This window comes from Dokdonia sp. R86516 (genome assembly GCF_044596715.1).
In the GTDB taxonomy this organism is placed as follows: Bacteria; Bacteroidota; Bacteroidia; order Flavobacteriales; family Flavobacteriaceae; genus Dokdonia.
Genome location: NZ_CP138998.1, coordinates 2,394,792 through 2,625,477, shown reverse-complemented (window position 1 = coordinate 2,625,477; position 230,686 = coordinate 2,394,792). Strand labels below are relative to the sequence as shown.

The following is a 230,686-nucleotide window of genomic DNA, read 5'->3' as shown; positions in this document are numbered from 1 at the left end:
CCATTAGGAATACGCTTGTTTGCAATACTATCCATCTCCATTTTTTGAAGTCGGTATAATCGTTTTATACCCGTTGTATCATACCCGTCTATAGGATAAAGCATCGCTACAAATAAAGTAGATAAAGCGATGAATGTTAGTGTGATATATGTTTTCATTAGTTTATAGGTGCATCAAGCGTTATTAAAAAGTCTTTGTCAATTTTTGGTGAGATTGCCTCGAGATATTCTGAGGACTTCGCCGTTTTATTTTCTACAAATGGTCGTATCTGGAACAGCCATATTTTGTCATTTTCAAAACCAAGCTCCACATCATAAGCCCCGTCATAATCAGAACCTGTCATTTCTGGTAGTCGTGTTCTTATAGACTGGGCAATGGCACGTATATCCTTTATGTTTTTCTCATTGAGAATCTCTTCGTCAAAGGTTGCGATGTTTCTCTTCACACCTCCCGTTGCTGGCAGTCTAATAAAATCTGCCTGTCTCGCTGGCGATAGTAAGCGTGCATCTGTAGCGGTAACAAGTCTCGTTTCGGCGGCTTGTCCATCTACTGCTCCTCCTGCACCACGGCTAAAGGCAATAGTAAGATCCTCATCTGTACCTTGATTAATACCCTTTGTAATCATCACACCGCTATACTCCACATCTACCGAAGGAATGATAAGTATAGAAGGAAACACATTTTCTGGATTACTTAGATACTGCTGGCGCCATTTAAAACTACGCTCCGTATATGGAGAAGCCCACACGTCTTTAATCCCTTTTAAGATTTTATCCTCATCAAGAATATTAAAAAGCGTCAAGTTCAATCCTGCTCCCGTAAATTCTTCAAGGTCTTCCATATTTGTATCACTACGCAAGAATACAGGAGTTTTACCCATAGGCGATTTAAAGACTTTTTGGAAATCTGCACGCAGGCTATTTACAAATGACGGCTTGAGCGTCATCACATTTATGGCCTCTCGTAATCGCTGCAACTCTTGCAGTTGGTACGTCTCTATCTCTTTTGATGACGCGCCGTTACTTCTCATTTGTTCCGCTTTCGCGAAAGCGTTATTTAAAAACTCCCAGTAAGAACCCTCATAATTGGTCATTTTTTGATCCATATGATCCTTAAAAATGCCGAAAGGAATAACAAGACCTTCTACCACCTGCTCTGGGAACATCTTCTTGAGCTGTCCAAGGTTTGCCGCCTTAGGGCCTACTAGTTTTCCAGACGCGCTTGCATCAAGATCACGCATATTTATGATGTCTTTCTTATCGAGCGCTATCTTCTCTACAGGCACGGTTACCTGACTTGTAGAACGTTGCTTCTTTGAGAATAACTCACGCTCCTCATCTGTAATATCGTCCTCACCTTTTATAATCACACTTCCTTTATTTGAAACAGCATAGAAGACCTTCTTACCGCTATACTTGCTCAAATCTTGAAGATTTTCTTGCGATAATGCCGCATTAGGGATTCCTAAATTACGAGCTAGTAACTGCACGTGTGAAACCAGATTACCTTCTGATACCGTCATAATACCAGCCACAGGCTTGAGGTCAGACGGCGGTTTTTCAAAAACGTATATCTTCTCTGTATCCACTTCTATACCTTCTGGAGAACCTTCTATAACAACAAGCTCACCGTAGGCATACCCAGGATTTAATCCTCTCACAGAGGACTGTCCATCTATATCCATTACCTTATTTTCAAGCCCAGAATGTTTTGCTATAAACGCACCTAGCGTGCTCACACTCTCACCTAAATCTAATGCAACAGAAGATCGCACGCGGTCATCTATAAATCCATAAGCCTTAGGCTCAAAAGTTGCGTAGGTATCGACAACTTCTTGATACTTTGCCTTCACTTGTGAGGCGCTCCACTCTACAACACCCCTAGCTGTCGCCAGGAAATCGTTAAGCTGCTCGACACTCTTATCATTATGGTAACTATCTGCTTGTAAATACGGCTCTACTGCTGCCCACTCATTTAACTCAATAAGTCCTGTACCTGTTGCTGCATATGAAAGAGTTTGTATTTTATAAAGCAGCTCCTTTAATGTTTCTGGTTGCCACTCTTGTGTCTTTATGAGTAATATATCTTCCAGCTCATTAGATAAATCTAGCATCGCAAGGCGATCACTTGATCTACGTAAATTAAGTACGTCTTGACGTATATAACAGAGTACATCTGCAATTTCTGGCACAAGTGTTTGCGCAGAGGTATCCTGAGCAGCTGTTTCTAAAAACGTGCTAATGCGTTCTGTTAGATCATTTTTTACAGAGATAGCGTTTACTTGACTCTGTAGTTCCTTAAAATTGATAGGTGTATAAAACTCGGCGAGCGTTTTTTCTAGTTGGTCAAACTGCTTTTTCACTTCATCAGAGAGGTCTCCCTTATGTTTTGCTCTAAACTCTTGAACCATCTGGATGTCACTCACACTGGGCTTGCCGTGTATTTTAATACGGGCATCCATAAACTTTGGGTAAGTCTCTGCGAGTATTTTTGACTCACTGCGCATACGCTGGGCAATGTTGCTATCTCCATCGTGAGGAATATCACGTAAGGTCTGGCGTAGTAAATAGTAGTTTTGTCTAAAACGAGTATCGCTACGCAATAACCACTCGTAAAACTCAACGCCCCACGCCTCCTCATCTTCAGACTGGATGGCACCACGATAAAACTGTGACTTGCGCTGTACCCATCCATTATCTACACTGGCGAGGTATCTCGCTAGTTGATATTGCTTGATGCGGCTATTATCATTTGTAACATCCCAGAAAGCAACCTTATCTGTGTTTGCAAGTATATCTGCAAAAAAGAGGTGATACTTAGTACCTAGCGTTATTAGATCTTCACTATAACTTGCGTGCTGCACACCACCACCTATATCATCTGGACAAGGGTCACGTGCTTCTCGCATCGTACCATCTTCACAAAACCACTCTATTTTTTTATAAGGGCCTCGCGGATTTTCTTTAAAAGATTTAATATTCTTCTGTATAGTTGCTACGGGTAAGTCTTGAGCATACAGTGCACTTGCTATACAAATAGTAAGACAAGTGAGCAATAACTGGGTAATTTTCAACATGTAGTGTTGTTAGATTGGTTTGTTGCGCACTAATATAGTTGAGCCCTATTCCGATCTACTATAGATTAACGTATGTCTAAGTGATAATTAACTTAAAAATAACGATTCCAACCTGAAGCATACTCATTAGGCAGCAATAACCTTATGATAAATAGAATAGGCTTGATGTGACAATGACATGAAGTGTTACGCTTTCGCGAAAGCGTACTTAGCTACCTCGCTATGGTGAAGATAAACTCTGTATATTTTCCAAGCTTCGACTTTACTTTTATCGTACCACCAAGATTATTTACAAGTTTCTGCACCGTAGAAAGTCCAATTCCATGGCCGCGTTCTCCATTCTTATCAAGGTGTCCTACGGTACTAAAAAGAGTAAATATGCTATCAACCTTATCTTCTTCAATACCACGACCATTATCTCTTACAGAAAATTCAAAGTGCTTAGCCGTTTGTGTAGCTTTAATATCTATTACTGTATGCTTCTTATCATTATACTTAAGACTGTTTCCTATAAGATTTAAGAAAATCTGATCTAGTGCAGATCTGTTGCAATGTAATTCTATATTATTTTCTGGGAAATGAACTTCACATTCGTAGTTAATATTAAGAAGGTCTACAAGATCCTCAAGCATATCATTAAGCATGAATTCATGCACATCATCCTTATCATAAGCGGTACTCTCATAATGCGTAAGAATATTAGTGATATACTTACTCATAGACATAGATGACTTTTTAAGGTAGCTCAAGTAGTTTTTACCTTTTTCATCTATCTCGTCATTATATTTCTTTTTTAATATATCTGATGTAAGTATGAGGTTTGCTAGTGGCATCTTGAGGTCATGAGAAACAGTACCGGCAAAATCCTGAAGTAATGAATTATGCTTAGTTAGGTTTTCCTTAGTAGTTCTAAGTTTAGCATTTACAGATCTCAATTCAAAAAGTCGTTCGACCTGTTTCCCTAAGGTGATAAGTGCTTCTCTTTGTTCTTGATTAAGCTTATTAGGTTTATGATCTATAACACATAATGATCCCACAGCCATTTTATCTTTAGTGCGCAATGGAATTCCAGCATAAAAAATAACTGGCGCGTCTCCCTTTGTAAGTGGGTTGTTTACAAATCTCAAATCCTTTGTAGCGTCAGGAATCTCAAAAATCTCATTAGGAGTTAAAATTGCATGTGCGCAAAACGAGCTATCTCGCGAAGTTTCACAAGGAGCAAATCCTACTTTTGATTTAAACCATTGCCTGTCTTCATCTACTAAAGTAACTAGGGCTACAGGAGTCATACATATATATGCAGCTAATTTTGTGATGTAATCAAAATCTGGCTCCTGAGCTGTGTCTAGAAGGTCTAGACCATGTAAAGCTTTCATGCGCTTAAACTCATTAACTGGTGTTGCTGGTGCTATCATACTGGTAATAAATTTAAGTCGCCATTTAGGGAATTGTATTTGCTGGCTCAGTAGACAAAGATAATGGCTTCCTTTTAACAGGTGAACGTTTATAGATTATCATTTTGACTGTATTGAACAGACTAAGACGATATAATAACATAGAATTTACAAAATTTTTGCAAAGTTGAGGTATATTACAGTCAATGTATTAGCAACTACAGAAATAAAATAATGACTAATAATCAATAAAATTCGCAAAAACTACTGTGCGTGCATAGTAAATTATTGTATATTTACAACGATTTCGGAATAAAACCATATGAATGACAAAACAATAGACTACTGTTTGAGAGCCACTTGGCAAGCAGTAATGAAAATGTATAATGAACAAGCAGCAGAGTTTGATGTAACGATGGCCGTTGGTTTTGCGCTATTAAGTATAGATCCAGACCAAGGAACACCTTCTACAGCATTAGGCCCTCGTATGGGAATGGAAGCTACTTCCCTATCTCGTACACTTAAGACTATGGAAGAAAAAGGCTTGATAGAACGCAAACCTAATCCAGCAGACGGACGCGGAGTTCTTATACATCTTACTCCATTTGGAAAAGAAAAAAGAGATTTCTCAAAAACAAAAGTAAAGACCTTTAATGGCGCTGTGAGAAATACTATAAGTGAAGAAAAAATCAATAACTTTTATGAAGTTATTGATACTATCAATGATTTGATTCAAAATAGAAAAGTTTTTAACCAAAAAGAAACCTTAGTAAAATAATGGCAAAACGTAGAATAAAGAAAGTAGCCGTCATCGGTAGCGGAATTATGGGAAGCGGTATCGCTTGTCATTTTGCAAATATCGGTGTAGATGTACTCTTGCTAGACATCGTACCTAGAGAACTCAATGCTAAAGAGCAAGCAAAGGGTCTTACACTTAAAGATAAAGTAGTTCGTAACCGCATGGTAAACGATGCACTTACTACTGCTTTAAAAAGTAAGCCTTCTCCTATTTACAACCAGTCTTTTGCAAATAGAATCACCACAGGAAACCTTGAGGATGATATTGCAAAAGTGAAAGATGTAGACTGGATTATAGAAGTAGTTGTAGAAAGACTTGATATTAAGAAGCAAGTTTTTGAAAACTTAGAAAAACATAGAACTCCTGGTACACTTATTACTTCAAACACTTCTGGTATTCCTATCCAGTTTATGTCTGAAGGTCGCAGTGAAGACTTCCAGAAGCACTTCTGTGGTACACACTTCTTTAACCCTGCACGTTACCTGAAATTATTTGAAATCATCCCTGGGCCAAAAACAGACCAGAGCGTTCTTGATTTCTTAAATAATTATGGTGAGCAATTTTTAGGAAAAACATCTGTAGTAGCAAAAGATACTCCAGCGTTTATAGGTAACCGTATCGGTATCTTCTCAATTATGTCATTATTTCACACCGTTAAGGAAATGGGGATGACTGTAGAAGAAGTAGATAAACTTACAGGTCCAGTTATAGGACGCCCTAAATCTGCAACCTTCCGTACGGTAGATGTTGTTGGTCTTGACACCCTTGTACATGTTGCAAACGGTATTGCAGAGAACTGCCCTAAGGACGAAAGAAAAGAATTATTTGCCTTACCAGGTTTCATCAGCACGATGATGGAGAATAAATGGTTAGGTTCAAAAACAGGTCAAGGATTCTATAAAAAGAGTGTAGATGCGACAGGACAAAAAGAAATCCTTACGCTTGACCTAGATACACTAGATTACCGCTCAGCAAAAAGAGCAAAATTTGCAACCTTAGAGCTTACAAAGTCTATCGATAACGTGTATGATCGCTTTAAAGTGCTCGTAGGTGGAAAGGACAAGGCTGGTGAGTTTTACCGCAAGTCTTTTGCACACTTATTTGCATACGTTCAGAATCGTATTCCTGAGATTACAGATGAGCTTTACAAGATAGATGATGCTATGAAGGCTGGTTTCGGCTGGGAGCACGGACCATTCCAAATTTGGGATGCTGTAGGTGTAGAAAAAGGTATCGAACTAATGAAAGCAGAAGGTCTTGAGGTTGCCTCTTGGGTAACAGATATGACTGCTGCTGGAATAGAGACATTCTACTCTGTAAAAGATGGTGCTACGCATGTATACTCCGCTTCCGCGAAAGCGCATGTAAAAAAACCTGGTCAAGATTCATTTATCATTCTTGATAACATCAGAAAACAAACAGAAGTATTCTCAAACACGGGAGTATCTGTACAAGATCTAGGCGACGGAATCTTAAACGTAGAATTCCGTTCTAAGATGAACTCTATAGGAGGTGATGTACTTGCAGGAGTTAATAAGGCTATTGATATGGCCGAAAAAGATTTTGATGGTCTCGTAGTAGGTAATCAAGGTACAAACTTCTCTGTAGGAGCAAACATTGGGATGATCTTCATGTTTGCCGTAGAGCAAGAATACGATGAGCTTAATGCTGCTGTAAAGTATTTCCAAGATACATGTATGCGTTTGCGTTACTCTGCTATCCCTACGGTTGTTGCACCTCACGGTATGACACTAGGTGGTGGATGTGAGATGACACTTCATGCAGATCGCGTAGTAGCTGCTGCCGAATCTTACATAGGACTCGTTGAGTTTGGTGTAGGTGTAATACCAGGTGGTGGTGGATCTAAGGAAATGGCCTTAAGAGCATCAGATAAGTTTGATAAAGGTGATGTACAGTTAAATGTACTTCAAGAGCACTTCCTTACTATTGGTATGGCAAAAGTCTCTACCTCTGCTCATGAAGCCTATGATCTTAATATCCTTAAGCATGGTAAAGATATCGTGGTGGTAAATCGCGATCGTCAGATTGCTACAGCAAAAGCTGTTGCACGCCAGATGGCAGACCAAGGATATACTCAACCGGCAAAACGTAATGATGTACTTGTATTAGGTAAGCAAGCATTAGGAATGTTCTTAGTAGGAACAGATTCTATGGAAGCTTCTCACTACATCTCTGAGCATGACAAGAAGATTGCAAATAAACTTGCCTACGTGATGGCTGGAGGAGATCTTTCTGAGCCTACAAGAGTTTCTGAGCAGTATTTACTAGACCTAGAGCGTGAAGCGTTCTTATCACTAGCTACTGAGAGAAAATCACTAGAGCGTATCCAGCACATGTTACAAAAAGGAAAACCTTTACGTAACTAATATATAATTGCCCTTAGCCTCCCCTTTGAAGGGGAGGTTGGTGGGGATGTATAAGTTTAGATTTTATCAGCATATAATTTTCTAAACACAATAACATCTCCCCTAGCCCTCTTCAACGAGGGAGATTATAACCTAATAAAGAAACACTGTTATTATGAAAACAGCATATATAGTAAAAGCATATAGAACAGCCGTTGGGAAAGCTCCCAAAGGTGTCTTCAGATTCAAGCGAGCAGATGAGCTTGCTGCAGAAACGATTCAGTATATGATGAAGGAGCTGCCAGAGTTTGATAAAAAACGCATAGATGACGTAATTGTTGGAAATGCAATGCCAGAGGGATCACAAGGTCTTAACATGGCACGTCTTATCTCTTTAATGGGACTTGACGTAATTGATGTACCAGGTGTAACTGTAAACCGTTTCTGTTCTTCTGGAATAGAGACTATCGGTATGGCAGTAGCAAAGATTCAAGCCGGAATGGGTGATTGTATTATCGCTGGTGGAGCAGAGTCTATGTCTTCTGTACCTATGACAGGATTTAAACCAGAACTTAACTACGATACCGTAGTAAAGTCTGGACATGAAGATTACTACTGGGGAATGGGTAACACGGCAGAGGCTGTTGCAAATGAATTTAACGTATCTCGTGAAGATCAAGATGAGTTTGCATACAACTCACACATGAAAGCCCTACGTGCACTAGCCGAAGACCGTTTCCAAGATCAGATTGTTCCTATCGATGTGGAGCAAACCTATATTGATGCAAATGGTAAGAGAGCAACTAAATCTTATACGGTAAATAAAGACGAAGGACCACGTGCTGGAACTAGTAAAGAAGCCCTTGCAAAGTTAAGAGCTGTATTTGCTCAAGGTGGTAGCGTTACTGCAGGTAACTCTTCACAAATGAGTGATGGTGCTGCCTTTGTAATGGTAATGAGTGAGGAGATGGTAAAAGAACTTAACATCGAGCCTATCGCTCGTATGGTAAACTATGCTGCGGCTGGTGTACCACCACGTATCATGGGTATAGGTCCTGTAGCTGCAATTCCTAAGGCATTGAAGCAGGCAGGTCTTAAGCAAAATGATATTGAGCTTATCGAACTTAACGAGGCATTTGCTTCACAATCTCTTGCAGTTATCCGTGAGCTAGGTCTTGATCCAGATATTATAAACGTAAATGGAGGAGCGATCGCTTTAGGTCACCCACTAGGTTGTACAGGTGGTAAACTTTCGGTACAGTTATTTGATGAGATGCGCAAGCGTGACATGTCAGGTAAATACGGGATGGTTACTATGTGTGTAGGTACTGGACAAGGAGCAGCAGGAATTTACGAATTCCTTAAATAATAAAATAGATGAGACCTCTTATTATAAGGAGTGTCTCATCTGTTTAAAATTCGCTTTCGCGAAAGCGTGAAAAGAAAAATTAAAAAAATAACACAATTTAAAAATAGAGATCAGATTTTAGAAGGATGATTACCCCCTATCTAACGTCTAAAATCTCAAATCTAATATCTAATTATGGCAACAGAAGAAACAAAAAAAGATATCTTACGCGGTGGACAATTTATCGTAAAAGAAACAGCTTGTGAAGATGTCTTCACAATGGAAGATCTTAATGAAGAGCAGCGCATGATGCGTGACAGTACTAGAGAGTTTGTAGATCGTGATCTATGGGCACACTGGGAGCGTTTTGAAAAGAAAGATTATGCATACACAGAAGAAACAATGCGTACGGCTGGTGAGCTAGGTTTACTAGGTGTTGCAGTACCAGAAGAGTATGGTGGATTAGGAATGGGCTTTGTATCTACAATGCTTGTTTGTGATTACATCTCTGGTGCAACTGGATCTTTTAGTACAGCCTTTGGAGCGCATACAGGAATTGGAACAATGCCAATTACTTTATACGGTAACGAAGAGCAAAAACAAAAATATGTGCCTAAACTCGCTAGTGGTGAGTGGTTTGGAGCTTACTGTCTTACAGAGCCAGGTGCTGGATCTGATGCAAACTCAGGAAAAACTAAAGCAGTACTTTCTGAAGATGGAAAATCTTACAAGATTTCTGGACAGAAAATGTGGATTTCAAACGCAGGATTTTGTAACCTTTTTATCGTATTTGCAAGAATAGAAGACGATAAGAACATCACAGGATTTATCGTAGAAAATGATCCTTCTAACGGAATCACACTAGGTGACGAAGAGAAGAAATTAGGTATCCACTCTTCTTCTACACGTCAGGTATTCTTTAACGATACAGTAGTATCTGCAGAGAATATGCTTTCTGAGCGTGGTAATGGATTTAAAATTGCAATGAACGCACTTAACGTAGGTCGTATTAAACTCGCAGCTGCTTGTCTTGATGCACAACGTCGTGTAGTAAACGAGGCAGTAACATATGCTAAGGAGCGTGTACAGTTTAAAACTCCTATCGTAAACTTTGGTGCAATCAAACAAAAGCTTGCTACCATGGCTACAAATGTATATGTAGATGAGTCTGCATCATACAGAGCAGCAAAGAACATAGAGGATCGTATCGCGATGCGTCATGCAGAAGGAAACACACACCAAGAAGCAGAGCTTAAAGGTGTTGAGGAGTATGCTATTGAGTGTTCTATCCTTAAGGTTGCCGTTTCTGAAGATGTACAGAATACAACAGATGAAGGTATCCAAGTTTTTGGAGGAATGGGCTTTAGTGCAGATGCTCCTATGGAATCTGCTTGGAGAGATGCTCGTATCGCTCGTATCTATGAAGGTACAAACGAGATTAACCGTATGCTAGCGGTAGGAATGATGGTGAAGAAGGCTATGAAAGGTCATGTAGACTTTATGGGGCCTGCTACTGCTGTAGGTGAAGAGCTTATGGGTATTCCTTCTTTTGATACACCAGACTTTTCTGAAACATTATCTGAAGAGAAAGATCTTCTTAAGCGCCTTAAGAAAGTATTCTTAATGGTAGCAGGATCTGCTGCAAAGAAATATGGAACAGAGCTAGAGCAACACCAGCAATTACTAATGGCTGCTGCAGATATCTTGATTGAAATCTATATGTCTGAGAGTGCAATCTTACGTACAGAGAAGAATATCAAGCGTTCTGGTCTTGAGAGCCAGACTACGCAACTTGCAATGACGCAATTATACTTATTCAACGCAGTAGATATTATCCAAACGAAGGCTAAAGAAGCTATTATCTCTTTTGCCGAAGGTGATGAGCAACGTATGATGCTTATGGGTCTTAAGCGTTTTACAAAGTACACAAACCAGCCTAACGTAATAGGCTTACGTAACCAGATTGCTGCAGATGTGGAGCAACATGGAAAATATCGCTTTGACGCATAATACACTTTAATAAGTCACTAAAACTATGTGTAATAGATTACGTATTGAAAATGACTTAAAAGTGTTTATGTTCGCTTGCGCGAAAATTTAATTTAATCAAAGCCACTTCTCCTATTGAAGTGGCTTTTTTTGTACCCTACTACTACAACGATTTCGTAACACAACAACCTATCTTATACAATGAAAATTAAAAAAGTCCTTGTCGCCAATCGCGGGGAAATTGCCATTAGAGTACTGCGTGCCTGTACCGAACTTAATATCGCTACAGTTGCGATTTATACCTACGAGGACAGATACTCACAACATCGCAATAAAGCAGATGAGTCTTACCAAATAGGCAAGAATAATGAGCCACTCAAGCCCTACCTTGATATGGATCAGATTATTGACTTAGCCAAATCAAAAAATGTAGATGCCATTCACCCCGGATACGGTTTCTTGTCTGAAAACTCCACCTTTGCTAGAAAATGCGCCGAAAACGGTATCATTTTTATAGGTCCTAAACCTGAGGTGATGGACGCACTAGGTGATAAAATCACTGCAAAAAAAGTAGCACAAAAGTGTAATGTACCTATAATAGAAAGTAATAAAATTGCGCTAGACACCCTTGATATTGCACTTTCTGAAGCTACAAAAATTGGCTATCCAGTGATGCTTAAAGCCGCCTCTGGTGGTGGTGGTCGCGGGATGCGCATCATACGTAAAGAAGAAGATTTACAGCTTAGTTTTGACTCGGCTCGTAATGAAGCGCTTAACTCCTTTGGTGATGATACCATGTTTCTTGAGAAATACGTAGAAGACCCTAAACACATAGAAGTACAGATTGTAGCAGACACCCACGGTAACATCAGACACTTGTATGAGCGTGATTGCTCTGTACAACGTAGACACCAGAAGGTGGTAGAGATGGCTCCTTCTTATGGACTATCACAAACACTACGCGATAATCTATACAAATATGCCGTTGCCATTGCTACCGAAGTAAACTACAACAATATTGGTACTGTTGAGTTTTTGGTAGATGCAGATGATAATATTTACTTCATTGAGGTAAATCCGCGTATTCAAGTGGAGCATACGGTTACTGAGATGGTAACAGGAATTGATCTCGTAAAAACACAGATATTTGTCGCTGGAGGTTACAACCTATCAGACAAGCAGATTAAAATTTACGGTCAGGAATCTATTGGTACTTATGGTTTTGCGATACAATGCCGCCTTACAACCGAAGATCCTGTAAATAACTTTACGCCAGATTATGGGAAGATTACTACCTACCGTAGTGCTTCTGGTATGGGAATTCGTCTTGATGCGGGAAGTATTTACCAAGGGTATAAAGTAAGTCCGTTTTTTGACTCTATGCTTGTCAAAGTTTCTGCACATGGTAGAACGCTTGATGGCTCCATTCGTAAGATGGTTAGAGCATTAAAAGAATTTAGAATACGTGGTGTAGAGACTAACATTCATTTTCTGCAAAATGTCATCCAGACAGATACCTTTAAAAACGGAAAAACTACCGTAAACTTTATACAGAATACTCCTTCCCTCTTTGACATCAAGCTATCACAAGACAGAACTTCAAAAGTGGTTCAGTTTCTTGCAGAAGTTAGTGTGAATGGAAATTCTGACGTAAAGAAAAAGGACGACTCTAAGATTTTTAGAACACCAGAAACCCCATTATACAGCCTCTCAGACCCTTTCCCGAAAGGGACCAAAGACTTACTCACAGAGTTAGGTCCAGAGGAGTTCTGTAAATGGCTCATGGCAGAAAAAAAGATACATTTTACAGATACGACCATGCGTGATGCTCACCAGTCCCTACTGGCTACACGCATGCGTTCGTATGACATGCTTAAGGTAGCATCTAGTTTTGCAAAAAATCACCCTAACACTTTTAGTATGGAAGTTTGGGGAGGTGCAACCTTTGATGTTTGCTTGCGTTTCTTGCACGAAAGCCCGTGGACACGCCTGCGCGAACTGCGTAAAGCGGTGCCTAATATTCTTTTCCAGATGCTCTTGAGAGGATCAAATGGCGTAGGATACAAGGCATATCCAGATAACTTGATAGAGAAATTTGTTGAAAAATCTTGGGAGAATGGCGTAGATATTTTTAGAATTTTCGATTCGCTTAACTGGGTAAAAGCCATGGAACCGAGCATCCAGTACGTGCGTAACCTCACAGGAGGAATCGCCGAAGGTGCAATAAGCTACACCGGAGATATTCTTGATGTAAAGCAAACTAAGTATGATCTTAAGTATTATACCCAACTAGCAAAAGATCTTGAAAACGCAGGAGCACATATGATTGCCATAAAAGATATGGCAGGACTTTTAAAACCGTATGCCGCTACAGAACTTGTCACAGCGCTTAAAGACACCGTAAACTTACCGATACACTTACACACGCATGATACGTCGTCATTACAGACGGCTACTTATCTTAAAGCCATTGAAGCAAATGTAGATGTGGTAGATGTAGCCCTAGGCGGACTATCAGGACTTACGTCTCAACCTAACTTTAATGCGGTGGTGGAGATGATGAAATATCAAGAACGTGAGCATCCTTTTGAGATGGATAAACTCAATCAGTTTTCAAATTTCTGGGAAGACACGCGCGAGCTCTACTACCCTTTTGAGTCTGGACTCAAAGCAGGAACCGCAGAGGTTTTTGAACATGAGATTCCTGGAGGGCAATATTCTAACCTTAGACCACAAGCAACGGCGCTAGGTCTTGGTGATCGCTTTGCCGAAGTAAAAAAGATGTATGCAGCTGTAAATAGTATGTTTGGAAACCTAGTTAAAGTAACACCTAGCTCAAAAGTAGTGGGTGATATGGCGATATTTATGGTGACTAATAACCTTACGCCAGAAGATGTGATGGAACGTGGCGACACAATTTCCTTCCCAGAATCTGTGATTAATTTCTTTAAAGGCGATTTAGGACAGCCCGTAGGCGGATTCCCTAAAAAATTACAAGCTATCATCTTAAAGAATAAAGACGCCTATACAGACCGCCCTAACGCGCATCTGGCTCCTGTAGATTTTGACAAGGAATATGAAACCTTTACGGCCAAATTCCAAAAAGGATTTACACGTCCTCTAGAGATGGAAGACTTCTTATCATACATGCTCTACCCTAAGGTTTTTGAGCAAGCGCATGAAAATTACAAGAAGTACGGTAACCTGGCCCTCGTACCTACTAAGAATTTCTTTTACGGTATGGCATTAGGAGAAGAGATTCTCATTGAGCTAGAGCCTGGTAAAACTGTTATCATCAAGTTACTTTCTATTGGGATACCTAGTGATGAAGGAATGCGCACCGTGTTCTTTAAAGTAAATGGTGAAAACCGCTTTGTCGAAGTACACGACACCTCGCTCAACATTAAGAAAGTAGAAAATCTTAAAGTAGACCCAGAAGACAGCAACCAGATAGGCGCTCCCCTACAAGGATCTCTCTATAAAGTGCTTGTCAAAAAAGGGCAAGAGGTAAAGGAAAACGACCCACTCTTTATCATAGAAGCCATGAAGATGGAAACCACCGTAGTCGCCTCAAAAGACGGCCGAGTGGCATCCATCACCGTAAGCGACGGCAATATGGTCTCACAAAATGACCTTGTACTCACCATTGAGTAGTACGCAGCGCTATTGATTTCTTATAAGTACGCTTTCGCGAAAGTGTAACAAACTAAAAACCACCCGAGGAATTGGGTGGTTTTTTTGTAGAATATATTTAGAAATACTTTATAATTAAAATCTAGTAAAGACTCATTGTTCTCGCCGATTTCTTTTGTGAACGTCATTCAAACTTTAGCATCTCTCTCTATCATTAAATTCCTATGATAAGCAAGAAAAATTTTACGTTTATCATTCAAAATACTATTTTCAAGCCTATAGTCTCCCCAAAAGTCCTTTACATCTTCAGCAATTCGGCTTGAGAACAACATTTCTCCTTCGTCCGAAAAAGAAATATATTTTAGGTCAAAAAGAGAATCAATTGTCCGACTTAAAAGTAAACCATTATTTGGGTCATAAGCTTCATTTTCGTCTGAATCAATGAATGGTTTTATATGACTTGCAATTAATACAGGATAAGTTAGTTGCTCTAAAACACACATTGGGTTTCCGTATATTTCTTCACATTCGTCTTGTAATTGATTTTTGTATAATCTGTGCAAATATGGGTCTCTCCGTTTTGAAACAGCTTTTAAATCTTCTCCAAAAATTTGTTCAGCATCCTCCTTAAAGTATAAATCATCATTAACGAAAACTAAATCATCTAACTTACCTAATAAGTTAGATAAATAGCCAATTTGATTATATTTCCTTTTTAAAAATCCAATATTGTTTGCTTCCTTTACATATTTTTTTAAATCGTTTTCTGGTAAAAAAGTTTCTTTTTGCGCTTCAATATCTACAAGCATTAAAGCTATTATTTCTTCTTTAGATAGCTTTCCTTTTTCAATTAAAGTTTGAACCAAAAAATTAATTTGTTTAATAGAAGATTCATTATTTACAGCTCGATTAAAACTTGAATTTGAGTAAACAATTTTTGATAATAATGTTACTCTTTTTTTATTAGTTCGAGCACTAATATATTCCTGAGCTTGAGGATGGTATGAAACTAAAAAAGAATTAACAAAACCCATTTTAACTAATTGGTTAATTGATTTTCGAATTGAAATATGATTAATTGGATTTACTTTATATATTTCGTCTTGCAGCCTTGAATATTTATCCTCTGAATATTCTTCTGTTTTGAAATCATCAATAAATTGAATGCAAACAGCCAAAGTATCCAAAAATTTCTGCCCATTATAATCTGTAAAGGCATTGGTTAATTTCCAATAGTTTTCATAATTCTGCTTTGGCATATTTTTTTTTAATATTTTTTTGGGATAACTCATTTTTCACAATAAATAAATATTCTTTATTAGTTTCTTTTTTTTCTTTTCCTGTGATTTTGTAAACGTGTTTTCTCTCAATGACTTGAACATTATCAGAATATTTATTTAGTAAATATAAAAGTTCACTTTTTGAAGGATAAGACGAGTTATTATAACTTAAATACCAGTATTTAAATTGGGATAATTTTGAAAATAAATTATCAAACAACTCAACAGCATTTTTTTTATTAATAAAATTATTCTCAAAAGGCTTTGTTTTCTTTGAGGTAATAAAATCATCTACCAAACCATAAAAGCCAAAGTAATTATTCATAGTACCTGTGTATGGTGGGTCTAAATAAATTATATCTGCTGAAACTTTATCTATTAAATTAAAAATATCGTCATTATATGCTTTGTTTTCTTTGTTGTTGTTAAATACAGAGTTGTTATAGTCATCTAAATTTTTTAGAAAATGAAATTTGAATGATTGATTGTGATAAGCTCTTCTTCGTTTGTACTTTTCATAACTGTATTCTTCATCACGTAATTGAACAATTTTGTCCCAATTAAGATTAAAACGAGAATATGGCATTTTTCTTACCATAGCTCTTCTTATTAAAGAAAAAGCCAATGATTTTTTTTCATCTGAATCTAACTTTTCAATATTCTCTCTATATAAATCAAGTTCTTTGCATTCTTCTGGAAAGAAATATACTTCCGAATAATTATCGAACATAAAACCTTCAAATGGTTTCCCAGAAAATATGAGATCAATATCTTCCTTGGTTAAAAGAGATTTATTGTTTTTGATTAAAGCGTTAGCAATATGATAATTTATTTCTAAAATGTCATTTGTATAAACTTCTAAACCTCTGCATTTAGCTTCATAGCTTAAAGAGCAACCTCCAGAAAAAGCATCAAAAAGTGTATCCGCATCTTTTGGAAATTGGTCACAAATCCATTTTGCAATTTTTTCTTTATTGCCAATATAGTTGACTTTAGGATACTTAAACATTTTTACTCATTTTGATAATTACTTTTGCAATTGCTTCTGCCATTTTAGGTGGAACAGAGTTACCTACCTGTTGCTGTTGTGATATTCTATTTCCTTTGAAAACAAAGTCATCCGGAAATGACTGTAATTCTGCAAGTTCACGGACTGTTAATGCTCTATTCTGCTCATAATGAAAGATTTTACGCATATCTCCAGTAACACAAACCGAAGGTTTGTCACTTGCGTATTTTATATATTTTCTAACATCACCAGACTTTGGTCTAATATTTACTGGAATCTCATTTCTATCTCCACCATCAGAAACATAACTCATTTTGGTAAGCATTTGTTCTGAATGTGACATTGCAATGTGATTAGGAATCGAAGATTCCTCACCAGATTTTAATTTTGGATATTTTGATAATGCTTCTTTTACAGAAACATAGTTTTCTACTTCTTGTTGTGGGAATTCAATTTTTTGATTTGTTGAAGTACCAATAAATATTACTCTTTTTCTAACTTGAGGAACACCGTAATCTGCTGAATTTAAAATCTTACAATCCACTTTATATCCAAGTTTTTCAAAATCTTTTATTATTTCGTTTCTTGTTGCACCTTTGTTGTGAGTGTATAATCTTGCAACATTCTCCATTACAAAGAATTTTGGTTTTACCACTTTCACGACTCTTACAAATTCTTTAAATAATCTATTTCTTGGGTCATCAACAAACTTTCTACCAATATTTCCTGCAATACTGAATCCTTGACAAGGTGGTCCGCCAATTACAACATCTATTTCGTCATACTCTTTGAGATATTTTATTTCAGAGTCAGATAAATCACAAATATCTTTCTCGATAAGTTGATGATTTGAAAAATTATGCTTGTACGTTTCACAAAATTGTGGTTCAATATCTATGGAAAATACATTTTGAAAACCTTTGTTGTCAAAACCTAATGAGAAGCCACCAGCTCCTGAAAACAAGTCTATATATTTTAGTTTAGTCTTCATAAATCCAATTCAGCTTGTTTAACATTTGTATTCTTTATATAGTGTGCAGTATCTTCTGCTACTGAAAAAATAGAATCCGAACATTTGTATTTAAACGCTTCTCTCGCAAATTTATCAGCAAAAAACAAGTCCGTTATTTTTTGAAATTCATATTCAAATAAAGTAGCGAGTGATTTTAATTTAGATTTACTGAATTTTTGCGTTCCGTTTTCAATCCTGCTAATTGCACTTGAATTAATTCCGATTTTTGCTCCAAATTCAGTTTGTGTCCACTCTCTTTTTTCTCTTTCAGTTTTAATAAAATGTCCGAAACTTGTCATAATTATAATTTTATCAAAAAACGATTTGATCTATTTTTAGCAAATGTAATGATAATTTGCGATTTTTATATCAAGTTACGCGGTAATTCATAAAATATTTACAGTTCGCACATTTACTATTAATTAGATAAAACATATTTTAAGATTTTTAAAATACTCCCACCCATCCCCACCAAAACCATATCTTTGAGTAAACACCACCACTCAACCTATGGACGCCAAACCGCCAAAACATTCCATCACCTACATCCTATTGCTCATACTAGCGGGAGAGGCGGTTTTTATATTGCCGTTTGTACTGGCTAGGGTTTTTAGGGCGACGGTGCTTGATGTATTTGAGATAAACAACACAGAGCTTGGTTTTTGCTTTTCTATTTATGGTCTGGTAGCGCTAGTGTCGTATCTTTTTGGCGGTCCGCTGGCAGATAGGTTTCCTCCTCGTAAGTTAATGGGTGTAGCGCTTGTGCTAACCGCCTTCGGCGGACTTGTATATGCTAATAATCCGTCGCTAGTCACTTTGCAAGTGCTGTATGGCTTTTGGGGTTTTACAACGATTTTCTTGTTTTGGGCAGCGATGATTAAAGCTACGCGTGTTTGGGGTGGTGAGAAAAGCCAAGGGAAAGCCTTCGGCTTTCTAGATGGCGGTCGCGGCCTTGTAGGTGCGTTATTTGGAGCGTTGGGTGTGCTTATTTTTTCGCTATTCGCTCCAGAAAATGGAAGCGAACTATCACCAGAACAGCAAGCGGAGGCGTTTACTTCTGTAATCTATTACTCCTCTGCCATTGTAGCGATTATTGGGGTTCTTGTGTTTTTCTTTCTTAAAAGTGATGTAGCAGCTGAGGAAATCAATCGAGAAAAAATAACCGTAAACACCATAAAACAAGTGATGCTACTACCCTCTGTAAGCTTGCTTATGGTCATTATACTTTGTGCATATGTAGGCTATAAAATCACAGATATCTTCTCGCTATATGCAAATGTAGTCATGGGATACAATGAGGTGGACGCTGCCAAAACGGGTACTTTCTTACTTTTTGTTCGTCCTGTAGTAGGCGTGGTAATTGGTTTTCTAGCAGATAGATCTAGAGCTTCTGTATACTTGATGGTAGGTTTTGTGCTGTCTGTTCTTGGTGCCATATTATTCGCTTCGGGAGTGCTTCATGAAGGAACTACCATCCTATTCTTTCTCTCTATCATTATCACAGCCGTAGGTATGTATGCTGCGCGGGTACTGTACTTTGCCGTGATGAAGGAAGGAAATATTCCGTTGTATCTCACAGGTACTGCGGTAGGCGTTATTTCATTTATAGGCTACACACCAGATATTTTTGCAGGACCTATGATTGGCTACTTTTTAGACGGAATGCCTGGTCGTTCGGGTCATGAGGCTGTGTTCTGGCTACTCGCTGCGTTTTCGGCAGTTGGCTTAGGTGCTTCGTTTTTGTTTTATCGATTTTCGCTACGTAATGATAAAGCCTCGTCTTTAAGGAAATAAGCTTTCGCGAAACTCTTCCTGAATTCATTTCGCGAAACTTGTCCCGAATTCACTTCGGGAAGCGTAAAAAAGCAGGGAACTTTTAGTATACATTATAACTTATGACTGCTTACCTAACCAAAGCATATAATTAATTACACGTTGCAAAGCTTCACTATCTGCATCGTTAGTATTATTAATTGCGATGCTACACTGATACTCCGGGAAATGAATAAAAAGTGTACCCCAAAAACCCGAATGAGTATAGGCTACGATATCATTTTTCTTTCCTTGTATACTCCTAAAACCTAGTCGCTGTATAGGTAGTTGCTTTCCCGCAGCATCATAATCCTTTTGTAAAAGCATTACGGCAAGACTATCTTCGTGCTCAAAAATTTGCCCGTCAAAAAGCGCTTGTAGAAACATCGCTAAATCTCTTGTGGTAGAAACCAGACCGCCACCACCATATAAATCTACAGAGGCATCCCACTCTGACGCATCAAGCGGTCCCACGTACCTTTTTACAGACGGTAATAATCCTTCTGGGCTAGGTTCTAAGGTTTCAAGCCAGGTGGCGTTCATCCCAATTTTATCCAACTTTAAAAGACTTCGTAAGCCTTCGGCTAGTCCTGTGTTAGTAGATTTTTCAATGATCTCCCCTAGTAATATATATCCCGTATCGCTATAATGCTGCTCTATTCCTGCTGCTGCATGTGGCTTGCCATAATCCATCGCAAACTGGATTTGTTCTGTTCTCGTCCATCGTCTTGAGGGTGTTTTTGAAGCTACCTCAATATATTCTGGACCACCTTCGGCATAATCATAAAGGCCACTAGAGTGAATTAAACATTGACGTATCGTAATTGCATCTGGATGATAACCGCCTTTTCTTAGTATCTCAATATGCTCTTGACTAATGTATTGTGTGATAGCATCGTCTAATGCTAGTTGGCCATTTTCGCGCAAGCGCATAATAGCAACCGCTACAAAGACTTTTGTAAGACTTGCAATCCTAAAAGGTTGTGCCGCATCAAGTTTTCTATCCTTTTCTAAACTATCAAAGCCCGCTGCACCTGTAAAGTCAATATCAAGCTTAGGCGAAATTACGGTGAGTGATAAACCCGTAGAGTGAGCCAACTTCTCTCCTGTCTCTTCATCTAAAATACGCTGAAGATTAATAGCTGGATTTGCATCATAATCAACAGCTTTTTGAGAAGTTCCGCAGCTTGTAAGTAAAGCACAAAGAGCAATATAAAAGTATCTGAATTTCATTGTTTTTATTTTTGGTAAAGATGACGCTTTCGCGAAAACGTCCATTGTAAAAATTCGTCACAATTACATAGGTCGCACTTTTATAAAGGCAGCGGTTTTTAACAATTGCCCTGGTGTGAGGTAGGTATAGCGCTTAATATCTTTAATAAAATGCGACTGATCATAATACCCATATTTGACTACATAATGCTGCCAGTCGCTATTACGAGTGATGTATAACTCTCGTAAAGCAAGTTTATAACGTTGCAACGACTGGAACCGCTTAGGAGTAAGCCCTGTGTCTTTTTTAAAATGACGCTCCATAGTGCTATATGAATATCCCGTAGCATCCATGATGGTTTTCATGTCAAAAGTGCTGCTTATTTCTTGTGCCATTTCTACTACAAAACCTTCTGCTTGTTTATTATACTGCTCGAGGAACCACTCATCTAACGCAGTAACGACTTGGGGAGCTTGAAGTGTGTCTAAGTAGCTAATGAAGTTGTTAATTGCAACGCCAAAAACATCATCTAGACACGCCACAGAGTCACGCATAATTGTTTGCGCATCTGCCCGTAAAAATGGACGTAAGGATGAGAGTCCACGTGATTTAAACTTCACAATTATACATCGCTTAAGAGCAGATAAATCAAGATAAACCTGATCGTGAATGAAGCTAAAAAGCCTACTCGCATCAGAATGATAAATTTTTCCCATGTAAGTCATCGTGTAATGCCCTTTTAATACAATAATCATATCTGGAGTAATGCCAGGATAGGCATACATAAACGGACTTCCGAGTGATAATATTCCTGCATCATTGAGTATCCAATAATGATCAATATGTTTTTGAATTTCTGGGATGGATGGTGCTAGAATCACCATCCGAAGCTAGTCATAATATGTGAAGATGACAAAAGGTTTGTTTTAGAAAGGTACGTTCTTGACAAACTCGTCCCACACGAACTTCGCAAACCGTAAAAAACATAAGACATACCATGCTTTTTAAATTTATCTTTGCTGCCAAATAGATTCAATGTCCTTTACTCTTCTTTCCTCGCCTTTACAAGGCTTTACAGACTTTAGATTCCGTAATGCGCAACAGCATTTTTTTGGTGGTATAGGCACTTACTACGCGCCATACATACGTCTCAATGGGAAAATGAAGATAAAAGGATCTTATCAACGCGACCTTGATCCTGCAGTAAACACGACACTTGAGGTAATCCCACAGGTGATGACGGCAAGTGCAGATGAGTTTATGTTTGTGATTAAATATATTGAGTCACTGGGCTACACAGAGCTCAACTGGAACTTAGGTTGCCCCTACCCGATGGTTACAAAAAGCGGAATGGGCTCTGGACTTATCTGTAACACAGAAAAAATAGACCATATTCTTGATCGTGCACATAGCGAGTCTAATGTGACCATCTCTATGAAAATGCGCTTAGGTTATGAGAGCCCAAATGAGATTTTAGAATCTTTTAAAGTACTCGATAAATATCCCCTTAAAAATGTGGCTATTCATGCTAGGCTTGGTAAACAGCTCTATAAAGGCGGTGTTGATCTGGAAGGATTTCAGAAATGTATAGACGTGGCAAAACATACCTTGTACTACAACGGTGATATTACAAGCGTTGAGCAGTTTAGAAAAATGCGCGAGCGCTTTCCTTCTATCAAGCATTTTATGATAGGTAGAGGTCTCATTGCAGATCCGTTTTTACCAAGTATGATTAAAGCAGATACGACAGAGTATCCTGCAAAGCGCTGGGAAACTTTTAGAGCTTTTCACGATACGATTTACGAGCAGTATGATGCGGCATTATCTGGCCCTACGCCTATCAAGATGAAAATGCTAGGATTCTGGGAGTTTTTCTCACAGTCTACTCACAATCCGCATAAGGTGTATAAGGCTATCAAAAAAGCAGGAAATCCTGTAAAATATAGGCAAGCCGTTGGCGAGATTATCGCTGCGCAGCGTAAAGCACAATAATTTTAGACGAAGCGGTTGATATAAGTGTTTTCTTCTATCAATTTCGCTATTTTTAGATTTCACAATTAATTCGTGTTTATGAAGTCTAAGATTCCCAATGGTGTAATGCTTAATGCTTATCCAGATAGCATAGGTAAAAAGCTACGCGATACTGTTACCTTATTGCAGCGTCCAGAACTTAAGGATGTCTTCTCCTTGTTTTATGTACTACCCACTTTTTTTAACAGTGATCTAGACCGCGGTTTCTCCATCATAGACTATAATATAAATTCAGATTTGGTTAGTCAAGAGGATCTTGATGCGCTTAAAAAGCTAGATGTCATGCTTAAGTTTGACATTGTGCTTAACCATCTTTCTGTAGGCTCACCACAGTTTAAAGACATGCTAGAAAACGGTGACAACTCTATTTATAAAGACTTTTTTATTGACTGGAATACCTTTTGGGAAGGTAATGCAGATGCCTACAACAATGGTGTCGCTGTTCCCAAAAAAGAGTACCTAGATAAGTTATTCATGCGTAAGCCTGGCTTACCAGTGCTCAAAGTAATGTTTCCAGATGGTACAGAACGCCCGTACTGGAACACTTTTTATCAGCAAATCACGTATCACGAAATTACCATTGAAGATTTAAAAACTTTAAGCGAACTATCAACCGAGGATAAAAAGGATACCGTAGCTCTTATAAATAATGCCATTGCTGGTGGGTATGATATTTCTGAAGTACGCTTTCGCGAAAGCGTAACACCTCACATTCCAGAGCTTGTTAAGATTATAGAGCAAGGACGGTCTTACCTAGGGCAAATGGATGTAAATGGAAATTCTGAAATGGTTTGGGATTTTTATGATGAAACACTAAAAAAGGTAGCCGATTTTGGGTGTAAAATCTTACGCCTAGATGCTTTTGCTTATTTGCATAAGGAAGTGGGACAAACCAACTTTTTCAATAAACCTGGGACGTGGACATATCTAGAGCGTATCAACCAGATTGCTCAAAAGTATGATCTTACTTTATTGCCAGAAATTCATTCTGAATATGGTTTAGGCCTACACGACGAAGTTGCTTCTGAAGGATATCAAATCTATGATTTCTTTTTCCCTGGACTTGTTATTCACACCATTGAAACTGGAAGCGCTAGCGCTCTTTTGTCATGGGCAAAAGAAGTGATTGCCAAAGGTTATAAAACCGTAAACATGCTAGGTTGTCACGACGGGATACCCGTACTCGACCTGAAAGGAATCACAGATGCACAAGGAAATAACCATCCAGGACTCCTAAAAGACACTGAAATTGAACATATCATTGAAACGATTTTAAGTCGTGGTGGACGTGTCAAGAATATCTATGATCCCGAAGGAAACAAAATCTCCTACTATCAAGTAAACGCCACGTTTTACAGCGCCTTGGGCGAAGATGACCGCAAGCTCTTGCTTGCTCGTGCATTACAAATATTTATGCCTGGAATCCCCCAGGTTTGGTACTTAGACCTTTTTGCAGGAAAGAATGATTATGAGGCGGCAGACGCTGCTGGAACCGGAGGTCATAAAGAAATTAACCGCACTACATTAACACAAGAAGATATTGAGCGCGGTCTAGAAAAACCTGTGGTCTCAAAACAACTAGAATTACTGCGTTTACGCAACACCGCTGCTGCTTTTTCTGGAACAATGACCATAGAAATTGAAGATGTTAGTCAGCTGGAAATTAGTTGGAAAAAGCATGAGGATACAGCCACCTTAAAGGCAAATCTCACTGACTACTCTTTTACGATTACTCATGTTTCTAATGGTGTAGAAACAGTCATTGCTAATAACTAGTTGATTACAAAACTCCGAATAATTTTAATTAACAAGCATGTAAGCACTTTATTGTGAGTCATCTTGCTCTTAATTTAAAATGCATTCGTAACTTCTACCATCTTAAAAACCAATCCAAATGAAATTAAAATACAGCACACTAGCGCTAGGTCTTCTTTTAAGCACCTCGCTATTTGCCCAAAAGGACAACCCAACCGTTCAAGCGCTTATTAAAGAAGCCACCACAAACTCACAGCTAGAAACGCTAGCACACGAGATTACAGACGTATTAGGACCTAGACTTGTAGGAACGCCACAAATGCAAGCTGCCAATGACTGGGCAGTAGCTCAATACAAATCTTGGGGAATTGACGCGAGAAATGAGCAGTACGGAGAATGGCGCGGCTGGGAACGTGGTATCTCACACATAGATATGCTAGAACCACGTGTACAAAGTCTACGCGGTACACAACTCGCATGGAATCCTAGCACATCAAAAGAAGGAGTTACTGCAGAGGTAATTACCTTACCTACGGTAAAAGATGCTAAGGATTTTACAAAGTGGCTCAAGAACGTAAAAGGAAAAATTGTACTCCTGTCCAAACCACAAATCACGGGACGACCAGATTATAACTGGGAGGAGTTTGCAACCGAAAAGTCTTTTGCCAAAATGAAAAGACAACGCGACTCACTTTCTAACCTATGGAATGATAACATACAACGCACAGGATTTACAAGTAGAGGTCTACCAGAAGCACTAGAAAATGCTGGTGCTGTTGGGATTGTTACTTCAAACTGGTCTAGAGGTTTTGGTGTGAATAAAATCTTTAGCGCCCGCACGAAGAAAATCCCAACCGTAGATTTAGAGCTTGAAGATTATGGGATGCTATACCGACTTGCTGAGTCTGGTCACACACCTAAAATCAATATTACAGCCATTTCAAAAGAGCTTGGAGTTGTACCTACTTTTAACACTATTGCAGAAATAAAAGGAACCGAAAAACCAGAGGAGTATGTGATACTCTCAGCACATTTTGATTCTTGGGATGGTGGTACAGGAGCAACAGACAACGGTACAGGAACGCTAGTTATGATGGAAGCTATGCGTATTTTAAAGAAAATTTACCCTAACCCAAAGCGCACTATTCTTGTAGGTCACTGGGGAAGTGAAGAGCAAGGTCTTAACGGATCAAGAGCATTTGTAGAAGATCATCCAGAGATTGTAGCAAAGGTGCAGGCATCTTTTAATCAAGATAATGGTACTGGACGCGTAGTACGCCTTAATGGTGGCGGATTCTTAAGAAGCTATGATTATCTTAGTAGATGGCTTAGTGCAGTGCCAAATGAAATTACAAATGAAATTGAGACTACGTTTCCAGGTGCTCCCGCACGCGGAGGATCTGATTATGCCTCCTTTCAAGCAGCTGGTGCGCCAGGTTTTAGCTTAAGTAGCCTTAATTGGTCATATTGGAACTACACGTGGCACACTAACCGTGACACCTATGATAAAATAGTTTTTGACGATATACGTAACAACGTAATTCTTACAGCCATATTAACCTATATGGCTAGTGAAGACCCAGAGTTTACTTCTCGTGAGCGAGCGGTATTGCCTATAGACCGTCGTTCTGGAGAGCCTAGAGAATGGCCTACTCCTAGATCTCCTACCCGTAAAGGAGGAATGGATTAATTAAAATAATGGGTACGCTTTCGCGAAAGTGTACCCATCTTTTTTATACAAATATGCTACTACTTCAATAATTGCCATACCATCTAGTTGAAGCTAAAAATGAACCTCATGAACCACAATACTCTAACTAAAACATTTTACAAAGCGTTTACTAACGGAGATGCTGCAGGAATGACTGATTGCTATCATGATGACATTATTTTTTCTGATCCAGCGTTTGGAACCTTACATGGCAAAGAAGCAAAAGCCATGTGGCACATGCTTATCGAGCGTGGAAAAGGAGCCAATAAAGTGAGCTATAGTAACATTGAAACCACAGCCACCACTGGAAGCGCACAGTGGACAGCCCACTATCCGTACGGACCAAAAAAACGTCCCGTAGTAAATCATGTGACTGCAAACTTTACATTTATGGATGGTAAAATCATAGAACATCACGACACTTTTGATATGTATAGCTGGACCAAACAAGCACTTGGGTTGCCAGGAGTTTTATTAGGATGGTCAGGATTTATGCGCAACTCGATTCAAAAAAAGACCAACGGAATGCTCAAAAAATACATGGAAAGAAATCCGCAATAAGTCGGCTTCCTTTTAAAGTGTCCCACTGCCTATATCAATAGTGTGGAGTAATTCAAGTATCTTTATGCCCCGTTAGAAAAAGCATTCTTTTTGAAAGATATTTTACTCATCACTCCGCCATTTACGCAACTCAACACCCCTTATCCTGCTACGGCATACATTAAAGGGTTTTTAAATACTAAAGACATTTCATCATTCCAGATGGATCTTGGTATAGAGGTGATTTTGCAATTATTTTCGGCAAAGGAATTTACAAGGCTTTTTGAGATTGCTCACGAGCATGACACGATTGTTTCAGATAATTGCAGGCGTATCTATGCAATGCGAGATACCTATGTTAAGCTACTTGATGACGTAATGTCCTTCTTACAAGGAAAAAATCAAACCCTTGCAAGACAAATATGCACCGGCAACTTCTTACCACGTGCTTCTCGATTTGATCAGCTAGATGATATGGAGTGGGCTTTTGGTGAGATGGGAATGCAAGACAAAGCAAAGCATCTTGCTACTCTCTTTCTAGAAGATCTCTCAGATTTCATTGTGGAGTGTATTGATCCTAATTTTGGATTCAGTCGCTATGCAGAACGTTTGGGGCAGAGTGCAAACTCTTTTAATGAGTTATACACCTCGCTACAAGATGACCTCACTATTGTAGATGAGATTACTATTGATATTTTAGAAGCACGCTTTCGCGAAAGCGTACCAAAACTAGTGTTACTCTCCGTTCCATTCCCTGGAAATTTATACAGTGCTTTTAGATGTGGGCAGTGGATTAAAGAACACTACCCAACAGTCAAAGTAGCTATGGGAGGTGGTTTTCCTAACACAGAACTACGAGAATTAACAGACACGAGAGTCTTTGAATTTGTAGATTATATTACGCTAGATGATGGAGAACTCCCAGTAGAACTTCTTGTGGAAGATGTTGTGCAAAACGTTGAAAAACCTACCTATAAGCGCACATTCATTCTTGAAAATGGTGAGGTTACTTATAAAAATAATACGCTCCGTCAAGACTATAAACAGGCGTACTTAGGAACTCCAGATTATTCAGATTTATTGCTTGATCAGTATGTCTCTGTGATTGAGATTGCAAACCCTATGCATAGTTTGTGGAGTGATGGTCGCTGGAATAAGCTTACCATGGCGCATGGTTGCTATTGGGGAAAATGTACCTTTTGTGATATTTCGCTCGACTATATAAAAATTTACGAGCCCATCGCTGCGAGTATTCTCGTAGATCGTATGGAAATACTGATTGAGCAAACAGGAGAAACTGGTTTCCACTTTGTAGATGAAGCTGCACCACCAGCATTGATGAAAGCGCTTGCGCTAGAAATCATTAAACGTAAACTAGTCGTTACTTGGTGGACAAACATCAGGTTTGAAAAGAACTTTACTAAAGATTTATGTAGACTTCTCAAAGCCTCTGGTTGTATTGCCGTTTCTGGCGGACTAGAAGTCGCTTCAAATAGGCTATTGAAGCTTATTGATAAAGGAGTGACTGTTGCACAAGTTGCTCAAGTTACACTCAATTTTACCGAAGCAGATATTATGGTGCACTCCTACTTGATGTATGGATATCCTACTCAAACGGAGCAAGAAACGATAGATAGTCTTGAGATGGTACGCCAGCTTTTTGAGCTGGGCATTATACAATCTGGCTTCTGGCATCAATTTGCCCTTACCACGCACAGCCCTGTAGGCAAAGACCCTGAGAGCTACGGAGTAACTCCACATTATAACGAGATCACCTTTGCAAACAATGATGTAGACTTTAGTGATAAAACAGGTATTGACCATAGCAAATTCAGCTACGGTCTCAAGAAATCTCTCTTCAACTACATGCACGGTATTGGATTTGATGAGGGCTTGCAAGAATGGTTTGACTTTGAGGTTCCTCGCACAACGATTCATCCACATGTGATAGAAGATAGTCTTCAAGACGAATTACAATTTAATACAAAATCTACCTCTAGAATTTTGTGGCTGGGCTTTGCTCCTATACACAAGACATTTAAGAAGAAAAAGCGCGAACTAACAGAGCTTACATTTCAAGATCAAACGGGAACTACACAAATTACCGTAGATTCTCAGGATGCACTTTGGCTAATTGACATGCTAGAAATGGCGAGTCCACATCAAGATAAATTACCGACTTACGCCGCTCTCAAAACTTCGTATGAGGAAACGCAAGAAAATTTTGAGTTATTCTGGTATTCTAAGGCGATGCTCAGTTTGCGAGAAGCAGGACTACTGGTTATTTAAGATAATGAGTTGTTGAGGTACGCTTTCGCGAAAGCGTAACAAAAAAATACTCCTAGTGATATTTCTGAAAGATTTTTAAAGCTTCGTTGTAGCTACTTTCAAAACTCATTGCATTCACATTGTCATCTGCCTTAACGGAGGCAAAATAAGAAACGAGTTTCTCTGTAGGCATGTTACCTGTAAGATCGTCTGCCGCCATTGGGCAACCACCAAAACCTTGAATCGCACCGTCAAATCTACGGCAACCCGCTTTATAAGCTGCATCTACTTTCTCGTGCCAAGTGCTAGGCGTTGTGTGTAAATGAGCTCCAAATTCAACTTTTGGATAGCGCTTTATAAGATTAGAGAATAGATAATCTATCGTCTCTGCATCTGAGGTACCTACCGTATCTGATAAGGAAAGTATTTTTACTCCCATACCGCTGAGCTTCTCTGCCCACTCCCCTACAATATCCACATTCCATGGATCACCGTATGGATTACCAAATCCCATAGAGATATAAACGACTAGCTCTTTATCCTTTGAATCAGCGAGTTCTATAATATCCTTGAGTAAATCTACAGATTGAGCGATAGTTTTATGCGTGTTACGCATTTGAAAATTCTCTGAGATAGAAAATGGATAACCAAGATAATCTACCATTTCATGCTGTACGGCATCTTGTGCTCCGCGCAAGTTTGCCACAATAGAAAGTAATTTACTATCGGTTTTTGATAAATCAAGACTGTGCAAAACCTCTGCAGAATCCTTCATTTGAGGAATCGCCTTTGGCGACACAAAACTACCTACGTCTATGGTGTCAAAACCACAGCGTAATAACGATTGTATATATTGAACCTTAGACTCTGTAGGAATCCAGTCTTTTATACCTTGCATCGCGTCACGAGGACACTCAATAATTTTTACATTCTCATTCACTACGTAAAAATAGCAGTTTCAATTGTGGTATCACAACCAGAAGTAACAATTAAGTGATGATTTTATAATTTACTTGTCAACAAGATTTTGAGTAGCTTACAGTTGTGCTTCTTGTTTTGCGACAATTTTATCTACACAGTTTATACCGTCAATTGCCGCCGAGATAATCCCTCCAGCATATCCAGCACCTTCACCACAAGGATATAATCCCTTAATCTCTACGTGTTCAAGAGTTTCCCAATCTCGTGGAATAGAAACAGGAGATGAAGTACGGCTTTCTGGAGCGTGTATAACCGCATCATTAGTGAGATAACCTTTCATTTTTCTACCAAAACTTAAGAACGCTTTCTTCAATCGTTTGGCTATTAAATCTGGAAGCACTTTATTAAGATCTACTGCTACAATTCCTGGCTGGTATGAGGTTTTAGGAAAGTTTTTTGACACACGACCGTCAATAAAATCTCGCATACGTTGTGCAGGAGCAGCTTGAGTTTTACCTGCCGCTTCCCAACATGCACGCTCTACCGACTTTTGAAAGTCTAAACATACAAAGGGGTCTCCTTCTTTGTAATTAGGCAAATCTTCTGGAGTTACACTAACCACAATTCCGGAGTTGGCATACGGATTATCACGCTTAGAAGGACTCCATCCGTTTGTTACAATCTCTTCTTGATCTGTCGCACATGGAGCTATAATCCCTCCAGGACACATACAGAAAGAGTAAACTCCTAACCCATCAACCTGTTGAACTAGGCTATAAGAAGCTGGTGGTAAATATGGATTATCACCATCTGAGTGATACTGTATATCGTCTATAAGCTCCTGCTGGTGTTCAATACGCACACCTATTGCAAACGGCTTTGCCTCTATCTTAATGTTACGTTTATGAAGTAAGTAAAATATATCACGAGCAGAATGCCCAGTGGCAAGAATTACGTTATCGAAATTGAGCCAATCGGTATCATTTACCTGTATTGCTTTAATGGCACTATCTTCAATTTTGAGGTCTGTAAGTTTCGTATCAAATCTCACCTCTCCTCCATACTGGATGATGGCTTCACGCATCGCAGTAATGATTTTAGGCAATTTATTAGTACCAATATGTGGGTGTGCATCAACTAAGATATCTTCTACCGCGCCAAAGTGTACAAACCACTCAAGGGCTTTAAGTACGTTACCTCGCTTTTTTGAACGCGTGTATAACTTCCCGTCAGAATATGTTCCTGCTCCTCCTTCTCCAAAACAATAGTTGGAGTCTGGATTTACAATATGTTCTTTATTAATCGCAGCTAGATCGCGTCTTCTTGCGCGCACGTCTTTTCCTCTTTCAAAAACAATAGGTTTAAGTCCGCCTTCTACAGCGCGTAATGCGGCATATAATCCCGCAGGACCAGCACCTATAATCGCTATTTCTTTTGCGTTTGAAACATCTTGGGGTACAAAAGGAGGAATCTGTGGACGCTCTTCTCCATGTTTCCAGAATTCTATTTGTAGTGAGACTTTAACTGGAGATTTGCGAGCATCTATAGATCGCTTGCGTATATCCCATTCTCTTACATCATCTGCTCTAAGTCGCGCTTTTTTAAAGGCAACTTCTGCGATGTAATCATCATCTTCTGCTTGGTGTGGGAGTACGTTTATTTGAACAAGTGTAGACATAGCGCGAAGATAAGTCCTTACAATCTTGAAACCGAACTAGAATTTAAAAATTGGAACGTAATTTATTGGAAAGGTAAAAATAAAAGAACTAGTCTATTTCTTCATAGTCTACATATTCTCCTACCACTTTTGACGCCTTTTTAGGCACATCTTTAGTTTGAGCTGTAGGTCTCTGTGCCTGTTGTGCTTGTTGCTGGAAACCTTTAAAAGCATTTTCCATTTTCTGTCCTGCTTTTTTAGTAATATATTTTACCAGATAAGGCCAAAGTAATTTACCTAAGAATCGCAACCCAAAATAAACCATCAATATGATGGCTAAGGTTTTTAGGAAACTAGGAATTTCTGCAACTAAGAGCATAAATATAGCTTTTAAACAAAATTAGTAATTATGAATCGCAACAATAGCCCGTATAAGCTTAAAAAAAAGATAAAATCTCCTATATTTGATATACTAACCTACAAACTTATGCATACGTTGCGTTTTTTCACCTCAGTCTTTATATACTTTGCAGTTGTTACTTCAGCAATAGCTCAATATACAGAGACAATCAATTCAAACAGACCTGGAGAATCTCAAGGTGCTTTTAGCGTAGGTACTCGTGTTCTACAAGTAGAGACAGGCTTTGATATAGGTAACGATACCCACTCCTTGTTGGAAACGGATACAGATATTATAGGCTATAATCTTAATTTAAGATATGGCTTGTTTTTTGAAAATCTAGAATTAAATGGACTTATGCGTTATCAACGTAACGAAGTTTCCTTTAACTCTGGCTCTGCACCATTAGACCCTATTTCTGGATTAGAAACTGTACAAATAGGAGCAAAATACCTGGTATATGATCCTTATAAATATGCTCAAGACGAGGTAAATCTATACAGTTATCATGCTAATAATCGTTTTAAGTGGAAGACACTAATTCCAGCTGTAAGTGTTTATGCCGCCGGTGTTTTTGATTTTACAAATAGTCAGTTTAATACAGTAAGAGAAGACGGTATTAGCCCAAATATTGCTTTAGTACTACAGCACAACTGGGGACGCTGGGTATGGGTAAATAACATAATCTTAGACAGAGTAGGCACAAACTTTCCTACCAACTCATGGATTACTACGCTCACACACTCGTTTAATGAGAAATTTGCAGGTTTTGCAGAGTATCAGCTTATAGATGGTGATTTATATTCCGACTATATTGTAAGAGGTGGTGCGGCATATTTAATTACAAAAAATCTTCAGGTAGACCTAGGTGGTCTTGTAAACTTCAAGGATACTCCATCTAGATGGAACGTATCTGCAGGGGTTTCATACCGACTAGACTTACACGAAAAAGACGAAATCATAAAGGATAAAAATGCGGCAGATGACAAGAACAGTTCATCTAAGAGACAAGCAAAACGCATAAATAAAAAGAAACGTAAAGATGCTGTAGATCCAGATGGTCAAAGCAACGATACAAACTAACTCCCCTAAATGCAATCAATGATTACCCTTAAGGAAATGACAACCCCTAGAGAACTTAAACAATTTGTTAAGTTCCCATTTTCCCTTTATAAAAATGAACCAAAATGGGTACCTCCTATCGTGGCCGATGAGCTAGATAGTATGGATCCCGCAAAAAATCCAGTTTTTAAAAATGCTACGGCTCGTTATTTTCTTGCTTTCGCGAAAGCGGAAAATGGAAAAGAGAAAGTAGTGGGAAGAATATGCGCAATCATTAATGCCATTGAAATAAAAGAACAAGGAAAACCTAAAATGCGTTTTGGTTGGTTTGACGCCATTGACGATATAGAAGTTACAAAGGCACTTCTTGCTAAGGTTACAGAAATAGGAAAAGAAAATAACCTCGAGTTTATTGAGGGACCTGTAGGGTTTTCAAACATGGAAAAAGCAGGATTACTTGTAGAAGGTTATGAGTATATGAATACCATGATTACTTGGTACAATTACCCATATTATAAAGATCACTTTGAACAATTAGGATTTGAGAAAGCTGCCGAGTGGGTAGAGTTTAAAATACAGATTGACCCACCAGAAAAACAAAACCCAAAAGTTAAGAAGTTTGCAGATATTATTGCTAAACGCTATGAGCTTAGTCCGCTAGAATTTAAAACCTCTGCAGATGTAAAACCTTATGTAAATGAAATGTTTGGCTTGCTTAACAAAACCTATGACAAGCTAAGTACGTTTGTACCCATACAGCAGTACCAGATTGATCATTACAAGGAAAAATACATCAAGTACATACATCCAGATTTTATTAAATGTGTGCAAGATAAAGATGGGAAGTTAGTGGCATTTGCGATTACAATGCCATCCTTTAATGAAGCCCTAAAAAAAGCTAATGGTAGCTTGTTCCCTTTTGGGTTTTATCACTTGCTTAAAGCGAAAAAGCGAAATGATACTGCTGCGTTCTATCTCATAGGTATTGATCCAGAATACCAAAACAAAGGAGTTACTGCGGTAATCTTCCAAAAAATGCAAGAGCTTTTTAACAAGAGAGGTATCACTCAAGTTGAGACAAACCCTGAGCTAGAAGAAAACAAAGCCATCCAGCAACTGTGGAAAAACTATGAGCACAAACTACACAAACGCAGAAGAACTTATAGAAAAGATTTTTAATAGAACTAAAACATTCTGGATAGTATTATGATAGATTTGCTAAGCCTTGTAGGTCTTGCAGTAGATGCGGCTCTGGTTGTACTTATTCTAATCGTACAACTCATAATATACCCTAGCTTCTTATTTTATGATCGTGATAATCTTGTAAGCTGGCATAACAACTATACAGGTAAGATTGCTGTAATAGTAGGACCGCTTATGGTTGTACAACTTTTACTAGCCGTTTATACTGTATTTACTGGTGGTTTATATATGATAGGGACTATTTATCTAGTCTTTGTATTATCTACCTGGGTTAGCACTGCACTTATATTTGTACCGTTACATAAAAAAGTGACCCAAAATACTCACACAGATGGAGATCTTAGGTCACTTGTTTCAAAAAACTGGATACGTGTTGTTTTATGGGTTATAATTCTCAGTATAACCCTATTAAAACTTAATCTACTCCAGTAGTATTCTTTTTATAATTAATAGTGTTGCTACTTGGCAAGTATGTGTTCTTTATGATGCGCAACAAGGCCATCTATAGGTCGTTTAAGAATCTTACCAGCAGTAAGTCCAAAACTACCTAATACTTCCTTAAGCTCGGCTTGTAAATAAAAGCCTATAGAACCTACAAAATGAATAGGTATTTCTTTTGCGTCTGGAAACTGGAGAACAATTTGATGTTCTACAAATACAGAAAGTCCCTCCTTGATGACGCTCTGGCAGTACTCCTCATCTTTATTTTCAATAATGAAACGTGCAAAGGTTGCTAGATATGTATTAGGGTTAGGATTTTTATAAAGGTGATTCTTTATGTTTTCCGAACTCAAGTCATATTCTGACTCAAATTTTTGGGCTAGCGCAGTCGGTATTTTCCCGAACTTATAATCACGTATGAGTTGACGTCCAAAGTAATTACCACTAGCATCATCCATTACTACATAACCTAGAGAAACTACTTTCTGAATGATGTCTGTACCATCAAAGTAACTACAGTTTGACCCTGTACCTAATATAGAGACAATACTTCTCTCTCCCTCTGTGGCTGTAGCATATAATGCTGCATACGTATCTTCTTTAAGAACAATATCAGTAGCTTGAGTAAATATCTCATCAAAAACACTTCTCATTAAAACACGAGGGCGCTCTGTACCACAACCAGCACCATAGAAGTAAAGTGCTTTTACATCTTTTCTATGTTTATAAAGCTCAAAGTTGTTTACAATACGTTCTCTTAAAATTTCTCGAGATAAAACTTGAGGATTTAATCCTAAAGTTTGTGTTTGAAAAAGACTTTTACCATCATCAGTTAGCGCAATCCAATCTGTTTTTGTCGAACCGCTATCTACTACTAAAATCATATAATACGTGTATGAAGAAAAATAATATAAAAACGCTTTTACAGCAATATACACCTACCTCCTATTTAAGAGCAGCTAAGTATATATTACTACAAAAGCGCGTTAATGCATCTTAAAGTGTATTTACTTTTTCTGCAAGGTCAACTAGTTTATTAGAATATCCAAACTCGTTATCATACCAAGACACAAGCTTAAAGAAAGTTGGGTTTAACTCTATTGCACTATCTGCATCAAATACAGAAGTACGTGTCTCGCTTACAAAATCTTGAGATACTACAGCATCTTCAGTATAACCTACCACACCTTTCATAGAACCTTCGGCAGCATCTTTAAATGCTTTTTTGATAGCTTCTACAGAAGTTGCTTTTGAAGTCTTCACGGTTAAGTCTACTACAGAAACATCTGCCGTAGGTACACGGAAAGCCATCCCTGTAAGTTTTCCATCTACTGCAGGTAATACTTTCCCTACTGCTTTTGCAGCTCCTGTAGATGTAGGTATAATGTTATTTAAAGCACTACGGCCTAAGCGGTAGTTCTTGCGGCTAGGTGCGTCTACTACAAACTGTGTAGAAGTACCTGCGTGTATTGTAGTCATAAGCGCTTCTTCAAGTCCAAAGTTATCTTCTATAACTTTTGCCATAGGTGCTAGACAGTTTGTAGTACAAGAAGCGTTAGACACAACAGTGTGCTCTGCAGTAAGATCTGCGTCATTTACTCCCATTACAAACATAGGTGCATCTTTAGAAGGCGCAGATATTACGACTTTCTTTGCTCCTCCTTCTATATGGTAATTTGCCGTTTCTAGAGTTGTAAAGATACCTGTACACTCTGCCACAACGTCTGCTCCAGCTTCATCCCACTTAAGATTTTTAGGATCACGCTCTGCAGTAACACGTATAGTTTTACCGTCTACAACAAGGTGTCCATCTTTTACCTCTACAGTTCCATCAAAGCGTCCGTGTACAGAGTCATATTTAAGAAGGTACGCTAGGTGATCTACATCCAGTAGATCGTTTATTGCTACTACATCTACATTATCACGCTTTACTGTCGCTCTAAATACGATACGTCCAATACGTCCAAAACCGTTTATTCCTAATTTTAAATTTGCCATTGTTCTTCTCTATTATTATGTGGTCATTATCTCAGACACACGGATTAATTCTTTATTTATTTTACTCTCACCTTTAATTGCTTGTTCTAGCGGTGTGAGTGTCATTTTATCATGTATGGTACCTACCATAAAATTGCTTTTACCTTCTATAAGGCTTTCTACAGCTTTTACTCCCATACGGCTAGCTAGCACACGGTCATAGCATGTAGGCGATCCTCCTCGCTGCATATGCCCTAGTACAGAAACTCGTACATCATAGCCTTCCATATTCTCATCTACGTAGTCTTTAAGTTCAAAAACAGACTTTCCTATTTTATCACCTTCGGCTACGACAACGATACTTGATGATTTTCCAGATATTTTAGAACGTTGTAGAGATTCTACTAGTCGTTCTATACCCATATCTTCTTCTGGTATTAAGATCTCTTCAGCACCAGCACCTACTCCAGCATTAAGAGCAATGTGACCTACATCACGGCCCATCACTTCTACAAAAAAGAGTCTGTCATGTGAGTGTGCAGTATCACGTATTTTATCTATCGCATCTACAGCAGTATTAAGTGCTGTATCATAACCTAATGTGCGATCTGTACCAGAAATATCATTATCTATAGTACCAGGAATTCCTATCACTGGAAAATTAAACTCTTCACTAAAATGAAGCGCTCCAGTAAATGTACCGTCACCACCTATAACTACGAGTGCATCTACACCAGCTTTTACCATTTCATTATGTGCAATCTGCCTACCATCTTTTGTTCTAAAGCGTTGACATCTTGCAGATTTTAAAAAGGTTCCTCCTTTATTGATAATCCCTCGAACGCTTCTAGCATCAAGAGGAATAAAGTCACCTTCAATCATTCCGTCATACCCTCTGTAAATACCTACACAATCTATATTATGGTAGGCGCAAGTACGCACTACAGAACGCACAGCCGCATTCATCCCAGGAGCATCTCCCCCCGAGGTCATCACTGCGATTTTGTTTATTTTTTTTGTCATATAAGAGCCAATAAAAATTAAATTTAGGAAACTTACCCTAGAAATATCAAGGAATTAGAGGGTATTTTGCGACATTGTCAATTTCAAACGTTTTCGTTTGAAAAGTTTTTTCAGATTCTGAGAATTTGGAAGAAAAAATGAAGAAAATAGAAGGAGAATATGAAAAATACGCTTTCGCGAAAGCGTAAAAAAAGTCTAATTAGCGATTAAACTGTACTCCGTCTGGAGCAATTTTTTTAGGCACGTCCTTTTCACCTTTAGCCTGCTCAACAGCTTCTTTGATTTTGCCTTTAAAGATTTTTCGAAGAAGTTCTTTGAAGGTATTAAAATCTACCGCATACGATAATCCCACTCCTTGTGTGTATCCTTCTGTCTCACCTATAAATTGAATATCTGTCTGGCGGTTGAAAACTTTGGCGCGAAGTGTACCATCTTCGTTTAAGAGAAAGTCAATTTCTACATCTCCTACAATCACACTCTCACTCACACCGCCCGTAGGAACTCCTACTTTACCATTTATGAGGACACGGTTTGTAATCTGTGTAGACAATGTCACTCCCACTCTACCAGCAGACTGGACATCCAGTGTAGGATCACGATCTGCTTGTACAAGATCTATACCTACGTCAAAAATACTGTCGTCATCATTAAAAAGTATCCCTGATAAAATAGATGACGTAGTCTCGAGTAAGTTATTTACCGCAGCAGAAGCCGTATTAATATCTGCCGAACTTAAAAAAGCTCCTTGAGATACTAGAGATATCGCATTAAGTTCCTTGGCATTTCTATCTTGTAATAAAAACTCTAACTCTGATACCACAGTACTACCAGCTCCAGGAAAATCTATATCAAAGGTAATATCTGGCTTGAGGAGCTCTCCATCTAAATTGATGACCACATTAACAGGAATCTTTCTATTTACTGTAGATGTTTGCAGTAACGTTCCTGGATTTGCTTGCGTTCTGTAAATTGCGCTTACATCTAAGAGTGCTTTTGCTGGATCACCATCCCAACGTATGTTTGCATCTTGCTGCAAAACAAAGTCTTTTGTAATAAAACCACCGTACCTAAAATTAAAGACTCCTTCGGTAGCAATAAAATCCCCGTTCATTATAAACTTGCCGTTAGTATCGAGTTGTATTAAGAGTGTTCCTACTCCTCTACCTCTCAAAGTACTGCCGTTTGCTTTATCAACCACAACCTCTACTTCTGCATCTGGATCTATATCAAGATCAAAGTTTACAGAAAGTCCCTTTACAGCCTCTGTAATAACTTGTACGCCATTAATGCGCGCTTCTTTTTCTTCTGGACTTAAGAACTTAATGTAGGAGTTGTCACCTAGAGCCTCAGAGTCATCTATTGGTATTTTAAAAGTAGTTCCTCTCGCAGTCTCTCCAAAAACATCAATAACCAAGTTATCTGTAGGTCCTTTTATAAAGGCCTCTCCTTCTAGAAATGCCGTACCATAATATAAAGATTCTATATCTTCTTCTGTATCCAATACTGCAATTCTATTTGCCGAAATTCCAAGATCAAGTTTCCAGTCACTAAAGGATTTGTGACTTATAGAACCATTAAGTGCTCCTAAGGTATTATACTTGACATCTTCAAGTTGTATTGCTTCAAAAATGAATTGTTGCTTATTTAGTTTGACATTTGAAATGCCTTTGAAATCGTAATTTACATTTAAATAAGGAATGGCGATTCCCGCATTTTCGAGTGTAAGATTCCCATTGATGTCAGGATTTCTATAATCTCCTATTACTTTAGCTTCTCCACTTGCCAGTCCTCTTATCTGATCTATGACTCCCTTACCCATAGGGTTATATGGACTAAGATCTAATTCTTTAAGACCTACATCCATATCGATATAAGGAACCTTGCCAGATGCGTCTATACTACCATCTGCTGTTAAGGAACGGAGACCGTCACGCTCTAACTTAGACTTTATATTATACTTTGATAAGGTTGCATTACCTGTAACATTTAAATCTAGCTGTCCAAGGTTGGTACCATTTACCGAAAAATCATTAATAGCGAGAGAAGTATTAGGGAAATAAGCACCATTCTTTTGTAGAATATCTAGTTTACCATTGATACGCCCTCCTAAATCAAGACTATCAAGATCTGGCGTTACCTTAGCTAGGTCTACATTTTTAAAATTTGCTTTGATATCCTTGAAGGTACTATCTCTAAGCTGTCCTTTAAGATCAATGCGTTCATCTTTATGGCTCAATGCCAAGGTATTAATATCAATATCTTTGAAGTTATTATCAAAAACTACGCTGTTCTTTCTATCATTTTGCTCGTTGATATACCAAGGGTTATCCTTAAAAATAATCTTTGATTTTTTAAATCCTAAAACTGAGTTTCCTTCTGCATTAATGGTGTGATATAAAGAAAGATCAAACGAGTCATCATTACGTTTACCACCCGTAAATTCTGACCTCATAAATAGAGTATCTTTTAATGTTACATTGATGAGATTAAAATCTGACACAGCATAGAAACCTGCATTTACACTATCTGCAGCTACGTACGTATTAAATAAAGGGTTCTTGTTATCTACACGAACCTCGATATCTTCTGCCATGTAGCCAAAGGCGTCAATCTTAGGTGACTTGAAAGTAAGTTTAAATTCAGAATCATTTGCTACCACGCTCCCCCTTATGATAGTCTCTGGCTCAAAATCTAATTCAGGAACAAATATGGCAACTATCTTATTAAAGATAGTAAACTCAAAATCCATAAACTGGTCTTCGGTTAGTACCTCGGGCTGATAGTTTGTATATAAACTCCCTATGGCATTTTTAAATAAAGGAACTACTTCATTAAATTTAAATACACCACGCACCTCGCCACTTATAATCTCAGTAGAGTTGATATCAATTGTACGCACTTTCTTAGCGTCAAATTTTGATGTAATTTCAAAATCTTTAAAGCTATAGGTATTATTCTTGTTTTGATAACTAGCGTCTGCAAAAGATATTCTTCCATATACATCTTCTACATTAGTTCCCTTCATATCAATAATTACATTACCCTTAAGGATAGAAATGCTATCATTGATAAAGTTGAGCATTTTAAGATCTGCATAATCAATTTGAGCCTCTAGATCATAACTATTAAACTCTTTTGAGATATCTATTAACCCATTAAGTTTTGCTTTTGCACTAGGATCATCAAGCAACAATTCTCCATCAAAAACTGGCGCTTTAAGATTTCCAAAGACTGTGATGTTTTTATATAAATAGTTATTGTAACCTATGCTTTTAATACTTCCCGAGAGCTTTGTATTAATGTTTTCTTGTATAAACCCTTTTCCCTCAACATCCATATCAAAGGTGGTCTCCCCAAGCCTATTATCGTCTAGCAGTTTACCTAGGTTAAAGTTGTCAAATTTTACATTACCCTCATAGCCCGCATTATCTGCATCTCTCAATCCTTTAAGTAATAGATCAAGAGAGACATCTCCCAGATTTGTTGTGATATTACCATCTGTAACCACTGTAGATAGTGTAACCGTATTTGCACCACGAAAAGAAACTTGGCCTAATTTTGACATTTCTGGCGGTAAGGAAGAAAGCACGTCTGGCAGTAACCTTTTTAAGTCAAAATAATTTGTCTCGAGATTATTGTATGTTCCGGAAATTCTAAAGTCATCACCGCTTACTACTCCGTCAAAATAAACATCACCTTCTATCACAGAATTTCCTAATCCTGTTACTTTAAGATTTGGCACTCTAAAGTCGTTAAGATGTCCAGTTACATTCCCAGATATATCTAAATCAATGTCTGGAGCAATCTCTCTATAAAATGGACGTATATCATTAGTAGATATTTTAGCTTTCGCGAAAGCGGCCTCAACCTCCACTAAAGTATTAAAATCATCCAGCGCTCCATCTGAAGTATCTAACTTGATATCACCTTCGATACTAGAAAAATCTGTTGTAAGTGAAAAATCTTTGAGCGTTATTAAATCTGGATCATAATGAAAAGTTCCATCTAGGGACCTTATCTGGTAGCCTCTAATGGCGTCAAATGATAGTGACTCAATATGAGCATCCACAGAACTGCTATTGAGATAAAAGTCTTCCCAATTAGTTGAAAGATCTTGATAATCGAGTACTAAAGAGTTTTCTAAGTCTCCGTTTACGTACATGAATCGTCCTTCAGAAATTGACACATTATCTGAAGACATAATGAAAGCCTTTCCTGATTTTGGACCATTTGTAGCAAACTGGCGTGAGAATAACGTTAAGTTATCTGTGGCTTCACCTTTATATTTTGTGAGGTAAAAATTTACACCCTCAAGTGTAATATCCCCTAGCTCCATATTATTATCAAGTGCCTTCTGAACGCTATAGAGACTTGTAGCAAGCTCTCTTACGTAGATCATGGTATCTTGCTTATGATCTTTAATCAAGGTACCTTTTGCAAGAACATCTCCGTTCCATTTGAGACCTACACGATCTACTTGTATACTGGTTCCGTAAGTATTATTTATACGCTCTGTAACGCTCTTGGCAATTCGAGTTTGAACGCTAGGAAGAGAAAACAATAATAGAATGAGCCCAAAAAGCAAGAATAACACTAGAAGTGTGCGAAGTGCTATTTTTTTAAATTTCTTGATAGGGCTTATTGTTTTAACTTTGTACACTTACTGCAACTTACGTGCCTTATGAATAATAAAATTTCTTCTACTTATATTCTCGCAATAGAATCATCTTGTGATGACACTGCTGCGGCTGTTTTACACAACGACAAGGTACTCTCAAATGTTGTTGCAAACCAAGACATTCATCAAGAATATGGAGGGGTAGTTCCAGAGCTTGCTTCACGTGCACATCAACAAAATATTGTTCCCGTTGTAACCGCTGCTTTACGCAAGGCAAATATCGATAAAAATCAGCTAAGCGCTATAGCTTTTACAAGTGGTCCGGGCTTATTAGGATCTTTACTCGTAGGCACCTCTTTTGCTAAGTCTTTTGCTATGGGCTTAGATATCCCGCTTATTGATGTAAATCATATGCAGGCACACATTTTAGCCCATTTTATAGATGAAGATGGATATAATAAACCTACATTCCCATTTCTAGGAGTTACAATCTCTGGAGGTCACACACAGATTGTTCGTGTAGATGACTACTTTACCATGGAGATTATAGGGCAAACTATAGATGACGCCGTAGGCGAAGCTTTTGATAAAAGCGCAAAAATCTTAGGCTTACCTTATCCTGGGGGACCATTAATTGACAAATATGCACAAGACGGAGACCCAAAAGCCTTTCCATTTACAAAACCCAAAGTAGGCGGCCTGGATTTTAGTTTTAGTGGTCTTAAAACTCAAATCATGTACTTTGTGCAAAAACAGCAACTAGCAGATCCAAGCTTTATTGATAATCGTCGCGATGATGTTTGTGCATCTATTCAACATACCATTGTCAATATTTTAATGGATAAAATCAAAAAAGCTGTAAAAGAAACTGGCATTACTCAAATTGCCATAGGTGGTGGTGTTTCAGCAAATAGTGGTATACGCAGTGCGTTAAAAGCATCTGAGTCTAAATATGGGTGGAATACTTATTTACCAAAATTTCAATACACCACAGATAATGCAGCTATGATAGGAATTGTAGGTTATTTAAAATACAATGAGCTATCTGAGAAAAACACGTATCAAGATCTTGGTGTTAGTGCTCAATCACGATTAAAAATATAAGAATGCAGTTATTTTATAGTGAAACACTAACAACAGATAGCGATACTTATACGTTACCTAAAGATGAAAGTAAGCACGTGATACGCGTACTACGTAAAAAAACGGGTGACGCAATACAGCTAACTAACGGAAAAGGATATCTTTTTAATGCAATTGTGGCAGAAGAAAATCCTAACAAATGTAGATTGCAAATAGAAAATTATAGTTACCAAGAGCCCAGAGACTATAAACTTCATCTAGCTGTTGCACCTACAAAACTTAATGATCGCTTTGAGTGGTTTTTAGAGAAAGCTACAGAAATAGGTATTACAGAAATTACACCACTACTCTGTGATCATAGCGAACGCAAGGTTATAAAAGAAGAACGCTTCATAAAGATTATTCAAAGTGCTATGAAGCAATCATTGCATTATCATCTTCCTAAATTGCATCCGCTCACTCAATTTTCAGAGTTTGTGAAGCATGAAAGAATGGATAAGACTTTTATTGCACACTGTGAAGATCTCAAAAAAGAGTCTCTCAAAGATTACTTAAAGCCTCATGAATCATACACTATTCTCATAGGTCCAGAAGGAGATTTTTCAACAAAAGAAATTGAGCTAGCTCTAAAGGAAGGGATCACTCCCGTATCCTTAGGTAAAAGCCGTTTGCGCACAGAGACAGCTGCTGTAGTTGCTTGTCACAGCGTCGCTTTTGTAAATGAGTAATTACTTGCAATTACCCTCAAAACACTAGAGCAAAATCAAGATTTTGTAAATTCAAATAATAATGGTTTATTTGCTTCCTGCGTCTCCACAAGAGATAAAGGCCCAACCTATTATTAATCAAAAGATTAGATAAAATTGCGTGATTTTGTCAAAGTGGTTGCACCCTTTATCCCGGCGTTTATAAGCGTTTGCGGAGGCATTACTATGATGATAAGCTTAGAGTTATTTTTTACAAATGACCATCTACCTGAGCTCAAAAACATACTTCTATTACTCTTATTTTTGAGTTCTATTCTTGTTGTCGTTCTTCTTGGCTTTATACTTTCAAAAACAGCTCGTCTTAAATTTTCTGGAGACTCATTATTTCAAGAAATACAAAAATTGACTCAGCAAGTTCATTACTTTAGGGATATTGCAGATATTCTTATAAGATCATCAGTATGGACACCAGGGCTTAAAGAATACATTGACGAGGAATTCTCAAGTCTCAATTATTTTTTAGTTAAAGAGTTCTACAAAGGTAGATCTAAACTAGCTTTAGAATATATTGAAGAAAAAGATCGCTACGGAGAAACAGAAATACTTTACCTAGAAACCAAATCACTACTGCTCAATGACCCTAGTAAGAGTAGTGTAAAAGGATATATGAATCCTAAAGAATATGATGTTCGTATGCTTAAAAAGTGGACGGAACACAAAGTAGGAATGGGATGGAATCATTACTTTGGTTTTAAGTACAATCAGTTTAAGGAAGAACTAGATATCCATCGCGTCTATGAACGCCACCAAGAGAGAATTTTAAAGTATGCAGTACAACTAGATCCTCTAAGATACAGAGACATGGGTTTTAGTGAAGAACTTCTTTCAAAATTTGGTATGCACCTGTCTGAAGAGGTATTACCTCAATTACTAAGCCTTACTTCACAATCTGTACGTAAAGTTCCTAAAGTTATAACAGTGGCATACATACTCATTGTTTTGCTCGTTATATTTGGAGTAATACTGCCTACTATCACCCTTCTTTTTGGATTACATGTTTTATTTGGATTTCTATCTATAACTGTTGTAGTAAGTATAATTTTCTTTCTTATGCTTTCTATATACCCTTTTGTAAAACGCGAGATTAATGGTTGATTTACGCTTTCGCGAAAGCAAAATAAACCCTCTTATACCCTATCTTTGTACTCAATATAAATTGCTGTTTTAAATGCACCTTCTAGGTTTTTAAAAATGCTATTACCTAGAAGTTTATGTCAAAATTACCTAAAGCCCACAAATTTGTTGACCTTTCTGATTATGGTCGAAACATTGCTCGTCAAATCGCCCTTACCCTTAAAGACACCTCTGCAACTCCGGTTCAAGTAACATACTCCTTTGTAGTAAGCGGTATAATGGCAATTGCCTGCATAGTTGAAGGGTATTACTTTCTAGCTGCTTTTTTCTTAGTCTTAAAATCAATTCTTGATGCGGCAGATGGAGAACTCGCAAGAATAAAAAATACTCCATCCTATACGGGAAGATACCTAGATTCTATATCTGATATACTTTTAAACGCTGCAATCCTCTACACGATTGGTTTTATAACTAATACCAGTTTATACTGGACAGTGCTTGCGTTTTTATGCATCCAGCTGCAAGGAACATTATATAATTACTATTACGTGATATTACGTAGCAAGCTCAATGGCGACACTACTAGTCGTATTATTGAAATAGGTATTCCTAAGGCTTTACCAGGCGAACAGCAGAGTACGGTTACCTTTCTATATAAAACGTACAGGATTTTGTACGGAGCATTTGACGCTATTATTTATAAGGTGGACCCTAATGCTGAGGAGGGTTCTATTACACCAAACTGGCTTATGACCATAGTGTCTACTTTTGGCTTAGGTTTTCAATTATTACTAATTGCACTATTTCTTATTGTAGGCCTCCCCGAGTATATAATTCCATTTTTTATAGGATATACTATCATGATACCCATTTTGATTATAACAAGGATAGCAGTAAGAACAGAAATGTAATAGCTATTTCTATAAACTAAAAAAGCCCAGCTATGAGAATTAGCTGGGCTTTATATTTATGTGTAAGGTAAGTTTATAAACGGTACCCTATGCTTAATGTTATGTATTGATTAGTACCCGACCCATTCACTAGGAAGTTATCACCATTCACAAGACTATTATTATTTGCTTGTGGCTCGCCATCTTCTGGAGTATATGGTAAACGTACTGCTGCATCGTCTTCAAAAACCTCTAAGAAGCCTTTAGTAAATCTCGCCTCTATAAAGACACTCTCATTAAAGTGGTATCCTAAACCTCCAAAAGCAGAAAAGTCAAACGACTTATAGTTTTCTGATTGCTCGTAAAATGAAATCTTAAGTCCTGCTTGTGGTCCCGCAATAAGAAAAACTCTATTAAGGTTAAGACGTAATCCTAAAGGGATTTGTAAGAAATCATAACGAACACCCTCATACTTATTTCCTTGAGATGAAAATGCAAACTCTGGCTGAAAGCTCAATTTATTATTTACTGGAATCTCTGCAAGAAATGCAACTGCAAATCCGTAGCGGCTGTCATCTATAGAACTGAAAGGCGCAACAGCTGGATCACCATTTAAACCATTATTCTCAATAGTGTACTCGAGGTTACTTATTTCACTCACACTTAAGCCCGCTTTAAATCCAAAGCGTACGCCCTGAGCAAAAAGCTGTGTGCTACATAAAAATGCAAAAAAGATGATAGATAGTACTATTTTTTTCATAATTAAAAGATATTCGTCATTAGTAAATAGAGATAACGTTGGGAATCTCAGGGTATAAAGATAAATTGTATAAATCAGTTATCTACACTAAAATATTAAAACCAAGCAAATAAACTATAAAAAACAAATTATACCCGATAACGAACACATTTTTCATTAAAGTCTATAACCTATCCCTAGTTGAATCACTGCATTTTTACCTTCTAATTCTGAAAACCTAGTCTCTCCAGCATTATTAAAAGTAAAATTGTTATTATCTTGAAAGACATCTGTTAGACCATAAGTATATCTAGCCTCTATAAAAATATTAGAATCAAAAATATACCCTATCCCACCAAATGCAGATGCTTCAAAGTTTGAAAAAATACCTGATTTATTAGGGTCCCATACTTTTACCCCTACTTGTGGACCAACATTTATATACAAATTACTTAGATTGAGCTTAAGCCCTAAAGGAAGGTTTAAATAATCTAAGCGAAAACTCTCTAAATTTTTTCCTTGTTGAGAAAAGATAAATTCTGGCATAAAACTTAACTTCTCAGAGAGAGGAATATCTACCAGAAAACCTACAAAATAACCTGTGCGTTTTCCGTCAAGTTGGTTTTCAATTCTCTCTGCACCAGAGCTTCCATCATTGTCAAAAGACAATCCAGTAACATCTGCAAAGTTTACTCCTGCTTTAAATCCAGAAGTAACCTGAGCGTTAATAAAGGAAAAAGATAATAGAGATAGTCCCGTTAATAATAAAAATAATGATTTTTTCATGATCTAATGTTTTGTATATCTATAGTTTACACAAAAATATACATTAAACTCCAAACCATTATCATGATTTATTAGAATGGTATAAGCTTTTTATAATCCCATCTGCCAGCCCAATTTTCGGAACAATAATCTGCTTTGCTTTAGATGATTTCATTGCTTGTAAATAAATACGCAATGCAGGTATAATCACATCTGCACGATCAGGGTTAAGAGAAAGCTTTACAATACGCTCCTCGTAAGTCATCGTTTTAAGTTCTTTATATAATTGCGTAAGAAATAAGTATGATAGCGTTTTTCCAGGCTTTTTTGCACTTAACTTAAATACCTTATTTATGTTCCCACCAGATCCTATAAGATCTATATGATCATAATTTTCACATTTTAAAGCAATCCATTTTTCTAAAATTTCCCAATCTTCAACAGAAACTAGATCATTTAATAAACGTACAGTTCCAATCTTGAAGGATCGAGAGGCAATCACATTGCCCATGTGATAAATTGTTATTTCAGTACTACCCCCTCCTACATCTACATAAATATAGGTTCGGTCTTCTTTAATAAAACTATTAAGATCTGTGGCCGCTATAATTTTTGCTTCTTCCTCACCATCTATAACATCAATAGTGATATTTGTTTTTTTCTTTAACGCTTTCGCGAAAGCTAAACCATTACGAGCATCTCTCATGGCACTAGTAGCACAAGCTCTATACTCCAGCACTTGGTGAGCATTCATAAGTAATCTAAAAGCTTTCATGGCATCTTCCATGCGCTCTTGATTCTTAACAGAGATCTCGCCATTTACAAACACATCCTCCCCAAGTCTAATAGGTACACGGACTAAAGCATTTTTCTTAAATAATGTAGGGCCATCTTCTTGTTCAATAATATTTGCGATAAGGAGACGCACAGCATTAGAGCCTATATCTATTGCGGCATATTTTTTTATGGTAAGCACTATACTTTAGAGAGTTTATTTACGTAATAATCATAAGTAGCAAATTGTGATCTTATTACTGGCTTATCATCTGTTTTATATCTGTTATCCATCTCTTTATTGAGTACACGGGCTTTTACATTGTCACTCCATGCAATGTCATGAGTCTCTATTATTTCCTTCTTAACATCCTCATCATAAATAGGTACAGTTACCTCTACCCTATTATCAAGATTACGGCTCATCCAGTCTGAGGAAGAAATAAATACTTTTTCCCATCCTGGTTCTCCAAAAATATAGACCCTAGTATGCTCTAGAAATTTATCGATAACACTAATAATCTTAATATTCTCACTCATCCCTGGAACTCCAGGAATAAGGCAGCATACCCCGCGTACAATCATCTCTATCTTTACACCAGCATTACTTGCCTCATAAAGCTTATCTATGATTTCATAATTAGATATACTATTAAGTTTTAATCGTATTAAACCAGTCCCACCGTTTTTTACAACTTCTATTTGTTCTTCAATAAGCCTATACATCTTATTTCTAGAATAGTGTGGTGCCACTACAAGATGCTTATATTTATTTACGATATAATTAGTATCAAAGAAATTAAAGAGTTTATTTAAATCCTTTAATATTTCCTTATTTGCTGTAAATAGTGTGTAGTCTGTATAAATACGTGCTGTAGCGTGGTTAAAATTTCCAGTACTTATAAAGCCATAACGCACTATCTTACCCTCTTCCTCTCTATCAATAACACAAACTTTACTGTGCACTTTTAGACCAGGTACACCAAAAATGAGGCGTACACCTTCATTCTGCATTTTCTTGGCATATCGCATATTTGATTCCTCGTCAAAACGCGCTCTAAGTTCTATTTGTACCGTTACCTCTTTGCCATTTTGTGCGGCGTTTATAAGAGCACTTGCAATACTTGATAATTTTGCCAGTCTATAGATTGTAATCTTTATAGATCTCACTTTTGGATCTAGTGCTGCTTCTCTCAAAAACTTGATGGTATAAGAGAAGCTCTGGTAAGGGGTATATTGTAAAAAATCTTTTTTGGCTACAACCGAAAACAGACTATCCTCAAGACTTATACCTGGTATAGGCAAAGGTTTTACACTTGGATAATACAGCTCTTGCCTATTAAATGTAGGGAAATTCATATAATCCTTTCGGTTGTGGTAACGACCTCCAGGTATGATACTATCCTTACGTTTTATACCTAATTTATTAAGTAGAAACTGGAGTGTTTCCTTTTCTATAGTTTTATCAAATACAAATCTTACAGGTTCTCCATCTTCACGTCCTTTAACGCTTCGTGTAAGTTTTTCTAAGAAACTTTTACCCAGATCAGATTCTATATCGAGTTCTGCATCACGTGTTATTTTAATCATATGAGCAGTGATACTGTCATAATCAAAAATGCTAAAAATCGTATCAAGATTATACCTTATGATATCATCAAGCATCATGATGTAATCCTTACCATCTACTTGAGGCAATACTACAAAACGATCTATTGTGCTAGGTATTTCTAAAAGTGCATATAACGGCTTTTTTGTATCAGATAGCACCATCTTAACCATTAGATAAGCATCTAAATCTTGAATACGTGGTAACTCCACATCTTCTCGCAAGATTATGGTCTCTACCGCCAGAGAAACTTGATCTGTAAAGAAGTCCTTAATAAAGGCTTTATGCTCTGGAAGTGTAATTTGATTCTCCTTGAGCATGTAAATATTTTGCTCTTCGAGCTTATTGTAAATATCTGCAAGTATTTTAAGACTTTCTGTTTGCTGTTCTATAACTACCTCTGTGATCTTTACTAGTAGCTCTTCGGCAGAATATACTCCTAAGGCTTTTCTTCCGGTTTTTCCAGCATCTACAATCCTACGCACAGTAGCATATCGCACTCTAAAAAACTCATCAAGGTTATTTGAAAAAATACCTAAAAAACGAAATCGCTCAATGAGTGGCACATTTTCATCTGCTGCTTCTTGCAACACCCTTGCGTTAAATTGCAACCAACTCAACTCACGGTTTATATATCTATTTTCGTCTGTTTGCGTCATTATTATAATTCTTTAGGAGCTTTGTAATAAATCGTCTTTCCTTGTTTAAGGTCTTTCCAGCTATTAATATCAAAAGTTATTGCAGTAAACGCTGCTGTAGAAACATTATCTATAGTTTTACTTCCGTACGTATTAACCACATTAGTCATTGCATTATTATGGCCAAAAACCATCAAGCAATCTACCTCATCACTCACATTACGTATCACCTCAACAAGGTCTGCACCTGCAAAATCATACATTTTATAATCAAGTACTAAGTGCTTATCATCTATCCCGTAAGCTTGTGCAAAAAATAAAGCGGTGGTTTTTGCTCTTAACGCATCACTACTCATCATAAGATCTGGCTTAGGCATTGCTGCCGCAATATGGGCTGCCATAGCAGGTGCATCATTTAAACCTCTTTCATTAAGCGGTCGCTCATGATCTATAACATCAAATTTCCAACTTGATTTTGCGTGTCTTACGAGGTAGAGTGTTTTCATATTACGAGGCTAATCTTTCTTTAATCCACTTACCGTTATCAAGTCTGTAGCGTATTCTATCATGTAAACGGCTTGGTCTTCCTTGCCAAAACTCGATAGATACGGGCTTTACAATATAACCACCCCAGTGTGCTGGACGTGGTATGTCCTTGTTTTCATAAGCGGCTTTGAGTTCTTTCATCTTATCCTCAAGCACTTCTCTACCAGCGATCACACTACTTTGGTCAGAAACCCAAGCGCCTAGCTGACTGCCTTTTGGTCGTGCATTAAAATAAGCATCACTTCGCTCTGCAGTTACCTTTTCTATACCACCTTTGATAATCACTTGACGTTCTAGATTAGGCCAGAAAAAAGAAATCCCAACCTTGTTGTGGTGAGCAATACTCTCCCCTTTTTCGCTTGTATAGTTAGTGTAAAAAACAAAACCATCTTCGTCTAGTTCTTTGAGAAGAACAATTCTAGATTTTGGAAAATTATCTATACCCAAAGTGGCAACAGTCATTGCATTAGGCTCGGCAACGCCTCCGGCTTCTTCCACCTCCTTAAACCAGGCTTTAAACTGATCCATAGGGGTTGTCGCAGAGTTTTCAAGTAATAACTCGCCTTTCTCGTATGATTTTCTGTAGTCGTGTAAGTCTCTGTTCATTGCAGTAAATGTACGAAGACCAAAATGAAGATAAAAGTTAGAATTAATCCATAATTCGTAAAAATAGATTAAATTTTTACCTCAAAAACGTCGAAATATAATTGAGTACGCTTTCGCGAAAGCGCAACTCATTACTTCTTCATAAATCTCTTTTTAATTAGCAATTTACGCACCTTATCATTGTGTTTTCTAATACGCGTAAACTCTTCATAATCCATATCCTCATCATCTACCCCTGATGCGGCAAATTGCCCTTCAAAGTTCTCTAGCATCTCCACACGATCTGTGTAGATGTTGTAGCGGCGATGCTCTGTAAACCCTTCTGCTTGTAAAAAATACTCACATATGTATTGATCTTCAAGCATAAATATCTTGAAAGTAATACTGATATTTCCTTTTACAGAAGTAGATCCATAAATAGTATGGATTTTTTTGAGCTGTGTATCAGGACTTACTAAAAAAAGGTTACGAGGTATCAAAATATCAAAATGCTCTTGCAATTTTGCTAGTACTGGCTTTGCTATTTTTTTAATTTCTTCTTCCATCATAACTCTTTAAAATGTGAATTCTTTACCATCGTCTCCCAATAAGACATTTTCAAAATAGGGCCTAGCTTCTTCTTTAAATAGATTTAGATCTCCATATCTTATAGAATAATGACCTAATACTAAACTCTTCACCTCTGCTTTTGCGGCTATTTGTGCAGCTTGTGCTGCTGTACTATGCCCTGTAGGCTTGCATAAATGTGAATGACTTTCTAAAAAAGTTGCCTCATGATATAACACGGTGGCTCCTTTAATTTGTGTAGCAACAGATTCTTTATACGCTGTATCACTACAATATGCATAGCTTTTGGGAGTATCTGGGTCAAAGGTAAGCTTATCATTAGGTATAAGCGTCCCATCGTCTAAAGTAATATCTCCCCCTTGCTTAATTTTTGAATAATAGGCCTTATCTATCTCTAGGTTGAGACACGCATTTATATCAAGCTTACGTTCACCAGGTTTTTCTTGAAAGTAAAAACCGTTTGTATAAATACGATGTTTAAGCGGTATCGTAGTAACCGTCACCTGCTCATCCTCATATATAATCGTAGGTTCTTTACTTGTAATCTCTACAAATCGCAATGGATAACTCGTAAACCCTTGTGTTATTTTTAATTGTAAAAGTATAATCTCTTTAAGCCCCTTAGGCCCATATATCGTAAGAGGAGCAGTTCTTTTGAGCAGACTAAAGGTCGTAATGACACCCATAAGCCCAAAAAAATGATCCCCATGCAAATGGGATATAAATATGTGCTTTATGCGAGAAAATTTAATCTTATTGCGGCGTAGTGCAACCTGCGTACCTTCACCACAATCTATAAGGAATAGGTGATTACGTATGTCTAACACCTGGGATGTGGGATTTTTAAAGGAGCTAGGAGCTGCCGCATAGCAACCTAAAATGGTAAGATGTAGATTGCTAGGCATAAAAAGTTTTAAAATCCGAGATCGCGTTCAATCTCTTCCATTTCTATAATATCTCCAGCCTCCTCAATTGTAGGAACTACAATCATCTCATCTGGAACTACATCATAATTGATCCCTGTATTTACAAAGATAAATGACTTCTTATCTGCACGCTGGTAGTTAGATAGCTTTAAGAATTGCACAAGATCCTCAAGTGTAAGATTTTCATACTTAAGCAAGTCAATTACTAGATTCTTTTGGTCGTAATGCGTAGGCACTACGTTTTCTAGGTGCACTGCAAAATCACGGACATCTGTACGATCATCTGCTAGTATAGTATAGGTAGGTTTTTCTGTAACCGTCATTATTTTTTAATTTTTGAAGCTAGAAGATACATTACCGCCATTCTCACCGCAACGCCATTTTGCACTTGATCTAAGATGATTGCATGTTCTGAATCTGCTACGTCACTCGTAATCTCCACACCTCGGTTTATAGGTCCTGGGTGCATGATTACAATTTGCTTATCTAGAGAATCTAGTAACTTTTTGTTCACTCCGTATTGCTGGGTGTATTCTCTTGTGCTAGGGAAGTAACTAATATCCATTCGCTCATTTTGTACGCGCAGCATATTTGCCACATCGCACCATTCAAGCGCTTTGCGCAAGTCTAGCTCTACTTCTACTCCTAGTGATTCTATATATTTAGGTAAAAGTGTTTTTGGACCACATACTTTTACGTTTGCTCCTTGTAACTTAAGCGCATATATATTTGATAGCGCAACACGGCTGTGAAGAATATCACCTACAATCACCACGTTTTTTCCAGCAACATCACCTAGACGTTCTCTTATAGAATAACTATCTAGTAATGCCTGAGTAGGGTGCTCATGTGCCCCATCTCCAGCATTTACAATACTTGCGTTAATGTGTTTGGATAAAAATACACCTGCACCAGGATTAGGGTGTCTCATTACTACCATATCCACCTTCATAGATAAGATATTATTTACCGTATCGATAAGTGTTTCTCCTTTCTTTACAGATGATGCTGCTGCCGAAAAGTTGATTACATCTGCACTTAAACGTTTTTCTGCGAGCTCAAAAGAAAGCTTGGTTCGCGTGCTATTTTCAAAAAAGAGATTTGCAATAGTAATATCACGTAGTGATGGCACTTTTTTAATAGGGCGATTAATCACTTCTTTAAAGTGATCTGCCGTTTTAAAAATAAGATCAATATCTGCCTCGTTTATATATTTGATTCCTAACAGATGATTGACACTCAACTCGCTCATAATACTTAGCTTTTTACTAGATATACGGTATCTTCTCCATCATTCTCCTCCCAGCACACCTTCACTTGTTCATCATTTATAGCATCTACCTGACGCCCTTTATAATCTGGTTGGATAGGTAAATGACGAGAGAAACGTCTGTCTATAAGACATAATAACTCTACTTCTTCTGGTCTCCCAAAACTCTGAACAGCAGTAAGAGCAGCGTTTATGCTACGTCCAGTGTATAAGACGTCGTCTATAAAGACCACCTTCTTATCCTCTACTACAAAATCTATTTTGGTCTTATTTGCTTCTAGTGTTTTCTCGCTACGGCGAAAATCATCACGATAAAACGTAATATCTAGATAACCTAACTTGATAGCCTCAATGCCATAGTCTGTGGTGAGCAACTTCTTGATACGTTCTGCTAGATAAACGCCGCGAGGCTGTATCCCAATAAGAACGGTATTTTTAAAATCAGTATGATTTTCAATGAGTTGACAAGCCAGACGATTGAGAATGATGTTAATCTCTGTCGCAGTAAGAAGTACTTTTTGGCTCATAGAATTTTCCGAAATCTGTTCGGGAGTCAAAGTTACATAATTCTGTGGATTGATGGTAGTGTTTGTTACGCTTTCGCGAAAGCGTATCTATTACTAACTTCGTTACAACCTAAACGCTGAAAAAGATGCTACAAACTCAAACATGGTGGAAAGAAGGAATTGTATACCAAATCTACCCTAGATCTTATCGTGATACCACTGGTAACGGCATAGGTGACTTGCGTGGAATCATAGAAAAATTAGATTACATTGCTAGTCTAGGAGTAGACATTATCTGGCTCAACCCTATTTATGATTCGCCTAATGATGATAACGGTTATGACATACGTGATTACCGCAAGATTATGGCAGAGTTTGGCACTATGGATGATTTTGACGAGTTGCTTTCCGGAATGAAATCTAGAGGACTCCGACTAGTGATGGATCTCGTGGTTAATCATTGTAGTGACGAGCATGTGTGGTTTAAACAAAGTAGGACTTCTCGCGATAACCCTTACCGAGACTACTTCCACTGGTGGCCAGCCGAAAAAGGTACACCTCCAAAAAGATGGAGTTACTTTGACGTAGAAGAAAATGCATGGCAATACGATAAGCAAACAGATGCCTATTACTTACATTATTTTGCTGTAAAACAGCCCGACCTCAAATGGGAAAATCCAAAAGTAAGAGCCGAAATATATGACATGATGCACTTCTGGTTTAAAAAAGGTGTTGATGGTTTCCGTATGGATGTGATTCCTTTTATAAGTAAAGACATCAACTACCCCGAAATTGACGCAAAAGAACCTCATGAATACATTGCGTATTACGCAAATGGCCCAAAAGTGCATGAATACCTCAACGAACTCAATACGGAGGTAATCTCAAAATACGATGCGTTTACAGTAGGTGAAGGCCCAGGGATAAGCATTGATGATGCGCTAGATTTTGTTCATGAAGAACGCAAGGAAATGGATATGTTCTTTCACTTTGACCTGATGAGTTTAGACCGTGCTCCTGGAGAGGTTTTTAAAATGCGTGATGGCGGCTACTCATTACCAGAATTTAAAAAAGTATTTAGTGATTGGGATGCTGCATTTGCAAAAGCTGGCTGGGGATCTTTATTTCTAGCAAACCATGATTTTCCGAGGTCTGTGAGCCGCTGGGGTAATGACACCCAAGAACACTGGAGAAACAGTGCTACCCTACTTCAAACATTTCTATTAACCATGCGCGGTACTCCTTATTTTTATCAAGGTGATGAAATTGGAATGACTAACGTACGTTTTACAGATATAGAAGATTATCGCGACATTAATACGATTAACAGATATGAGACTGTAAAAAACAGAGGCGGAGATCTTGAGGTCTTTATGGACAGTGAGCAACATGCTGCTAGAGAAAATGCACGCACGCCCATGCAGTGGGATCAAACAGAAAACGCTGGCTTTACTAGTGGCACTCCGTGGATAAAGCTCAATGAAGACTACAAAATAGGTATCAACACAAAAGACCAACTCAATAAAAAGGATTCGGTACTCTCCTACTTCAAACAGATTGTTGCTGTCCGTAAAAAGTACCCAGCGCTTGTTTATGGCGCTTATGAGTGTATCAAACCCGAAGATGAGCAAGTATATTGCTATACGAGAACGCTTGAGAGTGAGCGTTTCTTAGTGCTATTAAACTTCTCTGAGGATACAGCACAGTTCTCGTTACCGCTTTCAGTAAGCTATAACAGGAAAATCAAAGTCATTTCTAATGATAAAATAATAGATGACAAGACCTTCAAGGAGTTTACACTCCGCCCATGGCAAGCGATTGTGTATCGCTTAGAAAACTAGCCGTCTATAAAAATGTAAACAGCAATCCCTATAAAAACGATAATTTGCAGCCACTTTAAAACAACACCCGCATTCTGATTTGTACGAAGTACATGAGAGATTTTTCCTGCCACGAGTGCGATACTCCCGAAGATGACAAAGGATTCAAGCATAAACAGTAATCCTAACACATAAAATTGATACACCGTACTACCGTCTGGCTCCCATAGAAATCCAGGAAAGAATGCTAAGAAGAATATCGTCACCTTAGGGTTAAGGATATTCATAATCACACCTTGTTTAAAAAGGGCTGTGTATGATTTTTTTGGAGCACCATCTGCGAGATTAATAGACGCATCGCTACGGTATACTTTAAAGGCTAGATAAAGCAAGTACATTGCTCCTACCGTTTTAATTGCAAAAAACAGAAAAGGCGAAGCAGCAATCACTGCCGATAGTCCAAAAGCAACGAGTGTAGTATGTACAATACATCCAGATATTAACCCTGCAGTGGTTGCAAGTCCAGATTTACTACCATTTGCAACGCTCTGTGTGAGTACATAGATGTTATCTGGCCCTGGCGAAAACGCAAGCAAAGCAGTTGCTGCCAGAAAAGCGATGAGAGATTCTATCAAAGGAATACTAATTAGTTAGTCCATGCAAAATAAGAAAAAACAAGACACAAGCAGCCCTACCACTGTCGTTCCTTCCACATCGAGTAAAAGCCTAGCAATAATAAAAGACCTGCCGCAGCAAGCTTTGCCCATTGCGGGATAAAGGTTGCGATATCAGGTTTCATGGCAAAAAGCATGACGGCAATGGATGCAAAAATAAGTTTATGAGAGTTCCTCATGGTATGAATTGATTAGCGTGTAGTTACTAGACGATGGTAACTTACTATCCTTTCGCTAAGATGGCGTTATTTATCTCTTTAATCAATTGTGGACCTTCGTATACAAACCCTGTATAGAGCTGTACCAATGATGCTCCTGCTTCAAGTTTATCTAGAGCGTCTTGCGCAGAGTGAATTCCTCCTACGCCTATGATTGGGAATGAGTTATTACTCTTATCTGATAGGTATTTAATCACACGTGTAGAACGATTTGTAACTGGCTTGCCGCTTAATCCGCCATTACCTATTTCTTCTAGGCGAGCGTCCGTGGTTATTAAACCTTCTCTATTAACAGAGGTATTACTTGCGATCACACCGTCTAGCCCTGTTTCTTTTACAAGGTCTATAATCTCATCTAGTTGCTGGTCATTGAGGTCTGGAGCGATTTTAAGAACAATAGGTCGCTGTACTGCATACGCCTTATTCGCCTGTTGTACTGCACCTATAAGTTCTTCTAGATAGTCTTTATCATTCAATTTTGCATGACTTGACACATTAGGGCAACTTACATTAAGCACAAAATAATCTACTACAGGATGTAATTCGTGAAAACAAGTTAGATAGTCTGCTGTATAATCTTCTGGCTTGGTATCGGTGTTTTTACCAATGTTTCCACCGATAATAATGTTGTTGTTTATACGAGATTTTAATCGAGTTACCGCTTCGGCTACTCCTCCATTATTGAAGCCCATTCTGTTTATGAGCCCTTGATCTTCTTTTAATCTAAACAGACGCTGCTTTGGGTTTCCTGCTTGTGCTTTTGGAGTAACGGTACCTATCTCAATAAAACCAAATCCTAAGTCCCCAAGTTCATTAAAAAGCTTTGCATCTTTATCAAAACCTGCCGCTAGTCCTACGGGGTTTTTAAAAGTAAGGCCCAGGACTTTGCGCTCTAGTCGCTTGTCTTCCACCTTTCCCATACGATTAAGAAGTCCGGAGAGTCCTAATTTATGTAATCGCTTTATCCATCTAAAGGTAAAATAATGCACTTTTTCTGGATCAAAGGAAAAGAGAATTGGGCGTATGAGGAGTTTGTACATTTCGGTGGTTTCTGTGGTGCAAAAATAGTCCAAAAAGAGGTATTTTTGAAGCAGAACTGAATGATGATTTCTACGCTTTCGCGAAAGCGTACTCACAACCACCCATTATGATTGATAAAGACGCACTTCTTAAAAGATTTATAAGCTACGTAACTACCTATACCGAAAGTGACCCTAACAGTGATAACACGCCAAGTACTGAGTGCCAGTGGGATCTTGCGAGACAGCTCAAAGATGAACTAGAAGCAATGGGAATGAGTGAGGTGACTATAGATGAGCATGCGTATGTGATGGCGACACTGCCTAGCAATGTAGATCACGATGTGCCAGTTATTGGTTTCATATCACACTTTGATACAACTCCAGATTTTACGGGGAAAGACGTAAAACCACAGATTTGGGAGAATTATGATGGTGGTGATCTCGTTCTCAATAAGGAACAGAATATCGTGTTGTCTCCAGAATACTTTGATGATTTAAAGCAGTACAAAGGGCAAACTATTGTAACTACTGATGGTACTACCCTACTTGGAGCAGATGACAAGGCGGGTATTACAGAGATTATGGAAGCGATGAAATACTTGCTTGAAAATCCTCAAGTAAAACACGGAAAAATACGCGTAGGCTTTACTCCAGATGAGGAAATAGGTCGTGGTGCACATAAATTTGATGTAGCAAAATTTGGTGCAGAATGGGCGTACACTATGGATGGTAGCCAGATAGGCGAACTAGAATATGAGAATTTTAATGCTGCTGGAGCGGTGGTTACCATAGAGGGTAAAATTGTACACCCAGGCTACGCAAAAGGTAAAATGGTAAATAGTATGTACATCGCTACAGACTACATAAACAGCTTACCTAGACTAGAAACTCCAGAGCATACTTCTGATCGTGAGGGATTCTTTCACTTATATGATATTAACGGAAGCGTAGACACTACAACGCTAGAATATATCATAAGAGATCACGACAAAGGACACTTTGAAGCTCGTAAACAAATGATGAGCCAACTAGCAGATGAGCTCAATGCGCAGCTAGAAAAAGAAGTAGTGACCGTAGAGATTAAAGATCAGTACTTCAATATGCGGGAGAAAGTAGAGCCTGTAATGCACATTGTAGATATTGCAGAGGAAGCAATGAAATCATTAGACATAGAGCCACTTATTAAACCTATACGTGGAGGTACAGATGGATCACAACTCTCATTTATGGGGTTACCATGTCCTAACATATTTGCTGGAGGTCATAACTTCCATGGGAGATATGAGTATGTACCTGTGGAGAGTATGATGAAAGCTGTTGAGGTGATTGTAAAAATTACAGAAATCACAGCTCAAAAGAACGCTAGCAACTAGTTAATTACTTATGAATCCTTCTGCTACAGGCTGGATAAATAAACACTTCCCAAGGCTTCTTGACTACCTTGTTAAGAAGCCTATGGATGAGCGTGAATTTTATGACTCGCTACGAGCCAAGGGTTTTATTTATGGACACTCGCTAGACACCTTGCTGGATAGTGAATCCTCACAGCTTAAGTGGACGGTACAAGAGAAAACGAAGATTAACCTCTTTGATGCTCTTGCTTTTACATACTACGATACAATTACAAATGCAAGGCAAGAAGATTGCCTAGAAGCTATCGTTTCATTTTATAAACTGTTAGACAAAAAGGAACAGTACTTTATTAAAATCCCATTGGGTAATGAATCTGCTTCCTCTAAGGTGGAGAAAATTATCCACCAGCGAGTGCAAACTAATGAGTCTGCTCTGCAGAAGAGTTTTAGCCATCTTATCACTAATGCTTTAGTGTTTATAGACATCTTAAGTTTTGATCACTACCTCATTACTCAGGGTGATCCTTATGAGTATGCAAAAAACCTAGAGGCTGTTCTTACAGAATCTATATGGCTTGCATTGCAACAAAAAGAAAGTAAAGATGAATATAACAAGCTCCTTATAAAACTATTTGAAAGCTCTGTACGTTATAACGAACTCATAAAGCACACGCATACTGAAGTTTCTGAGATTAACCTCGGGATTATCACAGAACCCCTAGAGCAACAATACCTTCTAGATTTATGTAGTCTATCACTATGGGATGATGAGAAAATCGATAAGCATGAACGCGAATTCATAATGCAGTTCTGTACGATTATGGGACTTGATGAAAAAGGGTATCTAGATGCGGTACTTGCTGTAAAAACTTTTTTGACAGAACACGGCACAGAGATATCATATCTTAAATATAGCAATCCTATAAAGCATTTTTATAGTCAGACGACTTCTTCTGTGGGTAATCTTATATCACGTAATAGCAAACGTCTTGTGAGAGAAATAAGAGAGAGTCGTGACTTGGTAATTTTACTAGGTCAGTCTACTACCCGTGATTTATCTAAAGAAGAACGTAAACTAGTAAAGAAACAACTACTTGACATTTGTAAAAGCATACCGTCACTCGCTGTATTCTTACTTCCAGGAGGAGGATTACTACTTCCTATTCTCGTGCGATTAATTCCTACAATGCTCCCTAGTGCTTTTAATGAGAATCTTGAGGATTAGGCAATCCACGTTTTAAAGTCTTTTACACGCTCTCTGCTCACAATAATTTCTTGCTCATTCCACGTATTGAGCTTTATTTTTAGTCTTGAGTTTGTGTAGGCTATGATATCTGCTATGGCATTGATATTTACGTAAAATTTCCTGCTTACGCGAAAGAATGTCTCAGGCTCTAGATCGTTTTCTAGTAGCTCCAGCGTAGTATCAAGTAAATAATTACGTCCATCTACGGTACCTGCGTAGGTTCCTTTGTTTTCACTATAAAAACACTCAATCTCATCTATAGGAATCATTTTTATATGCTGTCCTATTTTTGTGGTAAAACGCTTTTTATACTCTCGCTCAACTGGCGTTGCACCTAGCAACTTTCGGATGTCTTCAAAGTTGAGTGACACGTCTTGCGACTTAGGCATGCGCTCCTTGTATTTGCTTACTGCTTTTTCTAAGTCTTCGTCGTCTATTGGTTTTAATAAATAATCTACGCTATTGAGTTTGAAAGCCTGTAGCGCATATTCATCAAACGCTGTTGTAAAAATAATAGCACTCTTCACCTCTACTTGATCAAAAATCTCAAAAGACAACCCATCTGAGAGTTGAATGTCTAGAAAAATCAAATCTGGGTGCGTATTTGTTTTAAACCAGGCCACAGCTTCTTCTACAGAATGCAGCATTTCATTTACAGTAACTCCTACTTCGGCAAGCATTCTATTAAGGCGTCTTGCAGATGGTTTTTCGTCTTCTATAATGAGTACGTTCATGGATTGGTTGTTTGATGATTTTTTGATGTACGTAAAAATACTAATTCTTTATTCTTGTGCGATAAGCACGCCTTCTTTCCAAATATTTGCTATCGAGTTTATGTTCATCACATCATCCACAGGAGATTTATCAAGCAATAACATATCTGCTTTAAACCCTTTTTTGATGTATCCCACATTCTCTAAAGAAAACTTATCTGCCGGTAATGAGGTAGCACTTGCTAGCACTGCTTCTATGGGTAATCCCGCTTTCGCGAAAAAAGCCAATTCCTTATACAAATCGCTGCCTATATTAATATTGGCATTTGGTGGATCTGTACCTGCTAGTATCGGAATTCCTGCATCATATAGGCGTTTAACTTCCTTTAGGAGACGCGCTTCTATTTCGGCAGTTTCTTCAGGAGTTTTATTGTAGTACAGTGGCTGAATCAATACTGTGGTAAGTATGGTAGGTATCACAAAGAAGTTTGCATCTTCATTGAGTTGATCGAGTTGTGTCGCTGTGAGAGGCGCATCATTATAAATATGTACAAGACCATCTGCACCGCTTGAGAGTGCATCAAAAGCATCTTGCGCTCGTGACACATGTACAACTGCTATTTTACCTGCTTTATGAGCTTCTTTAATAATAGCCGCTACGGTTTCTTTATCAAGTGTAGCCTTCCAAGGTTCTACAATGATTTTTATATAATCAACTCCAGCAGCTACACGATCTGCTACCCATTGTTGCGCATCTTCTGGCCCCGAAAGTGTGGGAATAGGAAAACCATATTGTGTACCGTGACCGCCTTCTGTAGTGGCTGCATATCCTGCGCGATACAATCTAGCATTTCCAGGGGTATCACGTAGATTAATCATTGCCTCTTGCATAGGTTCCATGCCGTGCATGTCTAGCAAATTGAGAACACCTGCTTGGGCTGCTTCTTGTAGTTGTGGTGCTGCCCATGTATGTACATGTGCATTAGTAAGAGCTGGCATTAAGAACTTCCCAGTGCCGTCTATGGTAGTCTGTGCAGTAAGTGGGTTTGAAGACACCTCACTGATGATTCCGTTTTCTACTTTTACAAATTGATTTGCTAAGATTTCGGTGCCATTAAATAAGGTTACATGTTCTACCACAAAACTTTGCTGCGCGCGCACGGAGTAGAAGCTCACTAATAGTAAGATAAATAGCGTACGTATCATGAATTCCTGTTTTCGCGAAAGCGGTTTGAAAACTCCTCTTCCTCTTGATCCATAAACTCTTGAATCTTGCGATCTTCCCACTTTTTTATAAATGTTAAAAATCGAAAGCCTTTAAAAACATATATCCAATGCACTAGCAGCGATAATCCCCAGAAAAAAGGTGTTGTATATCGTACCCACCACGGTGCATTACCCAGCACATCGAAGTTAAAAAACATGCCCGAATAGAATAATTGCAGGAGGATGTTAATCACAATATAAACCGTGAGGTGTCTATAAAACCCTTTCTCTTCTTCTACGCGTTTTTTTGCGCGTTCATATTTACTATTATTTGATTCCATTAGTTCTTAAATAACGTATTAGACTGTGATTCTTGTTCTTCTTTTTTTAAGTGTTCTTCTATTTTCCTTTTCTCCCAACCTTTGCCTAAAAAAAAGTTGACACCGTATAGTTTAATTGCTTCAATAACGATACCCAGTAAAGAGAAGCCTATTACCCACAATACCCAAGGATTGCGAAACTCATTGACGTAGTAGTTTATGGCTGCTACCACGGCCGAGACAATGATTGCATTGACAATCTTACCATAAAATTTTCTAACACGTTGCACATGTTCTGTAGCTCTTTGATACTTTTCTTTCTGTGTTTCCATATTATCTTATTTAAAGTCCTCTTTACGAATGTACTCATCTATCTTACGTTTTTCCCAATCTTTTGAGAAGAAAGGATTCCACCCGAAGGTCTTTGCAGCATGACTAAGTATCCCGATTCCCCAACCTGCGATAGGAAAAATAGCCCAAAAAAAACCTGTGGTATAAAAGTTTAATACTAAGAAGAAGCATACAAAGATGAGGTATGTCCCTAGGTGTGTATAAAACTCTTTAAGCTCGCTTACTCTTGCTCTTGCTCTATCGTACTTTGTATTTTCTGTTGTTGTGTTCATAATGTTTGTTTTTGTTTGATGGTGTAAATATCATATCAAAGCTTCTTTTTTTAAAGTAGTACTTACCGAAGTGTAGAAATTCATTACTGAATTGTAAAACTGTCATAAACTCATTGAAATCACCTCTTATAAACCGTATCTTTATGTAAAAAAAAAGTTATGTTCGGATTATTTAAAAAGAAAAGCGAAGTAGAAAAACTTCAGGAAAAACACAAACAGATATTAGAAAAGGCGTTCCAACTATCTAAAACTGATAGAAGTGCTAGCGATAGTTTATATGCAGAAGCTGCAGAGATTGAAAAGCAAATATCGCAGCATTCGTAATTTTGTGCATTTATTATTGTGAAATCGTTAAGTAATTGTAAAAAAAATTATATTTTACAATTGCAAACAAAAACACTCTAGTATGAAATCCCTATTCTACTCATCGCCAAAACTGAGGCGATTAATGGCGTATCGAAGGAAAGCCATGTGCAACGCAAAAAAATGGAGCAATAAAGATGAAATGGCTAGTCACAGCTACCAGATTATGGTGCATGTAATTGACCAGAAGCTCTCTGCACTTACTGTTAATAAATAAGCAATAAAGAGTCCATACTCACTAGCATAATATTACGTACCCCTTTATATTTGTGAGTATGGAACCTTTTATAGTATCTGCCCGAAAATACCGTCCCACCACTTTTAAAGATGTTGTTGGGCAACAGGCTATTACTAACACTTTAGAAAACGCAATACGCAACAACCACCTCGCTCAGGCGCTACTTTTTTGTGGTCCTCGTGGTGTGGGTAAAACGTCTTGTGCACGTATTCTTGCAAAGCAAATCAATACTGACGAGAACACAAGTCCAGATGAGGACTTTGCTTTTAACGTATTTGAGCTTGATGCAGCGTCAAACAACTCTGTAGATGATATACGTAGTCTTATAGATCAAGTACGCATCCCGCCACAGGTAGGAAAATACAAGGTGTATATTATTGATGAGGTGCACATGCTCTCTGCTGCGGCCTTTAATGCGTTTCTTAAAACACTAGAAGAACCTCCTAAGCACGCTATTTTTATACTAGCGACTACAGAAAAACACAAAATCATCCCTACGATACTTTCTCGTTGTCAGATTTTTGACTTCAAGCGTATTACAGTAACAGATGCTCGCAAGCACCTTGTACAGATTGCGCAAGAAGAAGGTATTGAAGCAGATGAAGAAGCTCTACATATCATTGCTCAAAAGGCAGATGGTGCGATGCGTGATGCATTATCCATTTTTGACCGCGTAGTAAGTTTTAGTGGTAAAACGCTTTCGCGAAATGCAGTGACAGAGAACTTAAACGTTCTTGACTACGATACCTATTTCACCACCACAGATTATTTACTTGCAAACGATATACCACAGGTACTCGTACAGTATAATGATATCTTGTCTCGTGGTTTTGATGGACATCACTACATTGCTGGTCTAGCTTCTCACTTTAGAGACTTAATGGTTTGTAAAAATCCGCCGACGATTCATTTATTGGAAGTAGGCGATACGACTAAGAAAAAATACTACGAGCAATCACAAAAAACCGATATGGCTTTCTTAATGGAAGCTATCAATATTGCAAATGATTGTGATCTTAAATTTAGAACCAGCCGTAACCAGCGACTGCTAGTAGAACTTTGTCTCATGCAACTTGCCTCTATCACTTTTGATGGAGAAAAAAAAATGACGGTCCGTTCTTAGTACCACCTTCTTATTATAAAGTAGATCAAACACAGACTGGCACAGCGCCACAAGCGCAAACGGCAGTTGTATCAAATAACACTTCAGCTACACAAGCACCAAGTGCTACAAATGCAGCAGCAGTAGCAGCAGCTGTTACGCAAACGCCGAGTACTCCTACTCCGCCGCCTACTGTACAGCAAAGTGTACCTGTACAAGAAAATACTGTTGCACCAAATACAAGTGCTCCACAAGCAACGCAAGCTCAAACGCAAAATGCAGCTCCTGCACAGAACACAGCAGCAACACCGCAAGCTGCTCCTGTAACGCCTCAAGCCTCATCTACTACTCCTAGCGTACCAGAATTATCATTGCGCAAGGATCGTGTGTCTGGGTTGTCACTTAAAGGATTACAGCGCAAAAAGGAGCTAGAGCTAAAGAAAGCTGACAAAAAAGTAGATGTAGAAAATCTACCTACAGAGCCATTTACAGAAATTGCAATGCAAGCTGCTTGGGCAGAGTATGTAAAACGTCTTCTTGCCAAAGGAGAACGTATTATTGCCTCTAACCTAGAAGCAGATCAGCCGACATTGAATGGGACTACCATTGAATTAGAGTATCCTAACGAGACTATGAAAATTGAAGTAGAACGTGCTCAAGGGCCGCTACTTGAATTTTTAAAACGTAGTCTCAACAATTATGATATTACTTTAGGAATTACGGTAAATGAAGAAGTACAGCGCAAATATGCCTATACTGCTCAAGAACGATATGATAAACTACGAGAACACAATCCTGCGCTAGATATCCTCAGGAAAACATTTGATCTCGACCTATAAAAAAAACGCTATGGAAAATAAAGAAGCTATCCAGATGCTCCACCTTAAATTACCTACAGATCCTCGCTGGGTAAATATTGTAGAAAAAAACATAGAAGAAATACTTACAGATCACGCCTACTGCGAGCAGAAAGCTGCTTCCAGTGCGATTTCCTTTATCATAGGTTTTCCAGAATACACAGAGCTTGTGAGTGCAATGAGTGATCTTGCCATGGAAGAAATGAGCCACTTTAAAATGGTGCACGATATCATGGTAGAAAGAGGATTACACCTAGGTCGTGAGCGCAAGGATGCTTACGTACACAAGCTACGCTTCTTTTTCCCAAAAGGAGGATCAAGAGTAGAGAGTTTAGTAAATAGATTGTTGGTTGCGGCGCTTATTGAAGGTAGAAGCTGTGAGCGTTTCCGCTTACTGTCTGAGGAGCTTGAAGATAAAAAGCTTGCTAAGTTTTATCGCAAACTCATGATAAGCGAGGCTGGACACTACACGATGTTCTTAAACTTTGCGCGCCAGTATGGAGACAGAGCAAAAGTAGATGCGAAGTGGCAAGAGCTGTTAGATTTTGAAAAGCAAGTAATGAAGGATCTAAGTGTTACAGAAACCATACACGGATAATATTTCCACTAGTTTTCTCAACTAAACATAAGCTTATATGCGCATACATATTCTTATCATTTCTTGTCTAGTAGTGAGCTGTATCGCTTGTAAGGAGAAAGCTCCTGTGCAAAAACCTACCACACCGTTTGATTATTTATTAGGAGACTGGGAGCGCACTAATAGTAAAGGCGGCAGCGAGACCTTTGAACACTGGAAAACAGTTACTGCTACGGAGCTACGTGGTCATGGGTACACCTTAGAAGACGAGGACACCGTTTTTAACGAGCGCATACGTCTTGTACAAAAGAAAAACGAGTGGCAACTATACATAAGCGGTCTTAATGAAACGCCCACTATTTTTAAGATTACCGAGAATGACGGTAAGTCATTTACAGCAGTAAATCCTGAAAATGAATTCCCGAAGGTGATTAGGTATTCTTACTTTGATGATGTGCTTACGGCAACCATATCTTCAGAGGAAATGGAAATTCCGTTTATATTCTGGCGGGTAGAAGATTAATCTTCGCCGAGTAGGTTGTCTATGATGGTTCTTATGCTATCGCTATTCCAGTCTGAGGCGCCTGTTTCTTTTACCACTATATTTCCTTCCTGATCGATGATGTAACTCGTAGGTATCGAGCGTTCAAAAAGTAACTCCGGTGTTTCCATCGCAGGTAAAACTGCTGGGAGGTCTAGTTCTCTTTTGGTCATAAACTTTTTGACTACTTCAGGATCTTCGTTTGTGATGAGCAAGAACGTAATCTTATCTCCATAATCTGCATACAGTTCGGCTATAGATGGTAGTTCGGCAATACACGGAGGGCACCATGTTGCCCAGTAACTTATAAAAGTCACTTTGCCCTTCCCTACGCCTACTTCGGCTGGGATTCCTTCTAGCGAGCTTACTTTATAATCAAAAGACTGGAGTTGAGTTTGGTCCTTTTTCGCGAAAGCGGACGGAGAAAATATCGCCACCTTCACCTTATTTATTGACACTTGGATAGGAGTCCTCGTCTGCGGGATAATAAGCAGGAGAATCACAATGATGAACAATATATTTTGCCAACTAAATCTTTTTTTCTGAGCCATAGGGAATAAAAAAATGCGTGTGTACGATGAGTCGTACACACGCATTAAACTTACGTTTTTTTATACTTAATTACGAGTAACCGTCACAGGTTCTGATAAGTCAAAACAACCGCTTAGGTCATTTGCATTTGCACCCACCATAAGACCGGTAAGTCCTTCCTCATAACGCAGGTACCAGATAAGGCAAACGCCCGTCCCAGCATCGTCAAAGTTTACGCCCTCTACCGCAGCCAGTGTAGGTGGTAATCCCAGAATCTCTCCAGTATCTGTAGTGATCACCCAGCTATTTAAAGCGCCTACGCTCTCTCCCGTAAGACCTAGCCCGCTTACCATATCTGGTGTGCCGTCTACGGTAAAGGTAAAAGGACCTCCAGTAATTTCGGCAGCGATGGCCTCGTTACGTACTACTTCTACAGGTTCAGATAGATCAAAAACTCCCGTAAGGTCATTTGCATTTGCGCCCACTTCTAGCCCTTCTAGTCCTGGCTCATAACGTAGGTACCAGATAAGGCAGATTCCTGCTCCTGCATCGTCAAAGTTTACACCCTGCACTGCATCTAGCGTAGGTGGTAATCCTAAAATTTCGCCAGTGTCTGTGGTAATCACCCAGCTTCTCTCTGATCCTACAGAATCACCCATAAGTGATAAACCGCTCACCATATCTGGCGTACCATCTACACAAAACTCAAAAGGCCCTCCTACGATTTCGGCAGCAAGCGGTCCCGCGTTGCGGTTTACTACAAGAAAGTTAGAGAGCTCAAAATCTCCTGCAAAGTCATCAAGATTTTCACCCGTTGCTAGTCCGCTCAAGCCATCTTGATACGCAAGGTGATAGATGTAACAAGCACCCACACCAGCATCGTCAAAGTTTACACCCTCCAGCGCTTCAAGCGTAGGTGGGATTCCTAAGATGTTTTTAGAGTCATCTGTCACTACAAAAGTAGTCACATCTCCCGCTAGTTCGCCAGTGAGTGTCACGCCCGTTACCATATCTGGAGCTCCATCTACAAAGAAGGTAAAAGGACCTCCTGCTAGCGTGCCAGCTTCTGGTGTGATTGCGTTTGTGGTTGTATCGTCGTCAGAGTCACACGATACAAGGATAGCTCCTAGAGCGAAGCATCCCATTAATAGTTGCTTTTTCATTATTGATAGTTTTTTTTATTTAATAGTGTAAAACTAAAACCATCAAGATTGCTTAAATGTAAGCTAGCTTACATTTGGTGATTTTATGCCACTTTTATGCGAATTTCATTGCGAGAAAATTCTAAAAACTGCGTTGCCTTAAGCTCGTTCATAATCGCATTAAGCGTAGGTCTTGAGGTGCCTATGAGGCTCGCGATATCTTTTTGAGTGTATGGATGTTTGATCACCGTATCTCCCGTATTTGGGCAGCAATAGCCATAATCTTCGGCTAGTTCTGTCATAAATTCCTTTACACGTGTGGTCGCATCTTTAAAGAGTAGCAAGTCCAGACGGCGTTCTAACTTTTTAAACCTGATCCCGAGAAATTTATACACCTTAAGACTAAAGCTGTGGTTATTGCGCATTAACTCCTGCATCTGGCACACCGGTACGGGGCATACCGAGGTTTTTGCATCTATAGACTGTGCAAACTCACTGCGCGACTCCTCCCCTAGTATTGCCTTCTCGCCAAAGAGTTCGCCCTTAGTAAGTATCGCCCGCACCACCTCCTTACCATCCTCTGCATAGTAGCCCAGCTTTACCTTACCCTTCTCTATCAAGTACACCTTATTTGCCGCATCCTCCTCAAAGTAAATAAAGTCCTGCTTCCCGTATTGTGAGAAGTTATGCCGTTTTCTATACTGCTTTGTTTTATGGGGACACAACACGCTAAAAACATTTACATCTTCAAGAAACCAGATTTTTGACATAGCGCGTGTAGGATTTAATTGTTACACATCTGTCGGCAACTGCTCTGTAACCTTACAGCCAGTAGGCGTTTATAGCATTGTGGGTGTAGTACGCTTACGCGAAAATGTCTCGCATTATATCCTTATGCTTTTATGAGTAATGTGTTTAGCGGGTGGTTTTTAGAGCGTGACTGCTGCCGAAAATTGATATCCTTTTGAAGTAAAGTGACTTATTTTCAATTATTTCGCTATAAATGAGGATTACCGTATGGCAGTTTGGATTTGAGGTGGTAGATTAGTGGTTTGCTTGTAGGTATTGATTATTTACAGCAATAAATGGTAATCTTAAATAATCTTTTTATGAACTGATATTCATTGGTTTGTGGTGGGGGTTTTGGTAGATTTCTTGGGGATAGAACTTGTAATATAACAAACGCAATCAATAGAATGAAAAAACTGAATTTAATTTATCTAGTTTTAATTGGCTTATTAATTTTCACAAGTTGTTCAAGTGATGACAGTGATTTAGAAAACACAAATGAAAGTACAATTGAAGTAACTATTAATGGAACTGACTATTCTTTCAATACTTTCACAGTCGTTAAGCATTTTGAAGGAACGGCAAACGATGATGAATTTCCAGATTATTTCACAGTAGAGGCCAGAATTAATAATCAATCAGATATAATAGTTGATTTTGATGTAGAATTAGGCTACACAGGAGATTCTTTTGATGGTACTATTATAGGAGAATTTAATCTTAGAACAAATTCCAATAGCAACACATGCGACTATTTTGGAGTAAATATAGATCATCCTATGATTAATGTAACGGTAAACAATGAAGATGAATTTATTGCGACATTTTCTTTTACCAATAATTATGGAGGAGGATGTGGCAACGATTCAATTTTTGGAGATGAAGTATCTTATACTAATGGTTCAATTTATATAGATTTATAATAGAAGTCTTAAATATTAGATTGCTTGAAAATACTCATTGTTTTAAATACTTCAACAACATAAAGAATGAAAATAAAAAGTAAAAATCCTTTTTTACGCTTCAATATTGAAGGTTCAGACTATTTAGAAAGACCGGTAAATCATTATGAAATGATTGAACTTAGAAAAAGAGCACTTATTTTCATTCTAGATTATAGTTTACTCTTCGCTTTTATATATCTAACAATTCATTTTGTAAAGATTTTTACGCCAGAAATTCCAGACAGTATTACCTACATAACTATTGCTTTTTATTCTATCGTTTTTATTTCTATAGAATATTATTTTGATGGCACAATTTTCAAAGTGCTATTTAATATTAGAAGTATGAATACAAAATGTGAGAAATTGGGAATTCATATTTTCATAATCAAATTTTTATTGAGACCAATCGCATTTGCTTTAGCTTTGATATACTTAAAGTTTTGCTTTGCTATTCTATTATGGCTTTTTGGAATTTATAAACCTTTATTTAAGTTCTTAAATGGTAAAATGGATTCTATATGGTATGATGATTTTATAAAACAAATTGTAACAAAAATTCCAAACCCTAATGGCTGATTTAAAGAAAAATAGAAAGCCTAGATATTTTTTTAAATGGCTATCCATCATTATCATTTTTTTCACTTTATCATTAAGCTTAAGCGCAGTCGTTGTTAATAAGGAGATTGAGGCAAATAATGAACATATAAAGATTCCTTTATTAAATTATCTAGAGTCGTATCATTTAGATGCTGAGATCAATGAAATTGATATTGATTTCATTTTAGATACAGGAGCTAGTGAATCAATAATTTCTAATAACATAATGGATCAAATACAAAGTGCATCAAATGATAACATCACACATCTAGAAAAGAGCTATTACATATTAGCCGATGGCTCACAGGTATATTGTGATAGAATTAATATCAAATCAATGAAAATTGGAAACCACATTATACAAAATGTGATTTTTGGAATAATGCCTAATGAGACTGATAATTTATTAGGAAAAAATGTATTGGATAAATACAAAAGATGGTCTGTAAATAAAAACTTAAATGAGCTAACACTTATTGAGTAATTATTTTCAAAATTTGTTTAAAAAAAGAGCAGATCTAAGCTAAGACTATGGTTTGTGCGTTAAGGAAAGTTGCCAATTTGACAATTCTCAAAATAGAAAATAATTAGTGAAATTTAAAAATTCGGCTTGAGTTTAAGCGAATGGTAGTTGCGTTTTTTCAGCGCTACGAGCCATATACACAACCGTTATCTCTCATTAGAATAACAAAATCATCGGATAGATTGGAAATATGCTTATGACAGAAGAAGATATAACAGGTAAACTAATATTACCATACCTAAATGACTTAGGATTTGATGTATCTGAAATTTCATTAGAGAAAGGGTTCAAGATAAGACTTGGAAGGAAAAAGTATGCTAGAGGAAGATCAGATATTCTTATCAAAAGAAATAATAAGAACCTATTTGTAATTGAGGTGAAAAATCACTCGATTTCTATCACTGATGATGATATCGATCAAGGAATTTCCTATGCAAGATTATTAGACGAAATAGCTCCTTTTACAATTATAACTAATGGAAAAATAAAAAGGGTTTTTGATTCAATTACTAAAAAAGAAATATTTGACAATAATATTTCTGAACTATCTCCTTTCTGGAAAAATGGTTGCACTTTATCTGAAGATGATGACTTAAGAATCAGATATGAAGCACTCAGAAGCTTTATTGCATTTTCACCAGAAAACTTAAAACTCTTTTGTAACTCACAAGTTAGAGAAAGAATGGGTTCAATTTTTGGTAGTATAGATAGTCCATATTCTAAATTTGTCAAAGAACTACATGTACAGCGCAACGAACTTCAAAGTTCTTTTAAGAATTTTATTAATTCCGATTGTTCCATTTTTGGTTTAGTTGGCAATGCAGGAGTAGGAAAGACAAGTGCGATTTGTTCCTTAGCTCTTCAAAATCTAGAAGAAAAATTTGTTTTTTTTTATAATGCAGCCATTATTACCTCACCAATGGAGTGTATTTCCAAAGATCTGAATATCGCTTTTTCAACTAGAGTAGAAACAGATGTTGTTTTAAAAAAATTAGATGGATTAGGGCATTATGCAAACAAAGAAATATTAGTATTCATTGATGCTATAGATGAAAGCACTAATTCAAATATTTCTCAAGAATTAAGCGATATAGCTCTAGTTTCTAAAAACTTAAATAAAGTCAAAATTGTTATTAGCTGTAAATCAAATATTTGGAATTTAATTATAAAAATCAAAAATACTCCAACTCATCTATTTGAAGAATTAGAAAAATCACATAATAAAGTAAGTAGTTTAAATAATTCTCCAGCATTCGTTTTAAATGATTTTACAGATAAAGAATTAAAAGGTATTGTCCCGTTGTATCAAAAAGCATTTGGCTTCAAAGGAGTAATAACAAATTCATTGCTAAAGGAGCTGAAAAATGGTTTCTTTTTAAAAATATTTAGTGAAGTTTATAATGGAAAGAAGATACCAGAAAAAATAAATAATAAAGAGTTAATTAAAAAATTTTTAAATCAGTCTCTTAATAAAACAGATATTGACAAGTTAAATGCTATTAGAATTCTTTCTAAAATTGGTGCTATTCAACTTGGTCATAAATACACTTCATGGGAATCCTATAAGGATGAAGGTCTTGACGCCTATAATCTTCTTGAAAAATTAGATTTCTCACTTGATAAAAAAATACCCGAAGATTTATTTTCAAGGAACATACTAATAAAGTCAAATAAAGAAGATTCTTATAATATTTCATTTTACTATTCAAAAATTCGTGATTTCGTTATATGCTATCATTCATATAAACTTGATAAGTTAAGCGATGAAGAATTTTATACTGTTCTAAGTGATTTCTATGAAAATCATATAGGAAAAAGTGCTATTGCATTTTATATAGAAAATGCAAGCTCTTCTCATTTGTATACATTATCTAAATTCAAGAAAGATAAAGCTTTGGAATATGTAATAGGTTATGAAAATTACATTCATTCTAATTTTAAAAATTTTAAAGAGAAGTTTAATCCTGAAACATTTGGTGACATTGGTATTATACTACCAGAAGATCTTATTTACGAAGACGGTTTTGCTCTTTTACCTGTAGATTTAGTAAAAGAGAATAGAGTCCAACACCACTGCTTAAAAGATCCATTTTCTGGTAAAAATGGTGAAAATCTGTATTTCGACAGAGGTGTTATTTCAGTGTATGGTAGTAACAACAAGCTATTAGTAGCTAATCAAATTAATGTTATAAAAAAAGATATATACAAGGAGTTAGAAGAAATAATAGAAAAAGGAAAACTAAGCTTCAATAATTCTGATATACTACTTCTAGAAAAGGTTTCTTCAATACTTTATGTCTATTATGAAAAGTTAGGTTATAATTTTGAAATTGAAGATTATTATTTACCAAGATTCAATGCAATTTATCCGATTGACTTAAAAGTCTTGAAAGACAGACTTTATAAATTTATAGTAACTGAATATTATAAGAGAAAAAGTATTGACCGAACACAATTAAAAAAAGTAGTTGAAGATGCTCTATTAAATAAAATAGAGATTCCTAAATTAAATATAACTGGTGACTTCCCACCATTTGAAGAGCTATATAGAATAGTTAATATTTTGCTTGACAAAGGTTATCATATTTTAAAGGAACATCATTTGCCTTGTCCAGACTTAACAATTTCGGATACTAAAGAATTCGAAAAACTTCGTAGAGAAAAAAAGGAAAAATTTAATATTCATAAAATACGAAATTATCAATATAGCGAAGAAAAAGCCAAATTGTACATTGATAAGTTCTATCAATACTTAGAAAATTCTTATCTGGATTTTGTTGAGCATTTCTTCCCAACAATAAAAGATAGTTTTAAATACTACAAAGCAATTCCAAATGAATATTTCTTCTATATAAGAAATTTTGATGACCTAAAATGGGACGGATTTGGATACAAAACTTCTGTAAAAGGTGATTATAAAACTATTTTTAAAGATAGAGGAAAAGAAAGCGAAGCATTTAAAAAAGATAAACTGAAATTCATAAAAGCATTCTCACTAGATTTTATATTAGAAATCAATGATTATAGTAGTAATAAGTATCCTGTTCGTACCGTAGATAGATTAAACACTAAAGAAGTAGACAAACTTTGTGTAATTCGTAACTGGATTTATAAGATGTTACAAGATGATATTGAAGACATAATCAAACAAAATACTAAATAACGAGAGATAACAACATATATAAAAAATAGCGGTTTAAGGGGTTAAACGAAAATGAATTTTATAAATTTCAGTCACTTATAATCCGAAAAGTTAGTGCTTAAAACCCGCTACTTTTCATATACAATACCGTTGTGCTTAATTGATGAAAAACATTCTGCTAATAATATTAATCCTAAATTTTACCTCTTGTAATCAACTTACAAAAGAGGTTGAAAATTCATTTTCGACAATGGGAATTAAGTTGGATAGCTTAAATAATATTGAGGAGAAAAAAATAGAAAAAATCTTTAATGAAATTAACTCGAAACGGATTAAAAAATATGATGGAGAAAATTCTGCAATGATTTATTATTCTGCAATTAAACACAATCGTATTGTGGATTCGTTGATTAACAAACTTAAATCAGTTGGAGAAAACGAACTCGAAAAAAAAAATTAACAGACCGATTTGAATACGAAAAGGCTAACTTAAAAACTAAGTTAAATTCTATTACGGAATACAACACAAAACAGACAATTGATTCTTTGCTAAAACCATCGAATGACATTGATATTATGCCAAATTTTGCAATAATATCTGAATTTCAAAGCGGAAAATTAAATGCATCTGAAAGTTCGGAATTACTATTGCAGAAACTGTACGAAAAAATAAAAACTGAACTGAATAAAAACTAAGCACAACAAAGAACTGAACTAAAAAAAGTCTACTTCGGCTAAGCTCAGAATAGGCTTTTAAGCTAATTTTGATCCATAGTTTTCATCTTAGGGTCTTCCTGATTCTATGATGGCGAAGGAATTAATATGAGAACTTATTAATAATAGTTTAACCTATATGAAAAAAGTAGATTTTGACATTATACCATTATCAATATCAATCATATTATTAGTAATCTCGTTCGTAGTGATTGCTACTACAAATTATACACTTACACTCGAACATTATATAGGCTTAAGTGCTGTTATAATTTCTACTTATTTATATTTCAAAAAAAGGATGATGTACTACGTTGTCTTTGGATTAGTATTATTAATAGGTGCTTTGGGATTTCTAAATTTTTTCTATACAGCTTTTAAAATAGGGATCGGCAGTTTTGGGATTAACCCAATCATGATTGCTTTATGGATACTTCATACTGCGATTGTATATCAAATATTTGAGAAATTAGACGCCAACAAATAATGTTACAAAAGGGTAATATTATTTCAGGAAGTAATTTTATAATTTGCACTCGGTAAGACTTATACGAGACTTTACTATCACCAAACAACTAACAAACCATTCATCACAATCAAAAAATAATCATGAAAAAATTATTTCTTTTAGTACTCATTAGCTTCACTTTATTAGCATGTTCATCAGATGATAGTCCTACAATCCTGGAAGAAGAAACTAATGCTTCTCTTAAGCTTTACAAAAGAACAAACAGTTATTACGATGGGGTATTATCTTCAACTCAAGAAGTATTTTACAATAGTGAAAACAAGATTGAATCTGTTACCTTAAATGAGGTTGATTATTTAAATAGAACTTTTACAGTTAATTACACCAATGGCAATGTAAGCGGAATTACTCGTTACACAGATGTAATTAATCCAAATGGAATAGATGAAACCATTAACTACAATGACATAACGCTAACTAATAATAGCATAATTCTTGTCTCTGACGCCAGTGATAAAACCTTAGAAATTGAATTTTCTAACGGCTATGTAAACTCAACAAAGTTCTACTCAACGTCAATGCCAAGTAGCCTCTTCGAACAAATATTTACTCGTAATTCAAACAATCAACTTATTTCCAATACTACTGGTTTTGATAGTTTTGAATATTCGGATTTTGATTCTGGCAAACAACTAGATCCGTATGGAAGCGTCATGGAATATGAGCACAGTACATTCTTTATGATATTTGGTCTTGAGGTATCGAGAGATAATCCTTTGACCGCCACTTACAATGGAAACAATGGAGAAACTTATAGTCATTTTTTAGAATATGACGAACAAGGTTACGTCACAAAAGTGAGTTATGATTCATCAAACTCAAATTCAAACTATTCTGAACACCAATATATTACAGAATAAGCGGGTTCTAACCTTTGTAAGGTAAGGTCTAGACTTTCTTACCACAAAGCAACGAACAAATCATTCATCACAATCAAAAATTATTTATGAAAATAAAATTACTTTCAATCTTACTACTCATTTCTTTCAATTCAATATGTCAGACAACAATAAGTGGATATATTAGTGATAATAGCAATTGGCTGCTAAAAGATTCACCATATATAATTACTGGAAATACATTAGTCGCAGATGGAGTTTCTCTTACAATTGAACCAGGTGTAATTATCAAATTTGAAAATGGAACAACGTTTCAAGTTGATGGTGAACTAAAAGCTATAGGAAGTCCTGATAAAAAGATAACCTTTACTTCAAACAATACTTCACCGAATAATGGCGATTGGAATCACATTTTATTTAGTGACACTTCAATAGATGCTAATTATGACTCTGAAGGAAATTACCTAGATGGATCAATATTTAAGTATTGTAATTTTAGTTATGGTGGTGGTCTTGATTTAGGAATACTCAACATAAATAAATCTCGCCCTCATATTGAGTTTTCTACTTTTACTAACAGTGGCTCAGATGGTATTTATATTAATAATGCCAACCCGAAAATAGATAATTGTACTATATCAGATAATTATGGTGCTGGAATTATTTCACCGAACTATCTAAATAATAATGATATTGAAGTTATAAACTCAACTTTAAATAACAACAACGGTGGTGGTATACAGATTGAATCTTCTGGTAATGGCCTTTTAAAATTTATTAATAACAATATCAGTTTTAATTCGAAGAATGCCATTTTTGTGTATTCGGCTGGTGGTAGTGGTAGTGGTACTATCGAAATAAAAGAGAATACAATTGAAAATAATACTTCTTCTAATGGAGCTGGACTATATATAGATGGAGGCTTTGATATTGATATAACATGCAATAGTATTTCAAAAAACTCAGGAAACAAAAATAGTGCTCTGTATATGAGGAATGGGTACAATCCTTACACTATAAATATCAAGAATAATGCTTTTTTAGAAAACACTACGTCTTCTGGTCATGTTGTTGAGTTTGAATACCAGATTTCTTACACAACTACATTTAGCTTAAATAATAATTTTTTCAAAAGTAATGTTGCCTTAAATAATTCAATAATAAACATTTGGGGAAGTCTTAGTTTTGATGCTTATCGAATTAATTACAATACCTTTTTTGACAATTCAGCAGTCTCAACATTAAGTTTAAATCGCTTTAGCGGAGTAATCTCTAATAACAATTTTTTGGATAATGAAACTAGTTATCAAATCAATAATCTTAACGAAACTGGAGAGTTAGATATTAATGCACAAAATAATTACTGGGGAACAAACGACATAAATAATGTCGATATATATGACTGGTTTGATTTAGGTTCTTTATCAATTGTAGAATTAAGCCCTATATTGAATAGCTCTATTACCACAGATACAGAATGTTCTCCATTGACTCTTAATTTAGGTAAGATTGCTATGAATAATAACAGTCTCAACATTTGGCCAAATCCCTTTAAAGATGAATTAAATATAATTGGTGATTATATTGAAAATTCAAATGTTCTTGTTGAAATTTATTCTATTCATGGTAAATTAATGAGAAGAGAAAACTTATCACAACAATCAGGTTCTATAAAAATCTCAAATACTTCTATGGTTCCAGGAGTTTATTTATGCAAAATTGTTATTGATAACGATAATATTATTTACAAAAAGATTATGGCTAAATAAGAAAACAAAAAAACATTCATCACACTCAACCACACCAATGAAAAAACTACTACTTCCCCTACTCCTTGTTGGAATTCTTATTGCAGGATGCAATCCGTCTACAGAGAAAACAAATACGCTACAAGAGTTCTTCAGTTATACTGAGAATGGCGAAACATTAATCAGTGCGCATCGCGGTGGTAAAAGTTATGCAGGCTACCCTGAGAACTGCTTAGAAACCATGAAATACATCAAAGAGTCTATTCCAAACGCGTTGTTTGAAATTGACGTGGCAAGTAGTGAAGATGGCGTTCTATTTCTTATGCATGACAGTTCGCTGGAAAGAACAACAACAGGCTCTGGAAGAGTTAATCAAAAAGATTGGGAAATACTATCACAACTCCACCTCAAAGATGATTTTGACTCCATTACTAATTATAAAATCCCATTATTTAAAGATGTGTTAGACTGGGCAAAAAAGGAAAATGCTATACTCACGGTTGACATTAAGCGCAGCGTTGATCCAGAACTTGTACTCCGTTTCATAGAGGAAAATGATGCCTTAGCGCAATCGGTGATTATTACTTACTCTATGGAGACGGCACAGCAACTTTACAAGTTAAATCCTGAGGTTGTACTTTCTGTGAGCATTAGAAATATGAAAGAGTTTGATACAGCTGCTAGCTCTGGCATTCCATGGAAAAATATGGTGGCTTTTACGGGAACCATAGAATCAAATCCATCACTGTATGCCAAATTGCATGAAAAGGGAGTGATGTGTATGCTAGGTACGTTAGGTAACCTTGATAAAAAGGCCAAAGCAAGAGGCGATGTACTCTATAAAGAATGGACAAAGCTTGGCATAGACGTCTTTGCAACCGATAGACCACTTGAAGTGCAAAAAGCGCTTGTAAAGTAGCAAATCAACCAGCAACACCTAGTATTAAAATAACCCAGTAACAGCATTTACGACCTTAGATTACCACACTCATGAACAGACTAACACTTCTACTCCTTTCAATCGTATTAATTTCTTGCAATAACACCGAAAAGAAAGAGCAGCTTCCAGAGAAAAAGGAAGTTGTACAACCCACAATAAAATCTATAGAAGAAGTCAAAAGTAAAATCAAGCGTTTTAATGATTTCATCCCGAGCGATTATGAACTTGTGATTTCTAGAAATGAACTCAATAAAGTAATGTCAGATTTTAATAAAGACGGCGTTTCTGATTATGCGGTATTACTAGCCAGCGGAAAAAACGACAGAGACTACTCAAACACAAAAGATGTGCGACTTGCGATTTTTGAAGGCCAAGCAGATGGTTCTTTTGTACTCAAAAGCCAAACCGGAAATTTGACCTCGGCCTTTTTACATGTAAACCCTAACCGTAGGATAAAAGTTGCCAGAGCCAATGTGATCAATGTGAAGCACGAATCGATGAGACATGACTATGAGTTAAAAATCAAATATGATAAAACATACAACGACTATATGCTCATAGGCTCTGAATACAACAACTACGGCAACGCCGCAAAAGATGGAGCCGGTAACATTAGCTCAAATTTCATAGAAGGTAAAAGAGTGTCGACTATTGGTAAGAACAAAACAACAACTTTAGATAAGAAGCTCTTGCCGATTTCGGCAATTAACGACGGTAATATTTATGAATTGATTGGTGGGTAGGGCTTTAACGTCAAATAATTCAAGAGGCTATTCACACCTAATCTTCAAATAACACAAACTGTAATTTTCTACATAAATATTCAAATCAATTTTCAATATTACTAAAAATAAGGAAATCCGTAGGGTATTTCAAAAAAAAGATGGTAGATTAGCATTCGTGTTTTCTAAATTTTTCTGTGACGACATTTCAGTAATCAGCCTTTAGAAAATTATAGATGATAAATGAAGACTACCTAGCAGATTTAAATTTTAATATCAAGAACACTAATTAAAAAATAATGAAAAAATTATTATTACTTCTCCCTATTTTGATTTTAAGTATCAAATCTTATTCTCAAAATTATTTTGAAAAAGGTTATTATATCGATAACAATAACGAAAAAACAATTTGCCTGATTAAAAATATTGATTGGAAAAATAACCCAATTAATTTTGAATTTAAACTCAGTCAAGAAGGCGAGGTGCAAAAAAGGGCTTTAGAACAAACTAAAGAGTTTGGAATAGACAATACCTCAAAATATATCAGAAGTATAGTGAACATTGATAGATCAAGTGAGACAATTAGAAATCTAACTTTCAACAGGAACCCTGTTTTTAATGAAGAAGTTCTTTTTCTAAAAGTTTTACTTGAAGGGAACTCTACCTTGTTTAAATATGTGGATGGTAATATTAAAAGATTTTTTTACAAAACTGAATCTTCAAACATTAGACAACTAGTTTTCAAAAAATATAAATCAACAGAAAATAATATTATAGAAAACAATACGTTTAGACAACAATTATACAATGAGTTAAAATGTCAAACTTTAAATATGACTAACATTGAGAGAGTAAATTATACTGAAAATGATCTTGTTAATTATTTTGAGAAATATAACAAATGTGGAAATCAAGATTTTGTAAGTTATGGAAGTAAGATAAAAAGAGATGGATTTAATTTATCAATAAGACCCCGCCTCAATAGTTCTGGACTGACGATTCAAAACTCTATTTTTAATACTAGAGACACTGATTTTGATAATGAAATAGGATTTGGTTTTGGAATTGAGGCAGAGTTCGTTCTTCCATACAATAATAATAAATGGTCTATTATAGTTGAACCTACGTATCAAAGTTACAAATCTGAATTAACTTCTAATTCTGATAATGTGTCAGGTGGAGAACTAACTGCAACTGCAGATTATAGCTCTATTGAAATACCAATAGGTTTACGTCATTATTTCTTTCTAAACGAAAATTCTAAAATATTTTTAAACGCTTCTTATGTTTTAGATTTAAGTTCTAATTCATCCATTGACTTTACAAGAAGTGATGGCTCAAGTTTGAGTTCCTTAGATGTTAATACAACAGGTAATCTTGCTTTAGGAATTGGGTTTAAACAAAATGACAAATACAGCTTAGAAATAAGATATAACACTAATAGAGAACTTTTAGGTGAGTATGAATCTTGGTCTTCAGAGTACAAAACCTTATCTCTTATTTTTGGATATTCGATATTCTAGAAAACACATAAGTTGATATAATGTCCAAAATTGATATGAAAGTATTGAGTTTGGACATTTTGGCTATTACAACTAATATTAAAAGTAGTTCTCTTTCTTAAAATGGTAATAACGCAATCATTGACGTACTTGCTTCTAGCACTGGTATGATATCCCTTTAAGGTATTATTATGACGATTTTGATCTTGGGTGTGTTTGAAATTTTAAAGAAGAACTCAGAAGTTACAGATTCGTAAATAAGTTGATTTTGTAAAAGCGATTGCTGTGTTATTATTACGCTTTCGCGAAAGCGTATACTTCACTATAATTACTTGTAAATTTAAGCAACATATTAATAATAATAAGTTTCGAAAAAACATAGGTTGCTGTTTTAAGAGTATTTTGAAATAAATAGAATAAGAAGATGCTAAAAGAAAAATTTCTAAATCTCATTGAAAAGTTTTCTGATAACAACAATTACAACTTGGAATGTTGGAATGAGATAGAGAAATGTTATTCATCTAAATCTCGTCATTATCATAATCTTGAACATTTAGAAAACATGATTTCTGATTTGGAGCATGTTGAATCTCAAGTTAACAACATAAACGCGTTACTATTTTCCATTTATTACCACGACATCGTGTACAAAGCAAATCAAAGTGATAATGAACACAAAAGCGCGCTGGTTTTTAAAGAGAGAATTTCTGCAACCTCTTTTAATCATATAGAGGAATGCGTAGTGCAGATTGAGGCTACAAAAGAACACCAACTATCTTCAGATAATGACATAAATATTCTCTTAGATTTAGATCTATCTATTTTAGGCAAAAGTGAAAATGAATACAGTAAGTATTCACAAAATATCAGGAAAGAGTATAAAATCTATCCTGATTTCATGTACAGAAAAGGAAGGAAAAAAGTGCTAAATCATATGCTTGAATTAGATTCCATATTTAAAACTAGTTTCTTTAAAGATAAATATGAAATACAAGCAATCAGTAATTTACGGTCTGAACTGGATATATTGAATTAAGCAGACAAAAACGAGACGTCAGCTAATATTAAATTCAAGATTTTAATAAAATTAGCAGATGGTAAGATCGTTGAAGGAGAAACAACACCTGTAAATATTAAATAATGCGTTTTACTATCTTATTGTAAAATGTAAATAAAAGATTAATGACATCGCACTTACAAGTGTAAGCCGTTTTAAATGAACAGATTAAAGTTTTTTTATAAAATTTAGTTTAAGTAGATTTGATTAATTCATCACAATCATCAATCAAAAATTAAGACTTCTCTTTCAATCAAAAAGTTAGTTCCTATAAATGCTAGCTTTACAAGACAGTGGTCTTCTCTCTAATTATGAAAAAAACATTTTCAAACATGCTACCCGTTCTGGTTGTAGTATTTGGCTTAGTAACCATCCATGCGCAAACAAATAAAAAGCTAACTAATGCTGAATTTAAACAATGGCACCATGCGGATCTGACTACAGACTCTATTCCTGGGATTAGCACAGAAAAAGCTTATTCTTTCTTAAAAAACAAAAAAAATTCCCAAGTAATAATAGGCGTTATAGACTCGGGTATAGATTTAAAACACGAAGATCTAAAAAACAAAATTTGGGTGAATCCCAATGAAATAGTAAACAACAATATAGACGATGATAAGAATGGATTTATAGATGATATTAATGGCTGGAACTTTGCTGGAGATTTGACCTTTCAGAACTTCGAACATGAAAGAATACTAATGAATCAGTCTCTTGCAGAAAATAAATCCATAATATCTAAAGCTCAAAAGACTTATAAATCTCGATTAAAGAGAGCTAAAAAGAATATCAAAGTCGTACAAAATAGATTAGTAAATCTTGAAAAATCACATGATGCATTTTCCTCACATTTAGGAAAACCAGACTACACCTTAAAGGAAGTACTGGCGATAGAAACAACAAATGCAAACCTCAATAAAGAGATTGAGACGGTTAGAAAACATATAGAAATTATTGAGAAAATAAGCCAGAAATATGCAAGGCATGAACCTATAAATATTGACATCCCTTATCATATAGTAAATCGTATAAAGTCTAATAGAAGAGAATTAGAAATCGATAGTATTCTTATTTCTGGGAATAGCATAACAACAGATTTAAGAGCGACCCTAGGAGATAATCTTACCGACATAAAAGACACACAATACGGCAGTAATAGTCTTAACAATAACATAGATAATGAAGAGCATGCTACGCATGTAGCGGGGATAATAGCTGCGACTAGAAATAATGAAAAAGGTATCAATGGAATAACTGATAACTGCCTTATACTGCCAGTAAGATTAAATGGAGCTGGTGGTGATGAGCATGATAAGGATGTTGCCCTTTCTATAAGATACGCTGTAGACAATGGTGCTAAGATTATAAATGCCAGTATCGGGAAGGAATTCTCACCCTATAAAGAACTCGTTTATGAATCAATATTGTACGCTGCAAAAAATGATGTCCTAATTGTCATTGCGGCTGGTAATGAAAACATAAATCTTGATAAAAATTTTCAGTATCCTAATGATTCTAAAAATCTAAAAACTGAATTTTCAAATAATGTTATTGTTGTTGGTGCAACAAATAGTTATTATGGAGAAAATCTAGTAAGTATTTTTTCAAACTATGGGAAGCTTAATGTTGACATCTTTGCTCCAGGACATTCTATCTACGCGACAATTCCTAATAATGACTACGATTTTAAAGACGGAACATCTATGGCTGCACCTATGGTAGCAGGTGTTGCAGGATTAATACGTTCTTATTATCCAAGTCTAACAGCAACCCAAGTCAAGGAAATCATCCTCAATTCAGGAACAAAAATTAATATGCAAGTAAATGCTCCAGGTAGTTATAACAAAAAAGTTGACTTCTCAGATCTTTGCTCTTCAAGTAGCATTTTAAATGCGCACAACGCAGTTATTATGGCTGATCAAATGACTAATAATAAATAAACTAAGAACTATTACTATCAGCTCGCTTCACAAGATTATTGTAGAAATAAAAACTCATCGTCCATACCTCAAAACCACCATCTAATCACTCAACCTATTAAACCAAGAGTTGTTTCACGCTGTATAAAGGGAGATTAAGCTTAATGAAAATGAGCGATTAACTAACTACATATCAATGCTCTAAAGATAGTTTTGTGTCAATATAAATCATAAAACTTTTGACATGCCTGCAGAAACAAAAAAATCAGACAACGTTCTTGAACAATTTTTAAGTGAATTTGAAACCTTAGTATCCGGAATTACAGAGCACGCATTAAAAAATGCAGAGGACGAAGATGAAAAGGCGGTGATACAATCATTTGCACCATCACTTAATAATCAAATTTTTGAACTCAATCAGTTCATTAGAGAGAGCGCAAAAAAATCATCAAAACAACAAGAGCGTGATGTGCTTGAAGTTTTAAAAATAAGCTCAGGTGTATCACTTGCCAAAAATGCAAAAGGGATGTTCCCAAGTATAGGCTCCCTCGTAGGAAAACTTGGAATTGATAGAATCATAAAGGAAATCAAAAAAGTAATCTACGCGATTATAGAGTTAATTGGCATCAAATTACCAGAGTGGTTTGATAAAATTATTAACCTTATTGATGAAATAATCGCATTTATCTTATCTGGTGGTTCTTCAAGAATGATGACTACCTTGTCTATTCAAGAGCAGAATTACTTGAACGAATTAACGCAGCTAGCCAAATTAGAGCAAGCGCACCAATTCAAGTTTCAAGAAGATGAAGATGAGGAATAAGACATTAGAATAAAAAAGCTGCATTAAGCAGTTAGCGTTCTAGTCCATTACTACAAGCTTTTAATTCAATCTATGCCATTATAAACCTTTGGCTTGCGCTATAAGTTGTGGCTCATGATTGTATTAAGAGCTTGTTTTTTTATAGATATTTCAATGGCTGTTACGCTTTCGCGAAAGCGTATACTTCACCATAAATTCTTGTATCTTTAATGTAAGATAAATTGCTATTCACTATTGGCAGATTAGAGTCCATAAAGTTCCACTTCCTAATCTTTGATTATTATTTATGCTAGAAACTATCAGACTAAGGTTTGAGCCAATATCTCCAAAACATCTAGAAGATGCTGCTGATATGTTTTGCACCAATAATCGGGTTATGGCATCTACACTAAAAGGCAGCGTTTTTACTAGAAGCGAATTTGATTCCTTACTTCATACAGATTTTATAAATGAGCAAGAGGTTGTAATTGGCTTCTGGTGTGTCATTTTAAAGGAGAGCAATCGTTTTATAGGAGTCTCTGGTATCCATAAAATCAAGTATCAAGATAAAGAGTATTGTGAATTTGGCTTTATATTAAATGATAGTTACTGGGGACAAGGATTTGCCACAGAGATAGGTCACCACTGGATTTCATATGCAGCAGAGACCCTACAACTAGATCAGATTATCGCCACTGTAAGTCCGAACAACCTAGCATCTAGAAGAGTATTAGAAAAACTTGATATGAAGTATATGGATCAAGTAAAATCTGTAGATAGAGGCGACCGCATTATCTTAGGTAGGACGCTCTCATAGCATTTATTACAATAGCATATTTGGAATATTCATTCATACCAACTTACAAGACTACATTTCTTTTAAGTACAGGATTCTCAATAGTAGTACGCTTTCGCGAAAGCGCACTAATCCATCAATAACTTCCATTAAAGACTGAAAGACATAATAAACGTATATTTATCGCTTTGTTATTATGTAAATATCTTAATACGCTTTATGCCATCATCTTCCCTCAATAAACTCTACAAGTACTTAAATAATGAAGGCGATGAGCGGGTTTGTAAAGGCATTACAGATGAGGCCTGTAAACATGTTGCTACAAACTACTTTAGTATAATCTTTACACACACCTTTACAAAACTGGGTGATACACTGAGTAACCCTAAAACAGTGCTCACTTGGCTCATGAACTATGTGGGAGCACCGGTTTTTCTCATAAGTCTCATTGTCCCTATACGCGAGTCTGGTGCCCTTATCCCGCAAGTTGCTATCTCAAACTATGTAAAAAGAAAACCCATACGTAAGTACATCTGGGTGGTAGGTGCTATTATTCAAGGTCTTGCTATCGCTGCAATTGGGATTGTAGCTCTACAATTTGAAAAACAAAACGCAGGATGGTTAATCATTGTATGTTTAATCATTTTTAGCCTTGCGCGTGCTCTAGCTTCTGTGAGTTCTAAGGATGTAAAAGGAAAGACTATCCCAAAAACGAGGAGGGGAAAACTAGGAGGATATACTTCCTCTTTTGCTGGTGTTTTAGTTCTTGCTGCAGGCTTGTACATTACCTATAAATCTAAAACTAATGAGGATATACAGTTTTATACAAACCTCATATTCTTTGCAGCTTCCATGTGGGTCATTGCAGCGGTAATTTATGCATTTATCAAAGAATTCCCAACAGACATTACAACAGACGAGAGTGAGCAAAACAGTATTTTAGATAATATTAAACTGCTTAAAGACGATAGCCACCTAAGAAACTTTGTCATTGCAAGATCATTATTACTCTGCTCTGCCCTATCTGCACCGTTTTACGTTACGCTAGCGCAAAATAATGTTGAGGGAACGAGCTATCTCTTAGGGTTACTCATTATCTCAAATGGATTTGCCTCTATTGTAAGTTCGCCATCCTGGGGTAAACTAGCAGATAAATCTAGTAAAAATACGATGGCATATGCAGTTACTATAGCCTCGCTTTGCGGTATTGTACTAGTCATTCTTGTAAGCTTTTCATCTAGTTTAAAAACACAATTATGGTTATACCCCTTGGCGTTTTTTATCCTCGGTATTGCGCACAGTGGCGTGCGTCAAGGCAGGAAAACGTATGTTATAGATATGGCAAAGGGTAATGAAAGAACAAATTATGTCTCTGTAAGTAACACCATCATAGGGATTATTTTACTTTTTACAGGAGGATTGAGCGCTGCGCTATCCTTGATATCTGTAGAGATAGTCATTGTTGTACTATCTATTTTAGGCTTTTGGGGTGCCATAAAAAGCTACCGCTTACCTAATGTCGAAAAAGAGAACGGGTAATTATGAGCCAACTTATTACTGAGTTCTCATGTCAAATCTAATGGCATGGGTTGATGCAAATCCAATGTTCGCGAAAGCGAATAATCACATCACATTTGGTTGCATACTAAAAAGCAAGTAAGTTTGTTATTCATCCAGAACATAGCAATTATAACCTACTTAATATGACACAAGACCTTACTAATCTCGCTTTTAACCTTCTACCTGCAGTGATTGTTGCGTTGCTGGCATATTACTTTTTTAGCCAGTACATAAAGGAGCAAGATGGACAACGCAGATTTCAACTTCATAAAGCCAATCAGGCGAATGCGTTACCTCAAAAATTACAAGCCTATGAGCGCATAACGCTATTTCTTGAGCGCATCTCCCCGGGCAATCTAGTATCACGTGTAAAGCCTTACAGTGATGATGCTAATGATTATGAAGCGCTTTTATTACGCACCATTACAGAAGAATTTGAGCATAACTTATCACAGCAAATTTATATTACTCAAGAGTGCTGGAACGTGGTGCGCACTGCCAAAAGTGCAACTGCAGCCCTCATACGTAAAACGAATATGAGTGATAAAGTTGATACCAGTGATAAATTGCGTGAGACCATCTTACGTGATCTTATGGACACCCCAGCTCCTAGCGACACGGCTTTACAATTTATCAAGCAAGAAGTAAGCGAGATTATCTAATTATAACGCTTTTATACGTTGCAAATAGGCGATTTCTTGTTCTGAGAGGTCGCTTTTTATATTTAGAAGCATAGCGGCTATTTTTGGATTTTTAAGGGCATTAGTAAGTAGCTTTCTTGCGCTTTCGCGAAAACGCCAAACGTGATGTACACTAGCTTCTATAAGGTTATGTAAGCTCTCCTCCTCATAAGATCCTAGCTGTCTTAAATAGTTAAATGCATTCTCCCGTAGCTGATACGGTTGAGATGGCGCTGTATAACCTATAAGTTCTTTATAACGAGCTAAAGATTCTTCAGGCTTATATTGTGGCGTAGCGAGCGATAACGCAAGCCACAGCGTTCTTATATTGCCATCTGAAAATCCCATCTGATTATCCATAAGATCTAATACTTTACGTTGTGACTTAGGATCATTGCGCTGCTGGTGATATACCCACAATTTAATCATGGCCTGCTCACGTGTGATATAACTCTTATCACTAAGTAGCTCATAAAACTCAAGGACCAGCGCTTCTGGAACTTCCTCAAGCGAACTAGCAATAGCTTGTCTTATAAAAACATTCTCTGTTTCCATGGCGCTTTTATATGCCGGAAGCGTAGCATTTATTGATTCTTGCGAGAGCTGGTAGATTGCCTCTGCGCCTAGATAATCGTTATTTGTAGCTATGGCATTCATAAGCGCTGTAAACTTAGAAGAAAGCGCTACTGCTCTACCCGACTGCAATTGGAAATACTGTTGCATAAATGTGTTTTCCCTGAGGGAAGCAAGCGCTTCCTCAGCTTGAAAGGCACTTTGATATAACCAGTTTTTCTTAAATGCAGTGAGATCTACGCTTGTTACTGCGGCTACTTCTGCCATAAATAGGTCTGTAGTGACGTTTTTGTAAGCATATTTAGTCAGGTAGTTTCTCACTGCGGTATCAAAAGCTTCGGCTCCTACTTGTTCTCGGAGTATATGCACTGTCCATGCGCCTTTTTGATAATACGTGAGGCTACTACCTCCAGCAGCTACGAGTCTTTGTCCTTTGCCCATATCGCTGAGTTCACGCAGCTGCTCTGCGGTTTCAAAAAGCTTGAAATAAAAATAATCATCACCAAAAATCTCACGCTCTGCGAGCAATGCGTAATACGTAGCAAAACCTTCATGTAGCCAGTGATGCTCGCTGCTAGTCTCTGTTACTAAATCTCCAAACCATTGATGTGCCAACTCATGTGCGTTTACATTGACATAATTGCGATCCGTGTAGCCTATCTCATCCACCATAAAACTATCTGAAAACACAGTGAGGCTTGCGTTTTCCATGCCTGCATACAGAAAATCCTTTACGGGGACTTGCTTATAATCTTGAAAAGGAAAAGGCACTCCAATCGTGGTTTCTAAGAAGTCGAAAATCTCTTTAGAGTATTTGTAAGTAATCTCGACCTTAAGCGAATCTTCAGGACGGTAATAATATTCCAACGGGACACCAGAACTAGCAGTCTCGCTCTTCATGTCATAATCGCCCGCTACGAGGGCAACGAGATAACTAGAAATAGGCTGTTGCATATCAAAAGAAGAAAACAGAGCACCATAATCCTTTAAGACTCTATTACCTTTTCCATTTGCAATAATGGTCTTGCTATTATGTCCAGCTACTTTTAAGTCAAAAACAATCTTATCGTTCATATCATCAATACTCGGTAACCAGTGCGAGGTGTACTTTCCTTGCCCCTGCGTCCAGAATTCTTCTTTGCCGTTATTATTTACAAAGTAAGCCGCTTTTGATGGTTTCACTTGATAATCAAATTGGGCTTTGTAAGTCGTACCTGCCTTAAATTTCCCAGTGAGCACAATGGTGCTATCTGTAGCAGTGACAGTGATTGACGGTGTTTTATCTACCACCTTCATTGCGACGCCATCCATGACTACTTGATCTACATTTTGTAAAATCATAAAGGTCGTTTCAACGGTTCCTAAAATGGATTTACTGTCAAAATCTAAGGACAATGACGCATTGATGGTCTTAAAATCAACAGTAGCGGTTTGTGCAGATATCATTTGAGCATACGCTTTCGCGAAAGCGCAACAAGAGAATATAAACAGGAATAGGTATTTCATATTTTAAAAATAACAACTTTTAAGCCACTATCTTTTAAATATCAATTCGAAAATCTGAATTAAAGACCTTATTTTTACTTTAATGAATCCCACTTTTTTACAGACTCCCATAGATTACCTCAAAGGCGTAGGTCCTAACAGAGCAGACCTGCTCCGTTCTGAGCTGGGTATTCATACCTTCCAAGACCTAATGCACTTGTTTCCTAATCGGTATATCGATAAAACGCAGTATTACAAAATAGGCGAACTAGAACGTAATAATGCCGATGTACAAATAATAGGTAAGTTTTCAGGACTCAAAATGATAGAAGGAAAAGGGCGACGACTCGTCGCTACCTTTAAAGATGAAACTGGACAAATGGAGCTTGTTTGGTTTAGGGGACACAAATGGATTAGGGAGAGTATAAAGTTAAATACGCCTTATGTGATTTTTGGAAAATGTAATTATTACAATGGTAATTTCTCTATGCCTCACCCAGAAATGGAGCTACTTGCAGATCATGAAAAAAGTATCAAATCTGCAATGCAACCGGTCTATCCATCTACCGAAAAATTGAGCAATCGAGGGATCACAAATAAGGTGATAAATGGTGTGATGCAAACCCTCTTTTTAGAGTGTAAAAGTCACCTGTTTGAGAGCCTCTCAAAACCTATTATAACGGAGCTCAAATTGATGCCAAAAAGAGAGGCACTTTTGAACGTTCATTTCCCGCAATCTCAAGAGCATTTAGCAAGGGCACAATACCGCTTAAAGTTTGAAGAATTTTTTTACATTCAGCTACAATTAGCTTTCAAAAATGTAAACCATAAAACCAAAATAAAAGGGTATCCATTTGAAAAAATAGGGCCTAATTTTACCACCTTTTATAATGACCATTTACCCTTTGAATTAACGGGTGCACAAAAACGAGTGCTCAAAGAAATACGTCATGATCTAGGCACAAATGCCCAGATGAATCGTCTTTTACAAGGAGATGTAGGTTCTGGGAAAACTATTGTGGCACTCATGTCAATGCTCATGGCACTTGACAACGGTTTTCAAGCTTGTTTAATGGCACCTACTGCCATCCTGGCAGTACAACACTATCAAGGTTTGGTAGAGTTATGTAAAGACTTGAATACCAGTATTTCACTATTACAAGGTTCAACTAAAACTTCAGAACGTAAAATCATTCATGAAAAGCTTGAAAATGGCGAGTTAGACATCTTAATTGGTACTCATGCACTGCTAGAAGACAAGGTCAAATTTAAGAATCTTGGGCTTGCGGTAATCGATGAGCAACATCGTTTTGGGGTAAAACAGCGCAGTAAATTATGGCATAAAAATGAGTACCCTCCACACGTACTTGTGATGACCGCCACCCCTATTCCACGCACCCTTGCCATGACCGTTTATGGTGATTTAGATGTGAGTGTAATAGACGAACTTCCACCGGGTAGAAAGTCCATAAAAACAGTGCATAGATATGACGCAAATAGGCTCAAAGTTTTCAAGTTTATTAGAGACGAAATTGCACTAGGAAGACAGGTCTATATTGTGTACCCATTAATCCAAGAATCTGAGGCTATGGATTACAAAGATTTGATGGATGGATATGAGAGTATTTCGCGAGAATTTCCCATGCCAAAATATCAAATTTCTATCGTCCACGGACAAATGAAACCAGCCGATAAGGAGATTGAAATGAATCGTTTTATAAAAGGCGAAACACAAATAATGGTCGCCACTACTGTTATTGAAGTTGGCGTAAATGTACCTAACGCCTCAGTGATGATTATAGAAAGTGCGGAGCGTTTTGGGCTAAGTCAGCTACACCAATTACGCGGTCGTGTAGGTCGTGGCGCAGAGCAGAGTTATTGTATCTTAATGACCAGTCATAAATTGTCAAGTGACAGCAAAGTGCGCTTAGAAACGATGACACGCACTAATGATGGTTTTGAGATCGCAGAGGTTGACCTCAAGCTACGTGGTCCAGGTGATATTACCGGGACTCAACAAAGTGGCGCGTTAAACCTAAAGATAGCCGATATTATCAAGGACAATGACATTCTTAAAGTAGCCCGAAGTTACGCATGGGCTGTGGTTAAGGACGACCCTACCTTTAAAAAGGAAGAAAATCAAATCATCAGATTCATGTATGCCCAGATGATGAAGTTTAAGAACATCTGGAGTTACATATCGTAATTACTCAGCTAGCAACTGTGCTACAAATTTTTCAAACTCCTCTTTAAACTCAAGATGCTTCTCCCCTGTCGCTGTACCATTATATCCAGTGTGGATGCGTCTCACAGTTCCTTTCTTATCTACAAAAATGAGTGTAGGATATGAAAGCACATGATTAAGCATAGGTAGCTTTTCGGCTGCCTTTTTCTTATCAGAATCTCCCCATTGAGCTAGAAGTATCGGATACGGAATATCTAATCGTTCTTGCATACGCTTAATGCTCGCAAACGCCTTCTCTTTAGTGGGCGCATATTCAAAAGCCAAAGAAACTACCTCAAGATCATCTGATGGAAATTCTTTCAAATATTGTTTTATAAATTTTGATTCTTCCAAGCAATTAGGACACCACGTACCCATAAGCTTAACGAGTACTACCTTATTTTTAAATCGCTTGTCTTCTAGTGACACCACTTCCCCACTGCTATCCGGAAAAGAAAATGCAAGTCTATCATACCCCTCTTTTAAATAAGTCAAGGTGTTTGCATCTGGAAGTTCGTAGTTGTCATTCTTAGTTGCTACAAACGGCTCTTTCCAGTGATCACCACTATAAAACTGTCCTTGCATAGTGCTGTCTGTTACGGTTGCTACAAAGAGAAAAGCATGCGCTCCGTCAAAAGTTGACAGCCTAAGTTCGTCACCATCTAATTTTCCCTCGAGATAGCGATAATCACCCGTTGTAGTTCTAAAAGTACCCGTAACAATATCACCATCTGACTTAAAAGTACCTTTGGCGATATATCGATCTTTAGCATTATCTGGGCTAAAAACAGTCTCCCAACTACCATCTACATTCACACTTGCTGTATTCTCGCTCAATACTTCGGCTGAGGAAACAAAACGTTCTTTTACTCCGTAATTCATTGTAAACGGCACCACGCGATCAAGACTTGGCTTTATGAAGGAGCCCGTTATTTGATTCCCGCTTTCGCGAAAGCGTCCTGCAAAATATCCCTCAAAAACAGGAGTTTGGATACGTATACTATCGCCATTAATCTCAATTTCATCCACTTCTATACGCTCCTCTGCGTTATAAATGGTTATGGTTTCATCATCATTTACCTCAAATACAAAAGGAAGTTCTTCTTGATCCTGAACAGCTAGTGTAGCTCTCCAAAATCCTGAATTCAATGTTTGAGGGGTGATTACCACCTTGTCTTGTTTGCAAGAAATAATGCCAATAAATGAGATGAGAATAAGTATCTGTTTCATAAATCAAAGATATACCAACACAGTCTCATTCTTTTAAAGCGCCTTACAGAAGTTTTAAATAGTAAGCGACGCATAAAGTCTCGCCGCCTAATATTTAAAAAATGACAACTACCCATAAAACAACTTTTATTGCCACTTTCTAGCGAGATGACAAGTTGTTAAAACATACTTTTACAAAACTAGTGTCTAATTCACTCCATGGAGCCTAAAAAAACTACTGAGATACTCGCTCATCTGCTTTGCTCACTAGCTAGGTTATTCTATCTTTGACGTCTTAAAATCGCAACGTTTTATGAAGATTTCTTACAACTGGCTAAAGCAGTTTATCGATATAGATTGGAGTGCCGAAAAAACCGGAAACCTCCTTACAGACTTAGGTCTAGAAATTGAAGGAATAGACACCTACCAAAGTGTAAAAGGTGGTCTAGAAGGAATTGTAATAGGTCATGTACTTACCTGTGTGCAGCATGAAAATGCAGATAAGCTCAAGGTAACCACCGTAGATATAGGTGCAGATAAGCCTGTACAAATAGTATGTGGAGCTCCTAATGTAGCAGCAGGACAGAAAGTACCCGTAGCAACTATAGGCACTACACTATACACTGAAGAAGGTGAAGCTTGGAAAATAAAGAAAGGTAAAATACGTGGTGAAGAATCTCACGGAATGATCTGTGCAGAAGATGAGCTAGGATTAGGAAAGAGCCACGATGGAATTATGATTCTTGATGAGGATCTTATACCTGGAACACCAGCTGCCGATGTTTTTGAAATAGAAAATGATCAAGTTTTTGAAATAGGATTGACTCCTAACCGTGCAGATGCGATGAGTCACTGGGGTGTTGCCCGTGACCTTAAGGCCGGTTTATTACAACATGAGGTTAATAAAGGGCTTATCACTCCATCAACATCTTCTTTTAAAATTGAGAAACGCTTGCACAAAATTGATGTGCAAGTACTAGATGCAGAAAAAGCGCCTCGCTATGCAGGAGTTGTAATTAGTGACTTAAAAGTGAGCGAATCTCCAGAGTGGTTAAAGCACAGACTTAAAGCTATAGGCCTCTCTCCTATTAACAATATTGTAGATGCAACTAATTATGTATTACATGATCTTGGACAACCGCTACACGCATTTGATTTAAACAAGATTGCAGGAGATAAAATTGAAGTGCGCACTGTTGAAGCAGGCACTAAGTTTACTACACTAGACGGCGTAGAACGTGAGTTACATGAAGACGACTTGATGATTTGTGACGCAGAGAAACCTATGTGTATTGCAGGAGTCTTTGGAGGAGCGCATAGCGGAGTTACAGAAAACACCTCTGCAATTTTCTTAGAAAGTGCCTATTTTAATCCCGTTGCTGTGCGTAAGACAGCAAAACGTCATGGATTAAATACAGATGCATCTTTCCGCTTTGAAAGAGGTATTGATCCGCATATTACTGAGTATGCTCTTACAAGAGCTGCGCTTCTTATTATGGAAATTGCTGGTGGAGAAATTACTAGCGAGATTGTAGACATCTACCCAAAGAAAATAGAAGATCAGCAGGTATTTTTAAACTTTGATAACGCTACTAAACTTATAGGAGAAGAGCTTCCTAAAGAAGTTATTAAAGGAATATTGATGTCTCTAGATATTAAGATTAACAATGTTACAGAAAGTGGTATTGGGATGACTATTCCTGCTTTTAGAAATGATGTTACTCGTGAAGCAGACGTAATAGAAGAAATTTTAAGAGTGTACGGCTACAACAATATCAACTTTGGCAATAAGCTCAACGCTACGGTATCTTCCAGTTCAAAATTTGACGATCACAAAGTAAGTGATGTGATAGGAAACCAGCTTGCGGCACAAGGTTTTTATGAGATGATGGCAAACAGTCTCACTACGCCAGCATACACAGCACTTTCTGAGAACCTAAAGGAAGAACATCAAGTTGAGATGCTTAATCCGCTAGGGAAAGAATTGAGTGTGATGCGCCAGTCTATGCTATTTTCTGGACTAGAAGCGATATCCTACAACGTAAACAGACGAAGAAGTAACATAAAGCTCTTTGAGTTTGGTAAAACGTACCACAACTACACTGAAGAGCGCAAAGAAGATAAGCACCTTGCCCTTTTTGTCACTGGAGGTCGTACAGAGGAGTCATGGACTACCCAAAGCTCTCCTACTAACTTCTTTTACTTAAAAGGAATGGTAAGTGCTATTCTTGAAAAACTAGGAATTTCAAGAGTTAAATCTTCTGCGGTGAAAAACGATATTTTTTCTGAGGCTGTAGGGCTTTCACTAGGAAAGCAACAAGTAGTAAGTTACGGTATTGTAAAGAAAAGTATCCTCAAGAAATTTGATTTATCACAAGATGTGTATTATGCAGATTTTAACTGGGATGCTATTTTAGAGATTGCGGCTCGTAATGATGTCAAGTTTAAAGACATTCCAAAATACCCTTCTGTGCGTCGTGATTTTGCACTTTTATTAGATACAAACGTTAAGTTTGAAGACATTAAAACCATCGCAAAGCAAACCGAAAAACAATTACTTAAAGACGTCAACCTTTTTGATGTTTACGAAGGTAAAAATCTCCCTGAAGGAAAGAAAAGTTATGCAGTAAGCTTCTTGCTACAAGATGAAAAAAAGACACTTACAGATAAGCAAATAGACAAAACGATGAATAAATTACAACAGCGTTTTGAAAAAGAACTAGGCGCTACGCTTCGATAGTTAGATAGCTCTATTATTTTAATGCTCTTAGATACATGATGTATCTAAGAGCATTTTTTTTGGCTCATAATCTCTTAACTATTTTGTTTAATTAATACATAAAACTCGTAGTATCAATAATCCCCATTGACATTATGTCTTTTGTATTGTATCTTTAAAAGAAAAAAAAGATGCTATTATCCAGAACCAACATTCACGACAAGTTACTTCGTGAGCGCAGTAAAAGCGAGCAAGAACAAGATATTCTAGCACAAGTACAGCGAGTTTTTAATCAAGACCGCTTTCGCGAAAGCGGAATACTCAAAACCCTAAACGGAGCTTCTGAGACAGGTTATAATGAATTTGACTTTGACTTGCTGGAGACCTCAAAAATATTTCACATTAAACAAATAGAGAAAATTTGCGTAGACTATAGGCTACGTTTTCTCGACACCAAATATTTCAAGGGTAAATATCCTCAAGAAGTACTTGACAATATTAAACACCTCGAAAACACACATCACACGGAACTTGATGGTTTTAAAATCATTGCTCCTTCTAAAATGTTTGTTCTAGAAAAGGCAGACGACCCATTATTATTTGCACCTATGGGTAACGGCTATTATTATCTTATCCACCAGTGGGGTAATGATCTTAACCCTTTTAGAAAACAATGGGCATGGTCATTTAAGTCTATTGAAAACTTACTAATTACGACAGTACTCATTAGCATAATCGCGACATTATTAACACCAGACGGTCTTTTTACAAAGAATCAAGATTTTGGTCAAGATATTATGGTATTTTTCTTTATGTTTAAGTCCATCGGAGCGGTAGTTCTATTTTATGCATTTGCATTAGGTAAGAACTTTAACAAAGCGATATGGAATAGTAAGTACGATAAAACAAGATAACCTGACCAAAATAATATATGAGCATACTTCCAGACTCTCGTTATGAAAAAATCCACACTGGATCCATCATAGAAATAAAGAGATTACAAACCATACTTGAGGAAAAAGATATCCCGAGTATTGTAAGAGATGATAACGAGAGTGCTAAGCTCGCTGGGTATGCCCTAGGGTCTCCTGATCAATCTAGACTGCTTGTTGATAAAGAGTATCTGGTAAAAGCAAAACATATTGTAGAAATTGCTCTTGAAGACTTTTCAAACAACGCACTATCTGATGAGGAACTAAGCAACTTATCGCAGCAAGAAGCACCTAAAGCTACTATAAACAGGATCACGAGGCCTGCACCAGAAAAGAAAAAGCCAGAATTATCTTCTGGCCGTATTCTCTTATATGTATTTTTTCTAGGACTCTCGATCTGGAGACTATTACCACTACTTCAAGGTGAAGATTTACCTACTTTCCGTATTATAATAAGTGGAGGTCTTATTGTCTTTTGTAGCTATATGCTTATTACACATTTCATGAACAAGAGTAAGGCGTAGCCTTACTCATACATTGCCATGCGCTGTTCCTTTATACTCTTATCGCTCATGTACTCATCAAAGTTCATATAGCGATCTATAACACCCTTAGGTGTTAATTCTATCACACGATTACCCACAGTGCTCGCAAACTCGTGATCATGTGTTGTAAGCATCACTGTACCCTTAAAGTTTTTAAGTGCATTATTGAATGCCGTAATTGACTCAAGATCTAAGTGGTTAGTAGGCTCATCTACCATAAGGATATTTGCACGTTTCATCATCATTTTTGAAATCATACAACGTACCTTCTCTCCTCCCGAAAGAACATTAGACATTTTAAGCGCTTCCTCTCCTGAGAAAATCATCTTACCTAAGAAACCTCTTAAAAACACTTCTTCTCTCTCTTCTTCTGTTTGCGCATATTGACGTAACCAGTCTACAAGATTAAGCGTTCCATCTTGAAAGTAGGATGCATTATCTAAAGGTAAGTAAGATTGTGTAGTCGTTACTCCAAAATCAAAAGTCCCGCTGTCTGCTTGTTGATTACCATTTATGATTTCATAAAAAGCAGAGGTTGCACGGCTATCTCTTGAAAATAACACCGCTTTATCACCTTTATTCAAATTCATATCAACTCCTTTGAACAAAACTTCGCCATCTAGAGAGGCACTTAAGCCAGCACAGTTAAAAATCTGATCTCCAGCCTCACGATCTCTATCAAATATAATCCCTGGGTATCGACGACTTGAAGGCTTAATTTCTTCTATATCAAGCTTATCAATCATCTTCTTACGAGATGTTGCTTGTTTAGATTTTGCAACGTTTGCAGAGAAACGAGCGATAAATTCTTGAAGTTCCTTTTTCTTCTCTTCAGACTTTTTATTCTGCTGCGCGCGTTGTCTAGCCGCTAGTTGAGAAGACTCATACCAGAAAGTATAGTTACCGCTATAATGAGTGATTTTATTATGGTCAATATCTGATATGTGTGTACAAACCGCATCAAGGAAGTGACGGTCATGCGATACAACAATCACACAGTTGTCATAATTTGCAAGGAAATTTTCTAGCCATGAGATTGTCTCATAATCCAAGTCGTTTGTAGGCTCATCCATGATAAGTACATCAGGATTTCCAAAAAGCGCTTGCGCTATAAGAACACGTACACGTTGCTTACCATCAAGATCTGCCATCATAGTATAATGGTTCTCTTCTTTGATACCTAGGTTAGAAAGCATGGTTGCAGCGTTACTATCTGCATTCCATCCGTTCATTTCTTCAAACTTTACTTGAAGCTCTCCGATACGATCTGCATTTTCATCAGTATAGTCTGCATACAGGGCATCTATTTCAGACTTTATTTCATAAAGAGGCTTATTACCCATTACCACTGTCTCGAGCACATTATACTCATCATAAGCATAGTGGTTTTGCTCTAGTACAGACATACGCTTTCCTGGCTCAAGGTGCACATGACCTGAGGTAGGCTCTTGCTGGCCTGTAAGTATTTTTAAAAAGGTAGACTTTCCAGCACCGTTTGCACCAATGATGCCATAACAGTTACCGTTAAGAAATGAAGTATTTACTTCATCAAATAAAACACGTTTACCAAATTGAACTGAAAGATTAGAGACTGATAACATAAAAAACTTCTATTTTGAGCGTGCAAAAATACCTATAATTAAAGAAATTATAATGATAACAAACACAAAATGCTTTTAACGATATGTTAACAATATGCAAAAGTCATTAAAGTTACTTTTGGAAATAACACCATAAGCTATCTTATTCAGTGTAAATTGACCTTTTATGAAGTACCTCCTACTCTTACTTATAGTTTCTACTACCCTTACTAGCTGCGTTTTTGAAGAAAATGATAAAGCTCAAGGAACATATTTAGGGGGACAGATTATTAACCCCGTACAGAGTTATGTATTGCTTCGCAAGGGCGAAGTGGTTACAGACAGTATTCCCCTAGATAGGAGAAATAGGTTTTTATACAAATTTGATGATTTCCAGCCAGGTCTTTATAGACTCGAGCACGGAGAACACCAACTTGTGCATATAGAAGAAGGTGACAGTATATTATTGAGAGTAAATACTAAAGATTTTGATGAGTCTCTTAGTTTTTCTGGCTATGGCGCAGATAAAAGTTCATTCTTACTTGACATGTATTTACACTGGGAGAGTGAAAATGAAAGCATCAAAAAAAAATATCAAAAAAACCCAAAGAACTTTCAGAAGACGCTAGATTCTATGGCGATTACTCATAAAGAGGAGCTCGATAAATTTTTACTTGATAAAGATTATTCGGATGAATTTATTGAAATAGCCAGATCTGTAACAGAATTTGATAATTACCAGCGTAAAGAGTGGTATCCATTTGCACATTATGGAAAAGACAAGTTATCATTTATCGCTAGCTTACCTGGTGATTTTTACAGCTTTCGCGAAAGCATAGATGTAAACAACCCTAATCTTGAAGAACTTTATAGCTTTAGAAGATATCTTTCTTCTTACATTAATAATTTAACCTACCAACGCTATGGAAAGGAAAATGATTATAACCGTACCTCATACATACACAACCACCATCAGATAGCAGTAATTGACAGCCTTATAACTAATAAAGAACTCAAGGAGAGACTTTTATCTCAAATGTCGCGTATTTTTATTGCTAATAGTAACAACTTAGAAGAAGTTGATAAGCTTTTTGACGAAATAAAAGAGGTCTCCACCTCTACCGAGACAGTTGCCCTGATTAATGCGTTATACGACAATAACAAATCAATGCAGGCCGGAAATATGATTCCAGATGTCATGATTATAGGCGCAGACTCTGGAATGAACACCTTGTCTAGTCGTATTACAAAGCCTACAGTATTATTTTTCTGGTCTTATTTAAGAATGGCTCACATGGATAACTCTCATGCAAAAGCCCGTGAACTACAAGTAAAGTACCCAGAGTTCAATTTTATAGCCATTAATGTAAACACAGAGCATAATAAGTGGATGCTTCACTTAAATAAAAATAATTTTGATGAGTCTAAAGAGTATAGACTTGCAAAACCAAAACAAGCTAGAAAACAGCTTGTACTCAATGACATTAACAAGACTATCGTTCTTGACAAGGACGGAAAGATTTTAAATAGTCACGCAAACCTGCACAACTCAAAATTTGAAAACGAACTTCTGGCTTACTTAAATCAATAGGCTTTATAACATTATAGCAATAGAAAAAACCCCTTTTACTTTGAAGTGAAAGGGGTTTTTTGTGAGCGTATACTAGTATTAGTTATTCCCCTTCTCGTAATCTGCTAAGAATTTTGCAAGGCCGCTATCTGTAAGTGGGTGCTTTAATAATCCTTCTATAGAAGATAAAGGTCCTGTCATTACATCTGCTCCTATTTTTGCACAATCTATTACGTGCATTGTATGACGTACAGATGCTGCTAGAATTTCTGTTTCAAACATATAGTTATCATATATGTGACGAATTTCTGCAATTAGGTTTAATCCATCTGTTGAGATGTCATCTAGTCTTCCTATAAACGGAGAAACATATGTCGCCCCAGCCTTTGCTGCTAGTAATGCCTGCCCACAAGAAAATACTAGCGTACAATTTGTACGAATTCCTTTATCAGAAAAATATTTTATGGCTTTAATTCCATCTTTAATCATAGGTACTTTTACTACAATTTGATCATGTAATGCAGCAAGCTCCTCCCCTTCTTTTACCATCTCATCATAAGTAGTTGCAATTACCTCTGCACTTACATCACCAGTTACAATCTCACAGATATCTTTGTAATGTTGTAATATGTTTTCACGTCCAGTAATGCCCTCTTTGGCCATTAATGATGGGTTTGTAGTCACACCATCAAGAACTCCTAGATCTTGTGCTTCTTTAATTTGGTCAAGGTTTGCGGTATCTATAAAAAATTTCATAGTCTTTTCTTTTATGATTATACACAAATGTAACTAAAAGTGATAAGTAGAAATTACAAGCGCGTTTAATTGTTTGTTAACTAAAGTTTATAATGATTAAGTAGTAGTTTTTCATACCAAGTATCTGGTAGTAAACGCTTGAGTGCAATACTAAAACGCTGCATAAAAAAGCCTACACGATAATGTACTTTAGGGTTTTTAGACTCCATCACGCGCTTTACTACTTTTGCCATGATTATGGTATCCATTCCTTCATCTACATGTGCATCCATTAAGGATAGTGTATTCTTATAATTTTCTTTGTATGGGGAGTTTTCAAGCACTGGTGCGTGGTAACGTCCTGCAGCAATATTAGTTGCAAAATCTCCAGGCGCAACGGTAGTCATTTTTACATTAAACTCCTTAAGTTCCATTCGGTAGGCTTCAGTAGTAATACCAAGGGCTCCTTTGGTTGCAGAGTAAATACCTCTGTATGGTAAGCCCATATAACCTGCTATCGAGGTAATATTAATAACCATACCACTGCGCTGTTTACGCATTGTGGGTAACACTGCTTTTATTACTTCTAATGCTCCAAAGTAATTAGTCTCAAAGACTCTTTTAATTTCGGCATCTGGTGTCTCCTCTAAAGGTCCTGTGATACCCATTCCAGCATTGTTAATTAAATAGTCTATGTGCCCCTCTTTTTCTAATACAGATGATACTGCTGCTGTTATAGTCGCCGGTTTTGTAACATCTAGCGCAACCATATGCACTCCTTCTTCTATATTATTTTTTGGGTTTCGACTTGTTCCGTATACAGTATACGACTGGTTTACAAGAAACTGAGCTATGGCTAAACCTATTCCTGAGGAAGCCCCAGTGATTAAAACTACTTTTGACATAAATCTATTTAAAGGTGGTCAAAGATAAGAAGTTCGCTTATTGTTAATTAATACATGTGAGTTTTTGTTGAGAGTATCTTTATACAGCGTAATTTTAAGGTTACGCTTTCGCGAAAGCATAAAAAAAACGCTCAGCATAGTGCTGAACGTTTTCATATATAAAACTTATAAACTTGTAACTTATCTAGAACGTCTTGCTTTATTAAAAAATGCATAGTACGGAGCTGTATCTCTAAGCATACTATATCCTGAAACTTCATCCTTTCTTCTACCATTTGAGTCAAGCAACAATACGGTAGGAAAAGATTTGTCCTTATTATACTTATCTTGAAGCTTCAAATTCTTCTTCTTTTGCTCTGGAGAAATTATGTCTTCTCTAAAAGGGATATCTACCTCAAGTAAAACAAAATCATCTGCTTGCTGTATAAACTTATCTGTACTCCAAAGATCTTTCTTAAGCATTTTACAAGGACCACACCAATCACTACCTGTAAAATACATGATAATAGGTTTCCCTTGGCGTTGTGCTACCTTTTTTGCTTTGTCAAAATCAGTATGCCATTTGGCTTCCTGAGCTTGTAATGTTACTGTTGAAATAAAAAATAATAAAAATGCTATATGTTTCATTGTACTAAAATTAGGGCTACTGCAAAGTTATAAACTTTTAGAAAATAACAAGAATCCTGCCACAATATTGTAGTGCAGCCCTATATTCAAACGAAAGTTACAAATCAAGAACGGAATTGTCCAAAGATTTGCGCACTTTTTTCATAGTAGAAAACATGTCATCTTCTGCTCTATACCCTATAGGCATTACTAAAACCGACTGTAAACCTTTATTAGTGAGATCAAAAAACTCATCATATCCCTCAGGTGAAAAACCTTCCATGGGGCAAGCATCTATTTCTTCAAATGCACAAACTGTAAGTAAATTACCCATTGCTAGGTATGCCTGCTTTGAAGCCCATAAGTCATTCTCTACATCTGTCGCTTTCTTAAAGTGATCAAGAAGGTAATTCTTAAATGGCTTTATGATTTCTTCTGGAGTATTTCTGATTTGCTTTACGTTATCAAAATAATTTTTAACATAATCTTCATCTACTTGTTTTTCGATACAAAAAATGAGTACATGTGAGGCATCTGCTACTTGACGCTGGTTCATTGTTAAAGGAACAAGTGCTTCTTGTTTCTCCTTATTACTTACCACTACTAATCGCACGGGCTGTAAGCCAAAGCTTGTAGCAGTAAGGTTAAAGGCGTTTTTGATTATTTCTATTTTTGACTCTGGTAGCATGCGCGTATTGTCAAACTTTTTAGTCGCATATCTCCATTTTAAAGCTTCTATTACTTGTGGCATCTGTTCTATTTTAAGACCTTGCAAAGATACACTTAGAAGTAAGCACTGCATATTTTTTGTCTATTAAATATGTAAAATGATTAAACAATTATGATTACTCTCAAAGAACGCATTGAAAACTCAGAAACTCGCATCTTTAAAGCGGTCTTTCCCAACACCACAAATCATTATGACACTCTTTTTGGTGGGACTGCAATGCACATGATGGATGAAGCAGCTTTTATATGCGCCACACGCTTTAGCCGAAAAAAAGTGGTTACCATTTCTACCAGTCAAATAGACTTCACTAAAGCCATTCCTCAAGGAACTATTGTAGAATTAATAGCTCGTATAGAGAAAGTGGGCAATACAAGTTGCGTGGTACGCGTTGAGATTTACAAAGAAGATATGTACAATTATGACCGTGAGCTAGCCGTAGCTGGAACATTTACTTTTGTAGCTATCAATGATGAAAAGAAACCTATTAAAATCATAGATAACGCCTAGTGCTTAAACATTTAAAAAAAATAATTGCCGTCACTCTCGTTGGGATTATCCTTCTTATTTGTGGAGTTTATGCGCTTTCTTACCACATTGAAGAAAGCACAAAAAAACAAACATTTACAGCTATTTCGCAGGTTCCAAAAGCTTATACAGTCATCGTTTTGGGTGCTAGTGTAAGAGCAAACGGCAATCTATCTACAATGCTAGAAGATCGTGTATCAAGCGCCCTTAGCTTATATAAAGAAGGTAAAGTCAAGCGTTTTTTACTCTCAGGAGATAATGGCACTGCATCCTATAACGAGCCGAAGGCAATGAAAGCATATCTCATGGATAGAGGTGTTCCAGAAGATGATATCTTCCTAGATTATGCTGGTTTTGACACATACGACAGTATGTATAGAGCTAGCTCTGTATTTAATGTAAAGGAGGCTGTAGTGGTTACTCAAGAGTTTCACTTGCCACGAGCACTGTATATTGCAAATCAACTTGGCCTTACCTATTACGGCTTTGTGGGAGACCAGCGAACTTACCAAAGAGAAAGCGCAAATAAACGCAGAGAATTACTAGCAAATGTCAAAGCCTTTCTTGAGCTCAGCATTAACAAAGAGCCTACATATTTAGGAGCAAAAATCCCTATTGATGGACCTCCGCAGTCAAGCTATCCTCAATAAATACCTTTTAAGAAACAAAAAACTACAGTAAATTTACTTTTTAAAATAATTCACTTTGTTCGCTATACTTAAAAAAGAAATATCCTCATTTTTTTCCTCTGCTATTGGATATCTGGTTATTGGGTTATTTCTCGTAGTTACCGGTTTATTTCTATGGGTTTTTGAAGGGTCTTTTAATATCACAGAAACTGGATTTGCAGATCTCGCACCTTTCTTCCAGATTGCACCATGGATATTTATATTTCTTATCCCTGCTGTTACTATGCGTTGTTTTAGTGAAGAACAGAAAGTAGGAACCTTAGAACTTTTACTCACAAAACCTATCTCAAAACTACAGTTAACGATAGGAAAATTTTTAGGCGCATTCACGCTCATCATACTCGCTATTGTACCCACACTTATTTATGTAGTTGCTATCTACCAGCTGGGTAATCCTGTGGGAAATCTTGATGTAGGAGTTACCATAGGCAGCTATATAGGCTTATTGTTTCTGGCGGGCACATTTACAGCAATAGGAATATATGCCTCTAGCCTTACCAGTAATCAAATCATAGCTTTTATAATCGCAGTATTCTTAAGCTTCTTTCTATATTTTGGACTTGAAGGCATAGCAGCATATAGCACAACAAGCAGTGTGAGAGATTTTATTAATTTAATGGGTTTACAAGCTCATTACAGTAGCATAAGTCGTGGTGTTGTAGATACTAGAGATCTTATTTATTTTATTAGTGTAACCGTATTTTTTATCGTTATCACGGTATTAAACCTGCATAAAAGGAGTACACTTTCGTGAAAAATTTAAAACATATATCATACCTCCTAGTAGCAATCATAGTCTTGATTGCATTAAATATCATAAGCTCGCTAGCGCACAAACGCTATGACCTAACGCAAGATCAACGTTATAGTTTAAGTGATCCTACGCTTGATTTATTAGATCAAGTAAATAGTCCGCTTATTATTGATGTATTTCTCGAAGGAAATTTTCCAGCAGAGTTTAAGAAACTTCAAAACGAGACGCGCTATCTGCTAGAGGAAATGCAAGCCTATAACGATAATATAAGGTTTGAATTTTCTAACCCAGTAGAAGAAGGAGAAAATGTAGCCGAAGTTGCGGGACAATTCAATGAATTTGGGATGACTACCATCCCTCTCAAAGTAAAAGAAAACGGAAAAGAAACCACGCAAACTATATTTCCTTGGGCTACCATAAACTTTAATGATAAAGCTCAACCCGTATCACTCGTAAAAAATGTAGTAGGTGCCTCTCCAGAACAGCTTGTATATGGCTCCATCCAAAATCTTGAGTACGCCTTTGCCGAAAGTTTACACAGCACTCTTAATGCAAAATCTAAGCGTATTGCTGTTTTAAGAGATAATGGCGAGCTACCAGATGCAAATATTGCAGATTTGTTTCGCAAACTAGGTGACACCTATAATATCGCTCCTTTCCCATTAGAATTTGCAAACCAAGATCCAGATAAGGCACTCAAAGCTTTACAAAACACCTTTGATCTAGTAGTTATTGCAAAACCTACAAAAGCCTTTACAGACAAGCAGAAGTATGTGATTGATCAATATATCATGAATGGTGGTAACAGCCTTTGGATGCTCGATGCAGTAGCCATGGAAGATGATAGCTTGCGTAATGACCAAGGAAAAACCATTGCTTTTCCTAGAGATATTAATCTAGATGACCAATTATTTAAATACGGAATTAGAGTAGACCCATCCTTAGTAGTAGACCTCTACTCTGCCCCACTTAGCGTTGCATCTGGTGATGGAAGTGATGCTCAGTACATACAGTTACCGTGGTTGTATAGACCGCAAGTACCTAGTATGAATACGCATCCCATTAACACTAATATTGAAAAGCCTGTTCTTTTCAATTATGCAAACCCTATCACCTTATTAGACAACAATAGTGGTGTAAATAAAACAGTATTACTACAGTCTAGTATTTATACCAAAATAGAAAGTACGCCACGAGAAATCTCTTTAGGCCAAGTAGATATTGAACCTTTAGAGAGTGATTTCCAAAGCGGGCAGCAACCACTTGCTGTTCTACTAGAAGGCACGTTCAACTCAGCTTTTACTAATAGAGTCTTACCAGATGGAAGTGATCGTAGTATTTTTCGCGAAAGCGCACAAAAAAATCCTAAGCTTATTCTCATAACCGATGGTGATATAATCTCAAATAGCCTTGATGCACGAGGGCAACCACTAGAATTAGGTTTTGATTATTACACAAGGACCAGCTACGGGAATAAAGAGTTTTTACTCAATGCGATTAACTATCTTCTCGATGACAGTGGGCTTATTAACATAAGGACTAAAGAAATTGCACTTCCTTTTCTCGATATGAAAAAGACAGCGCAAAGTATAAGCACGTGGCAAGTCTTGACTATTGGGCTTCCGCTGGTTATTTTACTTATCTTTGGACTCATCTACAACGCAATTAGGAAGCGTCGCTACACGCGATAGATGTTGATAAGTTAATTATAAAAGCCGTCGCATTTAAAATATATTTGTAAGTAGTGAGTGAGGCATAAATAGCGTCACTTTTGATACCATTTTATTGTATTGCAAAACCTAACTTTCTATGAAATTTATAGTCTCTAGTACATACCTCCTTAAACAATTACAAGTATTGGGTGGTGTGATAAATAATAGCAACACCCTTCCTATACTCGATAATTTCCTTTTTGAACTAGATGGAAATACACTAACAGTTTCTGCATCAGATCTAGAAACTACCATGACATCAAAGTTAGATGTAGAGTCTAGTGATAATGGTGCGATTGCGTTACCAGCTCGTTTACTTCTTGACACGCTTAAGACGTTCCCAGAGCAACCACTTACTTTTACGCAACACGAAAACAACACCGTAGAGATAAGCTCTAATCATGGTAAATATGCACTAGCTTTTGCAGATGGTGCAGAGTTTCCTAATGCAGTATCACTAGAAGACCCTAGTGTTGTAAAAATACCTGGAAGTGTACTAGCTACCGCAATAAGCAATACTATTTTTGCTACTGGAAATGACGATTTACGCCCAGTAATGAGTGGTGTATTTTTTCAATTTGGCACAGACGGACTTACGTTTGTAGCAACAGATGCTCACAAGCTTGTAAAGTATGGTCGTACAGATGTAGTCGCATCTCAAGCGGCTGAATTTATTATGCCTAAGAAGCCTCTTAACTTACTTAAAGGAATACTTTCTACTTCTGATGATGAGATTGCGGTAGAGTATAACGAGAGTAATGCCAAATTTACTTTTGATAATGTGGAGCTTGTTTGTCGTCTTATTGATGGTAAGTATCCTAATTACGAAGCAGTAATCCCAAAAGAGAATCCAAACAGACTTACTATAGACCGTAATCAGTTTTTAAACTCTGTACGTCGTGTTTCTATTTTCTCAAATAAAACTACACACCAGATTCGCTTAAAAATTGCTGGGGCAGAACTTAATATTTCGGCAGAAGATATTGATTACAGTAATAAAGCCGAAGAGCGTCTTACTTGTGATTATCAAGGTGATGATATGCAAATAGGCTTCAACTCTCGTTTCTTAACAGAGATGCTGAATAATATGAATGCAAATGATGTTTCTCTAGAGATGTCACTACCTAATAGAGCAGGTATCCTTACTCCAGTAGATGGACTAGATGAAGGAGAGCAAGTTACAATGCTCGTAATGCCAGTAATGCTTAACAACTAAGATTTCATATCTTTATAATAACGAGGTCACTCTAGCAATAGAGTGACCTTTTTTTACATGTAGTATTTTGAGATTACTCACCTATAAATGTGGTTAGTACCGCTTTCGCGAAAGCAAAAAAAAACACACTAAGCTATCTCATATTTTATCCAATTGAATTCAGTACTTTTATCAGAATAAACAATTCCTTATAAATGAAAAAATATTTTGCCCTAATGGGATTGGGACTTATTGCCCTTTCTTGTAACGAATCAAAAAAAGTAGTAGCACCTGCTGCTCCTTCTGAACCTGTACTTATAGATGTCACTGCTCTTGAAAGTAATGAGAATGACGTACGTAAATACACTAACACTATTACTGCAAATGAGCTACAAGACATGCTCTACGTATTTGCAGGAGATGATTTTGAGGGGCGTAATACTGGAGATCCAGGACAAAAGAAAGCAGCTGCATACTTAGTAAATTATTATAAGAAATTAGAAGTAGCACCTGGAAATAAGGGAGATTACTACCAGATTGTACCTAAAACATTTTTTAGAAAAGGAAGTGATTTAAACGACTCTGAAAACGTGCTAGCTTTTATAGAAGGATCAGAGAAGCCTGAGGAAGTACTTGTGCTCTCTGCACACCTAGACCACGTAGGAATGGACTCAAAAGGCAATGTCTTTAACGGAGCAGATGACGATGGATCTGGTACTGTGGCATTACTAGAGATTGCAGAGGCTTTTAAACAAGCTGTAAAAGACGGAAAAGGACCTAAGCGCTCTATACTCTTTTTACACGTCACAGGAGAAGAGAAAGGCTTATACGGGTCTAGATTCTACTCAGAAAATCCAGTATACCCGCTAGCGAACACCATTGCAGACCTCAACATCGATATGATAGGTCGTAATGACGATGCACACTTAGAAGACAATAACTATGTTTATTTAATAGGATCAGATAAATTAAGTACAGATTTACACAATGTATCATCTGCCGTAAATGCAAAGTATTTTGATATTAATCTAGATTACCGATACAATGTAAAGAATGAGCCTAACCGTTTTTACTACCGCTCAGATCACTACAACTTTGCAAAGAAGAATGTGCCTATTATTTTTTACTTTAATGGAACACATGAAGATTATCACAAAATAGGTGATACACCAGATAAAATCAATTACCCATTACTAGAAAAGCGTACAAAACTTGTCTTTGCAACTGCTTGGGAACTTGCAAATCGTAAGGATAGACCTGTAGTAGACAAAGCAGAGAAAGAAGAATAAATTATTATTAAAATTATTATGTGTTTTATTTAAGTAAATTCACCTAATAATCAACACTTTGAAAAAGGAGTGAAAAATTTCACTCCTTTTTTTATTAGAAAAAGTTGCACATCTTCTAATATTAATTATCTTTGCACTCGCAATTAAAATGGTGGTTGTAGCTCAGTTGGTTAGAGCGCTGGTTTGTGGTACCAGAGGTCGCCGGTTCGAACCCGGTCTTCCACCCTTATTCAAGTCTTCAGAGAAATCTGAAGACTTTTTTTATGCTCATAAGTTGACAACATATAGTTTAGCTGAAAACATTAAGCACAAGAAAGCCACCCGTAGGTGGCTTTTTTATAACTCAGAATATTTATTCCCTAGTTATTTAATGTGGTTTTATCTACTCCATATATTCTTAAGTATTGCTTCGTGGTGGTATCTGGGATAACGACTCTCATCTCGTCATTTGATTTAACAGAATAAACCCTCATGGTATATGCTTTCTGTTTACTAGACGCAATCTTTTCATCAACAATGAGATCTCCTGACATATCATATCTCTTAAGCAGTTGAGAAGGTGACTTCTCAAGGGTATCTAAGGTAGATACATTTGGCACGTGTCTGAAAGGTATCGAGGTAGGTATACTATCTAAATGAAACGAAGACGTTTGACCTATCGCAACCACTCCGCACGTTAAAAAACAAACAATTAAAATCCGTTGTATCATCACCATTTTATTTTAAATCAAATAAACTTTCTACCGCTGGATAGCGCTCTACAGTAAAACCTTCTCCATATTCTGTTCCTATGAGACGTCCAAGGTCTCTAGAGCGATAATTAATACTCTCCTTGAAGGTTTCGCTAGAAATTGGTGTATCACCATCTTTATTATTTGGATCGTGAAACTGTGAGCTGTATGCAAAGACAGCATCATACTTTTTATCCATAAAACCACTTACATCTACCACTACATCCGGCTCGATGTGCTGCCATTGTATATAATGATATACCGTTTTAGGACGCCATTTTTCTTGAGCCTTCCCATCTACAGAGGTTTCTATTTTTTTCAATCCACTCAAGAAGCAAGCATCACTTGCAAGTTTACTTCCCTTGCCGTGGTCTATATGCCTGTCTGTAATAGCATTACAAAGCACTATTTCTGGCTGATACTTTCTTATTACTTCGATGATTTTGAGTTGGCTCTCTTTATCATTCACAAAGAAACCATCTGCAAGTGCAATATTCTCACGTACTGCTACACCTAGAATCTTTGCTGCAGCTGCAGCCTCCTCATCACGTATCTCTGCACTCCCACGAGTTCCTAGTTCGCCTCTTGTGAGATCAAGTATTCCTACTTTCTTTCCATTTGCAATTTCCTTTGCTATGGTTGCACCACAGCCTAATTCTACATCATCTGGGTGTGCTCCTATGGCAAGTATATCTAGTTTCATATGTATGCTCGCTGTGCGAGTATCTTTTGTGTTATTGTTATATAGTCATCAAACTTACGTGTGAATGACATTTCCCTTTATTTAATTACCCACTTTTAAGAATAAATAAAAGGTTAAGCGCAATCGAGTTTTAATCTGCGACTAGTACTGTCTTTTTCAAAACAGCCTTAAGTGCTTGGTCTATATCTTCCATCAGGTCTGCCTTCTCCTCTATTCCTACAGAAAAACGAATTAAGCCATCTGCGATACCTTGTTTTGCTCGCTCTTCTTCTCCTAGTAATGAGTGTGAAGTTTGTGCTGGACATAGCATCGTACTCTCTACACCTGCAAGACTCATAGATGGTTTGATAAGTTGTAGCGCTTTTTGAAAATCTTCGGCATCTATATGTGATGCTAACTCGAAGGACATCATCCCTCCAAAACCGCTCATCTGCTCTTTGGCTAGTTTATAATCTGGATGAGATTTTAGTCCCGGATAGTACACGCGACTTATCTCGTCTTTCTTATCAAGCCATTTTGCTATTTTCTTTGCATTTCTATTTTGAGCTTTTACACGTAGTGCCATGGTTTTCATGCTACGCTCAAGCATCCATACGGTAAGGTCACTTAGACTTCCTCCTAGATTTTTTGCCAGATTCCAGATGCGATCCATATGTTCTTGACTCGCAGCAATAGCACCTGCACAGATGTCACTGTGCCCTCCCATATATTTTGTTGCAGAGTGAAGTATAATATCAATCCCAAAATCTGCTGGATTTTGATTTACTGGAGAGGCAAATGTATTATCTATCATAGTCACAATGCCGTGCTTTTTGGCGAGTGTAGCAACCATCTTCATATCTGTGACCTTCATAAGTGGATTAGAAGGTGTCTCAATGTAAATCACTTTAGTTTGTGGAGTTATCGCTTTCGCGAAAGCGGCTTCACTCAAATCCTCTGTAAATGAATATGTGATACCGTACTTTTCAAACTCCTCAACTACTAGGTTATACGTACCTCCATATAAAGTTTCTTGAAGTACAACATGGTCGCCACTTCTCAAAAAAGCCAGCAATGCAGTACTTACTGCCGCCATACCACTACCAAAGATCATCCCCGCTTCTGTCTTCTCAAGAGCAGCAATTTTCTTACCTAATCCTTCTTGATTAGGAGTATTAAAATAGCGTGGGTAACGCTTTACATCTACATCCATAAAGGCATAAGAAGATGATAAGTAAATAGGAGATACAGCTCCCTGAAACTGCTCGTCTTTGATTTCTCCTGTATGCGTACAAATGGTATTAAGACCTTTATGTGATTTACTCATAGTGTATGTTTTTTTCAAATCTAAAAATACAAAAAAGGGTTACAGTAAATCAGCCAATTTATTATAGATTAGAAGGGGACTTATCAAGAAAATTCTTACATTACTAACGTTCAATATTTTACATTTTAATATGAAATTCTCCGCACAATCTTAGATATATAATGAAGTAAAGTTCCTACCTTTAAGACGGTTAAAAGTACTATTAGAATTAAATTATTAAGAGATCTCCTAGTTCATGGAGCCAATTACTTTTATCCAATTATAAAAAATAGCATATTTAATAATCACGAAAACCCCTACCTTTTTATAATGCGTTAAGTTATTGTCTCTATATACTTCCCCAGTAAATAATGATGCGCAGACGAAGGAATTTTATGATCATACCTAACTTTAACATTACACCAGGAAATACCGTAGGTGACATTTTTATTAATAAAGGAATAAGAACATTTTACGATGCTATACGTGCTATACATAATCTTCCATATGGTAGGTTAAAAAACCCTTTAGAATTGGGATCTGTGATTACCGAAGGGCAAGGCACATGTAGTACAAAACACGCAACTTTAAAAGCACTCACAGATGAACATGCCATTTATGGACTACAACTAGAGCTCATAATTTATGCCATGGATAATACCAATACCCCAGGCATAGGTAATGTGCTTGAAAAGTATGACCTACCTTATATACTGGAGGCACATACCGTACTGGCATATGATGATGAGATGTACGATTATACCTTTGCTGGAACATACAGTATGAAATGGAGAGATGCGGTACTTATGCAAACCACTATCGATACAGATCAGATACAGGATTATAAAGAAGACTATCACAAATCTGTACTACAGGATTGGATAGAGAGAGATAAGCTAGCATATAGTCTTGATGAAATATGGAAGATAAGAGAAGAGTGTATACAAGAACTAAGCGCTGTAGAATCACATTAAAACAATCACAACTTTTACAAATCAATCACTGTGAACATCATTCCATACAATTCTCAATTTGCTGCAGACTTTAAAACTCTTAATATAGAATGGCTCGAGGCCTTTTTCTACGTAGAGCCTTATGATCTCAAAGTGTTGAGTAATCCTGAAGAATATATCATAAACAAAGGAGGTTTTATCTTCTTTGCATCAAAAGATGATCAAATTCTAGGTACGGTAGCACTAATGCCTACTGGAAATACGGGTGTGTTAGAACTCACAAAGATGGCAGTTTCACCTTCGGCGAGAGGAATGGGTATTGGGCAGCAATTGATTGCACATTGTATCGCTTTCGCGAAAGCGCAACACCTCAACAAACTCATCTTATACTCACACCGTACGCTAGAAAATGCCATTCATATCTATAAAAAATGGGGTTTTATAGAAATTCCTCTTGAAGAAGATGTGGTCTACAAGCGCGCAAACATTAAAATGGAACTCGTATTTAACTAATTTTTGTCATAATGTAACACACGAGACGATAACTTTGTTAATGTAATCCATTAAAACAATGTTATGAAATATTTATGTACCCTCTTTCTTATCGCTTGTACGATGAGTAGCTGTAAAGAAACAGTAAAAGAAACGGAAACCGTTACCACGGTAGAAGAAGTGGAAGAACTAACTACCACAACAGACTCAGAAATTAAGGAGTTTGAAATTATCCCTATTGAGCACGCGTCTACTATTCTTAACTGGGATGGCAGAACCGTTTATGTAGATCCAGTGGGAAAACCTGAGCTTTATAAAGGTTATAAAAAGCCAGATCTTATTGTCATTACACACCTACACGGAGACCACCTCAATGTAAAAACGCTCGAAGGTCTAGACACCTCAACCGCAAGAATCGTTGTGCCACAATCTGTAGCAGAAAAAATGCCGGAGGCTTTTAGCTCAAAGTTAGATATCTTAAATAACGGAGAAAAAGTAGAAATTTTAGGTATTACGACAAACGCTGTACCGATGTATAATCTAGGTCCAGTAGAGAAACGCCGTCACAAAAAGGGATGGGGTAATGGCTACGTACTTGAGAAAGATGGTAAGAGAGTTTACTTTTCTGGAGATACAGAAGATATACCTGAGATGCGCAATTTACAAGATATTGACGTTGCCTTTGTATGTATGAACTTACCTTACACTATGACGGTGGAGAGTGCCGCTAGTGCAGTTTTAGATTTTAAACCTACACAAGTATATCCTTTTCACTATAGAGGATCTGACGGCCTAAGTGATGTTAGTACGTTTAAATCTCTTGTAAACAAAGGAAGTGATGCTATTGAGGTTGTACAGTTAGACTGGTATCCTAATCTTGACTAAAAAACTATAGTAACGTTTATAACAAAATAAACCCGCAATGGACCTAGGTCGCATTGCGGGTTCTTACTTAACCTACTTAAGTATCTTCTATTTTAAACTGAATGATGTTTGAGCAATAAGTACTCCTTTATCAAACACGTTTACCTCATATTTTCCTTCAAGAAAATCCTTTGTTGTTTTACCTACATTCTCACAAATATCAAGTGCAGTGTTCTCATAGTAGAACTTAGAAATCGCACTATAGTTAACCACTTTACCGTCAAAGGCAACTTGCTTGTTTTCTCCTAATGTAGCTCCAGAAGGATCAATGATTTGTACATATAATACACGATCTCCAGCTTCTGCAAGTCTGTTTTGAGGTACTGTATAACAAGCCCTAAGTTTATCTACACGTCTATTGTTTGAGTTTTCTACTAGTTTACCAGAAGAACGCTCTATAACTCCCACCGCTCTAAGCTTATTTGCTGCTAGTGCAGATCCTAATGTTACTCTTTCTGCAAGGGCATTATTTTCTAGTGCAAGAGAGTCCCCTACTCCACGCTGTACTTCAAGTTCATAAGTAGTACTGTCTATACGCATAGCAAGCATCTGGTTACTTCCGCGTAAAGAATCATTTTGAGCAAATAAGAAATCACGCTCATTACGTAGTTTAAAGACCTCAGCTCTATATTTTCCTAAACTCGCAATGGTTGCGTCTTTTGCATCAATATCGCCTATAAGTTTCTGGATTCTATCGCGTGCATCATTAAGTTCTGTGTCTTTGAGGTTATTCTCCTCAATAACTACATCATATTTACTCACCATTTCTTTAAGATCTGAGAGTACAACGTTCTTCTCCTTTGTGAGTTGGCTTTTTGTATCCTTCTCTTGGTTATACAGTTTTACAGCAAAGGCACCGGCTACGACAAGAAGTACCGCAAGAATACCTGCAATAATCTTAATCCCGTTTCCACTTTTTTGGTTATCCATAATTTAATAGTTGTTTAATGGTTATACGTTTAATGCAAAGAATTGGATTTTATTATAAACGCTTTAGCGAAAATATTCTTTTTACCATACAATTAACGCCAACTATTAAAAAATGTTAAAACATATTATAGGTTTAGTTGGTAGAAGCTGAGCTTATTAAAATATTGCTCGATATTACTCATGTATTGGAACAACGTATGTACTTTATTTAGAAGTAGCCCTTAATGTGCGCACTAAGACTTACATGTTCCGGTTAGTGGGACTATCCCTTGTAGGGTGATACTATAGAAGTCCTATTTCTATAATTTTTTACGCTTTCGCGAAAGCGTAATACCCTAAACACTAGTCACACTGTTAACTAATATTAAAAAAGAATCCTACTCAAACTATTTTACGGAAATTGCAATGATGAATAAAATTTACACAAAACTCAAGTTATTATATAGCCAGATTACTGGAAACATAGCGTTCTTCCCAAGTCTTATTGCATTAACCGGACTTGCCTTTGCTTTTTTAATGCTTTATATAGAAGAGCAAGGAGTTTCTAAATATTTCATGGAAAATATACCATGGTTAGTGATCAATAACGCAGATACCGCTCGCACCTTACTGAGCACTTTTATAGGGGGAATCATCTCTCTTATGGTTTTTAGCTTCTCTATGGTGATGTTATTACTCAATCAAGCCTCGAGTAATTACTCTCCTCGTATCCTCCCCGGACTTATATCAAATAAAAAGCACCAATATGTATTAGGGTTTTATATTGCTGTAATCATCTATTGCATTATCGTATTGCTGAGTATTGTGCCTAGTGATGACAAGCATCAGTTACCTGGTTTTGCAGTGCTTGTGGGAATTATTTTAAGTATTCATGTACTTGCAGCCTTTATCTATTTTATACATTCTATATCGCAAGCTATACAGATTAATAATATTACAGACCGCATCTTTTCTTCAGCTCACAAAAGGTTACAAACATTAATTGATAAAGAAAGTGAAGTTCAAGGTTTAGAAGTTTTTGACGATATTTCTGAGTGGCATGGTTATAAAAGCACCTCATCTGGATATCTCAATGATATAGCATTTGACTCACTGTCCAAGCTGGCAAAAGACTGTGACATCTCTATAAAAATGCTGGTTTCTAAAGGAGAATTTGTACTAGTAGATGTTCCTATTGTAAAAGTAAGTAAAGAGCTAGATGAAGAAAATCAGGAGATGCTACAGTCATGCTTTGGGTTTTCTCGTAGTGAGATAGTAAAACTCAATTATGTACTTGGTTTTAAACAGCTCACAGAAATTGCAGTAAAAGCCATGAGCCCAGGTATAAATGACCCAGGTACTGCCATTACTTGCGTTGATTATCTCACAGAGCTATTTGCATTAAGAATGCAGAAAAAAGATAATAGCTATGTAATAAATGATAAGAGTAAAGCAGTGGTATCACTAGATACAGTAGATTTTGAAGAACTGCTATATTTCATATTTGCCAGCCTACGTCAGTACTGTAAGTCTGATTTCATCATGATGACAAAAATGCTAACCTCACTATATTACCTAAAAAACGTAAAAACCATAGACGATAATTATAAGGAGGTAATAGACTCCCAAGCACACCTCATTCTAGAAGATGCACAAGCATATATTAAAAATGAAACAGATTTAAAGAATCTAAAAGAGTTTAGTGAAAAATTTGAGTAGAATTAAATACATCACAACTACCCAATTAACTATTAAAACTAATAGTGTACGCTAGATTTGTAAAAATGTTTTAGCTACTAGCGATTATAATACTTGATAAAGTACCTTACGTTTGCGTATGCGTTGGTTTTTAGACTTTAACAGATTAAAAAAACGTAGTTAATGTAACAAAGTGAAATACTTTCCTACATATAGGGTATGTATAAATCATTTTTTCAAAATATAGCGACAGAGCAAGGAGGTACTTTTTTATACCAAGATCAAGATACTAGTATAGGTGGCGGCATACGCCTTCCTAAGGTTCAGTATTTATTAAAAATACCTATAGGAGATACTGAGATGAATATCATTAATATCACTGGAAAAGAATTTTCTGGTCATATCTCTATGAAGTTACCAAAACAGCCAGAGAGTCACACTTTTGAACTTACTACAAACTCGCATATTAAATCACTTTTTATAGGCAAATCAAAGCGCTTTAACATCAATAGTGACAGCTCTCAAATGACCGAGTTTTTAAGAAACAACAGTCATATTGCAATCTTAAAAGAAATTGCTCAAGAAGATAGCTTCCAGCCTATAATTACGGGTACAAACGAGGATGATCATTATATGTTGATAGCAAAATATCATCTAGAATTTGACAACTGGAACAGCCCTGTACTTCCGCTTATGGATTTATTTAAAGAGTTGCACACACGGTTTGTGGTTAACAACGAGCGCTTTACAAATGATGTGACTATCAGTATGGGGTATTAAATAACTCCTAACACAATCTTAAACAACTACCTTCTAGCGTAGTAATGCCATAGCTTTGTTACACTTGCTCTATTATAAAGGGTGAGTATAACAACCAACCTATGAAACACTATGCCATAATAGGAGGAGGTCCTAGAGGACTTTTTGCTCTCGAAAGCCTTTTTACCGCGCTCTACAATAACGCTCCAGAAGCTCAAATAAAAGTCACCTTATTTGAACCTTTTAAATACCCAGGAGCAGGCTGGGTATGGAATCCTGAGCAAGTAGCGAGCAACTGGCTTAATATCACTGAGCGTGCCTTACAAGACTTACCTGGCAGACCAGAAATAAAACTTGGTGATGATATCATCCCTGCATTTCCCTCATATACGGAGTGGTTACCAGAAGAACAACAAAATCCACCAGCTACGTATCCAGATCAGTTTCCTCCACGGGCAAAGATGGGAACCTACCTTAACACTCGTTTTGAGACTATTGCAAGTGCGCTTAAGGGATTTGACTTGCTAAATATTGTTGAGGAAACTGTTACCAAACTCACCTATATCGCACCAGTATTCACAGCAATTACAGAAAATACATCCATCACCGCAATAGATGAAGTGGTTCTCACAATAGGACATCAGAATACGGAGCTATCAGAGCAACTGCAAGAGTGGAAAGATCACGTTACACAAACTGATAACGCCCTACTATTTACAGAAGCCTATCCTGTAGAAAAAATGATAAATGCAAACATTACCTCAGAGAGCGTAGTTGCTTTTAGAGGTTTTGGACTTGCTATGATTGATCAGATACGTGCGCTCACCTTGCGACGCGGTGCACATTTTGAAATACTTGATAATGATTCCAAAGAAGTAGCTTTTCACGCTGGAGAAAACCATCCGCAGCGGTTTGTTCCCTTTTCCTTAGACGGACTTCCTATGGTGCCAAAACCTATAAATAAAGCGGTAGATAAGTGGTTTATGCCAAGTGATGATGCTATAAACGCTTTCGCGAAAGCGATACATAAAGGCGCCTGCGGCGATCACCCTGCAAAAGATCAATACTTTCTACTAGAAGCAATGGCAGCTGTTGTTGCTCCATTGTTTTTAAAATTAGGAGACAAAGTCATACAACACGATCTTACCGAAGAAGAAGTTTATTTTTTGACGATAAATTACCTCAACAATAAATCACTAGCGCATTCCCTACTCCTATCCCATCAAAAACCTGTCTTGCAAATGATGCAACAACAAGTGGAAATGGCAGTGGGAGAAGCACCGGTAAGCCTTGACTACGTTATAGGTCAAGTATGGCGACACTGCCAGCCTACCATCTACAGAGAGTTCTCATATCCAGCAATCGCAGATGATGTGGTTGCCAAAGTTATTGCGCTAGACGAAGCATCAAAACGATATTCTTACGGTCCACCCGTTGAAAGCATACAACAACTTATTGCGCTTGCAAAAGCAGGATTTTTAGATCTTGACTTTGTAAATAATCCAGAAATCACTTGCGTAGACGGAGGCTGGCAACTTGAATCGAATGTTAAAAAAGTTACCGTAGATGTAATGCTTAACGCCGTACTAGATTCTCCACAACTTGTCACCGTAGATACACCTATCATTAAAAACTTGCTTAGCTATGAAATGATTGAGCCTAAACATACAGATCTAGGCATACGGACAGACGATTATGGCTATGTAGAAGTACCCGAGGGTAAAAGTTTTGTGCCACTAGCGGTATTAGGCAGATTATCTAAGGGAAGTGTGATAGGTGTAGATGCAATTTTAGAATGTTTTGGACCACGCACTATAAGCTGGTCTGAGCGCAGTATAGCCTTAATGAAGAACGAAAAATAAAGAAGATGAGCAGAGGATTTGTAAAAGAAGATGACCAAGAAGAAACTCCTATAATTCCGCCTAGGGCAGCACTACCAGATGGTGTGACAAACTACGTCACAAGCCACGGATTAACGCAGCTTAAGGAAGAGCTTAGCACACTAGATAATAAAATCTCCACCCTAGATGAGACAGATGAGCGCGAGCGTAGGCGCGCACTCGCCGTACTTAATGGGAAGCGCAACTTACTACTGGAACGCATACAGAGCGCAAGACTACTTGATCACATAAAGGATGAGGGAGAAATACGTTTTGGCGCCACAGTCACCTATACCATCGCTGGTATGCCTAAGCCCATTACCATCCAGATTGTGGGCGTAGATGAGGCTAGTGTAAAAGACAAAAAAATTGCGTTCACCGCTCCTATTGCTAGAGCCCTTATTGGCAAAAAGGTGGATGAAACAACTACATTTCAGCTAGGTAATGAGGAGAAGAAACTCACTATTAAAAATATATCCTACGTAGAGTAGTATGAGGTTTACGCTTTCGCGAAAGCGTAACAATCACATTTAAAAACAAGTTCACATATCGTAACTTTATAACCAAAAATAGAGCTATTCAATCCCTAATTTATCACCTATGCAAACGATTCTATATAAAGCAAACACTCGAGGAAACGCAAACCACGGGTGGTTACAGAGTTTTCACACTTTTAGCTTTGCGAGTTATCATAACCCCAACCGTATGAACTTTGGGGCAATGCGTGTACTCAATGATGACACTGTTGCTGCGGGGAGAGGTTTTGATATGCACAGGCATCTCAATATGGAAATTGTATCTATCCCGCTTTCTGGTGATCTAGAGCATAAGGATAGTATGGGTAATCAGACGGTGATACAGCAAGGTGACATCCAGGTGATGAGTGCTGGGACTGGAATAGATCACAGTGAGTATAATAAAAATAAGGATCGCGAGGTACAGTTTTTACAAATCTGGATTATGCCTAACCAGCGTCCAGTCTCGCCTCGATATGATCAGATTAAAATAAATGAGCATCACCTCAAAAATGAATTTGTACAAATACTATCACCAAATCAAGATGATGAGGGTGTATGGATTTACCAAGATGCTTGGTTTCATATGGGTGAGTTTACACAAGAGCAAACGCTTGTACACAAACTGCATAAAAAAGGGAATGGCCTTTTTGTTTTTGTACTTGAAGGTAGTGCTCACGCCGCTGGCGAACTACTAGACAGACGTGATGCCATAGGAGTTTATGACATTGCCGAGCTAGAAATTACCGCACAATCTGATTCTAAAATATTACTTATCGAAGTGCCTATGCAGTTTTAAGTAGAGGCCTCAGTTATTGTTTTACATTACGCTTTCGCGAAAAAAACATATGTACACTGTATTTTATATACAATTAGTCGTAAAACGAATTAGCACGGAGTATATTTAGTACTTTAATAACTAAGTGGTTATAAAAGTTGCATAAGCATGAATCTAAAAAATCTTTTACTAGCTGTAATTATATGTTCATTAGTTGGCTGCCAAAAAGAAAACAACCCTGCACAAATAAGTTTACAAACTGAGACTTCCGTAGACACTATCTATATTTCAGAATTTAATACTGAAAGACTGGTTGCAAAAATCTCAGATAGTAATCGGCTACAAGCTGTAAACTTAGTACGTCCTACTGCAGTAACTATAAATCACAAAAATAATGATGATCCTTATCTGGCTATTCTAGCCAATAATAAAAGTTTAAACATTTTTCTTAATCAAGATGGTATTATAAACACCCATGATAAAGCAGATTCACTACTCAACAATCTCTGGCACAGCAACAACAAGTTTATAAATGATAACAGTAGTTTACTTTTTGGTACAAATAACATAGATACAATTCCGCTTGTATTTGAAACATTCAGACAGGAGAGAGCTAATAACATTGACTTATATAAGGACGAAATAGGTACTGATATTTTGGAATTGCTACACTATCAGAATGATGCGAGAATCTATTCTTTTTTATTCTATTATGGCAGAATGATGAAAGAATTGGAACCAGATAACAGCTATTTTGATTTTGTCAATAGAATACCAAAGATTACGCTATCATCAAAATCTCTTCCTGATATTTATCTCTACAAATACGAAATTGAATATTTAAGAGATAATAATACTATAGAAAGTATTACTGATTTTTTAGCGTTCATAGATCAACAGACGAGTAACAAGGAGCTTGCTGATTATCTAAGAGCGAGCTATATCAAAGGTTTGATGGAAGCACCTACTTACTGGGAAAAACATGAAAGATTATTTAACACAGAGGTACTTACTCAAACCTTCATTTCAGAAAAAGAAAATCCATACAATTACTTATTTGAAAAATCATCCAGCTCTTTTTATGCTTCTCAAAGTGGGGAAAAAGCTTACTTATTTACAGCAGAAGATGCATTTGGAAATCAATACAAACTTGAAGATCACCAAGGAAAAGTAATTTTTATAGACAATTGGGCCACATGGTGCAGAGCTTGTCTCAATCACAGACTTAGTGTTTTAGAACTTGCTAATAAGTATAAAAATAATAGCGATATAGAGATTTTGCTCATGTCTGTAGATAGTTCTAAAGAGAAATGGTTGGACTTTCTAAACAAAGAAAACTCAGAAGTTGGTCAGAATCTATTTATTGAAGATGGAAGAAGTGAAGCATACGGTCAACAATACAACATCAACTTTATTCCTAAATACATACTCATTGGGAAAGATGGTAAGATTATAAATGCCAATATTCAAGAACCCTCCGTAGCGGTCGAACAGGCAATAGAAAATGCATTGAGGATGCAATAAGGTTTAATTTAGAAAAGATAGGTTGTCTTCATAAAACTATCAATGTTATATTTATTGCTTTCGCGAAAGCGTAACAAAACCATCTTAAAAGCTACTTACATACAAACTTATATAAATGATTATAACAACTACAAACAGTATACAAGGTAGAGAGATCACACAGTACTTAGGTGTGATTACAGACTTCATCTATGCAAAGATTTACGATACTAAAGGGCTTAGTTTTCGAGATTCACTTAATAGTGACAAGATTTATGAGCGAAGTGAGGAAGGAATAGATGCTGCAAAACAAGAAGTACTCAAGAAACTGGAAGCCAAAGCTAAAGAAATGGGAGCTCACGCGATTGTAGGAGTTACAATGGATGTAGAGGTCATAAATGAAGGTCTTAAGTTGGGAATCTCTTCAATGGGAACTGCTGTAGTATTGAGATAAGGATACATATAGAACACTGTGAGATTCGCGATTTTATTAATCGAAAGCCTAGCGGTATCTGACGTTCTAAAATCTTAAATCTTTCCCATTTAATATGGCTTTAAGAGAGTTAAGCATTTTTAAGGATAATTTTACGTAACCAACCAATCCAATTAAATGAATTTCACTCTCAAAAACTTCTTGCAAGGTTTTGGCATCATTGCTGTCATTTTAACATTGTTACCTCTTATTGCCGTAGATTACTGGTGGATACGCATTTTTGATTTTCCGCACGCTCAGCTTACGGGACTTACACTCATTGCTATCCTTACCTACTTCATACGGTTTGACATAAAGTATTATAAAGATTACCTTTTTGTAATCATTCTTATAGGTTGTTTCTTATTTCAGTTAAGTAAAATTTATGCTTACACGCCATTTGCAGATCTTGAGGCTCAAGAAAGCACAATTACTGACTCATCAAATACATTGAAAATTTATACAGCCAATGTATTACAGAAGAATAAGGAGTACCAACTCCTACTCGACCAAGTAGCCCAAAAAAATCCAGATATTATATTACTCATGGAGACAGATGTGCAATGGAAAAATGCTGTACATAAAACCTTGTCTTCATCACACCCTTATTTTATGCTCGAGCCACTAGATAACACCTATGGGATGTTGCTATACTCACGCTTACCTATGTCTCAGAACAAAATTAATCATCTTGTAGACAAAGAAATTCCTTCTATGGAGGCGATAATTACTTTGGAGAGCGGAGAACAATTTCAATTATTTGCTATTCACCCTACTCCACCTATGCCACAGCATAATCCTATGAGTTCAGACAGAGATACAGAGATGATGACCACGGCACTTCGTGTTTACAAAAGAGAAATGCCCGTAATTGTCATGGGCGATTTTAATGATGTTGCTTGGTCTGAGACTACCTCATTATTTAGAAAGACAAGTACATTACTTGATCCTCGAATAGGCCGTGGCTTTTACAACACATTTAATGCTCAAAATGTGCTTATGCGCTGGCCACTTGATCATCTATTTGTTTCTGAAGAGTTTCGTGTAAAGACACTAAACCGCACAAAAGACATCAAGTCTGATCATTTCCCGATGTATACAGAACTTACTTTTGAACCAGAGAAAGCAAAAGAACAAAAAGCTAAAAAACCATCCAAGGAAATTCTCGAGAGAGCACAATCCCAATTAAAAGAACAGCATCTTCTTAATATGGAAATGCCTACAATTTCTAGTGATTAAAGTTTATATATATTTATAGTCTAACTCACTGTACATGCGTTTTATTCTATTACTATTTGTATGCTGTATTTGTGTCGTTGCTTGCGATAAAAATCCTCAAGCAAAGGCTGCACTACATCAAAATCATATAAGGCATCAAGAGGATACTATAGGTTTTGCTCAATATTCATGGCAAATGGATAGTATAATCAGTAGAATGGATGACGCAGATAAACTACCAAATTCTGAAACCTACAAAGCTGTAATATGCCCACATGATGATTATGGATATGCTGGAGGATTATATTACAAAACCCTCTCTGGAATAAAAGCCAAAACAATTATCCTTGTGGGCGTAGCTCACAGAGCAAGAAATTTTGACTTACAAGATCGTATCATTTTTGGGAGTTATGATAGTTGGCAATCTCCCGATGGCATTATTCCTGTAAGTAACCTTAGAGATAAACTCCTCACTAAACTCAAAAAAGAAACATACGTCGTGCATGATTCTATGATGCAGTTAGAACATTCTCTAGAAGCTATAACCCCTTTTTTAAAACGCAAAAACCCTGCTCTAGAAATCATACCTATGCTCGTTCCTTACAACACATTCCAAAACATGCAGTTATTTTCTGATGATATAGGAAGTGGTATTGCTGCGCTCATGAAGGAAGAGAATCTAATATATGGTAAAGATATTGCTGTCGTAATTTCTAATGATGCTATACATTACGGTTCTGAGGGCTGGGGAAGCGGTAATCTCGCTCCCTTTGGCACAGACAGTATAGGGACAGCTCAGGCTAGGCAGAAGGATCTTGATATTGTAAAGGAGACGCTGCAGGGAGAACTCACCACAAAGAGGGTTCAAAAGTTCAACGATATAACCATTATGGCTGACGATTATAAGGCTTATAAATGGACTTGGTGTGGTAGATACTCCACTCCATTTGGCTTACTGCTTGCAAATCGCATAGAGCAACTTACGGGAGCGTCTAATAAAGATGGAAAACTTCCGCACCTTACTGGTACGTTTATAGACTGGCGATCTAGTCTACACAATACTCATATTAAGGTTGACGATTTACACATGGGGCATACCGCACAGGCAGATAGCACGCACTGGGTGGCTTATGTAGGTATGTCTTATCAATAGCTTTGCAATTTCTCGATGATGTAATTTGCTTTGTGTTACGCTTTCGCGAAAGCGTATCTATCATCAAGACTATCTTTAACATTAATTGTAACTATTTTAACCCGAGCTTAATACTTAATGGCTCTTATGACTTGTATCTTACTGATTATGATATACTCAGATAAAACAGAAAACAAGAACAACGCTTTTTTAACAGAAACTATCGAATATCTAGAAAACAAGGGATTCGAAAATATTAAGGCAGACGCCGAAGGTTACGAGACTCCTATTTCGTTTAAAAGACAGGAAACAGGGAATTCTCTCACTCCAGATATCGTAGCCGAAAAACGTGGTATCAAATACTTTTTTGAAGTGAGTTTAAAAAGTTCCAAACCAAAATTATTAAAATCTAAGTGGTTACTTCTAGACACCCTAACTAGAATGAAAGATTATCGCTTTAGAATCATAACAACTAAGGGGCATCTAAGCTTCACAAGAGATATGATTGAAGATACCAATCTCAATAAGGATTTCATTCGCATATAAATTTCAATACAGTACAATTACCTAAAGGGTCTTGCTTATATAAGCAGGACCCTTTTTTATTAACATACTTTAATAGATCTATGGCAACTATTTAGGAGAAAAGAAATGTACATTGAAAAAAATATTTCTTGTGAATAAAAGACTACTCTTCTTTAATAAAATGTTTGGCTTATCTATTGTATCTCTGCTATTTATAGCGTGTGCTGTACATCGCGATAATTATAGAGATAAAGATAATAGTACTTTTTTTGACTCCAATTCTAGAGAATACACGAGCATATTTTCTATAGCCAATGCTGGTGCAGCCTCGAAAGGTCCAAATAGCCAACTAATCGTCTCATTAGAAAAAGAATTTGCATCGTTATCAAAGGAAGATGACTATCTCTTATTTTTAGGAGATAATCTACATAATAGCAATCTAGAGGATAGCCAGGTTTCATCTCAACTAGATGCACAATTATCGCTATCTACATCATTCAAAGGAACTTCATTGTTTCTTACTGGAGAGCAAGAATGGAACGAGAGAGGTGTAAAAGGTCTTGAAGATATTGAAACATACATTGAAGACTTTTATAAGGAAGAAGATCACTTTTTACCTAAAAATGGTTGTCCGCTAGAGGTGATAAGCGTGAATGATGAAATAGAGCTTATACTCATAAACTCACAATGGTATATAGAAGACTGGAGTAAAACGGACGGAATTAATGATAAATGCGAGTTAAAGACAAGAGTACAATTTAATACCTTGCTCGCTAGCGAAATGCGTAAAGCTCGTCACAAAACAGTGCTAATTGCTATGCATCATCCTTTATACTCAAATGGTATTTATGGGGGAGAAATCCCGTCTACTGTTGTATATAAACCTACTTCTGAAAATGCATTTATACCTCTAGTAGGAGCATCGTTATCATTTTTAAGATCACAAGGAGGTCTATCTAAGCAAGACCGCTATAACCCTCTTATGAACGAGTTAATGTCTACCATAGAACTAGCTGCGTTTGATGTTCCTAAGGTAATTATAGTTTCTGGTCATGAACGCTCTTTGCAGTACATAGATCACGGAGCTATAAAGCAAGTAATTACGGGAACGGGAAGTAGTGTAAAACCTGCCCGTTTGAGCAAGAGAGGACTGTTTACCTCAACAAAGCCTGGATATACAGAAGTAAGAATTTATGAAGACAACTCATCATCTGTTCACTTCTTTACTTTGCAAGACGGTGCGTTTAAAGAAGCCTTTAGCCAGAGAGCTTTTAAACAACCAGAACCTTATAACCTTGATTCTCTTACTACAGTATTTCCTAAAACAGTGAAGGCATCTGTGTATCCTGCAGAGGCTGTAAAGAAATCTGAGAAGTATGAAAAATTTTGGGGTAAACATTATCGATATGTATACGGAGTTGATGTAGAAGCACCCGTTGTACTACTCGATACCCTGTACGGAGGACTTACTGTAGAAAGAGCAGGTGGTGGAAACCAGACCAACGGTTTGCGTCTAGTAACAAAAGACGATAAAGAGTATAACATGCGAGCTATTGCAAAAGACCCAATCGCCTTTCTTAAATCTGCTGGATACAATGATCTTGATGGAGACAATTATTTTAAAGGAACAGTGCCGGCAAGTATTATTAAAGATTTTTACACGGCTGCACATCCTTATGGTGCTTTTGCTATTCCTAGGCTAGCAGGTGCGATAAAATTACCACATACGCATCCTAAATTATTCTATGTACCTAAGCAAAAACTTCTAGGCAACTTTAATAAAACACATGGTGACCAATTATATATGATAGTCGAAAAACCTGATGGTGATTTTGACGATTCACATATGTTCAAATTTAGTAAGGAGGTAGAAAGCACTCAGGATCTTTTTAAAGAACTGCGCGAAGATGATCAAAATCAACTTGATGAAAGAACTTATATAAGAGCTCGCATTTTTGATATGCTCATAGGTGATTGGGATAGACATGAGGATCAATGGCGCTGGGCACAAAGCCAAGTAGATGAGAAAGAAGGAACTACCATATACACTGCTGTTCCTAGGGATCGCGATCAAGTGTTTGCAAAGTTTGATGGTTCATTCCTTACCTCCATGCAAAAAGTGATGAGTGGTTTGAGGCAGTTTGGTAATTACGGCCCAGATATTCCATACATAGAACAATTTAGCCAGAGCGCTATTAATCTCGACCGCGCCTTAGTGATGCATTCAGACAAGTCTGTGTGGATAGAAGAGATGAAGTATATCCAGCAAAATATCACACCTGAAGTGGTAAAAAAGGCTTTTAGTGAGGCTCCAATTGAAATTCAAGATGAGATATGGAAAGATATTCAAACTGATCTTCTCTCACGTAAAGACAACTTAGAAGACATTGTACAGAGGTACTACAAGCACTTTCTACAGTTTCAAGTGCTCAAGGGAACTGATAAAGATGACCATTTTGATATCCAGAATCTTGCTAATGATGATGTACGTGTAACGGGCTATAGAATTAAAGATGGTGAAAAAGGAAACGTATTATTTGATCGTACTTTTAATCCTGTTGATACTAAAGATATCTGGATTTATGGACTTGATGACAAAGATGTATTTGAAGTGCAAGGTGAACATAAAAGTGCGATTAACATTGTGCTATCTGGAGGATTAGACAATGATACTTATGAAATTATTGGTGGAAATAATGTTACCATATACGATCAAAAATCTACTAAAAATAAGATTGTAGATAAAGGGAATGCGACAAGGCACATAGATGACATTTATGAAAACCGCATTTACGATTCAGAGAGAACACCTAAAAAAGGAGGTAGCTTTGGTCTTGAGGCTGTCTATAATCCAGATGAAGGTTTCTCTCCAAGAATACAATTTGGAAAATCTACTTTAGGATTTGAAAGAAATCCTTTTACTACAAAATTTGAGCTAGATGCTCGCTATATTTCCCTCACTCAAGCAGGTGATATTAAACTATCATGGCATAAAGCGCACCTTTTTCATGACTGGAATTTCAAAGTTTTTGGACGAGCAACTACTGCAAATTTTACAGAAAACTTTTTCGGAGAAGGTAATAGTTCACCATACAACACTACTAACTCTTTTGACGCAAACCGCATTAATATGCAGTACCTCACAGGTGGTATAGGGATGTACTACAATGGAGAATATGGAACTACTTCTGAGATTGACATATCTTATGAAGATATAAATGTGGGACCTCAAAATAATGCTAGTATAGTAGATGCTCGTTATTTTGTAATAACAGGACTCTATAATTATCATAGTATTGATGATGAGCGATTCCCTACTCGCGGGATGGATGTGGCTATAAGAGGAAGTTTTCTTGATGAAGTAACCAGTACTAATACTGTAGGAGTGCTAGATCCTCGTCTTACGCTTTGGAACGCAATAGATAGATCTCGTAATCTTGTACTTAAAACTAGTATAGCGGGACAGTTGCGCTTTGGAAATGATATACCGTTCTATAAAGCAGCTTCGCTAGGTGCAAATACAGGGTTGAGATCGTATAGGCAAGATCGTTTTATAGGCAAACAAGCGCTTGCAGCTTCAGCAGATCTGGCTTTCCAATTGAAACCTATTAAAACTGCCTTTTTCCCGTTGAGAATAGATATGTATGCAGGTTATGATACTGGAAGAGTCTGGAGCGAACTCATGGAAAACAACACACTACATTATAGTTATGGTGGTGGTGTTAATCTTTCTACCGCTAGTGCTCTTAAAGGAAATATAAGCTACTTTGACGGTCCAGAAGGTGGAAGATTAGGCTTCGGAATATCACTCGGATTATAATAGACTACTAGTTTTAGAGTTACGCTTTCGCGAAAGCGTGAAAAAGATATTTACACCCTAAAAAAGAATCAAGTCTTAGTCTTCTAGAACCTACACAAATTCAAAAATAGTACATATAAAAAAAGCTCCCAAATGGGGAGCTTTTTTTATGCATTAATGCGAGATTTTAAAGTCTTTCTATAAAGGATTATTACAATCTTACACCGAATCTAAAATCGATTCTCATACCATCTTCACCAGCAAACGCTCCTAGTTGGCCAGATACAGTATCTACCATATTTAACCAGAAACCTCCACCAAAGTTATTGTGCCACTTCTCACTATCTTCTCCATCAAACCAAACACGACCTACATCTCCTCCTCCAAAAACACCTATCTGAATAGGAATTAAGCCTGTAGAAAATCTATTGAAACTATATCTCAAATCCGCCGAACCAGCTAGGGATGATTCTCCTGTAAATCTATTGAATCTATAACCCCTCAAACCAGAATTTGCACCTAATGATGCGGCCTGATAGAACTCATAGTCATCACCTATACGCACTTGAGCTTGCACAAGTGTTTTAAGGACTAACTTTCTGTTTTTAGATAGTGCATTGTAGAACCCTAATTTAGGATTTACATATGCATACATTCTACTACCATCGCTTATGTTGCGCTTCGCTCCTATTACTGTTGCAAAATCCATCCCTCTCGTAGGGTTAGCTTGGTTATCTGCACTTATATAAGTATAAGCTCCCTCTACACCTATAAAAGATTGCCCTCCAAAGAAATTACTGCGATCTGGTGAAAATAAGCTAGCGTCATCAATCACTCGGCCACCTGTAGGTTCAATTTCAATACGCTCATAATTAAACACAAATCGCAATCTACTACCAAAGGTGTTGTCACTCTCTACTCCTATATGTGCGCCTACTTCTCCATTACGAACTCTATTAAAGTCAAGCCCTAAATCATCATCGTTATTTACAGTCTCGTTACCAAAACCAAAGAAGTTACGAGAAAAAGCTTCGTTTGTAAACTTACCTCCTATTATCAAGTTCCACTGCCCAAAAGCGTTTGCAAAATTCCCTTCATATTTTAAACTTAGGGACTCCGTTGCAAATGAATAAGTTCCATTTAGCGTATGCTTACTACTAAAAGGATCATTCTTAAAACCATTTGTAGTAAACACATCATTTATTCCTATCAAGAAACCATCGTCAGGATTAAAACCTATAGCTGGTAAAATGTTATTTGCATAACTCTTTTTCTTTAAAGGGTCATAGGTGTTAAAGGAATAAATATTTGACATTTTAAAACTTGCTCCTCCTTTTTCTTTTATTGTATTAGGCAATGTTTTGTGCTCATAAACCTTGAGGCGACGACCGTCTTTTATCTCATAGATATCGTTGTTTTGTCCTCCTACAATTTTCATTCTTATAGGCGACTTTCCTTCTCCACTTACCTTAAAGCTATCATCATCATCAAGACCATAAATCCATATCTCGCTAGTCTCATCAGAATTTATAACACGATCTACAAAAGGAGTTTGAACTTCTCCATCCTTTATTCTTGATATCTGGACTCTAGTCTCCTTATCATTACGAGTAATTTCAAAATGATCATCCTTATCTGTTCCAGTAAGTACTACTAGCGAAGCCAAATAATCATAATATTCACCTGCGATGTCAACAATGTTACCTCTACGTTCTTTAAGACTTTCCTTAATCTCATCTACACCTACATCTTGAACTTCAAGAGGCAATTTTGTAAATGCTCTCGCGATATCTTCATCACTGAGGTTATCTTGTATATATTGAGCTTGTGCTACCCAGTCCTTCTTTACAGAATTCTTGGTGAGCGCTCTATCCATTTTTATACCTGCCTCGTTAATCCACTTTACATTTTCTAGATCTCCATCATAATTTTGAAACTGTCTAGACGCTGGAATTAATGTTTTGAGTAATCCTAAAATAGCACCATCAAATTTTGAAAAAACCTGATCTCTATCTCTTGGAATAGGCTTGTATATTTTTTTTCCATCACTATCAAAACGTGCCCATCTCCACTGGTCTGCGTGACGATCCCAGTCACCTATAAGCATATCAAAAATACGTGCTCGTAAATAGGAGTCTTCATCTACTTGATACTTCTCATCCTTACGTAAGTTTTCATAAAGATCATCTGTACTATCAATACTATCAGGGTTTCCAAAAGAAGGAACATCTAGAAAATCTTCGTCTGGGCGTTCTTCTATAATGTATAGTTCATTCCCGTACTCTGCATTGTACTTACCTAGTGCATCATGTTTGGGCACATAAATTAAGCTAGGGTTTGTGTGATAAATACCCACTGCATCAGATAGCTCTGCCACCGCAAGGGAAGCATATGGATGTGCAGAAGTATAGAAATCTAAAATTAAATCTTCTGTAAATGTATCTCTGAATTCTTCTTGAACAAAAACCTCTTTAAAAGCAACACTTTGTAGGAACTGCACTGCGCTCTTTCTCACTGCTCTTAAATTATAAGCTCTCCCATCTTTATCTTTAAGTCGTAAAGATCTCGTCTGGTGACCTCCACCCTTACGATCTACTGTAAAGCCGCCCATGAGTGTGTCTAGCGTAGCAACTTTAGCGGTTACTGGAGTTCCGTAAACAGCTCTATAATGATCTCCCCATAGTGACTCATGTACATCTGACACATCTGTATTATTCTGTGCATACACTGTAGCCATCACAGTCTCTGGATATATATCTGGTAGCGAATCTAAGTTTACTTCCTTACGAGGAGCAAAAACCTCTTTTTTATATAATAAAGTAGGTTCTCCTTGATTTGCCGCATAAAATCTTACAGATGAAGACTCATCTTCATATACATCCAGAATAGCAAATCCCTGACCTCCGTAAGAAAACAAACCATCGTCTCCTAGAGCTGCAGCACTGTTCTTTGCTCCTGCTCCGCTCACGATTTGCTTTATACCATCATGCTCTATATACTGGATACTATGCTCATGTCCTGATGCAAAAATCACTTTATCTGTATCTCTCGCAAGTACAGAGATGCGCTGCATTAACTCATTATATTGCTTGTTATAGCGATCTTGAATTGACACTCCACCCTGTGATCTTACTTGGGTAACAAGTGACGCAAGAATGGGTAGTGGTAAATTACTCTGTGTAGGATACAATTGCTTTCTTATACCATACTTTCCACCATGTATCCCATTTGTATACATCGGGTGATGCATTACTACAAGAATAGTCTTTTCGTTATTCTTTTTGAACTCATTTTCTATTTCTAAAAATAAATCAGTTCTATTTCTAATGTCACAATTATCATTAATTGTAGGGTGCTTGTCCCAGTCTTCTAGATACCACTGCGTGTCTATAATCATTAATTCCACAGAGTCGCTTATGCTTTTCATTTCAATAGGACATCCATTTTCAGGTTGAAATGCTTCCTTATCATCTAGCGCATCTTCTATATACTTCTCTTGACGCTTTACACCTTCTACGCCATCTGCATACCAATCATGGTTTCCAGGAATAAAAATGGTTTTACCCTTGAAGTTTTCAACTGCTGCTACTTGTATGTTTAATCTGCGCTCAGCTTCGGCCCTTTCTGGGTGTTTTTTTGATGGAAGTCCCGCATCATAAATATTGTCACCTAAAAAGATTGCATAGTCATTCTCTGTCTGTGCCGTGTCTATCACTTTCTTAAATGCGTCAAGAGCATAGGTGCTACCACCATCTTTATCTCCTCCTGCATCGCCTATGAGGTAGAAGGTTTTATGTATACGCTTTCGCGAAAGCGAACTATTATCAAAACGAGAAGGCTCGCTTGACTCATCTGCATATTTAGGAGAATAAGTCGCACAACTACTAAGCAAAATGGCTACTGAGAAGTTAAGAAAACGGTAATATTTGTTCATGTCCTTGTTTTTAATGTACATTAGAGGTCTAACAGGCTTATAGTAACTATGACTGAACTACTAGAAAAGACAGATAGATTTATTTCTGAACTATTTGATAATGAACTACCTAAGACATGTATATATCATAACTATGTCCATACCAAACGAGTACTTAAAAGTACCCAAGAAATAATTGATAATAGTGAAGAAAGTCTTAAAGATGAAGAAAAGCTCATCTTACAGCTTAGCGCACTACTACATGACATAGGATATGTAGATGGAACCGAAAATCATGAAGCGCGTAGTGCTCAAATGGCTGAAACGTTCTTAAAAGAACAAGGAGTTGAGACTACCATCATTGAAGAAGTCAAAAAGGTGATTCTCGCTACAGATATGCGTGTAGAACCTCAAACGTACCTAGAGAAAGTATTGAGAGATGCAGATGCATCACATTTTGCAAAGAATTATTTTCCTGAAGCAAGCGAATATTTGCGTCAAGAATTAAAAATTAAAGGCATTAAAGAATTTACCGCCGAAGAGTGGAATAAAGCAAATATTGAGATGTTTACTGTCAAGCATCGCTACTACACGCATTATGCTCAAGAAAACTGGAAACCTAAAAAAGATAGTAACTTAAAAGACCTTACAAAAGCAAGAAAGAAAGCTAAAAAGGCACGTAAAAAGGAAAAACTAAAAGTACAGCTTAAAGATGCTAGCCCAGAAAAAGGAATCCAGTCTATGTATCGTATCGCGCTACGCAATCACATTAAATTAAGTGATATTGCAGATACTAAAGCAAACATATTGCTTTCTGTAAATGCGATTGTGATTTCTCTTGCTCTTGCAAACCTGATCCCAAAACTAGAGTCTCCTAGTAATGCTCACCTTATTTACCCAACGGCTGTGTTTGTACTTTTTGCCATGATATCAATGATTATGTCTATAATTGCTACTCGACCTAATGTCACTAGGGGCGAGTTTGACAGAGAAGATGTAAAGTTGAAAAAGGTGAACCTACTCTTTTTTGGTAATTTTCATAAAATGAAACTAGAAGATTACGAATGGGCGATAGGAGAAATGCTTCAAGATAAAGAGTATATATATTCTGCTCTTACTAAAGATCTATATTTTCTTGGAGTCGTACTCGACAGAAAGTATAAACTATTAAGAATTACCTATAATATATTTATGGTAGGTATTGTAATATCTGTACTTACTTTTGCCGTGTTCTTTGCATACAGAGATCAAGCTGTTGAAGTCATGGAGGATGTAGAAGGCCTCACTAATGTAATATCAACACTACTATAAAAAGTAAAACGGGTTCTTTACAGAACCCGTTTTTTTATGTGTTATCTTATTTTTTTATTTCTTCTATGAGATCTTCATAGGTATAAAATTCTTTTGTCTCTTTACCTATTACTTTTTTATACAATACATTCACACGTATAGCTTTTAAACCTGTAACCGCCTGTAAGTCTTCTAACTCAAGGATTTCTACTTCATTACCTAAGTGATTCTTTAATTGTAAGAAGTTTATATATCTAAGATACTCTTGCTCATCTGCTTCTTGTGAGTAGACTATAGTGATTTTTCCAGCTTGTGTTATACGTTCTGTAGTACCTTTTATAAAAGCCTTATCCACACGTTTCTTTACAACTTCATAACGAGCGTTATAAGTTCCATCTACATCAAATCTTTTTTCATCCATACGGTAACGTACAGATAATGATGTATTAAACACGAGAATCATAGAGGCTACCTCAAGTGGATGATCCATTTTTTGCGCAAGCGAGAAATGCTCATTTTCCATCTCACACATTACTTGTAGTTGCCACAACCTTAAGTTGTAAAGATAAATCTTATTGAAACTATTATGTTTTGTAATAGACTCACCTACATACATATTGTGCTCTACCCCATCTGTCTTAAATAGCTCAAAAAAATGAGGGTACATCATTTGCGCCTCTTTCTGCTTGCGTTGTAATACAGAAGCTAGACGCTTATTTAATAACATTACAGATTCATCATAAAATTTACGATGACGATATACAAGACCTAGGCTATCTTCTATCTGGCTTCTGTATGCAGTAATTAGCTCATTAAGCTCGTCACTTTTCTTAAGTAAATGCGTAAATAATGGTCGGATATTCTCACTCAAGAAATTTAAAATCTTACGCTCACTATCTACCTCTAATTTCTCTTTTGTTTTCTCTAAAAATATATTAAGATTGAAAATAAGTTGCTCATAAATAGGTAGACTTTCATTAGTCTTAGCAGCTTCTAATATCGCAATGGCATTATGTAACTGTAATAATATATCTTTTTGAGTAGCCGCATTACGAGACTCAGAAGATCCTTTAATATCAATTTGACCAAATAATGGATAAACATCCTTAAAAACAACATCTCTATATTGCACGTTACTATCTCCTTCTATCTGTAACCTTAAGTAACGTTTTGCTTCTTTTTCAAACTTCCAATACACACTTTTATGAATAGATGTACATTCATTTTGAATAATTAGATCTATTTCATTTTCTTGTTGCTCTTTGTTACGTAAAACCGCATCAATAAGATACGGCATAATGTCTGCAAGTTTATTTGCATTTATACTATTAAGAGCACCTTTATTAGGAGAGGCCAGCTCTAGAATACCAAGTAAAACACCTTTGTGACGTATAGGGGCTAGAATAACACTTTTTATACCTTGGTCATAAAGATTTTGATACATCTTTATGCTCTTGTCGCTTTTGTGATGTTTTTCAATATCTGAAACAGCAAAGTAATCTCCTGTATTAAATACGGCTTCATAAGATCCTTTACAGAGTATGGTATTACATGAAGCCTCGGTATCTCCGTACAACAGGTAACTACTTATGTCTTTGAATGGCACAAGCTCAAAAGCCTCATCTTCCTTATTATAATTTGAGAAACCTATTTGTAATTCTGGAAGACCAAATATGGCTTGAAAAATTCTATGGAAATCGTGTGTAAAGTTTATATCCTCATCTTCATAACGCAGTAATCCCGACTTAAAATCTGATATAGAAACTTCGGTGGTTGCGTCATATAAATTTGCCACCACAAATCCTTTAAAAATATAACTGTGTGGAGGAAATTTTTCTTTCCACAATTCTATATTATCAAAATTATCTAGGAGTATGTTTACTTCTTCTTCAGTTATTTTAGGTGTTCCCTCCTTACGCTCTATATCAATGTAATCTCCATTATAGAGCATCCTATAGAAACGTGTCATTCCTAGACCATCAGGAATTTCATAATAAAAAGGACGCCTAAAGTCTATTTTAAAACCATAGTACTGCATGAGAATAATACTACATCCCATGAGATAATAGTGGTCATCATTAAAATTTTTAATCTCTGGAATAAAATTATCGCCGGCATTGAGAAGTATATTATCATACCTCTCTGTAGATTGTAATACAGCCTCTTGAAAAGGCATTGAGGCAATTTTTATCTCATTTTGTTGCAGTGCGCTTGGAAATAAATCACTAAAAAGATCATCTATTTGATTTTTATAAGTGCTCAGGCTATCCAGATTTTTTATTCCTGTTTCTAATTCTGGATACTCAGAGACAATTTCCATTATTTCTTTTGCACGCCTTTGTAATCTTAAATTATCTGAGGCGAGATTATTTTTATAATGACTCAATAATTTACCTACACTAAAATGCAATTCTAGCGGGAACTCTTGATCTCTAAAATGTACTCCGGTTTTCATAAATTGGGTCTTCAAAACTCCTCTTCTCTTCTTTATTAATAACTGTAAACCTTATTTTTGTTATTATAAAAATATGATCTCATGAAACAATTACTAATTCTTGTAATTTTATTCTCTTTATTCTCCTGTGGAGATAATAATAGTACTCCTGTAAAAGGTACCGCTGCTGGTATGGCTGATGGTACGTCACTTATCTTAGAGGAATTAGGGCCTAATAATAAACGTATTCCTTTAGACACTGCCGTTGTAAATGCTGGTAAATTCACTTTTACAAAAGCTATAACAGAAGGCACTGGTTTATTAATACTAAGTGAGGCTACAGCTACTAGCCAACTTTTGCTAGTAAAAGATGAGCAACCACTTACTCTAACTCTGTACAAAGATAGCTTATCTAGCTCTTTAGTCACAGGTAGTATAGAAAATGAGTTGTTTAATAATTACCGTAAGACTGCTATGCAGACTAACAAAAAGAGACAACAGCTCATTCAAGAGATGCAAAAGGCACAGAGAGAAACAGATGGAATTAAGGTAAACATTATCCGTGACCAAATAGCAGCCATGGACACGCAATTTATTACCGATAAAAAAGCAGTAGTTGAGAAAAATACTGACAAAATGGTCTCCGTAATCGCACTATCTGACTTAATAAATGAGAAAGTCTTGAAAATTGAAGAGTCCGAAGCATATTATAATAGTCTTTCTGAGGATATTCAAAACTCTACTGTGGGAGAAAGTGTAGAAAACTATATCGCACAACTCAAGTCACAACGTATCGCTAGCGGACTTGCCAGTATAGGGAATAAAGCTCCTGAGTTTACCGCAAAAACTCCAGAAGGTAAAGACCTATCACTCTCAGAGACTCTAGGCAAATATACCATCATTGACTTTTGGGCTTCATGGTGTCGTCCTTGCCGTATGGAAAACCCTAATGTTGTTAATATCTATAAGCAATATCACGACAAAGGTCTTAATATCATTAGTGTATCTCTTGATAGACCAGGTCAAAGAGAAAGATGGCTACAAGCTATAGAAAAAGACAATATGGACTGGTATCACGTTTCAAACTTACAGTTTTGGCAAGATCCTATCCCTAGAAGTTATGGAGTACGAGCAATACCTGCGACATTTTTACTAGATGAAAATGGCGTTATTATAGCAAAAGATCTAAGAGGCCCTGCACTAGGAGCAAAAATGAAAGAGCTCTTAGGAGAAATTTAGGTTTATTCTTCACAAACAATTCTAAAAAGCATCGCTCCTATCGCGATGCTTTTCTATTTTTACTATAATGTTACTACTACTATTCTCAATATTTATCATAGGGCCACTACTCCCCTTGCTTCCGGCGACACACTGGAGCATACGCTTTTTTGATTTTGTGAGAATTCAAACAGTAGTTATTCAGCTACTTTTATTGGGAGTTGCATTTATATCCTGGAAGGTCTTCACTGTGACACAAATAGTATTTATCGCTGTGATGATAGCGGTACTTTTATTTCAATTATGGCTCATAAGACCTTACACACCTTTTTATCACAGACGCAAGCCTAAGGCAGAGTTCCATAAAGAACAGCTCACACTCGTTACCGCAAATGTATTGCAGACTAACACGAACTACGATAAATTTATAACTATCATAAAAGAGAGCAATCCTCATATATTTATCACCATGGAGTCTGATCAAAAGTGGGATAAAGAAATATCTCAAGCTTTTCCAGAGTATACTCACACCGTAAAAGCAACATTAGATAACTTTTATGGAATGCATGTGTATTCAAAAATTCCGTTTCAATCTTCAGAGATTAAATATCTTGTAGAAAAGGACATTCCATCCATACACTGCGAGATAACCTATGCAGACCAACCTTTTAATCTTATAGCAATACATCCTGCTCCTCCTAGTCCATCAGAAAATGAAACTTCAAAAGAACGTGATGCAGAGCTGATGCTGGTAGGTAAGCAATGTAGAGAATCTAAAGATGCAACCGTCGTTTGCGGTGATCTCAATGATGTGGTGTGGTCTAAGACTTCTAGACTTTTTAGCAAAATCACAGGATATCTAGACCCGCGCGTAGGTCGTGGTCTCTATCCATCCTTTCATGCAAATTACTGGTTGCTCAGGTTTCCCCTAGACCATTTATTTTACTCAAAGGATCTGCATGTAACAAACATGAAACGACTCGCATATTTTGGGTCAGATCATTTTGCTATGTACTACAACATAGCATTTCCTATGGTAAATATTGATGTTGCAAATCCTAAAATGAGTACAGAAGACAAGCAAAACATTAAGGAGATAATAGGCGATGGGATTCTTTCGGCTAGAGCTTCACAAAATCCTTAAGCGGAGGATTAATGTTTTTTAACGCTTTCGCGAAAGCGTGACAATTCCCATTGAACTTCTTAATATTTACTCAAAATATCATAGTACACGCGTTAATGATGGTTAAAGCCCTTGTGCAAGGTAAGAAGCAGAAGTAAATTGAAATCCAACTAAAAAAAAGACATGGATAAGATTACCGAATCATTAAATAACCTATCGACTAAATTGTGGGGATGGGTAGAAGCATTTATAAGAAACTTACCGAATTTAGGCGTTGCTCTTTTAGTCTTACTTATTGCTTACTTCGTATCGAGATTTGTAAATAAGTACTCCCAAAAAATTGTAAAACGATATGTACCGCAACAGTCTATCACTAAACTTATAGGTAGAGCCCTCGCTGTATTTGTAGTCCTCGTAGGAATATTTCTTGCCTTAGGCGTATTAAACTTAGATAAAACATTGAATACCTTAATTGCTGGTGCAGGAGTTTCTGGGCTTGTTATAGGTCTAGCATTGCAAGGTGCTCTTGCAAATGGAATCGCGGGTATTATTTTATCATTTAGAAAAAGAGTAAATATAGGAGACTGGGTAGAAACTAGTGGATATGTAGGTTTTATAGAAGATATTAAGCTCAACAACTTTAGTATAAGGGAGCCAGATAATAATATTGTGGTGATACCTAACAAAACAATTACTGATAACCCGATGAAAAATTATTCGGTTACAGAGCGCATGCGCATTATCATAGAATGTGGTGTAGGTTATGAGTCTGACCTTGAAATGGTAGAAAAACTTACTAAGGATACCATCTCAAGTAAATTCCCTCAAGAAGGTGATAAGGAAGAGGTAGAATTCTTTTATACAGCCTTTGGAGGAAGCTCAATTGACTTTGTATGTAGATTTTGGGTAGACTGTGTAAATGGCAAACAAAAACTAACAGCCAAGCACCAAGGAATGTTAGCGATAAAGAAAGCCTTTGATGCAAATGATGTAAATATTCCGTTCCCTATTAGAACATTACAATTTGATAACCAATTGCAAATGTCTTCATCTACTGATAGTCAAGAATAAATTTAAAATAGTTTTAAAAAAAATAAGCCGTTACTCAAAAAGTAACGGCTTATTTTTTTATTATTTATTAGAACTTTATGCTCCAAAAGCTTCTGCTACCTTAGCAGAAAGTCTTTTATATGTTCCATTATCTAATCGTTCTCGTATTGCCTCAAAAGCATTGAGAGTCTCTTCTACATCTGTAAGTGTATGTGAAGCTGTAGGTATCATTCTAAGTAGAATAAGCCCTTTAGGAATCACTGGATATACTACAATAGAACAAAACACACCGTGGTTCTCGCGTAAGTCTTTTACAAGCGCCATTGCTTCTGGCACACTCCCTTTAAGATATACAGGTGTTACACAAGATTGCGTTGTTCCTATATCAAAACCTCTTTCTTTAAGACCTCCTTGAAGTGCATTAACATTCTCCCATAACTTCTCGCGAAGTTCTGGCATAGAGCGTAACATGTCAAGACGCTTAAGTGCTCCGACCACAAGTTGCATTTGCAATGACTTTGCAAACATTTGTGAGCGTAAATTATATTTTAAGTAATCTATTATTTCTTGATCTCCAGCTATAAAAGCTCCTGTAGATGCCATAGACTTTGCAAATGTTGCAAAGTATACATCTATATCATCTTGTACTCCTTGCTCTTCTCCTGCCCCTGCTCCCGTTGCTCCTAAAGTTCCAAAACCATGAGCATCGTCAACTAATAAACGGAAGTTAAATTTTTTCTTAAGGGCAACTATCTCTTTCAGTTTTCCTTGCTCACCACGCATTCCAAAAACACCTTCAGAAATCACAAGGATTCCTCCTCCTGTTTGCTCTGCCATTTTTGTAGCTCGCTCAAGGTTTTTTTCGATACTTGCCATATCGTTATGCTTGTAAGTAAAACGTTTACCCATGTGTAAACGAACACCATCTATAATACAAGCGTGAGTATCTACGTCATATACGATAATGTCATCTTTACCTACTAATGCATCAATAGTAGACATGATACCTTGGTAACCAAAATTTAAAAGATATGCCGCTTCTTTTTGTACAAACTCGGCACATTCGTTTTGTAATTGCTCATGTAGCGCAGTGTGACCAGACATCATACGAGCACCCATAGGGTAAGCCGCACCATAGTCTGCTGCTGCTTGCGCATCTACCTCACGTACTTCCGGACGGTTTGCAAGACCTAAATAATCATTTACACTCCATGTAATTACTTCTTTCCCTTGGAACTTCATTCTGTTAGAAATAGGTCCTTCTAGTTTAGGAAAAACAAAGTATCCCTCTGCCACTGAAGCCCATTTACCTAATGGCCCCTTATCCTTGTAAATTTTATCAAATAAATCTCTCATAAACTTGTTTTGAAAACAGGTGCAAAAGTACACCTTTTTGATATTTTGAACAAATGCAAAAACAATTGCAATATGATGCCCAAAATAAAAAGCTCCTACATAGGTAGGAGCTTAAATATACGTAATATTCTAGATGTTTACTTTATGTATTCTATAGTCGCTACTGTCTCTTCATTTTGACTATCAAAAAAACCTTGATCATTCATCCACTTGTCACTAAATACTTTACTCATATAGCGACTTCCGTGATCTGGAAATATAACAACCACCTTGCTATTGTCATCAAATTCTCCTTGTGCTGCGAGTTGCTTAAGACCTTGTACAGCTGCTCCACTTGTATAACCTACAAACAGACCTTCTGTAGTTGCAATTTCTCTTGCTGTATGCGCACTCTCTTGATCACTTACTTTTTCAAACTTATCAATGGCATCAAAATCTGTTGCTGTAGGTATTAAGTTTTTACCTAGTCCTTCTATACGATATGGATAGATTTCTGCTGCATCAAATTCACGAGTTTCATGATATTTTTGAATCACAGATCCATAGGCGTCAATCCCTATAATTTTTATGTCTGGATTTTGTTGCTTTAAAAATCTTGCAGTACCAGATATAGTACCTCCTGTTCCACTACAAGCAATTAAGTGAGTGATATTTCCTTCTGTTTGATTCCAGATTTCTGGTCCCGTAGTATTAAAGTGAGCATCCATATTTGACTCATTAAAATACTGGTTGATATATACAGATCCTTTGTTTTCCTCATGTAAACGTTTTGCAACGCTATAATAAGATCTTGGGTCGTCTGCCTTTACATTTGCAGGACATACGTACACCTTTGCTCCCATCGCTTTTAAAGCATCAATCTTATCTGGCGATGATTTTGAGCTTACAGCAAGAATACACTCATACCCCTTAATTATACTCACCATTGCAATACTAAATCCAGTGTTTCCAGAAGTAGTTTCAATTATCGTATCTCCAGGTTTAAGGACTCCTGTGCGCTCTGCCTCTTCTATAATGTGAAGAGCAATACGATCTTTTGATGAGTGTCCTGGATTAAAAGCCTCTACCTTTGCGTGAAATTGACCTTTAAAACCTTCAGTAATTTTATTTAACTTGATGAGCGGTGTGTTACCTACTAGTTGTAACACATTATCATACACGTTTAAATCCTTATTCATATATCTTGATTAAAGCGTTGCACAATCCTAAAAAAGAGCCGTGCAAAACAGAGCAAAAGTAACACAAAAATGTGGAACGTCTTTCCTCTACTTCACTTCAATATCATGCAGTTATAAACAGCAAACTGGCACACTATTGGTTAATTGACTCTAAATCAAGCAAAAAGGCATAATCTTCGGCAATTTCTTTTAAGGCTTCAAAGCGTCCAGAAGCACCACCATGACCAGCATCCATATTACAATGAAACATGACTTTTGTATCCGCAACGTTCATTTCTCTTAATTTTGCCACCCATTTTGCTGGTTCCCAGTATTGCACTTGACTATCATGATATCCAGTGGTTACAAAGATATTTGGATACGCTTTCGCGAAAGCGTTGTCATAAGGACTGTAGCTCTTCATGTACTCATAGTATTCCTTTTCATTAGGATTACCCCACTCATCATACTCCCCTGTAGTAAGCGGAATAGTATCATCAAGCATCGTAGTTACTACATCTACAAATGGTACAGCAGCGATTACACCATTATAAAGCTCTGGCGCTATATTTATAATTGCACCCATTAATAAACCTCCAGCCGAACCTCCATAAGCATATAAATGACTAGCCGAAGTATAAGACTTACTTATCAAATGTTTTGAAACATCAATAAAGTCTGTAAACGTGTTCTTTTTCTTGAGGAGTTTTCCATCCTCGTACCATTTTCTACCTAAATATTCACCTCCTCTCACGTGAGCAATTGCATATATAAAACCACGGTCTAAAAGAGATAATCTTATTGTAGAAAAAGAAGGATCTGTCGTACTGCCATAACTTCCATAAGCATACTGTAATAATGGAGCTGTACCATCTAGCTGCGTTTCTTTATGATAGATTATAGAGACAGGAACTTTAACGCCATCTTGAGCAGTTGCCCAGATGCGCTCCATATTATAATTATTCTTATCAAAGGTTCCACCCAAAACCTCTTGCTCTTTGAGCACTACTTTTTCTTGGGTAACCATATTAAAATCTATGACAGACGCAGGTGTATTAAGAGCATTGTATGCATATCTTAAAATCTGAGTATCAAAATCGATATTTGTGGTAGGGTAAGCATCGTAGGTTTCATTATCAAATGGCAAATAATAGCTTTCTGTATTGTCCCATCGTTTAATGTGAATTTTATTCAAACCATTATTGCGCTCACTTACCACAAGAAAATCCTTGAAAATCTCTACATCTTCTAGTAGGGTATCATCACGGTGAGGTATAACATCTACCCAATTTTCCATTCCAGTAGCAGAAACTGGCGTTTTCATCAGTTTAAAGTTGGTCGCCTTATCCTTATTAGTCTGTATATAAAAAGAATCGTCATAATGAGATACTGCATACTCTAGCCCCCTTGTACGTTCTTGAAAAACCTTAAAATCAGTAGTCCCTTTTGCCGCAGATGCAAAACGAAATTCACTTGTCATCGTACTGTCAGAACCTATCATAATATAGTCCTTAGACTTTGACTTAAAAACATACGTATAGAATGTCTCATCATTTTCTTGATAAACAAGCTCGTCTTTACTTGGATCTGTACCTAAGGTGTGCTTAAATATTTGATTAGATCTTAACGTTTCTTCATCTTTACGCGAGTAATAAACGGTTTTATTATCGTTAGACCAAACGGCACCACCAGTAGTATTTTTAATTTCAGCTGGATAAATTTCTCCAGTCTTGAGGTTTTTAAACCTTATTGTATACTGTCTTCTACTTACTGTATCTATTCCAAAAGCAGCAATCATATTATCCTCAGATACAGCATAACTGGCTTGACTAAAATAAGAATGTCCTTCTGCCATTTTATTATTATCAAAAACAACAATCTCTTCACTATCTAAGCTAGCTTCTTTTCTACAATATAAAGGATAGTCTTTTCCAGTCTCAAAACGGCGATAATACCAAAAACCGTTGTGTTTATATGGTACAGAGGAATCATCTTCTTTGATACGCCCTTTCATTTCTTCAAAAAGCGATTGCTGAAAGTCCTTAGTATGAGCTGTAAGTTTATGATAATATTCATTCTCTTGATTTAAATAATCAAGAACCTCAGGAGCATCACGCTCTTTCATCCAGAAATATTCATCAGTTCGAATGTCTCCGTGTTTTTCTAATTGTACGGGAATTTTATTAGCTACAGGAGGTAATATGGGCTTTGTCAAAGTATTTTGTTTTAAAAACTGCTTGCAAAAATACAACGTGTACGGTTAACTATTTTCCGTTCTTGTAAATAGCTTCATAATCATTTAATAACTTTGTTTTCTTAATATTAAACACAAAATTATGTTTGGAGATATGATGGGCTTAATGGGTAAACTCCAGGAAGCAAAAGTAAAAGCAGAAGAAACAAAGGAACGTCTTAAAACAGTTCTTGTGGATGAGTCATCATCTGATAATTTGTTAAAACTTACAGTTACAGCCAGTGGACGCTTAAAGGAGATCACTCTTGATGATAGTCTACTTGAAGATAAAGAGCAATTAGAAGATTATTTAATCTTAACCCTCAATAAAGCTTTAGAAAAAGCACAAAGCATTCACGATACAGAGATGGCAGCAGTTGCCAAAGAAGGGATGCCTAACATCCCTGGTATGGATATGTTCAAATAAGCACTACCCAATATTAAAAATTAAAAGCCAATCAATTAATTTGATTGGCTTTTTTTTTGGTTTACAGTATTCAATCAATAATAGAGATTACTATAAATAAAAAAAGCGCCTTCTTACGAAGGCGCTTTAACATTGGGCTGGTTAGCTAATGTTTTATAAAGTCTTAGTTATTGATAAGACGGAATTCAGTACGACGGTTAGCAGCATGCTGACGCTCAGTACAAGAAACACCATCTGCACAACGGTTTTTAAGCTTACGCTCACCAAATCCGTTTGCTACAAGAAGACTGTTGTTTACTCCTTTAGAAATAAGGTAGTTTGCTACAGACTGTGCACGACGCTCAGAAAGATCCTGGTTAGAAGAAGCAGCTCCTCTAGAATCAGTATGTGAAGCAATCTCTAATTTTACACCTGGGTTTTGAGCTAATAATGGCATAAGACGTGTGTCGATGATGCTTTTAGCAGCAGGAGTTAATGTTGCAGAGTTAGTATTCCAGTTGATTGGAAGTGCTTGGTACTCAACAAGAGCACACTCAACTTCTCTCCAAGTAGTAAGACCACCTTTTTGCTTAAGAACTTCTTTAGATACAGTGTCAAAAGTTGCAGCAACTACATCTTCAGTAGTAGTAGCATCTTTTACCATTACAGTTTTAGTAATAGTTGCAAATTCAGCTGGGATTTCTTCCTCAACTACACGTGCTGGCTGATCAATTACTCTTACAGTGTAAGTTCCGTTTGCAGAAGCACCTGGAGTAGACTGTACAGTTGCATCAGAAGCTAAAGTACGCTTAGATACAGTAGTATATTCTGCTGGGTATCCTTTGTAACACCAGTAACGACAATCGTCAGGGTTAGAAGAAGCACAATCAGGAGCTGGAGCACCTAATTCCCACTGCGCATATGCAGATTTTACTTCAATAGTTTCAGTATCGTTAGAAAAAGATGCAGGAATTACTCTTAAAGAAGATCCTGAAGTACTTTTAACATAAGTTACTGTTTCAGTTTTGTAAGTAGCAGGAATTACTCGAAGACGCTTAGAAGCTTCTTTTACCATAACACGCTCAGTAACTGTATCATATTGAGCAGGTACTACCTTAAGAACCTTGTAAGCAGGAGTCTTTTGGATTTGAACACTTTGAGTCTCATAAATGTCTGGAGTAGTACAACGTACATAACATTTTCCTGGCTCTGGGTTTGTTGGTAAATCTTGCGCTTGAACATTTGCAAATGCAAAACCTACAAAGGCACATAAAAATAAAATTTTCTTCATAATGTTGATTTTAAAAGTAATTGTTGTGAATTTCAATTTCAAAGTACAAAAATAAGTGCTTTCCCTAACAAATGCGTTAACTTTTTTTTAAGAATTTTATTTTATGACGAAATACACTAAATCATCGGCAAAATGCACTTAAAAAATCAATCTTGAGATTTGTGCGAATATTGGTGCACATTTTACCAAAAACTAAGCCCCCTCAAATCCTTTCAAAACGTCCAAAACAAGCTTATGAGAAGCTTCACTGTAGTCATAATGAGTAACAATTCTCAACTTACCCTGCCCCATATCACTTATAACAATATTATTATCAATGAGATAACTCAAAAAAGCAGCTTCATCAGTAGTTTCTTTAAGATTAAATATTAAAATGTTGGTCTCTATTTCTTCGACAGATTTTATATATGATAACGAGTCAAGTAATTTTCCAATTTCTTTTGCTTTAGAATGATCATCGGCCATTCTATCTATGTGATGATCTAAGGCATATAAACCAGCAGCTGCCATAAAGCCCACTTGCCTCATTCCTCCACCTAATACCTTACGCACGCGCATTGCTTTATTCATAAATTGCTGTTTACCTACTAAAACAGAACCCATAGGAACTCCAAGTCCTTTGGATAAACACACAGAAATCGTATCAAATAGCTCTCCATAAGAGCTAGCCGTTTGACCAGTAGCTACAAATGCATTCCATAAACGCGCTCCATCTAGATGTAATCCTAGACCATGGGCATCACAAACTTCTTTAATTTTTACAATCTCATCAAGATCATAACAAGCACCACCACCTTTATTAGTTGTGTTTTCTAGACATACCAATGTTGTAAGCGGGCTATGATAAAAATCTGGTGGATTTATAGCATCTTCTACCTGCGCTGCAGTTATTAAACCACGATGACCATCTATAAGCTTGCATGAAACTCCACTATTAAAGGACACTCCTCCACCCTCATAATTATAAACGTGTGCATACTTATCTGCGATGAGTTGTTCTCCAGGTTGGGTGTGAATTTTTATGGCAGCTTGATTAGTCATACTTCCTGTAGGGAAATAGAGCGCGCTATCCATCCCAAACATCTCTGCAATACGCTGTTCAAGCTTATTTACCGTAGGATCCTCCTTATAAACATCGTCGCCCACTTCCGCACGCATCATATATTCAAGCATTTCAGGCGTAGGCTTTGTAATTGTATCAGAACGTAAATCTATTTTCATCAAAAAATATAGGTATTAATTAAGGAGATTGTTAGCTAATCTCCATTATGATTGGCTTAATAATGTATGCGCTTTCGCGAAAATGTTATTCAAAACACCCTATAGGCGATCCATCAGGAATCTTAGGTGATGGGAGAACTTTAAACTTCTCTGGTGATTTTAAAAAGTCCTGAATCTCATCTACCATAAATGCAGCATTAGCATCAGAGGATTTTGAACCAAAATTAGACATCACCTCTTTTAACTGTGCTTTTGCAAAAGCCTTAGTTTGAGGTATTGCCTTTGGATGATTTGCAAGGTTCATTAGGTGCTTCAGTACATTATAATTTATAGTCTGCTGCACCTCCTTACGGTAACTATCTGATTCTTTTGAATAAAGTGTAGTCTCAACTAAAGTCTCTAACATACCATCTAATCCCATTTGCTTACTATCTAAGGCCTTCTGCTGCACTAGCCTGTTTGCTCGTTCTGGGTGCAATAACAAACCTAATGTCATATCACTAGCTGTCGCTGCTGCGCCTAGTGCATCAAATGCTACTCCATCATTACTTTTAAAACTTTCTCGAGAGCGATAATAGCCCTGCGCTCTAGGTGGAAATAAAGCCAATTTATCTTTGGGAATTGCTAGTTGGCTAGCGGTAAGAGTTTTTAAAACACTTTTTAAAGCTCTCTGCTGCTCTTTGGGAGCCAGTATTTCTGTTACTTTGAGATTATTATCACCTTTTACTGCATAGTTATAATCAAGACCTCCTATCATCTTTACTGCTCCTTCGGTTTGATATCTGTGATAGAAATATAAAGGGACAAAAACATCTTCAAGCATTGAGTATGGCTCATTTGTGCGGATGTTGTCTATAGAAAAGTTTGAAATTGCACCTTTTCTAAGAACAAGCATTTTTTCTAATTCTTCTGCCGCATCTGATCCATTGTCCCAAAGATGGGCCTTATAATGTGCTCCACCTTGAGCTCGCGCATCACTATCTGTAATGTATCGTAATCCGGCCTTTTCTGCGGTAGTAAGTATATTATCAAGAAATACTGCTTCTGATGTTCCCTGAGGTACCACTCCGTAACTATAGTTAACAGTTACTTTATCCCAAGCTCCTATACCCGTGGTGTAGGCATTAGAAAAATCTACTTCGTCACCAGCCCATGTAAGCGTAGGGTGAGGATAATCCATCACACTTGCTCTATTTTCTGTACTAGCAGCAAAGTTATGTGCAAAACCAATGGTGTGTCCCACTTCGTGAGCGCTTAGCTGGCGTATTCTAGCTAACGCCATTTCTAGCATAGGCTTGTAATTATCATCTCTTTCGGCAAAAGGTTTATTCATGAGCGCTTGAGCAATAAGGAAATCCTGACGAATACGCAGACTCCCTAAACTTACATGACCTTTGATAATCTCACCCGTACGTGGATCTGTTACGCTTGCTCCATAACTCCACCCTCTTGTACTGCGATGTACCCATTGTATCACGTTATATCGCACGTCCATAGGGTCTGCATTTTCGGGTAACATTTTTACTTGAAAAGCATCTTTAAAACCAGCAGCTTCATAGGCTTGATTCCACCAGCTGGCTCCTTCTAATAACGCAGAACGAACAGGTTCTGGAGTACCTGGGTCTAGATAATATATGATAGGTTCTACCGCCTCACTTACTGCTGCCGTTGGGTTTTTCTTTTCTAAACGGTGACGGTTTGCATAACGTTTTACAATAGGCTCTTGTATAGGTGTTGCATAATCTAGATATGTAGTTGAGATATTTCCAGCTCTTGGATCAAAACGTCTAGGTGTATAATTATCATCTGGTAATTTTACAAATGAGTAATGTTGCACCACTGTGAGTGCACTCGCATCTGGAGCTACACTTCTTATGTTTCTGCCAGTAGGGGTTCCCTTAAACGTAAGTAGCGCTTCAAACTCTGTATTTTCTGGAAATGCTTTTGTGCGTTCCATATACATTGCGCTTCTAGTCTTATCTAATTTATAGGCTCCTTCTTTACTTCGCTTTAATCTAGCAGCCACTCCATGAGTGTCTTCTAGTAAAAATGGTGTGAAATCAATGAGGTACTTCCCTCCTTTTGTTTCCTTAATAGGAAACCCAAACAGCACCGACTTTGCAAATGCTTCCTCTATAGATTTACGCTCTAAGGCATTATCAGTGTTTGCTCGGTATTTTAAATTAGGCTGGACTAGTAATAATTTATTACCTGCCTTTTGAAACTTGACAACCGCAGTTCCTCCTAGTTGTCCTCTGTCTATCCCGATATCATTACTTCCTAAACCTGTGCGTAAGGAGTGTACGTATAAAAACTCCTCATCCAGCTTATCTACTTCGACATATACTTTATCCTCGCTTTCATCATAATGAAGGGTGAAGAAACCCTTTTCTGTAACGAGGTCTTTTTTTGTTTCTAAAAATTGTGCGAACGTAGAGCTTGCGACTAGCAAGGTAACGGTGAGAACTAGATATTTTTTCATGGATTGCTGTTAAGGTTGTCTAAGATACGTGTTTAGCTCAAAAAATTAAATCCAAATATCAAAATAGCTAATATCAGCGGGCTGAATATAGTAGGGACACACAACACCCTCCAAGCTAGCCCCGATTGCCGTGTAAATCCCACAGCTGCCTGGCGCAGCCGGCGCGAGGAATTGCAACAGAAAGCGGGAAACCTAGTGTCCGGTTACACAGCGACCAATATGCTCCAAACAAAAAAAAGAGCACCCCAAGGGATGCTCTTTATATATGGAAAGCCTATCGCCAAATAGGACTCATGCGTTCAACATTTTTTGATCATTACTGATTTTCAAAAACTTCCATAATACTGCCAAACTGAGATACGTCTATATCACTTTTGTTAAGTGACTCTGCCATGCGCATCATATCTCCTATATTCATGTCATTACCTAACAGACGAGCCAGAACGAATCCTTTATTCTCATCTGCACCAAAGAAAATTACTTCATCGATAGCCTCTTCTTCTCCTTTAAAATAAAGGCGCATTTGCCCCATATCTCCAGAAGCTTTCATAAGCTCTTCATAATCATCTGAGGTAAGGATATCTTTTACTTTATCACGCTCTATCTGCATGGCTGCAGTGTCTCCAGATTTTGTTTGATATGCCATAAGATTGATCTTACGCACGGTCTTAAAAACCTTTTGTTGCTCCTCTGTTAATGCCTCTACATTCTTACCCAGCAGGCTTGTAGGTACATCTACAAGAATGAAATCTCCATTCTCTTGATTATCTACATAATATTCTTGTAAAGACTGCTTATTACTACAACTGGCCAGTGTAACAACAGCTAGCACTGCAGTGATGGTTACTTTTATAAATGTGTTCATCTTACGATTTTTTTGCGTTACCTACTTCTTTAAGGGCATCACTACCTTTAAAGTCTAAATCTTGTGCAAGTTTTGAGATTTGCTTGAGATCAATGTTTCCTGTTACTTGAAAGAATACAGCACGCTTCTCACCTTCCATATCTCCGCTTAAGAACATTACAAATTCTTTTACATAATCTTCACTACTTCCTTCTTTGTAATAGAATTTTACATTTTTACCATCGTCCTTTACTCTCATTAATTCTTGAAGGTTGCTACTTGTAATGTAGCTCTTCATTGTACCGCTCATCTGGTCCATTACTCCCGTATTTGCACTTGTGTACATCTTTACATTCTCAAGATTATCTACAAGGTTGATATACTTTTGCATTTCTGGATCAGAGGAGTTGAGATCTACTTTACTAAGCAGTTTGAACATCTTTTGATTCATTACAATAGATGTAACTCCTTTTACATCCTCGTATTTATCAAAAGGACTCTGTGCGTAACTTACTAAGGTTACTAGGGCAAATGCCACTAACATTATTGACTTTTTCATAATATTTTTAATTTGAATTTTTATTTAAATAAAGTGCTGGATGCCTTATCAAACTCTTGTACCACCTCCAGCTGTGTCGTACTTTGATTAATCATCTGGGACATCACCCCAAGTGCTTGTTTTGTTTTTAAGATGGCTAGTTCTTCATTCTCATAGTTAGTAGAAATACTAGCATCTACCTGAGTACTTTGCGTCCATAATACTAACCCTACAATAACTGCTGCTGCAGCACTAGCTGTAAATCTGTAAATAGATGTTGACCGTTGTTTTTGAGGTAGCACTATTGGTGCATCATATGTTTCCTTAGAAGCAACACTAAATGCTGTAAACATGCTAGTATATTCTTCCAAGTGTGGCGCCACATGATCACTTGTAAAATAAGCTCTTAACTCTTGCTCTTCCTTAAGCGTAGTTGCTCCTTCAAAGTAACCATCTAGTAGCTTCTCTATATTATGAGATTCCATAGTTTCGTTTTTTAATCAATTCTTCTCTTAGTTTTTTGCGAGCTCTAGATAAGGCTACTCTTACAGCAGTTTCATTCATCTCGAGTATCACAGCAATCTCTGCGTTATCCATTTGCTCAACATCTCTCATTTGTACAATAAGTCGTTGCTGCTCTGGTAAATCTTCCATGAGTTTAAAAACCCAAGCTACCTCATCTGCAACCTCTATATACTTACTAGTATTTCCTGAGTGATCTTCATAATTATTATGAACGATTTTAAGATTATTGCTTCCTTTTGCCTTAAGCTTATCATAGCAATAATTTTTTGTCATCGTCATCGCAAATGCTTCAACACTTCGATATTTTTTTATGTCGGACCTCTTCGTCCATAAACGCAGTAGTACTTCCTGCGTAGCATCTTGAGCCTCATCGTCAGATACGAGTAACCGCTTTGCAACGCGGTACACTTTATCCTTAAAAGGAGTCACAAGTTTTATGAACGTATGTTGGTCCATCGATTAATTGGTTAGTTATAAGGAAGACGAAGCAATATTACTTTTGTTACAATGGGGATAAGAATTTTTATTTCGCTTTCGCGAAAACGTGATACAATCACAAACAACTCTTCTTTAAAAACAAGAAATCCCGTCTCAATAAAGACGGGATTTCTATTTCTTATAAAGTATGAAAATATATTATTTTCTTCCTTTTTGTTGTTGCTCTGCCTGCTCCATCATCTGTTGCATTTTCTTAGCAAATTTACCTTGCTTCTTAGGCTTAGCTTTCTTCACTTCAATTTTTGCTTTAATCTTTTCCTCATCAATGATGAAGTTTTTGATTACCAAAATAATTCCAATCGTAAGAAGGTTTGATATGAAGTAATACAAACTCAATCCACTTGCATACTGGTTAAAGAAAACAAGCATAAGTAGTGGAGAGAAATACATCATGTACTTCATCATTTTACTCATATCTGGCATTCCTTCCTGCGTAGGTTGTTGCATTTGCTGGTTACCTGTAGTTAATCTCATTGAGAAGAAAATAGTAACTGCTGCAAGTATTGGGAATAAACTCACGTGATCTCCATAAAAAGGAATTTCAAACGGAAGCTTTGCAATCTCATCATAGCTAGATAAATCATCTGCCCATAAGAAGCTCTTTCCTCTTAAATCAAACGCAGATGGGAAGAATGTAAATAGCGCATAAAACACAGGAATCTGTAATAAAGCCGGTAAACAACCTGCGGCGGGACTTGCCCCTGCTTTACTGTAAAGCGCCATTGTTTCCTGCTGCTTCTTCATCGCATTGTCCTTATGCTTCTCTGAAATTGCTGCAATTTCTGGTTTTAAGATTTTCATCTTAGCCTGAGAAGTGTACTGCTTGTACTGAACTGGTGACAATAATAACTTTATTGAAATAGTCATCACAATAATTGCGATTCCAGCTGGTAAGAATCCAGATAAAAATGCAAAAAACGGAATTACCAAGTACTTGTTTAAGAACCCAAAGATTCCCCATCCTAATGGCATTGCCTCATCTAGACCTTGATCATAAGACTTTAAGATTGTATAATCTGTAGGTCCATAATACATCTGCATAGCGTAGTCTATCTCACCATTTTTTGCTTCAAGCAATAGGTCAGATTTATACTCTTTTGTAAATATAGTTTTCTCGTCTCTATCATCTGCTTCCTTATATAAATCTGTAGATGATAATCTTGCCTCTTTAAAAGGTGTCTCAGAAATAAGCATAGAGCTAAAGAAGTGCTGGCGGTAATTCATCCATACAAGATCTTCTTCTATCTCATCGTCATCTCCTGCTGGAGATAACTTATCTGTCTTATCTTCTTCATACTTATAGGTAAGACGTGTATATCTATTTTCGTAAGACTGGCTACGTGCGTGACGCATTCCTTTAAAATCCCACTGCATGCGCATAGGGTTAGACGTATTTAGACGAGAAGAAAGCCCTTGAGACTTCATCCCAAAATCCATCATATAATCTCCTTCTTTGAGCTCATAACGATACTCTAAGTATTCACTAGGAGACACCTTAAGCTTCATAGACAGAACATCATTCCCTCCATTTTTTGATAACGTAGGCTCAAAAAACAAGTCTTTAGTATTAAGATTACGATTATCTGCAGTGCTGAAACTTACATTAAATTGGCTATTACCATCTTTAATAAGGTATACAGGAATAGAGTCAAAAGTACTGTGTTTAAGCAGCTTTACTTCTGTAATATAACCTCCTTTATTACTTACTTTAACCTCTAATACATCATTTGCAATCGTAGTGGTTGCACCTTCTTTTGCAGATGGTAACGATCCAGAGTAAGCAAAACTTCCAAGTTTGTTTTGCAATGCTATGTTACTCAAAGAGTCTGTAGCTACTGCAGGCGTAGTATCCATAACTGGCAAGGAAGCAACATCCTCATCAGTTTCTTGAAGTTGTTCTGTTTGTGCTGCTTTTTGTGCTTCAATTTCTTCTGGAGTAGGCTTATTAAAATATATAATCCATACTAGAATCCCTCCCATAAGGAGCATTCCGATAAGAGAGTTTGTGTCGAAATTCTTTTTCATCAATTGTATTTAGGTAGTGTTTTTATTACGCTTTCGCGAAAGCGTGATTTTCTCAAAGCAATTCTGCTTCCATTATTGTACTTTATGACATAGTGACACGAGTACTATCTTGAGCATAACTTACCGCTGCTCTTACAAATGCCACAAATAATGGGTGTGGATTAGATACCGTACTCTTATATTCTGGGTGATACTGGACTCCCACAAACCATGGATGGTCCTCTATTTCTATAATTTCTACAAGTCCCGTGTCAGGATTTGTTCCTGTTATTTTCATACCAGCTTTTTCTAGCTGCTCACGGTATGCATCATTAAATTCATATCTATGACGGTGACGCTCCATAATAACTTCTTCTTTATAAACATCACTTACAATACTACCTCCTTCAAGTTTACAAGCCCAAGCTCCTAAACGCATCGTTCCACCCATTTCTGTGATGTTCTTTTGCTCATCCATTAAGCCTATAACTGGATGCGGAGTATTTGCATCCATCTCTGTAGAGTTTGCTTTTGCTAGATTACATACGTTTCTACCATATTCTATCACTGCCATTTGCATCCCGAGACAAATTCCTAAAAATGGAATTTTATGCTCTCTAGCATACTGTACCGCTTTGATCTTACCCTCAATACCGCGCTCTCCAAAACCTGGTGCCACAAGAACACCATCTAGTTTTGCTATTTTGTTTTTGATTACATCTGGAGTAATGTGCTCACTATGGATACTCTCTATATTTACCTTTACTTCATTTTCTGCTCCTGCATGTATGAAAGCCTCAAGTATAGATTTGTAAGAATCTTGTAATTCTACATACTTTCCTATTAGCCCAATAGTAACTGTAGACTTTGGGTTTTTATGTTTTGCAAGAAACTCATTCCATCCAGTAAGCTCTGGTTGTGTAGTATCAGAAAGATCTAATTTTTTAAGTGAAATTACATCTAGTCCTTCCTCTAGCATGAGATTAGGTACATCATATATTGTACTTGCGTCTCTAGATTCTATAACTGCCTCTTGCTCTACATTACAAAAACGAGCCAGTTTTGACTTAAGCTCATATCCTAATTCGTGCTCCGTACGACATACTAAGATGTCTGCCATAATCCCACTTTCCATGAGCGTTTTCACACTGTGTTGCGTAGGCTTAGTTTTAAGTTCTCCTGCAGCTGCCAGGAAAGGAATAAGTGTTAAGTGAATAACTAGCGAATTCTGCTTTCCTAGTTCCCACTTAAGTTGTCTTATACTTTCTATATACGGCAGTGATTCAATATCACCTACAGTACCTCCTATTTCTGTAATAACGATATCATAATCACCGCTTTTACCTAAAATCTGGATACGCTCCTTGATTTCATTTGTTATGTGTGGAATTACCTGAACCGTTTTACCTAAAAACTCTCCACGGCGTTCCTTGTCTATTACGCTCTGGTAAATACGTCCTGTTGTAACATTATTTGCCTGCGAAGTAGGAACGTTAAGAAAACGCTCATAATGACCTAAGTCAAGATCTGTCTCAGCACCATCATCTGTTACATAACACTCACCGTGCTCGTAAGGATTTAAAGTACCTGGATCAATATTTATATAAGGATCTAATTTTTGGATAGTAACTCTGTAGCCTCTGGCTTGAAGTAATTTAGCTAGCGATGCTGCGATGATACCTTTACCTAGAGAAGAAGAAACTCCGCCCGTTACGAAGATGTATTTTGTAGATGCCATTGAAGGATTTTCTGTAGTTCGTTTACGGGGTGTAAAAGTACAAGATTTTAAGGAGACTTTAAGACACTTGACCCGTTTATTTAATCAAAACAAAAGGCAATCCTAAGCTGGATTGCCTTTTATAATTTAAGTTATGCTTTTTAGAATGCAGCCTACTTATCTAGAGTAATTAGGTGCCTCTTTTGTAATAGTTACATCATGTGGATGGCTTTCATTAATACCACTTGCTGTGATTTTTACAAACTGGCCATTTTCCTTTAATGCTTCTATACTTCCAGCTCCACAATATCCCATTCCTGCTCTAAGACCACCTACAAACTGATGGATACTTTCATTAAGCTCTCCTTTGTAAGGAACGCGACCTACAATCCCTTCTGGAACAAGTTTTTTAATATCATCCTCTACATCCTGGAAGTAACGATCTTTAGATCCTTGCTTCATAGCTTCTACAGAACCCATACCACGATAAGACTTAAATTTACGCCCTTCATAAATGATAGTCTCTCCTGGAGATTCTTTAGTTCCTGCAAGTAATGACCCTAGCATCACACAATCTGCTCCTGCAGCAATTGCTTTAGGTATATCACCCGTGTAACGTATTCCACCATCTGCAATTACTGGAACTCCTGTTCCTTTAATTGCTGCTGCACATTCAAGTACTGCACTAAACTGCGGAAAACCAACACCTGCTACTACACGTGTAGTACATATAGATCCTGGCCCTATACCTACTTTTACTGCATCAGCGCCTGCTTCTACTAAATACTTTGCAGCAGCTCCAGTTGCAATGTTTCCTACAACACAATCTAGTGTAGGGTATTCTTTCTTTACAGATTTCAACACTTCTACCACACCCTTTGTATGACCGTGAGCAGTATCTATAACAATAGCATCTACTCCCGCTTTTACTAAAGCTCCAGCACGCTCAACAGCATCTCCTGTTACACCAATTGCAGCTGCAACTCGCAGTCTACCATAGATGTCCTTATTTGCATTAGGCTTTAAAGTAAGTTTTGTGATGTCTCTAAAAGTGATGAGACCTATAAGTGTATTACTATCTGTTACTACAGGTAGCTTTTCAATTTTATAATTTTGAAGGATTTCTTCTGCTTGTTGTAGTGAAGTTCCTTCGGCAGCAGTTACTAGGTTTTCTGAAGTCATTACCTCGCTTACCGGACGATCATTGTTTTTCTCAAAACGTAAATCTCTGTTAGTTACGATACCTATCAATTTTCCGGCATCGTCAACAATAGGAATACCTCCAATGCTGTGCTCCTTCATGGCTGCTTTTGCATCGCCTACATTTGATTCAAGAGGTAATGTAACTGGATCGATGATCATTCCGCTTTCGGCACGCTTTACTTTGCGCACTTTAATAGCTTGCTCCTCAATCGTCATATTTTTATGCAACACGCCTATTCCACCTTCTTGCGCTATAGCAATTGCCATACGGCTTTCTGTTACTGTATCCATTGCCGCAGAGACAATAGGCACATTAAGTGTGATGTTTCGGGTAAATTTTGATTGTATACTAACCTCTCTTGGAAGTACTTCAGAAAAAGCTGGTACTAAAAGTACGTCATCGTATGTAAGTCCTTCTCCTAAGATTTTATTCTCGTGTGCAGTCATCGCAATTATTGTTTTAAGAAGTGAGAATGGATTATTACGCTTTCGCGAAAGCGAATAAACGATAAATCCACGCTAACAATTAATTGCGTGTAAAGATACATTTTATTCCTCAATATGTAAGGAAATCAACTGCAATCTAATAATTACCAACCTTCATTCTTTAAACTACAGTCGCTTAACCTAATTTGCTATTATAATTATCTAGCAACTACGCCAAGTATAGAATAACTATTCTTACTCAATCTAAATACAAACAGTCTGATTAACAATTAATTATAATCTTTATGCTTTATTAATACTTAACTTTAAAGGAGAAATAAATTAAAAAGATAAAATTATGGCTATCAAACTCGCACACAACTGCTCAAACTGTAACCAACTAAAAGATGGTAATTTTTGCAAAAAGCATGAAGTACACGTAGGTGCTCAATACACCTGTGATAGCTTTGATATGAAAGCTGCTTTAAAAGACGATCGTAACTGCGTTACTTGCACTCGCTATCATGAAAGTGATTGCGCAAACCCTACACAAGCTGCTCCCGGAATGCTCTGCGCTTCTTGGGCTCCACAAGGCAATGCGTAACACAACATCACCATATAACAAAGCCATCCCATAAACTTATGGGATGGCTTTGTTATGGAGTAAAACTCAACTTCTATAACTTAATCTGAAGTGTCGTATAGAAAGTAACTGGCTCTGCAGGTATAATTCCTGGGCCAGGATATCCTGTAGCACGTCTAGTGAAGTAAGATTCATCTAGCACATTATTTAATCCAGCCTCTAACTTAAAACGCTTCCAAGTATAGGCTGCCGAAATATCTAGTACTCCGTATGAAGGGATTGTTCCCTCTATACCACGCTGATTATCATTCACATCTTGAGGTGCATTTGATGCGTCTGTAAACTGTTCAGTGAGATATGTGTATTGCGCGCTTGCAGTTAAGTTTTTATAACCAAAATTAATTCCGGTTTTGAAGTTTACAGCTGGAATAAACTCTACTTCATTACCCTCTACACCATTTGCATCAGAGCTTAAATATTCTGAGCTTGTAAGCGCTAGGTTTGTAAAGAGTTTAAGTTTATAATCTGATTGGTCTTCAAAAAATGTGTTTTTTATATTCCAATCTGTAAAAAATTCTAAGCCGTAAATAAATGCATCTCCTATATTACCACGACGTCTCTTTATACTACCGTCATTATCTTCAAAAAGCACTTCTCCTAAGCGATTATCATATCGCACACCAAACAAACTAAAGTCATATGCAAACTTGTTGTCTATGCGGCCCCTAGCTCCTAAATCAACGGTAAATCCCTCCTCATCAGTTATATTTTCATCAACTACAAATGATGGATTTGTAATTCTAATATCATTAAAAGTAACAGAACGATAATTCTGGCTAAAGTTTCCATACAATTCAACTGCTGGAGATAGATCATACGTTACACCTGCACCTAATAGTAAGAAATCACGGTCAAATACTCTATTATCTGCTACATCTTCATTTAGAAGTACATTACCTGCTAAGTCAACCACCACATTATTAAAAGAACCTTCACTTTCTGTTTTGATTTGCTCATACCTCAAACCTGGAGTTATAGAAAGCCTGTCTGTCACATTAAAAATGTTTTCCCCAAAAATAGCTAGGTTTCTATTAGGAAAATCAAATTCAGCTTGACGTTCATAATTAGGAAACTGCTCTGTAGCAAAACTAAAATCTGCATCGTCTGCTGTAGTTCCAGGTCCTTGCTGCTGACTGTTACTTGCATCGTAATACTTACTTCCTATCAAGAAAACAGCATCCTTCACTCCTATCTTATATCTCGTAAGTAAGCGCGCCTCCGCACCCCAGTTTGTAAAGCTATCCACTAGAAGTTCTCTAGGTTCTTCTAGGTCATCTGGCTGAGATACCCTGTTCGTTCTAAAACCAACAGCACTACGTTGTGCGTCTAGACCAAAAACATTTAAACTAAAATCTGTTTTCGCACTAAAGGCGTGATCAAGGCGTAAAGAGTATACTTTCCAGTCTACATCAAACCAGTTACGATCACGGTTACTAAAGTTAGGGTCTTCTATAAATTGAGCATCTGTGAGACCTCCGGCTTGTTTTGCTAAGTAATTAAACAAAGTCAATTCTCCAGTTATTTTAGTGTTCTCACTAAGCTGGTATGCAGCGTGTGCAAAATAATTACGGCTGTTAAACTGAGAGTTAGGTCTCCAGCCATCTCCTTCTTTGTAATTAAAATAAGTGTAATAACTGAACTTCCCCACTGTACCGCTTAAACTATTAAAAGAGGTAAGCAGCCCATAAGAACCTGCAGTTTGCCTTGATATTAATTCAATCTCCTTGTCTTTTACTGGCTCTTTAAATTTAAAATTTATCAATCCGCCAAACTGTGTCCCGTATTGTAAAGATGCAGCACCACGTACTACTTGAATTTCTTTAAGAGCCTCTGCCGGTGGCGTATAGTAACTTTCTGGATATCCAAGAACGTCTGCACTTATATCATAGTTATTCTGTCTAATGTTAAAGTTGGCAGAGCGGTTAGGGTCTAGACCACGGCCACCTATATTGAGTTGCAATCCAGCATCTCCGTTTTCATAAATATTAAGTCCTACCACTTGACTATAAATCTGTCTAGGTGCATTTGCTGCTAGGTTTGCCGTAAGTTGATCTACAAGTACTACTTCACTCTTTTTACCAGCATAAATTGCTGTTCCCTCTACTTTTTTAAGTGAGCGAAGTGCAAAAATCTTCTCACGACGGCTTGTAAGCACCACCTCAGAAAGTGACTCTCCAAGCTCTTGAAGGCTATAATTTTTAGTGATATTACTGGTAATAGAAACTTGATCTTCTATAAGCTCATAAGCAAAACCAAAAACAACTACAGCGTAGTTTCCAGATGGCACATTATCAAATGTAAATGCACCAGAAGCATTTGTAGTAACCACCATATTTGCCTGGCGCACATATACCTCAACCTCTGGAATACCAGCACCAGTGGCGTCTGTTACTTTACCTGAAAATGTAAATTGTGCACTCATAGAAAGCGCACATAAAATCAATAATAACGTACTATAAACCTTTAATTTCATCTGTAAATGGTATAATCCAATTTTTATGAGCAAAAGAATCTTCTATTTGCGCGAGATCCACTTTAGGATCAACATAAGCGGTACTTAACCTTCCATTGAGAGCAACATAAGACTCAACGTAGACTTCTACCTCTTGATGACCTTGCCCCTCAAAATGGTCGCGAAGATAGTGAGCATATTCTAAAATAAAGTCTGGTTGGAAGCTCATTTGCTTTTCTTGCAATGGCGTTAAGAAATCTGTATTATCTACATAAAATCTCTTTCCGCTTACGCCGTCCACTATTTTAAATTGTGCATAGCCAGATTTTTCCATAAGCATCACTCTCCATGAAAATCTGTAACCTTCTTCTGTCCAGAATAACTCCCCAGGATACGCTAGGTAACGCCATGGCAAGAGCAGTTGTATAGTAAAAAACACTGCTACTATGACTACAGAAGTCCTTGCTAGGTTAGAATTTTTAGGTACATAGCGCTGTGTAGTTTGTAATAACTGTTGTGGGTATTTTACCGCTTTCGCGAAAGCGTTAATAATCTTTTTATGAAAACCTGCATCAAAGAAAATCAACGCACTCACTATCATCACATACGGAAACATCCCGATAGGAAATAGTACTCGGGTGAGCACATGGAAGATAATTACCATGATAAATGCAAAAGGCCTCGACTTGCGCCAGAGCAGAAAAAATGGAATAAATAAGTCATATCCCGCTCCAAACCAGCTAAAAACATATTGCACCCATTCCTCTCCCAGCAAGTTTCCTATAAATGGAATATTAAACTTAGAGGGTAACCAGATTTTAAGAGGCATAGCCTTAATGAGCCAGTCGCTATTAAGTTTTGCTAGGCCAGCATACACATACACTATCCCCAGAAGTAGTTTTATACTATCTATAGTCCAACGAGGCACAAACTGTATAGGTGTTGTGGTACGCTTTCGCGAAAGCTGTAACGCATCAATCGAAAAATAAGAACCTGCAGGTATAAAAATCATCAGGAAACTAAGCATACTGATGAAGTAGTAGTGATTGAGATACATGGTTTTATCCATGAGCTCTATGTAAGTAAAGCTTAAAAAGAAGACAATGATTGCCAAACGGTATTTATAACCTAGGGTAATCATGATCGTACTTAACGCACATATCGCAAATAATAAATAGGTATAATTCCCAAAAGGACGCACCCATTCAAAACCATAAAATGTAAAATGGAAGGATGGCGCAATATAGAATTTTTCAATCCACCCGTAACTCCAGAATCTGATGAGACTGGCTAGCATGAGCAGCCCAAAAGACACACGAAAGACCGCTAGTGGTGCGGCCTCTCTTTGTGTATTTAAATATCTTTTGACTTGCTGTATCATCTAAGATCTAATCTCCGTCTGCATCTGCAAAGTCAATACTAATGCTCATCGCGCTTACCATATCTACTTTGAGAAGTGGTACAAGACGCTGTACCTCATTATAAGACTCTAAGAATGTTGTAGGCGGATTTTGAGAAAGTTCGCTTTCAAAACTACCTAAAGCGGTTACAGAAGCACGTGCAACATCAAACTGATTATTAATAATCGAACTTAAAAATATATCACCTTCAATAGCGTTAAGCTCATCTAGGTATGATGACAAGCTTTCGCCTTGAGCGCTAGTATTATAAGCTGTTCCATTAAAGAAATCTTGAGTTGCATCTAGACCTACTAAGAATAAATCTTTAGAAAGGTTACCTGCATACAGTGCTTCTAGATTGCCAACTTCTACATTACCAGAAAATACGCCTCCAGGAATTCCCATTTTACCAGCACGTAAAAACTTCTCGTAATAGAATATGTAATCATTTACAAAACGATCTGTAGACGCCGTCGCCGAAGCTCCATCGTTTTCTATAAATGCAGCTCTGTAAGAACCTTGCCACTCGCTTAATACTGATGATGTAAGTTGCTTCATATCTGCAACTACATCGATTAAATACTGCTTATAATCTGCGCCTTCTGCTCCATTATAAACAGCAAGAATTGCAGCGTCGTCTGCTCCAAGACCATATAATAAATAATCGATTGCGGGAAAACCTTTGGCAGAACGGTTAGATGAAAGTCCAAAATCATAAGAACCGTTAGCAATGTTACTCTCTATGGTTGTAACATTTGCTGGGTAAATATTTACGTTAAGACGTAGGTTCACCGTTTCAGCTGGACCTATTTCAAACATAGAAACTCGTTGCCATGTTGTGTAAGCGTCTAACCATGCGGCACGCACTGCGGTAAGATCACTAGCATCTGCAGTAAATGCTGCTGTTGCGCTTTCTAGCGCATTTACCTTTGCATTAAAATCTACATAACCTGGCACAATAATATTATCTGCCCAATTAGTAAGCATCGCGCTACGATCAAAGTTACTTGTGTTTTCTGTTCCACTATCGTCTGTTGTAATGGTTGTATCATCACTACCACATGCATAAAAGAACAAAGCAATTGCTATAATTCCAAAAATCTTTTTCATAGTTAATTCTTCTTTTTACCACCAAAAGGGAGCCAATGGGCTCCCTGTTAATAGGTGTTATCTCTTGTTAACTTCCTGCCTGCTCTAGTGTGAAGTTAAAACGATCTGAAATTGTAGTTGAAATCAAATCAAGTGTTTCAGGTGTAACTTCCCAAAGTCCGTTACCAGCTGTAAGTTGGCTCACAATTCCTTGCACTTCTTCTCTAGATAAGTATGGTGCATCTGTATCAGGGTTACGTGTAAATTGTAAACTATATACAAATCCAAAACCTTCAGATAAATCATGAAATGCAGTTCCAAAGTTATCTTGCTCTACTGCATTTTTACCTTGTTGTAAGTAGTAAACCGCACGCACTCCAATAACTTCAGATATTTTTGTTCTTAAGATTTGTGCTTGCTCATCTCTCAATTCGTAGTCCTTTGCAACGATTGCTGCACGACCTAGTTTAAAAGCATCAAAAACATCTTGAGCGATACCTGCAAAGTCTTCATCACCTTCTACACGACCTAAATATCTGTTTAAGAAGAAATCATCTGTACCTATAGTAGCATTTGCATTTGCTGGATCTACACTGTTACCAAAGAGGTATCCAAAAGCCTCATCCCACTTGTGCTCCATATCTGTATAAGCTTTACCCTCTACAAGTATATCTGCATCATTATCTGCTACATTAGTACCCGCATCTAGTACGTTTGTACCTAGGTAATTGTTTAGCATTTGATCTACCATCAAAGCACCTATAAGACTCTTTGCTACTACTTGATTATATTCAAAACCATTTGCTGCTACATAGCGAGTACTTTCTCCATCTGCTATTTGACCCGCAACACCTATAGAGGCTTGTGTATTTTGAGCTGGAAACACTTCATTTACTTGAGTTGTAAAGTGTGACTCTATATATGCTTTAATTTCGGCAGAGGCGGCTGCATTTGTAGAAAAATAATCTGTAGAAGCAGCTACTTTACTTTTTACACTCTTATCAGACGCATTTAAATCTGCATCCTCAAAAGGGTTGTTCTCATTTGCAAACATATCTGTTAATGATGCTACTGAAGCATTATCAAAATCACTCATCTCGCTCACAATTTCTTGTGCCATCGCGATACGTGTTGTTTGGCCTGAGAAGCTCACAGTGCTTTCTCCATTTCTTTCAAAAGAATAAGTTGCTGGTGCGACTACTTCAATTTCTTGTTCGATTACTGGGCTATCGTCATCTTCACATGATGTAAAGGCGATTGTCGTAATTGCTAATGCTATTGGTAAGAAGTTTTTCATTTTTATTTAGACTTAATATAAATAGTGAATTTGTTTACGACGGCAAAAATAATAGTCATTTCTTGTTCTCGCAAGCTTATTTAGAATAAATAAGAATAAGAATGTGTTAAAATTGATTTTTGCTTGTCCTACTCAACCACCATCTTGCTCTGTAACTGGGATCGAGTGGCTTTTGCCCAATTTTCTAAAAGCTCTTTTTCTTCTTCAGAGAGGTCTCCATGAAGCAACGTATATGACTTTAATGGCATTTCTCCCTCTTCTACTTCTTCTATAAGCTCATCTAGTTTATGGTCTTTTTTCTTAAGCGAGTAGTTATTCCACTCTTCCACATCAAAATGTCTTTTTCCATCTTTAATATGATCATTAACCCAGAAAGATAATGGTGCTATGTCTGCATACCAAGGATATGTAGTTACACCACTATGACAATCATAACAATTGTTTCTAAATATTGCTTTAACCTCTGCTGGCATGTTAGTCTCTGCCTCAAAAGCATCGATAGCAAGGTAATTACCCTCCTGCTTGTCAGGTCTGATAAATTGGATAACCACAAGGACTATAAGTGCAAGAATCAAAAAGTAGCGAAGTATTTTCATAATATATATAAGTATTGAGCTCGCGAAAATAATAAGCAATTGAAAAACAAACAACCTTATATTTAATTATTCTAAATAAGTTTAAGGATAATAAAGTTTTCTTAACATACGCTTTCGCGAAAGCATAAAAAAACCCTCTATCCATATAGATAAAGGGTTTGATAATAACAAAAGACAACGATTAACGTCTTCTTGAATTTTTTGTTCTACTATCAGAATTTTTGTTTCCTCCAGTATTTTTGCCTCGTCCTCCACCATTACGTGAGTTACGACGGCCTTGCTGATGCCTGGCTTTATTTTCGGCAGCTTGCTTTTTAATTTGTGCAAGCGTATCTGTTGGCTGGAAACCTTCTAGAACTTCGCTATGTAGTTTTTCTCCCAAAAGTTTTTCTATACCTTTTACATAGTCTACCTCATCTACTCCTACTAGTGAAATTGCTTGACCACTTGCTCCTGCTCTACCTGTACGACCTATGCGGTGTACGTAATCTTCTGGTACATTAGGCAGCTCATAGTTAATTACATAAGGTAATAATGGAATATCAAGACCACGTGCAGCAATATCTGTCGCTACAAGTACACGTACTTTACCGCTTTTAAAACCTGCGAGTGCTTTTACTCTTGCGTTTTGCGTTTTATTACCATGTATCGCAGCAGATGAGATTCCTGTTTTATCTAATTTTTGAGATAGTCTATTTGCACCGTGTTTTGTTCTTGTAAACACAAGTACTTGATCCCAATTTCCCTCTTTTATAAACTTTATAAGCATTTCTGTCTTACGAGACTTATCTACTCTGTAGGTTTTCTGATCTACTTTTTCGGCAGTTGTATTTTCTGGTGTCGCTTCTACTAGTACAGGATTTGTAAGGATGCTATTTGCAAATTTCTTGATATCTGTATTAAAGGTTGCACTAAAAAGAAGATTCTGCCTTTTGGCAGGAACCATTTTCAACACTTTCTTAATATCGTGTATAAAGCCCATATCTAGCATACGGTCTGCTTCATCAAGTACTAAGAACTCCACATCAGAGAGACTTAGTAGACCTTGATTTTGTAAATCTAATAACCTACCTGGAGTGGCAACTAAAATATCTACCCCTTGACGCAAAGTACGTACTTGTGGATTCTGGTTTACTCCTCCAAAGATTACCATGGATTTAATATCTACATACTTACTGTACTCTAATACATTTTCTTGTATTTGTGCAGCAAGTTCTCTTGTAGGTGTAAGCACAAGTGCTCTTATCTTGCGGCGTCCTTGTTTTGGGTTACTTATGAGCCTATGAATCATAGGCAATGTGAATCCTGCAGTTTTTCCTGTTCCTGTTTGTGCACTAGCAAGGACATCTTTGCCTTTTAATACTTCCGGAATTGCTTTTTGTTGAATAGGTGACGGCGTTGTATAGCCTTTTTCGCTCACAGCTTTGAGCAGGGCATCAGAGAGCCCTAAAGATTTAAATGACATATAAAGGTTTTGTGAAATGACCTAAATGTAGCCACTTCTTTAAAGGCACGAAGGTAGTGCTTATTTAATTACTTACTTCACTATTAGCAAAGTCTTGTGACTACATGAATTTTCTTTACCGCTCCACACAGAAATACTACTTCCAGAATTTCAATCTCTTTTTGAGTCGTTTCTTTTTGTAGAATGCTTCTTGAAATTTTTGTACTCCTGCAAGCATCGCATCATATACATTTTTTTCATTTTCACCACTTACTAAGGCATAAGCGCTAGCCATCACCGCAATATCCTCCGGACGTGGAGACAAACGTGCAAAATTATTCATGCGCGTAACAAAGTCCATAGGGCCAAATTTCATTCTATTAAGGTCTACCAAATAAAAATCATAGCCTTTTTCTGTAATAACAATGAGTGTATTACCTAGAGAATGATCAAGAAAGTGAATTCCCTTTTCATGTAAATTATACGTAAATCTTGCAAAAGCGCTCAGTATATCTTTATTTCCTAGGTAAGGAGATGCCTCACATAGTTCTCTATAGGTAAGATCATAATTAAGATGATTACTAACATAATAACTATGTCCAAACAACAATCCCTCTTCTTCAAAATAAGCTATAGGCTCTGGTGTAAGTATCCCTTTTTCTAAAAGTTTATGAGCATACTCAAAAGATCTCGCTGCTTTTGAGCTGCGCACATATTTGTAAGCTATTCGATTGACAAGATTAGGAACCTTAAAAGACTTCACATTAATGACTTTCCCGCCTACTTCAAAAAGTTTTAGAGAATTGCGCTTACGCTCATCAAACTTCTTTCCTGAAGTATCAAAATCTGTGATACTCTGCGTGATTGCTTCTGTATCACCCTTAAAATTTTTAGAGAAAACTATATTCACAGATATGAGTTCGTTAAGATGGTAATTAAAACTGTTACCTTAGAAATCCATAAGAATTTGTTCCTATGATAAACCTAACTAGTGGCAAAGCATTAATACATTATATCTCGCAAATATATAAAATTGCAATCCTTCCCTTTACAAAGTGCCGCAGAGTATACTAATAAAAAAAGAATAGGTTATTTTTGCATTTAAACTTATTTCATGAAACAAGAACACGACGCAGCACTAGCCGTTTTAAAAAGAGGTGGCCTTATTCTTTACCCTACTGACACTGTATGGGGAATAGGTTGTGATGCTACAAACCCAGATGCCGTAGATAAAGTTTATGCACTTAAAAAGCGCGCAGAGAGTAAATCTCTTATCTGTCTTGTAAGTGATTTTAAAATGCTTAACCAGTATGTCGAAAATATTCCTGAAGTGGCATATGACATACTTAAATATGCTGCAAAACCTACTACCATCATTTATGACGACCCTATACGCGTAGCAACTAATGTGATTGCACCAGATAACAGCACTGCATTTAGAGTATGTCGCAATCAGTTTTGTAACTTTTTACTTAAAAAGTTTAGAAAACCTATTGTTTCTACAAGCGCAAATGTGTCTGGAAAACCTACTCCACAAAGTTTCAGTGAGATTTCTCAAGAAATTATAGATGGTGTAGATTATGTTGTGAATCTAGATCGCAATCGCACTTCAACAAAACCTAGCGCAATTATAAAACTTACAGAAGACGGTAAAGTAACCATCATAAGAGATTAAACTATGTAGCACCTACTTTTAATCAAGTCGTTGCTATCTCTCAATTTATAAAAATACGCTTGGTATTATCTCGCTTTCGCGAAAATGTACCAAAAAACACCTTTACCTCTATTTAAATTCTAGCAATGAATCTAAAGAATGCACTCTCCCTTCCTATCTTTAATACCATTTCTAATGCTGCCGATGCACTTGAACTAGAAACCTACGTTATAGGTGGATTTGTGCGTGATTACCTTTTAAAACGTAATAAAGAAGTTAAAGATATTGATGTAGTCGCTGTAGGTAGTGGGATTACTCTTGCTCGCAAAGTATCACAAATTTTACCGAATAAACCAAAAGTACAAGTTTTTAAAACTTACGGTACAGCCATGTTACGTTCTGGTAATATGGATATAGAGTTTGTAGGAGCTCGTAAAGAATCTTATGCTGCCGATAGTCGGAATCCTATCGTAGAGAATGGCACACTAGAAGATGACCAAAATCGTCGTGACTTTACTATCAATGCACTTGCTATTAAACTTAATGATAACGGTTATGGCGATGTAATTGACCCCTTTGATGGAATAAGCGATCTTGAGCGTAAGATTATAAGAACACCTCTAGATCCAGATATTACTTATAGTGATGATCCCTTACGTATGATGCGCGCAATACGCTTTGCATCACAATTAGACTTTATGATTGAGCGCACGTCGCTAGAATCCATAACTAAAAATGCAGAGCGCATTAAGATTATCACAAATGAGCGCATTGTAGATGAGCTTCATAAAATAATGTTGAGTCCTACTCCTTCTAAAGGTTTCTTACTGCTAGAAAAAACAGGGCTACTTCCATACATCTTACCAGAGCTTATGGCGTTAAAAGGTATAGATGAGATAGAGGGACAAAAACATAAAGATAATTTTTACCACACGCTAGAAGTAGTAGATAATATCTCAGAACATACTGATGACCTCTGGCTACGCTGGTCTGCCTTATTACATGACATAGGTAAGGCACCAACAAAGAAGTTTTCAAAAAAAGTAGGCTGGACCTTTCACGGGCACGAGTTTGTAGGTTCAAAAATGGTCTACAAATTATTTAAACGCCTCAAGATGCCATTAAATGACAAAATGAAATTTGTTCAGAAAATGGTACTTATGAGCTCGCGACCTATTGTTATCTCAGAAGATCATGTCACAGATAGTGCCGTACGAAGACTTATTTTTGATGCAGGAGATCACATTGAAGATCTCATGACTTTATGTGAGGCAGACATTACGACTAAGAATCCAAAGCGTTTTAAAAGGTATCACAATAATTTTAAAGTGGTACGCGAAAAAATGAAAGAGGTTGAAGAACGCGACCACATACGTAACTTTCAGCCGCCAGTATCTGGAGAAGAAATCATGGAAGCTTTTAACATTAAACCCAGCCGTGAGATCGGAATACTTAAAGAGGCTATTAAAGAAGCTATTTTAGAAGGTGAAATACCTAATGAAAAAGAAGCCGCCATTGCTTTTATGATGAAAAAAGCAAAAGACATTAAACTCATTAAATAGAGAAGGTCTTTATTTTAATAAAAAACCCTTAGCATATCTGTGAAATGCTAAGGGTTTTTTAGTGATAGCTAGTTAAGCTTATCCTATCTCACACGTCTTGTGACTACCATCACAGTATGGAGGATTCTTTGTCATCTTACAATTACATAAATAAGCAGTTCCTGTTTTTTGCGCTTCAAAACGTAAGCTAGGTGTACTTTCTGCCGCTTTATGCCCTCCATCGCAAAAAGGTTGCTTCTCAGAGTGTCCACACGTACACCATGAATATTTCTTTCCTTCTTCTAGTTCTACGGCTATTGGTGCAATACCCGCTACTTTTTTATTGTCTTCCATAATTTATTTGATAATCACTTATAAAGATGGTGTTGATTTATAGTGTTAATTTGTTACTGCTGCCATAGTTTCAGCAGTGGTCTTTTCTTCTAGATTATTTTTTTTAAACATGTTGATTGTATAATCTAGTAACCCCTTGTTCCCTCTACCTCCATGTCCTGGGATTACCAGTAGTACTTTTGGATATTGGTTTTGTAGTGCAGTTACCGTATTTGACCATTCATCAAGGTTTGCATCTTCTAGATTTCCTTTTGTTCCATCTAATGGCTTGATCATACAACCTCCTAATAAAATATCTGATGCTTGTATGTATGCAATGGAGTTATCATCACTATGAGCAGGACCAAGATATTCCAAAATGATAAAGTTTTTGGCTATCTGTATACTGTCTTTTTGTAAAAATGAATTGCTCACTGCAACGGAATCTTTAGCTAGTAATGCCGCTGTTTTGGCAGAAGCGTAGGTGGGGATTTTTGCTTTCGCGAAAGCGTTAATACCACCAGCCCCATCCATGTGTGAGTGACTTACTTGTACCCCTTTTATAGTTGCCTTTAAGTCTTCTTGCACAAATGAGATAAGCTGCTCAGAAAGAGTATCGTTTATAGGTGTGTCAAAAATAAATGCCTCACCTTCTTGAACGCGTATATAACCGTTACAAGGAATATAACCTCCATGTTGATCTTGTAGAAAAGAAACATGAATGTAATCTTGCTCAGATAATTTTATGATTTCCAGAGATCTTACGTATGGCTGTGGATCATACTTACTATTATCAAAACAGGAGTTTAATAGTAGTACGGCTAGACAGATCCCTAACATCTGTAGTAGTCGACGCATTGTTCTATTATTTACGTTTATTTCTTTTATTGTAGTTCTTGTCTCCCCTAGTCTTAGGTTTCTTGTATTTTTTTGCTATTTCTCTTCGATAAGAACCGCCTAGGTTAACCTTTGAATTCTTCTCACTTTTCTCGTGAAAAGCAGGTCCAGGAGCATCATCGTCATTTTTATTCCATCGATGCGGATTAAAAATCTCTTTTGCCTCTGGGCGCTCCTCAGGTGTAAGTTCTTTTGAGATTTGCACATCTTCAGGAAGGTCTTTTATAGCAACCTTTACTCCCATTAGTGCTTCTATCTCAGCTAGATACTCATCTTCTTCTGGAGTGCTTAACACAATAGAAACTCCTTCTTTTTGCGCACGCCCTGTACGACCTATCCTGTGCAGGTAATTTTCAGGAAAGCGAGGAGTATTGATATTAATTACGTGTGTAATATCATCTATGTCAAGACCACGCGCCATGACATCTGTAGCAACCATCATACGTACCTTACCTGCCGAGAAGGCCTTGATACTATTGATACGGTAATTTTGAGTTTTATTTGAGTGTATAAGATCTACCTGCCCCGGGAATGCTTCTTCTAGTTTTAAGTACAGCCTATCTGCCATGCGTTTATCTCGCACAAATAATAAGGCTTTAGGATACCTTTTTGAAAAAGCAAGCTCTTCTAGTAAGAAGTTAACCTTCGTATAGAAGTTAGGCATTTTATAACCTATCTGCGTGATATTTTCTAACGGAGTACCACTTTTTGCAACTTTAATGTACTGTGGTTTATTAAAGTAATCCTTTATTAAAGCATCTACATCTTCTGTCATTGTTGCACTAAACATGATATGCTGGCGACGCTTAGGTAAAATATCAAAAATATTCATGAGCTGTGGTCTAAAACCTAAGTCTAGCATCACATCTACCTCATCAATCACGACCTTCTGGATACTCTTGAGTTGCAGTACCCTGCTCACTGCAAGATCATATAACCTTCCTGGAGTAGCAATAACAATATCTTGCCCTTGAGCAATAAGTGCTTTTTGAGTATTAATATTTGCACCTCCATATACCCCAGCCACACGTACATCAATGTACTTTGTAAGCTTTTCTAGTTCACTTACCACTTGCAGCACTAATTCTCGTGTAGGGACAAGGATAAGCACACGCGGATTCTCTTGACGAGAATAAGGTAGTGTTCTAAGTATAGGAAGTAAGTACGCGTAGGTTTTACCCGTACCAGTTTGTGCAATCCCAACCACATCTCCACCAGACATTACTGGAGCGAGTGCATCCACTTGTATAGGAGTAGGTTGAGTGAATCCCATATCGTCTAGGGCATTCCACAAAAATTTATCGAGATTGAGGTCTTTAAAAGTCATAGCTATAAACGCGAAAATACCTCTTTTTTAAAGATTGACAGTACTTTAGCGCCTACATTATGTATAGCTTGTATATAAAAAAAGCACTCACGATGATGTGAGCGCTTTGATGTATGTACGCTTTCGCGAAAGCGAGATCTTATAAATCCCTCTTTTTAAGTAAAGCAAGACTCGCATAGATAAATATGAATATCCATACAGATACAATGGCAATCTCGTGGAAATATACTGTGTAATCCGAAAGCACGTCTGCCTGAATTTGATTTGCTGCAGATTGTACTACATTTAATCTAGTAATAGGCTCTTCTATCAAGTTGCTCATAGATTCTAGCGGTAAAAACTGTGTTACACTGCTGCGTAAGCCTTCCATGTCATACTTCTCTTGAAAGAACAAGCACACTAATTGTACTACACCTTCAAAGAAATACCACATAAGTAGAAAACCTAACGCAAAAGCCGAACGCTTTATGAGTATCCCTAAAAAGAGACAAAATGAAAAGAATGCAACTAGCTTGATGAAAAATGCTAGTAAGTACTCCATATCAGAAAAAACGATAGATGCCTCTGTAAAGTCTGAAAATGCAAAGCCTAAAATAAGACTCATCACTGCTACAAATACGGTAGATACTGCCGAAAATACGACAACTGTAAGAAACTTAGAGAGTATAAACTCCTTCTTGCTTAATCCATCTATTAAGTTTTGCTTGAGTGTTCTATTACTATATTCATTTGCCGTCATGGAGACAATCACCACAGCGAGAAAGAATTTAAGTATTGCCGCAACGTAGGTATTAAAATGCCATATGTAAGGGAAATTAAATATACCCTGATCTGCCAGACGAAACTCGGCTCCAAAAAGATTAAATTTTATAGAGGCAAGCAATGCTATTGCCGATAGTAAAATAAAGTAGCCTATGATGAGTACTCGAGACGTTTTACTGTGCTTGAGTTTATGATATTCTATGGTAAGTAGTCGTAACATCTGGTTGGTTAGTTTTTAGTTAATTCAAGGAATTGCTCTTCAAGGCTTTCTTTACGTTTCACTAGATGCGTAAGTACTATCCCTTGCTGATGTAGTTGGGTATTTAACGTTTTCGCGTCAAGCGGATTTGTTAAGAACCCCGTGAGAAGATCATCTTTTATACTTACTTCTCCAAAGTCTGAATGACTTTCCAAATACGTTTTCAATAGTGCAAGATTATCAGAACGTAGCTCAAAGAACCCATGACTTGCATTCATAGCATCTACACGACCAGCATAAAGTTTTACTCCTTTACGTAAGATTACAACATGCGTACATACTTTTTCGACCTCGTCTAGTAAGTGAGATGCTAAGAGAATGGTAGTTCCACCTGCTGCAATGTTTTTTATAATCTCTCTTATCTGGTGTATTCCTTGAGGATCTAAACCATTAGTAGGTTCGTCTAGAATTAAAATCTCAGGATCATTGAGTAATGCAGAAGCAATAGCTAGACGCTGTTTCATCCCAAGGGAATACGTACTGAACTTGCTGTGCATGCGATCTAGTAGACCTACAACAGTAAGCTTTTCTTGTATTTTATCTGGTGAGACATCTTTAATCTTACAAACTAAAGCAAGATTTTGTGCTGCGGTCATGTATGGGTAAAAATTAGGACGCTCTATAATTGCTCCTACTTTCTTTAAGGCATTGTGTGTAGTATCTGTCCCGTCAAACCAGTGAAAGGTTCCTGCTGTGGGGTTTACCACATTAAGCACCATTCCTAAGGTAGTAGATTTACCACTTCCGTTAGGTCCTAGAATTCCGTACACGTTTCCTTTTTCTATCGTAAACGAGAGATCATTTACCGCCTTCACATGGCCGTAATGCTTCGTGAGATTGTTAATCGTTAAAATAGTTTCCAATATCTTGGTTGTTTTTTGATTGCTAGTGTTTACAAGACGTCTGTCTCCAGTATTTGTTACAAGCCTTTAGTATCTTTACTAAAAAGCATACGCCCCATGGAGAAAAAGTTAATGTCAAAGAAGAAACCTTCCTTCCCTGTAAATGAGAAGCTCTTAGCTTATCTAGATAATTATGGAAGGACTACAAAGGTTTCTATTTCTTATGAAGATCTTTTACGCTTTTCTGGTGGTATTACGGTTTATGACAAGGAAGATAATGACACGCTATGGATACGCGTGTACTACCCCGAGTTTGAACAAAATGAAATTGAATACAATCTCAAAAGTATATATACCCAACTACACTCTGATGGTAATGAAAACATCTTCGACTACTTAAAGATAGCCGGCATAGACTACTGTACATTTGGAAACTCTAAGCCTTTTCGCATCAAAGTTTTAAATGTGTACAATAATAACTACGTATACTTTTATGTAAAACAAGCAGACGCGAGTAGAATTTATGGACTAGAACTAGAGCACATACTTTCTCCTAACAGAATAAATTTTTTAGTTTATAAAAATACGCTCATTGAAGAGCATATTGCTGGTATTCCTGGTGACGAATTTATCAATGAACACCTTAAAGATTGTGATGACTTAGGACTTGCCCAAATAGCCAAAGAATTTGTAAAGTTTAATGAGCGCTGTATGATTACGTTATTAGGCGATATGAGAGCTTATAATTATGTGATTATACCAACCCATGATTTTGACTTAGTTCGCTATAAAATACGAGCTATAGATTTTGACCAGCAGTGTTATGAAGGTAACTTTAAAGTGTACCAACCTGCAATTTTTAAAGAAAATATAAAACTTGTTAGGCTTGTTGCAAAACGCTTAGATAATAGATCTATAGAGCAATATCGCAATGAGGAGAGAGCACTACTAGCAAAGCGTATTATTAATGGTAAAAAACGTCTCACTAGATTGCTTAGGGTAATGGCAACAGATAATATCTCACCACGTGACCATGTAAAACAATTGCGAGCAGATATTTACGACTTTACAAATGATATGAAATTTAGACGTGCAGCAAATATGGGAGCTATACTGAGAGCGGCCCTAGAATTTGTAAAACGTAACTACGAAGACATCAGTTTAAAGAGACTTATAAAAGAAATCTAACCGCTAGTAACTAGCGCATAAAAAAAGCGTAGCACTTTGTGCTACGCTTTTCTAGTATTTAAAAGTTCTTACTACTTCTGTTCTTTATTAAAGTACACTAAGTAATAATACATTTGCTTTTCTTCATCCCATCCTTTTTCAACAAACTTCTCTGCACTTTCTCCATTTACAAAGTCTAGCTTAATTTGAATATTGGTATCGAGTGAGATAAGACTTTTTATCTTTTTGCGCTGGGCTGTTACGGCCTTGTTGCTTATAGAGAAATCGGTGAGATCTTCTATTTTATATTTTGGAGATTGCTCTGTTTTATAGTTTCTAAACTCAGGTATTAAATCTGGATTTTCAATCACCTCATTCATAAAAGCAGACTCGTCAAAGGTATCGTTCTTTGCAAAGTGATTTACCGCACGGTTCATAAAAAGAACTTCTTCCTTCTTGTCCTCTGCAGGTAATACAACGTCTTTTGCAAAGTCTTGACAGAACTTCAAGTACTTTTTAGTGTAGAAAGTCTCATCTTCAAAAATCTCAACTCCTAAGAAATTCTCTAGCCAGTACTTCGTATCATAGCGGTTAGAATCTACAGAGAGTACTTTATACCCCTCCTCTTCTTTATGATTAAAAATCAAACACCCTTTATCTAGTTTATTAAGATTAATCCCTTGTTCAAGAATCATCTCTAGGTTTGTCCCGCTTTCGCGAAACTGTAAGAAATCCTGTTTAAGTTCGCTCTTAAAGATTCCTATCGCATCTGTTTTAATATTATCAATCTGCACACCATCTAAGTGTACAATGTATAACTCTCCTGGTTTGATATGCGGGTGATCACTTTGTGCATAAAGATGCTTTGCGATATCTTCAGAAAGTAAGTGTGTACCACTTGGGTTATCAAAGATTTTCTTGGCTAGACTAAAGAGCGTGTTAAACTCTATGTCTTGCTCATGGAAGAATTTATAATAATTCTCCTCTTTCTCACGAAAAGGCTTAAAGAAAAACTCCTTAATAAGTGGTGTAAGTTCGTCACTTAATGGATATGGATCTTGAGATACAAAAAGCCCTTCTGCTTTACCTTTATTTCCAATACGATGAATGGAAAGTGATTCTATCTGGGCGCTGTATAAGTTTATCATTTGTAGGTATTGGTTGTTAATTATGAGCTTGCAATAACAGGCTCAAGGTACCACGTAAAATTTAAAGCAAACTAGTTCCAGTTTTCATCAAAACTAAGATCGTCAAAATCGTCGATGTTATAGTCGTCATTAAACTCATCATCATCGTCGTCCTCTGCTCCTAGCTCCTGATCTTCCATTTCAAACTCTGGCGCTTGATCTGGCACTTGGCCTTGTACATACATCAAGTTAGGATATGTCATGCCATCTTCTGGCTCTGTAATTTCAGCCAGTTCTACTAGAAAACGCCACATATTTAAAAAGTCATACACATAGATAAGACGCGTCTGATGTTCTCCTAAAAGACCATCTAGCGAAGTCTCATTCATAATACGTAGCTGGCTCTCACCTTCTCCCATATCAAATTGTGCAAACTCCTCTCCTTGCATCCAGGTTTCATCACTTAAGTAAAAAGCGGCAACCTCTGCTCCATCAAACCCAAAAGACTGATTTATAGCATTATGTAAATCTTCTAAAGTATCTGTTGCTTCAATTTCAAGATCGCGAAAAACGTCTTCTTCTGTGTCTAGAATTGCTCTAAAACGGTAAATCATTGTAAAAATTTTAAGATGGTAAAGATAATTGGTTTTAAACAACTACGCAGGAGAGAGGGCTTCCCTTTTTGGGAAACTTTCTAACAATACGTAGAATTGTGCGCCAAACAATAATGACGACACTACAAGGTGTAAAGGTTGCGTACCAAATGGAAAATCTATGTAGTACATAGCAATCCCAGTTACTACCTCCAGCCCTATAAAAATAAGCACCCAGTTAAGTAACATAGTATGACCTAAAAATAAGCTTCTGTTGCGCCAGAATATGTAAAGATTCAATAGCGTCACAAGTATAGAAAAAGATCTGTGCACATAAAACCATATAGTTGCAGGATTCAGCCATAAGCTTTTAGCCTCATAGCCTACTTCGGCCACACGCTCGTCTACATATTGACGCACTTGCGTTCCCAGAGCTATCTGCACAAGTGTGAGTAAACTTGCTATGACTATTAAGTTTTTAAAGCGTGGGTCATAAATACGCTTTCGCAAAAGCGTATCCTGTACACCTTCCTTTATCTGAGATTTCCACCATAAGAATAACAATAAGGCTACAATAAATAACGCCGCTATCATGTGAATGGTAATCTTAACAGGAAGTAAATTTGAATCTACCACTTGCTTACCAAGCCACGCTTGAAAAAGCATGAGAGGTAACACCATGAACGTGGCAAAAATGAGCCATTTATTACCTTTCCAATACCAGAAAGCCAAGATAACCATGAGTAACATAGGGATTCCTGCAAGTGCAGTTACAAGCCTGTTTATATACTCTATCCACGTATGCCACACATTAAAACTAGCATAATCATGCTTCTCATACGTCTCCCAGTTTGCTTCGTTATACGAATCTCCAGAAGTAAAATCTGTAGGAGCAATACGCAATGATTCCTCTAGTATGATTACTTGTCCATCTTCATACAGATGGTTAGGCTCCCATCGCAGCTCACTCTCCTCTGTAGGTGGTACCAGATACCCAAAACACTGCGGCCAGTCTGGACATCCCATACCACTTCCCGTCATACGTACCACTGCTCCAGCAATGATAATTAAGTATAAAAATATAATGGATATTTTAAGAAGGCGTCTGTACCACATAAGTGTTCATTTTTAAGAGGTGCAAAAATACAAAATGACCTTATTTTAAATCTCGTTTGGTGTTCAAAATACTTGAAAATTGGGACTGCTTTTAAAATGCATTTTCTAGTCTTAATTACACTTTAACTAAAAGCTTTTGTCTCTACCAGAACTGTCTATTCAGTTCTTTTAACCCCTATACAACAGCCATCTAGGTAGTTAATCGTGAGTAATTATGATTATATCGAAAAATCTCACTTTTGAATTACTGACTTACAGTCAATTACTATTTTTACGACTGGTTAACCCAAATCTATTGCTATGAAATTCATTACAACAGTCCTCTTTGTTGCATCATTACTTTGTTCGATACAGTCCTTTGGCCAAGTAGGAATAAATACTACGTCACCTGCTAGTACTCTTGACATTACAGCTAGTAACGAAGCCCTGCCTAGTAATACAGATGGAATCTTAATTCCGAGAGTTCAAGCTTTTCCTGTTGTTGACCCTACAGCAGATCAAGATGGTATTTTAGTCTTTTTAAATACTACAGACGGTTCAGATAATCGTGGCTTTTATTACTGGGATCACTCGCAAACGAGATGGGTAGGTTTTGCAGATGAGTGGAGAGATGGTATAAACGCATCTGGAGATGATTTAATCTTTGCATCTCAAGCCAGTACTACAGGCACACAAATCGTGATTACAGATGATGGTCGCATAGGTTTTGGAACAGAAGATCCTATAGAGCGTTTTGAGTTTAGAGGCCCTGGAGATAATGATTTTCAAATTACAAGTGCAAATACTAACCCACCTAATGTAATTGTTTACAATACAGGAGGAACACTAGATAGTCCAACAGCACTTGCTAGTAATGGTGAAGTTGGTTCATTTATAGCAAAAACTCACGATGGTAATGATATACAAGAAATAGGTGGTTTTAGATTTTATATGGACGGCATGGCCTCTCCAGGAAATACGCCATCTCGCTTTGTAATTAATACTACACCTCAAGGTACTACTACTCAACGGGAACGCATAATTGTAAGAAGCACGGGTAATACTGGACTTTCCGAAGCAAACCCTACTGCCACTTTACACATAAGACCTGGAACAACAGCAGCACAATCTGCACCTATAAAGCTAAGTCAAGGAACCATCATGACTACACCAGAAGCTGGAGCTCTTGAGTATAATGGAACTAATCTCTATTTTACTGATAATACAGATACTCGTGATGAAGTTGTATTAGGAAGTCGCAGTTCTTCCATAACGATATCTACCACTGTAGCCCTACGAAGCACTTTTGATTCGGCAAATATTACGGTTGCAGGTGCCAGAGTAGGAATGGCTTGCAATTGTGCACCTCAAACACTACCTCCTGCAGGGTTAATGTGGAGTTGCGTTATCACTGCAGCAAATACTGCAAAAGTACGACTAGCAAATATTACTAATGCTAACATTACTACAGGTAGTTTAGTTTTTACAGTAAAGGCTATTAAATAATACGATATAAACTCAAGCTACTATTACCGTTTGATGACGATTTAAAAAGAGCTAAACACAATGTGTTTAGCTCTTTTTTTTGGTTGATGTTTTATGAGGTGTATGAAAGTTGGAGCCATTCACCCTTAGTGCATAAGATGTTGATAACGTTGAAAGTAAAAACACATTCGATGGGGTCTAGTGTGTATATTTAGAAATCAAATAAAAGACAGAATCAGTAGCTATTGTAATAAATATCTGCTCACTTTATTGATTGGCTTTTAAATAAAAATATAATATTAAAATTAGACTAAACAACGTATGGCAAAGGAAATACTAAGGTTTCACTTTTATTCAGTAAGATTCAAACCATATTCCCACTTAGAAAATGAATATAATAGCTCTAATATTTTAAAAGAAACTGTAACCTTTTTGACAAACGAATTGCATAATGGTCAAGGATATTTAATTGACAAACATAGAAATAGAAAAAACGAAAGTCCAAGAGAACTTTTTATGACCAGTGCTGTATTTATTCCAAAAGATAGAAGAATACGATGTTCCTTAGCACTTTTACGTTCTGGTCGAATACCAAAAATAAAGCCCGCTGATAAATTTGAATTGGTTCCAATTAAGACTTTAGGTTCAATAGCAGAAGAAACACATTTCTTTATAGACTATAGTAGAGATTATTCTATAGTCTGCATTGAGTATAATCATTATGGCCCAAGGATGTCTGATATTGAATATTATTTGAGGAACGTTGCGAAGGATAAACTTAAACTATCAAAAGCCCTTGAAACAAATTTATATCTAAGCAATACAATTGACAAAACTCTAAAGAGCCTGAGAAATGTACTAAATATGCAAATTAAAATACAACCAAGTAAAATTGCTCAAATGGATAATGACATTAAAGGGCAATACTTTACGGGTATTAATACGATTGGAAATAGATTAAAACCGAATTATATAAAAATCGAAACCTTTTTTCAGACACCAGGTAGCAATGTTATAAGTGAAGAATTAAATAGAGAAGCTAACTCAATGGTCACTACACTAATTCAAAAGTTTAAAAAATGTCCATTCCATATTGATTGCTTTGATGACTTTACGGTGAAATATGAAAACAAAGATGGTGAAGAAGATTTCTTTAATCTTCTTAAAGGTAAAAAAGAACTAGAGTATGAAGTGGAAATGAAAAGTATAAAGAAAAAACGTCACCTATATGAGTTAGTTGAAGAGGATTTTAATGAATTTATGATTAGTTTTAATTAATGATACTAGATTACTATTTTAAAAGACCTGTGTTTTATGATTATCTTATTTCGATTTCAATAAGTTTCATTGTATTATTAATTCAGTTGAAATTTTGCCTTCCACTTGCGCAATCAGAACGCTCTGTTTCAATTTCATCGGACTTGGCTAATGTGAGTTTTACTGCAGGTGGTTTTATTCTTACATTATTGACTCTACTTATAACCTTTAAAAGTAGTTCCAAAGTATCGAAAGAAAGTACTTCAGCTGATGACAGTATTTTCAATTTATTCTTTGCATCTGACTTATATTTTGAAACGACAAGAATTTTGAGAAATAGCATCAAATCATTGATTCTTATAGCATTCATTGGATATTCTTTTAAACTTGTATTACCCAAGGAACTAATTAAAAACATTTTTTACTATGATATTTTTGCATTATGTATTATCGTATTAACTCTAAATAGATGCTTACTGATACTAAATAAAATCTTAGAAATGCAAGGAAAATAATTCGACATAATTATATTACAAATTATTCCACAACTTAATACTGTAAAATACTGAAACAAACACTTCTATAGCACTCCTTTACGAGAGTAATAACCCACAAACCAAAAAAAAAACCTGCTATCACTAGCAGGTTTTTTAGTACTCTATAATATGTTACTGTGATTACACGTGTAACGCTCTGTCTTCCGTAGCAGCTAGTGCTGCTTCTTTTACAGCTTCTGCATATGTAGGGTGTGCGTGGCTCATGCGTGCAATATCTTCTGCACTTGCACGGAATTCCATTGCGGTTACACCTTCAGCAATAAGATCTGCTACACGAGCTCCTACCATGTGTACTCCTAGTACCTCATCTGTAGTTTTATCTGCAAGGATTTTTACAAATCCATCGGTATCTCCACTTGCGCGGCTACGTCCTAGTGCACGCATAGGGAACTGTCCAGACTTGTATGCTACACCAGCTTCTTTAAGTTGCTCCTCAGTTTTACCTACTGAGGCAACTTCTGGCCATGTGTACACAACACCTGGAATTAAGTTATAATCAATGTGAGGTTTTTGACCTGCCATAATTTCGGCAACGAGTGTTCCTTCTTCTTCGGCTTTGTGAGCGAGCATCGCTCCTTTTATCACGTCTCCTATTGCATAAATGTTTGACACATTAGTTTGCAAGTGCTCGTTTACCTCAACTTTTCCTCTCTCATCTGTTTTAATACCTACGGCATCAAGATTAAGACCATCTGTATAAGCACGACGTCCTACGGCTACAAGCACGTAATCTGCCTTAAACTCAACTTCTTTACCTTTCTTATCTGTAGCTTTTACAGTAACCTCATCTCCGTTTCTCTCTACAGCAGTAACACCGTGAGAAAGTGCAAATTTCATTTTTTGCTTCTTGAAGACTTTAAGTAGTTCTTTACTTTGCGCACTATCCATAGTAGGGATTATGCGATCCATATACTCTACTACGGTTACTTCTGCACCTAGACGCTTATATACTTGTCCAAGCTCAAGACCTATCACTCCTCCACCTATCACAACAAGGTGCTTAGGTACTTCTGGAAGTTTTAACGCCTCTGTAGAAGTAATGATACGTTCCTTATCTAGTGTGATAAAAGGTAATGTACTAGGCTTAGAACCTGTGGCAATAATGGTATTTTTTGCCTCAATAGTTTCGTTCTTTTCTCCTGTGATATTGATATGCGTAGCATCTTTAAAAGAACCTACCCCTTGATAAACGTCTATGCTATTTTTACCCATCAAGAACTCGATACCCTTTGTAGTAGTATCTACAACACCTTGCTTGCGCGAGATCATTTTCTCTAGGTTAAATTTTACATCACCTACCTCGATACCGTGCTCTTCAAAGTGCTTGATGGCATCTTCATAGTGGTGTGATGAGTCTAGAAGCGCCTTAGAAGGGATACACCCTACGTTAAGACATGTTCCTCCTAGTGTACTATATTTTTCTATAATTGCAGTTTTCATTCCTAGTTGTGCACAGCGTATTGCTGCAACATACCCACCAGGACCAGAGCCTATAACGGCTACATCGTATGAACTCATAATTTGTTTTTAAAAGTTACACAAAGATACAAAGAGCTGCGAAGTTAGATAGATAATGGGTCGCTCTTTTTACTCGTAAAATATGTTGCTTTTGAACTATTATACATAAAAAAAGCCCTCTAGTGAGGGCTTTCCTATTTTCGCGAAAGCGAAAAAGAATAATTTACATAGCTCCCCATTCTTTTAGAGAGTCCATATTCATCTTGATATAATCTTGATTCTTTGCTTTCTTAGCTCCTTCTAGAGATGCTTTTGCTGCCTTGATAGCACCTTTTTTATTACCCACTTTTGCAAGTAATAAAGACTGCTGGCGTAGTTGCCAGAACTTAGGGTCTTTGTTCATAGCCATTGCTTTCTCCATATAAGTGTTGGCTTTTTCTAGAGATTGCCCAGTGCTTGAAAGGTAAACTGCTGCTGCATAGTAATCGCCCATTCCCGGTCCAGCCATGATTTTATCAATCTGAGCCATTACAGTCTCGTTTGCTGGTACATTAAAAGGTACTGCAACATACGTTTTATCCCACTGCATTGTTAAGTGTGCACCATCATTATTAATGTGGTTGATGCCCATAGTAAATGACTCTGCAGCCATATTAGTAGTCTGCACTTTTGCAGTTACACTCGCTGCTACTTTACTTTCATCCCAAGTTGCTGGAGTTCCCCAGTTGCTTGTATCTGTATAAAAATATACTTCCCATGCATCTTGCATAGGCTTTGTGTATACAGCATAAGAACCTGCTTTAAGCTCTTTCCCTCCTACTGTTACTGGAGTAGAAAAACTTACCGTAGAATTTGCATTTGCTCCCGTACGCCACATTGCACCGTAAGGAACTAGATCTCCCATAATAGTACGTCCTCTCATAGCTGGACGTGAGTATTCTAGTGTAACATCTGTAAGGCCTACAACTTGCATCACTTTGGCCGCAGGGCTAGGTGCTGGTGTGTCAATTTGTGCAGTAACTCCAGCAGTCATAAGACCTAAGAAAGCTACAAAAAGTAATTTTTTCATCATTGTTGTTTTATTAGTTAAGGTGCTTCTTACGCTTTCGCGAAAAAGTCTCTCACAAAAATAAGGCGTTCTCAAAGGCTAAGTGTTAACAAAATCTTAATATCAACGCATTCTCTTAAAAAGGATTACTACTGTTTATTCATATAATTTGTTTGAAATTTTGCACTCACTATTGACGCAGCCGCCTACTTAAGGTACCTCTGAAGTCCTCAACTTATAAGTCTGGAAACCGAAAGCTATTTTAATTTAATTTTTGTTTAACCTTTATGCGCTTGTAATTAAACATTTTGATTGTATTTTTAAACTCTCAATAAATAGTCTATGAAAATCTACCAAATACATACCAAGCAAAATGTTCCTATCTCTGTGGAGGAGGCTTGGAATTTCTTATCAAATGCCCGTAATCTAGGCACCATCACGCCATCATATATGAACTTTAATATCTTATCTGGTGCAGATAGACCTGTATATGCAGGACAGCTCATACAATATACGGTAACTCCTATTTCTAATATTAAGATGAAGTGGGTGACAGAGATTATAAGTGTGAAGGAAGGAGAGTACTTTGTAGATGAGCAAAAATATGGTCCATATGCATTATGGCATCATAAGCACTTTATCAAAGCAATACCGGGAGGTGTAGAGATGGAAGACATTGTAGACTATGCGGTACCTGCAGGATTTTTGGGTAGACTAGCACATCCCTATCTCGTGCAACCTAAGCTTGATGAGATTTTTGAATATAGAAAGAAAGCATTAGAAGAAAAATTTGGAGTGTACAAAGCTCCTACAGATACTACCACAACTTTAAAACAAGATATAATCGCATAACTGCATTACCGCAATAACAAACAATATTATGGGAAAGAATATACTATTAATAGGAGGAAGTCACGGGATTGGTTTTGAAATAGCCAGCAAACTGCATCACGATCACACTGTATACGTTGCATCGCGTACCAATGAAAATCTAGGAAATCTTGATGTAAATTACATCGAGTACGACACAGAAAAGGATGAACTAGATTTGAGTCAGCTGCCGGATCATATCGATGGTTTTGTATTCTGCCCTGGGACCATCAACCTCAAGCCTTTTAAAATGCTGAGTGTAGACACTTTTAGGGATGACATGGAGCTTAACTTTTTGAGTATGATTAAAGTAGTGCATCAGGTTATGGAACATTTAAAGAAATCTGAGCAAGCGAGTTTAGTATTCTTTAGTACCGTAGCAGTAAAGGTAGGTATGCCTTTCCACACGAGTGTAGCGGCAGCAAAAGGCGCTATCGAAGGTTTTGCAAAAGCACTAGCAGCCGAGTATGCTCCAAAGCTTAGAGTAAACGTGATTGCTCCATCGCTTACAGATACTCCACTTGCCAAAAGGTTACTGAGCAATGACAAGAAAAAAGAAATGATGGACGCTCGTCACCCACTTAAACGCGTAGGAACTAGCCAAGACATTGCAAACATCGCGGCCTTTTTATTAGGTGATGAGAGCTCTTGGATAACCGGACAAGTAATCGGTGTAGATGGAGGAATGAGCACGCTTAACGTAAATTAAACCCCTACAATTATTAATTATGGGTGGTACGCTTTCGCGAAAGCGTAAAACTCATTTTCACAAGGCTCAGAGATGCGATTAGTATCTTTGAGCTTTCTTATGCAACAATTATGAGCAGTAATAAAGTAAATATTTTTTGGTTTCGTCGTGATTTACGATTAGATGATAACGTAGGATTTCTTGAAGCACTAAAAGGTGATCTACCCGTGCTTCCTATCTTCATTTTTGATAAAGAAATTCTCGATAAATTACCAAAAGATGATGCTCGTGTGACGTTCATTTTTGAAACGCTGCAAAAAATGCGTAACACCTTGCAGGATGAGCATGGTAGCTCGCTAGCCATGTATTATGACACACCAGAAAAGATTTTCAAGCAGCTTAGTAAAGATTATGAGATAGCTACGGTTTTTACAAATCGTGATTATGAGCCATATGCAAAGGAGAGAGATGAGGCGATTACATCATTGCTAGAAGAAAATGATATTGAATTTAAGACCTTCAAAGATCAAGTGATTTTTGAAAAAGACGAGGTGGTTAAAGGCGATGGTGATCCATACGTAGTCTACACACCATTTAAGAATAAGTGGAAAGAACGCTTTGATGCAGATAAAGATCTTACCATACACTATACTTCCCAGCATCTCGACAATCTTATAGAACACAGTCGCCTGCCCAATCTGAGTTTATCAGACATGGGGTTTGAAAAATCATCTATTGAAGTTCCCGAGTATGACGTCACTCCTACTCTTATCCAGAATTATGAAGATACACGCAACTTCCCTGCGCAAGATGGCACCTCACATTTAGGTCCGCATTTGCGTTTTGGGACGGTGAGTGTGCGTAAAATGATGAAAAAAGCCATCGCTGAAACCAATGAGATTTTCTGGAGCGAACTCATATGGAGGGAGTTTTTTATGCAAATTCTGTATCACTTTCCACATACAAAGGATAAAGCCTTCAGATCAAAATACGACCGTATAGACTGGCGTAATAACGAAGATGAATTTGAAAAGTGGAAAAATGGTGAAACTGGTTACTTACTAGTAGATGCTGGTATGCGCGAACTCAATGCTACGGGGTATATGCACAACAGAGTGCGCATGCTGGTGGCGAGCTTTTTATGCAAACACTTACTTATAGACTGGCGATGGGGAGAAACCTATTTTGCCGAAAAATTACTGGATTACGACATGAGTTCAAACGTAGGAAACTGGCAGTGGGCAGCAGGTTCTGGAGTGGATGCAGCACCTTACTTCCGCATATTTAATCCTATGACGCAGGTGGATAAATTTGACAAGCAAAAAGAATACATCTCAAAGTGGATTCCAGAGCATGATACGGATAAGTATCCTGAGAAAATGGTAGATCACAAAGAAGCTAGAGAGCGTTGTTTGAAGACGTATAAGGAAGCGGTGGCTTAGTACGCTTTCGCGAAAGCGCAACTACACAGGTAGTAAAATTCAAAAACCTTACAAAATAAAGTAGGTTTAACAACGCTGCCAAAATTTTCACAAAGAACACATAATTACTTTTGACGCGTCTCGTACTTACTAGAGATTTGTTTTAAAAATAATTATGAAAACAACAACTATAGCAAAAATACTAACCATAATAACCATTGTGGCAATAGGATATTTTGCATTACCAAAACTGATAGGTCTTGAGCAAAGCGTTAAAGGTTTTTCTAATTTTAATGAGGTAATAGGAATCCCAAACAACATCGCGCGATACGTGACGGGAATTGTAGAGTTAATAACGGCTATACTACTTATTCTCTCGCTTACGCTTACAAGAAAAAGAGAGGTTACTCATATTTTAGGATATTTACTACTAACGGGAACAATGCTAGGTGGACTACTCACAGAATATTTAATACGTCCCGAGCCTAAAATGATGCTCGTATATATTGCCATAGCTTTGCTTATAATTGCTGTGTACCAACTTCTTAATACCTATACACTTAAAACCGAAAACCATGACTAACTCACTTAATAAAGTAATACTCATCACAGGATCGTCAAAAGGTATAGGCAGCGCGACAGCAAAACTACTTGCTGCAAATGGCGCAAAAGTGGTCATTAATTATGCATCAAGCGACAAAGAGGCTTCTGAAACATTAAAAACTATCAAAGAGAACGGCGGTGATGCGATTGCTATAAAAGCAGATGTAAGTAATCCAGAACATGTACAGGTGTTATTTGATAAAACCATTGCTCATTACGGCAAAGTAGATGTGCTTATCAACTGTGCAGGTATCATGAAAAACAAGCCTTTTCAACTTATTGAGCAAGATGATTTTACATCACAATTTGATGTAAATGTGAGAGGTGTATTTAACACCATGCAACGCGCATACCACGACCTTTCTGACAACGGAACTATCCTTAATTTTTCATCTAGTACTACAAAAATGATGTTGCCCAGCTACGCTATTTACTCGGCTACCAAAGCAGCTGTTGAGCAAATGACGCGGGTGGTAAGTCAAGAAATAGGACGTGGTATTTCTGTAAACTGTATTGCTCCTGGCCCTACAGAAACCGATTTATTTGTAGAAGGCAAATCTGCCGAATTTATTGAGCAACTTAAAAGTAAATCCCCATTTAACAAACTTGCACAACCAGAAGATATCGCAAAAGCGGTTCTCTTTATGGTAAGCGATGACTCAAAATGGGTCTCTAGCCAAGTGCTATACGCAAATGGCGGTATCGTATAGCTTTTCTTTTTACACTTTCGCGAAAATGTGCTTATTGCAAACACCTTTTTGAACGCTACGCTCTGTATGCAAATTCATTGTATATTTAGGTCGAATAAATGGGACTAGGCATTAAAGTGAATCAGGAATTCCTTTAGCTATTAGGAAGTGTATTTCTTTTATACCATGGGTTATTGTACATAAATTTGAGAAAAATATCAAAAATATGAAGGTACACGTTTTTTTAGGAGACTTTAAAACTAGAAAAGACGCGACATCTTATACTGAATCATATTGGGAACCTGAACCTGATGAATCTGTATCTGATAGAGATTACGAAATTTGGGAAAGTAGTAATCCAAAATGGAAAATGAAATCTGATTTAAACTGTTATTTGGATGGAGATTTTATTGAAACAATTACTGAGGGTAACAAAGTTGAATATCTATGTGGAATGATACAAAACCCAGAAAGCATAAAACATTTAAAAACAGAACTAAACAAGAAAGTACTTGTTTTAATATTTGAAAAGGGAATAAATAGTCAAAAATCTAAATTAAAATCAACTGAGGTTTTGGAATATATAGGAGTTTTTGAAAGTACTTTGAAATAAAACATCCGTTAGACTAAATATCCACACTCCAAACCTGCTAGAGCTTAGCTAATTTCAAACTTTAAATAATATAGGTTTACCCTTATAACAATTAATGGCTTCCTTAAAAAGATTACACATAACTCCAAATAATACTAGTATGTTGCTGTAACCTTCCTTCATTATTCTTTCGCGAAAGCGTACTTTTCATATATTAGTAGCTAACAATCAACCATGCTAGCACCCATACTCACTTTCTGGAAGTCCTTATCATACACTACCAGATTCTCCATCATAGCTTTTGTAGCAATACTTCCTATGGGACTCTTTAGTATGGGAATTCTAGGAGCGTTACTGTATTATCCCGTTTCATTCTTATTTACCTCCTATCCCACCCTTAATGATTGGACAGGCGATTGGGTATGGCCAGCAACTATAGGTGTTGGGATGTTTTGGTCTTTTGGCTTTATCTGGGCTGGACTTGCTTGGCACTTTCTACGCAACAAACTACATTCTGTACATATTCTGAGAGTTATATATGCGATTATATGTTGGGCGTGGGCTGCATTATTATGGTATGGAGTGATAAGCCGCAACCTATCGTAACGATAACATTTTCTGGAGTTTTGATTTTGTGTATCTTAGAAGCTACCAACCAAAATGTTAGACTTTAATGAAAAAATTGACACTCCTCTACATTTTGAGTATGATCACGCTAAGCGTCTCTGCTCAACAACTATCAAAAAACAAACAAGCAGTAATCGCGGCTGTTGAAAAACATGAAAAAGAACTCATCCGCATTTCTGATGAGATATGGTCTATCGCCGAGACTGCTTTTGAAGAAACCCAGTCGGCTGAAATTCTAGCCAGTTATGCTGAGAAAAATGGATTTAAAGTAGATCGTGGCGTTGCAGGAATGCCTACGGCTTTTGTCGCTACGTATGGATCTGGAAGTCCTGTAATTAGTGTTTTGGGAGAGTTTGATGCACTACCAGGACTTTCTCAAAAAACAGAGCCAACTAAAAATCCGCTTAACGAAGGCGAGCCTGGTCATGGCTGTGGTCACAATATGTTTGGCGCAGCGAGTTTAGGTGCTGCCATTGCCATTAAAGAACAAATAGAAGCCGGAAAAATCAAAGGAACCGTAAAATTTATGGGAACACCTTCTGAAGAGAAATTCTTTGGGAAAATATGGATGGTACGAGAAGGTCTTTGGGATGATGTAGATGTAAATATTTCTTGGCACCCAGCAGCAGAAATGAAAGCAGATGTACAAAGCTCTCTCGCGCTGGTAGATTTTAAAATAGAATTTTTTGGTCAAGCAGCACACGCCAGCGCAGACCCATGGAATGGACGCTCTGCCTCTGATGCACTTGAAATTTATACAACAGGTGTAAACTATTATCGTGAGCACGTAAAACCTACCGTACGCATGCACTACCACATACAAGATGGTGGTCAAGTGGTAAATGTAGTTCCAGATTACTCGCGTCTATGGATGCGCGTGCGCGACACAGAACGTAAAGGGATGATGCCCGTGTATGAACGCTTACAAGAAATGGTTGAAGGCGCAGCCATCCTCGCAGATGTAGATTATAAAGTATCTCTTATTTCTGGGATTTATGAAGTACTCGTCAATAGAACTGGTGGAGCAGTAATGCAAAACAATCTTGAGCTTCTAGGGCCTATAAATTATACGCCAGAAGAAATTGCCTTTGGTAAAAAAATTCAAGAAGTAACTGGAAAGCCTCAGGTAGGTATGGATAGCACTATCAAACCACTTGAAGCAACTAGAGAAAATCCAGGTGGCGGTAGTACAGATGTAGGTGATGTGAGCTGGAATGTAGCAAATATTAACCTTGGTGTTACCACTGCTCCTAAGGATACACCGTGGCACTCATGGGCTGTCGTTGCTTGTGGAGGGATGTCTATTGGTCACAAAGGAATGACATATGCTAGTAAAGCAATGAGCATGACGATGCTTGATCTTTTTGAAGATCCTACGCTAGTAAGAGAAGTTAAAGCAGAATATAAAGAACGTAAAGGTGATGCCGTGTACGAAGCGATTGTACCAGCAGGACCGCCGCCAGTAAACCAAGGAAAATAATGATGAAAAATAAATTATTTATAAACGCAGTAGCTCTTACAGTTACTGCGTTATGTTTTTTCTCATGTACAGAAAAAACAAGTACAACACCCACTAATCTAGACTCAGCGTCAGGATTTCAAGTTGCGATAGATCATTATGCGATTAACGTAGCAGATCTGGATGAAAGTGTGGCTTTTTATCAAGAGGTCTTTGGTTTGAAAGAAATTAAAGATGGTACAGAGCAGCCACACATAAGGTGGTTTAGACTAGGGACTTTACAAGAATTACATATTATTGAAGTAGATAGCCTAGATAAGAAAATACCTAAAGGTGTACATATTGCACTGGCTGTAGGTGATTTTGACCGCTTTCGCGAAAGCATAGAAAAACGAAACCTCAACTACTACGACTGGCCAGGAAGTGCTAACCAAATTTCAACACGTCCAGATAAAGTACGCCAACTATACTTCCAAGATCCAGATGGATATTGGGTCGAAGTAAATGACGGTAATCAGTTTAATCATTAAAAGCCACATCATGTCTAAAACCGAAACCATGAAAGAAAATGCCATCGCTTTTTACAAAATGGCATATGAGGGAAATCCGCGAGAGGCGGTTTCTTTATACGTTGGTGATGAATATATACAGCACAATCCCGACGTAGAAAATGGAACCGAAGGATTCATATCTTACTTTGAAAGAATGCAGGCTGAGTATCCAGAAAAATCAATCAACTTTGTACGCGCCATTGCCGAAGGTGACCTTGTATCCTTACATACGCATCAAATATGGCCAGACGATGATCAATACATCACGATGGACTTTTTTAGATTTGACACCAATGGGAAAATCGTAGAACACTGGGATGCTATACAGCAAATTCCAAAAAAATCTGCAAATCCTAATACGATGTATTAAAACTTAGGTCTTAAGTCGCTCGTTACCTAGAGCGACTTAAGACTTCATTAAATCTATTTCTTTAAGATTTTCAATACGGTTTCTTTTTAAGAAATCGTCTATGCTTTCAAAGTGCTCAATAACGCGCTTCTCCTTAAATTCAAATACCTTTTTAGATAAGCCTTGTAAGAAATCACGATCGTGAGAAACTAGGATAAGTGTTCCATCAAAGGTTTGTAGTGCCTCCTTTAAAACATCTTTAGACTTGATATCTAGGTGGTTTGTAGGCTCATCCAGTATTAATAAGTTTACCGGATCAAGAAGTAACTTCACCATCGCTAGTCGCGTTTTCTCTCCTCCAGAAAGTACACTTACCTTTTTATCAAGGCTGTCTCCTGAAAACATAAAGCGACCTAATATATTTTTAATCTGCGTGCGCATATCGCCTTTGGCAACCTCATCTACGGTTTGGAAAACGGTAAGATCTGGATCTAATAATGCAGCCTGATTTTGAGCAAAATAACCCACTTTTACATTATGTCCTAGTTCGCAAGCACCTTCTACCTCGATTTCACCAAGTATGGCTTTAATCATCGTTGATTTACCCTCGCCATTTCTACCTACAAAACTCACTTTTTCGCCTCGAGCGATATCCATATTTGCACTACTAAAGACCGTATGATTGTCATACTTCTTAGTAAGATCTTTCACTTTTACAGGAAAATCTCCAGACCTAGGCGCTGGTGGAAATCTCAATGCTAGTGCTGAGTTATCTACCTCATCAATCTCAATGATGGTAAGCTTTTCTAGCATACGCTCACGAGAAGAAACTTGGTTGGTCTTACTATAGGTTCCTTTAAAACGATCTATAAATGCCTGGTTATCTGCAATAAATTTTTGCTGCTCTTGGTAGGCTTTGATTTGATGTGTACGACGATCTGCACGTAACTCAAGATAGTGTGAGTAATTTGCTTTATAATCGTAAATGCGTCCCATTGTAACCTCTATCGTACGATTTGTAATATTATCAATAAACGCCTTATCGTGAGAAATCACAACGACAGCCTTTGCCTTATTCAACAAGAAATCCTCTAACCATATCACAGACTCAATATCTACGTGGTTTGTAGGCTCATCCAGTAAGATAAGATCTGGTTTTTGTAGTAAGATTTTGGCTAGCTCAATACGCATGCGCCATCCTCCAGAAAATTCGCTCGTAGGTCTTGTAAAATCCTCACGTTTAAACCCAAGTCCTTTTAACGCTTTCTCAACTTCCTCTTCATAATTTACCTCCTCAATCGCATAAAACTTCTCGCCAAGATCTGTCACCTTCGTGATGATGTCCATGTATTCCTTAGACTCATAATCTGTACGAGTTTCAAGCTCCTTGTTAAGACGAGCCATCTCCTCCTTCATTGTAAAAACAGTAGAAAAAGCCTTAGAAGCCTCCTCCATTACCGTACAATCATCATCTGTAAGTAAGTGCTGTGGTAAGTATGCTATGACTGCATCCTTAGGAGTTCGTACGTTACCACGAGTAGGTTTTAATGCTCCTGCGATAATTTTCATCATGGTAGACTTACCAGCTCCGTTTTTACCCATTAGGGCAATTTTATCATTCTCATTAATAGAGAAAGAAACATCTGCAAAAAGTGTGTCTCCGCTAAACTCAACGGCAAGGTTATCTACTGCAATCATAATATAAATTTAAGATTGCAAAAATACTATATTAAGTGGTGCTTTGTGAAGATTAGTACGCTTTCGCGAAAGCGTAATTTTCAAATATTAATCTAAGCGAAAAGTTAAAAAATTAGCATACTATTCTTCTGCTAGTTCAAAAGTGAGAGGTAGCATTGCTCCTACCTTACGTGCTGCCATCGCACCGCCTGTATACAATACATCAACAGGACTGTGATTTCCGAATGAATCAATAAAAAATGAAGCTGTAGCTTCAAGTTTTGATTGCTCGTCTTGGTTATAAAGAATCTGGATATCTTCTTCAAGAAGGGTTACTTCATGTCCTTTATCTGTTGCAATTATTTTAAAAGGCGCATATGGAGCAGTCTCATATTTGCCTAGAAAAACTCTATACTTTTCTTCTACCAATTTATGATCGCGTAGCGCTCTTAGAAAGTGAAGTAGTGAGCCTTTATATTCTGCAGTTCTATTTTTTAAAATCTTACGGCTCGTTTTTTCTTTAATATTTTCAAAAAACACAGTCCCTACAAAAAAGGACTTTCTTGCCATATTAAATCCATTGAGACTTTTCTCATAAGTAACCTCAAAGTCCATGAGATCATAAGATACGAGATACCCCAAGTTTTTATTTCTAATCCTAATAGGCACATTGCTGTCTGCATACAGCATCCCGTTAGTAGCGCTGTATCTCAACCGGATATCTTTTTCATTGAGAATCTTGACACCCTTTGTATTTAATACCGGACCTATAAAGTGCTTTTTAAAAGCTCTCATTTTACGTTCTCTTGACCAAGTATCGTCATCTAATATTACCTCATCTAGTGAATCGATACTTTCTTTAAGATATAAAGTTCCTAAAGAGCCAAGTTGATTGTGAGGGATAATAAGCGTCTCAAAACCTAAAACACTTATAATAAGTTCGGTTTGTATCGCATTATCTCTAGTGATTTTGAAATCTCCTTGCGCATTAGATATAGCGCCAATTGTGGTATTATTAAAATAGACAGAGGCATTCTCGATGGCAAGACTGTCTTGTCTAGCTAGCAGTGTCCCTGTAATTACATCTTGAGCATGTATTGTTATTGCAAAAAGAAAAAAGACAATACAACTAGCTACTTTCATAAGATATAAATTACGACAACATATTATTATTTTCGGATAAAACTATTGATCTAACCCACTTGCTGCATCTTCGTCCATAAACCAATGAAGTTCTCCAGAGAGTGGTGAAACAAGACTTGCTGGATAATCTCTAAAATCTTCTTCTTGATTAATGATTGTTTTCACCTTTTCTTCTTTTGAAGCTCCAGTAACTAGAAATGCAACAGCTTGCGCATTATTGATAATATCGCCCGTAATACTCACGCGTTGTTGTCCAGATTCTGGATGTGTCGCCACTTCGCACCAGTTTGATGAGTCCCAAAGCTCTATCTCATGAGGAAATATAGATGCAGTGTGACCATCATCTCCCATACCTAGTATCACTAAATCAAATTGAGGCACCTCATTTTCCGTAGCGAGCGTACTTTCTAAAACCTCTGCATAGCGTATAGCTTCTGCTTCTGGATTATTTTCGCCAAGGATGCGATGTATATTTCCCGCAGGGATATTGATTTTTGAAAACAAATGATCGACGGTCATTTTGTAATTGCTTTGCTCATCTGTAGGAGCAACACAACGCTCATCACCCCAATAAAATTGGAACTTAGACCAGTCGGCATCTGTATGCTTCTCTGCAAGTAAGTCAAAAACAATTTTAGGAGTACTTCCTCCAGATAGTGCAACAGTAAAACGCTCTTTACCACTTGCAGCTTCCATTAAATAAGTAGCAAAATCTTGTGCTACTTCTTGCTTTGTTTTTGATATATGTAGTGTCATTGTTTTCTATTCTATAATTACAACCGCAGAACGCTAGTTAAAATGGGTAACAACTCAATATTATTATTCTATCACACAGTATCCTGGATCGTCTGCTAGATGTGCTCCTGGATTACGCCAGCCGCCTTGACCTTCTATAAGATCATCTGCAAATTCTGGACCCCAGACTCCTGCCGCATATCCATACATCTTTACATCACGACTTGTCCAATATTCAAGTATAGGATCTGTAAATCTCCATGCTGCTTCTACCTCGTCTGCACGAGAATATAAAGTAGCATCACCTTGCATTGCATCAAGCAATAGACGTTCGTAAGCTTCCATAATATCTGTATCACCTAAGCTAGAGTAGTAAAAATCAAGATTACCACGCTCTACCTTAAATCCTTGTCCTGGCACTTTCACACCAAACTTTACTAAGATACCCTCATCAGGTTGAATACGTATGATGAGTTTATTATCCTTATTAATGTCTGAGTTTTTAAAGATCTGGTGGTGCGGTGACTTGAAGTGTATCACAACTTCTGTAACCTTAGTAGGCATACGTTTTGCCGTACGCACATAAAAAGGAACATCTGCCCAGCGCCAGTTATCTACAAAAAACTTAACCGCAGCATAGGTTTCTGTAATACTATCTGGATCTACATCTTCTTCCTCACGGTAACTATTTACACGCTCACCATCTATCTCACTGCTTAAATACTGTCCGCGTATCGTATTTTTATCAAGCACTTCTGGGTCAGTCATTAATCGTAATGACTTGAGTGCTTTTAATTTTTCGTTACGTATTTCTTCTGGATCTGCACTTAATGGTGGCTCCATTACTATTAATGCAACAAGCTGTAATAAGTGACTTTGAAACATATCTCGCAATGCTCCGGACTTATCATAATAACCACCGCGAGACTCTACGCCTCCACTCTCTGCATTTGTAATCTCTACGTGATCTATGTAATCACGATTCCATAAGGGCTCAAAAATGCTATTTGCAAATCGAGTTACAAGTATGTTTTGAACGGTCTCTTTACCTAAATAATGATCTATTCTGTAAATCTGCGATTCTTTAAAATATCTGTGTAATCCCTCGTTGAGTGACTTTGCGGTCTCCAGACTGTAGCCAAAAGGTTTTTCTACTATAAGTCGTTTCCAGCCTAGACGCTCATCATTAAGTCCTTTTGCAGTAAGATTCTTTGCAATGGCTTCAAACAAACTAGGAGGTGTAGATAAGTAAAAGATGATATTATTATCACACTGGTATGCGGTATTGATATCTTGTATGCGCTCATTGAGCTCACGGTAATCTACATCGTACTTTTTATGGAGATCTTCATAAAATAGTTTCTCAGAAAATGTAGCAAGAAATTCCTCACTGTCATCTAAGTATTTACTTTCTAGCACAACACGCTTTCTAAACTCCTCATCGGTCATAAAACTACGCGCTACGCCCAACACGGCAAAATGCTCAGGCAGGTGTTTATCTTTATAAAGCTTGTATAATGCAGGAACTAATTTTCGGGCAGTGAGGTCACCCGAGGCGCCAAAAATGACTAATAACTGATTCTCTGTCTTGCGCATATGAATGACTTATTTAAGGTGCTTCAAAAGTATTGAAACTTTCGTCCATTCCCAACCGACTTCCCTACCACTTACTCACAAAAACAATTATTTTTCCACTATTTTTGAAGAGCAATGCCCACTTCTAAATTTGACTCACTTTTCTGGGTTCATTTGTGGGGAATGAAACTGTATTTATGGAAAATTCTTATGATTTTGGCTTAGTTGGACTGGGCGTAATGGGACGTAACTTTATATTAAATGTAGCCGATAATGGCTTTAGCGCGATGGGCAATGACCTTGACCCAGAAAAAGTAAAAGCGCTTATTGAGGAAGGCGGCGACCCAAAACGCGTAGATGCGACGGTTGATGTATCCGCTTTCGCGAAAGCGTTAGCATCCCCACGTAAGATCATGCTACTAGTACCTGCAGGTAAAGTAGTAGACATCGTCATAGAAAGTTTACTACCACACTTAGATAAAGGAGACATTATTATAGACGGAGGAAACTCTTTCTTTACAGATACCGACCGAAGAGAAGCTTACTTATCTGAAAAAGGAATTCACTTTTTTGGAGCAGGAGTTTCTGGAGGAGCCAAAGGCGCACGTATAGGACCTAGCATCATGCCTGGAGGATCAAAACCAGGATATGCAGCGGTACAGCCCATTTTTGAAGCAGTATCTGCCAAATATAACGGAGAACCTTGTGTTGCTTACTTAGGACCTAAATCTGCTGGAAACTATGTAAAAATGGTGCATAACGGTATTGAATACGGACTTATGCAACTTACTTCTGAGATATACGACGTGCTTAAAAAAGCAGGCAACTTATCTAATCAAGAACTGCACGAAACCTATAAATCATGGAATGAAGGACGACTACAATCCTTCTTAGTAGAAATTACATCAGAAATTTTTGCCGAAAAAGACACCATTACTAGTGGTGACCTTGTAGACCAGATTCTTGATAAAGCAAAACAGAAAGGAACAGGAAAATGGACCTCACAAAATGCGATGGACCTAGGTATTCCCGTACCTTCTATCGATATCGCTGTGAGTATGAGAGAAATCTCTGCACTTAAAGATGAGCGCACCATTGCAGATTCTCTGTACGATCGTCCAGAAGTGGCAACAATGGATAAAGAAAAGCTAACTAAGCTTACAGAAGAAGCACTTTATTTCTCTTACATCATTACTTATGCTCAAGGTTTGCATCAGCTAGCAGACGCGTCTAAGGAATATGGATATGACCTCGATATTGCGGTAATTGCAAAAATATGGAGAGCTGGATGTATTATAAGAGCAAAGCTCCTTGCAGATATCACAGATGCCTTTACAGAAGACACAGAGCTACCTAACCTTTTATTATCTCCATCGTTTATCAAGAAGATACAAAGCACGGTAGACTCGGCTAGAGAACTTGTTGCTTATGGAGCTATAAATGGCATCCCGCTTCCTGGAGTATCAAACTCGTTAACGTATTTTGACGCATATACTTCTACGAGATTACCACTTAATCTTATACAAGCACAACGAGATTATTTTGGATCTCACACCTACGAAAGATTAGACCGCGAGGGAATCTTCCATACAGAATGGGAGAAATAAAACGAAGTATTTAAAATCACCACAGAAGCACTTCCGTATTGTACAAAAACAATCACTTTTTGAGAAAATCTAGCACATGGACAGCAGCTGTATGGCTCGCTGTCGTGCTTTTAAGTTTATGTACAGTAGGTTGCTCAAACAGTAAAAGCACAGATCGAGATCATGAAGTGTTTAGATACAACGAGCAATACCAGATTTCGACATTAGACCCTGCTTTTGCTCGCAATCCGCCGATTATCTGGCCGGTAAATCAGTTATTTAATGGACTTGTTCAATTAGATAATGATCTTAATGTGCAGCCAGACATCGCTAAGTCTTGGACTATTTCTGAAGATGCCCTCACCTACTCTTTCACACTACGTGATGAAGTTAAGTTTCATAAACATGAAGCTTTCAACACTGTTGATAGCACGAGGAATGTAGTTGCAAGTGACTTTGCATATTCCTTTGATAGACTTACAGACCCAGCTATTGCATCCCCAGGAAGCTGGGTGCTTAGTAACGTTGATCATTATAAAGCAGAAAATGACAGTACTTTTGTAGTGCAATTAAAGCAGCCTTTTCCTGCATATTTAGGATTGCTTAGCATGAGATACTGCTCTGTTGTACCTAAGGAAGTGACAACTTTTTATGGAAATGAATTTAGATCAAACCCTATAGGTACTGGTCCGTTTAAATTTAAACGTTGGGAAGAAGGTGTAAAACTCGTTCTTCGTAAAAACGAATTGTATTACGAAAAAGATGCTGCTGGAAATAGCCTTCCTTACTTAGAAGCTGTTGCCATTACTTTTTTACCAGACAAGCAAAGCGAATTTTTACAGTTTGCTCAAGGCAATATTGACTTTTTAAATAGTCTTGATCCTTCTTATAAAGACGAGATACTCACTGCCTCTGGAACACTACGCGAGAAGTATGAAGACAGAGTGAATTTTGAAAAAACACCATGGCTTAACACGGAGTACATAGGTTTCTATCTTGATAGTAACACTCCAGAAGTTCAATCTACTTTATTACGTAAGGCAGTAAACTACGGTTTTGATCGTGAGAAAATGATCACCTATTTACGTAATGGAATAGGAAAACCTGCAGTAAACGGTTTTATTCCCAAGGGACTTCCAGGTTTTAATGAGATAGAAGGTTATAGTTACAATCCTACACTTGCTAAAGAACTTGTAGCTCAGTACACTGCACAAACTGGAGATCAGTCACCACAACTCACTATCGGGACAAACAGTCAGTACCTTGATATATGCGAGTACATACAGCGAGAGCTACAAAAAGTAGGACTGGATGTACAAATTGATGTGATGCCTCCATCTACATTACGCCAGATGAAAAGTAGTGGTGAGCTAGACGCTTTCCGCGCTAGTTGGATAGCAGATTATCCAGATGCCGAAAACTACTTGAGTTTATTTTACAGTAAGAACTTCACTCCTAATGGACCTAACTACACACACTTTAAAAGTGCGACCTTCGACAGTCTTTACGAGAAAAGCTTAAGTATTACAGAGATTAATGAACGCAAACAGTACTACATAAAAATGGACTCTCTTATTATAGAGCAGTCCCCAATCATTCCGCTTTATTATGACGAAGTGGTGCGATTTACACAGAAGACCATTTCAGGTTTTGAACCCAATGCTCAGAACTTCTTAGTGTTGAAACATGTAAAAAAGAATAAAAAGTAGTGTGATTACGCTTTCGCGAAAGCGTACCTAAAAAAATTAAAACATCGAACAAAAAGACACTTATAACACCATTTTATCACCTTCTGAAGAAACACTCTTCAAGGATCGTAATAGCAAATTCTTTGGCTATGCATTTCCCGTTACCACAGAGGAAGAAGTCAAGGAACGTATAGATGCATTAAAAAAGCAACACTATCAAGCCAGGCACTGGTGCTATGCTTATGTGTTAGGTAAGGAATACGAACAATACCGTGCAAATGACGACGGCGAGCCTTCTAACAGTGCCGGCGCTCCTATTTATGGACAGCTACAATCTTTTGATGTGACTAATGTGCTTGTAGTAGTTGTACGATATTTTGGCGGAACAAAATTAGGTGTAGGCGGTCTAATCAATGCTTATAGAACGGGGGCACAACTCGCCCTTGAGAATGCTCGCATAGTAGAGAAAACGATTGACATCCCTTTTTCTGTACAATTTGAATATTCCTTACTCAACAAAGCGATGCGTTTAATTAATGACTACAAAGTCACCATTATCGAGCAGAAAATGGAAATGGACTGCGTCTTTCATCTGGCCATACGCAGGAAAGAGTCTGAAAAGGTAATTGAGGCTTTTAATGAAGTCTATGGAATTAACCTTCTTAAAGAAGATTAACTAGAGTTTCTCTAAAATGTATTTTGGACACCTCATAGGTCTCCCCGTTTTAGTATTTATAAAGATCAATTCTGTACTTGCCACTGTTAATAACTCTTCCTTTTGGTTATAAACTTTATAATCGAACATAATACGCACCGTAGGAATATTCCTAAGTGAAGTTTCTATTTTAAGGCGATCATCAAACAATGCAGATTTTTTAAAGGTCGTATTTAAATTATATACTGGAAGCATCACTCCATTTTCCTCCATCCATTTGTAAGAAATTCCAAGCTGTTCTAGCCACTCAAGTCTCGCAATTTCAAGATATTGCGCATAGTTACTATGATGCACAAAGCCCATCTGATCGGTTTCTGAGTAGCGAACTTTAACAAAAGTATTATGGTTTTTCACGGTAAAGAGGTCTTATTTTTTGTAATTTTAAATCTTACAAATGATGCAACAAAATTTGCGAAAAAACAACCCTTCACTCGTTTTTTTATTACTTTTTTTGTTCACATATTTGCTTAGCTTTTAAAGGGAGCATTATCAACAATACGATAATCTTTTTAAAAGGCATTCTGTACTAAAAAACAACCAATAATTTAACTCAACGAATGACTCTAACTGCGCAATCTGTATGGGATAATTGTCTCGCATTTATTCAGGACAATATTACACCCCAGGCATATAAAACGTGGTTTGAACCGATTAAAGCGGTCAAGCTCACAGATAACGCATTAAGCATACAAGTGCCTAGTAAATTCTTTTATGAATGGCTAGAAGAACACTATGTTAAACTTCTTAAAGTTGCGCTTAACAAAGTACTAGGTGAAAACGCCAAACTGGTTTATGTAATCAGAATGGAAAACACTTATGGAAATAATCAACCGTTTACAGAAAAAATTCCTAGTGCAAATAGAAGTGCTATGAAATCTCAAGATGTTGATGCTCCATTTAAAAATAAAAATCCAGAGCTTAAAAATCCTTTTGTAATTCCAGGTATTAGAAATTTACAAATAGAATCACAGCTTAATCCTAATTATAATTTTGAAAATTTCCTTGAAGGTGAGTCTAACCGTCTAGCAAGATCTGCTGGAATGGCTGTGGCAAATAAACCAGGAGGAACATCATTTAACCCACTACTCGTTTTTGGCGGTGTAGGTTTAGGAAAAACACACCTTGCACACGCAATAGGTGTTCAAATAAAAGATAAATATCCAGCAAAGACTGTTTTATACATATCTGCTGAGAAGTTCACACAACAGTACATTGAGTCTGTAAAAAAGAACAACCGAAATGACTTTATACATTTCTATCAAGTTATTGATGTTCTTATTGTAGATGATATTCAATTACTAAGTGGTAAAGCAGGAACTCAAGATGTGTTCTTCCATATCTTTAATCACCTACATCAGAATGGTAAGCAAGTAATTCTTACCTCAGATAAGGCGCCGGTTGATATGCAAGACATCGAGCAACGCCTTCTTTCTCGTTTTAAATGGGGATTAAGTGCAGAGCTACAACACCCAAGCTTTGAAACGCGTATTGCCATCATAAAGCAAAAGCTGTATCAAGATGGTGTTGAGATGCCAGAAGAGATTGTAGAATTTCTTGCAAATAACATCAAGACAAATGTAAGAGAGCTAGAAGGTGCTATTATATCACTTATTGCGCACTCTTCTTTTAACAAGAAAGAAATCACATTAGATCTAGCTAAGAAGATTGTAGACAACTACGTGAAGCATACGAAGCGCGAAGTATCTATAGATTACATACAAAAGATTGTATCAGATTACTTCCAGATGGATGTAGAGACACTACAGTCTAAAACTCGTAAACGTCACATTGTACAAGCAAGACAGCTCGCTATGTTCTTTGCAAAGAAGCTTACAAAGGCATCTCTTGCAAGTATAGGTTCTCAAATAGGACAACGCGATCACGCAACCGTATTACACGCTTGTAAAACGGTAGATAACCTTGCTAGCACAGACAAGCAGTTTAGAAAATATGTAGAAGATTTAGGAAAAAAGCTATCTGTGTAACTTCTATCTTGAATTGATTATAATAACAAAGCCTCTACATGAAAATGTAGAGGCTTTGTTATTTTTACTGTTATAGTCAAATTTAATTCTCTTTTTCTATTTTCTTTTTTACGACACCACTCTTAAGTGAATTGACCACCCCAACACTCGTAACAAGAATACCCGCTATGAGAAATCCAAAAATAAAATAACTACTGGCCTCAAAAACCATACACATGATTCCTATTAAAACAAGCACTCCTCCAAAAGTTGATATCCATTCTCCTTTTGAACTTTTTTGAATTTTCATGATACTACTTCTATTGTTAGAAATATCAATATACAATTAACATCACAAATAGTTAACGTCTAGGCAAATCGCTTTCCTCATCTTTTAATGGAAGCTCAGAACTTCCCATTAAAAACTTATCTACGTGATGTGCTGCTTGACGTCCTTCTGAAATTGCCCAGACGATAAGGGATTGCCCTCTACGCATATCACCTGCTGCAAATACACCAGAAACATTAGTACTATAATCAGTTGCCTTAATGTTACCCCTCAAATCTGTATCGAGATGTAATTGGTCAATTAGTGTTTTTTCTGGCCCGGTAAAACCTAGAGCTAGAAATGCCATATCACATTCCCATTCTTTTTCTGAATTAGGAACCTCTTTTAGCTCACGCCTTCCACTTTCATGAGTAATCCACTCCACTTCTGCGGTAATTAATCCTGTGAGATTTCCTGCAGCGTCACCCACAAATTCCTTAGTTGATATACTAAATACACGATCAACCCCTTCTTTGTGTGAAGAACTCGTGCGTAGTCGCATAGGGTAATATGGCCAAGGCTGCTCCGCTGGTCGCTCTACAGTAGGTTTATTGAGTATCTCAAAATTAGTCACACTATTCGCCCCCTGCCTATTACTCGTGCCTATACAATCAGAACCTGTATCTCCTCCTCCTATTACAATAACTTTCTTATCGGTCGCTACAATGTCTTCTTCCCAGTTATTTAAACCATCTTGACGCTCATTATTTTGCTTTAAAAAATCCATTGCTTGATACACTCCTTTAAGATGTGCTCCTTTAATAGGAATAGATCTTCTCACAGTAGCACCACCGCAAAGTACAATAGCATCATACTCATCTTGAAGAGCCTCTACGCTTATATTTTGTCCAACATTTGCATTCGTTTTAAAGGTGATTCCTTCTTCTTTAAGGACCTGAAGACGACGATCAATCACCTGTTTTTCCATCTTAAAATCTGGAATACCATAGCGCAGTAGCCCACCTACCTTTGCATCTCTTTCAAAAACTGTTACAGCGTGCCCAGCCCTATTAAGTTGCTGTGCCGCTGCAAGACCAGATGGACCAGAACCAATAACGGCAACAGACTTTCCTGTACGTTTTACAGGTGGTTGCGCCGTAATCCATCCTTCTTCGAAAGCACGCTCTACTATATTTTTTTCGATATTTTCAATACTTACAGGGTCTGCATTAATACCAAGAACACAAGCTTCCTCACACGGAGCAGGACAAAGTCTTCCAGTAAATTCTGGAAAATTATTTGTCGCATGTAATATTCCTGCAGCTTCTTTCCAGCGTCCTTTGTAGACGGCATCATTAAAGTCTGGTATAAGATTACCCAACGGGCATCCAGAATGACAAAATGGAATCCCGCAATCCATACACCTACCTCCTTGCTTTTTAAGGTCAACCTCTTCTAGCGGAACGGTAAATTCTTTATAATTTTTCAAGCGTTCCTCTGGCGCTACATAGCGTTCATCTTTACGCTCAAATTCTAAAAATCCTGTTACTTTTCCCATCTCTTAGTTTGCTATTTTTTGTTCTTCCTCTAGTCTCAGTAAAGCTTGGCGGTATTCTTCTGGTAACACTTTCGTGAAATTACCTATTTCCACATCCCAATTTTCTAGGAAACGTTGTGCTAGTGGAGATTGTGTTGCATTATAATGGTTCTCAACCAACTGTCTTAGCTCCTCACGGTCTTTAGTTTCTTCTACCTTTAAGAAGTTTAAGCCCTCTGAGTTTGCTTTTCGCGAAAGCGTACTATCTACATCATACACATATGCAATTCCACCACTCATTCCAGCTCCAAAGTTTCTTCCTACAGCTCCCAAAATCACCGCTACACCTCCAGTCATGTACTCACAACCATGATCACCTATACCTTCTACCACAGCTCTAGCTCCCGAGTTACGCACACAAAAGCGTTCCCCTGCTTTTCCATTAATATAAGCCTCTCCAGCGGTGGCACCGTAAAATGCTACGTTTCCAATAATCACATTATCCTCAGGAATAATAGTCGCCTCTACAGGTACTTTTACAATAACTTTTGCTCCAGAAAGCCCTTTACCTATATAGTCATTTGTATTTCCAGTAACCGAAAGCGTCAATCCATGAGTGGCAAATGCCGCAAAGCTCTGTCCAGCCGAACCTTCAAAATTGATTTTTAAGGTATTTTCTGGCAGCCCATTAACTCCATAAATTTTTGAAATCTCATTACTTAAGATGGCTCCTACCGCTCGGTCTTCATTTGTAATCTTAAGATCAAGCGTTGTCTTTTCTTTTCTAAACAATGCAGGGTGCGCCTGAGATATAATTTTAAAATCTAATGCCTTTTCTAGATCATGGTCTTGCTTCTCGATATTTCTCAGGGATTGCCCTTCCTTAACGTCTACTTTATGCAGAATAGGAGTTAAATCTAATCCTAAAGCTTTGTATTGATCAATGGTCTTGTTTCGGTCTAGCTTTTGCACTTGCCCTACCATCTCATCTACTGTCTTAAAACCGAGCTTTGCCATAATCTCGCGAAGCTCTTGCGCAACGAAATACATGAAGTTTACCACATGCTCAGGTTTTCCTTTAAATCGCTTACGTAGCTCAGGGTTTTGTGTAGCAATTCCCACAGGACAAGTATTTAAGTGACAAACACGCATCATTATACAGCCAGAAGCCACTAGCGGTGCAGTTGCAAAACCAAACTCCTCGGCCCCTAGAAGACATGCAATTGCTACGTCTCTACCTGTTTTGAGTTGGCCATCGCACTCTAGCCTCACACGGCCACGCAAATCATTCATAACGAGTGTTTGCTGCGCTTCGGCGAGTCCTAATTCCCACGGAAGCCCCGTATGTTTTAATGACGTAAGTGGCGTTGCACCTGTACCTCCATCATGACCGGAGATTAAAATCACATCTGCCTTAGCTTTTGCAACACCAGCCGCTACAGTCCCTACACCTACTTCTGATACTAATTTTACATTTATACGTGCCTCTCTATTTGCAGATTTTAAATCATAAATTAATTGTGACAAATCCTCAATAGAGTAAATATCATGATGCGGTGGTGGAGAAATCAATCCTACATATGGTGTAGAGTTACGTGTCTTTGCAATTTCTGGATTCACCTTAGGGCCTGGCAGCTGTCCCCCTTCACCAGGCTTAGCACCTTGTGCCATTTTTATTTGAATCTCTGCAGCATTAGTTAGATAATTTGAGGTAACGCCAAATCGTCCAGAAGCTACTTGCTTAATTGCACTATTTTTCCAATCACCGTTTACATCTTTATAAAAACGCTCTTGGTTTTCTCCTCCTTCGCCAGAATTTGATTTACCGTCTATACGATTCATCGCTACAGCTAGTGTCTCGTGTGCCTCTTTACTAATAGACCCATAAGACATTGCTCCCGTTTTAAAACGTTTTACAATATCCGTCCAAGGCTCTACTTCATCTATATCTATAGGATCATAATTTGTAAACTCAAACAAGCCTCTAATAGTCATTAGTTGTTTAGCCTGATTATTTACTCGATCTGCATACTCTTTATAGATTACAGGTTTATTACTTCGTACAGATTCTTGAAGTTTTGCAATCGTAAGTGGGTTAAATAAATGCGCTTCACCATCTCTTCTCCATCTATACTCACCACCTATTTCTAGTGGCAAATCTGCAGCAATTTCTTTTTTATCGTATGCAGCTTTATGACGCTTACTTATTTCTCCTTCTAGTTGATGCAATCCTACACCCTCAATTCTAGTCACTGTGCGCGGAAAGTATTTTGAAACTACTTTTTTACTGATACCTATACATTCAAATAGTTGCGAACTGCGATATGAATTGAGTGTAGAAATACCAATCTTATTCATCACCTTGAGCACTCCCTTACCTACAGCCTTATTAAAGTTTTGAATAGCTTCTTCTACATCTACACTAGCAAGCTCAAGATCTTCTGGGTGATTTTCTATAATCTCATTTACCATATAAGGGTTAATCGCGCTCGCGCCATAACCAAATAATAACGCAAAATGATGCACCTCTCTAGGCTCTGCAGATTCAATTATTAAACTTAATTGTGATCTCTTTTTATGAGTTGCTAGTCCGTTGTTCACATAAGAACATGCTAGCAACGCCGGTATAGGCGCCTCTGTAATTGACGTATTTCTATCTGATAGAATAACAATATTTGATCCCTCATCAAGCTGCTTACTTACATTTTGCAACAGTTTTTCTAGTGCTTCCTCAAGACCATTATGACCTCTCTCTACCTGATATAACATCGGCACAGAAACCACTTTGAAGTTTTTATCATCTAGACTTTTAATCTTATCTAAATCTTGTTTTGATATAACTGGATTTTGAATTTTCAACTTTCTACAATGTGCAGCATTAATGTCAAAAATATTATAATCGGCTCCTAGGGTTAGAGAAATATCTGTAATCAACTCTTCTCTTATTCCATCAAGAGGCGGATTTGTAACCTGAGCAAATAACTGCTTGAAGTAGTTATAAATGAGCTGCGGCCTTTCTGAAAGCGCAGCAATAGGAGCATCATTACCCATAGAACCTATAGGCTCCTTGGCATTTGCAGCCATAGGTAATATGATGGTGTTTATATCTTCTTGCGTGTATCCAAAGGTGATTAAACGCTCCTTTAGTGGTGCTTCATCTAAAAATAGTGGACACTCATTATAAGGAATATCCCTTAAGTGGATTAAATTTTCATCAAGCCATTGTTGATATGGGTTACGCGATGCAATCTCTTCTTTTATTTCTTCATCATTAATGATACGACCTTGCGCCATGTCTACTAGAAACATTTTGCCAGGTTCTAGACGACCATGAAATTGCACATTGCTAGGCTCAATATCTACTACCCCAATTTCTGAAGACATAATCACATAACCATCCTTTGTAACAGAATAACGCGATGGGCGCAGTCCATTACGATCAAGTACAGCACCTATATAATTACCATCTGTAAAAGGAATAGATGCAGGCCCGTCCCAAGGCTCCATAAGGCAAGAGTTGAACTCATAAAAAGCACGTTTGGCAGGAGACATCTCCTTATTTTTTTCCCATGCCTCTGGAACGAGCATCATCATTACCTCTGGAAGTGAGCGGCCGGTCATTAACAACAACTCCACCACCATATCCATAGATGCACTATCAGACTTACCTGGTATTACTACGGGAAGGATTGCTTTGATATCCTCTCCAAAAAGCGGACTCTCCATAAGTTCCTCTCTGGAGTACATACGAGTTACATTGCCTCGCAAGGTATTAATCTCTCCATTATGGCACATGTATCTAAAAGGCTGTGCAAGATCCCAAGTAGGAAATGTATTTGTAGAAAAACGCTGATGCACAAGCGCCAGACGCGTCACAACTCTAGGATCCATCAAGTCCTTATAATACACCTTAATGTCTTGAGGCATTAATAGCCCCTTATAAATGATTGTTTTGGTAGAAAAGCTAGGCACATAAAAGAATGAACTTTCAGAAAGCTTAGAACCATATATAGTATGTTCAGCAATTTTACGTGCAGTAAATAATTTTAAATTAAATGCAAATTCTGGAGTGGGTTTTTGTTGCGCTTTCGCGAAAGCGGGATTTTTATGACCACCATTATAAGAAACAAAGATTTGCTTTACAAAGGGTTCTGAAACCTGAGCAATCTCACCTAAGATAGATTTATCTACCGGCACATCTCTCCATCCTATAATATGTATACCCTGATCTGCAAGACTCTTCTCAAACACCGAAATACAGTAATCTCGTTGATTTTGTTTACGAGGTAGAAAGACATTACTCACAGCATAACTCCCTTCTTGAGGTAGATCAAAATCACAGCTAGCTTGAAAATAATCATGAGGAATATCTATGAGTATCCCAGCACCATCTCCCGTTCTTCCATCTGCACTTACAGCCCCTCGATGTTCTAGCTTTTCAAGAATTTCTAACGCCTTATGAATAATGTCATTTGACTTTATTCCTTTTAAACTACAAATGAATCCCGCTCCACACGCGTCGTGTTCAAACTCCTTTAAATATAATCCTTGATCCTTAAGCATTGTGTACATTTTTATGGTAATACCATTGTTTCTTATTCACAAGATAATCCTACTTATCTAAGTCACAAAAAGCACCATTCATTATTACGATTAATAAAATTTAGGTGGTATTAAATTCATATAACCGCATTATAAGCCCGCTTATTTTGTCAAATTCAAACTGTTAAAAGCGGTTAAAAACGACGATAACGTTATAGTTAATTTAAAGAATAGATTCAAATTTAAAATTATCCTCAATTATTTAACTAAAAAAGCCCTCAAAACTCAATTATGTCGAAATGCATATCACAACAAATCAGCAAATAATTTACAACACCCCTAATTTAATAGGGGTAATTTTGAAAAAACCATAAAAATTTACAAAACACCTATAAAATTTATACCCTTAACTAAATTTTAAGATACATTTGAGAACTAATCAACAAAAAATTACACTCTTATGAAGTCCATTGTTACGTTCTTAGTACTGGCTATTACATCCACTTGCATATTTGCTCAAGAAGATTCAAAAAAGAAAAAATTTACTGTAGAGGGAAGTGTCGACACATACTTTAGACAAAACCTTTCTGGACCCAATGGCGAGGATGCAATTGCCCCAAATACCTCTTTTGCAAATCGCAATGGTTTTGCAATTGGTATGGCAAATGTGATAGGCTCTTTTGAAAGTGAAAATGGAAAAGTAGGTGCTGTGGCAGATTTAGTTTTTGGCCCTAGAGGTGAAGAAGCGGTTTTTTTATCTGGACCTTCTTCAAACATTGTAAACCAACTTTACGTATACTGGAATGTTTCGGATAAAGTAAAACTTACCTTAGGAAACTTTAATACCTTCTTAGGTTATGAAGTAATCTCTCCTACTCTCAACTTTAACTACTCAACGTCTTATATGTTTTCATATGGACCATTCTCTCATACGGGTATAAAAGCAGACTTTACTTTATCTGAAGATTGGAGCGCTATGGTGGTTGTACTCAACCAGACAGATGCTACAGAATTTAATTTTGATAACGATTACACACTAGGCGCTCAATTAGGTTACAAAACCACTTACCTTAATTTCTTATATGGAAAGCAAGGAGGAAGTACAGAAAGTACATTCCAAGTAGATCTTACTACTGGTCACGATCTATCAGATGACTTTTACCTAGGTCTCAACGCAACATACAATGACACAGACGGAGCTTCATTTTATGGAGTTGCACTATACCCACAATACAAAACATCAGAATCTTTCACCCTAGGACTGAGAGGAGAATACTTTGCAGAAACAGAAGGTGGTGCTGGAGCCATAGGAGGTTATGATGAAGAGGGAGATGCATCTGTACTTGCAGTTACTCTTACTGGAAGTTATACCGTAGGTGATCTTACTATCAAACCAGAATTTCGCTTAGACAGCGCAAGTGAAGACACCTTCCTTGATACTGACCTTGAGCCTAACAGCTCATTATCTTCATTTCTAATCGCAGGCATATATAAATTTTAAATAACCTAAAACATGAAAAAAATAGAAGCAATCATTCGTAAATCCAAATTTTCGGCGGTAAAAAAGGCACTGCATGATGTGGGTGTAAACTTCTTCTCCTATTGGGATGTTACTGGACTTGGTAACGAAAAAAAAGGTTCTGTTTACCGTGGCGTGAGCTATAGCACCAGCGACATACAACGACGCTATTTAAGCATCGTAGTAAATAATGAATTTGAAGAAATTACCATTAAAACAATTATCGAATCTGCACGCACCGGTGATGTAGGAGACGGTAAAATCTTTGTCTCAGACATAAGCGAGTGCTATCGCATTCGTACTGGAGAGAAAGGAAATCAAACACTTAAATAGTCTAAAAACTTATAATAATATAGCATTAACAACTTATGGAAATTTTAACTGTAAATAATGTATGGATGATGATCTGTACTGGTCTAGTTTTCTTCATGCACCTTGGGTTTTCATTTTTAGAAATAGGACTCACACGTCAAAAAAATACTATCAACATTCTTTTTAAAAATATTTTTATAATCACTGTAGGTCTCCTACTTTATTGCTTAGTAGGCTTCAATCTTATGTACCCTGGAGAATTCAATGGGTTTTTAGGGTTTGCGGGCTTTGGTCTTGATGCACCACTCAATGCAGAAGGCGTTCTTGACCTCACTTATAACGAAGGCTATACTTACTGGACAGACTTTCTTTTTCAAGGGATGTTTGCAGCAACAGCAGCAACTATAGTATCTGGTGCCGTAGCAGAGCGTATTAAAATAGGTCCATTTATGGTCTTTGTATTACTTTACGTAGGGTTTGTATACCCTATTGCTGGATCTTGGAAATGGGGAGGCGGATTTTTACAAACACTAGAAACACCTTTTTATGACTTTGCTGGATCTACCCTTGTGCACTCTGTAGGAGGATGGGCTGCACTCGTTGCGGTATTCTTACTTGGATCGCGCATAGGAAAGTTTGATGAAAATGGTAAACCACAAGCCATCCCTGGACATAATGTACCGCTTGCAACGGCTGGCGTTCTTATACTATGGTTAGGATGGTTTGGCTTTAACGGAGGTTCTGTACTATCTGCAGATCCTGCACTAACATCTCTTACTCTTGTAACTACGTCACTTGCGGCAGCAGCCGGAGGAGTATTTGCTTTTCTTGTATCTACATTATTGTATAAAAACTATGATCTCACCATGTTTTTAAATGGAATACTAGGAGGTCTTGTGGGTATAACAGCTGGGGCAGACGTAATGAGCCCTACAGATGCGATTGCTATAGGGGCGATTGCAGGAGCCATAATCGTTTTTGGTGTCGCACTTGTAGATAAACTAAGACTAGACGATCCTGTAGGAGCTATTGCAGTACACTTAATATGTGGTATTTGGGGCACACTTGCAGTTGGTATTTTTGGAAGCTTAGCTAGTGGAGCACAGTTTGTGAGCCAACTAATAGGTGTAGGATCTTATGCTGTTTTCTGTATTATCACGTCATTTATAATATTATTCGTTCTCAAGAAAACTGTGGGACTACGAGTTTCAGAAACTGAAGAAATTGAAGGACTTGACCCTCACGAACACGGAATGAGTGCTTATCCAGATTTCCGTTTAAACGAGCATTAATATTAAGTTTTGTGCTATGTGTATGTGAGCCTCGACCATTTTTGGTCGGGGTTTACTGTTTTTAGGGTTTTTGGTTTTGCTTTCGCGAAAGCGTAATAAATTTAATTACCTTAGAGTAATGAATAAACAAGCTCCCTCCACTACAAAGATCTTAATGGTATGCCTAGGAAACATATGTAGATCTCCACTTGCCGAAGGTATTTTAAGATCTAAACTAGACGCAACTCTTTTTAATGTAGACTCCGTAGGCACAGGAGACTGGCACGTGGGAAATCCACCAGATCCCAGAAGCGTAAAAGTAGGATTATCTCATGGAGTCGATATCTCAGGACTTAGAGGACGCCAGCTATCCGAAAGTGACTTTAATGATTTTGATCATATTTATGTCATGGATCAAAACAACCTAGAAGATGTACTAGCAAAAGCCACTACAGATGAACAGCGCCGTAAAGTGACAATGATTCTAGATGTAGTTTTTCATGGAGAGAAAGTAGATGTTCCAGATCCATATCACGGAAGTCAAGAAGACTTTGAGAGAGTATATGAAATGCTGGATACCGCATGCGATCATATCGCAAAAGAACTAGCATAATTAGGGCATTTAAAATTATGGACATTGCAAAAGTAAATTTTGTGCATATCCCGCGATCTAATTATATTGCACCCATACGATAACCCCAACCTATAAACTACCTACCTATGAGTTCATTTACTGCAACTGGAAAATTATATCTGATACCCACTACACTAGGTGATACTAGTGCACTAGAGGTGATGCCTATCTCTGTAAAGAAGGTGGTAGAATTTATAGATACATACATCGTAGAAAATGAAAAAACAGCGCGTCGCTCCATAAAAGCGATATCTCCAAGTAAATCGCAGCCCTCTTTAAAATTATTTCCGTTAAATAAATACACAGATATATCTGAGCTTCCATCATACCTAGAACCATGTTTACAAGGGGAATCTGTAGGTTTATTATCTGAGGCGGGAGTTCCAGGCGTTGCAGATCCTGGAGCAGAGGTGGTGAAGATTGCACATCAAAAAGGCATCCAAGTTGTGCCACTTGTAGGTCCATCATCTATACTCATGGCAATGATGAGTAGCGGTATGAATGGTCAAAATTTTGCTTTTAATGGATATCTACCTATTGATGCACAACAGCGTAAGCAAGAGTTGAAACGATTAGAGCGCTTATCTTCAGAACAAGGACAAACGCAATTATTCATCGAGACCCCGTATCGCAATAATAAGATGCTAGAAGACATTTGCAATACTGTGCATCCTGAAACTCAAGTTTGTATTGCTTGTGATATCACACTTCCAACAGAATATATTGTGACAAAAAGCGCTTCTTTCTGGAAAACTAATGCACCAGACTTACACAAAAGACCTGCAATCTTTATAATTCACAAGTCGTTTTAAATTACCTCCTTAAATTAGCTGGTCTAGGATACTTTTGTTGGATTTTTTTAATCATGGGTTCTAAACCATTTATTTTAATTTCCATCATTTCTTGAAGTAACCTTCCTAGCTTACCCTCTGGAAAACCTTGTTGTCTAAACCACACAAAATAAGATTCTGGCAGATCAACCAAGTACCAACCTTTGTATTTGCCAAAAGGCATTCTATAATAAGCCATCTCTATAAGGTGATCTTGCGCTTCTTTATGAATATCTGCCATGCTCGTTATTTCTTAATCACCGTTTTGCCCTCAATCGTTATTGCCGAACCTTCTATCAAATATATAGAAGCAGGCTCCTGGGCTTGTAGGAAACTAAATTTAGCACCGTACATCGTCTCAAAGTTAATATCAAAGGTTGCTTTCTTTATAGGGTAATGATTCCATCGCGGGTGCGTTACCTCGTACTCATTAGTTTTAACCTTAGAAGGACTCGCATATCCCCAGTAATGCTCTGCTATAAACTCCATCTCACTATGCTGATCGATGGGCTGCGAAGCTACAGCGGCTTCTATATCAATAGACTGCCATTTGTTGTCCTTTTTCCATCCATAGGAAATCTTACGATCTTCACTTGTAATATCCCACTTATGTCGCATAGGTAGCGTTTCATAACTCTCGTTATAAAGTGCGTTTGCTACGATAGAAATTGCAGGCTTAGGAACTACTTCTTTTATAAACACTGCACCACGTTTCCAAACACCTCCATCTTTTCTACGCACATAAAACCGCAGATTCACTTCCTCAAAATTTACGTGAAAGGGAATTTTGACACCCTTTATGCGTGTATCCATAAACATAAAGGCAATGACACTCACATAACATTTACCTTCATAAAAATCTAACTCTGTTCCATGAGGGACATATGGCTCTAAAAGAGCTGGATCTACTTCATAATTTATAAAAGCAAGCTGGCGCCATGCTGCGGTAAGGAAGCTCATAGAATTATAGTGTAATTGTGATTAATATAAAAACTGCTAGCCTCACCTGGATTGCAAAGCAGTATCGCCTACTGCTGATACACTTTTACACCATCCACATACGTAGCAGCTACTTTTAAGTTAGGGATTTTATCCTCTTCTACCGTCATAATATCTTCATCCATGATAATAAAATCTGCAAACTTTCCAGTTTCAATACTTCCTTTCTCGTCTTCTTCAAAATTTGAATAGGCAGCCCAGATTGTCATTCCTTTTAACGTTTCTTCTCTAGTAAGTGCATTCTCCATCTGGTACCCACCTTCTGGATATTGTTTTAAATCTTTACGAGCAACAGAGGCATAGAATGTATAAAACGGACTTACCTGCTCTACAGGAAAATCTGTTCCTAGGATTACAACACCTGACTGATTTAATAAGTCTTTATATGCATACGCTCCTTTGATACGCTCTGCTCCTACTCTATCTTCTGCCCAATACATATCGCTAGTAGCGTGTGTAGGCTGTATAGAAGGTAAAATCTTCTCACTAAAAACATCAAAATCTTCTCTTGATACTATTTGTGCATGTTCTACTTTCCATCTTGGATCTGTTTTAGAAGCTAGTACTTTTTCATAAGCTCTCAGCACAACTACATTTGCACTATCACCTATGGCATGTGTATTCATTTGAAAATCTGCTGCGGCAATACGTTTTGCAAGATCATTCATCTCTTCAGATGGAGTGATCATCGCTCCAAAATGTCCATCCTTATCGCTATAAGCCTTACGCATTGTCGCTCCACGAGAACCTAAGGCTCCATCACCATACACCTTTATAGAACGTACATTAAGACGATCTGTTTTTACTTTTCCTGTAGTTAGGTAGTGATCTAGATTTTCTTCATTATTAGATAACATTGCATATACCCTCATTTGCAAACTTCCAGCTCGCTGAAGGCTATCTATAAGTTCTACAATATTTTTATTAAGACCTGCATCGTTTACAGTGGTAAGACCGTAAGAAAAACAAAGCTCCTGTGCTTCTAATAACACTTGAGCACTTTCGGCAGTGCTAGGTTGTGGCAATACTGCGTCAACTAATGTTTGCGGTGTGTCAATAAGAACACCCGTTACTTTGCCGTCTACAAGTACGACTTCTCCTCCACTTACCTTTGTAGAAGCATCTATACTAGCAAGATCTAACGCTTTTTGATTTACTAAATATGCATGACCATCCACACGCTCTAAAACAACAGGAACATCTGGAAATAAAGCGTCAAGCTTCTCCTTAGTAGGAAATTCTTTTACAGCCCAATCGTTTTGATCCCATCCTCTTCCTCTCAAGACTGTTGCGTCAGGGTTTGCCTTTGCAAAGGCAGATACTTTTGCAATTACCTCATCATAACTTTCAGTACCAACGAGATCTGCTATTTGGAGGTTTTGACCAAGTCCATAAAAGTGACAGTGACCATCTATAAGTCCTGGCAACACAGTTTTTCCTGTAGCATCTATTGTTTCAGCAGCTTCATACTTTTCGGTAATGTCGTTAGATGTGCCTACTGCTATAAATTTTCCATCTTTGATTGCAAAAGATTCCGCTTTCGCGAAAGCGTTATCTACCGTATACACATTTGCATTTGTAACAATAAGATCTACAGATTGCTTGGTGTCACAAGAAAATAATAAAGGAAGGATTGCTAAAGAATAAAGAATTTTACGCATCGTTGGTTTTTTGTTTAAAAATACAAAAGACTCCTAGTACGTTGATAGTTTTTATCTAGGTTTATGAACCTCAAGATTAACTTTTGCATCTTGAGGCGACCTATAATTGGGGTGAAGATCAATCTCTAAATCATAAGTGATATTATACAGCTCCAGAACTGCGTCTACCCTATCTTTTTTGAGTTTTGCCTCTCGAGTTTTCAAAATGTACATATTGTACATGCCAATAGCTTGTGATAAAACTTTTAAGGCAACACCAAAAATTATAAACGGAATGAGATACAACTTGAGGGCATGAGAATTTGATGGAGCTAGTGAAGAATGCATCTCTGAAACATAACTTAGAGAATATGCAGATAACCCAAAAAGGCCTACTCCCAACAACCCAAATAGTATTGTATAGCTATAATTCCACCACTTATCTTGAATAGTATGCTGGTAAACAACGTTTACCTCTCTTAGCCTGTTTTTGAATTTTGTAGAAAATAGTTTTTTTGAGCACGTACGGTTAAAGTCTGGTTTGCGTTTTGTGAGATTACAAATTGAACCCTCACGTAAGTTTTTACGCTGGTGATTACAAAGTTCGCAGTGCCAATTATTGTTCAATAGTCTTTAATATCTTACAGTAACTGCTACTATCTTAATAACAGACTGGCTTAAAGATATACATTATAGAAAAAACCACCCTGACTCTGCACTACATTTTCAACATTTGAAAACTGTACATCTGAGTAGTTATTTATATTACAACATTCTCCCTCTTGAAACTCCACGTCAAAAGACAAGTCTGTTTCAAAACCATCAGGAACGGTTATAAGCAACACTACATTTGAGCGACTTTCTGAAAAAGCATTGAGTGCTACTTGAGCCATCTGCGACTCATCAACTATACCCGTAAAAAAAGGAAATTCTGTGTTATTTGACACATCTGTAACTACTAGCTCATCAAAAGAATATGTGTTGTTAAAAAACACATCTTCTCCAGTTTCGGCGTCTAAGAATTGTATAACAATATTACCAGACGCACAAGATACTGCACTGCAATCTGCTAGAGCGCTGTCTAAATCACTACTACAAGAACTCAGCATAATAATGAATGCTAGCGCACCTATTAATCTCTTCATAACCTTAGGGGTTTACATAGAAGATGCACTCTTTGTGTAAAGGTTGCTTTTAAAAGTCAAATTTATAAGTAGCTCCCACCATTCCTTGAAGGCCTTGCACTTCATAGTTGAGCCATTTCTCGTAATTACTGTCTAGAATATTGTTTACACGAGCAAATGCAGACAAGCGATTATTAAAGCGATACCCGACATGAGCATTTGCATCAAAATAGCTATCTAGAGTTTGTATTGTGTTTGTAACTAAAAGATCTGCAGGGTCGTTACTAGATACTAAATCACTGCGCTCTCCCACAAAAAATAAATTAACCCCAGCAAACCATTTTTCTGTAATCTGATAATCTGCAAAAACAGATGCTTGTAAGTCTGGAAGGTTCCAAGCTTCTTGCTGGCTATCTGTGTCATACGTATTGTATTGACCGTTTACTTTCATTTTAAAGTTTGCATTCACATCAAAATTAAGCTCTGCAAATACTCCTACCGTATTAATATCGTCATAAGCAATTGAGAAAGAGTTTCCGTTTGCATATCCATTTGCACCAAAGCCATTACCGCTTTGCGAGTATGGATTGTGTATAAATAAAGCCTTATCACTCTCTGCCGTATAACTTGCACGTAGGTTATAACTCAAGGCTTCAGATAATTTACCCTTCATTCCTAAATAACCGTCATACTGCTTATCTGTTGGCTTGATGGTAAGTGTAGGTGAGATAAAAGGATTTTCTTGAGCAAAATCGTGGTAGTTATTTTGCTGTAATCCGCCTTCTAGTCCTGCATACGCAATGAAATAATCTCCAGCCACTCGGTAAGATGCTGTAATCTTTGGATACACAAAGAAGTCTGTTTTACTTACCTCAGTATCCAGCGACACCATTGCTTCTACTCCTAAAGTCACCTCAAGATCATCTCTTAAAATCACAAGACTTGGATTTATCCCCGCATTAAGAAAGCTATAATTGATTTCTGTATCTACGGTATCAAATGCGTTCTCAAAAGAACCGCTTACATAATCTGCTGTTACTTTTGTTGTAATAAGCTCTCCCGCAATAGGAAACTCAAATGTAGGCGCAACTACTGCTCTAAGTTCGCCGCTGTCTTGATCATCACCAAAGTACCTCAACGTAGCATTTGCCTTCTTAAAGAAAGAATCTTGCAAACTTACACTACCATTTAATCCTGCTGTGAGAAAAGAATGAGACACATCAAAATCTTCATTAAATAAAGGCGTGTTACCAGTTCCGTTTATTGTCTTAAGCTCCTCAGGAATTCCATACCAATTATATACTTGATGCTTTGCATCAAGATCTGCTCTCCATGTCATATCACGCTCGCGCGCACCGTAACTTAAATTAAGCCTGCTATCATAAAAATAATCGTCTACTACAGTGCCGTCTATTCCGCCCTGAGAAGAATTATGGTTTAAAAAGACACCAAAATCCTCTGTACGGCTTATTTGAAAATTACTATAAAGCTCTGCTAGTACCGATGTGTAGCTACCAAAACCAACAGTTGCATAGTTATCATATAACTTCTCCTTTTTTGTTTTCTTTACTACTGCCGCTTTACCTTTAGCTGGAGTAAACGTACTTGCTACAGGCACAGAAAAAATACTATAGGTCACCTTCTTTTTTGCCGTAGTGATAGAGTCATTAAGCGCAGGAGTTGCTTTTACTTTAAAAGCATCACTTATAGTAGGAGTATACGCCTTTACAACGTTTACCACCTCTGTTCCTATGGTAGACTCCTCTTCTTGTGCAGTAACCACTTGAACAAAAAGCATTGCAAATGCAACAAGTCCTATGTTATATAATGTATTGAATGAACGATTCATATAATGTATTGTCTTAATTCGTTAGACGTTTGTCTTATTTATAAAGCAAGTGATTTATTAATCAGCAATTACCCTTTTTCTACAGAGGCATTTGTTTTTCCTTCTGCTTGTTTAATAATTGCTAGTTCGCCACGAGCTTTTTCTACAGTTTCTGGATAATCTGCAAAGTTTGTAATCACACTTTCTAGAATGTATGTTGCTTGATAAGCATCTCCTAGTGCATAAAAGTTTTTTGCCATGAGCACAAGCCCTTTTGCTCCATACTCTTTAAAACCGCTATAATCTTTTGCTAGTTTTTGCACTGCAACATTAGATGCTTCAAAGTTTTGAGCTTCATTTTTAAAGTAGGCATCATAAAATAAAGCCTCTGCTGCAAGTGCTCCCGTAGCAATTTTCTGTACTTCGGCATAAGCTGTTTTAGCTCTGGCGTTATCACCCGCCTTTATAGAAGAGCGAGCAATTATTATTTGTGCGTCACTTTTTACTGCATTATCAATTTTTGCATTTCCAAGCACTTTTTCGGCATAGCTTACAGCCTTTGTCAAGTCCTCACTTTCATAAAAAGATTTCATGAGGTTAGACTGAGCAAAAACGATATTCTGCGGGAAGTCTGCTTCTGTTTCTAATCGCTTTAACACTGGAATTGCAGCCGTGTAATTTTTATCAGTAAGATATACTTGCCCTAAACGTGCAAGTGCTTGCTCTGTAAATTCACTACGCTCCTTTGCAATAACATATTGGTAATGCGGAATTGTTTTGTTGTATTCCGCTTTCGCGAAAGCGAGCTGCCCCAAGTAAAAATGAGCTTGTAATGCATGCTGACCTTTAGGATAGTTACTCAAATAAGATTCAAAAAGTCGTTCTGCTTGACCTACATTATTCTCCACATACTGCTTCTCTGCCGAAGCGTATGCAGCATCATCGAGCTCTGCATCCTCCACATCAATAAATTCTAGCGTACTCACCCATTCACCATACTCATCAACACGGCCGAGATCTATATAAATAAGCTTTGCCGTAGTTACTGCTTGTAACGCCTCCGGAGTTCCTGGATAATCGCCAGCCACCTTACGTAATAGCGCCAGTGCTTCATCAGATTTGTTTTTATTATCTAGTATCAATGCTTTCTTAAGCATCGCTTTAGACACGTAAGAGCTACCTGGTAAATCTCTTACGAGTTTATCATAAGCTGTAATTGCTTGATCATTTTTGTTTTGAGAAACATAAATGTTCCCTAATTCATAAAGCGCATCATCACGATAAGTAGAATTTGGAAATTTGGTAGAGAAAGTTTGAAGTCCGTTTATTTTGTCCTCGTCCTTTTTTATAAAACCATAACTCATCGATTTTTGAAAAGTTGCATAATCTTGATCTGTCTTATTAAGCGCTATAGACTTATTATAGGCCTCAAGTGCAGGCCAGTATTTACTACTTATAAAACGGCTATCACCTAGACGTAAGTAGGCATCATTGAGCTTAGTCTCATCCTGTACGTTACTAGCTATATACAACTCAAAGAAGCTTGCTGCCTTTTCATATTGCTTATCAGAAAAATATGCGTAGGCTAGGTTATAATTAATGTCTTTATACTCTGGTGTACTTGCAGCATTACTGTTATTTAAAAACTGTTTGTATCCTATAATTGCTTCCTTAAAATCATTTGCAACATAGTCACTCTCTGCTTTCCAATAAGTAGCACGTGTCACATATAAGGGGTCACGTGGTTCTTTAAGAGATTTTTTAAATGCTGCTGCAGCTTCTGGATAATTACCTTCATTATAAAGATCAAGACCATAAAGGAACGCTACTTTTTGATAAGCTACCTTATTATCAAAATTGCTGTTGCTTTCTAGCAAGCGCATTGCTTCTTTGTAATTTTTTGAAGTGATATAGGAATCAATAAGTAACGCTTCTAGCTCTGCCTTAGCTGGAGATTTTGGATACGCATCTATATAATCTGTAATAACAGCAGGTGTAGACTTGTATGCATTACCTATTTCATAACTCAGCTTTGCATAATTAAGACCACTGTCTTCCTTAATTTGCGCATTAAAATCCATTTCACTTGCATTTTTAAATGCATTAAGTGCTTCCTGCTTTTTATCTAACTTAAGATAGGATTCTGCAAGATGATAATAACCATTTTGTGCTACACCGTTATTCCCGTCAATAATTTTATTAAATTCATTAATAGCATTTGTGTAGTCTCCTTGCTTATAATAAGTATATCCTAGCTGGTAGTAATCTGTATTATTCCACTTACCACGCTTTCCTTTATATTCTTTTAAATAAGGTAATGCCTCTGCATACCTCTTTTGATTGAAATAGCTTTCTCCTATAATTTTATTAAGCTCAGATTTTTCTTTAGGATTTGCACTGGCTAGTTGAGATTTTCCTTCTGATATTGCTTCGTCAAATTTTCCTAACTTAAAATTAAGATCTGCCTTAAAGTATGCAAGATCCTCATTATATGCTCCTCCAGTCTCTGCTTCCACCTCCTCAAAAAGCTCATTTGCTTCTTCATAATCATCACCTTCATAAGCCATGAAGCCTATGTAATACTTAGCCTGCGCTCCATATTTTTTTGAATCACGTACACGGTTTAAGTACTTCTTTGCTTCATCAAAACGGTTGCTTTTAAAATAAGCATAACCATTATTAAAGTAAAAAGTCTCCTTCTCTCCTGCTGTAAGTGTGCTTTCATCAACGCGATCATACCATTTACGAGCATAAGCAAATTTGCCATTATCAAAGTAATACTGAGCTACATCTAGAAATGCACTGTTGCGTTTTGTACTCGTAGGATACTCTGTCACAAAAGTGGTCATAAGATCATCTGCCCCTTGCTGGTTAAGACGTACTGCTGCATTTGCAATGTAATAAGCACAATCACCTTTTACGGTGGTATCATCTGTATCGCCTTTTACTTCTTCAAAAAGAGTTTGTGCTGCGAGGTATTGCTTGCTGTTATATAAGGAGAGCGCCTTATTAAATTGTACAAGATCATTCGTATATATAGCCGATTGTTGCCCTACAGCAATAGTAGAATATAAAAATAATGCAACAAGTACATACTTGATTTTATGCATAGTTAAGAGTTGTTTTATGTGTTCTGATCATTATCAGGAATAGACTAAAAAACTGTAATATGTGTACGCTTTCGCGAAAGCAAAACGTATCATTTACACCTCCCCAAAGTTAAGTTTCTTCCCTAAAGATAACGTCAGAAATCTTTGTTAATTATATCAAGTTGTGAAAAGGATTTTAACATATCAAAAGATTAATTCAAAAAGCAAAACAATTAAAATTGAACCACCTGCCTGTAAGCAGATTAAAAGTTCATGTATGCTCTTTTGATTTTGACATCATACAACAGCCATCAACACATAATATTCCTGCATATCTTTGTAATGTTCAGGACAAAAAAAGGAAACATCTATGACAGCAATTATAAAAATCAAACAACTGGGTTTTCAGTGGGAAACCCAAGATCCATTTCTTTTTTGTGCATATCATTTAGATAACTACCCAAAAGGCAATGAGCAGCTAGGTCCAGCCGCTTCACTACAAGGACGCAACCTAGGAATGGATTTTGAACCTCATCCAGAAGGATGGAATATGTATCATGGCACTACAGTACCGGGATTTCCCGCGCATCCTCATCGCGGTTTTGAGACTGTAACAATTGTAGAGCAAGGTCTCGCAGACCATAGTGACTCTCTAGGTGCTGCTGGACGTTTTGGAAATGGAGATGTACAGTGGATGACCGCTGGCAAAGGCGTGCAACACAGCGAGATGTTTCCATTACTGAATGATGATAAAGAGAATCCGCTGTTATTATTTCAACTGTGGCTCAACCTACCTAAAAAGAACAAGTTGGTTGACCCACATTTTAAAATGCTGTGGAATGAAGACATCCCAATTCATAACTCACAAGATGATTATGGAAAAAGTACAAGCATAAAACTCATATCCGGAGATTACAATGATGTAAAAGCTCCCGATGCTGCTCCAGATTCTTGGGCAATGGATCCTAGTAATCACGTGGCCATCTGGCTAATTACTATGGAACCAAACGCTGTATGGAAATTACCCTCGGCAGCTGCTCAGCTAAATAGATCTCTATATTTTTATAGCGGAGAAAAAGTAACCATAGAAGGTAATCAGATACCAGTAAATCATAGTATTGATCTTTTAAGTGATCAAGAGATTGAGATAAAAAATGGCCGTAGCACTGCAAGCTTCCTACTCTTACAAGGTAAACCTATAAATGAGCCAATTGCTCAACAAGGACCTTTTGTAATGAATCACCCTCAAGAAATTCAAGAAGCCATTTCCGAATTTAGAAAAACGGCTTTTGGTGGCTGGCCTTGGAGTTCTTATGATCATACGCACCCTAAAGAGCGTGGCCGTTTTGCCCTGCATGCAGATGGTCGCGAAGAGATTAAGTAACACCTATCACATTTTCGCGAAAGCATAACAAAAAAAACACCTCGCCTTTTACAGACGAGGTGCTTACATATTTACCTATAGTGTGGGTAAACTATAGCTCTTAGTACATAGCTCTTAATGCAGTAACATCATTTGAGCTGAATTCTCCATCTTCACTGTTTGAGAAACAAGCCTGCATGATTGAGTCAAAATCTCTTGTTGGAGTTCCAGGTAATTGTATTGCTCCCGTAGATCCAGCAGACTCACCTCCACCGCTTCCACAGCTTGCGCGGTCATAGTAATCTGAGTGACGGAAACCTATAGAGTGACCAATCTCGTGTGTGATTACATGCTCATTTACGTTTGTAGATGATCCTTCAAGACCATAAATCTGTACAAACTTGTTAGGAAGTCCTTGTGCACTTGGAAAACCAGCTACACCTCCACTTTGACCAGGATTATTTGCAGTGTTATCATACACTACCATATCACTGTTATTGAAGTTAGTCCCAAAAGTAAGACGGAAACGCAATGCAGATCCAGAGATACGGTTGTAGTTATTTACAGCCCATTGTAATGCAGTACGCCCCTTTGAAGAAAGGCCGAAGTTGTCATTACCAGTGTATCCTATAATATCTATCGTTCTGTTTGCTCCAGTCACAAGGTTATTTGTTCTAAACTGTCTTGTGTCTTGGTTTGCTGTCATTTCATCAAGCTCCTTTGCTGTCACAACAATATCTTCACCTATGTAAATGCGTTGCTGTACTGTACCATCAGGAAGATGAAAATCCCCTTTTGTTACTGCACCTGCATCAAGCTTAAGATCTTCTCTAATTTTGCCTAGAACACCTGCATCTGTTACAGCCTCTCTAGTTTCTGCGAGAAGTTCTTCGGTTACAAGATCATTCTCAATAGCTTCTTCGGTTTCCTTTTCACATGATGTGAACGTTATAGCCATCATAGCGATAGCCATTGCACTAAATTTGAATTGATTTTTCATTTGGATTAATTAATTAAGGGTTAACATTTCTCCAAATTTAACTTTTTTTAACAATTAAAATACATTAACCACACCACTACAACGTTTTCGTTAATATTTTTATTAAATAAACATTAAAAACATGCAAATATTCATAAAGCCATAAAGAGAATCCTTTTTTCAATTTTAAAGCTCTGAAAAGCAACATATTGAAATCCTATAGGAGTTGTATGATTAATCTATATTTTGTTAAATTTTGTGCAATAACCTAGCAAAAAGCATGAATTTGATTATAAATTGACATGTAAAATCCTCAATAGAACTATTACTATTGAGGATTTCGCAATTTAATCTATTAAATGATTGATTATGATAAACTACAGGTGTTGAGATCACATTTTATAATCCTCAAAGTCTAGAGGATCAAAGTTTTTGAAGTGCCCATTAAGAGCAATTAGTCTTTTAGTCCTATTTACAGATTTAAGCGTAGGTAGTGCTATCTCTAGATGTTCTATGAGATATTGCAATCGTCTATCTTCAGAAGGAATTTGTAGCAACTCATATTCTTGCTCCAAGGTCAATCCCATTTTATGAGCAAGTGTGAAACTTCGTATAGTATCTACATTAATTTCTGGAGTTTTCATATCAAGCTCATCATAAAAGTCAGAAAGCAAATTAATAAGTCTTATTTTACGAGAAGATAAGGGCTCTTGACGTTCCTCAATAAATGTAACCTCACCTCCAGCATATAATCGTTCTCCCAGCGTATTATAAAAGTTGATAAGCTTAAAAACCCTTAAACCCCTGCAAATAATATCTGCAGCTCCAGAAGGATATCGTTTTACTACATGTGTAATTTCCATTTCAGTACCATAGGCAAGACTATTATTTATATAAGTAGGAATTCCAAAGGTGATACCTCCAGATTCACAGTCTTGTAATAATTGTTGATACCTATCTTCAAACACATGTAAATTGAGCGGTTCACCTGGAAAGGCTACCATTTCTAGAGGAAACATAGGGAGTACTGCTGTTGTCATAACTTAAATTTATCTATGAAAAATACAAAAGCTTCTGCTCACTGTTATATAATGAACAATTTTTAACCTTATTGTTCAACATTTATTGACGTTGTACATTATCAATTTCTAAAACTCTCCTAATTTTGCTTTAAATACGTTATGATGAAAAACAGAGATCTTTTAAACGTGGTTAACACCTACGGAAGTCCAGTTTATGTATACGATGCAGAGACTATCACTACACAATACAATAGACTTACTAATGCATTTAAACATGTAAAAAAGTTAAGACTTAACTATGCCGTAAAAGCTTTAAGCAACATTTCTATATTACAGCATTTAAAAGGCTTGGGTTCTGGACTAGACACTGTTTCTATTCAAGAGGTACAACTAGGACTTCTTGCTGGCTTTACTCCAGATCGTATCATCTTTACACCTAATGGCGTATCACTTGTAGAGATAGAGGAAGTAGCACAAATGGGTGTGCAAATTAATATAGATAACCTTTCTATACTAGAACAGTTTGGTACAAAGCATCCTCAAATACCTGTGTGTATCCGTGTGAATCCGCACGTGATGGCTGGTGGAAACACTAATATTTCTGTAGGGCACATCGATAGTAAGTTTGGGATAAGTATTTACCAGCTCCCGCATGTAATACGTATTGTGGAAAATACCGGAATGAATATCAATGGAATACACATGCACACTGGAAGTGACATTCTCGACATTGATGTGTTTGTATATGCCACAGAAATATTATTTGATGCGGCACAAAAATTCAGCGACCTTACATTTATTGATTTTGGTAGTGGTTTTAAAGTACCTTATAAACCAGGAGATATTGAGACTAACATAGAAGAACTAGGAGAGAAATTAGGGAAACGTTTTAACGCTTTCGCGAAAGCGTACGGAAAACCACTCACTCTTACCTTTGAACCTGGTAAATTTCTTGTAAGTGAGGCTGGTAAATTTCTGGTACAAGTTAATGTGGTAAAACAAACCACCTCTACAGTATTTGCTCAAGTGGATAGCGGATTCAATCACTTAATAAGACCTATGCTCTACGGTAGCCAGCATGAGATTCACAATATAAGCAACCCAAAAGGAAGAGAACGTTTTTACAGTGTAGTAGGCTATATCTGTGAGACAGATACTTTTGCAAATAACCGTCGTATCTCAGAAATTTCTGAAGGTGACATTCTTGCCTTTGATAATGCAGGTGCGTATTGCTTTACCATGGCCAGCAATTATAACAGTCGCTACAGACCTGCCGAAGTATTAATAAAAAACGGCGAAGCGCATTTAATACGCAAACGAGAGACCTTTGAAGATCTCATAAGCAACCAGGTAATTCTCAAAGAATAATTACACATAAAACTATCACAAAGACCAGCAAACAGCTGGTCTTTTTTATGAATACTCAGTACATTTATATTATGAAATATTGGGTATTTATAATAGTAATATTTGCAAGTTGCAGCAATCCTATCGAGACAGCATTAAGCTCAAAAAATGAGCTTATAAAGACTGTTGTAGACAATATTGAAAAACATGAAGTACAAATACTGTTTACACAAATTGACACGTCTAATACTGGTGAGCTATTATTTACAGATTACGAGTATAATGTAAATAGTAAT

General features: G+C 37.1%; 199 protein-coding genes, 1 tRNA gene and 1 pseudogene (2 of these 201 only partly in view). 102 read left to right on the top strand and 99 right to left on the bottom strand.

Annotated elements, in window-relative coordinates; genetic code table 11:
• The 3 genes from SJY23_RS11760 to SJY23_RS11750 all read right to left on the bottom strand — a co-directional run.
• Positions 1 to 158 carry the beginning of a serine hydrolase gene (locus SJY23_RS11760; RefSeq protein WP_298350849.1) on the bottom strand. It extends 1,090 nt beyond the left edge of the window, so only the first 158 of its 1,248 coding nucleotides appear in the window; the start codon lies at positions 156 to 158; the stop codon falls past the left edge of the window.
• Positions 158 to 3,076 carry a PEP/pyruvate-binding domain-containing protein gene (locus SJY23_RS11755; RefSeq protein ID WP_396596489.1) on the bottom strand — a complete coding sequence of 973 codons (2,919 nt, stop codon included), beginning with the start codon at positions 3,074 to 3,076 and terminating at the stop codon, positions 158 to 160. Before SJY23_RS11755 ends, SJY23_RS11760 begins: the two co-directional genes overlap by 1 nt.
• Positions 3,077 to 3,288: 212 nt before the next feature.
• Complete coding sequence (locus tag SJY23_RS11750) at positions 3,289 to 4,491, bottom strand: ATP-binding protein (RefSeq protein ID WP_396596488.1); 1,203 nt, start codon at positions 4,489 to 4,491, stop codon at positions 3,289 to 3,291.
• Positions 4,492 to 4,792: 301 nt separating this feature from the next.
• Here SJY23_RS11750 and SJY23_RS11745 point away from each other — a divergent pair, with 301 nt between their 5' ends.
• From SJY23_RS11745 to SJY23_RS11725, 5 genes are all read left to right on the top strand, one after another.
• Entirely contained in the window at positions 4,793 to 5,248 is a 456-nt protein-coding gene (locus SJY23_RS11745) for a MarR family winged helix-turn-helix transcriptional regulator (protein ID WP_013752306.1), read from the top strand.
• Positions 5,248 to 7,656 (top strand): 3-hydroxyacyl-CoA dehydrogenase/enoyl-CoA hydratase family protein, encoded by a 2,409-nt coding sequence (locus SJY23_RS11740; protein ID WP_396596487.1) that lies wholly within the window; start codon positions 5,248 to 5,250, stop codon positions 7,654 to 7,656. The genes SJY23_RS11745 and SJY23_RS11740 overlap by 1 nt, the downstream gene beginning before the upstream one ends.
• 154 nt (positions 7,657 to 7,810) lie before the next feature.
• Positions 7,811 to 9,004 (top strand): acetyl-CoA C-acyltransferase, encoded by a 1,194-nt coding sequence (locus SJY23_RS11735; RefSeq protein ID WP_035337179.1) that lies wholly within the window; start codon positions 7,811 to 7,813, stop codon positions 9,002 to 9,004.
• 174 nt (positions 9,005 to 9,178) lie between these two features.
• Positions 9,179 to 10,993 carry an acyl-CoA dehydrogenase family protein gene (locus tag SJY23_RS11730; protein ID WP_396596486.1) on the top strand — a complete coding sequence of 605 codons (1,815 nt, stop codon included), beginning with the start codon at positions 9,179 to 9,181 and terminating at the stop codon, positions 10,991 to 10,993.
• Between the two features lie 180 nt (positions 10,994 to 11,173).
• Positions 11,174 to 14,626, top strand: a complete 3,453-nt coding sequence (locus SJY23_RS11725) for a pyruvate carboxylase (protein WP_396596485.1) — start codon at positions 11,174 to 11,176, stop codon at positions 14,624 to 14,626.
• Between the two features lie 167 nt (positions 14,627 to 14,793).
• Here the strand turns inward: SJY23_RS11725 and SJY23_RS11720 are convergent, their stop codons facing one another.
• The 4 genes from SJY23_RS11720 to SJY23_RS11705 are packed head-to-tail and all read right to left on the bottom strand — an operon-like array spanning position 14,794 to position 18,205.
• Positions 14,794 to 15,864 carry an HNH endonuclease gene (locus SJY23_RS11720; RefSeq protein WP_396596484.1) on the bottom strand — a complete coding sequence of 357 codons (1,071 nt, stop codon included), beginning with the start codon at positions 15,862 to 15,864 and terminating at the stop codon, positions 14,794 to 14,796.
• Positions 15,845 to 16,894: a DNA adenine methylase gene (locus tag SJY23_RS11715; protein ID WP_396596483.1), complete on the bottom strand. Its 1,050-nt coding sequence runs from the start codon at positions 16,892 to 16,894 to the stop codon at positions 15,845 to 15,847. The genes SJY23_RS11720 and SJY23_RS11715 overlap by 20 nt, the downstream gene beginning before the upstream one ends.
• Complete coding sequence (locus tag SJY23_RS11710; protein WP_396596482.1) at positions 16,887 to 17,885, bottom strand: DNA cytosine methyltransferase; 999 nt, start codon at positions 17,883 to 17,885, stop codon at positions 16,887 to 16,889. The genes SJY23_RS11715 and SJY23_RS11710 overlap by 8 nt, the downstream gene beginning before the upstream one ends.
• Positions 17,882 to 18,205, bottom strand: coding sequence for a helix-turn-helix domain-containing protein (locus tag SJY23_RS11705; protein ID WP_396596481.1), 324 nt, complete (start codon positions 18,203 to 18,205; stop codon positions 17,882 to 17,884). Before SJY23_RS11705 ends, SJY23_RS11710 begins: the two co-directional genes overlap by 4 nt.
• A 211-nt stretch (positions 18,206 to 18,416) precedes the next feature.
• Here SJY23_RS11705 and SJY23_RS11700 point away from each other — a divergent pair, with 211 nt between their 5' ends.
• A complete protein-coding gene (locus SJY23_RS11700; protein WP_396596480.1) occupies positions 18,417 to 19,700 on the top strand; it encodes a nitrate/nitrite transporter in 1,284 nt (427 codons plus the stop codon).
• 99 nt (positions 19,701 to 19,799) lie between these two features.
• On the opposite strand, the gene SJY23_RS11695 is transcribed toward SJY23_RS11700, so the two are convergent.
• Both SJY23_RS11695 and SJY23_RS11690 read right to left on the bottom strand, forming a co-directional pair.
• A complete protein-coding gene (locus tag SJY23_RS11695; protein WP_396596479.1) occupies positions 19,800 to 20,951 on the bottom strand; it encodes a serine hydrolase domain-containing protein in 1,152 nt (383 codons plus the stop codon).
• Positions 20,952 to 21,014: 63 nt separating this feature from the next.
• On the bottom strand, positions 21,015 to 21,815 hold the full coding sequence (locus SJY23_RS11690; protein ID WP_396596478.1) for a helix-turn-helix domain-containing protein: 801 nt from the start codon (positions 21,813 to 21,815) through the stop codon (positions 21,015 to 21,017).
• A 151-nt stretch (positions 21,816 to 21,966) separates the two neighbouring features.
• Here SJY23_RS11690 and SJY23_RS11685 point away from each other — a divergent pair, with 151 nt between their 5' ends.
• The 5 genes from SJY23_RS11685 (at position 21,967) to SJY23_RS11665 (ending at position 29,257) form a co-directional block, all read left to right on the top strand.
• Positions 21,967 to 22,923 carry a tRNA dihydrouridine synthase gene (locus tag SJY23_RS11685; RefSeq protein WP_396596477.1) on the top strand — a complete coding sequence of 319 codons (957 nt, stop codon included), beginning with the start codon at positions 21,967 to 21,969 and terminating at the stop codon, positions 22,921 to 22,923.
• Positions 22,924 to 23,001: 78 nt separating this feature from the next.
• A complete protein-coding gene (locus SJY23_RS11680; RefSeq protein ID WP_396596476.1) occupies positions 23,002 to 24,738 on the top strand; it encodes a glycosidase in 1,737 nt (578 codons plus the stop codon).
• 118 nt (positions 24,739 to 24,856) lie between these two features.
• Positions 24,857 to 26,407 (top strand): M20/M25/M40 family metallo-hydrolase, encoded by a 1,551-nt coding sequence (locus SJY23_RS11675; RefSeq protein WP_396596475.1) that lies wholly within the window; start codon positions 24,857 to 24,859, stop codon positions 26,405 to 26,407.
• Positions 26,408 to 26,515: 108 nt separating this feature from the next.
• A complete protein-coding gene (locus SJY23_RS11670) occupies positions 26,516 to 26,989 on the top strand; it encodes a nuclear transport factor 2 family protein (protein WP_396596474.1) in 474 nt (157 codons plus the stop codon).
• 90 nt (positions 26,990 to 27,079) lie between these two features.
• Positions 27,080 to 29,257 (top strand): B12-binding domain-containing radical SAM protein, encoded by a 2,178-nt coding sequence (locus SJY23_RS11665; RefSeq protein WP_396596473.1) that lies wholly within the window; start codon positions 27,080 to 27,082, stop codon positions 29,255 to 29,257.
• A 52-nt stretch (positions 29,258 to 29,309) separates the two neighbouring features.
• Here SJY23_RS11665 and SJY23_RS11660 read toward each other — a convergent pair whose 3' ends face one another.
• The 3 genes from SJY23_RS11660 to SJY23_RS11650 form a co-directional block, all read right to left on the bottom strand.
• Positions 29,310 to 30,176 (bottom strand): hydroxymethylglutaryl-CoA lyase, encoded by an 867-nt coding sequence (locus SJY23_RS11660; RefSeq protein WP_396596472.1) that lies wholly within the window; start codon positions 30,174 to 30,176, stop codon positions 29,310 to 29,312.
• A 96-nt stretch (positions 30,177 to 30,272) separates the two neighbouring features.
• Positions 30,273 to 31,835 (bottom strand): NAD(P)/FAD-dependent oxidoreductase, encoded by a 1,563-nt coding sequence (locus SJY23_RS11655; RefSeq protein ID WP_396596471.1) that lies wholly within the window; start codon positions 31,833 to 31,835, stop codon positions 30,273 to 30,275.
• Positions 31,836 to 31,923: 88 nt separating this feature from the next.
• The gene (locus SJY23_RS11650; RefSeq protein ID WP_396596470.1) at positions 31,924 to 32,193 is read right to left on the bottom strand and encodes a DUF4834 domain-containing protein; all 270 of its coding nucleotides are present in this window, start codon (positions 32,191 to 32,193) and stop codon (positions 31,924 to 31,926) included.
• A 30-nt stretch (positions 32,194 to 32,223) separates the two neighbouring features.
• Here SJY23_RS11650 and SJY23_RS11645 point away from each other — a divergent pair, with 30 nt between their 5' ends.
• From SJY23_RS11645 to SJY23_RS11635, 3 genes are read left to right on the top strand one after another with little or no spacing between them, the layout of a single operon-like run.
• Entirely contained in the window at positions 32,224 to 33,297 is a 1,074-nt protein-coding gene (locus SJY23_RS11645; protein ID WP_396596469.1) for a transporter, read from the top strand.
• An 18-nt stretch (positions 33,298 to 33,315) separates the two neighbouring features.
• Positions 33,316 to 34,455: a GTP cyclohydrolase gene (locus tag SJY23_RS11640; RefSeq protein WP_396598120.1), complete on the top strand. Its 1,140-nt coding sequence runs from the start codon at positions 33,316 to 33,318 to the stop codon at positions 34,453 to 34,455.
• A 27-nt stretch (positions 34,456 to 34,482) separates the two neighbouring features.
• Positions 34,483 to 34,911 (top strand): hypothetical protein, encoded by a 429-nt coding sequence (locus tag SJY23_RS11635; protein WP_396596468.1) that lies wholly within the window; start codon positions 34,483 to 34,485, stop codon positions 34,909 to 34,911.
• A 26-nt stretch (positions 34,912 to 34,937) separates the two neighbouring features.
• Here SJY23_RS11635 and SJY23_RS11630 read toward each other — a convergent pair whose 3' ends face one another.
• From SJY23_RS11630 to SJY23_RS11615, 4 genes are all read right to left on the bottom strand, one after another.
• A complete protein-coding gene (locus SJY23_RS11630; RefSeq protein ID WP_396596467.1) occupies positions 34,938 to 35,804 on the bottom strand; it encodes an N-acetylglucosamine kinase in 867 nt (288 codons plus the stop codon).
• A gap of 112 nt (positions 35,805 to 35,916) precedes the next feature.
• Positions 35,917 to 36,918 (bottom strand): type I glyceraldehyde-3-phosphate dehydrogenase, encoded by a 1,002-nt coding sequence (gene gap / locus SJY23_RS11625; protein ID WP_035337213.1) that lies wholly within the window; start codon positions 36,916 to 36,918, stop codon positions 35,917 to 35,919.
• Positions 36,919 to 36,933: 15 nt separating this feature from the next.
• A complete protein-coding gene (gene pfkA, locus SJY23_RS11620; RefSeq protein WP_035337216.1) occupies positions 36,934 to 37,920 on the bottom strand; it encodes a 6-phosphofructokinase in 987 nt (328 codons plus the stop codon).
• Positions 37,921 to 38,119: 199 nt separating this feature from the next.
• Entirely contained in the window at positions 38,120 to 42,580 is a 4,461-nt protein-coding gene (locus SJY23_RS11615; RefSeq protein WP_396596466.1) for a translocation/assembly module TamB domain-containing protein, read from the bottom strand.
• A gap of 21 nt (positions 42,581 to 42,601) precedes the next feature.
• On the opposite strand from SJY23_RS11615, the gene tsaD reads away from it, so the two are divergent.
• The 4 genes from tsaD to SJY23_RS11595 all read left to right on the top strand — a co-directional run bounded on the left by tsaD (position 42,602) and on the right by SJY23_RS11595 (position 46,373).
• Positions 42,602 to 43,642 carry a tRNA (adenosine(37)-N6)-threonylcarbamoyltransferase complex transferase subunit TsaD gene (gene tsaD, locus SJY23_RS11610; RefSeq protein ID WP_396596465.1) on the top strand — a complete coding sequence of 347 codons (1,041 nt, stop codon included), beginning with the start codon at positions 42,602 to 42,604 and terminating at the stop codon, positions 43,640 to 43,642.
• Positions 43,643 to 43,644: 2 nt separating this feature from the next.
• Positions 43,645 to 44,349, top strand: a complete 705-nt coding sequence (locus SJY23_RS11605; protein ID WP_396596464.1) for a 16S rRNA (uracil(1498)-N(3))-methyltransferase — start codon at positions 43,645 to 43,647, stop codon at positions 44,347 to 44,349.
• A gap of 204 nt (positions 44,350 to 44,553) precedes the next feature.
• Positions 44,554 to 45,483, top strand: a complete 930-nt coding sequence (locus SJY23_RS11600; protein WP_396596463.1) for a hypothetical protein — start codon at positions 44,554 to 44,556, stop codon at positions 45,481 to 45,483.
• Between the two features lie 116 nt (positions 45,484 to 45,599).
• Positions 45,600 to 46,373: a CDP-alcohol phosphatidyltransferase family protein gene (locus SJY23_RS11595; protein WP_396596462.1), complete on the top strand. Its 774-nt coding sequence runs from the start codon at positions 45,600 to 45,602 to the stop codon at positions 46,371 to 46,373.
• Positions 46,374 to 46,446: 73 nt separating this feature from the next.
• On the opposite strand, the gene SJY23_RS11590 is transcribed toward SJY23_RS11595, so the two are convergent.
• The 11 genes from SJY23_RS11590 to pyrR all read right to left on the bottom strand — a co-directional run bounded on the left by SJY23_RS11590 (position 46,447) and on the right by pyrR (position 55,319).
• A complete protein-coding gene (locus SJY23_RS11590; protein WP_396596461.1) occupies positions 46,447 to 47,112 on the bottom strand; it encodes a porin family protein in 666 nt (221 codons plus the stop codon).
• A gap of 156 nt (positions 47,113 to 47,268) precedes the next feature.
• Positions 47,269 to 47,877, bottom strand: coding sequence for a porin family protein (locus tag SJY23_RS11585; RefSeq protein WP_396596460.1), 609 nt, complete (start codon positions 47,875 to 47,877; stop codon positions 47,269 to 47,271).
• Positions 47,878 to 47,938: 61 nt separating this feature from the next.
• On the bottom strand, positions 47,939 to 48,832 hold the full coding sequence (locus SJY23_RS11580) for a Ppx/GppA phosphatase family protein (protein WP_396596459.1): 894 nt from the start codon (positions 48,830 to 48,832) through the stop codon (positions 47,939 to 47,941).
• Positions 48,832 to 50,898 (bottom strand): polyphosphate kinase 1, encoded by a 2,067-nt coding sequence (gene ppk1 / locus SJY23_RS11575; RefSeq protein ID WP_035337234.1) that lies wholly within the window; start codon positions 50,896 to 50,898, stop codon positions 48,832 to 48,834. Before ppk1 ends, SJY23_RS11580 begins: the two co-directional genes overlap by 1 nt.
• A gap of 2 nt (positions 50,899 to 50,900) precedes the next feature.
• A complete protein-coding gene (locus SJY23_RS11570; RefSeq protein WP_396596458.1) occupies positions 50,901 to 51,383 on the bottom strand; it encodes a SixA phosphatase family protein in 483 nt (160 codons plus the stop codon).
• Between the two features lies 1 nt (position 51,384).
• Positions 51,385 to 52,029 (bottom strand): pyridoxamine 5'-phosphate oxidase, encoded by a 645-nt coding sequence (gene pdxH / locus SJY23_RS11565; RefSeq protein ID WP_396596457.1) that lies wholly within the window; start codon positions 52,027 to 52,029, stop codon positions 51,385 to 51,387.
• A 131-nt stretch (positions 52,030 to 52,160) separates the two neighbouring features.
• Entirely contained in the window at positions 52,161 to 52,574 is a 414-nt protein-coding gene (locus SJY23_RS11560) for a hypothetical protein (protein WP_225969308.1), read from the bottom strand.
• 9 nt (positions 52,575 to 52,583) lie between these two features.
• Positions 52,584 to 53,501, bottom strand: coding sequence for a ribonuclease Z (locus SJY23_RS11555; protein ID WP_035337242.1), 918 nt, complete (start codon positions 53,499 to 53,501; stop codon positions 52,584 to 52,586).
• An 8-nt stretch (positions 53,502 to 53,509) separates the two neighbouring features.
• Positions 53,510 to 53,845 (bottom strand): ribonuclease Z, encoded by a 336-nt coding sequence (locus SJY23_RS11550; protein ID WP_396596456.1) that lies wholly within the window; start codon positions 53,843 to 53,845, stop codon positions 53,510 to 53,512.
• Positions 53,845 to 54,774: an aspartate carbamoyltransferase catalytic subunit gene (locus tag SJY23_RS11545; protein WP_035337245.1), complete on the bottom strand. Its 930-nt coding sequence runs from the start codon at positions 54,772 to 54,774 to the stop codon at positions 53,845 to 53,847. The genes SJY23_RS11550 and SJY23_RS11545 overlap by 1 nt, the downstream gene beginning before the upstream one ends.
• A 5-nt stretch (positions 54,775 to 54,779) precedes the next feature.
• The gene (gene pyrR, locus SJY23_RS11540) at positions 54,780 to 55,319 is read right to left on the bottom strand and encodes a bifunctional pyr operon transcriptional regulator/uracil phosphoribosyltransferase PyrR (RefSeq protein ID WP_013752345.1); all 540 of its coding nucleotides are present in this window, start codon (positions 55,317 to 55,319) and stop codon (positions 54,780 to 54,782) included.
• 125 nt (positions 55,320 to 55,444) lie between these two features.
• Between pyrR and SJY23_RS11535 the strand changes: the two genes are divergently transcribed.
• Positions 55,445 to 57,139 (top strand): alpha-glucosidase, encoded by a 1,695-nt coding sequence (locus SJY23_RS11535; RefSeq protein ID WP_396596455.1) that lies wholly within the window; start codon positions 55,445 to 55,447, stop codon positions 57,137 to 57,139.
• Here SJY23_RS11535 and SJY23_RS11530 read toward each other — a convergent pair.
• Genes SJY23_RS11530 through SJY23_RS11520 form a run of 3 tightly spaced genes read right to left on the bottom strand, consistent with a single transcriptional unit; the run spans position 57,136 to position 59,050 of the window.
• Positions 57,136 to 57,753, bottom strand: a complete 618-nt coding sequence (locus tag SJY23_RS11530) for a LysE family translocator (RefSeq protein WP_396596454.1) — start codon at positions 57,751 to 57,753, stop codon at positions 57,136 to 57,138. The two genes, SJY23_RS11535 and SJY23_RS11530, sit on opposite strands and share 4 nt — an antisense overlap.
• A 56-nt stretch (positions 57,754 to 57,809) precedes the next feature.
• On the bottom strand, positions 57,810 to 57,971 hold the full coding sequence (locus tag SJY23_RS11525) for a hypothetical protein (protein WP_013752348.1): 162 nt from the start codon (positions 57,969 to 57,971) through the stop codon (positions 57,810 to 57,812).
• Positions 57,972 to 58,015: 44 nt separating this feature from the next.
• On the bottom strand, positions 58,016 to 59,050 hold the full coding sequence (locus SJY23_RS11520; RefSeq protein WP_396598119.1) for a quinone-dependent dihydroorotate dehydrogenase: 1,035 nt from the start codon (positions 59,048 to 59,050) through the stop codon (positions 58,016 to 58,018).
• A 107-nt stretch (positions 59,051 to 59,157) separates the two neighbouring features.
• Between SJY23_RS11520 and pepT the strand changes: the two genes are divergently transcribed.
• Together pepT and SJY23_RS11510 are read left to right on the top strand one after the other, a co-directional pair.
• Positions 59,158 to 60,405: a peptidase T gene (pepT, locus tag SJY23_RS11515; RefSeq protein ID WP_396596453.1), complete on the top strand. Its 1,248-nt coding sequence runs from the start codon at positions 59,158 to 59,160 to the stop codon at positions 60,403 to 60,405.
• Positions 60,406 to 60,415: 10 nt separating this feature from the next.
• The gene (locus SJY23_RS11510) at positions 60,416 to 61,609 is read left to right on the top strand and encodes an LETM1-related biofilm-associated protein (protein ID WP_396596452.1); all 1,194 of its coding nucleotides are present in this window, start codon (positions 60,416 to 60,418) and stop codon (positions 61,607 to 61,609) included.
• On the opposite strand, the gene SJY23_RS11505 is transcribed toward SJY23_RS11510, so the two are convergent.
• From SJY23_RS11505 to SJY23_RS11485, 5 genes are read right to left on the bottom strand one after another with little or no spacing between them, the layout of a single operon-like run.
• Positions 61,606 to 62,364, bottom strand: coding sequence for a LytR/AlgR family response regulator transcription factor (locus SJY23_RS11505; protein WP_396596451.1), 759 nt, complete (start codon positions 62,362 to 62,364; stop codon positions 61,606 to 61,608). The two genes, SJY23_RS11510 and SJY23_RS11505, sit on opposite strands and share 4 nt — an antisense overlap.
• Positions 62,365 to 62,412: 48 nt before the next feature.
• On the bottom strand, positions 62,413 to 63,549 hold the full coding sequence (locus tag SJY23_RS11500; protein ID WP_396596450.1) for an amidohydrolase family protein: 1,137 nt from the start codon (positions 63,547 to 63,549) through the stop codon (positions 62,413 to 62,415).
• Positions 63,546 to 63,890 carry a 2TM domain-containing protein gene (locus SJY23_RS11495; RefSeq protein WP_396596449.1) on the bottom strand — a complete coding sequence of 115 codons (345 nt, stop codon included), beginning with the start codon at positions 63,888 to 63,890 and terminating at the stop codon, positions 63,546 to 63,548. The genes SJY23_RS11500 and SJY23_RS11495 overlap by 4 nt, the downstream gene beginning before the upstream one ends.
• Entirely contained in the window at positions 63,890 to 64,201 is a 312-nt protein-coding gene (locus SJY23_RS11490) for a 2TM domain-containing protein (RefSeq protein ID WP_396596448.1), read from the bottom strand. Before SJY23_RS11490 ends, SJY23_RS11495 begins: the two co-directional genes overlap by 1 nt.
• Before the next feature lie 6 nt (positions 64,202 to 64,207).
• Complete coding sequence (locus tag SJY23_RS11485; protein WP_225969309.1) at positions 64,208 to 64,492, bottom strand: 2TM domain-containing protein; 285 nt, start codon at positions 64,490 to 64,492, stop codon at positions 64,208 to 64,210.
• 159 nt (positions 64,493 to 64,651) lie between these two features.
• Between SJY23_RS11485 and SJY23_RS11480 the strand changes: the two genes are divergently transcribed.
• From SJY23_RS11480 to SJY23_RS11460, 5 genes and pseudogenes are all read left to right on the top strand, one after another.
• Complete coding sequence (locus tag SJY23_RS11480) at positions 64,652 to 64,816, top strand: Lacal_2735 family protein (protein ID WP_035337265.1); 165 nt, start codon at positions 64,652 to 64,654, stop codon at positions 64,814 to 64,816.
• Positions 64,817 to 64,898: 82 nt separating this feature from the next.
• Positions 64,899 to 65,072 (top strand): hypothetical protein, encoded by a 174-nt coding sequence (locus SJY23_RS11475; protein ID WP_160164977.1) that lies wholly within the window; start codon positions 64,899 to 64,901, stop codon positions 65,070 to 65,072.
• Positions 65,073 to 65,130: 58 nt separating this feature from the next.
• A pseudogene (locus tag SJY23_RS11470) lies at positions 65,131 to 67,034 on the top strand (DNA polymerase III subunit gamma/tau).
• 34 nt (positions 67,035 to 67,068) lie between these two features.
• Entirely contained in the window at positions 67,069 to 67,650 is a 582-nt protein-coding gene (locus tag SJY23_RS11465) for a tRNA-(ms[2]io[6]A)-hydroxylase (RefSeq protein WP_108879296.1), read from the top strand.
• Between the two features lie 37 nt (positions 67,651 to 67,687).
• The gene (locus SJY23_RS11460) at positions 67,688 to 68,152 is read left to right on the top strand and encodes a hypothetical protein (protein WP_396596447.1); all 465 of its coding nucleotides are present in this window, start codon (positions 67,688 to 67,690) and stop codon (positions 68,150 to 68,152) included.
• Here the strand turns inward: SJY23_RS11460 and SJY23_RS11455 are convergent.
• The 3 genes from SJY23_RS11455 to SJY23_RS11445 all read right to left on the bottom strand — a co-directional run bounded on the left by SJY23_RS11455 (position 68,149) and on the right by SJY23_RS11445 (position 70,613).
• Positions 68,149 to 68,673, bottom strand: a complete 525-nt coding sequence (locus SJY23_RS11455; protein WP_396596446.1) for a TlpA family protein disulfide reductase — start codon at positions 68,671 to 68,673, stop codon at positions 68,149 to 68,151. The two genes, SJY23_RS11460 and SJY23_RS11455, sit on opposite strands and share 4 nt — an antisense overlap.
• 114 nt (positions 68,674 to 68,787) lie before the next feature.
• Positions 68,788 to 69,864, bottom strand: a complete 1,077-nt coding sequence (locus SJY23_RS11450) for a hypothetical protein (protein ID WP_396596445.1) — start codon at positions 69,862 to 69,864, stop codon at positions 68,788 to 68,790.
• A gap of 83 nt (positions 69,865 to 69,947) precedes the next feature.
• A complete protein-coding gene (locus SJY23_RS11445; protein WP_108878658.1) occupies positions 69,948 to 70,613 on the bottom strand; it encodes a Crp/Fnr family transcriptional regulator in 666 nt (221 codons plus the stop codon).
• Between the two features lie 426 nt (positions 70,614 to 71,039).
• Here SJY23_RS11445 and SJY23_RS11440 point away from each other — a divergent pair, with 426 nt between their 5' ends.
• The 17 genes from SJY23_RS11440 to SJY23_RS11360 all read left to right on the top strand — a co-directional run bounded on the left by SJY23_RS11440 (position 71,040) and on the right by SJY23_RS11360 (position 89,631).
• A complete protein-coding gene (locus SJY23_RS11440; RefSeq protein WP_396596444.1) occupies positions 71,040 to 71,555 on the top strand; it encodes a hypothetical protein in 516 nt (171 codons plus the stop codon).
• Between the two features lie 66 nt (positions 71,556 to 71,621).
• Positions 71,622 to 72,155, top strand: coding sequence for a hypothetical protein (locus SJY23_RS11435; protein WP_396596443.1), 534 nt, complete (start codon positions 71,622 to 71,624; stop codon positions 72,153 to 72,155).
• Positions 72,148 to 72,660, top strand: coding sequence for a retropepsin-like aspartic protease (locus SJY23_RS11430; RefSeq protein ID WP_396596442.1), 513 nt, complete (start codon positions 72,148 to 72,150; stop codon positions 72,658 to 72,660). The genes SJY23_RS11435 and SJY23_RS11430 overlap by 8 nt, the downstream gene beginning before the upstream one ends.
• A gap of 235 nt (positions 72,661 to 72,895) precedes the next feature.
• Complete coding sequence (locus SJY23_RS11425; protein ID WP_396596441.1) at positions 72,896 to 75,862, top strand: type I restriction enzyme HsdR N-terminal domain-containing protein; 2,967 nt, start codon at positions 72,896 to 72,898, stop codon at positions 75,860 to 75,862.
• Between the two features lie 142 nt (positions 75,863 to 76,004).
• Entirely contained in the window at positions 76,005 to 76,301 is a 297-nt protein-coding gene (locus SJY23_RS11420; RefSeq protein WP_396596440.1) for a hypothetical protein, read from the top strand.
• A 393-nt stretch (positions 76,302 to 76,694) separates the two neighbouring features.
• A complete protein-coding gene (locus SJY23_RS11415; RefSeq protein ID WP_396596439.1) occupies positions 76,695 to 77,042 on the top strand; it encodes a hypothetical protein in 348 nt (115 codons plus the stop codon).
• A 122-nt stretch (positions 77,043 to 77,164) separates the two neighbouring features.
• Positions 77,165 to 77,944, top strand: a complete 780-nt coding sequence (locus SJY23_RS11410; protein ID WP_396596438.1) for a hypothetical protein — start codon at positions 77,165 to 77,167, stop codon at positions 77,942 to 77,944.
• 86 nt (positions 77,945 to 78,030) lie between these two features.
• Complete coding sequence (locus tag SJY23_RS11405; protein ID WP_396596437.1) at positions 78,031 to 79,692, top strand: right-handed parallel beta-helix repeat-containing protein; 1,662 nt, start codon at positions 78,031 to 78,033, stop codon at positions 79,690 to 79,692.
• Positions 79,693 to 79,729: 37 nt separating this feature from the next.
• Complete coding sequence (locus SJY23_RS11400; RefSeq protein ID WP_396596436.1) at positions 79,730 to 80,590, top strand: glycerophosphodiester phosphodiesterase family protein; 861 nt, start codon at positions 79,730 to 79,732, stop codon at positions 80,588 to 80,590.
• 71 nt (positions 80,591 to 80,661) lie between these two features.
• Complete coding sequence (locus SJY23_RS11395) at positions 80,662 to 81,354, top strand: hypothetical protein (RefSeq protein ID WP_396596435.1); 693 nt, start codon at positions 80,662 to 80,664, stop codon at positions 81,352 to 81,354.
• 278 nt (positions 81,355 to 81,632) lie between these two features.
• On the top strand, positions 81,633 to 82,856 hold the full coding sequence (locus SJY23_RS11390) for an autotransporter outer membrane beta-barrel domain-containing protein (RefSeq protein ID WP_396596434.1): 1,224 nt from the start codon (positions 81,633 to 81,635) through the stop codon (positions 82,854 to 82,856).
• A gap of 403 nt (positions 82,857 to 83,259) precedes the next feature.
• Complete coding sequence (locus tag SJY23_RS11385) at positions 83,260 to 83,871, top strand: hypothetical protein (protein WP_396596433.1); 612 nt, start codon at positions 83,260 to 83,262, stop codon at positions 83,869 to 83,871.
• 332 nt (positions 83,872 to 84,203) lie between these two features.
• The gene (locus SJY23_RS11380; protein ID WP_396596432.1) at positions 84,204 to 85,832 is read left to right on the top strand and encodes a S8 family serine peptidase; all 1,629 of its coding nucleotides are present in this window, start codon (positions 84,204 to 84,206) and stop codon (positions 85,830 to 85,832) included.
• Positions 85,833 to 86,055: 223 nt separating this feature from the next.
• The gene (locus SJY23_RS11375) at positions 86,056 to 86,634 is read left to right on the top strand and encodes a hypothetical protein (RefSeq protein WP_396596431.1); all 579 of its coding nucleotides are present in this window, start codon (positions 86,056 to 86,058) and stop codon (positions 86,632 to 86,634) included.
• A 286-nt stretch (positions 86,635 to 86,920) separates the two neighbouring features.
• Positions 86,921 to 87,430: a GNAT family N-acetyltransferase gene (locus SJY23_RS11370; RefSeq protein WP_396596430.1), complete on the top strand. Its 510-nt coding sequence runs from the start codon at positions 86,921 to 86,923 to the stop codon at positions 87,428 to 87,430.
• A 198-nt stretch (positions 87,431 to 87,628) separates the two neighbouring features.
• A complete protein-coding gene (locus SJY23_RS11365) occupies positions 87,629 to 88,948 on the top strand; it encodes an MFS transporter (protein WP_396596429.1) in 1,320 nt (439 codons plus the stop codon).
• Positions 88,949 to 89,112: 164 nt separating this feature from the next.
• Positions 89,113 to 89,631, top strand: coding sequence for a hypothetical protein (locus SJY23_RS11360; protein ID WP_396596428.1), 519 nt, complete (start codon positions 89,113 to 89,115; stop codon positions 89,629 to 89,631).
• Here SJY23_RS11360 and SJY23_RS11355 read toward each other — a convergent pair whose 3' ends face one another.
• Positions 89,632 to 91,728: a M1 family metallopeptidase gene (locus tag SJY23_RS11355; protein WP_396596427.1), complete on the bottom strand. Its 2,097-nt coding sequence runs from the start codon at positions 91,726 to 91,728 to the stop codon at positions 89,632 to 89,634. It abuts the gene before it with no gap.
• Positions 91,729 to 91,810: 82 nt separating this feature from the next.
• Between SJY23_RS11355 and recG the strand changes: the two genes are divergently transcribed.
• Positions 91,811 to 93,913, top strand: a complete 2,103-nt coding sequence (gene recG, locus SJY23_RS11350) for an ATP-dependent DNA helicase RecG (RefSeq protein WP_396596426.1) — start codon at positions 91,811 to 91,813, stop codon at positions 93,911 to 93,913.
• Here recG and SJY23_RS11345 read toward each other — a convergent pair whose 3' ends face one another.
• Positions 93,914 to 95,161 carry a TlpA family protein disulfide reductase gene (locus SJY23_RS11345; protein WP_396596425.1) on the bottom strand — a complete coding sequence of 416 codons (1,248 nt, stop codon included), beginning with the start codon at positions 95,159 to 95,161 and terminating at the stop codon, positions 93,914 to 93,916. It abuts the gene before it with no gap.
• A 292-nt stretch (positions 95,162 to 95,453) separates the two neighbouring features.
• Between SJY23_RS11345 and pheT the strand changes: the two genes are divergently transcribed.
• The 3 genes from pheT (at position 95,454) to SJY23_RS11330 (ending at position 99,315) form a co-directional block, all read left to right on the top strand.
• Entirely contained in the window at positions 95,454 to 97,880 is a 2,427-nt protein-coding gene (gene pheT, locus SJY23_RS11340; protein ID WP_396596424.1) for a phenylalanine--tRNA ligase subunit beta, read from the top strand.
• 170 nt (positions 97,881 to 98,050) lie between these two features.
• Entirely contained in the window at positions 98,051 to 98,773 is a 723-nt protein-coding gene (locus SJY23_RS11335; RefSeq protein WP_396596423.1) for a hypothetical protein, read from the top strand.
• A gap of 17 nt (positions 98,774 to 98,790) precedes the next feature.
• Positions 98,791 to 99,315 (top strand): putative signal transducing protein, encoded by a 525-nt coding sequence (locus tag SJY23_RS11330; protein ID WP_396596422.1) that lies wholly within the window; start codon positions 98,791 to 98,793, stop codon positions 99,313 to 99,315.
• 2 nt (positions 99,316 to 99,317) lie between these two features.
• Here SJY23_RS11330 and SJY23_RS11325 read toward each other — a convergent pair whose 3' ends face one another.
• Entirely contained in the window at positions 99,318 to 100,937 is a 1,620-nt protein-coding gene (locus tag SJY23_RS11325; protein ID WP_035337316.1) for an ABC-F family ATP-binding cassette domain-containing protein, read from the bottom strand.
• Positions 100,938 to 101,103: 166 nt separating this feature from the next.
• Here SJY23_RS11325 and SJY23_RS11320 point away from each other — a divergent pair, with 166 nt between their 5' ends.
• Complete coding sequence (locus SJY23_RS11320; RefSeq protein WP_396596421.1) at positions 101,104 to 102,507, top strand: TlpA family protein disulfide reductase; 1,404 nt, start codon at positions 101,104 to 101,106, stop codon at positions 102,505 to 102,507.
• A 78-nt stretch (positions 102,508 to 102,585) separates the two neighbouring features.
• Here the strand turns inward: SJY23_RS11320 and fsa are convergent, their stop codons facing one another.
• The 4 genes from fsa to SJY23_RS11300 form a co-directional block, all read right to left on the bottom strand.
• Positions 102,586 to 103,242, bottom strand: coding sequence for a fructose-6-phosphate aldolase (fsa, locus tag SJY23_RS11315; protein ID WP_035337320.1), 657 nt, complete (start codon positions 103,240 to 103,242; stop codon positions 102,586 to 102,588).
• 80 nt (positions 103,243 to 103,322) lie between these two features.
• On the bottom strand, positions 103,323 to 104,126 hold the full coding sequence (locus SJY23_RS11310; protein WP_396596420.1) for an SDR family oxidoreductase: 804 nt from the start codon (positions 104,124 to 104,126) through the stop codon (positions 103,323 to 103,325).
• A 180-nt stretch (positions 104,127 to 104,306) separates the two neighbouring features.
• Entirely contained in the window at positions 104,307 to 104,753 is a 447-nt protein-coding gene (locus tag SJY23_RS11305) for a thioredoxin family protein (protein ID WP_035337324.1), read from the bottom strand.
• Between the two features lie 97 nt (positions 104,754 to 104,850).
• Positions 104,851 to 105,483, bottom strand: a complete 633-nt coding sequence (locus SJY23_RS11300; RefSeq protein ID WP_396598118.1) for an NAD(P)H-dependent oxidoreductase — start codon at positions 105,481 to 105,483, stop codon at positions 104,851 to 104,853.
• A 90-nt stretch (positions 105,484 to 105,573) separates the two neighbouring features.
• Between SJY23_RS11300 and SJY23_RS11295 the strand changes: the two genes are divergently transcribed.
• The 7 genes from SJY23_RS11295 to SJY23_RS11265 all read left to right on the top strand — a co-directional run bounded on the left by SJY23_RS11295 (position 105,574) and on the right by SJY23_RS11265 (position 111,852).
• On the top strand, positions 105,574 to 105,969 hold the full coding sequence (locus tag SJY23_RS11295; RefSeq protein WP_035337327.1) for an acyl-CoA thioesterase: 396 nt from the start codon (positions 105,574 to 105,576) through the stop codon (positions 105,967 to 105,969).
• Positions 105,969 to 106,637, top strand: coding sequence for a vancomycin high temperature exclusion protein (locus tag SJY23_RS11290; RefSeq protein ID WP_035337329.1), 669 nt, complete (start codon positions 105,969 to 105,971; stop codon positions 106,635 to 106,637). The genes SJY23_RS11295 and SJY23_RS11290 overlap by 1 nt, the downstream gene beginning before the upstream one ends.
• A 55-nt stretch (positions 106,638 to 106,692) precedes the next feature.
• Positions 106,693 to 107,430, top strand: coding sequence for a gliding motility-associated ABC transporter permease subunit GldF (gene gldF, locus SJY23_RS11285; RefSeq protein WP_396596419.1), 738 nt, complete (start codon positions 106,693 to 106,695; stop codon positions 107,428 to 107,430).
• A complete protein-coding gene (gldG, locus tag SJY23_RS11280; RefSeq protein ID WP_396596418.1) occupies positions 107,427 to 109,121 on the top strand; it encodes a gliding motility-associated ABC transporter substrate-binding protein GldG in 1,695 nt (564 codons plus the stop codon). The genes gldF and gldG overlap by 4 nt, the downstream gene beginning before the upstream one ends.
• Positions 109,122 to 109,239: 118 nt before the next feature.
• Positions 109,240 to 110,358 (top strand): DNA polymerase III subunit beta, encoded by a 1,119-nt coding sequence (dnaN, locus tag SJY23_RS11275; RefSeq protein WP_035337334.1) that lies wholly within the window; start codon positions 109,240 to 109,242, stop codon positions 110,356 to 110,358.
• 194 nt (positions 110,359 to 110,552) lie between these two features.
• Positions 110,553 to 111,626: a M28 family metallopeptidase gene (locus SJY23_RS11270; protein WP_396596417.1), complete on the top strand. Its 1,074-nt coding sequence runs from the start codon at positions 110,553 to 110,555 to the stop codon at positions 111,624 to 111,626.
• 150 nt (positions 111,627 to 111,776) lie between these two features.
• Positions 111,777 to 111,852, top strand: a tRNA-His gene (locus tag SJY23_RS11265).
• A gap of 133 nt (positions 111,853 to 111,985) precedes the next feature.
• On the opposite strand, the gene SJY23_RS11260 is transcribed toward SJY23_RS11265, so the two are convergent.
• From SJY23_RS11260 to SJY23_RS11250, 3 genes are all read right to left on the bottom strand, one after another.
• On the bottom strand, positions 111,986 to 112,336 hold the full coding sequence (locus SJY23_RS11260; RefSeq protein ID WP_396596416.1) for a hypothetical protein: 351 nt from the start codon (positions 112,334 to 112,336) through the stop codon (positions 111,986 to 111,988).
• A gap of 7 nt (positions 112,337 to 112,343) precedes the next feature.
• Positions 112,344 to 113,060 carry a bacillithiol biosynthesis deacetylase BshB1 gene (gene bshB1 / locus SJY23_RS11255; protein WP_035337338.1) on the bottom strand — a complete coding sequence of 239 codons (717 nt, stop codon included), beginning with the start codon at positions 113,058 to 113,060 and terminating at the stop codon, positions 112,344 to 112,346.
• Positions 113,061 to 113,190: 130 nt separating this feature from the next.
• The gene (locus tag SJY23_RS11250) at positions 113,191 to 114,366 is read right to left on the bottom strand and encodes a trans-sulfuration enzyme family protein (RefSeq protein WP_396596415.1); all 1,176 of its coding nucleotides are present in this window, start codon (positions 114,364 to 114,366) and stop codon (positions 113,191 to 113,193) included.
• A 374-nt stretch (positions 114,367 to 114,740) separates the two neighbouring features.
• Here SJY23_RS11250 and SJY23_RS11245 point away from each other — a divergent pair, with 374 nt between their 5' ends.
• The 3 genes from SJY23_RS11245 (at position 114,741) to SJY23_RS11235 (ending at position 116,675) form a co-directional block, all read left to right on the top strand.
• Positions 114,741 to 115,319 carry a hypothetical protein gene (locus tag SJY23_RS11245; protein WP_396596414.1) on the top strand — a complete coding sequence of 193 codons (579 nt, stop codon included), beginning with the start codon at positions 114,741 to 114,743 and terminating at the stop codon, positions 115,317 to 115,319.
• A gap of 30 nt (positions 115,320 to 115,349) precedes the next feature.
• Positions 115,350 to 115,811: a GNAT family N-acetyltransferase gene (locus SJY23_RS11240; protein WP_396596413.1), complete on the top strand. Its 462-nt coding sequence runs from the start codon at positions 115,350 to 115,352 to the stop codon at positions 115,809 to 115,811.
• 63 nt (positions 115,812 to 115,874) lie between these two features.
• Positions 115,875 to 116,675 (top strand): MBL fold metallo-hydrolase, encoded by an 801-nt coding sequence (locus tag SJY23_RS11235; RefSeq protein WP_396596412.1) that lies wholly within the window; start codon positions 115,875 to 115,877, stop codon positions 116,673 to 116,675.
• 87 nt (positions 116,676 to 116,762) lie between these two features.
• Here the strand turns inward: SJY23_RS11235 and SJY23_RS11230 are convergent, their stop codons facing one another.
• Complete coding sequence (locus SJY23_RS11230) at positions 116,763 to 117,644, bottom strand: hypothetical protein (protein WP_396596411.1); 882 nt, start codon at positions 117,642 to 117,644, stop codon at positions 116,763 to 116,765.
• A gap of 408 nt (positions 117,645 to 118,052) precedes the next feature.
• On the opposite strand from SJY23_RS11230, the gene SJY23_RS11225 reads away from it, so the two are divergent.
• From SJY23_RS11225 to SJY23_RS11175, 11 genes are all read left to right on the top strand, one after another.
• Positions 118,053 to 119,342, top strand: coding sequence for a DUF2254 domain-containing protein (locus SJY23_RS11225; protein ID WP_396596410.1), 1,290 nt, complete (start codon positions 118,053 to 118,055; stop codon positions 119,340 to 119,342).
• 198 nt (positions 119,343 to 119,540) lie between these two features.
• A complete protein-coding gene (locus SJY23_RS11220; RefSeq protein WP_396596409.1) occupies positions 119,541 to 120,101 on the top strand; it encodes a hypothetical protein in 561 nt (186 codons plus the stop codon).
• Positions 120,102 to 120,202: 101 nt separating this feature from the next.
• Positions 120,203 to 121,942, top strand: coding sequence for an FAD/NAD(P)-binding protein (locus tag SJY23_RS11215; RefSeq protein ID WP_396596408.1), 1,740 nt, complete (start codon positions 120,203 to 120,205; stop codon positions 121,940 to 121,942).
• A 5-nt stretch (positions 121,943 to 121,947) separates the two neighbouring features.
• The gene (locus tag SJY23_RS11210) at positions 121,948 to 122,451 is read left to right on the top strand and encodes a GreA/GreB family elongation factor (RefSeq protein WP_396596407.1); all 504 of its coding nucleotides are present in this window, start codon (positions 121,948 to 121,950) and stop codon (positions 122,449 to 122,451) included.
• Between the two features lie 109 nt (positions 122,452 to 122,560).
• The gene (locus SJY23_RS11205; protein WP_396596406.1) at positions 122,561 to 123,274 is read left to right on the top strand and encodes a pirin family protein; all 714 of its coding nucleotides are present in this window, start codon (positions 122,561 to 122,563) and stop codon (positions 123,272 to 123,274) included.
• 147 nt (positions 123,275 to 123,421) lie between these two features.
• A complete protein-coding gene (locus tag SJY23_RS11200; protein WP_396596405.1) occupies positions 123,422 to 124,777 on the top strand; it encodes a TlpA family protein disulfide reductase in 1,356 nt (451 codons plus the stop codon).
• Positions 124,778 to 124,892: 115 nt separating this feature from the next.
• Positions 124,893 to 125,210, top strand: coding sequence for a YbjQ family protein (locus SJY23_RS11195; protein ID WP_035337353.1), 318 nt, complete (start codon positions 124,893 to 124,895; stop codon positions 125,208 to 125,210).
• Positions 125,211 to 125,366: 156 nt separating this feature from the next.
• Positions 125,367 to 126,467, top strand: coding sequence for an endonuclease/exonuclease/phosphatase family protein (locus SJY23_RS11190; RefSeq protein WP_396596404.1), 1,101 nt, complete (start codon positions 125,367 to 125,369; stop codon positions 126,465 to 126,467).
• Positions 126,468 to 126,501: 34 nt separating this feature from the next.
• A complete protein-coding gene (gene amrB, locus SJY23_RS11185; RefSeq protein ID WP_396596403.1) occupies positions 126,502 to 127,599 on the top strand; it encodes an AmmeMemoRadiSam system protein B in 1,098 nt (365 codons plus the stop codon).
• 147 nt (positions 127,600 to 127,746) lie between these two features.
• Positions 127,747 to 128,124: a hypothetical protein gene (locus tag SJY23_RS11180; protein WP_396596402.1), complete on the top strand. Its 378-nt coding sequence runs from the start codon at positions 127,747 to 127,749 to the stop codon at positions 128,122 to 128,124.
• A gap of 130 nt (positions 128,125 to 128,254) precedes the next feature.
• The gene (locus SJY23_RS11175; protein ID WP_396596401.1) at positions 128,255 to 131,923 is read left to right on the top strand and encodes a hypothetical protein; all 3,669 of its coding nucleotides are present in this window, start codon (positions 128,255 to 128,257) and stop codon (positions 131,921 to 131,923) included.
• A 190-nt stretch (positions 131,924 to 132,113) separates the two neighbouring features.
• Here the strand turns inward: SJY23_RS11175 and SJY23_RS11170 are convergent, their stop codons facing one another.
• Positions 132,114 to 135,836, bottom strand: coding sequence for a metallophosphoesterase (locus tag SJY23_RS11170; protein ID WP_396596400.1), 3,723 nt, complete (start codon positions 135,834 to 135,836; stop codon positions 132,114 to 132,116).
• A gap of 48 nt (positions 135,837 to 135,884) precedes the next feature.
• Here SJY23_RS11170 and SJY23_RS11165 point away from each other — a divergent pair, with 48 nt between their 5' ends.
• Positions 135,885 to 137,126, top strand: coding sequence for a Pycsar system effector family protein (locus SJY23_RS11165; RefSeq protein WP_396596399.1), 1,242 nt, complete (start codon positions 135,885 to 135,887; stop codon positions 137,124 to 137,126).
• Between the two features lie 46 nt (positions 137,127 to 137,172).
• Here SJY23_RS11165 and SJY23_RS11160 read toward each other — a convergent pair whose 3' ends face one another.
• Positions 137,173 to 139,560: a GAF domain-containing protein gene (locus tag SJY23_RS11160; protein ID WP_396596398.1), complete on the bottom strand. Its 2,388-nt coding sequence runs from the start codon at positions 139,558 to 139,560 to the stop codon at positions 137,173 to 137,175.
• 81 nt (positions 139,561 to 139,641) lie between these two features.
• Here SJY23_RS11160 and SJY23_RS11155 point away from each other — a divergent pair, with 81 nt between their 5' ends.
• The 3 genes from SJY23_RS11155 to SJY23_RS11145 all read left to right on the top strand — a co-directional run bounded on the left by SJY23_RS11155 (position 139,642) and on the right by SJY23_RS11145 (position 142,951).
• Positions 139,642 to 140,778, top strand: coding sequence for a redoxin domain-containing protein (locus SJY23_RS11155; RefSeq protein WP_396596397.1), 1,137 nt, complete (start codon positions 139,642 to 139,644; stop codon positions 140,776 to 140,778).
• A gap of 67 nt (positions 140,779 to 140,845) precedes the next feature.
• Positions 140,846 to 141,901, top strand: coding sequence for an endonuclease/exonuclease/phosphatase family protein (locus SJY23_RS11150; RefSeq protein ID WP_396596396.1), 1,056 nt, complete (start codon positions 140,846 to 140,848; stop codon positions 141,899 to 141,901).
• Between the two features lie 162 nt (positions 141,902 to 142,063).
• The gene (locus SJY23_RS11145) at positions 142,064 to 142,951 is read left to right on the top strand and encodes a mechanosensitive ion channel family protein (RefSeq protein WP_396596395.1); all 888 of its coding nucleotides are present in this window, start codon (positions 142,064 to 142,066) and stop codon (positions 142,949 to 142,951) included.
• A gap of 75 nt (positions 142,952 to 143,026) precedes the next feature.
• On the opposite strand, the gene SJY23_RS11140 is transcribed toward SJY23_RS11145, so the two are convergent.
• From SJY23_RS11140 to SJY23_RS11130, 3 genes are all read right to left on the bottom strand, one after another.
• On the bottom strand, positions 143,027 to 144,286 hold the full coding sequence (locus SJY23_RS11140) for an aminotransferase class I/II-fold pyridoxal phosphate-dependent enzyme (protein ID WP_035337372.1): 1,260 nt from the start codon (positions 144,284 to 144,286) through the stop codon (positions 143,027 to 143,029).
• Between the two features lie 137 nt (positions 144,287 to 144,423).
• Positions 144,424 to 145,464 carry a PLP-dependent cysteine synthase family protein gene (locus SJY23_RS11135; RefSeq protein ID WP_035337374.1) on the bottom strand — a complete coding sequence of 347 codons (1,041 nt, stop codon included), beginning with the start codon at positions 145,462 to 145,464 and terminating at the stop codon, positions 144,424 to 144,426.
• Between the two features lie 133 nt (positions 145,465 to 145,597).
• Positions 145,598 to 147,658, bottom strand: coding sequence for a S9 family peptidase (locus tag SJY23_RS11130; RefSeq protein ID WP_035337376.1), 2,061 nt, complete (start codon positions 147,656 to 147,658; stop codon positions 145,598 to 145,600).
• Between the two features lie 121 nt (positions 147,659 to 147,779).
• Here SJY23_RS11130 and SJY23_RS11125 point away from each other — a divergent pair, with 121 nt between their 5' ends.
• Entirely contained in the window at positions 147,780 to 148,103 is a 324-nt protein-coding gene (locus SJY23_RS11125) for a YbaB/EbfC family nucleoid-associated protein (RefSeq protein WP_035337378.1), read from the top strand.
• A gap of 163 nt (positions 148,104 to 148,266) precedes the next feature.
• On the opposite strand, the gene SJY23_RS11120 is transcribed toward SJY23_RS11125, so the two are convergent.
• From SJY23_RS11120 to guaB, 10 genes are all read right to left on the bottom strand, one after another.
• Positions 148,267 to 149,373 carry an OmpA family protein gene (locus SJY23_RS11120; RefSeq protein ID WP_035337380.1) on the bottom strand — a complete coding sequence of 369 codons (1,107 nt, stop codon included), beginning with the start codon at positions 149,371 to 149,373 and terminating at the stop codon, positions 148,267 to 148,269.
• Positions 149,374 to 149,565: 192 nt separating this feature from the next.
• Positions 149,566 to 150,594 carry a threonine aldolase family protein gene (locus SJY23_RS11115; RefSeq protein WP_396596394.1) on the bottom strand — a complete coding sequence of 343 codons (1,029 nt, stop codon included), beginning with the start codon at positions 150,592 to 150,594 and terminating at the stop codon, positions 149,566 to 149,568.
• A gap of 85 nt (positions 150,595 to 150,679) precedes the next feature.
• Positions 150,680 to 153,076 (bottom strand): zinc-dependent metalloprotease, encoded by a 2,397-nt coding sequence (locus SJY23_RS11110; RefSeq protein WP_396596393.1) that lies wholly within the window; start codon positions 153,074 to 153,076, stop codon positions 150,680 to 150,682.
• A 316-nt stretch (positions 153,077 to 153,392) separates the two neighbouring features.
• Positions 153,393 to 153,941 carry a DUF4252 domain-containing protein gene (locus SJY23_RS11105; protein ID WP_339844997.1) on the bottom strand — a complete coding sequence of 183 codons (549 nt, stop codon included), beginning with the start codon at positions 153,939 to 153,941 and terminating at the stop codon, positions 153,393 to 153,395.
• A gap of 1 nt (position 153,942) precedes the next feature.
• Positions 153,943 to 154,479 (bottom strand): DUF4252 domain-containing protein, encoded by a 537-nt coding sequence (locus tag SJY23_RS11100; protein WP_339845000.1) that lies wholly within the window; start codon positions 154,477 to 154,479, stop codon positions 153,943 to 153,945.
• Between the two features lie 20 nt (positions 154,480 to 154,499).
• Complete coding sequence (locus SJY23_RS11095) at positions 154,500 to 154,943, bottom strand: hypothetical protein (protein ID WP_396596392.1); 444 nt, start codon at positions 154,941 to 154,943, stop codon at positions 154,500 to 154,502.
• Positions 154,930 to 155,439, bottom strand: coding sequence for an RNA polymerase sigma factor (locus SJY23_RS11090; protein ID WP_396596391.1), 510 nt, complete (start codon positions 155,437 to 155,439; stop codon positions 154,930 to 154,932). The genes SJY23_RS11095 and SJY23_RS11090 overlap by 14 nt, the downstream gene beginning before the upstream one ends.
• Before the next feature lie 180 nt (positions 155,440 to 155,619).
• Positions 155,620 to 157,506, bottom strand: a complete 1,887-nt coding sequence (yidC, locus tag SJY23_RS11085; protein WP_396596390.1) for a membrane protein insertase YidC — start codon at positions 157,504 to 157,506, stop codon at positions 155,620 to 155,622.
• An 82-nt stretch (positions 157,507 to 157,588) separates the two neighbouring features.
• Positions 157,589 to 159,223, bottom strand: a complete 1,635-nt coding sequence (locus tag SJY23_RS11080; RefSeq protein ID WP_035337398.1) for a CTP synthase — start codon at positions 159,221 to 159,223, stop codon at positions 157,589 to 157,591.
• 156 nt (positions 159,224 to 159,379) lie between these two features.
• A complete protein-coding gene (gene guaB, locus SJY23_RS11075) occupies positions 159,380 to 160,852 on the bottom strand; it encodes an IMP dehydrogenase (RefSeq protein WP_396596389.1) in 1,473 nt (490 codons plus the stop codon).
• Between the two features lie 337 nt (positions 160,853 to 161,189).
• Here guaB and SJY23_RS11070 point away from each other — a divergent pair, with 337 nt between their 5' ends.
• Positions 161,190 to 161,435 carry a hypothetical protein gene (locus tag SJY23_RS11070; RefSeq protein ID WP_035337403.1) on the top strand — a complete coding sequence of 82 codons (246 nt, stop codon included), beginning with the start codon at positions 161,190 to 161,192 and terminating at the stop codon, positions 161,433 to 161,435.
• 73 nt (positions 161,436 to 161,508) lie between these two features.
• Here SJY23_RS11070 and SJY23_RS11065 read toward each other — a convergent pair whose 3' ends face one another.
• The 7 genes from SJY23_RS11065 to SJY23_RS11035 form a co-directional block, all read right to left on the bottom strand.
• The gene (locus SJY23_RS11065; RefSeq protein ID WP_396596388.1) at positions 161,509 to 163,947 is read right to left on the bottom strand and encodes a TonB-dependent receptor domain-containing protein; all 2,439 of its coding nucleotides are present in this window, start codon (positions 163,945 to 163,947) and stop codon (positions 161,509 to 161,511) included.
• A complete protein-coding gene (locus SJY23_RS11060) occupies positions 163,928 to 165,307 on the bottom strand; it encodes an HTTM domain-containing protein (RefSeq protein ID WP_396596387.1) in 1,380 nt (459 codons plus the stop codon). The genes SJY23_RS11065 and SJY23_RS11060 overlap by 20 nt, the downstream gene beginning before the upstream one ends.
• Before the next feature lie 7 nt (positions 165,308 to 165,314).
• A complete protein-coding gene (locus SJY23_RS11055) occupies positions 165,315 to 166,436 on the bottom strand; it encodes an imelysin family protein (protein WP_396596386.1) in 1,122 nt (373 codons plus the stop codon).
• A 67-nt stretch (positions 166,437 to 166,503) separates the two neighbouring features.
• Positions 166,504 to 167,712, bottom strand: a complete 1,209-nt coding sequence (locus SJY23_RS11050; RefSeq protein WP_396596385.1) for a DUF4856 domain-containing protein — start codon at positions 167,710 to 167,712, stop codon at positions 166,504 to 166,506.
• Between the two features lie 128 nt (positions 167,713 to 167,840).
• Positions 167,841 to 168,308 (bottom strand): heme-binding domain-containing protein, encoded by a 468-nt coding sequence (locus tag SJY23_RS11045; RefSeq protein WP_035337417.1) that lies wholly within the window; start codon positions 168,306 to 168,308, stop codon positions 167,841 to 167,843.
• 181 nt (positions 168,309 to 168,489) lie between these two features.
• On the bottom strand, positions 168,490 to 169,773 hold the full coding sequence (locus tag SJY23_RS11040; RefSeq protein ID WP_396596384.1) for a DEAD/DEAH box helicase: 1,284 nt from the start codon (positions 169,771 to 169,773) through the stop codon (positions 168,490 to 168,492).
• A gap of 136 nt (positions 169,774 to 169,909) precedes the next feature.
• Positions 169,910 to 170,662 carry a Kdo domain containing protein gene (locus SJY23_RS11035; RefSeq protein WP_396596383.1) on the bottom strand — a complete coding sequence of 251 codons (753 nt, stop codon included), beginning with the start codon at positions 170,660 to 170,662 and terminating at the stop codon, positions 169,910 to 169,912.
• 204 nt (positions 170,663 to 170,866) lie between these two features.
• Between SJY23_RS11035 and SJY23_RS11030 the strand changes: the two genes are divergently transcribed.
• Both SJY23_RS11030 and SJY23_RS11025 read left to right on the top strand, forming a co-directional pair.
• Positions 170,867 to 171,427 (top strand): L-threonylcarbamoyladenylate synthase, encoded by a 561-nt coding sequence (locus SJY23_RS11030; RefSeq protein WP_035337423.1) that lies wholly within the window; start codon positions 170,867 to 170,869, stop codon positions 171,425 to 171,427.
• Between the two features lie 125 nt (positions 171,428 to 171,552).
• The gene (locus SJY23_RS11025; protein WP_396596382.1) at positions 171,553 to 172,968 is read left to right on the top strand and encodes a CCA tRNA nucleotidyltransferase; all 1,416 of its coding nucleotides are present in this window, start codon (positions 171,553 to 171,555) and stop codon (positions 172,966 to 172,968) included.
• Positions 172,969 to 173,046: 78 nt separating this feature from the next.
• Here SJY23_RS11025 and SJY23_RS11020 read toward each other — a convergent pair whose 3' ends face one another.
• From SJY23_RS11020 to SJY23_RS11000, 5 genes are all read right to left on the bottom strand, one after another.
• Positions 173,047 to 173,301 carry a CDGSH iron-sulfur domain-containing protein gene (locus SJY23_RS11020; protein WP_035337429.1) on the bottom strand — a complete coding sequence of 85 codons (255 nt, stop codon included), beginning with the start codon at positions 173,299 to 173,301 and terminating at the stop codon, positions 173,047 to 173,049.
• A 45-nt stretch (positions 173,302 to 173,346) separates the two neighbouring features.
• Positions 173,347 to 174,138, bottom strand: a complete 792-nt coding sequence (gene bla / locus SJY23_RS11015) for a subclass B1 metallo-beta-lactamase (RefSeq protein WP_396596381.1) — start codon at positions 174,136 to 174,138, stop codon at positions 173,347 to 173,349.
• 7 nt (positions 174,139 to 174,145) lie between these two features.
• On the bottom strand, positions 174,146 to 175,504 hold the full coding sequence (locus tag SJY23_RS11010) for a DEAD/DEAH box helicase (protein ID WP_035337431.1): 1,359 nt from the start codon (positions 175,502 to 175,504) through the stop codon (positions 174,146 to 174,148).
• Positions 175,505 to 175,643: 139 nt separating this feature from the next.
• Positions 175,644 to 176,486 (bottom strand): ABC transporter permease, encoded by an 843-nt coding sequence (locus SJY23_RS11005; RefSeq protein WP_396596380.1) that lies wholly within the window; start codon positions 176,484 to 176,486, stop codon positions 175,644 to 175,646.
• Between the two features lie 8 nt (positions 176,487 to 176,494).
• A complete protein-coding gene (locus SJY23_RS11000) occupies positions 176,495 to 177,388 on the bottom strand; it encodes an ABC transporter ATP-binding protein (protein WP_396596379.1) in 894 nt (297 codons plus the stop codon).
• 96 nt (positions 177,389 to 177,484) lie between these two features.
• Between SJY23_RS11000 and SJY23_RS10995 the strand changes: the two genes are divergently transcribed.
• The gene (locus SJY23_RS10995; RefSeq protein ID WP_035337439.1) at positions 177,485 to 178,555 is read left to right on the top strand and encodes a hypothetical protein; all 1,071 of its coding nucleotides are present in this window, start codon (positions 177,485 to 177,487) and stop codon (positions 178,553 to 178,555) included.
• Between the two features lie 71 nt (positions 178,556 to 178,626).
• On the opposite strand, the gene SJY23_RS10990 is transcribed toward SJY23_RS10995, so the two are convergent.
• From SJY23_RS10990 to SJY23_RS10980, 3 genes are all read right to left on the bottom strand, one after another.
• Positions 178,627 to 179,682 (bottom strand): nucleoid-associated protein, encoded by a 1,056-nt coding sequence (locus SJY23_RS10990; RefSeq protein ID WP_396596378.1) that lies wholly within the window; start codon positions 179,680 to 179,682, stop codon positions 178,627 to 178,629.
• Positions 179,683 to 179,753: 71 nt separating this feature from the next.
• Entirely contained in the window at positions 179,754 to 180,275 is a 522-nt protein-coding gene (locus tag SJY23_RS10985) for a hypothetical protein (RefSeq protein ID WP_339845043.1), read from the bottom strand.
• Between the two features lie 42 nt (positions 180,276 to 180,317).
• Entirely contained in the window at positions 180,318 to 181,370 is a 1,053-nt protein-coding gene (locus SJY23_RS10980) for a heme A synthase (protein WP_396596377.1), read from the bottom strand.
• Positions 181,371 to 181,670: 300 nt separating this feature from the next.
• On the opposite strand from SJY23_RS10980, the gene SJY23_RS10975 reads away from it, so the two are divergent.
• Together SJY23_RS10975 and SJY23_RS10970 are read left to right on the top strand one after the other, a co-directional pair.
• The gene (locus SJY23_RS10975; protein ID WP_396596376.1) at positions 181,671 to 182,855 is read left to right on the top strand and encodes a hypothetical protein; all 1,185 of its coding nucleotides are present in this window, start codon (positions 181,671 to 181,673) and stop codon (positions 182,853 to 182,855) included.
• 300 nt (positions 182,856 to 183,155) lie between these two features.
• Complete coding sequence (locus tag SJY23_RS10970) at positions 183,156 to 184,112, top strand: hypothetical protein (RefSeq protein ID WP_396596375.1); 957 nt, start codon at positions 183,156 to 183,158, stop codon at positions 184,110 to 184,112.
• A gap of 82 nt (positions 184,113 to 184,194) precedes the next feature.
• On the opposite strand, the gene SJY23_RS10965 is transcribed toward SJY23_RS10970, so the two are convergent.
• From SJY23_RS10965 to SJY23_RS10955, 3 genes are all read right to left on the bottom strand, one after another.
• Positions 184,195 to 184,509 (bottom strand): hypothetical protein, encoded by a 315-nt coding sequence (locus SJY23_RS10965; protein WP_396596374.1) that lies wholly within the window; start codon positions 184,507 to 184,509, stop codon positions 184,195 to 184,197.
• A 259-nt stretch (positions 184,510 to 184,768) separates the two neighbouring features.
• The gene (lpdA, locus tag SJY23_RS10960) at positions 184,769 to 186,166 is read right to left on the bottom strand and encodes a dihydrolipoyl dehydrogenase (RefSeq protein ID WP_396596373.1); all 1,398 of its coding nucleotides are present in this window, start codon (positions 186,164 to 186,166) and stop codon (positions 184,769 to 184,771) included.
• Positions 186,167 to 186,329: 163 nt separating this feature from the next.
• Positions 186,330 to 187,175 (bottom strand): DUF2911 domain-containing protein, encoded by an 846-nt coding sequence (locus SJY23_RS10955; protein WP_396596372.1) that lies wholly within the window; start codon positions 187,173 to 187,175, stop codon positions 186,330 to 186,332.
• A 321-nt stretch (positions 187,176 to 187,496) separates the two neighbouring features.
• Between SJY23_RS10955 and SJY23_RS10950 the strand changes: the two genes are divergently transcribed.
• From SJY23_RS10950 to SJY23_RS10905, 10 genes are all read left to right on the top strand, one after another.
• Positions 187,497 to 188,006 carry an SRPBCC family protein gene (locus tag SJY23_RS10950; protein ID WP_035337456.1) on the top strand — a complete coding sequence of 170 codons (510 nt, stop codon included), beginning with the start codon at positions 187,497 to 187,499 and terminating at the stop codon, positions 188,004 to 188,006.
• A gap of 28 nt (positions 188,007 to 188,034) precedes the next feature.
• Positions 188,035 to 188,733: an SDR family NAD(P)-dependent oxidoreductase gene (locus SJY23_RS10945; RefSeq protein WP_035337459.1), complete on the top strand. Its 699-nt coding sequence runs from the start codon at positions 188,035 to 188,037 to the stop codon at positions 188,731 to 188,733.
• A 110-nt stretch (positions 188,734 to 188,843) separates the two neighbouring features.
• A complete protein-coding gene (locus tag SJY23_RS10940) occupies positions 188,844 to 190,154 on the top strand; it encodes a cryptochrome/photolyase family protein (protein ID WP_396596371.1) in 1,311 nt (436 codons plus the stop codon).
• A 154-nt stretch (positions 190,155 to 190,308) separates the two neighbouring features.
• Positions 190,309 to 190,716 (top strand): DoxX family protein, encoded by a 408-nt coding sequence (locus SJY23_RS10935; RefSeq protein ID WP_396596370.1) that lies wholly within the window; start codon positions 190,309 to 190,311, stop codon positions 190,714 to 190,716.
• A complete protein-coding gene (locus SJY23_RS10930; protein WP_396596369.1) occupies positions 190,709 to 191,446 on the top strand; it encodes an SDR family oxidoreductase in 738 nt (245 codons plus the stop codon). Before SJY23_RS10935 ends, SJY23_RS10930 begins: the two co-directional genes overlap by 8 nt.
• A gap of 205 nt (positions 191,447 to 191,651) precedes the next feature.
• Positions 191,652 to 192,038: a hypothetical protein gene (locus tag SJY23_RS10925; RefSeq protein WP_396596368.1), complete on the top strand. Its 387-nt coding sequence runs from the start codon at positions 191,652 to 191,654 to the stop codon at positions 192,036 to 192,038.
• A 213-nt stretch (positions 192,039 to 192,251) separates the two neighbouring features.
• Positions 192,252 to 192,623: a hypothetical protein gene (locus tag SJY23_RS10920; RefSeq protein ID WP_396596367.1), complete on the top strand. Its 372-nt coding sequence runs from the start codon at positions 192,252 to 192,254 to the stop codon at positions 192,621 to 192,623.
• 67 nt (positions 192,624 to 192,690) lie between these two features.
• Positions 192,691 to 194,124, top strand: a complete 1,434-nt coding sequence (locus tag SJY23_RS10915; RefSeq protein WP_396596366.1) for an amidohydrolase — start codon at positions 192,691 to 192,693, stop codon at positions 194,122 to 194,124.
• Positions 194,124 to 194,633: a VOC family protein gene (locus SJY23_RS10910; RefSeq protein ID WP_396596365.1), complete on the top strand. Its 510-nt coding sequence runs from the start codon at positions 194,124 to 194,126 to the stop codon at positions 194,631 to 194,633. Before SJY23_RS10915 ends, SJY23_RS10910 begins: the two co-directional genes overlap by 1 nt.
• 10 nt (positions 194,634 to 194,643) lie before the next feature.
• Positions 194,644 to 195,024: a nuclear transport factor 2 family protein gene (locus tag SJY23_RS10905; RefSeq protein WP_396596364.1), complete on the top strand. Its 381-nt coding sequence runs from the start codon at positions 194,644 to 194,646 to the stop codon at positions 195,022 to 195,024.
• Between the two features lie 36 nt (positions 195,025 to 195,060).
• Here SJY23_RS10905 and SJY23_RS10900 read toward each other — a convergent pair whose 3' ends face one another.
• From SJY23_RS10900 to zwf, 4 genes are all read right to left on the bottom strand, one after another.
• Complete coding sequence (locus tag SJY23_RS10900; RefSeq protein WP_396596363.1) at positions 195,061 to 196,701, bottom strand: ABC-F family ATP-binding cassette domain-containing protein; 1,641 nt, start codon at positions 196,699 to 196,701, stop codon at positions 195,061 to 195,063.
• Positions 196,702 to 196,821: 120 nt separating this feature from the next.
• A complete protein-coding gene (locus tag SJY23_RS10895; RefSeq protein WP_396596362.1) occupies positions 196,822 to 197,823 on the bottom strand; it encodes a carboxypeptidase-like regulatory domain-containing protein in 1,002 nt (333 codons plus the stop codon).
• A gap of 42 nt (positions 197,824 to 197,865) precedes the next feature.
• Positions 197,866 to 198,579: a 6-phosphogluconolactonase gene (gene pgl / locus SJY23_RS10890; protein WP_396596361.1), complete on the bottom strand. Its 714-nt coding sequence runs from the start codon at positions 198,577 to 198,579 to the stop codon at positions 197,866 to 197,868.
• Between the two features lie 63 nt (positions 198,580 to 198,642).
• Entirely contained in the window at positions 198,643 to 200,154 is a 1,512-nt protein-coding gene (gene zwf / locus SJY23_RS10885) for a glucose-6-phosphate dehydrogenase (RefSeq protein WP_396596360.1), read from the bottom strand.
• Positions 200,155 to 200,330: 176 nt separating this feature from the next.
• Between zwf and gndA the strand changes: the two genes are divergently transcribed.
• From gndA to SJY23_RS10870, 3 genes are read left to right on the top strand one after another with little or no spacing between them, the layout of a single operon-like run.
• The gene (gene gndA, locus SJY23_RS10880) at positions 200,331 to 201,740 is read left to right on the top strand and encodes an NADP-dependent phosphogluconate dehydrogenase (RefSeq protein ID WP_396596359.1); all 1,410 of its coding nucleotides are present in this window, start codon (positions 200,331 to 200,333) and stop codon (positions 201,738 to 201,740) included.
• 59 nt (positions 201,741 to 201,799) lie between these two features.
• The gene (locus SJY23_RS10875) at positions 201,800 to 203,428 is read left to right on the top strand and encodes an ABC transporter substrate-binding protein (RefSeq protein WP_396596358.1); all 1,629 of its coding nucleotides are present in this window, start codon (positions 201,800 to 201,802) and stop codon (positions 203,426 to 203,428) included.
• Positions 203,429 to 203,471: 43 nt separating this feature from the next.
• Complete coding sequence (locus tag SJY23_RS10870) at positions 203,472 to 204,083, top strand: IMPACT family protein (protein WP_396598117.1); 612 nt, start codon at positions 203,472 to 203,474, stop codon at positions 204,081 to 204,083.
• Here SJY23_RS10870 and SJY23_RS10865 read toward each other — a convergent pair whose 3' ends face one another.
• Positions 204,084 to 204,476, bottom strand: a complete 393-nt coding sequence (locus SJY23_RS10865) for an acyl-CoA thioesterase (protein ID WP_396596357.1) — start codon at positions 204,474 to 204,476, stop codon at positions 204,084 to 204,086. It lies immediately after the preceding gene.
• A 203-nt stretch (positions 204,477 to 204,679) separates the two neighbouring features.
• On the opposite strand from SJY23_RS10865, the gene dnaA reads away from it, so the two are divergent.
• Complete coding sequence (gene dnaA, locus SJY23_RS10860) at positions 204,680 to 206,107, top strand: chromosomal replication initiator protein DnaA (RefSeq protein ID WP_035337496.1); 1,428 nt, start codon at positions 204,680 to 204,682, stop codon at positions 206,105 to 206,107.
• An 82-nt stretch (positions 206,108 to 206,189) separates the two neighbouring features.
• Here the strand turns inward: dnaA and SJY23_RS10855 are convergent, their stop codons facing one another.
• From SJY23_RS10855 to gltB, 3 genes are read right to left on the bottom strand one after another with little or no spacing between them, the layout of a single operon-like run.
• Positions 206,190 to 206,396: a hypothetical protein gene (locus SJY23_RS10855; protein WP_396596356.1), complete on the bottom strand. Its 207-nt coding sequence runs from the start codon at positions 206,394 to 206,396 to the stop codon at positions 206,190 to 206,192.
• A 52-nt stretch (positions 206,397 to 206,448) separates the two neighbouring features.
• A complete protein-coding gene (locus tag SJY23_RS10850) occupies positions 206,449 to 207,912 on the bottom strand; it encodes a glutamate synthase subunit beta (RefSeq protein ID WP_396596355.1) in 1,464 nt (487 codons plus the stop codon).
• Between the two features lie 3 nt (positions 207,913 to 207,915).
• The gene (gene gltB, locus SJY23_RS10845) at positions 207,916 to 212,454 is read right to left on the bottom strand and encodes a glutamate synthase large subunit (protein WP_396596354.1); all 4,539 of its coding nucleotides are present in this window, start codon (positions 212,452 to 212,454) and stop codon (positions 207,916 to 207,918) included.
• Positions 212,455 to 212,893: 439 nt separating this feature from the next.
• Here gltB and SJY23_RS10840 point away from each other — a divergent pair, with 439 nt between their 5' ends.
• From SJY23_RS10840 to SJY23_RS10820, 5 genes are all read left to right on the top strand, one after another.
• Positions 212,894 to 213,934 carry a porin gene (locus SJY23_RS10840; RefSeq protein WP_396596353.1) on the top strand — a complete coding sequence of 347 codons (1,041 nt, stop codon included), beginning with the start codon at positions 212,894 to 212,896 and terminating at the stop codon, positions 213,932 to 213,934.
• A gap of 12 nt (positions 213,935 to 213,946) precedes the next feature.
• Positions 213,947 to 214,285 carry a P-II family nitrogen regulator gene (locus SJY23_RS10835; protein ID WP_013749505.1) on the top strand — a complete coding sequence of 113 codons (339 nt, stop codon included), beginning with the start codon at positions 213,947 to 213,949 and terminating at the stop codon, positions 214,283 to 214,285.
• 35 nt (positions 214,286 to 214,320) lie between these two features.
• Positions 214,321 to 215,556 carry an ammonium transporter gene (locus SJY23_RS10830; protein ID WP_396596352.1) on the top strand — a complete coding sequence of 412 codons (1,236 nt, stop codon included), beginning with the start codon at positions 214,321 to 214,323 and terminating at the stop codon, positions 215,554 to 215,556.
• Between the two features lie 118 nt (positions 215,557 to 215,674).
• Positions 215,675 to 216,148 carry a low molecular weight protein-tyrosine-phosphatase gene (locus SJY23_RS10825; RefSeq protein WP_035337512.1) on the top strand — a complete coding sequence of 158 codons (474 nt, stop codon included), beginning with the start codon at positions 215,675 to 215,677 and terminating at the stop codon, positions 216,146 to 216,148.
• Between the two features lie 107 nt (positions 216,149 to 216,255).
• The gene (locus SJY23_RS10820; RefSeq protein ID WP_035337515.1) at positions 216,256 to 216,981 is read left to right on the top strand and encodes an SAM-dependent methyltransferase; all 726 of its coding nucleotides are present in this window, start codon (positions 216,256 to 216,258) and stop codon (positions 216,979 to 216,981) included.
• 1 nt (position 216,982) lies between these two features.
• Here the strand turns inward: SJY23_RS10820 and SJY23_RS10815 are convergent, their stop codons facing one another.
• From SJY23_RS10815 to SJY23_RS10785, 7 genes are all read right to left on the bottom strand, one after another.
• Positions 216,983 to 217,240, bottom strand: a complete 258-nt coding sequence (locus SJY23_RS10815; protein ID WP_035337517.1) for a DUF3820 family protein — start codon at positions 217,238 to 217,240, stop codon at positions 216,983 to 216,985.
• Positions 217,241 to 217,245: 5 nt separating this feature from the next.
• On the bottom strand, positions 217,246 to 217,959 hold the full coding sequence (locus SJY23_RS10810; protein WP_396596351.1) for a YqjF family protein: 714 nt from the start codon (positions 217,957 to 217,959) through the stop codon (positions 217,246 to 217,248).
• Between the two features lie 68 nt (positions 217,960 to 218,027).
• Positions 218,028 to 219,659 carry an amidohydrolase gene (locus tag SJY23_RS10805; RefSeq protein ID WP_396596350.1) on the bottom strand — a complete coding sequence of 544 codons (1,632 nt, stop codon included), beginning with the start codon at positions 219,657 to 219,659 and terminating at the stop codon, positions 218,028 to 218,030.
• A gap of 51 nt (positions 219,660 to 219,710) precedes the next feature.
• Positions 219,711 to 220,265, bottom strand: a complete 555-nt coding sequence (locus SJY23_RS10800; protein WP_396596349.1) for a hypothetical protein — start codon at positions 220,263 to 220,265, stop codon at positions 219,711 to 219,713.
• A 50-nt stretch (positions 220,266 to 220,315) separates the two neighbouring features.
• Positions 220,316 to 220,783 (bottom strand): hypothetical protein, encoded by a 468-nt coding sequence (locus tag SJY23_RS10795; RefSeq protein ID WP_396596348.1) that lies wholly within the window; start codon positions 220,781 to 220,783, stop codon positions 220,316 to 220,318.
• Positions 220,784 to 220,832: 49 nt separating this feature from the next.
• Complete coding sequence (locus tag SJY23_RS10790) at positions 220,833 to 222,611, bottom strand: TonB-dependent receptor (protein ID WP_396596347.1); 1,779 nt, start codon at positions 222,609 to 222,611, stop codon at positions 220,833 to 220,835.
• A 68-nt stretch (positions 222,612 to 222,679) separates the two neighbouring features.
• Complete coding sequence (locus SJY23_RS10785) at positions 222,680 to 225,700, bottom strand: tetratricopeptide repeat protein (protein ID WP_396596346.1); 3,021 nt, start codon at positions 225,698 to 225,700, stop codon at positions 222,680 to 222,682.
• Positions 225,701 to 226,049: 349 nt separating this feature from the next.
• Here SJY23_RS10785 and SJY23_RS10780 point away from each other — a divergent pair, with 349 nt between their 5' ends.
• Entirely contained in the window at positions 226,050 to 227,063 is a 1,014-nt protein-coding gene (locus tag SJY23_RS10780) for a pirin family protein (RefSeq protein ID WP_396596345.1), read from the top strand.
• Between the two features lie 100 nt (positions 227,064 to 227,163).
• On the opposite strand, the gene SJY23_RS10775 is transcribed toward SJY23_RS10780, so the two are convergent.
• Together SJY23_RS10775 and SJY23_RS10770 are read right to left on the bottom strand one after the other, a co-directional pair.
• On the bottom strand, positions 227,164 to 228,042 hold the full coding sequence (locus tag SJY23_RS10775) for a zinc-dependent metalloprotease (protein ID WP_396596344.1): 879 nt from the start codon (positions 228,040 to 228,042) through the stop codon (positions 227,164 to 227,166).
• A 371-nt stretch (positions 228,043 to 228,413) separates the two neighbouring features.
• Positions 228,414 to 229,061: an LON peptidase substrate-binding domain-containing protein gene (locus SJY23_RS10770; protein ID WP_396596343.1), complete on the bottom strand. Its 648-nt coding sequence runs from the start codon at positions 229,059 to 229,061 to the stop codon at positions 228,414 to 228,416.
• Between the two features lie 144 nt (positions 229,062 to 229,205).
• Between SJY23_RS10770 and lysA the strand changes: the two genes are divergently transcribed.
• Positions 229,206 to 230,411: a diaminopimelate decarboxylase gene (gene lysA, locus SJY23_RS10765; RefSeq protein WP_396596342.1), complete on the top strand. Its 1,206-nt coding sequence runs from the start codon at positions 229,206 to 229,208 to the stop codon at positions 230,409 to 230,411.
• A gap of 71 nt (positions 230,412 to 230,482) precedes the next feature.
• On the top strand, positions 230,483 to 230,686 hold the 5' portion of the coding sequence (locus SJY23_RS10760; protein WP_396596341.1) for a serine hydrolase. 912 nt of this gene lie beyond the right edge of the window; 204 of the gene's 1,116 nt are visible here — the first part of the coding sequence; the start codon lies at positions 230,483 to 230,485; its stop codon lies beyond the right edge, outside the window.

What these genes read in the sequence shown, in the direction of transcription:
- SJY23_RS10790 (WP_396596347.1), bottom strand. Translation starts at nt 222,611, where the DNA reads ATGAATCGTTCATTCAATACATTATATAACATAGGACTTGTTGCATTT.
- SJY23_RS11405 (WP_396596437.1), top strand. Translation starts at nt 78,031, where the DNA reads ATGAAAATAAAATTACTTTCAATCTTACTACTCATTTCTTTCAATTCA.
- SJY23_RS11520 (WP_396598119.1), bottom strand. Translation starts at nt 59,050, where the DNA reads ATGTACAAACTCCTCATACGCCCAATTCTCTTTTCCTTTGATCCAGAA.
- SJY23_RS11415 (WP_396596439.1), top strand. Translation starts at nt 76,695, where the DNA reads ATGAAAAAAGTAGATTTTGACATTATACCATTATCAATATCAATCATA.
- SJY23_RS10810 (WP_396596351.1), bottom strand. Translation starts at nt 217,959, where the DNA reads ATGAGCTTCCTTACCGCAGCATGGCGCCAGCTTGCTTTTATAAATTAT.
- SJY23_RS11360 (WP_396596428.1), top strand. Translation starts at nt 89,113, where the DNA reads ATGACACAAGACCTTACTAATCTCGCTTTTAACCTTCTACCTGCAGTG.
- SJY23_RS11225 (WP_396596410.1), top strand. Translation starts at nt 118,053, where the DNA reads ATGAATAAAATTTACACAAAACTCAAGTTATTATATAGCCAGATTACT.
- SJY23_RS11245 (WP_396596414.1), top strand. Translation starts at nt 114,741, where the DNA reads ATGATCATACCTAACTTTAACATTACACCAGGAAATACCGTAGGTGAC.
- SJY23_RS11215 (WP_396596408.1), top strand. Translation starts at nt 120,203, where the DNA reads ATGAAACACTATGCCATAATAGGAGGAGGTCCTAGAGGACTTTTTGCT.
- SJY23_RS11550 (WP_396596456.1), bottom strand. Translation starts at nt 53,845, where the DNA reads ATGACGGTTACAGAAAAACCTACCTATACTATACTAGCAGATGATCGT.
- SJY23_RS10990 (WP_396596378.1), bottom strand. Translation starts at nt 179,682, where the DNA reads ATGATAAACTTATACAGCGCCCAGATAGAATCACTTTCCATTCATCGT.
- SJY23_RS10835 (WP_013749505.1), top strand. Translation starts at nt 213,947, where the DNA reads ATGAAAAAAATAGAAGCAATCATTCGTAAATCCAAATTTTCGGCGGTA.
- SJY23_RS11320 (WP_396596421.1), top strand. Translation starts at nt 101,104, where the DNA reads ATGAAGTACCTCCTACTCTTACTTATAGTTTCTACTACCCTTACTAGC.
- SJY23_RS11025 (WP_396596382.1), top strand. Translation starts at nt 171,553, where the DNA reads ATGAATCTAAAGAATGCACTCTCCCTTCCTATCTTTAATACCATTTCT.
- pgl (WP_396596361.1), bottom strand. Translation starts at nt 198,579, where the DNA reads ATGACACTACATATATCAAAAACAAAGCAAGAAGTAGCACAAGATTTT.
- SJY23_RS11710 (WP_396596482.1), bottom strand. Translation starts at nt 17,885, where the DNA reads ATGAAGACTAAACTAAAATATATAGACTTGTTTTCAGGAGCTGGTGGC.
- SJY23_RS11595 (WP_396596462.1), top strand. Translation starts at nt 45,600, where the DNA reads ATGTCAAAATTACCTAAAGCCCACAAATTTGTTGACCTTTCTGATTAT.
- SJY23_RS10935 (WP_396596370.1), top strand. Translation starts at nt 190,309, where the DNA reads ATGAAAACAACAACTATAGCAAAAATACTAACCATAATAACCATTGTG.
- SJY23_RS11735 (WP_035337179.1), top strand. Translation starts at nt 7,811, where the DNA reads ATGAAAACAGCATATATAGTAAAAGCATATAGAACAGCCGTTGGGAAA.
- SJY23_RS10910 (WP_396596365.1), top strand. Translation starts at nt 194,124, where the DNA reads ATGATGAAAAATAAATTATTTATAAACGCAGTAGCTCTTACAGTTACT.
- SJY23_RS11690 (WP_396596478.1), bottom strand. Translation starts at nt 21,815, where the DNA reads ATGGTGATTCTAGCACCATCCATCCCAGAAATTCAAAAACATATTGAT.
- SJY23_RS11670 (WP_396596474.1), top strand. Translation starts at nt 26,516, where the DNA reads ATGAACCACAATACTCTAACTAAAACATTTTACAAAGCGTTTACTAAC.
- SJY23_RS11030 (WP_035337423.1), top strand. Translation starts at nt 170,867, where the DNA reads ATGAAACAAGAACACGACGCAGCACTAGCCGTTTTAAAAAGAGGTGGC.
- SJY23_RS11200 (WP_396596405.1), top strand. Translation starts at nt 123,422, where the DNA reads ATGAATCTAAAAAATCTTTTACTAGCTGTAATTATATGTTCATTAGTT.
- SJY23_RS10995 (WP_035337439.1), top strand. Translation starts at nt 177,485, where the DNA reads ATGGAGAAAAAGTTAATGTCAAAGAAGAAACCTTCCTTCCCTGTAAAT.
- SJY23_RS11730 (WP_396596486.1), top strand. Translation starts at nt 9,179, where the DNA reads ATGGCAACAGAAGAAACAAAAAAAGATATCTTACGCGGTGGACAATTT.
- SJY23_RS11490 (WP_396596448.1), bottom strand. Translation starts at nt 64,201, where the DNA reads ATGGAAACACAGAAAGAAAAGTATCAAAGAGCTACAGAACATGTGCAA.
- pdxH (WP_396596457.1), bottom strand. Translation starts at nt 52,029, where the DNA reads ATGAACAGAGACTTACACGACTACAGAAAATCATACGAGAAAGGCGAG.
- SJY23_RS11480 (WP_035337265.1), top strand. Translation starts at nt 64,652, where the DNA reads ATGTTCGGATTATTTAAAAAGAAAAGCGAAGTAGAAAAACTTCAGGAA.
- pyrR (WP_013752345.1), bottom strand. Translation starts at nt 55,319, where the DNA reads ATGAGCCAAAAAGTACTTCTTACTGCGACAGAGATTAACATCATTCTC.
- SJY23_RS11195 (WP_035337353.1), top strand. Translation starts at nt 124,893, where the DNA reads ATGATTATAACAACTACAAACAGTATACAAGGTAGAGAGATCACACAG.
- SJY23_RS10955 (WP_396596372.1), bottom strand. Translation starts at nt 187,175, where the DNA reads ATGAAAAAATTACTTTTTGTAGCTTTCTTAGGTCTTATGACTGCTGGA.
- SJY23_RS11590 (WP_396596461.1), bottom strand. Translation starts at nt 47,112, where the DNA reads ATGAAAAAAATAGTACTATCTATCATCTTTTTTGCATTTTTATGTAGC.
- SJY23_RS11295 (WP_035337327.1), top strand. Translation starts at nt 105,574, where the DNA reads ATGATTACTCTCAAAGAACGCATTGAAAACTCAGAAACTCGCATCTTT.
- SJY23_RS11210 (WP_396596407.1), top strand. Translation starts at nt 121,948, where the DNA reads ATGAGCAGAGGATTTGTAAAAGAAGATGACCAAGAAGAAACTCCTATA.
- SJY23_RS11355 (WP_396596427.1), bottom strand. Translation starts at nt 91,728, where the DNA reads ATGAAATACCTATTCCTGTTTATATTCTCTTGTTGCGCTTTCGCGAAA.
- SJY23_RS11510 (WP_396596452.1), top strand. Translation starts at nt 60,416, where the DNA reads ATGAATCCTTCTGCTACAGGCTGGATAAATAAACACTTCCCAAGGCTT.
- SJY23_RS11505 (WP_396596451.1), bottom strand. Translation starts at nt 62,364, where the DNA reads ATGAACGTACTCATTATAGAAGACGAAAAACCATCTGCAAGACGCCTT.
- SJY23_RS11545 (WP_035337245.1), bottom strand. Translation starts at nt 54,774, where the DNA reads ATGAGCGAGTTGAGTGTCAATCATCTGTTAGGAATCAAATATATAAAC.
- SJY23_RS10930 (WP_396596369.1), top strand. Translation starts at nt 190,709, where the DNA reads ATGACTAACTCACTTAATAAAGTAATACTCATCACAGGATCGTCAAAA.
- SJY23_RS11090 (WP_396596391.1), bottom strand. Translation starts at nt 155,439, where the DNA reads ATGGACCAACATACGTTCATAAAACTTGTGACTCCTTTTAAGGATAAA.
- SJY23_RS11220 (WP_396596409.1), top strand. Translation starts at nt 119,541, where the DNA reads ATGTATAAATCATTTTTTCAAAATATAGCGACAGAGCAAGGAGGTACT.
- SJY23_RS11155 (WP_396596397.1), top strand. Translation starts at nt 139,642, where the DNA reads ATGAAACAATTACTAATTCTTGTAATTTTATTCTCTTTATTCTCCTGT.
- SJY23_RS11330 (WP_396596422.1), top strand. Translation starts at nt 98,791, where the DNA reads ATGAGCATACTTCCAGACTCTCGTTATGAAAAAATCCACACTGGATCC.
- SJY23_RS11640 (WP_396598120.1), top strand. Translation starts at nt 33,316, where the DNA reads ATGATTACCCTTAAGGAAATGACAACCCCTAGAGAACTTAAACAATTT.
- SJY23_RS11700 (WP_396596480.1), top strand. Translation starts at nt 18,417, where the DNA reads ATGGACGCCAAACCGCCAAAACATTCCATCACCTACATCCTATTGCTC.
- SJY23_RS11300 (WP_396598118.1), bottom strand. Translation starts at nt 105,483, where the DNA reads ATGCCACAAGTAATAGAAGCTTTAAAATGGAGATATGCGACTAAAAAG.
- SJY23_RS11755 (WP_396596489.1), bottom strand. Translation starts at nt 3,076, where the DNA reads ATGTTGAAAATTACCCAGTTATTGCTCACTTGTCTTACTATTTGTATA.
- SJY23_RS10900 (WP_396596363.1), bottom strand. Translation starts at nt 196,701, where the DNA reads ATGATTGCAGTAGATAACCTTGCCGTTGAGTTTAGCGGAGACACACTT.
- SJY23_RS10780 (WP_396596345.1), top strand. Translation starts at nt 226,050, where the DNA reads ATGACAGCAATTATAAAAATCAAACAACTGGGTTTTCAGTGGGAAACC.
- SJY23_RS11070 (WP_035337403.1), top strand. Translation starts at nt 161,190, where the DNA reads ATGGCTATCAAACTCGCACACAACTGCTCAAACTGTAACCAACTAAAA.
- SJY23_RS11555 (WP_035337242.1), bottom strand. Translation starts at nt 53,501, where the DNA reads ATGCCTAGCAATCTACATCTTACCATTTTAGGTTGCTATGCGGCAGCT.
- SJY23_RS10920 (WP_396596367.1), top strand. Translation starts at nt 192,252, where the DNA reads ATGCTAGCACCCATACTCACTTTCTGGAAGTCCTTATCATACACTACC.
- SJY23_RS10895 (WP_396596362.1), bottom strand. Translation starts at nt 197,823, where the DNA reads ATGAAAGTAGCTAGTTGTATTGTCTTTTTTCTTTTTGCAATAACAATA.
- SJY23_RS10945 (WP_035337459.1), top strand. Translation starts at nt 188,035, where the DNA reads ATGGGAAAGAATATACTATTAATAGGAGGAAGTCACGGGATTGGTTTT.
- gap (WP_035337213.1), bottom strand. Translation starts at nt 36,918, where the DNA reads ATGGCAAATTTAAAATTAGGAATAAACGGTTTTGGACGTATTGGACGT.
- SJY23_RS11630 (WP_396596467.1), bottom strand. Translation starts at nt 35,804, where the DNA reads ATGATTTTAGTAGTAGATAGCGGTTCGACAAAAACAGATTGGATTGCG.
- SJY23_RS11465 (WP_108879296.1), top strand. Translation starts at nt 67,069, where the DNA reads ATGCTCCACCTTAAATTACCTACAGATCCTCGCTGGGTAAATATTGTA.
- SJY23_RS10830 (WP_396596352.1), top strand. Translation starts at nt 214,321, where the DNA reads ATGGAAATTTTAACTGTAAATAATGTATGGATGATGATCTGTACTGGT.
- recG (WP_396596426.1), top strand. Translation starts at nt 91,811, where the DNA reads ATGAATCCCACTTTTTTACAGACTCCCATAGATTACCTCAAAGGCGTA.
- SJY23_RS11560 (WP_225969308.1), bottom strand. Translation starts at nt 52,574, where the DNA reads ATGGAAGAAGAAATTAAAAAAATAGCAAAGCCAGTACTAGCAAAATTG.
- SJY23_RS11230 (WP_396596411.1), bottom strand. Translation starts at nt 117,644, where the DNA reads ATGGATAACCAAAAAAGTGGAAACGGGATTAAGATTATTGCAGGTATT.
- SJY23_RS11685 (WP_396596477.1), top strand. Translation starts at nt 21,967, where the DNA reads ATGTCCTTTACTCTTCTTTCCTCGCCTTTACAAGGCTTTACAGACTTT.
- SJY23_RS11725 (WP_396596485.1), top strand. Translation starts at nt 11,174, where the DNA reads ATGAAAATTAAAAAAGTCCTTGTCGCCAATCGCGGGGAAATTGCCATT.
- SJY23_RS10940 (WP_396596371.1), top strand. Translation starts at nt 188,844, where the DNA reads ATGAGCAGTAATAAAGTAAATATTTTTTGGTTTCGTCGTGATTTACGA.
- SJY23_RS11325 (WP_035337316.1), bottom strand. Translation starts at nt 100,937, where the DNA reads ATGTTATCAGTCTCTAATCTTTCAGTTCAATTTGGTAAACGTGTTTTA.
- SJY23_RS11250 (WP_396596415.1), bottom strand. Translation starts at nt 114,366, where the DNA reads ATGAGTAAATCACATAAAGGTCTTAATACCATTTGTACGCATACAGGA.
- SJY23_RS11705 (WP_396596481.1), bottom strand. Translation starts at nt 18,205, where the DNA reads ATGACAAGTTTCGGACATTTTATTAAAACTGAAAGAGAAAAAAGAGAG.
- SJY23_RS11135 (WP_035337374.1), bottom strand. Translation starts at nt 145,464, where the DNA reads ATGAATAAGGATTTAAACGTGTATGATAATGTGTTACAACTAGTAGGT.
- SJY23_RS10980 (WP_396596377.1), bottom strand. Translation starts at nt 181,370, where the DNA reads ATGTGGTACAGACGCCTTCTTAAAATATCCATTATATTTTTATACTTA.
- SJY23_RS11145 (WP_396596395.1), top strand. Translation starts at nt 142,064, where the DNA reads ATGGATAAGATTACCGAATCATTAAATAACCTATCGACTAAATTGTGG.
- bla (WP_396596381.1), bottom strand. Translation starts at nt 174,138, where the DNA reads ATGCGTCGACTACTACAGATGTTAGGGATCTGTCTAGCCGTACTACTA.
- SJY23_RS11100 (WP_339845000.1), bottom strand. Translation starts at nt 154,479, where the DNA reads ATGAAAAAGTCAATAATGTTAGTGGCATTTGCCCTAGTAACCTTAGTA.
- tsaD (WP_396596465.1), top strand. Translation starts at nt 42,602, where the DNA reads ATGAATAATAAAATTTCTTCTACTTATATTCTCGCAATAGAATCATCT.
- SJY23_RS11370 (WP_396596430.1), top strand. Translation starts at nt 86,921, where the DNA reads ATGCTAGAAACTATCAGACTAAGGTTTGAGCCAATATCTCCAAAACAT.
- SJY23_RS11095 (WP_396596392.1), bottom strand. Translation starts at nt 154,943, where the DNA reads ATGGAATCTCATAATATAGAGAAGCTACTAGATGGTTACTTTGAAGGA.
- SJY23_RS11270 (WP_396596417.1), top strand. Translation starts at nt 110,553, where the DNA reads ATGAAAAAATATTTTGCCCTAATGGGATTGGGACTTATTGCCCTTTCT.
- SJY23_RS11475 (WP_160164977.1), top strand. Translation starts at nt 64,899, where the DNA reads ATGAAATCCCTATTCTACTCATCGCCAAAACTGAGGCGATTAATGGCG.
- SJY23_RS11650 (WP_396596470.1), bottom strand. Translation starts at nt 32,193, where the DNA reads ATGCTCTTAGTTGCAGAAATTCCTAGTTTCCTAAAAACCTTAGCCATC.
- SJY23_RS11750 (WP_396596488.1), bottom strand. Translation starts at nt 4,491, where the DNA reads ATGATAGCACCAGCAACACCAGTTAATGAGTTTAAGCGCATGAAAGCT.
- SJY23_RS11110 (WP_396596393.1), bottom strand. Translation starts at nt 153,076, where the DNA reads ATGAAAAAATATCTAGTTCTCACCGTTACCTTGCTAGTCGCAAGCTCT.
- SJY23_RS11715 (WP_396596483.1), bottom strand. Translation starts at nt 16,894, where the DNA reads ATGTTTAAGTATCCTAAAGTCAACTATATTGGCAATAAAGAAAAAATT.
- SJY23_RS11170 (WP_396596400.1), bottom strand. Translation starts at nt 135,836, where the DNA reads ATGAACAAATATTACCGTTTTCTTAACTTCTCAGTAGCCATTTTGCTT.
- SJY23_RS11160 (WP_396596398.1), bottom strand. Translation starts at nt 139,560, where the DNA reads ATGAAAACCGGAGTACATTTTAGAGATCAAGAGTTCCCGCTAGAATTG.
- SJY23_RS11065 (WP_396596388.1), bottom strand. Translation starts at nt 163,947, where the DNA reads ATGAAATTAAAGGTTTATAGTACGTTATTATTGATTTTATGTGCGCTT.
- amrB (WP_396596403.1), top strand. Translation starts at nt 126,502, where the DNA reads ATGCGTTTTATTCTATTACTATTTGTATGCTGTATTTGTGTCGTTGCT.
- SJY23_RS10805 (WP_396596350.1), bottom strand. Translation starts at nt 219,659, where the DNA reads ATGCGTAAAATTCTTTATTCTTTAGCAATCCTTCCTTTATTATTTTCT.
- SJY23_RS10775 (WP_396596344.1), bottom strand. Translation starts at nt 228,042, where the DNA reads ATGAAAAATCAATTCAAATTTAGTGCAATGGCTATCGCTATGATGGCT.
- SJY23_RS11080 (WP_035337398.1), bottom strand. Translation starts at nt 159,223, where the DNA reads ATGGCATCTACAAAATACATCTTCGTAACGGGCGGAGTTTCTTCTTCT.
- SJY23_RS10850 (WP_396596355.1), bottom strand. Translation starts at nt 207,912, where the DNA reads ATGGGAAAAGTAACAGGATTTTTAGAATTTGAGCGTAAAGATGAACGC.
- SJY23_RS11125 (WP_035337378.1), top strand. Translation starts at nt 147,780, where the DNA reads ATGTTTGGAGATATGATGGGCTTAATGGGTAAACTCCAGGAAGCAAAA.
- SJY23_RS10820 (WP_035337515.1), top strand. Translation starts at nt 216,256, where the DNA reads ATGAGTTCATTTACTGCAACTGGAAAATTATATCTGATACCCACTACA.
- pfkA (WP_035337216.1), bottom strand. Translation starts at nt 37,920, where the DNA reads ATGACAAAAAAAATAAACAAAATCGCAGTGATGACCTCGGGGGGAGAT.
- SJY23_RS11345 (WP_396596425.1), bottom strand. Translation starts at nt 95,161, where the DNA reads ATGAAACAGATACTTATTCTCATCTCATTTATTGGCATTATTTCTTGC.
- SJY23_RS11045 (WP_035337417.1), bottom strand. Translation starts at nt 168,308, where the DNA reads ATGAAAATACTTCGCTACTTTTTGATTCTTGCACTTATAGTCCTTGTG.
- SJY23_RS11420 (WP_396596440.1), top strand. Translation starts at nt 76,005, where the DNA reads ATGAAAAACATTCTGCTAATAATATTAATCCTAAATTTTACCTCTTGT.
- SJY23_RS11570 (WP_396596458.1), bottom strand. Translation starts at nt 51,383, where the DNA reads ATGAAAACACTCTACCTCGTAAGACACGCAAAATCAAGTTGGAAATTT.
- SJY23_RS11680 (WP_396596476.1), top strand. Translation starts at nt 23,002, where the DNA reads ATGAAGTCTAAGATTCCCAATGGTGTAATGCTTAATGCTTATCCAGAT.
- SJY23_RS11180 (WP_396596402.1), top strand. Translation starts at nt 127,747, where the DNA reads ATGATATACTCAGATAAAACAGAAAACAAGAACAACGCTTTTTTAACA.
- SJY23_RS10795 (WP_396596348.1), bottom strand. Translation starts at nt 220,783, where the DNA reads ATGAAGAGATTAATAGGTGCGCTAGCATTCATTATTATGCTGAGTTCT.
- SJY23_RS11020 (WP_035337429.1), bottom strand. Translation starts at nt 173,301, where the DNA reads ATGGAAGACAATAAAAAAGTAGCGGGTATTGCACCAATAGCCGTAGAA.
- SJY23_RS10785 (WP_396596346.1), bottom strand. Translation starts at nt 225,700, where the DNA reads ATGCATAAAATCAAGTATGTACTTGTTGCATTATTTTTATATTCTACT.
- SJY23_RS11745 (WP_013752306.1), top strand. Translation starts at nt 4,793, where the DNA reads ATGAATGACAAAACAATAGACTACTGTTTGAGAGCCACTTGGCAAGCA.
- SJY23_RS11675 (WP_396596475.1), top strand. Translation starts at nt 24,857, where the DNA reads ATGAAATTAAAATACAGCACACTAGCGCTAGGTCTTCTTTTAAGCACC.
- SJY23_RS11525 (WP_013752348.1), bottom strand. Translation starts at nt 57,971, where the DNA reads ATGAGGAACTCTCATAAACTTATTTTTGCATCCATTGCCGTCATGCTT.
- lpdA (WP_396596373.1), bottom strand. Translation starts at nt 186,166, where the DNA reads ATGAGTTCATACGATGTAGCCGTTATAGGCTCTGGTCCTGGTGGGTAT.
- SJY23_RS11060 (WP_396596387.1), bottom strand. Translation starts at nt 165,307, where the DNA reads ATGATACAGCAAGTCAAAAGATATTTAAATACACAAAGAGAGGCCGCA.
- SJY23_RS11140 (WP_035337372.1), bottom strand. Translation starts at nt 144,286, where the DNA reads ATGAGAGATTTATTTGATAAAATTTACAAGGATAAGGGGCCATTAGGT.
- SJY23_RS11310 (WP_396596420.1), bottom strand. Translation starts at nt 104,126, where the DNA reads ATGTCAAAAGTAGTTTTAATCACTGGGGCTTCCTCAGGAATAGGTTTA.
- SJY23_RS11435 (WP_396596443.1), top strand. Translation starts at nt 71,622, where the DNA reads ATGAAAATAAAAAGTAAAAATCCTTTTTTACGCTTCAATATTGAAGGT.
- gltB (WP_396596354.1), bottom strand. Translation starts at nt 212,454, where the DNA reads ATGCTTAAGGATCAAGGATTATATTTAAAGGAGTTTGAACACGACGCG.
- SJY23_RS11395 (WP_396596435.1), top strand. Translation starts at nt 80,662, where the DNA reads ATGAACAGACTAACACTTCTACTCCTTTCAATCGTATTAATTTCTTGC.
- SJY23_RS11365 (WP_396596429.1), top strand. Translation starts at nt 87,629, where the DNA reads ATGCCATCATCTTCCCTCAATAAACTCTACAAGTACTTAAATAATGAA.
- SJY23_RS10840 (WP_396596353.1), top strand. Translation starts at nt 212,894, where the DNA reads ATGAAGTCCATTGTTACGTTCTTAGTACTGGCTATTACATCCACTTGC.
- SJY23_RS11150 (WP_396596396.1), top strand. Translation starts at nt 140,846, where the DNA reads ATGTTACTACTACTATTCTCAATATTTATCATAGGGCCACTACTCCCC.
- SJY23_RS11600 (WP_396596463.1), top strand. Translation starts at nt 44,554, where the DNA reads ATGATGATAAGCTTAGAGTTATTTTTTACAAATGACCATCTACCTGAG.
- SJY23_RS11535 (WP_396596455.1), top strand. Translation starts at nt 55,445, where the DNA reads ATGCTACAAACTCAAACATGGTGGAAAGAAGGAATTGTATACCAAATC.
- SJY23_RS11720 (WP_396596484.1), bottom strand. Translation starts at nt 15,864, where the DNA reads ATGCCAAAGCAGAATTATGAAAACTATTGGAAATTAACCAATGCCTTT.
- SJY23_RS11410 (WP_396596438.1), top strand. Translation starts at nt 77,165, where the DNA reads ATGAAAAAATTATTTCTTTTAGTACTCATTAGCTTCACTTTATTAGCA.
- SJY23_RS11205 (WP_396596406.1), top strand. Translation starts at nt 122,561, where the DNA reads ATGCAAACGATTCTATATAAAGCAAACACTCGAGGAAACGCAAACCAC.
- SJY23_RS11105 (WP_339844997.1), bottom strand. Translation starts at nt 153,941, where the DNA reads ATGAACACATTTATAAAAGTAACCATCACTGCAGTGCTAGCTGTTGTT.
- SJY23_RS11695 (WP_396596479.1), bottom strand. Translation starts at nt 20,951, where the DNA reads ATGAAATTCAGATACTTTTATATTGCTCTTTGTGCTTTACTTACAAGC.
- SJY23_RS11055 (WP_396596386.1), bottom strand. Translation starts at nt 166,436, where the DNA reads ATGAAAAAGATTTTTGGAATTATAGCAATTGCTTTGTTCTTTTATGCA.
- SJY23_RS11655 (WP_396596471.1), bottom strand. Translation starts at nt 31,835, where the DNA reads ATGTCTACACTTGTTCAAATAAACGTACTCCCACACCAAGCAGAAGAT.
- SJY23_RS11605 (WP_396596464.1), top strand. Translation starts at nt 43,645, where the DNA reads ATGCAGTTATTTTATAGTGAAACACTAACAACAGATAGCGATACTTAT.
- SJY23_RS11335 (WP_396596423.1), top strand. Translation starts at nt 98,051, where the DNA reads ATGCTATTATCCAGAACCAACATTCACGACAAGTTACTTCGTGAGCGC.
- SJY23_RS11445 (WP_108878658.1), bottom strand. Translation starts at nt 70,613, where the DNA reads ATGTCAAAAATCTGGTTTCTTGAAGATGTAAATGTTTTTAGCGTGTTG.
- SJY23_RS11495 (WP_396596449.1), bottom strand. Translation starts at nt 63,890, where the DNA reads ATGGAATCAAATAATAGTAAATATGAACGCGCAAAAAAACGCGTAGAA.
- SJY23_RS11115 (WP_396596394.1), bottom strand. Translation starts at nt 150,594, where the DNA reads ATGAAAATAGATTTACGTTCTGATACAATTACAAAGCCTACGCCTGAA.
- SJY23_RS10975 (WP_396596376.1), top strand. Translation starts at nt 181,671, where the DNA reads ATGAAATTCATTACAACAGTCCTCTTTGTTGCATCATTACTTTGTTCG.
- SJY23_RS11260 (WP_396596416.1), bottom strand. Translation starts at nt 112,336, where the DNA reads ATGATACAACGGATTTTAATTGTTTGTTTTTTAACGTGCGGAGTGGTT.
- SJY23_RS11375 (WP_396596431.1), top strand. Translation starts at nt 86,056, where the DNA reads ATGCCTGCAGAAACAAAAAAATCAGACAACGTTCTTGAACAATTTTTA.
- pheT (WP_396596424.1), top strand. Translation starts at nt 95,454, where the DNA reads ATGAAGATTTCTTACAACTGGCTAAAGCAGTTTATCGATATAGATTGG.
- SJY23_RS11165 (WP_396596399.1), top strand. Translation starts at nt 135,885, where the DNA reads ATGACTGAACTACTAGAAAAGACAGATAGATTTATTTCTGAACTATTT.
- SJY23_RS11440 (WP_396596444.1), top strand. Translation starts at nt 71,040, where the DNA reads ATGAAAAAACTGAATTTAATTTATCTAGTTTTAATTGGCTTATTAATT.
- SJY23_RS11430 (WP_396596442.1), top strand. Translation starts at nt 72,148, where the DNA reads ATGGCTGATTTAAAGAAAAATAGAAAGCCTAGATATTTTTTTAAATGG.
- SJY23_RS10815 (WP_035337517.1), bottom strand. Translation starts at nt 217,240, where the DNA reads ATGGCAGATATTCATAAAGAAGCGCAAGATCACCTTATAGAGATGGCT.
- SJY23_RS11235 (WP_396596412.1), top strand. Translation starts at nt 115,875, where the DNA reads ATGAAATATTTATGTACCCTCTTTCTTATCGCTTGTACGATGAGTAGC.
- SJY23_RS10965 (WP_396596374.1), bottom strand. Translation starts at nt 184,509, where the DNA reads ATGTTTTTAATTAGTTCCTTGGGTAATACAAGTTTAAAAGAATATCCA.
- guaB (WP_396596389.1), bottom strand. Translation starts at nt 160,852, where the DNA reads ATGACTGCACACGAGAATAAAATCTTAGGAGAAGGACTTACATACGAT.
- SJY23_RS11485 (WP_225969309.1), bottom strand. Translation starts at nt 64,492, where the DNA reads ATGAACACAACAACAGAAAATACAAAGTACGATAGAGCAAGAGCAAGA.
- bshB1 (WP_035337338.1), bottom strand. Translation starts at nt 113,060, where the DNA reads ATGAAACTAGATATACTTGCCATAGGAGCACACCCAGATGATGTAGAA.
- SJY23_RS10925 (WP_396596368.1), top strand. Translation starts at nt 191,652, where the DNA reads ATGAAGGTACACGTTTTTTTAGGAGACTTTAAAACTAGAAAAGACGCG.
- SJY23_RS11635 (WP_396596468.1), top strand. Translation starts at nt 34,483, where the DNA reads ATGATAGATTTGCTAAGCCTTGTAGGTCTTGCAGTAGATGCGGCTCTG.
- gndA (WP_396596359.1), top strand. Translation starts at nt 200,331, where the DNA reads ATGGAAAATTCTTATGATTTTGGCTTAGTTGGACTGGGCGTAATGGGA.
- SJY23_RS11390 (WP_396596434.1), top strand. Translation starts at nt 81,633, where the DNA reads ATGAAAAAATTATTATTACTTCTCCCTATTTTGATTTTAAGTATCAAA.
- SJY23_RS10950 (WP_035337456.1), top strand. Translation starts at nt 187,497, where the DNA reads ATGAAAATCTACCAAATACATACCAAGCAAAATGTTCCTATCTCTGTG.
- dnaN (WP_035337334.1), top strand. Translation starts at nt 109,240, where the DNA reads ATGAAATTTATAGTCTCTAGTACATACCTCCTTAAACAATTACAAGTA.
- yidC (WP_396596390.1), bottom strand. Translation starts at nt 157,506, where the DNA reads ATGAAAAAGAATTTCGACACAAACTCTCTTATCGGAATGCTCCTTATG.
- ppk1 (WP_035337234.1), bottom strand. Translation starts at nt 50,898, where the DNA reads ATGACGCAAACAGACGAAAATAGATATATAAACCGTGAGTTGAGTTGG.
- SJY23_RS11400 (WP_396596436.1), top strand. Translation starts at nt 79,730, where the DNA reads ATGAAAAAACTACTACTTCCCCTACTCCTTGTTGGAATTCTTATTGCA.
- SJY23_RS10905 (WP_396596364.1), top strand. Translation starts at nt 194,644, where the DNA reads ATGTCTAAAACCGAAACCATGAAAGAAAATGCCATCGCTTTTTACAAA.
- SJY23_RS11050 (WP_396596385.1), bottom strand. Translation starts at nt 167,712, where the DNA reads ATGAAAAACTTCTTACCAATAGCATTAGCAATTACGACAATCGCCTTT.
- pepT (WP_396596453.1), top strand. Translation starts at nt 59,158, where the DNA reads ATGATTGATAAAGACGCACTTCTTAAAAGATTTATAAGCTACGTAACT.
- SJY23_RS11005 (WP_396596380.1), bottom strand. Translation starts at nt 176,486, where the DNA reads ATGTTACGACTACTTACCATAGAATATCATAAACTCAAGCACAGTAAA.
- SJY23_RS11385 (WP_396596433.1), top strand. Translation starts at nt 83,260, where the DNA reads ATGCTAAAAGAAAAATTTCTAAATCTCATTGAAAAGTTTTCTGATAAC.
- SJY23_RS10970 (WP_396596375.1), top strand. Translation starts at nt 183,156, where the DNA reads ATGGCAAAGGAAATACTAAGGTTTCACTTTTATTCAGTAAGATTCAAA.
- SJY23_RS11645 (WP_396596469.1), top strand. Translation starts at nt 32,224, where the DNA reads ATGAATCGCAACAATAGCCCGTATAAGCTTAAAAAAAAGATAAAATCT.
- zwf (WP_396596360.1), bottom strand. Translation starts at nt 200,154, where the DNA reads ATGCGCAAGACAGAGAATCAGTTATTAGTCATTTTTGGCGCCTCGGGT.
- SJY23_RS11460 (WP_396596447.1), top strand. Translation starts at nt 67,688, where the DNA reads ATGCGCATACATATTCTTATCATTTCTTGTCTAGTAGTGAGCTGTATC.
- SJY23_RS10825 (WP_035337512.1), top strand. Translation starts at nt 215,675, where the DNA reads ATGAATAAACAAGCTCCCTCCACTACAAAGATCTTAATGGTATGCCTA.
- SJY23_RS11010 (WP_035337431.1), bottom strand. Translation starts at nt 175,504, where the DNA reads ATGACTTTTAAAGACCTCAATCTCGATAAATTTTTGTGGAATGCCCTA.
- SJY23_RS10855 (WP_396596356.1), bottom strand. Translation starts at nt 206,396, where the DNA reads ATGAAAATTCAAAAAAGTTCAAAAGGAGAATGGATATCAACTTTTGGA.
- SJY23_RS11190 (WP_396596404.1), top strand. Translation starts at nt 125,367, where the DNA reads ATGAATTTCACTCTCAAAAACTTCTTGCAAGGTTTTGGCATCATTGCT.
- lysA (WP_396596342.1), top strand. Translation starts at nt 229,206, where the DNA reads ATGAAAAACAGAGATCTTTTAAACGTGGTTAACACCTACGGAAGTCCA.
- SJY23_RS10985 (WP_339845043.1), bottom strand. Translation starts at nt 180,275, where the DNA reads ATGATTTACCGTTTTAGAGCAATTCTAGACACAGAAGAAGACGTTTTT.
- SJY23_RS11740 (WP_396596487.1), top strand. Translation starts at nt 5,248, where the DNA reads ATGGCAAAACGTAGAATAAAGAAAGTAGCCGTCATCGGTAGCGGAATT.
- SJY23_RS10770 (WP_396596343.1), bottom strand. Translation starts at nt 229,061, where the DNA reads ATGACAACAGCAGTACTCCCTATGTTTCCTCTAGAAATGGTAGCCTTT.
- SJY23_RS11380 (WP_396596432.1), top strand. Translation starts at nt 84,204, where the DNA reads ATGAAAAAAACATTTTCAAACATGCTACCCGTTCTGGTTGTAGTATTT.
- SJY23_RS10915 (WP_396596366.1), top strand. Translation starts at nt 192,691, where the DNA reads ATGAAAAAATTGACACTCCTCTACATTTTGAGTATGATCACGCTAAGC.
- SJY23_RS11120 (WP_035337380.1), bottom strand. Translation starts at nt 149,373, where the DNA reads ATGAAGAAAATTTTATTTTTATGTGCCTTTGTAGGTTTTGCATTTGCA.
- SJY23_RS11450 (WP_396596445.1), bottom strand. Translation starts at nt 69,864, where the DNA reads ATGAAAAAGCAACTATTAATGGGATGCTTCGCTCTAGGAGCTATCCTT.
- fsa (WP_035337320.1), bottom strand. Translation starts at nt 103,242, where the DNA reads ATGAAATTTTTTATAGATACCGCAAACCTTGACCAAATTAAAGAAGCA.
- SJY23_RS11305 (WP_035337324.1), bottom strand. Translation starts at nt 104,753, where the DNA reads ATGAAACATATAGCATTTTTATTATTTTTTATTTCAACAGTAACATTA.
- SJY23_RS11585 (WP_396596460.1), bottom strand. Translation starts at nt 47,877, where the DNA reads ATGAAAAAATCATTATTTTTATTATTAACGGGACTATCTCTATTATCT.
- SJY23_RS11425 (WP_396596441.1), top strand. Translation starts at nt 72,896, where the DNA reads ATGACAGAAGAAGATATAACAGGTAAACTAATATTACCATACCTAAAT.
- SJY23_RS11040 (WP_396596384.1), bottom strand. Translation starts at nt 169,773, where the DNA reads ATGTCATTTAAATCTTTAGGGCTCTCTGATGCCCTGCTCAAAGCTGTG.
- dnaA (WP_035337496.1), top strand. Translation starts at nt 204,680, where the DNA reads ATGACTCTAACTGCGCAATCTGTATGGGATAATTGTCTCGCATTTATT.
- SJY23_RS11500 (WP_396596450.1), bottom strand. Translation starts at nt 63,549, where the DNA reads ATGATACGTACGCTATTTATCTTACTATTAGTGAGCTTCTACTCCGTG.